At 71.2% G+C, this 226,744-nt stretch carries 211 protein-coding genes, 3 pseudogenes and 2 riboswitches (1 of these 216 cut by a window edge); of the genes and pseudogenes, 131 read left to right on the forward strand and 83 right to left on the reverse strand.

Annotated features, from left to right (window positions below; genetic code table 11):
• From LNW73_RS23865 to LNW73_RS23880, 4 genes are all read right to left on the reverse strand, one after another.
• Positions 1 to 1,459: the 5' portion of a glycoside hydrolase family 13 protein gene (locus tag LNW73_RS23865; RefSeq protein WP_250991310.1), read on the reverse strand. The gene continues 236 nt to the left of window position 1, outside the view; only the first 1,459 of its 1,695 coding nucleotides appear in the window; the start codon lies at positions 1,457 to 1,459; its stop codon lies off the left edge, out of view.
• A gap of 82 nt (positions 1,460 to 1,541) precedes the next feature.
• Positions 1,542 to 2,453, reverse strand: coding sequence for a sugar ABC transporter permease (locus tag LNW73_RS23870; RefSeq protein WP_250991311.1), 912 nt, complete (start codon positions 2,451 to 2,453; stop codon positions 1,542 to 1,544).
• A 12-nt stretch (positions 2,454 to 2,465) separates the two neighbouring features.
• Entirely contained in the window at positions 2,466 to 3,392 is a 927-nt protein-coding gene (locus LNW73_RS23875; protein WP_250991312.1) for a carbohydrate ABC transporter permease, read from the reverse strand.
• 271 nt (positions 3,393 to 3,663) lie between these two features.
• The gene (locus LNW73_RS23880) at positions 3,664 to 4,959 is read right to left on the reverse strand and encodes an extracellular solute-binding protein (protein WP_250991313.1); all 1,296 of its coding nucleotides are present in this window, start codon (positions 4,957 to 4,959) and stop codon (positions 3,664 to 3,666) included.
• Between the two features lie 340 nt (positions 4,960 to 5,299).
• On the opposite strand from LNW73_RS23880, the gene pulA reads away from it, so the two are divergent.
• Positions 5,300 to 10,711, forward strand: coding sequence for a pullulanase-type alpha-1,6-glucosidase (pulA, locus tag LNW73_RS23885; RefSeq protein ID WP_250991314.1), 5,412 nt, complete (start codon positions 5,300 to 5,302; stop codon positions 10,709 to 10,711).
• A 53-nt stretch (positions 10,712 to 10,764) separates the two neighbouring features.
• Here the strand turns inward: pulA and LNW73_RS23890 are convergent, their stop codons facing one another.
• Positions 10,765 to 11,295, reverse strand: coding sequence for a GNAT family N-acetyltransferase (locus tag LNW73_RS23890; RefSeq protein ID WP_250991315.1), 531 nt, complete (start codon positions 11,293 to 11,295; stop codon positions 10,765 to 10,767).
• A 264-nt stretch (positions 11,296 to 11,559) separates the two neighbouring features.
• Here LNW73_RS23890 and LNW73_RS23895 point away from each other — a divergent pair, with 264 nt between their 5' ends.
• Positions 11,560 to 11,847, forward strand: coding sequence for a GNAT family N-acetyltransferase (locus tag LNW73_RS23895; RefSeq protein ID WP_250991316.1), 288 nt, complete (start codon positions 11,560 to 11,562; stop codon positions 11,845 to 11,847).
• A 4-nt stretch (positions 11,848 to 11,851) separates the two neighbouring features.
• Here LNW73_RS23895 and LNW73_RS23900 read toward each other — a convergent pair whose 3' ends face one another.
• On the reverse strand, positions 11,852 to 13,825 hold the full coding sequence (locus LNW73_RS23900; RefSeq protein ID WP_250991317.1) for a hypothetical protein: 1,974 nt from the start codon (positions 13,823 to 13,825) through the stop codon (positions 11,852 to 11,854).
• Between the two features lie 119 nt (positions 13,826 to 13,944).
• On the opposite strand from LNW73_RS23900, the gene LNW73_RS23905 reads away from it, so the two are divergent.
• A complete protein-coding gene (locus tag LNW73_RS23905; RefSeq protein WP_250991318.1) occupies positions 13,945 to 14,475 on the forward strand; it encodes a DUF1203 domain-containing protein in 531 nt (176 codons plus the stop codon).
• A gap of 18 nt (positions 14,476 to 14,493) precedes the next feature.
• On the opposite strand, the gene LNW73_RS23910 is transcribed toward LNW73_RS23905, so the two are convergent.
• Together LNW73_RS23910 and LNW73_RS23915 are read right to left on the reverse strand one after the other, a co-directional pair.
• Entirely contained in the window at positions 14,494 to 15,015 is a 522-nt protein-coding gene (locus LNW73_RS23910; protein WP_250991319.1) for a hypothetical protein, read from the reverse strand.
• Positions 15,016 to 15,071: 56 nt separating this feature from the next.
• Positions 15,072 to 15,719, reverse strand: a complete 648-nt coding sequence (locus LNW73_RS23915; RefSeq protein WP_250991320.1) for a LuxR C-terminal-related transcriptional regulator — start codon at positions 15,717 to 15,719, stop codon at positions 15,072 to 15,074.
• A 263-nt stretch (positions 15,720 to 15,982) separates the two neighbouring features.
• On the opposite strand from LNW73_RS23915, the gene LNW73_RS23920 reads away from it, so the two are divergent.
• Positions 15,983 to 16,186 (forward strand): hypothetical protein, encoded by a 204-nt coding sequence (locus LNW73_RS23920; protein WP_250991321.1) that lies wholly within the window; start codon positions 15,983 to 15,985, stop codon positions 16,184 to 16,186.
• Between the two features lie 50 nt (positions 16,187 to 16,236).
• On the opposite strand, the gene LNW73_RS23925 is transcribed toward LNW73_RS23920, so the two are convergent.
• Complete coding sequence (locus LNW73_RS23925; RefSeq protein ID WP_250991322.1) at positions 16,237 to 17,526, reverse strand: sensor histidine kinase; 1,290 nt, start codon at positions 17,524 to 17,526, stop codon at positions 16,237 to 16,239.
• A 216-nt stretch (positions 17,527 to 17,742) separates the two neighbouring features.
• On the opposite strand from LNW73_RS23925, the gene LNW73_RS23930 reads away from it, so the two are divergent.
• Positions 17,743 to 19,962: an MMPL family transporter gene (locus LNW73_RS23930; RefSeq protein ID WP_250991323.1), complete on the forward strand. Its 2,220-nt coding sequence runs from the start codon at positions 17,743 to 17,745 to the stop codon at positions 19,960 to 19,962.
• Positions 19,963 to 20,043: 81 nt separating this feature from the next.
• On the opposite strand, the gene glnII is transcribed toward LNW73_RS23930, so the two are convergent.
• Both glnII and LNW73_RS23940 read right to left on the reverse strand, forming a co-directional pair.
• Positions 20,044 to 21,063, reverse strand: a complete 1,020-nt coding sequence (gene glnII / locus LNW73_RS23935; protein ID WP_138353743.1) for a glutamine synthetase — start codon at positions 21,061 to 21,063, stop codon at positions 20,044 to 20,046.
• A 133-nt stretch (positions 21,064 to 21,196) separates the two neighbouring features.
• Positions 21,197 to 21,838 (reverse strand): rhomboid-like protein, encoded by a 642-nt coding sequence (locus LNW73_RS23940; protein WP_250991324.1) that lies wholly within the window; start codon positions 21,836 to 21,838, stop codon positions 21,197 to 21,199.
• Between the two features lie 30 nt (positions 21,839 to 21,868).
• Here LNW73_RS23940 and LNW73_RS23945 point away from each other — a divergent pair, with 30 nt between their 5' ends.
• The 3 genes from LNW73_RS23945 to LNW73_RS23955 all read left to right on the forward strand — a co-directional run bounded on the left by LNW73_RS23945 (position 21,869) and on the right by LNW73_RS23955 (position 23,643).
• On the forward strand, positions 21,869 to 22,228 hold the full coding sequence (locus LNW73_RS23945; protein WP_250991325.1) for a 5-carboxymethyl-2-hydroxymuconate Delta-isomerase: 360 nt from the start codon (positions 21,869 to 21,871) through the stop codon (positions 22,226 to 22,228).
• Entirely contained in the window at positions 22,225 to 23,112 is an 888-nt protein-coding gene (locus tag LNW73_RS23950; RefSeq protein WP_250991326.1) for a Gfo/Idh/MocA family protein, read from the forward strand. Before LNW73_RS23945 ends, LNW73_RS23950 begins: the two co-directional genes overlap by 4 nt.
• Before the next feature lie 96 nt (positions 23,113 to 23,208).
• The gene (locus LNW73_RS23955) at positions 23,209 to 23,643 is read left to right on the forward strand and encodes a hypothetical protein (RefSeq protein ID WP_250991327.1); all 435 of its coding nucleotides are present in this window, start codon (positions 23,209 to 23,211) and stop codon (positions 23,641 to 23,643) included.
• A gap of 17 nt (positions 23,644 to 23,660) precedes the next feature.
• Here LNW73_RS23955 and LNW73_RS23960 read toward each other — a convergent pair whose 3' ends face one another.
• Together LNW73_RS23960 and LNW73_RS23965 are read right to left on the reverse strand one after the other, a co-directional pair.
• Entirely contained in the window at positions 23,661 to 24,152 is a 492-nt protein-coding gene (locus LNW73_RS23960; protein ID WP_250991328.1) for a group II truncated hemoglobin, read from the reverse strand.
• The gene (locus LNW73_RS23965) at positions 24,149 to 24,463 is read right to left on the reverse strand and encodes an antibiotic biosynthesis monooxygenase family protein (RefSeq protein ID WP_250991329.1); all 315 of its coding nucleotides are present in this window, start codon (positions 24,461 to 24,463) and stop codon (positions 24,149 to 24,151) included. Before LNW73_RS23965 ends, LNW73_RS23960 begins: the two co-directional genes overlap by 4 nt.
• A gap of 254 nt (positions 24,464 to 24,717) precedes the next feature.
• Between LNW73_RS23965 and LNW73_RS23970 the strand changes: the two genes are divergently transcribed.
• Positions 24,718 to 25,743 carry an NADPH:quinone reductase gene (locus LNW73_RS23970; RefSeq protein WP_250991330.1) on the forward strand — a complete coding sequence of 342 codons (1,026 nt, stop codon included), beginning with the start codon at positions 24,718 to 24,720 and terminating at the stop codon, positions 25,741 to 25,743.
• A gap of 96 nt (positions 25,744 to 25,839) precedes the next feature.
• On the opposite strand, the gene LNW73_RS23975 is transcribed toward LNW73_RS23970, so the two are convergent.
• Both LNW73_RS23975 and LNW73_RS23980 read right to left on the reverse strand, forming a co-directional pair.
• Positions 25,840 to 26,889 carry a S66 family peptidase gene (locus LNW73_RS23975; RefSeq protein WP_250991331.1) on the reverse strand — a complete coding sequence of 350 codons (1,050 nt, stop codon included), beginning with the start codon at positions 26,887 to 26,889 and terminating at the stop codon, positions 25,840 to 25,842.
• Positions 26,886 to 27,884, reverse strand: coding sequence for a DMT family transporter (locus LNW73_RS23980; protein ID WP_250991332.1), 999 nt, complete (start codon positions 27,882 to 27,884; stop codon positions 26,886 to 26,888). Before LNW73_RS23980 ends, LNW73_RS23975 begins: the two co-directional genes overlap by 4 nt.
• A 65-nt stretch (positions 27,885 to 27,949) precedes the next feature.
• On the opposite strand from LNW73_RS23980, the gene LNW73_RS23985 reads away from it, so the two are divergent.
• From LNW73_RS23985 to LNW73_RS23995, 3 genes are all read left to right on the forward strand, one after another.
• Positions 27,950 to 28,681 carry an ArsR/SmtB family transcription factor gene (locus tag LNW73_RS23985; protein ID WP_250991333.1) on the forward strand — a complete coding sequence of 244 codons (732 nt, stop codon included), beginning with the start codon at positions 27,950 to 27,952 and terminating at the stop codon, positions 28,679 to 28,681.
• A 162-nt stretch (positions 28,682 to 28,843) separates the two neighbouring features.
• On the forward strand, positions 28,844 to 29,581 hold the full coding sequence (locus LNW73_RS23990) for a hypothetical protein (protein WP_250991334.1): 738 nt from the start codon (positions 28,844 to 28,846) through the stop codon (positions 29,579 to 29,581).
• 38 nt (positions 29,582 to 29,619) lie between these two features.
• Positions 29,620 to 30,954, forward strand: a complete 1,335-nt coding sequence (locus LNW73_RS23995) for an ATP-binding protein (protein WP_250991335.1) — start codon at positions 29,620 to 29,622, stop codon at positions 30,952 to 30,954.
• Positions 30,955 to 31,070: 116 nt separating this feature from the next.
• Here the strand turns inward: LNW73_RS23995 and LNW73_RS24000 are convergent, their stop codons facing one another.
• Positions 31,071 to 32,315: an MFS transporter gene (locus LNW73_RS24000; RefSeq protein ID WP_250991336.1), complete on the reverse strand. Its 1,245-nt coding sequence runs from the start codon at positions 32,313 to 32,315 to the stop codon at positions 31,071 to 31,073.
• Positions 32,316 to 32,403: 88 nt separating this feature from the next.
• Here LNW73_RS24000 and LNW73_RS24005 point away from each other — a divergent pair, with 88 nt between their 5' ends.
• The 4 genes from LNW73_RS24005 (at position 32,404) to LNW73_RS24020 (ending at position 36,501) form a co-directional block, all read left to right on the forward strand.
• On the forward strand, positions 32,404 to 33,417 hold the full coding sequence (locus LNW73_RS24005) for a DUF5937 family protein (RefSeq protein ID WP_250991337.1): 1,014 nt from the start codon (positions 32,404 to 32,406) through the stop codon (positions 33,415 to 33,417).
• Positions 33,418 to 33,610: 193 nt separating this feature from the next.
• Positions 33,611 to 34,765, forward strand: a complete 1,155-nt coding sequence (locus tag LNW73_RS24010) for a GDSL-type esterase/lipase family protein (protein WP_250991338.1) — start codon at positions 33,611 to 33,613, stop codon at positions 34,763 to 34,765.
• 562 nt (positions 34,766 to 35,327) lie between these two features.
• Positions 35,328 to 35,888, forward strand: a complete 561-nt coding sequence (locus LNW73_RS24015; RefSeq protein WP_250991339.1) for a hypothetical protein — start codon at positions 35,328 to 35,330, stop codon at positions 35,886 to 35,888.
• Between the two features lie 61 nt (positions 35,889 to 35,949).
• A complete protein-coding gene (locus tag LNW73_RS24020) occupies positions 35,950 to 36,501 on the forward strand; it encodes a hypothetical protein (RefSeq protein ID WP_250991340.1) in 552 nt (183 codons plus the stop codon).
• Between the two features lie 54 nt (positions 36,502 to 36,555).
• Here LNW73_RS24020 and LNW73_RS24025 read toward each other — a convergent pair whose 3' ends face one another.
• Entirely contained in the window at positions 36,556 to 37,833 is a 1,278-nt protein-coding gene (locus LNW73_RS24025) for a tyrosine-type recombinase/integrase (protein WP_250991341.1), read from the reverse strand.
• A gap of 867 nt (positions 37,834 to 38,700) precedes the next feature.
• Between LNW73_RS24025 and LNW73_RS24030 the strand changes: the two genes are divergently transcribed.
• From LNW73_RS24030 to LNW73_RS24055, 6 genes are all read left to right on the forward strand, one after another.
• Positions 38,701 to 38,919: a helix-turn-helix transcriptional regulator gene (locus tag LNW73_RS24030; RefSeq protein ID WP_239070712.1), complete on the forward strand. Its 219-nt coding sequence runs from the start codon at positions 38,701 to 38,703 to the stop codon at positions 38,917 to 38,919.
• A gap of 137 nt (positions 38,920 to 39,056) precedes the next feature.
• Entirely contained in the window at positions 39,057 to 40,382 is a 1,326-nt protein-coding gene (locus LNW73_RS24035) for a DUF3631 domain-containing protein (RefSeq protein ID WP_250991342.1), read from the forward strand.
• A 563-nt stretch (positions 40,383 to 40,945) separates the two neighbouring features.
• Positions 40,946 to 41,389, forward strand: a complete 444-nt coding sequence (locus tag LNW73_RS24040) for a MobC family plasmid mobilization relaxosome protein (RefSeq protein WP_308407720.1) — start codon at positions 40,946 to 40,948, stop codon at positions 41,387 to 41,389.
• Between the two features lie 5 nt (positions 41,390 to 41,394).
• Positions 41,395 to 43,110, forward strand: a complete 1,716-nt coding sequence (locus LNW73_RS24045; protein ID WP_250991344.1) for a relaxase/mobilization nuclease domain-containing protein — start codon at positions 41,395 to 41,397, stop codon at positions 43,108 to 43,110.
• Between the two features lie 203 nt (positions 43,111 to 43,313).
• Positions 43,314 to 44,120: a hypothetical protein gene (locus LNW73_RS24050; RefSeq protein WP_250991345.1), complete on the forward strand. Its 807-nt coding sequence runs from the start codon at positions 43,314 to 43,316 to the stop codon at positions 44,118 to 44,120.
• Positions 44,107 to 45,276: an XRE family transcriptional regulator gene (locus LNW73_RS24055; RefSeq protein WP_285391567.1), complete on the forward strand. Its 1,170-nt coding sequence runs from the start codon at positions 44,107 to 44,109 to the stop codon at positions 45,274 to 45,276. Before LNW73_RS24050 ends, LNW73_RS24055 begins: the two co-directional genes overlap by 14 nt.
• A gap of 64 nt (positions 45,277 to 45,340) precedes the next feature.
• On the opposite strand, the gene LNW73_RS24060 is transcribed toward LNW73_RS24055, so the two are convergent.
• Positions 45,341 to 46,729, reverse strand: coding sequence for a sporulation protein (locus LNW73_RS24060; protein WP_250991347.1), 1,389 nt, complete (start codon positions 46,727 to 46,729; stop codon positions 45,341 to 45,343).
• A gap of 277 nt (positions 46,730 to 47,006) precedes the next feature.
• On the opposite strand from LNW73_RS24060, the gene LNW73_RS24065 reads away from it, so the two are divergent.
• The 6 genes from LNW73_RS24065 (at position 47,007) to LNW73_RS24090 (ending at position 53,396) form a co-directional block, all read left to right on the forward strand.
• A complete protein-coding gene (locus LNW73_RS24065) occupies positions 47,007 to 48,773 on the forward strand; it encodes an asparagine synthetase B family protein (protein WP_250991348.1) in 1,767 nt (588 codons plus the stop codon).
• Between the two features lie 28 nt (positions 48,774 to 48,801).
• Positions 48,802 to 49,239 carry an NUDIX domain-containing protein gene (locus LNW73_RS24070; RefSeq protein WP_250991349.1) on the forward strand — a complete coding sequence of 146 codons (438 nt, stop codon included), beginning with the start codon at positions 48,802 to 48,804 and terminating at the stop codon, positions 49,237 to 49,239.
• Positions 49,240 to 49,309: 70 nt separating this feature from the next.
• Complete coding sequence (locus LNW73_RS24075) at positions 49,310 to 50,644, forward strand: UDP-glucose dehydrogenase family protein (RefSeq protein ID WP_250991350.1); 1,335 nt, start codon at positions 49,310 to 49,312, stop codon at positions 50,642 to 50,644.
• A gap of 412 nt (positions 50,645 to 51,056) precedes the next feature.
• Positions 51,057 to 51,407, forward strand: a complete 351-nt coding sequence (locus LNW73_RS24080) for a polysaccharide biosynthesis protein (protein ID WP_250991351.1) — start codon at positions 51,057 to 51,059, stop codon at positions 51,405 to 51,407.
• 277 nt (positions 51,408 to 51,684) lie between these two features.
• Positions 51,685 to 51,930, forward strand: coding sequence for a hypothetical protein (locus LNW73_RS24085; protein ID WP_250991352.1), 246 nt, complete (start codon positions 51,685 to 51,687; stop codon positions 51,928 to 51,930).
• Complete coding sequence (locus LNW73_RS24090; RefSeq protein WP_250991353.1) at positions 51,927 to 53,396, forward strand: glycosyltransferase family 2 protein; 1,470 nt, start codon at positions 51,927 to 51,929, stop codon at positions 53,394 to 53,396. Before LNW73_RS24085 ends, LNW73_RS24090 begins: the two co-directional genes overlap by 4 nt.
• A gap of 358 nt (positions 53,397 to 53,754) precedes the next feature.
• Here LNW73_RS24090 and glnA read toward each other — a convergent pair whose 3' ends face one another.
• A complete protein-coding gene (glnA, locus tag LNW73_RS24095; RefSeq protein ID WP_250975517.1) occupies positions 53,755 to 55,164 on the reverse strand; it encodes a type I glutamate--ammonia ligase in 1,410 nt (469 codons plus the stop codon).
• Positions 55,165 to 55,377: 213 nt separating this feature from the next.
• On the opposite strand from glnA, the gene LNW73_RS24100 reads away from it, so the two are divergent.
• A complete protein-coding gene (locus LNW73_RS24100) occupies positions 55,378 to 55,845 on the forward strand; it encodes an RDD family protein (RefSeq protein ID WP_250991354.1) in 468 nt (155 codons plus the stop codon).
• Between the two features lie 220 nt (positions 55,846 to 56,065).
• Here the strand turns inward: LNW73_RS24100 and LNW73_RS24105 are convergent, their stop codons facing one another.
• The 4 genes from LNW73_RS24105 to lipB all read right to left on the reverse strand — a co-directional run bounded on the left by LNW73_RS24105 (position 56,066) and on the right by lipB (position 59,338).
• Positions 56,066 to 56,746, reverse strand: a complete 681-nt coding sequence (locus LNW73_RS24105) for a DUF4191 domain-containing protein (RefSeq protein WP_250991355.1) — start codon at positions 56,744 to 56,746, stop codon at positions 56,066 to 56,068.
• 148 nt (positions 56,747 to 56,894) lie between these two features.
• Positions 56,895 to 57,137: an SCO2195 family GlnR-regulated protein gene (locus tag LNW73_RS24110; protein WP_250991356.1), complete on the reverse strand. Its 243-nt coding sequence runs from the start codon at positions 57,135 to 57,137 to the stop codon at positions 56,895 to 56,897.
• Between the two features lie 202 nt (positions 57,138 to 57,339).
• Positions 57,340 to 58,329 carry a lipoyl synthase gene (gene lipA / locus LNW73_RS24115; protein ID WP_250975513.1) on the reverse strand — a complete coding sequence of 330 codons (990 nt, stop codon included), beginning with the start codon at positions 58,327 to 58,329 and terminating at the stop codon, positions 57,340 to 57,342.
• 229 nt (positions 58,330 to 58,558) lie between these two features.
• Complete coding sequence (gene lipB / locus LNW73_RS24120; protein ID WP_250991357.1) at positions 58,559 to 59,338, reverse strand: lipoyl(octanoyl) transferase LipB; 780 nt, start codon at positions 59,336 to 59,338, stop codon at positions 58,559 to 58,561.
• Positions 59,339 to 59,665: 327 nt separating this feature from the next.
• On the opposite strand from lipB, the gene LNW73_RS24125 reads away from it, so the two are divergent.
• The gene (locus tag LNW73_RS24125; protein WP_250991358.1) at positions 59,666 to 61,192 is read left to right on the forward strand and encodes a regulator; all 1,527 of its coding nucleotides are present in this window, start codon (positions 59,666 to 59,668) and stop codon (positions 61,190 to 61,192) included.
• Between the two features lie 33 nt (positions 61,193 to 61,225).
• Here the strand turns inward: LNW73_RS24125 and LNW73_RS24130 are convergent.
• A pseudogene (locus LNW73_RS24130) lies at positions 61,226 to 62,545 on the reverse strand (NAD(P)/FAD-dependent oxidoreductase); the annotation flags it as partial.
• A 109-nt stretch (positions 62,546 to 62,654) separates the two neighbouring features.
• Positions 62,655 to 63,548: a TIGR01777 family oxidoreductase gene (locus LNW73_RS24135; RefSeq protein ID WP_374118176.1), complete on the reverse strand. Its 894-nt coding sequence runs from the start codon at positions 63,546 to 63,548 to the stop codon at positions 62,655 to 62,657.
• 76 nt (positions 63,549 to 63,624) lie between these two features.
• Between LNW73_RS24135 and LNW73_RS24140 the strand changes: the two genes are divergently transcribed.
• Positions 63,625 to 64,125, forward strand: coding sequence for a GNAT family N-acetyltransferase (locus tag LNW73_RS24140; RefSeq protein ID WP_250991361.1), 501 nt, complete (start codon positions 63,625 to 63,627; stop codon positions 64,123 to 64,125).
• A 48-nt stretch (positions 64,126 to 64,173) separates the two neighbouring features.
• Here LNW73_RS24140 and LNW73_RS24145 read toward each other — a convergent pair whose 3' ends face one another.
• The 7 genes from LNW73_RS24145 to LNW73_RS24175 form a co-directional block, all read right to left on the reverse strand.
• On the reverse strand, positions 64,174 to 64,686 hold the full coding sequence (locus LNW73_RS24145) for a DUF4240 domain-containing protein (RefSeq protein ID WP_250980132.1): 513 nt from the start codon (positions 64,684 to 64,686) through the stop codon (positions 64,174 to 64,176).
• 142 nt (positions 64,687 to 64,828) lie between these two features.
• A complete protein-coding gene (locus tag LNW73_RS24150) occupies positions 64,829 to 65,824 on the reverse strand; it encodes a GNAT family N-acetyltransferase (RefSeq protein ID WP_250991362.1) in 996 nt (331 codons plus the stop codon).
• 279 nt (positions 65,825 to 66,103) lie between these two features.
• A complete protein-coding gene (gene sucB / locus LNW73_RS24155; RefSeq protein ID WP_250991363.1) occupies positions 66,104 to 67,918 on the reverse strand; it encodes a 2-oxoglutarate dehydrogenase, E2 component, dihydrolipoamide succinyltransferase in 1,815 nt (604 codons plus the stop codon).
• 51 nt (positions 67,919 to 67,969) lie between these two features.
• Entirely contained in the window at positions 67,970 to 69,358 is a 1,389-nt protein-coding gene (gene lpdA, locus LNW73_RS24160; protein WP_250975505.1) for a dihydrolipoyl dehydrogenase, read from the reverse strand.
• A 392-nt stretch (positions 69,359 to 69,750) separates the two neighbouring features.
• Positions 69,751 to 71,262 carry a leucyl aminopeptidase gene (locus tag LNW73_RS24165; protein ID WP_250991364.1) on the reverse strand — a complete coding sequence of 504 codons (1,512 nt, stop codon included), beginning with the start codon at positions 71,260 to 71,262 and terminating at the stop codon, positions 69,751 to 69,753.
• A gap of 128 nt (positions 71,263 to 71,390) precedes the next feature.
• Complete coding sequence (locus tag LNW73_RS24170) at positions 71,391 to 71,588, reverse strand: DUF397 domain-containing protein (protein ID WP_250991365.1); 198 nt, start codon at positions 71,586 to 71,588, stop codon at positions 71,391 to 71,393.
• Between the two features lie 12 nt (positions 71,589 to 71,600).
• A complete protein-coding gene (locus LNW73_RS24175) occupies positions 71,601 to 72,452 on the reverse strand; it encodes a helix-turn-helix domain-containing protein (protein WP_250991366.1) in 852 nt (283 codons plus the stop codon).
• A 146-nt stretch (positions 72,453 to 72,598) separates the two neighbouring features.
• On the opposite strand from LNW73_RS24175, the gene LNW73_RS24180 reads away from it, so the two are divergent.
• From LNW73_RS24180 to LNW73_RS24190, 3 genes are all read left to right on the forward strand, one after another.
• Entirely contained in the window at positions 72,599 to 73,039 is a 441-nt protein-coding gene (locus LNW73_RS24180; RefSeq protein ID WP_250991367.1) for an ATP-binding protein, read from the forward strand.
• A 32-nt stretch (positions 73,040 to 73,071) separates the two neighbouring features.
• Positions 73,072 to 73,686 carry an SMI1/KNR4 family protein gene (locus tag LNW73_RS24185; protein WP_250991368.1) on the forward strand — a complete coding sequence of 205 codons (615 nt, stop codon included), beginning with the start codon at positions 73,072 to 73,074 and terminating at the stop codon, positions 73,684 to 73,686.
• 183 nt (positions 73,687 to 73,869) lie between these two features.
• Positions 73,870 to 74,277 (forward strand): DUF2690 domain-containing protein, encoded by a 408-nt coding sequence (locus LNW73_RS24190; protein ID WP_250991369.1) that lies wholly within the window; start codon positions 73,870 to 73,872, stop codon positions 74,275 to 74,277.
• Here the strand turns inward: LNW73_RS24190 and LNW73_RS24195 are convergent.
• The 7 genes from LNW73_RS24195 to LNW73_RS24225 form a co-directional block, all read right to left on the reverse strand.
• The gene (locus tag LNW73_RS24195) at positions 74,274 to 74,669 is read right to left on the reverse strand and encodes a helix-turn-helix transcriptional regulator (RefSeq protein ID WP_250991370.1); all 396 of its coding nucleotides are present in this window, start codon (positions 74,667 to 74,669) and stop codon (positions 74,274 to 74,276) included. The two genes, LNW73_RS24190 and LNW73_RS24195, sit on opposite strands and share 4 nt — an antisense overlap.
• Before the next feature lie 75 nt (positions 74,670 to 74,744).
• The gene (locus LNW73_RS24200) at positions 74,745 to 75,623 is read right to left on the reverse strand and encodes an AraC family transcriptional regulator (RefSeq protein WP_250991371.1); all 879 of its coding nucleotides are present in this window, start codon (positions 75,621 to 75,623) and stop codon (positions 74,745 to 74,747) included.
• 97 nt (positions 75,624 to 75,720) lie between these two features.
• Positions 75,721 to 76,539 carry an adenosylcobinamide-GDP ribazoletransferase gene (locus LNW73_RS24205; protein ID WP_250991372.1) on the reverse strand — a complete coding sequence of 273 codons (819 nt, stop codon included), beginning with the start codon at positions 76,537 to 76,539 and terminating at the stop codon, positions 75,721 to 75,723.
• Between the two features lie 22 nt (positions 76,540 to 76,561).
• Positions 76,562 to 77,272 (reverse strand): hypothetical protein, encoded by a 711-nt coding sequence (locus LNW73_RS24210; RefSeq protein ID WP_250991373.1) that lies wholly within the window; start codon positions 77,270 to 77,272, stop codon positions 76,562 to 76,564.
• On the reverse strand, positions 77,269 to 79,041 hold the full coding sequence (locus tag LNW73_RS24215) for a phosphatidylglycerol lysyltransferase domain-containing protein (RefSeq protein ID WP_250991374.1): 1,773 nt from the start codon (positions 79,039 to 79,041) through the stop codon (positions 77,269 to 77,271). Before LNW73_RS24215 ends, LNW73_RS24210 begins: the two co-directional genes overlap by 4 nt.
• A gap of 111 nt (positions 79,042 to 79,152) precedes the next feature.
• A complete protein-coding gene (gene cobT, locus LNW73_RS24220) occupies positions 79,153 to 80,301 on the reverse strand; it encodes a nicotinate-nucleotide--dimethylbenzimidazole phosphoribosyltransferase (protein ID WP_250991375.1) in 1,149 nt (382 codons plus the stop codon).
• A 427-nt stretch (positions 80,302 to 80,728) separates the two neighbouring features.
• Complete coding sequence (locus LNW73_RS24225; RefSeq protein WP_250991376.1) at positions 80,729 to 81,934, reverse strand: bifunctional adenosylcobinamide kinase/adenosylcobinamide-phosphate guanylyltransferase; 1,206 nt, start codon at positions 81,932 to 81,934, stop codon at positions 80,729 to 80,731.
• A gap of 118 nt (positions 81,935 to 82,052) precedes the next feature.
• On the opposite strand from LNW73_RS24225, the gene LNW73_RS24230 reads away from it, so the two are divergent.
• Complete coding sequence (locus LNW73_RS24230; protein ID WP_138356213.1) at positions 82,053 to 82,262, forward strand: hypothetical protein; 210 nt, start codon at positions 82,053 to 82,055, stop codon at positions 82,260 to 82,262.
• Between the two features lie 275 nt (positions 82,263 to 82,537).
• On the opposite strand, the gene LNW73_RS24235 is transcribed toward LNW73_RS24230, so the two are convergent.
• The 3 genes from LNW73_RS24235 to LNW73_RS24245 all read right to left on the reverse strand — a co-directional run bounded on the left by LNW73_RS24235 (position 82,538) and on the right by LNW73_RS24245 (position 85,064).
• On the reverse strand, positions 82,538 to 83,632 hold the full coding sequence (locus tag LNW73_RS24235; protein ID WP_374118177.1) for a S1C family serine protease: 1,095 nt from the start codon (positions 83,630 to 83,632) through the stop codon (positions 82,538 to 82,540).
• A gap of 56 nt (positions 83,633 to 83,688) precedes the next feature.
• Entirely contained in the window at positions 83,689 to 84,390 is a 702-nt protein-coding gene (locus LNW73_RS24240; protein ID WP_250975491.1) for a class I SAM-dependent methyltransferase, read from the reverse strand.
• An 86-nt stretch (positions 84,391 to 84,476) separates the two neighbouring features.
• A complete protein-coding gene (locus LNW73_RS24245) occupies positions 84,477 to 85,064 on the reverse strand; it encodes a DUF3043 domain-containing protein (protein WP_138356211.1) in 588 nt (195 codons plus the stop codon).
• 194 nt (positions 85,065 to 85,258) lie between these two features.
• Here LNW73_RS24245 and LNW73_RS24250 point away from each other — a divergent pair, with 194 nt between their 5' ends.
• Together LNW73_RS24250 and pspAA are read left to right on the forward strand one after the other, a co-directional pair.
• Entirely contained in the window at positions 85,259 to 86,029 is a 771-nt protein-coding gene (locus LNW73_RS24250; RefSeq protein WP_138356210.1) for a PspA/IM30 family protein, read from the forward strand.
• Positions 86,030 to 86,093: 64 nt separating this feature from the next.
• The gene (pspAA, locus tag LNW73_RS24255) at positions 86,094 to 86,372 is read left to right on the forward strand and encodes a PspA-associated protein PspAA (protein WP_250991378.1); all 279 of its coding nucleotides are present in this window, start codon (positions 86,094 to 86,096) and stop codon (positions 86,370 to 86,372) included.
• 95 nt (positions 86,373 to 86,467) lie between these two features.
• Here pspAA and nadA read toward each other — a convergent pair whose 3' ends face one another.
• A complete protein-coding gene (gene nadA / locus LNW73_RS24260; protein ID WP_250975489.1) occupies positions 86,468 to 87,649 on the reverse strand; it encodes a quinolinate synthase NadA in 1,182 nt (393 codons plus the stop codon).
• A gap of 232 nt (positions 87,650 to 87,881) precedes the next feature.
• Here nadA and LNW73_RS24265 point away from each other — a divergent pair, with 232 nt between their 5' ends.
• Positions 87,882 to 88,235: a HesB/IscA family protein gene (locus LNW73_RS24265; protein WP_138356207.1), complete on the forward strand. Its 354-nt coding sequence runs from the start codon at positions 87,882 to 87,884 to the stop codon at positions 88,233 to 88,235.
• 82 nt (positions 88,236 to 88,317) lie between these two features.
• On the opposite strand, the gene LNW73_RS24270 is transcribed toward LNW73_RS24265, so the two are convergent.
• Positions 88,318 to 89,940, reverse strand: a complete 1,623-nt coding sequence (locus LNW73_RS24270; protein WP_250991379.1) for a hypothetical protein — start codon at positions 89,938 to 89,940, stop codon at positions 88,318 to 88,320.
• A 95-nt stretch (positions 89,941 to 90,035) separates the two neighbouring features.
• Complete coding sequence (locus LNW73_RS24275; RefSeq protein ID WP_250975487.1) at positions 90,036 to 90,254, reverse strand: hypothetical protein; 219 nt, start codon at positions 90,252 to 90,254, stop codon at positions 90,036 to 90,038.
• A 188-nt stretch (positions 90,255 to 90,442) separates the two neighbouring features.
• Here LNW73_RS24275 and LNW73_RS24280 point away from each other — a divergent pair, with 188 nt between their 5' ends.
• Positions 90,443 to 91,417, forward strand: a complete 975-nt coding sequence (locus LNW73_RS24280; protein ID WP_250975486.1) for a carbohydrate kinase family protein — start codon at positions 90,443 to 90,445, stop codon at positions 91,415 to 91,417.
• Between the two features lie 78 nt (positions 91,418 to 91,495).
• On the opposite strand, the gene LNW73_RS24285 is transcribed toward LNW73_RS24280, so the two are convergent.
• On the reverse strand, positions 91,496 to 92,893 hold the full coding sequence (locus LNW73_RS24285; RefSeq protein WP_250991380.1) for a cysteine desulfurase/sulfurtransferase TusA family protein: 1,398 nt from the start codon (positions 92,891 to 92,893) through the stop codon (positions 91,496 to 91,498).
• Positions 92,894 to 93,130: 237 nt separating this feature from the next.
• On the opposite strand from LNW73_RS24285, the gene ctaC reads away from it, so the two are divergent.
• The 4 genes from ctaC (at position 93,131) to LNW73_RS24305 (ending at position 97,612) form a co-directional block, all read left to right on the forward strand.
• On the forward strand, positions 93,131 to 94,081 hold the full coding sequence (ctaC, locus tag LNW73_RS24290; protein WP_250975484.1) for an aa3-type cytochrome oxidase subunit II: 951 nt from the start codon (positions 93,131 to 93,133) through the stop codon (positions 94,079 to 94,081).
• A complete protein-coding gene (ctaD, locus tag LNW73_RS24295) occupies positions 94,078 to 95,835 on the forward strand; it encodes an aa3-type cytochrome oxidase subunit I (RefSeq protein WP_138356202.1) in 1,758 nt (585 codons plus the stop codon). Before ctaC ends, ctaD begins: the two co-directional genes overlap by 4 nt.
• On the forward strand, positions 95,832 to 96,230 hold the full coding sequence (locus LNW73_RS24300) for a cytochrome c oxidase subunit 4 (protein ID WP_250991381.1): 399 nt from the start codon (positions 95,832 to 95,834) through the stop codon (positions 96,228 to 96,230). The genes ctaD and LNW73_RS24300 overlap by 4 nt, the downstream gene beginning before the upstream one ends.
• 122 nt (positions 96,231 to 96,352) lie before the next feature.
• Positions 96,353 to 97,612, forward strand: a complete 1,260-nt coding sequence (locus LNW73_RS24305; protein WP_250975482.1) for a L,D-transpeptidase — start codon at positions 96,353 to 96,355, stop codon at positions 97,610 to 97,612.
• 28 nt (positions 97,613 to 97,640) lie between these two features.
• Here LNW73_RS24305 and LNW73_RS24310 read toward each other — a convergent pair whose 3' ends face one another.
• Complete coding sequence (locus LNW73_RS24310; protein WP_250991382.1) at positions 97,641 to 98,048, reverse strand: hypothetical protein; 408 nt, start codon at positions 98,046 to 98,048, stop codon at positions 97,641 to 97,643.
• 228 nt (positions 98,049 to 98,276) lie between these two features.
• Here LNW73_RS24310 and ctaE point away from each other — a divergent pair, with 228 nt between their 5' ends.
• From ctaE to LNW73_RS24340, 6 genes are all read left to right on the forward strand, one after another.
• Positions 98,277 to 98,897, forward strand: coding sequence for an aa3-type cytochrome oxidase subunit III (gene ctaE / locus LNW73_RS24315; protein ID WP_138356198.1), 621 nt, complete (start codon positions 98,277 to 98,279; stop codon positions 98,895 to 98,897).
• Between the two features lie 82 nt (positions 98,898 to 98,979).
• Positions 98,980 to 99,792: a cytochrome bc1 complex diheme cytochrome c subunit gene (gene qcrC, locus LNW73_RS24320; protein ID WP_250991383.1), complete on the forward strand. Its 813-nt coding sequence runs from the start codon at positions 98,980 to 98,982 to the stop codon at positions 99,790 to 99,792.
• A gap of 8 nt (positions 99,793 to 99,800) precedes the next feature.
• Positions 99,801 to 100,853, forward strand: a complete 1,053-nt coding sequence (gene qcrA, locus LNW73_RS24325) for a cytochrome bc1 complex Rieske iron-sulfur subunit (protein ID WP_250975480.1) — start codon at positions 99,801 to 99,803, stop codon at positions 100,851 to 100,853.
• Positions 100,850 to 102,484, forward strand: coding sequence for a cytochrome bc1 complex cytochrome b subunit (gene qcrB, locus LNW73_RS24330; protein ID WP_250991384.1), 1,635 nt, complete (start codon positions 100,850 to 100,852; stop codon positions 102,482 to 102,484). The genes qcrA and qcrB overlap by 4 nt, the downstream gene beginning before the upstream one ends.
• Before the next feature lie 136 nt (positions 102,485 to 102,620).
• Positions 102,621 to 103,685, forward strand: coding sequence for an anthranilate phosphoribosyltransferase (gene trpD, locus LNW73_RS24335; RefSeq protein WP_250975478.1), 1,065 nt, complete (start codon positions 102,621 to 102,623; stop codon positions 103,683 to 103,685).
• Between the two features lie 324 nt (positions 103,686 to 104,009).
• Positions 104,010 to 104,125, forward strand: a riboswitch (SAM riboswitch).
• 45 nt (positions 104,126 to 104,170) lie between these two features.
• Positions 104,171 to 105,544 (forward strand): aminotransferase class V-fold PLP-dependent enzyme, encoded by a 1,374-nt coding sequence (locus LNW73_RS24340; RefSeq protein WP_250991385.1) that lies wholly within the window; start codon positions 104,171 to 104,173, stop codon positions 105,542 to 105,544.
• A 33-nt stretch (positions 105,545 to 105,577) separates the two neighbouring features.
• Here the strand turns inward: LNW73_RS24340 and LNW73_RS24345 are convergent, their stop codons facing one another.
• Positions 105,578 to 105,859, reverse strand: coding sequence for an Lrp/AsnC family transcriptional regulator (locus tag LNW73_RS24345; RefSeq protein WP_250975476.1), 282 nt, complete (start codon positions 105,857 to 105,859; stop codon positions 105,578 to 105,580).
• On the reverse strand, positions 105,856 to 106,635 hold the full coding sequence (locus LNW73_RS24350) for a rhomboid family intramembrane serine protease (protein WP_250991386.1): 780 nt from the start codon (positions 106,633 to 106,635) through the stop codon (positions 105,856 to 105,858). The genes LNW73_RS24345 and LNW73_RS24350 overlap by 4 nt, the downstream gene beginning before the upstream one ends.
• Positions 106,636 to 106,774: 139 nt before the next feature.
• Between LNW73_RS24350 and LNW73_RS24355 the strand changes: the two genes are divergently transcribed.
• From LNW73_RS24355 to LNW73_RS24390, 8 genes are all read left to right on the forward strand, one after another.
• Positions 106,775 to 107,065: a hypothetical protein gene (locus LNW73_RS24355; RefSeq protein WP_250975474.1), complete on the forward strand. Its 291-nt coding sequence runs from the start codon at positions 106,775 to 106,777 to the stop codon at positions 107,063 to 107,065.
• A gap of 91 nt (positions 107,066 to 107,156) precedes the next feature.
• The gene (locus LNW73_RS24360; RefSeq protein WP_250991387.1) at positions 107,157 to 108,533 is read left to right on the forward strand and encodes an NYN domain-containing protein; all 1,377 of its coding nucleotides are present in this window, start codon (positions 107,157 to 107,159) and stop codon (positions 108,531 to 108,533) included.
• Between the two features lie 305 nt (positions 108,534 to 108,838).
• The gene (locus tag LNW73_RS24365; RefSeq protein ID WP_250991388.1) at positions 108,839 to 109,864 is read left to right on the forward strand and encodes an NlpC/P60 family protein; all 1,026 of its coding nucleotides are present in this window, start codon (positions 108,839 to 108,841) and stop codon (positions 109,862 to 109,864) included.
• Between the two features lie 187 nt (positions 109,865 to 110,051).
• Entirely contained in the window at positions 110,052 to 111,098 is a 1,047-nt protein-coding gene (locus LNW73_RS24370; RefSeq protein WP_250991389.1) for a C40 family peptidase, read from the forward strand.
• Between the two features lie 62 nt (positions 111,099 to 111,160).
• Positions 111,161 to 112,393 (forward strand): hypothetical protein, encoded by a 1,233-nt coding sequence (locus LNW73_RS24375; RefSeq protein WP_250991390.1) that lies wholly within the window; start codon positions 111,161 to 111,163, stop codon positions 112,391 to 112,393.
• Positions 112,390 to 113,526 (forward strand): M48 family metallopeptidase, encoded by a 1,137-nt coding sequence (locus tag LNW73_RS24380; RefSeq protein WP_250991391.1) that lies wholly within the window; start codon positions 112,390 to 112,392, stop codon positions 113,524 to 113,526. Before LNW73_RS24375 ends, LNW73_RS24380 begins: the two co-directional genes overlap by 4 nt.
• Before the next feature lie 111 nt (positions 113,527 to 113,637).
• Complete coding sequence (locus LNW73_RS24385; protein ID WP_250991392.1) at positions 113,638 to 115,212, forward strand: DUF2079 domain-containing protein; 1,575 nt, start codon at positions 113,638 to 113,640, stop codon at positions 115,210 to 115,212.
• A gap of 75 nt (positions 115,213 to 115,287) precedes the next feature.
• Positions 115,288 to 116,424 (forward strand): glycosyltransferase family 4 protein, encoded by a 1,137-nt coding sequence (locus LNW73_RS24390; protein WP_250991393.1) that lies wholly within the window; start codon positions 115,288 to 115,290, stop codon positions 116,422 to 116,424.
• Between the two features lie 73 nt (positions 116,425 to 116,497).
• Here the strand turns inward: LNW73_RS24390 and LNW73_RS24395 are convergent, their stop codons facing one another.
• The gene (locus LNW73_RS24395) at positions 116,498 to 118,294 is read right to left on the reverse strand and encodes an AMP-dependent synthetase/ligase (protein ID WP_250991394.1); all 1,797 of its coding nucleotides are present in this window, start codon (positions 118,292 to 118,294) and stop codon (positions 116,498 to 116,500) included.
• Positions 118,295 to 118,497: 203 nt separating this feature from the next.
• Between LNW73_RS24395 and LNW73_RS24400 the strand changes: the two genes are divergently transcribed.
• The 6 genes from LNW73_RS24400 to LNW73_RS24425 all read left to right on the forward strand — a co-directional run bounded on the left by LNW73_RS24400 (position 118,498) and on the right by LNW73_RS24425 (position 123,297).
• A complete protein-coding gene (locus LNW73_RS24400; protein WP_250975465.1) occupies positions 118,498 to 119,259 on the forward strand; it encodes a metallophosphoesterase family protein in 762 nt (253 codons plus the stop codon).
• 90 nt (positions 119,260 to 119,349) lie between these two features.
• Entirely contained in the window at positions 119,350 to 119,829 is a 480-nt protein-coding gene (locus LNW73_RS24405) for an SRPBCC family protein (protein ID WP_250975464.1), read from the forward strand.
• 5 nt (positions 119,830 to 119,834) lie between these two features.
• Positions 119,835 to 121,025: an ArsA family ATPase gene (locus LNW73_RS24410; RefSeq protein WP_250991395.1), complete on the forward strand. Its 1,191-nt coding sequence runs from the start codon at positions 119,835 to 119,837 to the stop codon at positions 121,023 to 121,025.
• Positions 121,026 to 121,089: 64 nt separating this feature from the next.
• A complete protein-coding gene (locus LNW73_RS24415) occupies positions 121,090 to 121,521 on the forward strand; it encodes a DUF5304 family protein (RefSeq protein ID WP_250991396.1) in 432 nt (143 codons plus the stop codon).
• A gap of 55 nt (positions 121,522 to 121,576) precedes the next feature.
• Positions 121,577 to 122,518 (forward strand): ROK family glucokinase, encoded by a 942-nt coding sequence (locus tag LNW73_RS24420; RefSeq protein ID WP_250991397.1) that lies wholly within the window; start codon positions 121,577 to 121,579, stop codon positions 122,516 to 122,518.
• 5 nt (positions 122,519 to 122,523) lie between these two features.
• Positions 122,524 to 123,297 (forward strand): endonuclease/exonuclease/phosphatase family protein, encoded by a 774-nt coding sequence (locus LNW73_RS24425; RefSeq protein ID WP_374117227.1) that lies wholly within the window; start codon positions 122,524 to 122,526, stop codon positions 123,295 to 123,297.
• Between the two features lie 21 nt (positions 123,298 to 123,318).
• Here LNW73_RS24425 and LNW73_RS24430 read toward each other — a convergent pair whose 3' ends face one another.
• Both LNW73_RS24430 and LNW73_RS24435 read right to left on the reverse strand, forming a co-directional pair.
• Positions 123,319 to 123,891, reverse strand: coding sequence for a hypothetical protein (locus tag LNW73_RS24430; protein ID WP_250991398.1), 573 nt, complete (start codon positions 123,889 to 123,891; stop codon positions 123,319 to 123,321).
• Positions 123,884 to 124,660: an alpha/beta hydrolase gene (locus LNW73_RS24435; protein WP_250975459.1), complete on the reverse strand. Its 777-nt coding sequence runs from the start codon at positions 124,658 to 124,660 to the stop codon at positions 123,884 to 123,886. The genes LNW73_RS24430 and LNW73_RS24435 overlap by 8 nt, the downstream gene beginning before the upstream one ends.
• Before the next feature lie 150 nt (positions 124,661 to 124,810).
• Here LNW73_RS24435 and LNW73_RS24440 point away from each other — a divergent pair, with 150 nt between their 5' ends.
• From LNW73_RS24440 to LNW73_RS24460, 5 genes are all read left to right on the forward strand, one after another.
• On the forward strand, positions 124,811 to 125,593 hold the full coding sequence (locus LNW73_RS24440; RefSeq protein ID WP_250991399.1) for a lysophospholipid acyltransferase family protein: 783 nt from the start codon (positions 124,811 to 124,813) through the stop codon (positions 125,591 to 125,593).
• A 66-nt stretch (positions 125,594 to 125,659) separates the two neighbouring features.
• Positions 125,660 to 126,880 (forward strand): MacS family sensor histidine kinase, encoded by a 1,221-nt coding sequence (gene macS / locus LNW73_RS24445; protein WP_250993021.1) that lies wholly within the window; start codon positions 125,660 to 125,662, stop codon positions 126,878 to 126,880.
• Between the two features lie 80 nt (positions 126,881 to 126,960).
• Positions 126,961 to 127,638, forward strand: a complete 678-nt coding sequence (locus tag LNW73_RS24450) for a response regulator (protein ID WP_250991400.1) — start codon at positions 126,961 to 126,963, stop codon at positions 127,636 to 127,638.
• A 102-nt stretch (positions 127,639 to 127,740) separates the two neighbouring features.
• Complete coding sequence (locus LNW73_RS24455) at positions 127,741 to 128,769, forward strand: 6-phosphofructokinase (protein ID WP_250991401.1); 1,029 nt, start codon at positions 127,741 to 127,743, stop codon at positions 128,767 to 128,769.
• Between the two features lie 121 nt (positions 128,770 to 128,890).
• A complete protein-coding gene (locus LNW73_RS24460; RefSeq protein ID WP_250975455.1) occupies positions 128,891 to 129,517 on the forward strand; it encodes a uridine kinase family protein in 627 nt (208 codons plus the stop codon).
• On the opposite strand, the gene LNW73_RS24465 is transcribed toward LNW73_RS24460, so the two are convergent.
• Entirely contained in the window at positions 129,501 to 131,501 is a 2,001-nt protein-coding gene (locus LNW73_RS24465; protein ID WP_250991402.1) for an anthranilate synthase family protein, read from the reverse strand. The two genes, LNW73_RS24460 and LNW73_RS24465, sit on opposite strands and share 17 nt — an antisense overlap.
• Before the next feature lie 268 nt (positions 131,502 to 131,769).
• Between LNW73_RS24465 and LNW73_RS24470 the strand changes: the two genes are divergently transcribed.
• Positions 131,770 to 133,119, forward strand: a complete 1,350-nt coding sequence (locus LNW73_RS24470; RefSeq protein ID WP_250975453.1) for a class II 3-deoxy-7-phosphoheptulonate synthase — start codon at positions 131,770 to 131,772, stop codon at positions 133,117 to 133,119.
• 126 nt (positions 133,120 to 133,245) lie between these two features.
• Complete coding sequence (locus tag LNW73_RS24475) at positions 133,246 to 133,482, forward strand: (2Fe-2S)-binding protein (protein ID WP_250991403.1); 237 nt, start codon at positions 133,246 to 133,248, stop codon at positions 133,480 to 133,482.
• 36 nt (positions 133,483 to 133,518) lie between these two features.
• On the opposite strand, the gene bfr is transcribed toward LNW73_RS24475, so the two are convergent.
• The gene (bfr, locus tag LNW73_RS24480; protein ID WP_250975451.1) at positions 133,519 to 133,998 is read right to left on the reverse strand and encodes a bacterioferritin; all 480 of its coding nucleotides are present in this window, start codon (positions 133,996 to 133,998) and stop codon (positions 133,519 to 133,521) included.
• A 163-nt stretch (positions 133,999 to 134,161) separates the two neighbouring features.
• Here bfr and LNW73_RS24485 point away from each other — a divergent pair, with 163 nt between their 5' ends.
• Complete coding sequence (locus LNW73_RS24485) at positions 134,162 to 134,776, forward strand: sulfite oxidase-like oxidoreductase (RefSeq protein WP_164296255.1); 615 nt, start codon at positions 134,162 to 134,164, stop codon at positions 134,774 to 134,776.
• Between the two features lie 45 nt (positions 134,777 to 134,821).
• Here LNW73_RS24485 and LNW73_RS24490 read toward each other — a convergent pair whose 3' ends face one another.
• The 4 genes and pseudogenes from LNW73_RS24490 to thiO all read right to left on the reverse strand — a co-directional run bounded on the left by LNW73_RS24490 (position 134,822) and on the right by thiO (position 140,044).
• Positions 134,822 to 135,700 carry a deoxyribonuclease IV gene (locus tag LNW73_RS24490; RefSeq protein WP_250991404.1) on the reverse strand — a complete coding sequence of 293 codons (879 nt, stop codon included), beginning with the start codon at positions 135,698 to 135,700 and terminating at the stop codon, positions 134,822 to 134,824.
• Positions 135,688 to 137,678 (reverse strand): annotated as a pseudogene (gene pknB, locus LNW73_RS24495) (Stk1 family PASTA domain-containing Ser/Thr kinase). Before pknB ends, LNW73_RS24490 begins: the two are co-directional and overlap by 13 nt.
• A gap of 174 nt (positions 137,679 to 137,852) precedes the next feature.
• Positions 137,853 to 138,683 carry a thiazole synthase gene (locus tag LNW73_RS24500; protein WP_374118278.1) on the reverse strand — a complete coding sequence of 277 codons (831 nt, stop codon included), beginning with the start codon at positions 138,681 to 138,683 and terminating at the stop codon, positions 137,853 to 137,855.
• A 200-nt stretch (positions 138,684 to 138,883) separates the two neighbouring features.
• On the reverse strand, positions 138,884 to 140,044 hold the full coding sequence (gene thiO / locus LNW73_RS24510) for a glycine oxidase ThiO (RefSeq protein ID WP_250991405.1): 1,161 nt from the start codon (positions 140,042 to 140,044) through the stop codon (positions 138,884 to 138,886).
• Positions 140,041 to 140,154: riboswitch (TPP riboswitch) on the reverse strand. (Overlaps the previous gene by 4 nt.)
• Before the next feature lie 179 nt (positions 140,155 to 140,333).
• Here thiO and LNW73_RS24515 point away from each other — a divergent pair.
• The 5 genes from LNW73_RS24515 to LNW73_RS24535 all read left to right on the forward strand — a co-directional run bounded on the left by LNW73_RS24515 (position 140,334) and on the right by LNW73_RS24535 (position 144,658).
• Positions 140,334 to 141,524, forward strand: a complete 1,191-nt coding sequence (locus LNW73_RS24515; RefSeq protein WP_250993023.1) for an NAD(P)/FAD-dependent oxidoreductase — start codon at positions 140,334 to 140,336, stop codon at positions 141,522 to 141,524.
• Positions 141,525 to 141,624: 100 nt separating this feature from the next.
• Complete coding sequence (locus LNW73_RS24520; RefSeq protein WP_250975447.1) at positions 141,625 to 141,990, forward strand: Rv2175c family DNA-binding protein; 366 nt, start codon at positions 141,625 to 141,627, stop codon at positions 141,988 to 141,990.
• A gap of 59 nt (positions 141,991 to 142,049) precedes the next feature.
• Positions 142,050 to 142,709 carry a thiamine phosphate synthase gene (thiE, locus tag LNW73_RS24525; RefSeq protein ID WP_250991406.1) on the forward strand — a complete coding sequence of 220 codons (660 nt, stop codon included), beginning with the start codon at positions 142,050 to 142,052 and terminating at the stop codon, positions 142,707 to 142,709.
• 200 nt (positions 142,710 to 142,909) lie between these two features.
• Complete coding sequence (metF, locus tag LNW73_RS24530; RefSeq protein WP_250975445.1) at positions 142,910 to 143,827, forward strand: methylenetetrahydrofolate reductase [NAD(P)H]; 918 nt, start codon at positions 142,910 to 142,912, stop codon at positions 143,825 to 143,827.
• A 27-nt stretch (positions 143,828 to 143,854) separates the two neighbouring features.
• Positions 143,855 to 144,658, forward strand: coding sequence for a hypothetical protein (locus LNW73_RS24535; RefSeq protein ID WP_250991407.1), 804 nt, complete (start codon positions 143,855 to 143,857; stop codon positions 144,656 to 144,658).
• A 43-nt stretch (positions 144,659 to 144,701) separates the two neighbouring features.
• Here the strand turns inward: LNW73_RS24535 and LNW73_RS24540 are convergent, their stop codons facing one another.
• From LNW73_RS24540 to LNW73_RS24570, 5 genes are all read right to left on the reverse strand, one after another.
• Entirely contained in the window at positions 144,702 to 146,174 is a 1,473-nt protein-coding gene (locus LNW73_RS24540; RefSeq protein WP_250991408.1) for a phytoene desaturase family protein, read from the reverse strand.
• 49 nt (positions 146,175 to 146,223) lie between these two features.
• On the reverse strand, positions 146,224 to 146,823 hold the full coding sequence (locus LNW73_RS24545) for a DUF4126 domain-containing protein (RefSeq protein WP_250975442.1): 600 nt from the start codon (positions 146,821 to 146,823) through the stop codon (positions 146,224 to 146,226).
• A gap of 294 nt (positions 146,824 to 147,117) precedes the next feature.
• Positions 147,118 to 147,732: a TetR/AcrR family transcriptional regulator gene (locus LNW73_RS24550; protein WP_285391575.1), complete on the reverse strand. Its 615-nt coding sequence runs from the start codon at positions 147,730 to 147,732 to the stop codon at positions 147,118 to 147,120.
• Positions 147,733 to 147,766: 34 nt separating this feature from the next.
• Positions 147,767 to 149,884, reverse strand: a complete 2,118-nt coding sequence (locus tag LNW73_RS36060) for a YhgE/Pip domain-containing protein (protein WP_285391577.1) — start codon at positions 149,882 to 149,884, stop codon at positions 147,767 to 147,769.
• Positions 149,856 to 150,611 (reverse strand): ATP-binding cassette domain-containing protein, encoded by a 756-nt coding sequence (locus LNW73_RS24570; protein WP_250991409.1) that lies wholly within the window; start codon positions 150,609 to 150,611, stop codon positions 149,856 to 149,858. The genes LNW73_RS36060 and LNW73_RS24570 overlap by 29 nt, the downstream gene beginning before the upstream one ends.
• Positions 150,612 to 150,787: 176 nt before the next feature.
• Here LNW73_RS24570 and LNW73_RS24575 point away from each other — a divergent pair, with 176 nt between their 5' ends.
• The 3 genes from LNW73_RS24575 (at position 150,788) to LNW73_RS24585 (ending at position 152,754) form a co-directional block, all read left to right on the forward strand.
• On the forward strand, positions 150,788 to 151,300 hold the full coding sequence (locus LNW73_RS24575) for an SAV_6107 family HEPN domain-containing protein (protein ID WP_250975439.1): 513 nt from the start codon (positions 150,788 to 150,790) through the stop codon (positions 151,298 to 151,300).
• 129 nt (positions 151,301 to 151,429) lie between these two features.
• Complete coding sequence (locus tag LNW73_RS24580) at positions 151,430 to 152,152, forward strand: class I SAM-dependent methyltransferase (protein WP_250991410.1); 723 nt, start codon at positions 151,430 to 151,432, stop codon at positions 152,150 to 152,152.
• A gap of 212 nt (positions 152,153 to 152,364) precedes the next feature.
• A complete protein-coding gene (locus LNW73_RS24585) occupies positions 152,365 to 152,754 on the forward strand; it encodes a DUF3040 domain-containing protein (protein ID WP_250975438.1) in 390 nt (129 codons plus the stop codon).
• Positions 152,755 to 152,860: 106 nt separating this feature from the next.
• Here LNW73_RS24585 and LNW73_RS24590 read toward each other — a convergent pair whose 3' ends face one another.
• The 4 genes from LNW73_RS24590 to LNW73_RS24605 form a co-directional block, all read right to left on the reverse strand.
• Positions 152,861 to 155,266, reverse strand: a complete 2,406-nt coding sequence (locus tag LNW73_RS24590; RefSeq protein WP_250991411.1) for a transglutaminase family protein — start codon at positions 155,264 to 155,266, stop codon at positions 152,861 to 152,863.
• Positions 155,263 to 156,699 (reverse strand): DUF58 domain-containing protein, encoded by a 1,437-nt coding sequence (locus LNW73_RS24595; protein ID WP_374118179.1) that lies wholly within the window; start codon positions 156,697 to 156,699, stop codon positions 155,263 to 155,265. The genes LNW73_RS24590 and LNW73_RS24595 overlap by 4 nt, the downstream gene beginning before the upstream one ends.
• Complete coding sequence (locus LNW73_RS24600; RefSeq protein ID WP_250991413.1) at positions 156,651 to 157,697, reverse strand: AAA family ATPase; 1,047 nt, start codon at positions 157,695 to 157,697, stop codon at positions 156,651 to 156,653. The genes LNW73_RS24595 and LNW73_RS24600 overlap by 49 nt, the downstream gene beginning before the upstream one ends.
• A gap of 148 nt (positions 157,698 to 157,845) precedes the next feature.
• Positions 157,846 to 158,397: a beta-class carbonic anhydrase gene (locus LNW73_RS24605; RefSeq protein WP_250991414.1), complete on the reverse strand. Its 552-nt coding sequence runs from the start codon at positions 158,395 to 158,397 to the stop codon at positions 157,846 to 157,848.
• 295 nt (positions 158,398 to 158,692) lie between these two features.
• Here LNW73_RS24605 and mraZ point away from each other — a divergent pair, with 295 nt between their 5' ends.
• From mraZ to LNW73_RS24685, 16 genes are all read left to right on the forward strand, one after another.
• Positions 158,693 to 159,124: a division/cell wall cluster transcriptional repressor MraZ gene (gene mraZ, locus LNW73_RS24610; protein ID WP_138356148.1), complete on the forward strand. Its 432-nt coding sequence runs from the start codon at positions 158,693 to 158,695 to the stop codon at positions 159,122 to 159,124.
• A gap of 316 nt (positions 159,125 to 159,440) precedes the next feature.
• On the forward strand, positions 159,441 to 160,370 hold the full coding sequence (gene rsmH, locus LNW73_RS24615; protein WP_250993026.1) for a 16S rRNA (cytosine(1402)-N(4))-methyltransferase RsmH: 930 nt from the start codon (positions 159,441 to 159,443) through the stop codon (positions 160,368 to 160,370).
• Complete coding sequence (locus LNW73_RS24620) at positions 160,367 to 160,858, forward strand: FtsB family cell division protein (RefSeq protein WP_250991415.1); 492 nt, start codon at positions 160,367 to 160,369, stop codon at positions 160,856 to 160,858. Before rsmH ends, LNW73_RS24620 begins: the two co-directional genes overlap by 4 nt.
• Positions 160,859 to 160,908: 50 nt before the next feature.
• The gene (locus tag LNW73_RS24625; RefSeq protein ID WP_250991416.1) at positions 160,909 to 162,924 is read left to right on the forward strand and encodes a peptidoglycan D,D-transpeptidase FtsI family protein; all 2,016 of its coding nucleotides are present in this window, start codon (positions 160,909 to 160,911) and stop codon (positions 162,922 to 162,924) included.
• Entirely contained in the window at positions 162,921 to 164,567 is a 1,647-nt protein-coding gene (locus tag LNW73_RS24630) for a UDP-N-acetylmuramoyl-L-alanyl-D-glutamate--2,6-diaminopimelate ligase (protein ID WP_250975431.1), read from the forward strand. Before LNW73_RS24625 ends, LNW73_RS24630 begins: the two co-directional genes overlap by 4 nt.
• Complete coding sequence (locus tag LNW73_RS24635; RefSeq protein ID WP_250991417.1) at positions 164,564 to 165,976, forward strand: UDP-N-acetylmuramoyl-tripeptide--D-alanyl-D-alanine ligase; 1,413 nt, start codon at positions 164,564 to 164,566, stop codon at positions 165,974 to 165,976. Before LNW73_RS24630 ends, LNW73_RS24635 begins: the two co-directional genes overlap by 4 nt.
• The gene (gene mraY / locus LNW73_RS24640) at positions 165,973 to 167,037 is read left to right on the forward strand and encodes a phospho-N-acetylmuramoyl-pentapeptide-transferase (protein ID WP_138356957.1); all 1,065 of its coding nucleotides are present in this window, start codon (positions 165,973 to 165,975) and stop codon (positions 167,035 to 167,037) included. Before LNW73_RS24635 ends, mraY begins: the two co-directional genes overlap by 4 nt.
• Before the next feature lie 14 nt (positions 167,038 to 167,051).
• On the forward strand, positions 167,052 to 168,488 hold the full coding sequence (gene murD / locus LNW73_RS24645; protein WP_250993027.1) for a UDP-N-acetylmuramoyl-L-alanine--D-glutamate ligase: 1,437 nt from the start codon (positions 167,052 to 167,054) through the stop codon (positions 168,486 to 168,488).
• A gap of 136 nt (positions 168,489 to 168,624) precedes the next feature.
• Positions 168,625 to 169,950 (forward strand): putative lipid II flippase FtsW, encoded by a 1,326-nt coding sequence (gene ftsW, locus LNW73_RS24650; protein ID WP_374118279.1) that lies wholly within the window; start codon positions 168,625 to 168,627, stop codon positions 169,948 to 169,950.
• Between the two features lie 6 nt (positions 169,951 to 169,956).
• The gene (gene murG, locus LNW73_RS24655; RefSeq protein ID WP_250975428.1) at positions 169,957 to 171,051 is read left to right on the forward strand and encodes an undecaprenyldiphospho-muramoylpentapeptide beta-N-acetylglucosaminyltransferase; all 1,095 of its coding nucleotides are present in this window, start codon (positions 169,957 to 169,959) and stop codon (positions 171,049 to 171,051) included.
• 91 nt (positions 171,052 to 171,142) lie between these two features.
• Positions 171,143 to 171,925 carry a cell division protein FtsQ/DivIB gene (locus tag LNW73_RS24660; RefSeq protein ID WP_250991419.1) on the forward strand — a complete coding sequence of 261 codons (783 nt, stop codon included), beginning with the start codon at positions 171,143 to 171,145 and terminating at the stop codon, positions 171,923 to 171,925.
• Between the two features lie 249 nt (positions 171,926 to 172,174).
• Positions 172,175 to 173,404 (forward strand): cell division protein FtsZ, encoded by a 1,230-nt coding sequence (gene ftsZ / locus LNW73_RS24665; RefSeq protein ID WP_250991420.1) that lies wholly within the window; start codon positions 172,175 to 172,177, stop codon positions 173,402 to 173,404.
• 224 nt (positions 173,405 to 173,628) lie between these two features.
• Complete coding sequence (locus LNW73_RS24670) at positions 173,629 to 174,348, forward strand: YggS family pyridoxal phosphate-dependent enzyme (protein WP_250991421.1); 720 nt, start codon at positions 173,629 to 173,631, stop codon at positions 174,346 to 174,348.
• 64 nt (positions 174,349 to 174,412) lie between these two features.
• On the forward strand, positions 174,413 to 175,009 hold the full coding sequence (locus tag LNW73_RS24675; protein ID WP_138356951.1) for a cell division protein SepF: 597 nt from the start codon (positions 174,413 to 174,415) through the stop codon (positions 175,007 to 175,009).
• Positions 175,010 to 175,071: 62 nt separating this feature from the next.
• A complete protein-coding gene (locus tag LNW73_RS24680) occupies positions 175,072 to 175,356 on the forward strand; it encodes a YggT family protein (protein ID WP_138356950.1) in 285 nt (94 codons plus the stop codon).
• A 49-nt stretch (positions 175,357 to 175,405) separates the two neighbouring features.
• Entirely contained in the window at positions 175,406 to 176,596 is a 1,191-nt protein-coding gene (locus tag LNW73_RS24685) for a DivIVA domain-containing protein (RefSeq protein WP_250975424.1), read from the forward strand.
• A 307-nt stretch (positions 176,597 to 176,903) separates the two neighbouring features.
• Here LNW73_RS24685 and ileS read toward each other — a convergent pair whose 3' ends face one another.
• The gene (gene ileS, locus LNW73_RS24690) at positions 176,904 to 180,041 is read right to left on the reverse strand and encodes an isoleucine--tRNA ligase (RefSeq protein WP_250991422.1); all 3,138 of its coding nucleotides are present in this window, start codon (positions 180,039 to 180,041) and stop codon (positions 176,904 to 176,906) included.
• A gap of 569 nt (positions 180,042 to 180,610) precedes the next feature.
• Here ileS and LNW73_RS24695 point away from each other — a divergent pair.
• From LNW73_RS24695 to LNW73_RS24715, 5 genes are all read left to right on the forward strand, one after another.
• Positions 180,611 to 181,204 carry a TraR/DksA family transcriptional regulator gene (locus LNW73_RS24695; protein ID WP_250975422.1) on the forward strand — a complete coding sequence of 198 codons (594 nt, stop codon included), beginning with the start codon at positions 180,611 to 180,613 and terminating at the stop codon, positions 181,202 to 181,204.
• Between the two features lie 109 nt (positions 181,205 to 181,313).
• Entirely contained in the window at positions 181,314 to 181,895 is a 582-nt protein-coding gene (gene lspA / locus LNW73_RS24700; RefSeq protein WP_250975421.1) for a signal peptidase II, read from the forward strand.
• 81 nt (positions 181,896 to 181,976) lie between these two features.
• Positions 181,977 to 182,918: an RluA family pseudouridine synthase gene (locus LNW73_RS24705; RefSeq protein ID WP_250975420.1), complete on the forward strand. Its 942-nt coding sequence runs from the start codon at positions 181,977 to 181,979 to the stop codon at positions 182,916 to 182,918.
• Complete coding sequence (locus LNW73_RS24710; RefSeq protein ID WP_250991423.1) at positions 182,918 to 183,367, forward strand: GNAT family N-acetyltransferase; 450 nt, start codon at positions 182,918 to 182,920, stop codon at positions 183,365 to 183,367. The genes LNW73_RS24705 and LNW73_RS24710 overlap by 1 nt, the downstream gene beginning before the upstream one ends.
• 58 nt (positions 183,368 to 183,425) lie before the next feature.
• Entirely contained in the window at positions 183,426 to 185,006 is a 1,581-nt protein-coding gene (locus LNW73_RS24715) for a Na+/H+ antiporter (RefSeq protein ID WP_250991424.1), read from the forward strand.
• A gap of 30 nt (positions 185,007 to 185,036) precedes the next feature.
• Here LNW73_RS24715 and LNW73_RS24720 read toward each other — a convergent pair whose 3' ends face one another.
• Positions 185,037 to 186,143, reverse strand: a complete 1,107-nt coding sequence (locus LNW73_RS24720; protein ID WP_250993028.1) for a mechanosensitive ion channel family protein — start codon at positions 186,141 to 186,143, stop codon at positions 185,037 to 185,039.
• Between the two features lie 51 nt (positions 186,144 to 186,194).
• Here LNW73_RS24720 and LNW73_RS24725 point away from each other — a divergent pair, with 51 nt between their 5' ends.
• Entirely contained in the window at positions 186,195 to 186,812 is a 618-nt protein-coding gene (locus LNW73_RS24725) for a dienelactone hydrolase family protein (protein ID WP_250991425.1), read from the forward strand.
• Between the two features lie 137 nt (positions 186,813 to 186,949).
• Here LNW73_RS24725 and LNW73_RS24730 read toward each other — a convergent pair whose 3' ends face one another.
• From LNW73_RS24730 to LNW73_RS24750, 5 genes are all read right to left on the reverse strand, one after another.
• Positions 186,950 to 187,954 (reverse strand): zinc metalloprotease, encoded by a 1,005-nt coding sequence (locus LNW73_RS24730; protein ID WP_250991426.1) that lies wholly within the window; start codon positions 187,952 to 187,954, stop codon positions 186,950 to 186,952.
• 207 nt (positions 187,955 to 188,161) lie between these two features.
• Positions 188,162 to 188,962 carry a thioredoxin domain-containing protein gene (locus LNW73_RS24735; protein WP_250991427.1) on the reverse strand — a complete coding sequence of 267 codons (801 nt, stop codon included), beginning with the start codon at positions 188,960 to 188,962 and terminating at the stop codon, positions 188,162 to 188,164.
• Between the two features lie 49 nt (positions 188,963 to 189,011).
• On the reverse strand, positions 189,012 to 189,674 hold the full coding sequence (locus LNW73_RS24740) for a hypothetical protein (protein WP_250991428.1): 663 nt from the start codon (positions 189,672 to 189,674) through the stop codon (positions 189,012 to 189,014).
• Positions 189,675 to 189,733: 59 nt separating this feature from the next.
• Complete coding sequence (locus tag LNW73_RS24745; RefSeq protein WP_250975413.1) at positions 189,734 to 191,050, reverse strand: DUF2252 domain-containing protein; 1,317 nt, start codon at positions 191,048 to 191,050, stop codon at positions 189,734 to 189,736.
• 337 nt (positions 191,051 to 191,387) lie between these two features.
• Positions 191,388 to 191,549 (reverse strand): hypothetical protein, encoded by a 162-nt coding sequence (locus LNW73_RS24750; RefSeq protein ID WP_250975412.1) that lies wholly within the window; start codon positions 191,547 to 191,549, stop codon positions 191,388 to 191,390.
• 210 nt (positions 191,550 to 191,759) lie between these two features.
• Here LNW73_RS24750 and LNW73_RS24755 point away from each other — a divergent pair, with 210 nt between their 5' ends.
• The 4 genes from LNW73_RS24755 to LNW73_RS24770 all read left to right on the forward strand — a co-directional run bounded on the left by LNW73_RS24755 (position 191,760) and on the right by LNW73_RS24770 (position 195,908).
• A complete protein-coding gene (locus LNW73_RS24755) occupies positions 191,760 to 193,040 on the forward strand; it encodes an NYN domain-containing protein (protein ID WP_250991429.1) in 1,281 nt (426 codons plus the stop codon).
• Positions 193,041 to 193,143: 103 nt separating this feature from the next.
• The gene (locus LNW73_RS24760; RefSeq protein ID WP_374117222.1) at positions 193,144 to 194,169 is read left to right on the forward strand and encodes an ABC transporter ATP-binding protein; all 1,026 of its coding nucleotides are present in this window, start codon (positions 193,144 to 193,146) and stop codon (positions 194,167 to 194,169) included.
• Positions 194,170 to 194,236: 67 nt separating this feature from the next.
• Entirely contained in the window at positions 194,237 to 195,061 is an 825-nt protein-coding gene (locus LNW73_RS24765) for an ABC transporter permease (protein ID WP_250993029.1), read from the forward strand.
• 82 nt (positions 195,062 to 195,143) lie between these two features.
• Positions 195,144 to 195,908, forward strand: coding sequence for a hypothetical protein (locus LNW73_RS24770; protein ID WP_250991430.1), 765 nt, complete (start codon positions 195,144 to 195,146; stop codon positions 195,906 to 195,908).
• 195 nt (positions 195,909 to 196,103) lie between these two features.
• Here the strand turns inward: LNW73_RS24770 and ybaK are convergent, their stop codons facing one another.
• The 3 genes and pseudogenes from ybaK to LNW73_RS24785 all read right to left on the reverse strand — a co-directional run bounded on the left by ybaK (position 196,104) and on the right by LNW73_RS24785 (position 199,061).
• Complete coding sequence (gene ybaK / locus LNW73_RS24775) at positions 196,104 to 196,610, reverse strand: Cys-tRNA(Pro) deacylase (protein WP_250975409.1); 507 nt, start codon at positions 196,608 to 196,610, stop codon at positions 196,104 to 196,106.
• 65 nt (positions 196,611 to 196,675) lie between these two features.
• The gene (locus LNW73_RS24780; RefSeq protein WP_250980119.1) at positions 196,676 to 197,398 is read right to left on the reverse strand and encodes an LON peptidase substrate-binding domain-containing protein; all 723 of its coding nucleotides are present in this window, start codon (positions 197,396 to 197,398) and stop codon (positions 196,676 to 196,678) included.
• A 95-nt stretch (positions 197,399 to 197,493) separates the two neighbouring features.
• Positions 197,494 to 199,061, reverse strand: a pseudogene (locus tag LNW73_RS24785) (oxidoreductase).
• Between the two features lie 132 nt (positions 199,062 to 199,193).
• Here LNW73_RS24785 and hisD point away from each other — a divergent pair.
• Genes hisD through hisF form a run of 8 tightly spaced genes read left to right on the forward strand, consistent with a single transcriptional unit; the run spans position 199,194 to position 204,904 of the window.
• Complete coding sequence (gene hisD, locus LNW73_RS24790) at positions 199,194 to 200,510, forward strand: histidinol dehydrogenase (RefSeq protein WP_250991431.1); 1,317 nt, start codon at positions 199,194 to 199,196, stop codon at positions 200,508 to 200,510.
• Positions 200,507 to 201,610, forward strand: coding sequence for a histidinol-phosphate transaminase (locus LNW73_RS24795; RefSeq protein ID WP_250991432.1), 1,104 nt, complete (start codon positions 200,507 to 200,509; stop codon positions 201,608 to 201,610). The genes hisD and LNW73_RS24795 overlap by 4 nt, the downstream gene beginning before the upstream one ends.
• On the forward strand, positions 201,607 to 202,200 hold the full coding sequence (hisB, locus tag LNW73_RS24800; RefSeq protein ID WP_250975405.1) for an imidazoleglycerol-phosphate dehydratase HisB: 594 nt from the start codon (positions 201,607 to 201,609) through the stop codon (positions 202,198 to 202,200). Before LNW73_RS24795 ends, hisB begins: the two co-directional genes overlap by 4 nt.
• Positions 202,197 to 202,349, forward strand: a complete 153-nt coding sequence (locus LNW73_RS24805) for a hypothetical protein (RefSeq protein ID WP_250991433.1) — start codon at positions 202,197 to 202,199, stop codon at positions 202,347 to 202,349. Before hisB ends, LNW73_RS24805 begins: the two co-directional genes overlap by 4 nt.
• Before the next feature lie 9 nt (positions 202,350 to 202,358).
• Positions 202,359 to 202,994, forward strand: coding sequence for an imidazole glycerol phosphate synthase subunit HisH (gene hisH / locus LNW73_RS24810; RefSeq protein WP_250975403.1), 636 nt, complete (start codon positions 202,359 to 202,361; stop codon positions 202,992 to 202,994).
• A 22-nt stretch (positions 202,995 to 203,016) separates the two neighbouring features.
• Positions 203,017 to 203,748: a bifunctional 1-(5-phosphoribosyl)-5-((5-phosphoribosylamino)methylideneamino)imidazole-4-carboxamide isomerase/phosphoribosylanthranilate isomerase PriA gene (gene priA, locus LNW73_RS24815; protein ID WP_138356932.1), complete on the forward strand. Its 732-nt coding sequence runs from the start codon at positions 203,017 to 203,019 to the stop codon at positions 203,746 to 203,748.
• Complete coding sequence (locus LNW73_RS24820; RefSeq protein WP_250975402.1) at positions 203,745 to 204,152, forward strand: RidA family protein; 408 nt, start codon at positions 203,745 to 203,747, stop codon at positions 204,150 to 204,152. The genes priA and LNW73_RS24820 overlap by 4 nt, the downstream gene beginning before the upstream one ends.
• Positions 204,149 to 204,904, forward strand: a complete 756-nt coding sequence (hisF, locus tag LNW73_RS24825) for an imidazole glycerol phosphate synthase subunit HisF (protein WP_250975401.1) — start codon at positions 204,149 to 204,151, stop codon at positions 204,902 to 204,904. Before LNW73_RS24820 ends, hisF begins: the two co-directional genes overlap by 4 nt.
• A gap of 13 nt (positions 204,905 to 204,917) precedes the next feature.
• On the opposite strand, the gene LNW73_RS24830 is transcribed toward hisF, so the two are convergent.
• The 3 genes from LNW73_RS24830 to LNW73_RS24840 are packed head-to-tail and all read right to left on the reverse strand — an operon-like array spanning position 204,918 to position 208,310.
• On the reverse strand, positions 204,918 to 205,661 hold the full coding sequence (locus LNW73_RS24830) for a succinate dehydrogenase/fumarate reductase iron-sulfur subunit (protein ID WP_250991434.1): 744 nt from the start codon (positions 205,659 to 205,661) through the stop codon (positions 204,918 to 204,920).
• On the reverse strand, positions 205,658 to 207,604 hold the full coding sequence (locus LNW73_RS24835; RefSeq protein WP_250991435.1) for a fumarate reductase/succinate dehydrogenase flavoprotein subunit: 1,947 nt from the start codon (positions 207,602 to 207,604) through the stop codon (positions 205,658 to 205,660). Before LNW73_RS24835 ends, LNW73_RS24830 begins: the two co-directional genes overlap by 4 nt.
• Before the next feature lies 1 nt (position 207,605).
• The gene (locus LNW73_RS24840) at positions 207,606 to 208,310 is read right to left on the reverse strand and encodes a succinate dehydrogenase cytochrome b subunit (protein WP_250991436.1); all 705 of its coding nucleotides are present in this window, start codon (positions 208,308 to 208,310) and stop codon (positions 207,606 to 207,608) included.
• 94 nt (positions 208,311 to 208,404) lie between these two features.
• On the opposite strand from LNW73_RS24840, the gene LNW73_RS24845 reads away from it, so the two are divergent.
• Positions 208,405 to 209,292: a LysR family transcriptional regulator gene (locus LNW73_RS24845; RefSeq protein WP_250991437.1), complete on the forward strand. Its 888-nt coding sequence runs from the start codon at positions 208,405 to 208,407 to the stop codon at positions 209,290 to 209,292.
• A gap of 22 nt (positions 209,293 to 209,314) precedes the next feature.
• On the opposite strand, the gene LNW73_RS24850 is transcribed toward LNW73_RS24845, so the two are convergent.
• Together LNW73_RS24850 and LNW73_RS24855 are read right to left on the reverse strand one after the other, a co-directional pair.
• A complete protein-coding gene (locus LNW73_RS24850) occupies positions 209,315 to 209,947 on the reverse strand; it encodes a TIGR03085 family metal-binding protein (protein ID WP_250991438.1) in 633 nt (210 codons plus the stop codon).
• 33 nt (positions 209,948 to 209,980) lie between these two features.
• A complete protein-coding gene (locus tag LNW73_RS24855; protein ID WP_250991439.1) occupies positions 209,981 to 210,661 on the reverse strand; it encodes a hypothetical protein in 681 nt (226 codons plus the stop codon).
• Between the two features lie 357 nt (positions 210,662 to 211,018).
• Here LNW73_RS24855 and hisI point away from each other — a divergent pair, with 357 nt between their 5' ends.
• From hisI to LNW73_RS24890, 7 genes are all read left to right on the forward strand, one after another.
• Positions 211,019 to 211,402: a phosphoribosyl-AMP cyclohydrolase gene (hisI, locus tag LNW73_RS24860; RefSeq protein ID WP_164296057.1), complete on the forward strand. Its 384-nt coding sequence runs from the start codon at positions 211,019 to 211,021 to the stop codon at positions 211,400 to 211,402.
• Between the two features lie 120 nt (positions 211,403 to 211,522).
• The gene (locus LNW73_RS24865; RefSeq protein WP_250991440.1) at positions 211,523 to 211,822 is read left to right on the forward strand and encodes a hypothetical protein; all 300 of its coding nucleotides are present in this window, start codon (positions 211,523 to 211,525) and stop codon (positions 211,820 to 211,822) included.
• Positions 211,819 to 212,469: a hypothetical protein gene (locus tag LNW73_RS24870; protein ID WP_250991441.1), complete on the forward strand. Its 651-nt coding sequence runs from the start codon at positions 211,819 to 211,821 to the stop codon at positions 212,467 to 212,469. Before LNW73_RS24865 ends, LNW73_RS24870 begins: the two co-directional genes overlap by 4 nt.
• Positions 212,466 to 214,289, forward strand: a complete 1,824-nt coding sequence (locus tag LNW73_RS24875) for a putative T7SS-secreted protein (protein WP_250991442.1) — start codon at positions 212,466 to 212,468, stop codon at positions 214,287 to 214,289. Before LNW73_RS24870 ends, LNW73_RS24875 begins: the two co-directional genes overlap by 4 nt.
• A complete protein-coding gene (locus LNW73_RS24880; protein WP_250991443.1) occupies positions 214,286 to 214,654 on the forward strand; it encodes a hypothetical protein in 369 nt (122 codons plus the stop codon). Before LNW73_RS24875 ends, LNW73_RS24880 begins: the two co-directional genes overlap by 4 nt.
• On the forward strand, positions 214,651 to 215,334 hold the full coding sequence (locus tag LNW73_RS24885; protein WP_250991444.1) for an enhanced serine sensitivity protein SseB C-terminal domain-containing protein: 684 nt from the start codon (positions 214,651 to 214,653) through the stop codon (positions 215,332 to 215,334). The genes LNW73_RS24880 and LNW73_RS24885 overlap by 4 nt, the downstream gene beginning before the upstream one ends.
• A 36-nt stretch (positions 215,335 to 215,370) precedes the next feature.
• Positions 215,371 to 216,894 (forward strand): anthranilate synthase component I, encoded by a 1,524-nt coding sequence (locus LNW73_RS24890; RefSeq protein WP_250991445.1) that lies wholly within the window; start codon positions 215,371 to 215,373, stop codon positions 216,892 to 216,894.
• Positions 216,895 to 216,969: 75 nt separating this feature from the next.
• Here LNW73_RS24890 and LNW73_RS24895 read toward each other — a convergent pair whose 3' ends face one another.
• Entirely contained in the window at positions 216,970 to 218,277 is a 1,308-nt protein-coding gene (locus LNW73_RS24895) for a S53 family peptidase (RefSeq protein WP_250991446.1), read from the reverse strand.
• Positions 218,278 to 218,551: 274 nt separating this feature from the next.
• Here LNW73_RS24895 and LNW73_RS24900 point away from each other — a divergent pair, with 274 nt between their 5' ends.
• From LNW73_RS24900 to LNW73_RS24940, 10 genes are all read left to right on the forward strand, one after another.
• A complete protein-coding gene (locus LNW73_RS24900) occupies positions 218,552 to 219,304 on the forward strand; it encodes a TIGR02234 family membrane protein (protein WP_374118280.1) in 753 nt (250 codons plus the stop codon).
• Positions 219,305 to 219,439: 135 nt separating this feature from the next.
• The gene (locus LNW73_RS24905; protein WP_138358680.1) at positions 219,440 to 219,649 is read left to right on the forward strand and encodes an HGxxPAAW family protein; all 210 of its coding nucleotides are present in this window, start codon (positions 219,440 to 219,442) and stop codon (positions 219,647 to 219,649) included.
• 94 nt (positions 219,650 to 219,743) lie between these two features.
• Positions 219,744 to 220,232, forward strand: a complete 489-nt coding sequence (locus tag LNW73_RS24910; protein WP_374118181.1) for a DUF2752 domain-containing protein — start codon at positions 219,744 to 219,746, stop codon at positions 220,230 to 220,232.
• Positions 220,233 to 220,558: 326 nt separating this feature from the next.
• On the forward strand, positions 220,559 to 221,368 hold the full coding sequence (gene trpC, locus LNW73_RS24915) for an indole-3-glycerol phosphate synthase TrpC (protein ID WP_250975387.1): 810 nt from the start codon (positions 220,559 to 220,561) through the stop codon (positions 221,366 to 221,368).
• 4 nt (positions 221,369 to 221,372) lie between these two features.
• Positions 221,373 to 221,516: a tryptophan biosynthesis modulator TrpM gene (trpM, locus tag LNW73_RS36715; RefSeq protein ID WP_374117216.1), complete on the forward strand. Its 144-nt coding sequence runs from the start codon at positions 221,373 to 221,375 to the stop codon at positions 221,514 to 221,516.
• Positions 221,517 to 221,573: 57 nt separating this feature from the next.
• Positions 221,574 to 222,821 carry a tryptophan synthase subunit beta gene (gene trpB, locus LNW73_RS24920; protein ID WP_250991447.1) on the forward strand — a complete coding sequence of 416 codons (1,248 nt, stop codon included), beginning with the start codon at positions 221,574 to 221,576 and terminating at the stop codon, positions 222,819 to 222,821.
• Positions 222,818 to 223,654: a tryptophan synthase subunit alpha gene (trpA, locus tag LNW73_RS24925; protein ID WP_250975385.1), complete on the forward strand. Its 837-nt coding sequence runs from the start codon at positions 222,818 to 222,820 to the stop codon at positions 223,652 to 223,654. The genes trpB and trpA overlap by 4 nt, the downstream gene beginning before the upstream one ends.
• 82 nt (positions 223,655 to 223,736) lie before the next feature.
• Positions 223,737 to 224,543 carry a DsbA family protein gene (locus tag LNW73_RS24930; RefSeq protein WP_250991448.1) on the forward strand — a complete coding sequence of 269 codons (807 nt, stop codon included), beginning with the start codon at positions 223,737 to 223,739 and terminating at the stop codon, positions 224,541 to 224,543.
• Between the two features lie 109 nt (positions 224,544 to 224,652).
• On the forward strand, positions 224,653 to 225,648 hold the full coding sequence (lgt, locus tag LNW73_RS24935; RefSeq protein WP_250991449.1) for a prolipoprotein diacylglyceryl transferase: 996 nt from the start codon (positions 224,653 to 224,655) through the stop codon (positions 225,646 to 225,648).
• A 172-nt stretch (positions 225,649 to 225,820) separates the two neighbouring features.
• The gene (locus tag LNW73_RS24940; protein ID WP_250975382.1) at positions 225,821 to 226,555 is read left to right on the forward strand and encodes a VIT1/CCC1 transporter family protein; all 735 of its coding nucleotides are present in this window, start codon (positions 225,821 to 225,823) and stop codon (positions 226,553 to 226,555) included.
• Positions 226,556 to 226,744: the final 189 nt, after the last annotated feature.

Genomic DNA, 226,744 nt, shown 5'->3' on the forward strand with positions numbered 1-226,744 from the left:
GGCGGACGGCCAGCGCCTCGCGGTAGAACTCCAGCGTCGAGGCGGGGTCGCCCTGCTGGGCCTCGACGCTGAGGCCGGCCCAGGCGTCGGGCTGCGGCAGCCAGCTGGGGCCGCCCTCGACCGGACCGAAGCCGTACGGCGCCCGCGTGCCCGACCACGGCAGCGGTACCCGGCAGCCGTCACGGGTGCCGTCCTGGCCGGCGTTGCGGAAGAACGCCGGGTCCTGGCGCACCTCGTCCGGCAGGTCGGTGACCTCGGGCAGACCCAGCTCCTCGCCCTGGTACAGGTAGGCGGAGCCGGGCAGCGCCAGCATCAGCAGGGTCGCGGCCCGCGCCCGGCGCAGCCCGAGCGCCTGGTCGCCGTCGGCGAAGCGGGTGGAGTGCCGCACCACGTCGTGGTTGGACAGCACCCAGGTGGCGGGCGCGCCGACCGAACCCATGGCGGCCAGCGAGGTGTCGATGACCCGGCGCAGCACGGTGGCGTCCCAACCCGACGTCAGGTACTCGAAGTTGAACGCCTGGTGCAGCTCGTCGGGGCGCAGGTACAGGGCGCTGCGCTCGACGGTCGGCGTCCACGCCTCGGCGACGGCGATCCGGTCGCTGGGGGCACCTCCCGGCCGGAGGTCGGGGGAATACTCGTCCAGGATCTTGCGCCAGCTGCGGTAGATCTCGTGCACGCCGTCCTGGTCGAAGTACGGCATCGACGCGGTGCCCAGCAGCTTGAGCTGCTCGTGGGAGCCGATGTCGGGCAGGCCCGCGGCCTTGACCATGCCGTGGGCGACGTCGATCCGGAAGCCGTCGATGCCCAGGTCCAGCCAGAACCGCAGGATCGAGCGGAACTCGTCGTGCACGGCCGGGTGGTCCCAGTTGAAGTCCGGCTGCTCGGGGGCGAACAGGTGCAGGTACCAGTCGCCGGGGGCGCCGTCAGCGTTTACGGTCCGCGTCCAGGCCGGTCCGCCGAAGATGGACTCCCAGTCGTTGGGCGGGAGTTCACCGCTGTCGCCCTTGCCGGGGCGGAAGTGGAAGCGCTCGCGGATCGGCGATCCAGGGCCCTCGCGCAGCGCCTGCTTGAACCACTCGTGCTGGTCGGAGCAGTGGTTGGGGACCACGTCCACGATGACCCGCAGATCCAGCGCGTGGGCGGCCCGCACCAGGTCGTCGGCGTCCGTCAGGGTGCCGAACATCGGGTCGACGGCGCGGTAGTCCGCCACGTCGTAGCCGCCGTCGGCCTGCGGGGAGGCGTAGAACGGCGACAGCCACACGGCGTCCACCCCGAGCGCCCTGAGGTAGGGCAGCCGGGCGGTGATCCCGGGCAGGTCGCCCATTCCGTCGCCGTTGCCGTCGGCGAAGCTGCGCGGGTAGACCTGGTAGATCACCGCGTCACGCCACCAGTCTCTGCGCCCGGCGTCGGCGGCGTTGTCGGCGGCGGAGCGGGGCGCGTCGGTGAGGTGCTGGCTCATGACTTCCTTTTGATCGTGCGGGCCTTGATGTGCGCGGGGGAACGACAGGTGGCGTGGGTGTGCGCGGTGCCGCTGCGGTGGATCAGGACTTGGCGGCGCCGGCGGTGAGGCCGGAGACCAGGTGGCGCTGGACCAGGAAGAAGACGAGGGCGGCCGGGATGGCGATGATCACCGCGGCGGCGGTCAGCGAACCCCAGTCCGCGCGCTGGTCGGTGGCGAGGGTGCGGATGCCGGCCGCCAGCGTGAAGTTCTCGTTGGTGCTCATGAACTGGCTGGCGTAGGCGACCTCGCCCCAGGCCGTCAGGAAGCTGTAGAAGGCGGTGACGGCCAGTCCCGGCCGGGCCAGCGGCAGGATCAGCCGCCAGAACGTGCCGAACGGGGTGAGCCCGTCGATCCGGCCCGCCTCGTCGATCTCGTGCGGGATGGTGTCGAAGTACCCCTTGAGCATCCACGCGCAGAACGGCACCGAGATCGTGCAGTAGGTGACGATCAGACCGAGGTAACTGTCCAGGAGGCCGAGGGTGCCGAGCAGGTTGTACAGCGGCACGATCAGCACGGCCATCGGGAACATCTGCGTGGTCAGGAACATCCACATCAACTGCTTGTGGCCCGGGAACTTCATCCGCGAGATGGCGTAGCCGGCGCTCGCCGACAGCATGACGCCCAGCACGGTCGTCGCGGCCGCGACGATCACCGAGTTGAGGAACCACTTCGGGAAGTTGGTGTGCAGGATGTTCCGGTAGTTCTGCAGGCTCAGATGGCCGAGGATCTCACCCGGGTCCGTCCACGCGGTCTTCGGGCCGAACGAGATGAACGCGATCCACAGCGCCGGAAAGATGGCGACCGCGCTGGCGATCAGGAGCGTGGTGTGCAGGGCGAGCGAGGCAGCGCGGCTGCGTTCGCCGCGCTTGCGGCCCGGGCGGCGGGCGGCCACCGCGGCGGAGCGGGACGTGCCGGCGGTACCCGCCTGGCTGGTGGAAGCTGTCGCACTCATCGTCATGGCTCCTTACGCCTGCTCGGTCTTGGCCTGGTAGCGCCGGTAGAAGGTGGAGAAGACCAGCAGGATGGCGAGGATGACCATGCCGTACGCCGCGGCACCGGAGTAGTCGGACACCCCTGTGAACGCCAGGCGGTAGGCGTAGGTCACGAGGATGTCGGTGTCCCCGCTGGTGTTCTGGCCCAGCAGCAGGAAGATGATCGGGAACATGTTGAAGGTCCAGATCACCCCGAGCAGGATCACGGTGTTGCTGACCGGGCGCAGGCCCGGCAGCGTGATGTGCACGAACCGCTTCCAGGGGGAGGCGCCGTCCATCTCGGCGGCCTCGTAGAGCTCCTGGGGGACGGACTGCATGCCGCCGAGCAGGGCGACCATCATGAAGGGTACGCCCACCCAGACGTTGACCATGATGACGGCGACCTTCTGGGCGAAGGGCGTGCCGAGCCAGTCCTGGGCCGGCAGTCCGACGTGCGTGAGGATCGAGTTGAACACGCCGAACTGTGAGTTGAGCATCAGCCGCCAGGCGAAGACGCTGACGAAGGCCGGAATGGCCCAGGGCAGGATCAGCGCGAGACGGTAGAAGAGCCGGAACTTCACCGGGCGGTTGAGCAGCAGCGCCATGCCCATGCCGATGCCGTAGGTGAGGGTGACGCAGGACACCGTCCAGATCACCGTCCAGGCGAGACGGGGATAGAAGTGGCCGTCCTGGCCGGAGACGATCTTCCAGTAGTTGTCGAAGCCCACGACGTCGTACGAGGCCGCGATGTGCACGGGGCCGATGTTCTTGGCGACGGTCAGTTCGGTGGCGTTGGTGAGCGACAGATAGACGCCGTAGCCCAGCGGGTACAGCACCAGGACGCCGATCACGATGACCACCGGGGCGACCATGGCCCAGGCGTACCAGTGCTTGTCCCACGACCGCTTGAAAGACGTCATGAGGCCGGCGCGCGGGGCCGTGCCGCGCGATTGCCTGTCAATGGTTGCGGTGGTCATCACTCATCGGCTCTTTCCACGATTACGGATGATGGTGCGAGTGGTGTCGCGGCCCCGGAGCGCCCCTCGGAACGGGGCGGGCGGGGTGGCTCGTTCCCCGGGGCCGCGCGTTCGGCCCGGCCCGGACGGCCGGGCGCGTGGGCCCCGGCCCTCCCAGGGGGAGGACGGGGGCCCCGGCCGACCGGACCGGAGTCTGGTGCCTGTGGAGCGGTGGCTACTTGGCGACCGTGAAGCCTGGCAGGAGCTTGCCGAATTCGGCGGCGGCGGCGTTCAGTCCGGCCTGGACCGAGACCTGGCCCTGCAGGATCTTCACGTACTGCTGCTGGAGCGGGGTGAAGAGGCTGGCGACCTGGGGGAGCGCCACCCGCGGGCGGGCGGTGTCCATGATGCTCTTGAAGCCGGCGATCTTCGGGTCGGCGGTCACCGCGGGGGTGTAGGCCGAGGTCCGGGTCGGCAGGGTGCCGGTCTTGGTCGCGATGGTGACCTGGCTGGCCGAGGAGGTCATGAACTCGGTGAACAGGTAGCTGGCGTCCAGGTTCTTGGAGCCCTGGTAGACCGCGAGGTCATGACCGCCGGTCGGCGCCTGCGGCTTGCCGGTGGAGCCGGCCGGGACCGGGGCGTAGCCGAGGTTCGACTCCTTGCCCTTGAAGGCCGAGCCGCTGATGTCGTCACCGACCGACCAGGGGCCCTGGATCAGCATGGCGACCTTGCCGTTCTTGAACGAGGTCTGCATGTTGTCGTAGGCGCTGGCGAAGTCGACCTTCTCCGACGAGGTGTCGTAGATCTCCTTGGCCTTGGTGACCGCCTTGACGGCCTCCGGCGAGTTGACCGTGATCTTCTTGGCGGCCGCGTCGGCGAGGTCGGTGCCCTCGCCGAAGAGCAGCGGCATCAGGAAGTAGGTGTCCGGGTTGACGTAGGTGCCGGCGACGCCGGTCTTCGCCTTGATCGTCTTCGAGACGGAGATGAACTCGTCCCACGTGGTCGGCGGCTTGGTGATGCCGGCCTTGGCGAAGAGCTCCTTGTTGTACAGCAGGCCCAGGGTGTCGGTGACCGACGGGACCCCGTAGGTCTTGCCCTCGTACTTGGTGGTGCTCAGCGGGCCCTGCGTGAAGTCGCCGGTGTCCTTGAGGGCGGCGGTGCCGTCCAGCGGGGCGATGTAGTGGTTGGAGGCGTACTCCGGGATCAGGCCGACATCGGCCCGGACCACGTCGGGGGCGCCCTTGCCGCTCTGCGCCGCCGTCTTGAACTTGTTCTCCACGTCGGAGAACGGGACGTTGACGTACTTGACCTTGATCTTCGGGTACTTCGCCATGAAGTCCTTGATCAGGCTCTGGTAGACAGGCGCCTCGTTGGTGGCGTCCGAGGTGTCCCAGTACGTGATGTCCCCGGAGACTCCGGCCGGGTCCTTCGCCGCGTCCCCGGTGCTCTTGTTGTCGCTGCTGCCGCCACAGGCGGTGGCCCCGAGAACGATGGCCGCGGCCATCGCCACGGCGGATATGCCGCGTCGCATACCTGTCTCCTTGATGAGGGTAAAACCCGGTTCACCCTGGAGTGGGTGATGCGCGCCGCTTGTGCTGTACGGCTGCTCGGGCTGGGCAGGAACGTAACAGCGATGTAAGACCTTGCGAAAGAGCCTGCAAGAAAGTTTCCGCAGGGTCCGCCGAATGTGACGTCCCCGTTACCTGCGGATGTCCGGTGCAGGCCCAGGGCCTGAAGAAGTCCGTTGCAAGGTCTTGCTGCAAGGAGCGGGCAGCGATAGCGTCCGCAGCGCCCGGCGGTGCTGCCGGGCGGCCGCGGGACTCGGCGCGTAGTGCCCCGGCACGAGCTTTCCGTATCGAGGAGACCCGCCCGTGTCCGTACCCGCACGCATACGACGTGTGGCAGCGACGGTGGTGTCGGCACTGCTGCTGGCCACCGTGCCGGCCGCCGTGCCCGCCCTGGCCGCCGCGCCACCCGCCCCGCCGTCCGACGCGGCGCTCGCCGCCCAGCCGGCCCGCCACGACCTCACGCGTGAGCAGTTCTACTTCGTCCTGCCGGACCGCTTCGCCAACGGCGACCCCCGCAACGACACCGGCGGGCTCACCGGCTCCCGGCTGGTCACCGGCTACGACCCCACCGACAAGGGCTTCTACCAGGGCGGCGACCTCAAGGGCCTGACCGGGAAGCTCGACTACATCAAGGGGCTCGGCACCACCGCCATCTGGATGGCGCCGATCTTCAAGAACCAGCCCGTGCAGGGCACCGGCAAGGACGCGTCAGCCGGGTACCACGGCTACTGGATCACCGACTTCACCCAGGTCGACCCGCACTTCGGGACCAACGACGACCTGAAGAAGCTCATCGCCGCCGCCCACGCCAAGGGCATGAAGATCTTCTTCGACGTCATCACCAACCACACCGCCGACGTCGTGGACTACAAGGAGAAGGCGTACTCCTACCTCTCCAAGGGCGCGTTCCCGTACCTGAGCAAGGACGGCACCCCCTTCGACGACACCCGGTACTCGACGGCCGCGGCGGGCAAGGACTTCCCCGCCGTCGACGCCGACTCCTTCCCGCGGACGCCCGTGGTGGCGCCGGAGAAGAAGAACGTCAAGGTCCCGGCCTGGCTCAACGACCCGGCGATGTACCACGACCGGGGCGACTCCACCTACGCCGGGGAGAGCACCGACCAGGGCGACTTCTCCGGCCTCGACGACCTGTGGACCGAGCGTCCCGAGGTCGTCCAGGGCATGGAGAAGATCTACGAGAAGTGGGTCAAGGACTTCGCGATCGACGGCTTCCGGATCGACACCGTCAAACACGTCGACCTGCCGTTCTGGACCCAGTGGGCCACCGCGCTGGACACGTACGCCGCCCAGCACGGCCGGAAGAACTTCTTCATGTTCGGCGAGGTCTACTCCGCCGACACCGCGATCACCTCGCCCTACGTCACCCAGGGCCGGCTCGACGCGACCCTGGACTTCCCCTTCCAGGACGCCGCACGCTCCTACGCCTCCCAGGGCGGCTCCGCGGCCAAGCTGTCCGGCCTCTTCGCGCAGGACTACCGGTACACCACCGACAAGGCCAACGCCTATGAGTCGGTGACCTTCCTCGGCAACCACGACATGGGCCGGATCGGGACGTTCCTGAAGCAGGACAACCCCGGCGCCACCGACGCGGAGCTGGTGCGCCGGGACCGGCTCGCCAACGAGCTGATGTTCCTCAGCCGCGGCAACCCCGTCGTCTACTACGGCGACGAGCAGGGCTTCACCGGAGCGGGCGGCGACAAGGACGCCCGGCAGACCATGTTCGCCTCCCACGTCGCCGACTACCTCGACGACGACGAGCTGGGCACCGACCGCACCCACGCCAGTGACGCCTACGACACCGCGGCGCCGCTGTACCGGACGATCGCCGCGCTCTCGAAGCTGACCAAGGACAACCCGGCGCTGCGCGACGGCGTGCAGACCGAGCGGTACGCGGCCGACGGCGCGGGCGTGTACGCGTACTCCCGTACGGACCAGAAGACCAGGACCGAGTACCTGGTCGCGGTGAACAACGCGGCCGAGGCGAAGACCGTGACGGTGCCGACCGGCGCGGCCGGGGCGGACCTCCGCGCGCTCTACGGCGCCACCGGCACCGTGCACAGCGGCGGCGACGGCAAGGCCACCGTGACCGTCCCCGCGCTGTCCTCCGTCGTCTACAAGGCGGACAAGCCGCTCGGCGCCCCGGCCACCCGGCCGTCGATCGCGCTGCACGCCCCCGCCGCCGGCGCCACCGGCACCGTCGAGATCTCCGCCGGCGTGACCGGCGGGCAGCTCGACCGGGTGGTCTTCGCCGCCCAGGTCGGCAACGCCAGGTGGCAGGTGCTCGGCTCCGCCGACCACGCGCCCTACACCGTCACCCAGGCGCTCGACGCGGCCGTCCCCGCCGGGACCGCCCTGCGCTACAAGGCCGTGGTGACCGACTCCGCCGGCCACACCAGCAGCGCGACCGCAGCCACCACCAGCGGCGCACCCGTCGTGCCGACGCCGCCCAGCGCCGTCTCCCGCGACTACGCGGTCGTGCACTACCAGCGCACCGACGGCGACTACACCGACTGGGGCCTGTACACCTGGGGCGACATCGCCGACGGCGAAGGCACCACCTGGCCGGCCGGCAAACCCTTCTCCGGGCGCGACGCCTACGGCGCCTTCGCCTACGTCAAGCTCAAGCCGGGCGCGTCCAGCGTCGGCTTCATCGCCGTCGACAAGAACGGCGTCAAGGACACCGACGCGGACCGGGCCGTCGACCTCACGAAGACCGGCGAGGTGTGGATCAAGCAGGGCAGCCCCGAGGTGCTCAACGCGCCGCCCACCGGCGCCTACCCGCCGCAGGACACCACCAAGGCGGTCCTGCACTACCAGCGCGCCGACGGCGACTACGCCCACTGGGGCCTGCACACCTGGACCGGCGCCGCCACGCCCACCGACTGGACCAAGCCGCTCCAGCCGACGCGGATCGACGCCTATGGTGCGGTGTACGAGGTGCCGCTCGCACCGGGCGCCACCTCGCTGAGCTACATCCTTCACAACGGCGACGCCAAGGACCTGCCCTCCGACCAGTCCCTGGACCTCGCCTCCAGCGGGCATGAGGTGTGGCTGTTGGCCGGCACGCAGAAGTACCTGCTCCCGCAGCCCAAGGGCACGGGCGGCGACCTCGACCTGAGCAAGGCGCAGGCGCAGTGGATCGACCGCGACACCGTCGCCTGGCACACCGACGCGAGCGCGTCCGCCAGCCAGCAGCTCGTCTACGCCCCCGACGGCGGTATCACCGTCAAGGACGGCGCCCTGTCCGACGAGGGCCACTGGCTGCGGTTGTCACCGGTCGCCGGCGGCCTGACCGCCGCCCAGAAGGCGAAGTACCCGCAGCTCAAGGAGTACGCGGCCTTCACCGTCGACCCGCGCGACCGGGACCGGATCGGCGCCGCGCTGCCCGGCCAGCTCATCGCCACCCAGCGCGCCGCGAACGGGGCGCTGCTCGCCGCCACCGGTGTGCAGACACAGGGGGTGCTCGACGACCTGTACGCCGCCAAGGCGCAGCGCGCGACGCTCGGCCCGGTCTTCGACCACGGCCGGCCCGCCCTGTCGGTCTGGGCGCCCACCGCGCACGGCGTCGCGGTGGAGATCGACGGCAGGACCGTCCCCATGCGGCGCGACGCCGGCAGCGGCGTCTGGTCGGTGACCGGCGGCCGCGACTGGACGGGCAAGCCGTACCGGTACGCGGTCACCGTCTGGGCGCCGAGCGTCCAGAAGCTGGTCACCAACCTGGTGACCGACCCGTACTCGGTCGCCCTGACCGCCGACTCCGCCCGCAGCCTCCTCGTCGACCTGGCCGACCCGAAGCTCGCCCCCAAGGGCTGGCAGCGGCAGGCCAAACCGGCGGCGGTGCCGCTGGCCCAGGCGCAGATCCAGGAGCTGCACATCCGTGACTTCTCGGTCGCGGACACCACCGTCCCGGCCGCGCAGCGCGGCAAGTACAGCGCCTTCACGGTTCCGGGTTCGGCGGGCATGACGCATCTGCGGGCGCTGGCCAAGGCGGGCACGGACTATGTGCACCTGCTGCCCGCGTTCGACTTCGCGACCGTCCCGGAGAAGACCGCCGACCAGGCGGTCCCGGACTGCGACCTCGCCGCCTTCCCCGCCGACTCCGAGAAGCAGCAGGAGTGCGTGGCCAAGGCCGCGGCCAAGGACGCCTACAACTGGGGCTACGACCCGTACCACTACACGGTCCCCGAGGGCTCCTACGCCACCGACCCGGACGGCGCGGGCCGCACCACCGAGTTCCGGCAGATGGTGCAGGGCCTGAACAACGCGGGGCTGCGGGTGGTGATGGACGTGGTCTACAACCACACCGCCGCCTCAGGGCAGGCCGACACCTCGGTCCTCGACAAGATCGTGCCCGGCTACTACCAGCGGCTGATGCCGGACGGCTCCGTCGCCAACTCCACGTGCTGCTCCAACACCGCGCCGGAGAACGCGATGATGGGGAAGCTGGTCGTCGACTCCCTCGTCACCTGGGCGAAGGAGTACAAGGTCGACGGCTTCCGCTTCGACCTGATGGGCCACCACCCGAAGGCGAACATCCTCGCCGTCCGCAAGGCGCTGGACGCGCTGACCCTCGCCAGGGACGGCGTCGACGGCAAGAAGATCATCATGTACGGCGAGGGCTGGAACTTCGGCGAGGTCGCCGACAACGCCCGCTTCGAGCAGGCCACCCAGGCCAACATGGCCGGCACCGGCATCGCCACCTTCAGCGACCGGGCCCGCGACGCCGTACGCGGCGGCAGCCCGTTCGACGCCGACCCTGGCGTGCAGGGCTTCGCCAGCGGCCTCTACACCGACCCCAACTCCTCGACCGCCAACGGCACTCCGGCCGAACAGAAGACCCGGCTGCTGCACTACCAGGACCTCATCAAGGTCGGGCTCACCGGCAACCTGAGCGCGTTCACCTTCACCGACTCCGCCGGCAAGCAGGTGCGCGGCTCCGAGGTCGACTACAACGGCCAGCCCGCCGGATACGCGGCGGCCCCGGGCGACGCGCTCGCCTACGTCGACGCGCACGACAACGAATCGCTGTACGACGCCCTCGCCTTCAAGCTCCCGGCCGCCACGACGGCCGCCGACCGGGCCCGCATGCAGGTGCTCGCCGAATCGACCGCCATGCTCTCCCAGGGCCCCGCGCTCTACCAGGCGGGCAGCGACCTGCTGCGCTCCAAGTCCCTGGACCGCAACTCCTTCGACTCCGGTGACTGGTTCAACGCCATCCACTGGGACTGCGCCACCGGCAACGGCTTCGGCCGCGGCCTCCCGCCGGCCGCCGACAACCAGCCCAAGTGGCCCTTCGCCAAGCCGCTGCTCACCTCCCCGGCCCTGCACCCCGGCTGCGCCGAGATCACCGGCGCCTCCGCCGCCTACCAGGATCTGCTCAGGATCCGCTCCACCGAACCGGCCTTCGCCCTGACCTCCACCCCCCAGGTCCAGGACCGGCTCTCCTTCCCGCTGTCGGGCCAGGACGAGACCCCGGGCGTCATCACGATGCGCCTCGGCGACCTGGTCGTGGTCTTCAACGCCACGCCCACCGCCCGGACCCAGCGAGTCCCGGCCCTCTCCGGCACCCCTTACGCCCTCCACCCGCTCCAGTCCGCAGGCTCCGACCCGATCGTCAAGACCGCCACCTACGACAAGACCACCGGAACCTTCACGGTTCCGGCCCGCACGGTCGCGATCTACACGAAGCGATAACCGCGGGGAACGACGGAAAGGGCCCGCCTCCCCGCCCGGGGAGGCGGGCCCTGTCAGTCGACGAGTCGCTTCTCCAGGAGGGTCACCGCGTACCTGCTGCCCTTGCCGCCGTCCTTCAGGGGTTGTTCGCCGGTCACGGTGTAGCCGGCGGACTCGTAGTAGGTGCGCAGGCGGGGGTTGGTCGCGACGCAGTCCAGGCGGCTCAGGGTGCGGCCGGTTCGGGTGATGCGGTGTTCCGCGTGGGTGAGCATCGCGCGGCCGAGGTGGGGCGGGGCGGTGGCGCGGTCGGTCATCAGGCGGTGGATGTAGCCGGCGACCGGGGGCTGCGGGCCCCAGGCGGGCTCGTCGTCCCACCACAGTTCCCAGCCGCCGACCGGGGCACTGCCGCCGGTGTCGGCGAGCCAGACCTCGCCCTCCTTCATGCGGAGCAGGAAGTGGTCCTCGCTCTTCTGGCCGGGCTTCCACTGGTCGATGCCCTGCCGCTGCATCCAGCGGGCGGCGCCGTCGTACAGGGCGACGAGGGCGGGTACGTCGTCCTCGGTGGCCTGCCGGAAGATCACACCGTCTCGTTGAAGATCGCTCATGACCGACATTCTCACCCGGAGCCCCAGGACCGGAACCGGCCGCCCCCGAGGGAACGTCCAGGGGATCATGAACTCCCCATCCGTCACGATCCGTGACGCCGCCCCCGGTGACCTGGACGGCATCGCCGACGTGCACCGCAGGGCCCGCGCCACGTACTACGAGGGCATCTCCCCGAGGAGGCGTACAACGGCCCCGACGAACTGCGCCGCTGCCGGGAGGGCACCGGGCGCGCGATCGGGTCGGCCGACCGCAGGGTGCTCTGCGTGCTGCGCGAGGACCGGGTCGTCGCCTTCGCGGTGCTCGGCTTCAGGACCGGCGAGGAGAAGCTCTTCCAGTGCCACGTCGACCCGGAGCTCTGGCGGGCGGGCCTCGGCAGCGCCCTGCACCGGGCGTGCGTCACGGCCTGGCGGGACGCCGCCGTGACCGCCGCCCGGCTGGAGGTCTTCGGGCCCAACCGGCGGGCCCAGGCGTTCTACGCCCGCCAGGGGTGGGTCGAGGACGGTCAGGTGGACGACCACGTCACGATGTCCCTGGCCGTCCCCAGTCGCTGACTCTCTAGCCCAGCGCGTTCAGGGTCCTGCCGGTCGTCAGCCGGCCCGTCAGCTTGGCGTTCGCGCCGCGTTCCGCGCGGACGGCGAGCAGCTGGCCGTCCGCGCTGGCGCGGACGCCGCCGGTGGCCGAGACCTTGGTGACATCGCGGCTGCCGGCCGCGAGCAGGAACCAGTGGCCGGCCGGGGACTTCCACATGACGCCGGCCAGCACATGCTGGCCGAACCGGCTGCACGCGTTGGTGTCCTGGGCCTGCGCGGCCACCGCCGCGAGAGCGGTCGGCGACGAGCCGGGGGGCTGGAACTGCACCATCGCCTGCCCGGCACCGCGCCAGGTGTCCGTCCGCGTGCACACCCAGGACGCGGCGGCGCCGCCCTCGGGCAGCCGCTGCTGGGCGAACTCCCAGTTCTCGACGGCCCGTACGCCCTGGCCGCGCAGCGCCCCGAGCCGGCACGCGCTGTGCGCCCAGTTCAGCAGGGCCTGCGACCCGGTGGCCTCGCGCGGCTGCCGGGCCGGGGCGGACGTGCCGCCCGGGGGCGGGGTGTAGGTGAGATGGACCGGGGTCAGATCGCCCAGATCGGTCAGCAGGAACGAGTGCTGCTCGACGATCTTCGCCGAGGAGCGGAACTGCAGCACCGGCCACGCCGTCCCGCACTGCCCCGCCGGGGCGCCCGCGCCCGGGGTGCGGACGGGGTCGGTGACCCCGTCCGCCGCGACGTGCAGCGGCTGTCCTGCCCGGTCGGGCTGGAGCAGGTCGCGGGTCTGCGCGTCGTCGACCCAGGGCGCGGTCAGGAAGCGGGTGTTGCCGTCGACACGGCCCACGACGACGGCCGCACCCGTGGTGACGTCCGCGTCGTCCACCCGCGCGAAGTCCAGCGCGGCGAAACCCTTGCCGTCCTGCGGCTCCGCGTACCGGACGATCCGCATCCCGTCGTAGAGCACGACCACCGCCGCCTCGCCCACATCGCCCGCGTACAGCAGCTGCGGGGGCTGGGCGGGCAGGCCGCGCGAGGTGCCGGGGGTCGCCGAGACCTGCACGCGCTCCCCGGGCCGGGACCACACGGCGAGCGCACGGCGCAGCAGTTCGGTGTCGTCCTTCCGGCCGCCCCGGGCGGGCCAGGCGGTGAAGTCCATCCGTGACGTGTGCTCCCACAGGGCGGCGTCGGCCCGCACCAGTGCCGACGACTCCAGCGGGCTCGCGGATCCGGCGGGCGTCCCGGCCGCGTACGTACCGGGGTCGCCGTCGTCGGAGCCGGCCAGCGGCAGCAGCACCGCCGCGACCACCACGGCCGCGACCGCGAGGCCCGCGGCCCGCATGTGCTGCCGTCGGCGCAGCAGATCGGTCGGCCGCGCCTGCACCGTGCACGGGTCGAACTCGCCGCCGCCGAGCAGCGCACGGACCGGCTCGCCGCCCTCACCGGCGGCCGCGGCCGCCTCGGCGACAGCGGTGCGGGGATCGGCGACGCCCGCCGCGGCCAGCACCTGCCGCACCTCGCGTTCGGCCAGCCCCTCCAGGGTGCTCAGCGCGAACGCCGCACGGGCGGGGCTGCCGAGCTCGGACAGCGAACGGTCCAGGGCGAGTTCGTCCGTACCGCCCGCCTTGGGGTGCAGCCGCAACCCCCACACATGCGGCAACGGCAGCCAGCAGCGCGCCTCGTGGGCCCGCTTCCGCCACCCGTCCTCAGCGCCGTGCGCCACCGCCCCGCGCAGCACCTCCTGGCGCACCAGCGCGTACGCCGGATCGGGTGGACCACCGCGCGGGCCGCCCGTGTCCGCGGCGACCGGGTCGGGCGCGTGCCGCCCGCGCGGCAGCGCCCGCTGCACGAGGGTGTGCGCGGCCAGCACCCTGCGGTGCCGGCCGAGGGCCGCCGGCAGCGTCAGATACGCCAGCCGCACCAGGTGCGGATAGTTCTCGACGATCGAGGCCTCGGCCTCCTCGACCTCCACGGGTCCGGCCGCTGTCGCTTCCGATGTGTCCACATGCCGTCAAACGAGTGAATGGTGCGATGGTCACTCAATGCGCCGCGCGCCGGGTCCCCCCACAGCGCCACGTCCGATTCCCGCCGGATTCCGGCCGCGTCCGGAGCGATCGTTGACCCATGACCATCACCCACGAGACCACGGCCTTCCGCACCTCCGCCATCGACCCGGCCCTGCTCGCCCGTCTGCGGGACACCGACGACGCGGGCCGGGCGCCCGAGCTGAGCACCCACGAGGAGGGCGGCGCCCCACTGCGCTGCTGCCTGCGGCACGCGGCGCCCGGCGACCGGATCGCGCTGCTCTCGTACGCCCCGCTGCGCCACTGGGCGGCGGAGACCGGCGCGAACCCGGGCCCGTACCTGGAAATGGGGCCGGTGTTCGTGCACGCCGACGCCGACGCCTGCCCCGGCCCGCCGTCCGGCGACGGCTACCCGCTGCCGATGCACGGCACCGACCGGGTCTTCCGCGCCTACAGCGCCGACGGCCGCATCCTGGGCGGGCGCCTCGTCCGGCTCAGTCACGACGAGGCGGCGGCGGGCGCCGCGGACGCGGAGCTGGCCGCGATGTTCAGCGACCCGGAGGTCGCCCTGGTGCACGTCCGCGCAGTGGAATTCGGCTGCTTCCTGTTCGCGGCGCGCCGGGCGGGGTGACCCGCCCCGATCCACGTCCTAATGGCCCGCGGTGAGCTTGACGAGTACGACGGCCGCGCCGATCGCCGTGTCCAGCGTGCCGGCGACCAGCGCGGCCAGCATGCCGCCGCCCATCCGGACACCGGCGAGGAAGCCCCAGGCGAAGAGCCCGACGACATCGACCGTGGCGGCGGCGACCAGGGCGGTGTGCAGGGCCATCGCCCCGGTCGCGGACACACCGATCAGGATCAGCGGTCCTGCGGCGCTGAGCAGCAACGGACTGCTGACGTACAGCAGTCGGCGGAACTCCGGCCAGGTGGTGGAGCGGTGGTGGACGGCCCGGTGCCCCTGGTCGTCCGCGACGAGGGTGGCCAGCCACAGGCCGAGCGACGTGGCGGCGACGGACACGGCCGCCTCGCCCGCCGCCAGGTCGTCGACCATGGTGAGGCCGACGACGACGGCGATCATGGTGATCGTCGCGTAGATCCGTTCCTTGAGCCGTTCCGCCATGGTCTCGGTGACGTCCTCGGCAGGGACTCCGGGGGGAGGTGTCTCGTGCATCCGGTCAGTCGAGCACGGCGGCGGCCGCCTGCGGGACGGCGCCGCGCAAAAGCAGATCAGGAACGGTCCAGGTAGGCCAGCACCGCCAGCACCCGGCGGTTGTCGTCGTCCGACAGCGGCAGGTCGAGCTTGGCGAAGATGTTGGACGTGTGCTTGGCGACGGCCCGTTCGGTCACCACCAGCCGCTCCGCGATCGCGACGTTGGACCGGCCCTCGGCCATCAGAGCCATCACCTCGCTCTCGCGGGGCGTCAGCTGTCCCAGCGGCTCATTGCGCACATTGCGGGCCAGCAGCTGCGAGATGACCTGCGGATCCATCGCCGTACCGCCGCCGGCCACCCGCCGCACCGCGTCGATGAACTGGTCCGCGTCGAACACCCGGTCCTTCAGCAGATAGCCGACCCCGCCGCTGCCGTCGGCCAGCAACTCCCGGGCGTACAGCTGCTCCACGTGCTGGGAGAGCACGAGCACCGGAAGGCCGGGGATCTCGCGCCGGGCGTGGAGCGCCGCCTGCAGTCCCTCGTCGGTGAACGACGGCGGCAGCCGCACATCCACCACCGCCACGTCCGGCCGCAACTCCACCAGGGCGCGCTGCAGTTCCGGCCCGTTGTCGACCGCGGCGGCGATCTCGAAGTCGTACGCCTCCAGCAGCCGGACCAGTCCGTCGCGCAGCAGGAAGAGGTCTTCGGCGAGGACGACGCGCACGGCAACTCCAGGGTGGCGGGGGGCGGGACGGTGCTGGGCCCCGCCGCGCTGTCGGCGGGGCCCTCCCGGCGCAGCCAGCGCTGATGGGATACGGCCCACCGTAGCGGCCACCTCTGACAACCGGTCCGCGAGGGCGGATCCCAGCCTGCCCCTTCACACCCGTCACACCACCTCACAGCCGTCCCACAGGCAAAAGTGAATCTTCATCCGCCTCTTAATCCCGGCTCACACGGCTGTCACACCGGTGCCCCACAGTGAGGGACATGTCCGTCCCGCCGCCGTCCGCCGCCGACCAGAATCCGGTGTCCGCGGCGAACGAGGCGATCCGCCGCTTCGTCCGGGAGCGCTCCAACGTGGCCTGGACCCGGGCGGAGCTGGCCGAACTCGACCGGCTCCGCCGCGCCTGGCGCCGCGCCGGATGCGGAGACAGGACCCCGGACAGGACCGGAGACCGCGGCGGCCCCTGACCCGATACGGGGTCAGGGGCCACTCGCCACCTGAGGTCAACGGTCCGGCTCTAGCGCACCTGGTTCGCCGCCGGGGCGGCCGGCGCGCACGGGAGTTCCATCGTCACCATCGTCGGGCCGCCCACCGGACTGTTCACGGCCAGCACACCGTCGAACGCGCCGAGCCGGCGTTCGATGCCCTGCAGACCGGTGCCGCGGGAGACGTCGGCGCCGCCGCTGCCGTCGTCGGTGACCGAGACCCGGAGCATGCCGTCCTCGTGCCGCAGATCGATCCAGATGCGCTCGGCGCCCGAGTGCTTGGCGGCGTTGGTGAGGAGCTCGGAGACCGTGAAGTAGGCGGCCGACTCCACCGGCGCCTCGAAGCGGCCGGCCAGATCGACGTTGACGTCGGTCGGGATCGGGCCGCGCAGCGCCAGCGCCCTGACCGCGTCGCCGAGTCCGCGCTCCGCGAGGACCGGCGGGTGGATGCCACGCACCAGGTCGCGCAGTTCGGTGAGGGCGTCGGCGGAGGACTGGCGGGCCTCGGAGAGGATCTTCCGGGCCTTCTCCGGGTTCTGCTCGAGCAGGTGCTCGACGATGCCGAGGTTCATGCCCATGGCGACGAGCCGGGCCTGGGCGCCGTCGTGCAGGTCCCGTTCGATGCGCCGGAGTTCGGCGGCGGAGCTGTCGACCGCGTCGGAGCGGGTCTCCGCCAGCCGGGCCACCCGCCGCTTGAGCGCCGCCTCCTGCGCCGCCGGGGTGGGGGCGAGGAAGGCCCGGGTGAGCAGGGCGTGGCGGTGCAGCAGCGTCGGGGAGAAGCGCAGGCCGAGCAGGATCCAGACGGTGCCGAGCAGGGCCGCAAGGAAGGCCGTCGTCTGGCTGGACACCGGGATGAACGCAAACCAGTACGTGCCGCCCGCGGACACGATCGGCCGCCAGACGCCGGCGGCGAGCACCCAGCCGAAGGCTCCCTCCAGGAACAGTCCGGCCGTGATGTACGCGAGGATCGCGCCCGCCGTCATGTCGACCAGCAGCCACTGCAGGTCACGCCAGGTGGCGGGGTCGGTCAGCACCCACTCCACACGGCGCCAGCTGCCGGCGATCCCCGGCCGGAACTTCGGTGCGGGCCGGTACGGGCGGGCGATCTCGACACCGGACCAGCGCAGCGCCAGCTCCCGGCGGTGGTCGGCCCGGTCCCGCACCCTGGCGATCATCCACGGAGTGGTGAAGATGCCGATGCCGATGCTGATGAAGGAGATCGAGACCACGGCGAACACGAAGAGGACGATCGACTCGATGAGGCCCAGTACTGCCAGGGCGAGTCCCCTGATACCTGCGAGTCCCGCGTTGCGGATGTTCATGGCCGCCCTCCCCGTTCGGTCAACCGTCTGCGTCGCCATCTTGGCATCACCCAGTCTGCCGACGGCGTCCGCGCAGGTCACTGGCGGTGGCCCCCCAAGGGGGTGTACCTGGCGACACCATCGGGACCGGGGGTCTGGACGGCTGGGGCCGGCCGCCGCGAATTCCTACCTTCAGGGGGTCGGAGAAATCTACTGAATCCTTGGGGGAGCGACGAGATGAAGGACAATCTCGCGGCACGGCTCGGTGCGTGGAGCGCCGGTCACCGCAAGACGGCGATCATCGGCTGGCTGCTGTTCGTGGTGGTGGCCTCGGTCATCGGCGGCATGGTCGGTACGACGCAGATGAAGTCGTACGAGAACGGCGCCGGCGACTCGGCGGCCGCCGACCGGATCCTGGCCGAGCACGGCCTGGAGCACCCGGCCGGGGAGATGGTCCTGGTCCGCTCCGAGGGCCCGGGACAGTGGAAGGCGGCGGCGAAGGCGGTCGCCGAAGGGGTCGGCGCCACCGGCGAGGTCGGGGCCGTACAGGCGGCGCTGCCGTCCCAGGACGGCCGTTCCGCGCTGATCCGCTTCGAGATGAAGGGCAAGCAGGAGGACGCGGGCGACCGGGTGCAGCCGGTGCTCGACGCGGTGCAGAAGGTCCGCGACGGCCACCAGGACGTCCTGATCGACGAGTTCGGGGACGCCAGCGCCGGCAAGTGGCTCGGTGACGTCATCACCAAGGACTTCGCGAAGGCCGAGTGGACGGCCGTACCGCTCGCGCTCGGCATCCTGCTGGTCGCCTTCGGCGCCCTGGTCGCCGCGCTGCTGCCGGTCGGGCTCGCGGTCACCGCGTTCATCGGGGCGAGCGGCCTGCTGGCGGTCGGCAGCCACAAGCTGCACATCTTCGAGTCCACCAGCTCCGTGATGCTCCTGATGGGGCTGGCCGTCGGCGTCGACTACTGCCTGTTCTACCTGCGCCGCGAGCGGGACGAGCGGGCGGCGGGACACGACGCCGAGACCGCGCTGCGGATCGCCGCGGCCACCAGCGGCCGGGCGGTACTGGTCTCCGGGCTGACGGTCATGGTCGCGATGGCGGGCATGTTCCTGTCCGGGCTGCTGCTCTTCAAGGGCTTCGCGATGGCGACGATCCTCGTCGTGTTCACCGCGATGCTCGGCTCCGTGACGGTGCTGCCCGCCCTGTTGTCACTGCTCGGCGACCGGGTCGAGCGGGGCCGGCTGCCGCGCTTCGGACGCGCCTCCCGGGCCCGCCGTGCCCACAAGAGCCGGCGTCCCGCGGGCCGGATCTCCGGAGCTGTGCTGCGGCCCGTCATCGCCCGGCCGAAGATCTTCGCGGTGCTGGGCGCCGGAGTGCTGCTGGCGCTGGCCGTCCCCGCGCTGGGGATGCACACCGAGTCGCTGGGGATGGACAAGCAACTGCCGGCCGACGCCCCGCTGCGCACCGCGTTCGAGCAGATCACCACGGCCTTCCCGGGCGGTCCCGCACCGGCCAGGATCGTCGTGCAGGCCCGGGACATCGAGGCGCCCGGCGTCAGGGCCGCGATCGCCGGCTTCACGGCGAAGGCCGCCGCGTCGGACGAGTTCGGCAAGGGCGTCACCACCGCGGTCCACGCGGACCAGGACATCGCGGTGATCGAGGTGCCGCTCGCGGGGAACGGCAGCGACGCCGTTTCGAAGCACGCCCTGGCCACCCTGCGTGACGACCTGGTGCCGCACACCCTGGGCCCGGTCGCGGAGCACGCCTACGTCACCGGTGACCTGGCCGGTTCCGTCGACTTCAACGGCCAGCTGAAGAGCGGCATTGTCCCGGTCTTCGTCTTCATCATGGGCGTGACGTTCCTGCTGATGCTGTTCAGCTTCCGCTCGGTGACGGTGGCGGTCACCTCCATCCTCCTCAACCTGCTGTCGGTGGGCGCCGCGTTCGGTGTCATGACGGCGGTCTTCCAGCACGGCTGGGGCGCGTCCCTGGTCGGCACGGAGTCGGTGGGCGCGATCGAGGGCTGGATGCCGCTGTTCGTCCTGGTGGTCCTGTTCGGCCTGTCGATGGACTACCACGTGTTCGTCGTGTCCCGGATCCGTGAGGCCCGCGACCGGGGGATGAGCACCACCGAGGCGGTCCGCGACGGGGTGCGCTCCACGGCGGGCGCGGTCACCAGCGCCGCCGCGATCATGGTCGCGATCTTCGCGGTCTTCGCCACCCTGTCGATGCAGGACATGAAGCAGATGGGCGTCGGCCTGGCCGTGGCGGTGTTCCTGGACGCCACCGTGGTGCGGGTGCTGCTGCTCCCGTCGGCGATGGTCCTGCTCGGCGAGCGCAACTGGTACCTGCCGCGGTGGCTGGGCTGGCTGCCGAAGGTCTCGCACGGCGAGGAGGCCGTCCCGGCCCCGCCGGCCCGGGACGTCTACGCGGCGGGCGCGCCGACCGGCGTCCGCTGAGGTCCGCGGGCGGCGGTACAACGGCTGAGGGGCCCGTCGATTCGACGGGCCCCTCAGCCGTTGTCATTCACCGGTGAAAGCTCAGACCTGGCCGGCCTTCTCCAGCGCGGTGCAGCAGGTCTCGACGATGAGGCGGGTCACGACGTACGGGTCGACGTTCGCGTTCGGACGCCGGTCCTCGATGTAGCCCTTCTGCTCGACCTCGACCTGCCACGGGATGCGCACCGAGGCGCCGCGGTCGGAGACGCCGTAGCTGTACTCGTTCCACGGGGCGGTCTCGTGCAGACCGGTCAGGCGCTCGTCGATGCCCGCGCCGTAGTTCTTGACGTGGTCGAGCGGCTTGCTGCCCTCACCGAGGGACTCGCAGGCGGTGATGATCGCCTCGTAGCCCTCGCGCATGGCCTTGGTGGAGAAGTTGGTGTGCGCGCCCGCGCCGTTCCAGTCGCCCTTGACCGGCTTCGGGTCGAGGGTGGCGGAGACGTTGAAGTCCTCGGCGGTGCGGTACAGCAGCCAGCGCGCGATCCACAGCTGGTCGGAGACCTCCAGCGGCGAGACCGGGCCGACCTGGAACTCCCACTGGCCGGGCATGACCTCGGCGTTGATGCCGGAGATCGCCAGACCCGCGGTGAGACAGTTCTCCAGGTGCTTCTCGACGATGTCGCGGCCGAAGATCTCGTCGGAGCCGACACCGCAGTAGTAGCCGCCCTGCGCGGCGGGGAAGCCGGCGACGGGGAAGCCGAGCGGCCGGGCGCCGTCGAAGAAGGTGTACTCCTGCTCGATGCCGAAGATCGGCTCCTGGCCGGCGAACTGCTCGGCGATCGGGGTGAGCAGCGCACGGGTGTTGCTCTCGTGCGGCGTCATGTCGGTGTTGAGCACCTCGCACATGACCAGGACGTCAGCGCCGCCGCGGATCGGGTCCGGGCAGGAGAACACCGGCTTGAGCACGCGGTCCGATGCGTGACCCACGGCCTGGTTGGTGCTGGATCCGTCGAAGCCCCAGGTCGGGAGCTCGGCGCCGTCGGCCAGGATCCTCGTCTTGGAGCGAAGCTTGGCGGTCGGCGAGGTGCCGTCGATCCAGATGTACTCAGCCTTGTAGGTCACGGGGCGCCATCCTTAACAAGCCACTGTCTTCGCGGGTGCAGTAGTGCACTGAAACGAGGGGTGTCGGCCGAGCGCCGTTGATCGAGCCGGTGGCAGCATGGCAAGAACGTTTTTCCCGGCTGTGTCCCTTGTGTTAACCCCGTGTGAACGCACCCGTGCGACCTGCGCCCAGACCGAGCAGAAGCGCCGCCAGATGTCCGGCGTCGGTGAACGTCCGCCCCTCCCGCACCAGGGGTCGCACGACGAGACCCAGCACACCGGCCGCGGCCACCGCCCGTGCGGCGCGGTGCGGGAGCGAGACGGCGGCGGCCCCGAGCACCGCGTTCAGGCCGTAGCTGGCTCCGACGTCCACCGCCGAACGCGTCTCCTTCGAGGCGTCCGTCGCGCGGAGCCCGCCGTATACCAACAGGCTCGCCCCGAGGTGGCCGACCGCGAACACCGCGGCCGTGCGGCGCGACCCCCAGACGGCCTCGGCCCCGCCCAGAACGCCGAGCAGTATCGCCCCGTACGCCGGATCGAGCGGCCGTTCCACGAGAAAAGCACTGGTCAGGAGGGTGTGCCAGCGACCGGCCCGCAGATTGTCGACATTGGTGGAGTGCGCGCGCAGCACCGCCTCACGGTCCGCCTCCGGCAACGGCCGCAGCGCGTACGCCCCGGACTGCACGGCGGCCACATAGGCCGACGCCGCCCAGGGCGCCCTGCGGGCGGGCGACCGGGTGCCGGGGCGGCCTCCAGAGGTTCTGGGGCGGCGTCCGAGGAGATCAATGGCGGGCATCGCCCCATCATCGCTGAGTAGGCTGCCGACATGCCGCACATAGCCGTGGACTACTCCGCCACCCTCACCGACACCTTCGACCGCCAGGGCTTCGCACAGGCCCTGCACCCGCTGGTCGCCAAGATCGCGGACGCGCAGGTGTCCGGCTGCAAGACCCGCTTCCGCCCGCTGGACGAGATCGTCATCTCGGACGGCGGGACCGACGAGGCGATGATCCACATCCAGGTCGCGCTGCTGGACGGCCGCACCCCCGGGACCAAGCTGGAGCTGAGCACCGCGGTGCTCGCGCTCGTCCGCGAGCACACCGCCGCGACGCACGGCCTGACCGTCCACAGCTCCGTCGAGATCCGTGACCTCGACCGCGCCAGCTACCAGCAGCACTCCTCATGACGTTCCGCGTCGGACTGCTGGGCACCGGCCCCTGGGCGGAGATCGCCCACGCGCCCGCCCTGAGCGCCCACCCCGGGGTCGAGTTCACCGGCGTATGGGGCCGCAGGCCCGCGGCCGCGGCTGACCTGGCGGCGCGCTTCGACACCCGCGCCTATGACGACGTGGACGCCCTGATCGCGGACGTGGACGCCGTCGCGATCGCGCTGCCCCCCGACGTCCAGGCCCCGCTGGCCGCCCGCGCCGCCGCGGCCGGCCGCCATCTGCTGCTCGACAAGCCGCTCGCGGCGACCGTCGGCGAGGCCCGCGCGGTCGTCGAGGCCGCCGAGGCGTCCGGCGTCGCGTCCGTCGTCTTCTTCACCGTCCGCTTCGACCGGACGACGGGGGAGTGGGTCGACGAACAGGCCGCCGCGGGCGGCTGGTTCACCGGCCGCGCCGACTGGCTCGGCTCGGTCTTCGCCGGCGGCGACAGCCCGTTCGCGGCCTCCCCGTGGCGCCGCGAGAAGGGCGCGCTGTGGGACGTCGGACCGCATGCGCTGTCCGTACTCCTGCCGGTGTTCGGCGATGTCACCGATGTCGCGGCCGTCAGCGGCAGCGGCGACACCGTCCATGTGGCGCTGCGCCACGCGAGCGGGGCGGCCAGCACGGCCACCCTCAGCCTGACCGCGCCGGAACCGGCCGCCGGAGTCAGCGTCGAGCTGCGCGGTGAGCGCGGCGTGCGCACCCTCCCCGAACTCGGCGAGGGCCCGGTGGAGGCGCTGCGGAACGCCATCGACGCCCTGATCACCGCCGCCCGCACCGGACAACCCCACCCCTGCGACGCGCGCTTCGCGCTGCGCGTCACCGAGACGCTCGCCTCGGTGGAGGAAGCGCTCGACAAGCGCTGACGGAGCGGAGGCCGGGCGGGTTGCAACAGGCAACCCGCCCGGCCGACGCCCCTCCGGGCCTAGCCCTCCGCCGCCCGCGTGTCTATCGTCGAAGACATGGCTGCGGACTGGTGGTCGATCGAGATCCTCAACGCCAGGACCTCCGCCGCACAGTGGCGCGACGCCCATGCGGAGTCGCTCATTGAATCGGCGGTCACCAACGGCGCGTTGAGCTGGGAGTGGCATGCCCACTCCTGGGGCGTCGTGCTCGAGGTCCGCTTCCGCGAGGAATGGCAGTGGGAGTCCTGGCGGCAGCTGCCCGGCACACTGGCCGCGCTCGACGCCGCACCCGACCCGGTCAACGGCCTCCTGGTGCACCGCGGACACGGCGGTGCGTCCGGCGACCGCTCCCCGCGCCGGCCCCGCATCACCCCGAGCGCCGGATCCGTCGTCCTGCCGGAACCCGAGGCCGCCGACTTCGCCCCGGAGCCGCTGCACAACACCGCGCAGCCCGCCGGCGGACTGTTCACGGCGGCGTCATCCCGGTCCTAGGCGCTGCCAGAAACGGCCTAGTGCTTCTTCAGTCCGTCCCAGCCCCACTGCGGCACCGGACCCGGGTTGCCCGGTTCGACGCCCGGCTGCGAGACCGACCGCGCGATCCGCGTCCCCCACTCGATGTACTCGGCGAAGCGCTGCTGCAGCAGCGCTTCGTCGGGCAGTTCCTTCGCGGCCGTGGCGATCATCAACTCGGCCCAGCGGGCGCGCTGTTCCTCCGTGATGGACAGCCCCAGGTGGTTGCGGATCAGCCCGGGGTGGCCGCCCAGCTCGGCGGTGTAGCCGGCCGGGCCGCCGAAGACCTCGGACATCCACACCGCGACATGCTCGACATGCGTCGGGGTGAAGTGCGCGAAGACCGGCGCGAGCAGCGGATCGGCGCGGACCACCACGTAGAAGGACTCGGTCAGCCGGCGCAGGCCGTCGATACCGCCCAGCGCCTCGTAGAAACCGCCGCGCTCCGCGCCCCCGTTCGTGCCGCCGGACGCGGCCGCCCCGGCGCTCATGCCCGGTCCCCGGAGACCACGGAGGTGCGCTCGTAGTGCTTCATCTCCTCGATGTCGCCGATGTACGGGCGGATCGCGGCCAGGAACTGCGGGAACTGCGGTCCACCGCGAAAGCCCTGCTCATGGGCCTCCACCGAGGTCCACTCGATCCGCAGGACGTAGCGGTCGGACTCCTCGACGCCGTGCGAGAGCTCGTAGCCCAGACACTGCGGCGCGAGGTCCAGCTGCTCGGCGGCGGTCGTGTACGCCTTCTCGAATGCGGGACGGCGTTCGGGGTCGGTGATGCGGTAGCGGATGTATTCGACGGTCATCGGGCATCCTTCTTCGCTCAGGATCGGGGACCCCGCGACGGGATCTCGGCGGGATCTTCGGCCAGGATCACTCTCCGGGCCCCGGAAACCACGGTCTTTCGCGGTCGGCGGATCAAGCGGATGGCGGGAATCCGCCCTAGGGAGCCCCTGTAGCGCCCCTGTAACGCCGCTATGGCGCCGCCCTAGCGCCGCCCTGGCGCGGGATCGCGGGAAGAAGCCGCGGGCTCCGGGCCTTGTAACCGGGTATGACGGCTATGAAGGCAATCGTTCACACCAGCAGCGGCGGACCGGACGTACTGTCCCTGACCGAGCGGCCGATTCCGGCGCCGGGACCCGGGGAGGTCCGGGTCAGGGTCCATGTCTCGGGCGTCAATCCCACGGACTGGAAGTCGCGCCAGGGCGCGACGGGCGGCCCGGCCGGCGGTACCGAGCAGGTGCCGAACCAGGACGGCGCCGGGGTGATCGACGCGGTGGGCGAGGGCGTCGCGGCCGAGCGCGTCGGGCAGCGGGTGTGGATCTGGGAGGCGGCCTGGCAGCGCAGCGAGGGCACCGCGCAGGAGTACGTGGTGCTCCCGGACCGGCAGGCCGTGTTCCTGCCCGACGAGGCGTCCTTCGACCTCGGTGCGAGCCTCGGCATCCCGGCGCTGACCGCTCACCGCACCCTCACGCTCGCGGACGGCGGCCCCGACCGCCTCGCCCCCGGCTCCCTCGACGGTCGCACCGTGCTGGTCGCGGGCGGCGCGGGCGCGGTCGGCAACGCGGCGATCCAGCTGGCGCGCTGGGCCGGCGCCACGGTGGTGACGACGGTCAGCAGCACCCGGAAGGCCGAACTCGCCCGTGCCGCCGGCGCCCATCACGTCATCGACTACCGCACCCAGGACGCCGCCGCGACGATCCGGCTGCTGGTGCCCGACGGCGTCGACATCATCGTCGAGGTCGCCCCCGCCGTGAACGCCGTCATCGACCACGCCGTCGCCGCGCCGAACGCGGTCATCGCGTTCTACGCCAACAACGGCGGCGACGAGATCACCGTCCCGGTCCGGCAGGCGATGGTGCCCAACCTGCGCTGGCAGGGCGTCCTCGTCTACACCGTCCCCGAGCGCGCGAAGACCGACGCCGTCGCCGACGTGTCGGCCGCCGTCGCGGACGGCGCGCTGCGCGTCGGCGAGGACGCCGGGCTGCCGCTGCACCGCTTCCCGCTGGAGAAGACGGGCGACGCGCATGCGGCCGTCGAGAACAACGCGGTCGGCAAGGTCCTCATCGATGTGGCCGCCGGATGAGCGGCACCGCTCGGGCACGGCTCGGAGCGGCATGACGCAGGAGCCGACGCATGAGCCGATGCAGGAGCCGACCAAGGAGCCGACTCAGTACCCGACTCAGTAGCCGACCGTGATGCGCCGGGCGGGTCCGTCGACCCGGATCCGCCCGCCGTACGGGATGACGACCTGCGGGTCGGTGTGCCCGAGGTCCACGTCGAAGACCGCCATCGTCTCCGGCGCGTACTCCGCCAGCGCCCGCAGGACCGCGGCCCGTTGATCGGCGCGGAAGCGCTCCCGGCCCGCCGTGTCGAGCTGGTCGGGCCGGCCGATGCTCCAGGCCTTGGCCCGTCCCATCAGCAGCGCGGGGAACTGCCGCAGCAGCCCGCGCTCGCCCATGTTCCGCAGGATCCGGTAGACCTCCACCGCCGGCGGCATCTCCTCCGACGTCTCCAGGAAGAGCACCTGGCCCCGGTGGCTCCCGGCCGGCGCCGTCTCCCGTCCCGCCATCAGCAGCCACGACAGGATCTCCACGTTCCCGCCCCAGCTCGTGCCGTCCACGACGCGTTCCGGCCGGTGCCAGGTCCAGCCCTCGCAGGGCGTCATCCGCGGCGCCTCGTCGAAGGTCGCCGGATCGGCCCAGTCCCCGTTGACCTCGTTGAACTCACCGACCGGCGCCAGCTCGTACTCGCCCGAGGTGAACAGGGCGGCCCGCAGCGAGTCCGCCGTCACCGGGTGCATCGCCCCGGGCCGCCCGAACTCCACCATCACCGAGCCGCCGTGGTAGCCGACGATGCCGAGCCCGTACAGGTGGTGCAGCAGGCAGGTGTTGTCGCTCCAGCCGAAGAACGGCTTGGGGTTGGCGCGGATCAACTCGTCGTCCAGGTACGGCAGTACGGTGATCTGGTCGTCGCCGCCGATGCTCGCGATCACGGCCTTGATGTCCGGATCGGCGAACGCGGCATGCAGATCGGCGGCCCGCTCCCGCGCGGTGGAGCCCATCCTCCGGGTCGCCGGATACTCCACGACCCGCAGGCCGAACTCCTTCTCCAGCCGGTTCAGGCCGAGTTCGAACGGCAGCGGCAGCAGGCCCGGCAGGCCGGACGACGGGGAGAGCACCGCGACGCGGTCGCCGGGACGTGGTTTCGCGGGGCACCGGGGGCTGGTCATCGGCCGAGCGTAGTAGCGGCGGCCCGGGACGGTCGAGGCGTTTCCGGGGCGGCGCGGACCACCGTGGCACCTCTCCCGTTCCCCGCGCGCCGCCGTCCGACGGCGACGCCCAGCAGCACGACGAGCGCCCCCGCCGGCTGGTTCCACGTCATGCCCTCGCCCAGCAGCACCGCCCCGGCCACCACCGCGACCAGCGGCATCAGATACGTGACGGTGGACGCGGCCACGGCTCCCGCGCGGCGGATGATGCGGTAGTTGAGCAGATACGCCACCCCGGTGCCGAGCACGCCGAGCAGCAGCAGGGCGACGACGGCGGACGGCGTCCAGCCGTCGGGGCCGGCGGCCGGCAGCCCGCCGGAGACGAGCGGCGCCAGGACGGCGGCCTCCACCGTCGCCACCACGACCTGGGCGGCGGAGAGCGAAACGGTGGACTCGGGGCGCCCGGCCAGGAACCGCTGCGCGTACGGGAAGCCCACCGCGTAGCAGCCGGCCGCCGCGAGGCAGGCCAGCTGGCCCGCCAGGTCCGAGCCGTCGGCGCCGCGCCACACCCCGAGGACCACCAGGACGCCCGCGAAGCCGATCGGCATCCCGAGCAGCCGGCGCGCTCCCGGCCGCTCCCCGGGCAGGACCACGGTCACCACCAGCATCGTCAGCAGCGGTGTCGCGGCGTTGAAGATCCCGGCGACGACCGAGGAGACCCGCTGCTCGCCCCAGGCGAACAGGGTGAACGGCGCGACGTTCACCAGCGCCCCGGTCACCGCCAGATGCCCCCACACGCCGGCGCCGCGCGGCAGCCGGCCGCCGGTGGCCCGCAGCCACACCAGCAGCGTCACCGCGCCGACGACCAGCCGCACCAGCGTCACGTAGGCGGGCGGCAGGACGCCCACGCCCACCTTCATCAGCAGGAAGCTGCTGCCCCAGATCACCGAGAGCAGCACGAGCGCGTCCCACCAGCGCTCGCGGGCCTTTTCGCCGCGCGTTTTCATGAAGTCCATGCCGGAAAAGTAGGGGCGGGACGTTTTGGCGGGTGCCGAAGTGTCGCGGGGCGATGATGGGCGGCATGACCGGTCCGCGCACACCCACCACCCTGGCCGCCCTGGCGGCGCTGCTCGCCGACGAGACCCGCGCCTCCGTCTGTCTGGCGCTGCTCGACCGCCGCGCCTGGACGTCCGGCGAACTGGCCCGGCACTGCGGGGTCGCGCCGTCGACCATCAGCGAGCACCTCACCCGGCTCGTCGACGGCGGCCTGCTGGTCCAGGAGCGGCAGGGCCGACACCGTTACGTCCGGCTCGCCGACCCCGACACCGCCCGCATGATCGAGGACCTGGCGGCCCACGTCACCCCGCAGAAGGCGCCGGCCGGCGGCGGGCTGCGCGCCCATTCGGCGAGCCAGGCCCTGGCCAGGGGCCGCACCTGCTACGACCATCTGGCCGGCCGGCTCGGGGTCGCGATCACCGACGCGATGACCGGGCGCGGCCTGCTGAGCCAGGACGCCGGCTTCTCCCTCACCGGGCCGGGACTGGCCTGGCTCACCGGCCTCGGCGCCGACCTGTCCGGGTACGACAGCCCCGCCCCGCCCTCCCGCCGGCCGCTGGCCCGGCCCTGCCTGGACTGGACGGAACGCCGCCCCCACCTGGCCGGCACGGCCGGCGCCGAGCTGTGCCGCCTGGTCCTCGACCGGGGCTGGGCCACCCGGATCGGCACCCGCCGGGCCGTCCGCGTCACCCCGCTGGGCCTGGACGAACTGCACCGGACGCTGGACATCGAGCCGGACCTGCTGGAGGTCGCGTGACCACCGGCACACCTCCGCGCCGGGCCCGCGGCACGAGGCTGTCGGACAATGGAGCTGGATCATCGCGATCGGTGCCCCGATTCATGGACCGATCCGTGCCCCGATTCATGTTCCGATCCGCGCCCCGATCCGCCACCGCCCCCGACCGCCGCAGGGAGAGACTTGTCCGCCGTCCGCACCGCGCTCGCCCTGCTGGGGACGGGCGCCGCCGTGCTGATGACCGGGTGCTCCGCGACGAATGACGCCGAGAGCGCCGGGCCGACGCCGGTCGCGTCCGCCCCCGCCAAGCTGTGGCCGAACCGGCCGCCGGCCACGGAGCCGCCCGGGGACTCGGGAAACGAACGGCCCGTTCCGGTGCCCGGCATACCCAAGGTGACCTCAGGGGACATCAGGAGCGTGGACCCGGTCGCCGTGATCCAGGCCGAGATGGCCGCCGCTCCTGACGCACTCTCCGGCGCGGACGCGCTCGACGAGGAGACCGCGGCGAAGGCCGCCGCCTGCGAGGCGGGCGCCGCCGGGCGCACCGGATGCCCGATCCGCAGCCCCGAGTACTACGACCTGACGGGCGACGGCAAGACCGACGCCGTCCTCGGTGTCGACATGGTCGACGGCTTCCTCGCACTGCGCTGCTACACGCTCCACAACGGTGTGCTCACCCGCATCCTCGCCACCGTGACGAAGCCGATGTCCGTCCAGGTGGCCGGCGGGGACCTCATCGTGCAGGAGCCCACCCCCTCCGAGGGGTACGAGCAGCGCACGGTCTACGCCTGGGACCCGCAGACGCGCGCCATGGCCATCCAGAGCGACGACTACCGGCGCGCCACTCCGCCCGGCCACGGCCGCCGTGACCACGCGCCGGACAGCGGCGACACCGACTCCTCGTGGAAGCGGTCCCGATGACGCTGCGCGGACGCCTGACGAGGCCGCGCGAACGCCCCATGAGGCCGCGCGGACGCCGGACGCGGCTGCGCGGGCGACTGCCGGCCTGGACGGCGACCCTCTACTGGAAGGCAGCCGTCTTCATCACCGCGATGTGCTGTGTCGTCGCGGTGGTCCTCGGCACGCTCGTGCACGTCATGGTCACCCGGCAGACCGTCCACCAGGCCCGCACCGCCGCCCTGAGCAGGCTCGACACCGCCACCCAGGCGTACATAGCGGGCGACCCGCTGCGCCGCGGCACGGCGCTGAACCCGCCCGACCTTCCCGACCGGCTCCGGGACCTCGCGCTGCGCGGCCAGCGCGGCACCATGTTCGGCGACGTCGACGGCCGCCGCACGATGTGGGCGGCGGGTCCGGCCGGCGGGAAGGCGCTGGCGGTACCGCTGGACTACACGCGCAGCGCGGAGAGCATCCGCGGTCTTGACCGGGCGATCATCCTGTCGTCCGCCCTCGCCATCGGCGGCACCCTGCTGATCGGGATCTTCGCCGTCTCGCGGGTGACCCGCCGGCTGCACCGGACCGCGGCCGTCGCCCGCCGGATCAGCGCGGGCGACCTCGACGCCCGGGTGGCCGACCCCCGCACCGCCGGTCCCACCAACGCCCAGGACGAGGTCGCCGCCGTCTCCGCGGCCCTGGACGCGATGGCCGCCTCGCTCCAGCTCCGGCTGCAGAGCGAGCAGCGCTTCACCGCCGACGTGGCCCATGAACTGCGCACCCCGCTCGCCGGTCTGCACGCCTCGGCCGAACTGCTGCCGCCCGGCCGGCCCACCGAACTGGTCCAGGACCGGGTCCAGGCGCTGCGCCGGCTCACCGAGGACCTGCTGGAGATCTCCCGGCTCGACTCCCGTACCGAGAAGGTCGAACCGGACGCCCACTACCTGGGGCTGCTCGCCGAACGCGCCGTCGCCGCCTCGGGGCCGGCCGCCGAGGTCCGTGTCGTCCGCGACATCTGCCTCATCACCGACCAGCGCCGGCTGGAACGGGTCCTCGGCAACCTGATCGGCAACGCCCACCGGCACGGCCGTCCTCCGGTGGTGATCACCGTCGACGGCCCCGTCATCACCGTCCGGGACCACGGCGACGGCTACCCCGGCTACCTGATCGACCACGGCCCGCAGCGCTTCCGTACCGAGCCCACCAGCAACGGCAACAAGGGCCACGGCCTGGGACTGACGATCGCCGTCGGGCAGGCCCGCACCATCGGGGCCGAGCTGCGCTTCGCCAACGCGCCCGACGGCGGCGCCGTCTCCACCCTCACCCTCCCCACCCCGGAGGAGATCGCGGACCCCGGGGACGATGCGGGGGCGGGCACGGGCGCGGGCCCGCTGTCCTGACGCCACCAAGTGCGGAGGTCCCGCCCGGTCGGATCCTCATCCCGCCCGGTCGTGTTTCCATCCCGTCCCGGCGGCCTCATCCCATCGGGGCGGCCTCATCCCACATCGTGCCGGTCTCAGCCCGTCCCGGCGGCCTCCGCCGGGCTCAGCCGGGCGCCGCGGGACTCCCGGGCCAGGTAGCCGGCCATGCCGAGCGACGCGATACCGGCGAGCGAGATGGCGGCCCCCACGGACACCACTTCGGCGGCCGCCCCGAAGACCGCGGGCCCCACTCCCTGCACGGTCATCATGCCGGAGCTGAGCAGCCCGAACGCCTGCCCGCGGCTGGCCTCCGGGAGCGCGTCGAGGAACGAGCGCTGGAGCCCCAGGCTGTACGCGAACCCGGTACCGGTGACCAGCAGCAGGACCGCGCAGACCGGCCACGGCGGACCGAAGGCGAAGCCGGCCAGCGGCAGCCCGATGACCGCGACCAGCACGGCGACCAGACGTTCCCGGGTCGCTGGCAGCACGAAGCGGCCGACGACCAGATTGCCGACGAGCATGCCGACCGGCAGGCACGCCAGCAGGAACCCGGCGGTTCCGTCCGGGAATCCGCGCCGCCCCGCGAACGGGACGACGAGGCTCTCGGCGCTGGCCGCGAAGGCGGACGGCAGCCACTGCGCGAGCAGCAGCTTCCGCACCCGGCGGTTCGCGAACAGCGCCCGGTTGCCCGACCAGCTGTGCCGCACCAGGGAGCCGGACCCGGACCCCTTGTCGGGGGCCGGCAGGTCGGGCAGCCGCAGCCGTACGGCCACCGACGCGACGAGGTACGCGGCCGCGCTCAGCAGCAGCGCGTGCCGCGAGCCCAGGAACGTCACGGCGATCCCGCCGCCCGCGAGCCCGAGCAACTGGGCGCCGGACGACGACATGCTGGACAGCGACCGCCCCAGAACGTACGCGTCGCCGGTCAGCGTGTCGGCGACGAGGCGGTTGGACGCGCCCTGGAAGACCGGCGTCAGGAAGGCCACGACGGCGACGAGCAGCAGGATGAACGCCACCGGGAGATGGGCGAGCGCCATCGCGACGGCGGCGGCGAACTCCAGCAGATAGCCCGCGGCGATCAGCCGTCGCGGCCGGACCCGGTCGGCGAGCGAGCCGAGCAGCATCGAGCCGGCGAGCTGCGGGAGGAAACCGATGCCGAACGTCAGGGCGCCCATGAGCGGTGAGCCGGTGGTCGCGAAGATCAGCACCGAGAGGGTCAGGATCCGCAGGGAGTCGGCGGTGATCGTCACCGTCCTGGTGACGAAGAGCAGCCGGAAGCGCTGGTCCGCGAGCACTTCCCGATAGGTGGTGCGCCGGGGCGGGGCAGGGGTGAACGTCATACGGGCAGCCTGTTCCCGGCGCCCCCGCCAGGGCGATTCTTACGTCACAGGACGTAAGCCCGACGGCCGCCGGACGTAGGCTCGTGGCATGCGGCGATTCGAGTTCGGTACCGACGACCTGCTGCGCAGCAGGTTCGCGCTGTCGCCGGCCTTCGAGCTGTGCAACCTCCTGCGGTATCTGGAGGGCCGGTCGCGGCAGCGGCTGCCGGCCGCCTGGTCGGCCCGGCTGATGCCGGCCTTCCAGCGGCTGCGCCGCGACACCGACATCGACGCGGTGCTCGCGCTCCACACCCGCACCTTCGGCGCCAATTTCGTCGCGCTGCCGCCCCGCGGCCTCGCCCAGACCTGGGACGACGACCTCGCCGCGATCCGCGCCACGAGCCTGTCCCAGGCCCACGAGGAGGCCGAACTCTGCCTCGCCGCGCGTCCGTCCCGCGATCCGCGCGTGCTGGCGACGCTGCGCGGCGACGCGGTCGTCGAGCGGGTCGCCGACGCCCTGGACCAGGCCTGGCACGGTCTGCTGGCCCGTGACTGGCCGCAGCTGCGGGCCATCTGCGAGCGCGACGTCGTCCACCGGGTCGGCCGGCTCGGCCGGTCGGGCTGGGCGGCCGCCCTCGACGGCCTGCACCCCGACGTGCGCTGGCGCGACGGCGGCATCGACATCCTGCGGACGTCGTCGTCATCGGCCAGCGTCACCACCCTCGCGGGGGAGGGGCTGCTGCTCATCCCGTCGGTCTTCGTCTGGCCCCACTTGGCCACCTACGTCGACGACCCCTGGCCCAAGGCGATCATCTACCCCGCCCGGGGCACGGCCGCGCTGTGGGAGACGCCCGACTCCGTCGAACCGGACGCCCTCGCCGGACTCCTCGGCCGTTCACGTTCCCGGTTGCTGTCCGCCCTGGACCAGCCCGCGAGCACCACGCAGCTCGCCCAGAGCCTGCGCCTCGCCCCCGGCGCGGTCGGCGACCACCTGACCGTCCTCCGCAAGGCCGGCCTCCTGCACCGCGCCCGCTCCGGCCGCTCCGTCCTCTACTACCGCACCCCGCTGGGCGACGCCCTCGCCGCGGGCACCGACCAGGGCCTGTTGTCGGACGGGGCCTGACGCCCGGGGAAACGGCGGGGGGCGGCTCGCGACTGATCTGAACCGGTCGGTAACAGAGCGAGAAAGGTGCTGCAGCTACCTAGCGGTAACCACGTGGGGCGTGTCACATTCCTCGCGCCACCGGCCGGCGGCCCACCCTCACCCAGAGCCTCCTGACCCCACGGTGCGGGAGGCCGTCCGCAGGAGTTCCGCCGTGCCTGAACGCTGTCACAGAACCAGCAGAACAAAGCGACTGCTCGCCGCGGTCCTCGCCCTACCCCTCGTCGCCGCGGGCCTGCTGGCCGTCGCGGCCCCCGCTCAGGCCGCCACCGGCCCGGTCGTGAGGGTGTCGATGGGCGACAGCTACATCTCCGGAGAGGCCGGTCGCTGGAAGGGCAACAGCGACACCACCGGCGGCAGCCGCGACGGCACGGACCGCGCCTGGACCGGCAGCGGCTACGACCCCACCACGGTCTACGGCAGCACCTACGCGAGCGGGTGCGACCGCTCGGACTCCGCCGAGATCAACAGCCTGGCCGGAGCGGTCAACCTCGCCTGCTCCGGCGCCACCACGGCCAACGTCTTCCGGGCGGGCAACGGCGGCCAGTCCCTCAAGGGCGAGGCGCCACAGGCCGACCAGCTGGCCTCGGTCGCCGCGAACAACACCGTCAAGCTGATCACCCTCTCGATCGGCGGCAACGACCTCGGCTTCTCGGACGTCATCTCGACCTGCGTCAAGGACTACCTGATCTGGTACTCCTACTGCCACACCAGCCAGCAGAGCGTCATCGACTCCAGGATGAGCGCGGCCATGGCGGGCGTCGGCAAGTCGATCGACGAGATCCGCGCCGTGATGACCGCCGACGGCTACGCGCCGGGCGACTACCGGATCGTGCTGCAGTCCTACCCGTCCCCGATCCCGCGCAGCACCGAGATGCGCTACCCGGAGAGCGGCTGGAGCCGTTCCAGCACCGGCGGCTGCCCGTTCTGGAACGGCGACGCCGACTGGGCCCGCGACTCGATGGTCCCGCAGATCTCCAACGCGCTCGCCGGCGTCGCGGCCACCAAGGGCGTGCAGTTCATGGACCTGCGCGACATGCTGCAGGGCCGCGAGGTCTGCGCCAAGACGTCCAGCCTCGCCACCCCGGGCACGGCACCGTCCGCCACCACCAGCGAGTGGGCACGCTTCGTCGACGCCGGCCTGAGCAGCTCCCAGGGCACCGTCCAGGAGTCGATGCACCCGAACTACTACGGCGAACTCGCCCTCGGCAGCTGCCTGACCCTGCTGAACACCCACCCCACCGGCAACTACTCCTGCCGCAACACGGCAGGCCGGGACTCCGGAGGGATGTACCTGACCACCAAGTGACCCACCGTCTCTAGCGGATGGCGCGCCACGCACCGAGCCCTGGTGCTCTCCGTGAGGAGAGCACCAGGGCTCGGTCAATGCTGCTGACTCCGAGGATCGCGCCGGGTGGGCGGACCGGACCGGTTAGAGGTCGAAGTACAGCTGGGAATCGTCTCTGACCTGCGCGGACGCTGTGCGTGGGGGCTACCGGTGCACTGTGGGTGCACGAGCGGGGCCCCGGAGGTCGGGGGACAGTGGGCGGCACCGGCGGTTGCTTCGGGAACTGCGCTGTAGCGGTCCCTGGCAACAGCTCGCCGCCTAACTGGCCGAATAGGCACCGTTGTCAGCAATTGGTATGTGTCGTCACACTCCGGCCATGGTCTACAGATGCCGTGCGCAAACGGACGACGGGACGCTCTGTAAGAACCGGGTGACTGTTCCTGACACGCGCTGCCACCACCACCGGGGGCGGCCGGCGGGGCGTGTGGCGACCCCCGCAAGGCGTGCGGCGAAGAGAGCTCCTGCACCGCTTCGCGCGCCTCACCCCGTCGCTGCGCGGCGACCCAGTCCGCCTAGTAGCAGCGTGGGCCGTACGCCGAGCCCTCCCTCTGCTCTACAGCTGGAGCGCGTTCAACTGCAGGCGGTAGCCGGCTTCTGTGCGGATGCGTTGGAGGGCGGGGGTGCTGCCGCGATCGCCGACCGCGCGGCGACATACGTCTCGGACGAGACGTGGAAGACGCTGGTGAGAAGGCACCGTAGAAGGGGCTGTGACGACCTTGCACAGCTGGCCCGCGACATTCTCAAGGGCAAGGATCAGCTGCACGATGTGGTCGCTCGATCGGCCGGTGGGCTGCTCGGCTTCCTGGGACGGCCGCGGATCGAGCGGATCTTCGCTCAGGAACTGGCACGGAGAATCCCGCTGCCCTTCGACGCGGAGCTCTCAGCTGCCGCGCGTGGTCTGCAGATCGCAGGCATCTACGTATGCCTTACCGGCAATCGGGATCTCGCCGACTGTGCGTGCTTACGAGATGTCTTCAAGACCGAGGGCAAGGAGCGCATCGCGCAACTCATGCAGGGTGCGGTCGAAGACTGGCGGGAGTTGCCTGTGAGAGTGCGGGGCGTCGGGTCGGGCGGGCGGCCGTAATGTCGTCGACCGGTAAAGATCAGGCTGGCAAGATCAGCACGATGCATGCGGAGCCAGGTCCGTGCGCCCTCACCTTTCCCCCGAGCCCTGGACCTGTCCTTGCCCTACGCACCTCGGAGACAAGCAGCTGACACCGACCGAAGCCATCAGCCAGATCCGCATCTGTGCGGCTGATCGCGCGTACAGCCACCTCCAAATCGGCGCTCCGGATTACATCCAGGCCGCGCTGGACGCTCTTCTTACGGGGGTCGACTCCCCATCCCTCTGCCTCTTGGCCGGGCTGGGGCGCAACGAACACAGCGAGGCCGCTGACCTCTTCGACAGCATGTTGGAGGAGCTCCGACTGCTGCCGCTGACAGCGGAACGATTGACCGAGGCGCGTTGGGACATGGCGCGTTGGTGGGCCGGTCAGATCATTGAGGGAAAGCTCGATCCGGTTCTGGGCGCCCGCCTGATCTTCGAGGACGCGGGGTGCGAGCTCGGCCAACCCACTGAACTCGCGCCCTTCGGCCGAGTTGTGCTGGCCCTGCTGGACGATGCCGATGGTCGGAATGTTGCCAGCCAAGAGGAGCTGGACGAGATTACCGAGGCAGCCCGACGCTTGCTCGCGTAAGCCCCGCACGGCTTCTGGAGGGCACCGGAGACGCAGCCTCGCAGCCATGCCCCGCTACGCGGTCAACCGGTACCTCTGCCCGATGGCCTTGCGTGCCTTCGATACGGCGCCCGCGACGCGGTGCACGTACCTGCGCAGAGTGAAGGCCGGGTCTTCATGGCCGAGCAGATCGGCGAGCGTGTAGACATCCACGCCGGCATTGATGGCTTCGGACGCGAAGAGGTGCCGGAGGGCGTGCATCATCTTGTCCCGGCACTTTTCCCACTTCCGGCCCTTGCCCACGGGCTTGTCGTTGATCGCGTCTATGACCCCGATCGCCTCAAGCGCCGCCTTCCAGAGGTAGTTGAAGTAGTTGCCGTTGAGCGGCTTGCGCTCGCGCGTGGTGAACATCAGCCGCACGGTGACGGGCGGCCCGCCCTTCGTCATCCAAGGCAGCGTGACGGCGACCGCCGGGAACCTCCGTATGTGCTCGGCGAGGATGATGGCCAGCTCGTCGGTGACGGGTACGTGTCGGTCCTTGAGATCGTCGTCGTCCCCACCCTTCAGCGGAGCGAAGACGAGGGCGCCGTGGTCGTGGGTGATCTGCCGACGGATGTGGACGGTCTTCTCGACGCAGAGCCAGTCCACGTCGTCGGGGCTGAAGCCGAAGATCTCGCCCTGGCGCATGCCGAGACCGCGACCGCAGTCGACGACCGCCTGGTATCGCTCCAGCAGGTGCTTCTGCAGCAGGTCCGTCTGCTCCCACGTGAGGGGAACGTCCTTCGCGGCCTTCTTGGACCGCCGCGGTTTGACGCGCTTGACCGACCCCGTCTCGCAGGGGTTCTTGGGGATCATCTCGTCGTCCACGGCCATGGCAAGGATGGACGCCAGGTGCGTGAAGATGAGGCCGACCGTCGTCTCGTCCAGAACCTCAAGCCGTCGCTTGATCCAGGTCTGGATGGTGGACGCCTTGATCTGGTTCAGCTTGAGCTTCCCCAACGGCCCGATGATGTGGTTGCGGACGCGGGACTCGTACTGCGCGTAGGTGCGCGGGTTCGGCAGTGACTGGTTCTCCAGCCACTGCTCGGCAACCGTCTTGAGGAGCGTCTCGCCCTTCTTCGGGGCGATGTACGTCCCGTCATCGACGGAGCCCATCATCTGCGTCAGACGCTGACGGGCGTCCTCCTGTCGAACGAAGCTCTCGCTCTGCTGCTCCCCATCCGGGTCGCGCCACCGCGCCAGCCAGCGCTTGCCGCGCCCGTGTTCCCTGGACGGCACCTTGCCGTGCGCCTTGCAGCGCTCGTCGTTCAGGCCGGGTCGCTTCAGGTGCCAGCGGTCGTACGGCTCGGCCATGGATGAGAAGCCCCTTCGGGTTGCCGGTGGAGGTGGCCGCGCCCGTCCGCAGGCGTTCGAGGTCGCGTGCGGATCTGACTCCGATCGGTCCGGAATCGATGGGTCGGTTGGCCGTGAAGGAGATTTGTAGCATCGATTTCCGGTTCGGAGAAATGGTGCCGCCGAAGATATGGATGAGAAGCCCCTTCGGGTTGCCGGTGGAGGTGGCCGCGCCCGTCCGCAGGCGTTCGAGGTCGCGTGCGGATCTGACTCCGATCGGTCCGGAATCGATGGGTCGGTTGGCCGTGAAGGAGATTTGTAGCATCGATTTCCGGTTCGGAGAAATGGTGCCGCCGAAGATGTTGTTTCGTGCTGCCCAGTCCAGAATCTTGAGCCGATCTGCGCGAGCGGATAAGGGCATCCACTGCGCGGCCGGGGACATCTGATATACGCGTGGGTGGCGGCGCCATCCATGCGGATCATTCGGGCACATCGCTACAAGTAAACAGGGATCATCCGGGCGGCTGGGCCAACCTGCCAGCCGTGAGGGGGGCCAGTAGCCCTCAGCCCGGATGGTCTCCTGACCAGTGCGGACGGTGGATCGAGAGTCGGCGGGAGTCGGGGGAGTGGAGCGGGGCAAAGCGGAGCACCCACGCCTGCCCCGCCCCTTCGAAGGGGCGGGGCACCGTACCTCGCTATTCGCCTCTGAACCAGATTTTTCGCCCCACGAGAATCAGCGGGTTCCGCCCGTCTGGAGTTCGCTCACCGACGCCCATGAGCGCTATTTGGCGCGGCCGTGATTTCCCACCACAATGCCGCTGGATGGAACGCGATCGATGTGGCTACGTTGGTCGCGATCACCGGATCCGAATCACGATGGAGAACCCCATGCCGCCAATTCACCGCACCGCCTCGAACGGGGAGCGACGCCCCCTGGCCACGCCGGAGGAACTGTCCGCCTACCTGGGCGTGCCGCTCGCGACCCTCTACGCCTGGAACCACCGGAGGGTCGGCCCGAAGGCCACCAAGGTAGGCCGGCACTTGCGCTACCGCTGGCAGGAGGTGGAGGTATGGCTGGACGCCCAGTCCATAGAGCGCGCGGCCTGAGCCCGCGCCCCGAACGCAATACGGCCCTCGGCGCTGTGAACGCCGAGGGCCGTGCGAAGTCCCCAGAACCGAGATTCAAACGATCAACCGTGGTCAACGGGCCTGGCAGCCCAGGAGACCAGGGGAGGAGCTTCACCATGCACCCTACGACCCCACCCGCCCAGAGCGCATCCCCCAAGATCCTCTGGCCGCCGGTGGCGATCCCCGGTCTGCCCGGCATGCACCGGTCCAGTGACCCGGCCACCGACGATGCGCCGGTCACTGACCGGCTGACCGGAATCACTGACCGAGTGACCGGAGGGAGTGACCGGCCGCCGGTCAGTGACCCCGGTCAGCCGACCGGACCGACCGAGGTTCCCGACGCTCCGGTCACCGAGGGCGCGGGACTGCTGGACGAGTTGCGGACAGCCATCACCCGGTACGTGGTCATGCCCAGCCAGGAGGCCCTGAACGCGACGACCTTGTGGGTGGCGGCCACCCACCTCCAGCCCGCGTGGCAGCACGCTCCGCGCCTGGCGGTGGTCGGCCCGGTCAAGCGGTGCGGCAAGTCCCGCCTTCTGGACGTCCTGCACGACACCGTCCACGCCCCCTTCATCACGATCAACTCCACTCCGGCGGCGATCTTCCGATCGATCACCAAGGAGCCGCCCACCCTGCTGGTTGACGAGGCAGACACCCTGTTCGGCAACGTCAAGGTGGCGGAGAAGAATGAGGAGATGCGCGGCCTGCTCAACGCCGGTCACCAGCGCAACCGCCCCACCACCCGGGTGTCCGGCCCAGAGCACAAGCCGACCAAGTTCCTGACCTTCGCCATGGCGGCCCTGGCCGGGATCGGCGACCTCCCCGACACGATCATGGATCGCGCGGTCGTCGTCCGGATGCGCCGTCGAGCAGTGCACGAAAAGGTCCAGCCCTTCCGCTCCCGCCGGGACATCCCCGTCCTCAACGACCTCCGTGACCGGATCGCCGCATGGACCGCAACCCTGGTCGAGACCGCCGCCGAAATGGAGCCGCCGCTGCCGGTCGAGGATCGTGCGGCGGACACCTGGGAGCCCCTGGTGATCGTCGCCGACCTCGCCGGAGGCCACTGGCCCGCCACTGCCCGCGCCGCCTGCCGGACGATGACCGACCACGAGGCCGGACAGGACGAGGAGAACGGCCTCAAGAGCCGCATCCTCGCCGACATCCGCACCGCGTTCGCCGGCTTCGGCAACCCCCACGCCCTTGGCACCGCCGACCTGCTCTGCCGCCTGCGCGCCGACGCCGAAGCCCCCTGGGCCGAGTACGGCAACGGGGGACTGAGCCCACGAGGGCTGCAGGTCCTGCTGAAGGACTACGGCATTAACTCCTGCACCGTCCGCTTCCGGGACGGCCAGCGCAAGGGCTTCTACCGCGCCCAGTTCGTCGACGCCTGGACGCGCTACTGCCCCGAGCCCACCACGCCCGGTCCCACCAGCCCGTAACCCGGCACGACCCGTACCACCCGTCCCTGCGCAGGTCAGCGCGGGGACGGGTCGTTTCCCCGAAGAGAGTCAACCCGTACCAGCCACCTGCCGTCGGCACCCCCATGCCTCACGGCCGGAGCACGTTGGGACGAGTCGACCCGTACCAGCGAGACCACTCGTACCTGTGCTGACCAGGCATGGGACGGGTGGGACGGAAGGTACGAGTGCACGCCCAGGTCGCTCGGGGCGCCAGTGACCCCCAGATCATCATCGCGACTTCGCACCTCTGGCCCCATCTCTCCGCATCACCGATCTACCCGGCAGGAGACCGCACGATGATGAAGGACCGACACCTCGTCGACGGCGACGAAGAATCAGAGCAGTTCACGAGGGTCTCTCCGATGAAAGGCATCTGGCGCCGGGCGTTCGGGAAGAGGGCTCCTGGCGGAGCCAGTAGTACCCCAACTCCGACTTATGGCCGGAGTGGAGGAGTCTCCGCCCCAGGGGTGGCGGAGGAATCCCGGCGCGAGGGTGCGCCAGGCCAACAGGCCGGGGGACCCGACCCGGACAAGCTCCCCGTAGTGCAACGCGAGATCCTCGCCGACGTACGCCCCACTGAGCAGAGCGCCCATCGCTCCAACCGCCGCTTCAACGGCGTCAACCGCCAAGCCCGGGTCGGCCCGCTGCAGTTCCGGCCCGAGGAGCGTGAGCATCTGGACGTGTCGGCTGCCGCGAACGGTTACCGCAGCCCCGGCGGTTTCGCCGCGGACGTCACCCTGGCCTTCATCGACGGCCGGTTCTTCGTCGACCTGCCGCTTGCAGAAGAGCGCCGCAAGCTGCACCTGTTCCGATCGCAGGTGATCCGTCATCTCAGCCGGATCGGGCACAACGTCAACCAGATCGCCCGCGCCCACAACGGCGGCTACGAGGCACCAGCCGACGCCTACCGAAGCCTGGACGAGCTACAGCACCTGCTGGTCGAGATCGCCGAGGCCCTGCGTGAGCCTTCCGGTCAGGAGGTCTGACCGCCGTGATCGCATCCATCAAGCCCTCCGGGGGCAACACCCGCGGGCTGCTCGCCTACCTCTACGGGCCCGGCCGCCACGACGAACACCACGACCCCCACATCGTCGCCAGCTTCGAAAACTTCGCGATGCCCGACCCCGGTCGCGACCCCACGGCTACCCTCACCGAACTCGCCCACTACCTCGATGAACCCGTCACCCTCCGAAACGGCGAGCCTGGCAAGCCGGTCACCGACCACGTTTGGCACTGCCCCGTCCGCGCCGCACCCGAAGACCGGCACCTGTCCGACGCCGAATGGGGGGAGATCGCCGAGCGCATCGTCCGCGCCGCCGGCATCGCCCCGCCAGGTGACGACTTCGCCTGCCGCTGGATCGCCGTGCGTCACGCGGACGATCACATCCACATCCTCGCCACCACCGTCCGCGAAGACGGCCGCCGACCCAAACGCCACAACAACGGCCAACGCGCCGGACAAGAATGCCGCCAGATTGAGAGGGACTACGGGCTGCGCCAGCTCGCCACCGGCGACGGCACCGCCACCAGGGCCCCCACCCAAGGCGAAATGCACAAGGCCCAGCGCCTGGGTTGGGAGGAGCCCGCCAACCAATGGCTCCAGGACCGTATCCGTGCCGCCATCCCTCACGCCGCGAACGTTGAGGAGCTCTTCGCCTACCTGCAGGCCGAAGGCGTACAGATCAAGATCCGCCGGATGCCCTCCGGTGACCCGATCGGTTACGTCGCCGCCCGCCCCGGCGACCTGAAGGCCAACGGACAGCCCAACTACATCCCCGGCGGGAAGATCGCCCCCGACCTGACGCTCCCGAAACTCCAAGCTCGCCTCGACACAGGGAAGCCCGAGGAGCACCCCACCGCCCGCCGCAACCGGCCCGGCACCCCGTGGACCCGCGCCACCGACATCCTCGACGCCACCACTGGCGGGGACGATGACGGCGCCCTCGGACAGTCCCACATCGCCGCGCTCGGCGAGCTCATCGAAGCCACCTCGCAGTCCGCGCCCAAGGAACTGCGGGCCGAGCTACGAGCCGCCACACGAACGTTCGCCCGCGCCCAGCGCTCCAAGGTCCACGCCGAGGACCAAACCGCAGCCGACCTTCGCCACGCCGCCCGCGACATCATCAACGCCACCACCGGCCCCGACGGCAGCGCCCTCACAGCAATGCTTGCCACTCTCATATGGACCGCGATCCTCGCCGGCCGCTGGCACGAACGCCACGGCCACCAACAGCAAACCCAAGCTGCGCGCCAAGCCGCCCATCACCTGCAGAGCGCCCACGACCAGGCGATCACCCCCCACCTCGCTGGCCTCACCGCCCGCCAGCCCAAGGAAGAAGTCCGCAACACCCTCGCCGCCGACGTCCGAGCCGCCCTGCCCGACCACGCCGAACGCATCCTCGCCGACCCCAACTGGCCCGCCCTCGCCACAGTCATCGCCGACGCCGAAACCGGCGGCCACAAACCCCACCAGCTCCTCACCGAAGCCGCAGCCCGCCGCGAACTGACCACCGCCCGCCAACCCGCAACCGTCCTGCTCACCCGCATCCAACACACCGCCCGCAACCCCGCACCCAACCCACGAGCTGAAGCCGCCCGCAGCCGCTCCACCACCGGTACGTCTAGGGCTACTACCCAAACGCCTTGGTCTTCCCAGGAGACGGCCCCCTTCGTTTCTAGCAACCAGGCCCGTCACCGACGGCGCTGACTTCGTTCAAGCCGGGCCGTTCGCCGCAGTACCTGGGGCGGCCCGGTTGGCCGTCCATCGGCGCACTCGACCCCCAAGAGGGGGAGCGAAAGGTAAGAACCAAGCGAGGTGCGGAAGCCATTGTGCAAAAAGAAGGACATCAACTAAAGTGCAGGGCGTACTGGAATGCTCCGATGCGAAGTTCGACCCTAGGAGTCGCACGCATGAGTGGGTCCGTTTCACCCTGGGCAACTGACGTGTTCGGCAAGCAAGCTCCAGCCGTCCACCTGCTTCTGGGACAGGCTCTGCGGAACATGCAGGCCAATGCTCAGGCTGCGCAAGAGCAGGCCGACTCCCGTACCAACCACACGTACGGGGCATCCCGGTGGCAGAACCAGTTCGAACGAGTGCAGGACGAGCTGACGGACTTGCCCGGAGCCGTTCCCGTCCATCCGTTCGGGTTTCCCTTCGAGTTGATGCTTGTCGGCCGCGGTCTGATCTATCCCTTTCTGTACTCGAAGACCAAGGCGGACGTGCGGACGGCACGTATCCCCCATGAGTCTCGGCTGGTGAAGGAGCTGTTCACGTTCGCTCCTGAGCCGAAGCACCTGCAGGACGCGTTTGACTTCGGCCTCGAAGGGACTGCCGTCATGGCGGAGCCGCGCGGCGGCCTCGCAACTGTTCCCCAAGGCACCCGCTTGGTTCTCGTGCCCTTCGCTTGTAATGCCTCCGAGTTGCTGGAAGCGCATTGGGGCATCGCAGCGCTGGGAGAGGGCCGCCACTTGCAGTGGGCAACTGCTCCCGAACCGCTAGTGCTGCCGCACACCGTTACTGCGCACGAGTCCCGTCTGACGAGCGTCCCGAAGCAGTCCGCAGCGTCCGGGCGCAGGCACACCAGCTTCGCCGAGGGAAGCCAGCCCTCGCTTACGCTGTCCTCGCGCGCGACCACGGACCGTCTGCTCGACGTCCCGCCGCAGTCTGAACCGGAAACAGCCGAGGACCGAGCCAGCGAAGACGATGCGACCCACTAAACAAGACCTCATTCCGGGCCTGGAGGAGCGGGGGACGACGCCCCGTGCCATCTCCGACGCCTTCGATCCCACCCGGCTGACGCAAGCGCGTCGGCTGGCAGAGATGACGAAGAAGGACGTGGCCACGAAGCTCGGAGTGACCCCGGCTGCTGTGGGTCAGTACGAGACGGGGGTCTCCCGGCCTCGTCCTGATCTGATCCCCCGGCTGGCCGAGACTCTCGGTGTGCCAGCAACGTTCTTCCTCGTCGGGCGGCCGGCCAACAGGCTCGACGCCTCGATGGCGCATTTCCGCAGCCTGCGCAGTACTCCGAAGTCGCAGCGGGAGCGAGCGCTCGCGTTCGCCGAGCAGGTTTGGGAACTCACATACGCCCTAGAGCAGCGGATCCAGTTGCCGGTCGTGGATCTCCCCGGCTTCGCAGGGGGGGAAGTCCATCCAGGGGCGGAACTGCCAACAGATCCAGCCTCAGCAGCACGAGAACTGCGACTGCACTGGGGGCTGGGCGACGGGCCCGTGACCCATCTGGTGCGACGCATGGAGGCTCACGGCATTGTCGTCGTCACGCCTCCTGCGACGGATCCCTCGGCTTCCACCGTGGACGCGTTCTCCACCCGCGCGGCCCGGCCGCTCGTCATCCTTACAGCCAACCGAGCAGACGACGTGTACAGGCACCGGTTCACAGCGGCCCATGAACTCGGCCACCTCGTACTGCATGGCGATGCAACGGGCGACAGCCGCCAGGAGAAGGAAGCTGACGCTTTCGCGGCCGAGTTTCTCACCCCTCAGGCCAGCATCATCCCGCTGCTGCCCAAGCGAATGGACCTTGCACGCCTGGCCGCACTCAGACAGGTATGGGGCGTGTCCATCCATTCCCTCATCTACCGATGCCGAGAACTTGGCCTGACATCGGACGCAACCACGAGCCGGACGTACCAGCGTCTCCGAGCTCTTGACGGACAGCCCGGATTTACGTCCGAATCCGTCTCCAACTTCTCTGGAGAACAGCCGTCGGTTCTGCGCCAAGCCTTCGAGCTGGCGTCAAAAGAGGCAGACCTATCGGTGGCACAGCTGGCACACGAGCTCGCATGGACTCATAACCGTGTCCGCGAACTGCTGGGCGTTCAGGAACATCGACCCGTACTGCGTCTGGTCCAGTAGCCGCGCGAAATCGGCAACCCGTGGAGCCCCACCCGCGTGGATCTCCGGGCTCTTCGTAGCCGTGTCACGCGGCGATGCCGAGGTCCTTGCGGGTGCGGTGGAGGAACTCTCGTACGGCTGGTTCGCGTCGCCAGGGGGTGAGGGCGGTGGTGAACTCGCGTACGTAGTCCAGGGCGCGGGCGGACTGGACGCGGGCGAGGATGTCGACGGATCGGTTGCCGAGGTCCAGGCCGTGGTCGAGGTCGCGGGCCTGGAGGTGGGCGGTGCCGACGATGGCCAGGCGCATGCCGACCGAGCGGGTGAAGACTCCGGTGGGCATGGCGGTGGCTTGCCGGTTCCAGGCCAGGGCTGCCTTGGGGTTCTTCAGGTCGCGGAAGACCTCGGCGGCGTCCGCGGACAGCCGCGCGTGGTTGTAGAAGTCGATCCAGGCGGGCTCCGGGCCGCCGGTGCGCGCTTGGCCGAGGAGGTTTTCGGAGGCGGCGAGGGCGGCGGAGGCGGCCCGTGCGTCGTTGGTGCGAGCGTGAGCGCGGGCCTCGATGAGTTTGGTGAAGGCCAGCACCCGCGGTGCTGCGTGGCCCTTGGCGCGTTCGAAGGCGCCCTGAGCCATGTCGACGGCCTCGTCGGCGAAGCCGCGCAGCAGGGATTGCATGGCCATGGTGGTCAGGACGTAGCAGCCGAGCTGTACGTCGCCGCCGGCGCGCGCGAGGCGGAGGGCTTGGATGAAGTGGCGTTGGGCGGCTTCGTGTTGGCCGACGTCGAAGGCTGTCCAGCCGGCCAGGCGGGAGAGTTCGGCGGTCACGGAGAACAGGTCGCGGCCCACGCCGTCGGTGAAGGAGCCCTGCAGCAGTGGGGTGGCGCGCTGTTCGAGGCAGGCGGTGACGGAGTTGGCCTTCCAGTTCCCGCCGCCGTATTTGGAGTCCCAGCGGCGGGCGTCGTCGGCTGCCTCGCGCAGTTCGTCGAGGTCGCCCTGGCCGACGCGGACGCCACCGCGATGGGCGGCGGCTCCGTCTGCGGGGTTGACCAGCCAGCGCGTGACGGGGGTGGTGAAGGCGGAGACGGCGAAGCTGCTGCCGGTGAGGAAGTCGCGGCGGTTCACGGAACTCCAGAACGAAGTGGCGACGCGGACGGCGTCGGCGGGATCCCTGGGGAAATCCAACCCCACATCCGGGTCCGCTGTCTCCGCCTCGCTCATAGCGATCTCGGCCAGCCGTACTGGTCGTCCGAGGCGTTCGCTGATGGCCTGGGCGAGGAGTTGGGGTACCGGCCACTTCGGGGTCATGCCGCGCCGGCACCAGTTCGCCACCGAGGTGTGGGAGTAGTCGGTGGTCAGCCCGGCCTGGTGGGCGAGCTGGTTGATGCGGTGGGCGAGGGCTTTGCGGCTGACGCCGCTCGCTTCGATGAGCCGGGCCAGGTCCGCGTTGGGCGGCAGGCTCCGGCGGGCGGTCGACGGCATGGCGTCCCCCTCTTCCACTCCGGAGAGTTCTGCACGCGACCCCGTACTCCTTTGCAGCAAGAAGTCGTACGCCAACCACGTGTGGTGGGTCACCGAGGGTATTGCCTGGCCACCGGTACGTGAACCCCGCCCGCGAGTTGCAAGCCCCCTTGCGAGCCCTCCCGGCCGCTGGTCGGACCCGGTTGTCTGAGGGCAGGTCGCCGTCGGGAAGGGCAGCACTGTCCCGGCGGCGGCCGTCACCGATGGGTTCCACCAATCACGCTCGGGGGTGAACCAGATGTGCGGAATCGCAGGACTGGCAGGACCGGACGCCATCCGGCACGAAGCAACCGTCGGTGCCATGGGCTGGTCCCAGCGCCACCGAGGACCAGACGGCACCCTTCACGCCGCGTCGACCGATGGAAAGGCGGTGCTGGCCATGAACACCCTGCTGGTCGTCGACCCGAACGCCCAGCCCGGCCCCTATCTCGACCGGCACAGCGGTGTCCTGCTGACGTTCAACGGCGAGATCTACAACTACCGGGACATGGCTGCCGCCTGGGGGATCGAGCTGTCCGCTGGGCAGAGCGACGCGCACCTGGTGCTGCGGGCGTGGGCCAAGATCGGTCCGTCCTGCCTGGACGGGTTGGACGGCATGTTCGCCCTGGCCGTGTACGACCCCCGCCTTGGGCGGCTGTTCCTGGCTCGGGACCGATTAGGGGAGAAGCCGCTGTACTGGCGGCTGGACGGGGGTCGGCTCGCCTTCGCCTCTGAGGTCACCACGCTCACCGGCTACGGCACCGCGCCGCTCGTGGTTCGTCCCGAGATGCTCGCGATCGAGACTCCGATCGGGGCCGACACCCCCTTTCAGGGCATCCAGCTCCTGGCCCCGGCCGGTCTGCTGACGTTCGACGTCACCACCGGCTCGCTGGAGCACCGCACGTGGTGGGCCCTCGAAGACCGAGAACCGTTCGAGGGCACCTATAAGAGCGCGCTGGCCGCGTTCTCCGTCTCCCTGGCCGAACAGGTGCCGTTGCGCGCCCCTTCCGGGGACTTCGCGCTTCTTCTGTCCGGCGGCCTGGACTCGTCGGTGCTGGCCTACCTCATGCGCCCACCGGTCTGCGTCACGGTCCGCTACCGGGGCCAGGACCGCCTCGATGAATCCGTCATCGCCACCACCATCGCCCGGGACATCGGCGCCGAACTGATCGTCGTCGAGCCGGGCTCCGCCGACTTCGTCCAATGCCTGCCGGACATCGTCGCCGCCTTGGACTACCCGATGGGCAACGCGTCGACGTTCTCCGAGCACATGGCCTACAAGGCCGTCGCCGACCTCGGAATCAGGGTCGTAGTCGGCGGGCTGGGCCCGGACGAATTCCTCATGGGCTACGTCCGCCACGCGCTCGCCCTCTTCGGTCCGAACGCCGTCATCGACGCTGGCCTGGAGTCCTACCGGCCGCTGGCCGCGAAGCTTCTGCACGCGGCGGGCGAACCGCTGGAGCCGGCGGAGGCGATCACCCGGCTGATCCTGCGCGGCCCGGACCCTGGCGGCCGCATCGGGGACGTGGTCGCTGATGCGCTGCACCGGGCCGGTGGTGATCTGGCGTGCGGGCTGACCCTTGCGGATCTCGCCACCGCCTGGCGGCCCCTGGTCATGACGTCGGACAAGCTCGCCTCGGCGTTCGCGCTGGAACGGCGCTCGCCGTTCCTTGCGCGGGACCTGGTCGAGCTCTCCTACCGCCTGCCGGTCGAGTACAAGATCAGCGACCCGGCGGAGGGCAAGAGGATCCTGCGCGACGCGGCCAAGGCGCTGGGTCTGCCTGCCGAGGTCTGGGGCAGCCGGGACAAACTCGGCTTCGCCAGCCCGGTGCCCTCCTGGCTCACCGGTCCGCTCAAGGCATGGGCCGATGCCCAGATCCGTTCCGTCCTGCACGAAGCCCCAGCGACCCTGCGTCCTCTGCTGGAGCGCGGGCTGCAACCCGCAGGGCGCTTCGACCGGTCCCAGATGCAGGCCCTGATGGCAGCCGCCTGGTTTTCTGACCAGACGGTGAGGGCTGCGGCATGACATCCAACTCCGTTACTACGGTGTCCGGATGCACCCTGACACCACCACCGCCCAGGAGCCGGCCACCGCCCGCGGAGCGGTCGCGATCATCACCAACCGCCGCGGCGAACTCCTGATGCACCTGCGCGACGACATCCTCGGCATCGCCTGGCCAGGCCACTGGAGCCTGCTGGGCGGCGGCGCCGACGACGGCGAACTCCCGAACCAGGCGATCGTCCGCGAACTCGACGAAGAAGCCGGCCTCACCGTCGCCGACCTCACCGAGCTCTTCGCCAGCCGAGACGTCCAGGGCTCCGGCCAGCTCATCTCCTTCTTCTGCGCCACCTGGGACGGCGACGAAGCCGCCCTCCCGCTGGCCGAGGGCGTCAAGCTCCAGTTCTTCGCCCCCGAGCACCTCGACATCCTCACCATCCCGCCGTTCATCCGCGACGGCATCCACCGCTACCTCGCCACCCGCCCCGGATAACACCGCCCTTCCGCCACGGAGGGAGCCGGTCGCCGGGCGGCGGCCACGCTCCCCTTCGGAAGGACGTTTCATGAAGCTCACCGTCATCGGCTGCGGCTACCTCGGCGCCACCCACGCCGCATCCATGGCCGAACTCGGTCACGACGTACTCGGCATGGACTGCGACATGGCCAAGGTCGCCGACCTCAACGCAGGCAAAGCCCCCTTCTACGAACGTGACCTCGACGACCTTCTGGCCGAACACACCGCCTCGGGCCGCCTGCGCTTCACCGCCTCCTACGCGGAAGCCGCCGCCCACGCAGACCTGCACTTCATCGGGGTCGGCACCCCACAGTCCAAGACCGGCAACGCCTACGACCTCGGCCAGGTCTTCACCGCCGTCCGCCAGCTCGCACCCCGATTGCACGGTCCCGCCGTCATCGTCGGCAAGTCCACCGTTCCGGTCGGGACCGTCCCGCGCATCGTCGACATCCTGCGCGAGTTCTCCCCGGCAGCGGACCACATCGAGGTCGCTTGGAACCCCGAGTTCCTCCGCGAATCCTTCGCCATCGAAGACACCCTGCGCCCCGACCGCATCGTCATGGGCTTCGCCGGCCAGCACACCCGGGCCGAGACCCTGCTCCGCCAGTGCTACAGCAAAATCATCGACGCCGGGACACCCACCATCGTCACCGACCTGGCCACCGCCGAGCTCGTGAAGTCCGCAGCGAACGCCTTCCTGGCAACCAAGATCTCCTTCATCAACGCCATGGCCGAAGTCTGCGAAGCCACCGGCGCCGACGTGATGGAGCTGGCCGAGGCCCTCGGCCACGACACCCGCATCGGCCGCCGCGGCCTGCGCCCCGGCCTCGGCTTCGGCGGCGGCTGCCTGCCCAAGGACATCCGCGGCTTCATGGCACGGGCCAACGAACTCGGCGCCCACCAAGCCCTCGCCTTCCTGCGCGAAGTCGACGCGATCAACAACCGCCGCCGCGAACGCATGATCGACCTCGCCCGAGAACAGTGCGACGGCACCCTCACCGGCAAGCGCATCACCATCTGGGGCGCCGCCTTCAAGCCCGACACCGACGACATCCGCGACTCCCCGGCCCTGCACGTGGCCCAGCAACTCCACCAGCACGGCGCCGAGGTCACCGTCTCCGACCCCAAGGCACTCGACACCGCCCGCAAGACCTTCCCCGAACTCGACTTCATCGACGACCCGATCACCGCCGCCGAAGGCACCGACCTCCTGCTGCACCTGACCGAGTGGGCCCAGTACAGCCAGATCGACCCCAAGCCCCTCGCCACCCGCGTCACCCAGCCAAAGATCATCGACGGCCGCGGCACCCTCGACCCCACCCGCTGGCGCAACGCCGGCTGGACCTACCGCGCCCTGGGTCGACCTAATTCCCCGCGCTCATAGTGCGGACCTCGTCGACGGATCCGCGCGGGGTCGAGCAGCTCCTTGCCCTCCGGCACAGCACCAGCTCGACATTCCCCCATCGCCCAACGTCACGCAGGCTGTCTGAGGTCAGGTCATGCCCCGGTGCTCCATAAGGCCCCAACGCTCGCGCTGAAGCGTGGGAACGCGCCGGGTGTACCACCGCCCGACCGGTGAAAGAAGAACCCGATGGGTCGACCCCATTGGCGCTGCCAACTGGCCGGGGGCTATGGACGCCGGGGAGTACCTGCTCGCAGAATTCAAATCTCTTGCACATCGATCGCACGGCCATTCGGTACCAAAAAGGGTCCATCCGGCCCATCCGACAAATGCGGCGACTACGACACAGTAGCGGTGGGGGGAAACCCAGCGTGACTTCGTAGGCAATTCCTTGATGACTGACTGCCTCCGAACCAGCAAGGGTAGCGGTACCGACCCCTGCAGCGCCGATCGTCAGATCGACACCTACAGGACGGAACCAGGCCAATGTTCCCGAACAGCCCTGGGCAAGATCTCCGGAGCCGATGCCCTTCGCAGCGGCTCCGAGGCGACCTACGGCACTGCGCCAAATCTGATCGTGGAGGACGGGAAGCCACTGGTCGCCGTACAGGCCAATGTGGTTGGGGCGCACAATGTCGCCGCCGCCTGCGTGGCGCGCGGCGTCAAGCGCCTCGTCAATATCTTCACCGATAGGGCAGGCAAATCCGACCTCGGGGCTGGGTTGACGAAGCGCCTGGCGGAGTGATCCCCATGCAGGATTCGAGCAGCAGCACAAGGCAGCGTCTGTTCATTTCGGGAACGTTTTCGCCGGCTGTGGCTCCTTCGCCGAGACTCTCGCCTGGCAAGGAGCCGGCGGCCCGCCTGAGACGTGACCGACAGGGTGCGGGCTGTGGGCGAGGCCGCTGCGAGAGCCGCTCCAGATCGCGGCGCGCGCGGTCGCCCAGCCCTCACTCCCCCCGCGTACACCAGCGGAAATGGGGGGCGTGCGAAATATGCCGCACTCTCACCCGAATGTCCCGGATATGCAACAAGCACAACCAAACCACGGCCACGCCTGTCGAATCAGTTCAGCAATCAACAACCTGGGGGACTTCATGTCGGATCACGCGCAGCTCGCCAAGACCGGAACCGCGGCCGGCGTCATCGTCGTCGGCACCACCGTCATCACCGGTTGGTGGCTTCTCGCCGCCGCTATAGCGCTCGTCGCCATCGGTGCGCTCGGTATCCGCTTCGGATTCCGCCGCGGACGCACAGTAGGTGATCTGTGACCGATCCGGGTGTGCTCGCCGCACATCCCACCCGCTCCGGCCTCATGCTCGCCGGAGCCATCACCCTCATGCTCGCCGCCGCCTGGTCCGTGCAACACGCCATCCACGCCGCCGCATACGGGGACAAGAACGGGGGCCGCCTCGCCGCCGTCTGGGTCGTCACGTTCCTGCTGCTCCTCACCCAGACCGTCATGTACCACTGTGAGCGGCCCCGCCGCCTCACCCCTCGCATCAAACGTCAGCTCGACGCCCTCCATGTCGCCGTCCTCATGCCGACGTTCAACGAGGATGAGGGGTACCTGCGGCTCGGCTTGGAGTCGCTTCTGCGCCAGACCCGCCTGCCAGACTCCGTGCACGTCGTCGACGACGGATCCACCAGCACCGAATACGACACCGTCCGCACCTGGTGGATGGATGCTGCCCGCGGCGCGGGGATCACCGCAACATGGCTGCGAGTCCCCAACGGTGGGAAGCGCCACGCTCAGGCTCATGGGGTACGGCAGAGCCCCCAGGCGGACATCTACATCACCGTCGACAGCGACAGCTGCCTGGCACCCAACGCCATCGACGAAGTCCTCATTCCCTTCGCCCGCCCCAGCGTGCAGTCCGTCGCAGGAATGGTCCTCGCCACGAACCACCGGGCGTCGCTCCTGGGCCGCATCACCGACCTGTGGTTCGTGACGGGGCAGCTCGTCGACCGCTCCGCCCTGTCTGCGATGGGATCCGTCCTCGTCAACTCCGGTGCTCTGGCTGCCTACCGGGCCGCGGTCATCCGCGACAACCTGACCAGCTACCTCAACGAAATGTTCCTCGGCCGGCGGGTCATGTTCTCCGACGACTCGATGCTGACCCTGTACGCGCTGCTCCGCGGGCGCACGGTGCAGCAGTCGACGGCGGTGGTGTTCACGGCGATACCGGAGAAAGCCGGGCATCTCCTGCGCATGTATCTGCGATGGATGCGCGGGTCGACGATCCGCTCGATCTGGCGAGTTCGCTACCTGCCGGTGACCAGGTGGGCGTACTGGGCGCATCTGCTGCGCTGGTTCCAGCTCGCTCTCGGGACCAGCGTCGTCGGATGGCTTCTGATCGTGGAACCGTTCTTCTACGGGCATGTTCCGCCGTCGTCGTTCGCGGTCGTTCCGTTCCTCATCGGCTGGGCGCAGGGCCTGCGCTACCTGGCGATCGCCCGTTCCGACGAGTCGTTCGCGTCCCGCCTGTACACGTGGGCGCTCATGCCGCTCGCGGTGATCTGGTCGTGGCTGGTGCTGCGGCCGGTCCGCTGGTACGGCATGGTCACCTGCGCCAAGACCGGCTGGGGCACCCGCCAGAACGGGGCCGAGGTATCCCTGTCCGTCGAACCGACTAGGATCTCGGCCTCTCAGATCGAGGAGCCGACGGTCACTCTCGTCAAACTCCTCGACCCGCTCATGGACACCAACGTGGAGACGGCCTACCCGGCCCGCTGACCCGCGCAGAATTGTCCCCGGTCACTGACCGGGGACAATTCTGCGTCGTGGTGCGAGGCCCAGGTCCGATACCGCCGGGGATTACGGCAACTGCCGGGCTAATCAGGCGGCGCTCGCCGGACTCGTCCAACCGATACTCACCAGCCTGGGGACAGCACTGAGCCCTGGTGCTCTCCGTGAGGAGAGCGCCAGGGCTCAGTCAATGCTTCTGACTCTTCGTCAGGCGTTCCGCCCTTCGGTGCACTGCTGGTGCACCTGGGGGTGGAAAGAGGTCGTGATCAGTGGAAACTGATGGGGACTGTTTCCGCAGGTCAGTAGGCCTCTGGGGTGATCGCGCCAGGTGGGCGGACCGGACCGTTTAGAGGTCGAAGTACATCTCGAACTCGTGCGGGTGCGGGCGGAGGGCGATGGGGGCGATTTCCTGGGTGCGCTTGTAGTCGATCCAGGTCTCGATCAGGTCGTTGGTGAAGACACCGCCGGCCATCAGGTACTCGTGGTCGTTCTCGAGGGCTTCGAGGACGGCCGGGAGCGAGGTCGGGACCTGGGGGACGCTCGCGTGCTCTTCGGGGGCGAGCTCGTAGAGGTCCTTGTCGACCGGCTCGGCCGGCTCGATCTTGTTCTTGATGCCGTCGAGGCCGGCCATCAGGAGCGCCGAGAAGGCCAGGTACGGGTTGGACGACGGGTCCGGCGCGCGGAACTCGATGCGCTTGGCCTTCGGGTTGGCGCCCGTGATCGGGATGCGGATCGCGGCGGACCGGTTGCGCTGGGAGTAGACCAGGTTGACCGGGGCCTCGAAGCCGGGCACCAGACGGTGGTACGAGTTCACCGTCGGGTTGGTGAAGGCGAGCAGCGAGGGGGCGTGCTTGAGGATGCCGCCGATGTAGTAGCGGGCGGTGTCCGAGAGGCCCGCGTAGCCCTGCTCGTCGTAGAACAGCGGCACGCCGTCCGTCCACAGCGACTGGTGCACGTGCATGCCCGAGCCGTTGTCGCCGAAGATCGGCTTCGGCATGAAGGTCGCGGTCTTGTTGTTGCGCCAGGCGACGTTCTTCACGATGTACTTGAAGAGCATGAGGTCGTCGGCCGCTGCGAGCAGCGTGTTGAACTTGTAGTTGATCTCGGCCTGGCCGGCCGTGCCCACCTCGTGGTGCTGGCGCTCGACCTGCAGGCCGGACGCTTCCAGCTCCAGGGAGATCTCGGCACGGAGGTCGGCGAAGTGGTCCACCGGCGGGATCGGGAAGTACCCGCCCTTGTAGCGGACCTTGTAGCCGCGGTTGTTGTCCTCGGAGCCCGTGTTCCACGCGCCGGCCTCGGAGTCGATGTGGTAGTACGACTCGTTGGCGTTGGTCGCGAAGCGCACGCTGTCGAACACGTAGAACTCGGCCTCGGGGCCGAAGTACGCGGTGTCGGCGATGCCGGACGACGCGAGGTAGGCCTCGGCCTTCTTCGCCACGTTCCGCGGGTCACGGCTGTACTGCTCGCCGGTGATCGGGTCGTGGATGAAGAAGTTGATGTTGAGCGTCTTGTCCTTGCGGAACGCGTCCAGGCGCGACGTGGTGAGGTCGGGGACGAGCGCCATGTCGGACTCGTGGATGGCCTGGAAGCCGCGGATCGACGACCCGTCGAACATCAGCGTCTCGGTCGGGTCGAAGGTACTGACCGGAACCGTGAAGTGCTGCATGACTCCGGGCAGGTCACAGAAGCGGACGTCTACGAACTTGACGTCCTCGTCCGCGATGAACTTCTTGACGTCGTCGGCGTTCTGGAACATCCAACTCCTCCTAGACCCGGCTCGAAGAGTCCGGGATGGCAACACGAGGCGCGGCCAGTGCGATGGCGCACGCTGGCCCCGACCATAGGGATCGGGGATTTCCCAAGCATGACCCATTTGTTTCGACGAGGTTAACCGCTAGGTCGTAGGCGGCGCGCGCGGGCGGCGAAGGCACCGTACGGGTGACCCGGGGCGGCACAGTACGGTGGACGGGTGGACAACAGGGATGCACTCGGGTCGTGGCTCTCGGGACCGCGCGCGGCCGCCGAGCAGATGGGCACGGATTTCGGCTACCGGGGTGAACGGCTGGGGCTGCCGAAGGACGGGCCGGGTTCGCTGGCCACCGTCGGCCGGCGGTTCGCGGCGGTGTTCATCGACTGGATGCTGTGTCTGGTGATCGCATACGGCTTGATCGCGCATCGTGACGTCCAGGGGTCCAATCCCTGGACGCTGGCCCTCTTCGGAGCCCTGAGCGTCGTGACCCTCGGCAGCGTCGGAAGCACGCCCGGTAAGCGACTGCTCGGCCTGCGGGTGGTCCGGGTCGACGGCGGGCGGCTCCGCCTCGGCCCGGTGGTGCTCCGTACGGTCCTGCTGCTGCTGGTGATCCCGGCGCTGGTGTGGGACCGCGACGGCCGCGGGCTGCACGACAAGGCGGCGCAGGCCGTTCAGGTCCGGATCTAGCCGGTAGAAGGCCCTGGCCGACAGAAGGCCCGGGCTGACAGAAGGCCCTGCCCGACGGAAGGCCCTGCCCGACGGAAGGCCCTGGTCGACGGAAGGCCGAAGGCCGGGCCCCACAACCGTCGGCGACGACCCCCCCGACAACGTGAACGCCCTCGTGGGCCTGGCCGAGCCGCATTCGGCTCGCCCGGCCCACGAGGGCGTTGTGGTCGGTGTTCGGGGTTCAGCGGCCCTTCGGCATCCGCATGCCCTTCGGCATCGGACCCTTCGGGATCGGCATGTTGCTCATGAGGGTGCCGAGCGACCGCAGACGGTCGTTGACCTCGGTGACCTTCGGGCCCGCCAGCACGCGCGGCAGCTTGAGCAGCGTCGTACGGACCTTCTTGAGCGGGATCTGGCCCTCTTCGTTGCCGACGATGAGGTCGGTGATCGGCACGTCGAACACGACGCGCGCCACCTTCTTCTTCTCGGCGGCCAGCAGGGCCTTCACCCGGTTCGGGTTGCCCTCGCCGACCAGCACCACGCCGGCCTTGCCGACCGCACGGTGCACCACGTCCTGGCTCTTGTTCATCGCGACCGCCGGGGTCACGGTCCAGCCGCGGCCCACGTTGTCCAGCACCGCCGCGGCGGCACCCGGCTGGCCTTCGAGCTGCCCGAAGGCGGCCTTCTCGGCCCGGCGGCCGAAGACGATCGCCATCGCGAGGAACGCGAACAGCAAGCCCAGGATGCCCGCGTAGATGGGGTGGTCGATCAAGAAGCCGAGGGCGAGGACGACACCGAAGGTGACGATTCCCACAGCCGCAACGACGAGCCCGATCTTGGAGTCGGCCCGCCTGGTCATCTTGTAGGTCTGAGCGATCTGCTGAAGCCGCCCAGGGTTCTCGGATGTTTCCTTCCTCGCCATGCGGCACAGGATACGTGGCCCGCGCGCCGGTGGGCGCATCGGTGGCCCCCAAGGCGCCGGTACCCCCGTCAGGGGGAAGCCGGTGCTGTGCTCGGAAGGAGCGGAGCCCAGCGCTCAGCCTGTGCCCGGAAGGAATCGGGACCAGTGCTCAGAAGGAATCCGGCCCCGTGTTACGGCCGGCGGCGGGCGCGTTCAGCGCCTCGATCACGTGCTGCACCTCACGCCGGTCCTTGGCCCGGCGGCGGTCCTCGACCACGGCCGACCAGGCGTTGCGACGGGCGGTCTGCTGGCCCCCGCCCAGCAGCAGTGCCTCCATGGCGCGCAGGGCTCCGGTGACGGTGACTGTGGGGTGGAGGGTGCTCTGGCGGAGTTGTGCGGACTCGACCTGCATGGGGGTCCCCTCAGGACGCCTCGGAATCGCAATCGCATGGGTGTGCGTGAACCAGGCTCGCCACATTGTGTTACCAGCCCGTGACCGCACGGTCAATCTCGCATGAAACCTTGCCGCGACCCTGATTCCGCTTCGCCGCGCCGCATGCCTGGCGGGAGGTGGTGACGCGGTGCGTGGCCGCACCGCGTCACCGTGAGGGGTCTCACACGGACTGTGCCGCCACCGGCTGCTCGCCCGACTGCTCGCCCGTCTCCCGGCGGCGGTCCATCGCCTGCTGGAAGAGCCGGCCGGCACGATACGACGAACGGACCAGCGGCCCGGACATGACGCCGGCGTAGCCGATCTGGTCGGCCTCGTCCTTGAGCTCAACGAACTCGTGCGGCTTCACCCAGCGCTCGACGGGGTGGTGCCGCGGCGAGGGCCGCAGGTACTGCGTGATGGTGATCAGCTCGCAGCCGGCGTTGTGCAGGTCCCGCAGCGCCTGGCTGACCTCTTCGCGCTCCTCGCCCATGCCCAGGATCAGGTTGGACTTGGTGACCAGCCCGGCCTCGCGGGCCTTGGTGATCACTTCGAGGGAGCGCTCGTAACGGAAGCCGGGGCGGATCCGCTTGAAGATGCGCGGCACGGTCTCGACGTTGTGCGCGAGCACCTCGGGCCGGGACGAGAAGACCTCGGCGAGCTGCTCGGGGACCGCGTTGAAGTCCGGGATCAGCAGCTCGACCTTGGTGAAGCCCTCGGCCCGCTCGGCGGTCTGCGCGTGGATCTGGCGGACGGTCTCCGCGTAGAGCCAGGCGCCGCCGTCCTCCAGGTCGTCGCGGGCGACGCCGGTGATCGTGGCGTAGTTCAGGTTCATGGTCACGACGGACTCGCCGACACGGCGCGGCTCGTCGAGGTCCAGCGCGGCCGGCTTGCCGGTGTCGATCTGGCAGAAGTCACAGCGCCGGGTGCACTGGTCGCCGCCGATGAGGAAGGTGGCCTCGCGGTCCTCCCAGCATTCGTAGATGTTGGGGCAGCCGGCCTCCTGGCACACGGTGTGCAGGCCTTCGCTCTTCACGAGCGCCTGCATCTTCGTGTACTCGGGGCCCATCTTCGCCCGGGTCTTGATCCACTCGGGTTTGCGCTCGATGGGGGTCTGAGCGTTCCGGACTTCCAGGCGCAGCATCTTGCGTCCGTCGGGTGCGACAGCGGACATCGTCCGGTACTCCCCTTCCACCAGCGTGTCTTCGAATCTTCGGCGAACCCCAGGGTACGCCCGTTGTTTGTACCTATACGAACAGAGCCAACCAACAGGCTCATGGGGGCATTCCCCCAAGGGGGTGAGGGCCAGGGTGAAGGCCAGGCGTGGTCCCGCACGGCCCACGAAAGGCCCGTCGTGCCCTGCCCCAGGCCTGCGCCCGCCTACCTCCGCCCTGCCCCCGCCCCTACACGGCGCGCGGGAGCGGCTCCGCGGTCTCCAGCACCGCCCGCAGGTGCTTCTCGATCACCGGAACGACGTCGGTGACGGAGATGTCGCGGCCCAGCTCGTTGGAGAGCGAGGTGACCCCGGCGTCGCGGATGCCGCACGGCACGATCCGGTCGAACCAGGTGTTGTCCGGGTCGCAGTTGATCGCGAAGCCGTGCATCGTCACGCCCTTGGCGACCCGGATGCCGATGGCCGCGAGCTTGCGGTCCTCGCGGCGCTGGCCGGCGTTGGACGGCGCGTACTCCGGGCCGTTCAGCCGCGGGTCGAATTCGTCGTCAGCCAGACGGGGGTCGAAGTCCAGCGTCAGGCCGCCCGTCGGACGCTGCTCGACGGGGTCGCCCAGCACCCAGACGCCGCTGCGGCCCTCGATGCGGGTGGTCTCCAGACCGAACTCGGCGCAGGTCATGATCAGCGCGTCCTCGAGCCGCCGGACGTGCGCGACGACGTCGACCGGACGCGGCAGCTTGAGGATCGGGTAGCCGACGAGCTGACCGGGGCCGTGCCAGGTGATCTTGCCGCCGCGGTCCACGTCGACGACCGGGGTGCCGTCCAGCGGGCGCTCGTTGTCGGCGGTCCGGCGGCCCGCGGTGTAGACCGGCGGGTGCTCGAGCAGGAGGCAGGTGTCGGGGATCTCGTCCTCGAAGCGCGCGGCGTGCACCCTGCGCTGCTCCTGCCATGCCTCCTGGTATTCGACGGCGTCCGCCCCGAAGCCCAGGTGGACGAAGTGCAGGTCAGTCACGTCAGCTCCTCGTAGTCGCCTCGTTGGCGCCCCTGCAACTGTACGACCGGGCCGGAAGCTGCCTGCATGGGGCCGGGGGAGGGCTGGGGCGGGTGCGGGCCAGGAGCGGGCGGAAGTGAGCCAGGAGTGGGCTGGGAGCGGGCGCGGGGCCGTTCGGAATGGGCGTCGGTACCACGGTCGGTGACCGGAAGATAGGGCTTTGCAAGTCAATGGGGTGGGCTGTCACCCATTCGGGGGAATCTGAGGCTCTGGTGGTGAGCGCGGTACTACAGGCCGTTACATTCACGCCGTTCCGGAGTCCTTCGAAGGAAGTGGACCGCACAGCCGATGACGGACCGATCCCCGCAGCGTTCGCCCAACCGCCAGCTCGCCACCCTGATCACCGAGGCCGGCTTCTCCAACGCGGGGCTCGCCCGCCGGGTCGACCAGCTCGGGATCGAGCACGGCCTGGACCTGCGCTACGACAAGACCTCCGTGACGCGCTGGCTGCGCGGCCAGCAGCCGCGCGGTACCACTCCCGCGCTCATCGCCGAGGTCTTCACGCGACGGCTGGGGCGGCGGCTGTCCGCGCAGGACCTCGGGCTCGACGCGTGCGCGCCGGTCTACGCGGGCCTGGAGTTCGCCGCGGGACCGGAAGAGGCGATCGACATCATCAGTGGACTGTGGCGGAAGGACACCGGTAGCCAGGCCGAGCTGCGCAAGATCGCCTTCACACCGGCCGGACTGGTGGTGCCGAGCCGCGACTGGCTCATCGGGCGGGCCGACGAGCACGTGGCGCACGGGGTCAAGGCAGGGGACGGTGCCACCGGAGCCGGAGCCGGAGCCGGGGCTTGGGCCGGTGGCGGTTCCGGGGGGTCGGAGGCGGAGCGCGCCGGCCGGGCCCGGATTCCCGCCCAGACGCGCGGCGGCCACGGGCCGGCCCGCGCCGCCGTCCCCCGCCAGCGCGTCACCATGGGCGACATCGCCGCGCTGCGCTCCGTCGGCGACCTCTTCCGGTCCCTCGACAACACCTACGGCGGCGGCCACGCCCGCCAGGCGCTCGTCCGGTACCTCGAGCACGAGGCCGAGCCGATGCTCCGCGGCACGTACGGCGAGGCCCTCGGACGGCGGCTGTTCGGCGCGGTCGCCGACCTGACCCGGCTGGCCGGCTGGACCTCCTACGACATCGGCGCCCACGGCCTCGCCCAGCGCTACTTCGTCCAGGCGCTACGCCTCGCCCAGGCGTCCGGCGACCGCGTCTACGGCGGCTACGTCCTCGTCACGATGAGCCGTCAGGCGGTCTACCTCGGGCACGGGCGCGAGGCGGTCCAGCTGGCGCGGGTGGCGCAGCAGGGGGTCGGCACGAGCGCGCCCGCCGTCGTCCAGGCCCTTCTGCACGCGGCGGAGGCGCGCGGACACGGGCTGCTCGGTGAGATGCGGGCCTGCTCGGCCGCGCTGGCGCGCGCGGAGCGCTCGCTGGAGGCGGCGCGGGCGGGGGACGAAGTCCCGTACTGGGCGCGGTTCTTCGACGAGGCGCAGCTCGCGGACGAGTTCGGCCACTGCCACCGGGATCTGCAGCAGTACCGGGCGGCGGCCCAGTACGCGGAACGGTCGCTGCAGCTGCGCGGGCCGGCGTACGCGCGGAGCCGGGTGTTCTGCCGGACGGTGCTGGCTTCTGCGCGGCTGGGGTTGGGGGAAGTGGATCTGGCGTGCGCGCTGGGGGGAGAGGCGATGCAGCAGGCGACCGAGATGCGGTCGACCCGGGCGGTGGAGTACGTCCGGGACTTCGGGCGGCGGTTGGAGCCGTTCCGGGAGACGGTGGCGGCGCGGGGGTTCTACGAGCGCGCGGCGGCGCTGGGGTTGGCCGTGGGCTGAGGTTCTCTCCTGCTCCCGGAGGCCTGTCGCCGTCTATGCCGCCTCCTCCGTCGGCTGCGGAGATGTCACCACTGCCGGGTGGAGGTCGAAGTCCGCCAGGAGGTGGGTGGCGGCACGGCGGCCGGAGAGCAGGGCGCCCTGGACGGTGCTGGTGTCGCGGTGGTCGCCGCAGACGTAGAGGCCGCACAGGAGGCGGACGGGGCGTCGGAGGTCGTGGGGGGCGGTCATCACGGGGACGGCCTCGGGGTCGTGGTGGGTGGCGAGGGGTTCCCAGTCGTCCGTCGAGGTCTCGTACAGCTCGGCCAGGTGTTTGCGGACCGCGATGTCGTCGGTGCCGCCGTCCTCCTGGGGGCCGAGGAGGACGGACGTGACGAGGGCGCGTCCGGACGGGGCGCGGGAGGGGTCGAGTTCGCTGGCCGGGAGGGTGTGCGAGACGGGACCGTGCCGGTCGGCGTCGAGGACCAGGAGGGGCTCGCGCAGCGGGGACCGCGGTGCGGCGTGGTGCACGACGGTCACGGCGTGGAAGCCGGGTACCCGCAGCCCGGGGAGGAGTTCGCCGGCGGCGCGGGCGCCGGTGGCCACCACCACGGCGCGGCAGGGCAGTTCGCCGGTGCCGCGGCCGTCGGTGGCGACGGTGTTGACGGAGACGGCGGTGGCCCGGACGCCGAGCCGGACGGTGCCCGGCGGCAGGGCGGCGGCGAGGCGTTGCGGGACGGTGGCCGCGCCGGAGGCGGGCAGGCACGTTCCGCCACGGGCGAAGCCGCGCAGCACCAGGTCGGCGCACCGGCTGGAGGTGGTGAGTTCCGGGTCGCAGAGCAGGGCGTTGAGCAGCGGCCGGACGAAGCCGTCGAGGAGGCGGGGGGCGAAGCCGCGGGCGGCCAGTGCGGCGGCCGTGGTGGTCTCGGGCCGGGCGAGGAGCCGGGCGGTGGAGGTGGCGGCCAGCCGGTTGAGCGCGGTGCCGAGCCCCGCCCGGTCGAGGGTGTCGCCGAGCGGGGTCCTGGCGGCGGAGAGCACGGCCCGGGCCCGGGTGCCGCGGGTGTCGCCGACGCGGTAGCCGCGGCCACCGGCCCGCACCAGGGCGCCCGGGGCGAACGGGCGCAGCCGCAGCCCCTGGAGCCCCGGGGTGCGCCGGAGTTCGGGGTACGACATGTTGAGCAGCTGTGGACCGTGGTCGAGCCGGAAGCCGTCCACGGTGTCGGTGGCCATCCGGCCGCCGACCCGGGATCCCGCTTCCAGCACGGTGACGGTCAGCCCCGCACTGATCAGATGGTGCGCCGCGGCGAGGCCCGCGAGCCCGGCCCCGATCACGACGACGTCCGCTTGCCGTGCTGTTGAGAGCACGATGCCCCTCCCGGAGGTTGGCTTCGTTCCCCGCTCGCGTCAGCTGGCGCTGGTAGGGGTCATGCCCTCATCACACGTGGCTGATGCACCGGGTGCACGGTGCGATTCAGCCTTTCGGCACTCAGTGCCCGCGCGCGGCCCGGATGCTGTCCTCGATGCCCGGGAACGCGAAGGAGAAGCCCGAGTCGAGCAGCCGCCGCGGCACCACGCGCTGGCTCATCAGGACGTCCTGGGAGAACTCGCCGAGCGCGATGCGCAGGGCGAACGCGGGGACGGTGGCGAGGGTGGGCCGGTGCATGACGCGGCCCATCGCGGCGGTCACCTCGCGGTTGGTGAGGGGTTCCGGTGCCGTCAGGTTCACCGGTCCCGAGAGGCTCGCGGTGTCGATGATGTGGCGGAACGCGGCGATCTCGTCGTGCAGGGAGATGAAGCTCCAGTACTGCCGCCCGTCGCCGAGCCGGCCGCCCAGACCGGCGTTGAAGAGCGGGAACAGCCGTCCCCAGGCGCCGCCCCGGTCGGACACGACGAGCCCGGTGCGGGCGAAGACGGTCCTGATGCCGGCCGCGGCCGCGGGTTCCGCGGCGGCCTCCCAGTCCTGGACGACACCGGCGAGGAAGCCCTCGCCGGCCGGGCCGTCCTCGTCGGTGCGGCGGTCGCCGGTGTCGCCGTAGTAGCCGAGCGCGGTGCCGCAGACGAGGACCTTGGGCGGGGTGTCGAGGGACGCGACGGCCCGGGCGATCGCCGTGGTGCCGAGGACCCGGCTGTCGTGGATCTCCTTCTTGTACGCGGCGGTCCAGCGGTGGTCGCCGACGCCCGCGCCGGCGAGGTGGACGACCGCGTCGCAGCCCGTCAGCCCGTCGGTGTCCACGGACTGCCGAGCGGGGTCCCAGCGGACCTCCTCGGGGCCGGCGGGTTCCCGCCGGACCAGGCGGACCACCTCGTGCCCGTCGGTGCGGAGGGAGTGGACGAGGGCGGAGCCGATCAGGCCTGACGCGCCGGTGACTGCGATACGCATGGGGCCCATTCTGCCGCCGCCGGGACCCGGCGGGGCACTCTGGGGGCGCGGCGCCGCACGTGGCAGAGTTGCCGGCATGGCAGATGTGATGGTCCGTTCGGCGAGCTACGCCGACGAGGCCGACCTCGTCGGGATCGACGTCCGCACCTGGTCCTCGCTGCACGCGGTGCAGCCGCCGCCCGACCCCGGCAAGCCGTTCTACGACGAGCGCCATACGCCGGAGGAGATCCTCATCGCGCAGGTCGACGGGCGGGTGGCCGGTTATGTGCGGATCGTGCCGCCCACCCCGCTGCCGTGCAACGCGCACGTCCGCCAGATACAGGGGCTCGCGGTGGACACCTGGTGCCGCGGCCGCGGCATCGCCCGCAGGCTGATGGACGCGGCGCTGCACGAGGCGGGCCGGCAGGGCGCGACCCGGATGACCCTGCGGGTGCTGGGCCACAACGCCCCGGCGCGGCGGCTCTACGAGTCGATGGGGTTCGCGGTCGAGGGCGTGCTGCCGGGCGAGTTCCTGCTGGAGGGCGCGTACGTGGACGACGTGCTGATGGGCCGGCCGCTGGGCTTCGCCGCGGCGTAGCGCTTCCGCGTAGCCGGGCCGGTCGGCCCGCCTGCTCGGTCGGGCCGGTCAGCCGAAGCGGGCCCACAGCTTGGGAAAGCGGTCCGCCATGAGGTCCGTGTCGTCCATGTCCAGCTGCTCGCCCTCCGGGTCGCCGGGCGGCGGCAGCTCCAGGTCGGGCAGCCGCACCCCGGTCAGCTGCTCGTACGCCTCGTCCGCCGCGTACCCCAGCTCCTCGGCGTCGCCGTCGACCTCCGGGTCGAACTCCGCGACGAGGAAGGCCAGGTCGTCGGGGCTGTGCAGGGCGCCCTCGAAGACATGCCGGCCCTGTCCGATCAGCCAGCAGCGGAAGAAGTCGAACGCCTCGTCGTCGGCGCCGCCCAGCATGATGTCCGCGGCGTTCCACACGTCCCAGCGGAAGGCCCGCGCGAAGCGGGTCTCGAAGTGCCGCGCGAAGTCCGTGACCGAGTCCGGATCGAGCAGCGCGAGCCGCTCGATCAGCAGATCGGCCTGTTCCTCCGGATCACCGTCCGCGGCCGTGCGCGTACTGTCGATGATCTCCCAGAACTCCGTCTCGTCCATCACGCGTCCAGCTTCCCGGTTGCCGGGGCCGGACGCACGCGGAGTGCCCCGTATGCGCCCGTGTCGTTACGCACGTTTGGGCTCAATGGCCGGATGACGTCGCAGCGCGCTCCCCGGCGGTCGCGGAACGGATCGGAGGAAATCATTCCGCCAGGCTCAGCCGGTACTCCACCGTCTGCCGGACGGGCACGAAGCCGAGCCCCGCGTTGATCGCCACCATGTGCCGGTTGTCGTCGGCGTTGTCGGTCTCGATCTCCGTCACGCCGGGCAGCTCGGCGGTGATCCGCTGGATCATCGACGCCTTCATCCAGCGCCCGAGCCCGTGTCCGCGGTGGCCGGGGACGACGGCCGTGTCGTACTGCAGCGCGCGGCCGGCGCCGTCGGCCGGTACGACCAGCTCGGTGTACCCGGCGACCGAACCGTCCGCGGCACTGATCGCGGTCACGGTGATCAGCTGTTCGCCGCGCTTGGCGAAGAGCTCGGAGGCGGACCGGACCCGCTCGGCGTTCCACGGCACATGGCCGTGGGGGATCCCGCCGGCCGGCCCGGCGCCCATGGCCCGCTTGGCGAGCGCGAAGCCGTCGATCAGGGCGTCGGGGGCGACGCCCTCCCAGGTCTCCAGCCGGTAGCCCGGGTGCTGCTCGCCGGCGAGCGCGCCGATCGCTGCGGTGTCCATGCTGTCGAACCGCAGCCGCCGCCAGGTGAGCTTCAGCGCCGGGGTGAAGGCGCGGGTGGCCAGGAACCGGTCGCCGGGGGTCCCGACCGTGGTTCTGGTGACGAGGCTGCGGCGCCCGTCGCCGCGGGCCGCGCCCACGGCGGTGTCCAGCAGCAGGGAACCGGCGCCGAGGCGCCGGTGGGCGGGATGCGAGTACAGCTCCATCGCGGCGACGTGGGAGCGTCCAGGCTCGTCGAACAGCCGCAGCGCGGCGGTTCCCACCGGCGCCCCCGCGGTGTTCCGCGCCAGCCACAGCAGCTTGCGGCCGTCGGCGCTCGGCGTCGTGAGCTGGGCCGACACATCGTCCGACGAGGGCACCGGATCACCGGGCAGGTCATGGCCGAGGGCGGCGGTGAGCACCTGGTGCCAGTCGTGGAGCTGCGCGCCGGTGGGCTCGGTCAGCAGATCTATGTGAAGCGGCAAGATGCCTCCGGAGGAAACCTGGCACAGAGTGCCGGGTATGGCTGCGACGGTCATGCAGTACGTACCACTACAGGAGGTGCGGCGTGGCCGACAAGGCGAATGACAGGCCCGGGGGCAAGGTAGTCCGCTCTGCCGGAACAGTCCTCTCTGTCGGACGGTCCTCACCGCCGCAACGCCGACGCCCCCGGCCGCCGCAACGCCGACGCCCCCGGCCCGGCGTACCGGGTCGGGGGCGTCGCACTGCGATCACCTCGCCGCGTCAGGGACGCGGCAGGAGTCTCAGAGACCGATCTCGGTCTCGAACTCGGCGGCTTCCAGGATCTCCTTGACGGCCGTCAGGTAACGGGCCGCGTCGGCACCGTCCACCAGGCGGTGGTCGTAGGAGAGCGCCAGGTACGTCATGTCGCGGACACCGATGACGGTGCCCTCGGTGGTCTCGATGACCACCGGACGCTTGACGGTCGCGCCGATGCCCAGGATGGCGGCCTGGTTCGGGGGCACGATCACCGTGTCGAACAGCGCACCGCGCGAGCCGGTGTTGCTGATCGTGAAGGTGGCGCCGGACAGCTCGTCCGGGCTGATCTTGCTCGCCCGGACCTTGCCGGCCAGCTCCGCGGTCCGCTTGGAGATACCCGCGATGTTGAGGTCGCCCGCACCCTTGATGACCGGAGTCATCAGACCCTTCTCGGAGTCCACCGCGATACCGATGTTCTCGGAGTCGAAGTAGGTGATGGTGCCCTCGTCCTCGTTGATCCGGGCGTTGACGACCGGGTGGGCCTTCAGCGCCTGGGCCGCGGCCTTGACGAAGAACGGCATCGGCGAGAGCTTGACGCCCTCGCGCTGCGCGAACGCGTCCTTGGCCTTGTTGCGCATCTGCATGACCTTGGTGACGTCCACCTCGACCACGCTGGTGAGCTGCGCCTGGCTGTGCAGCGCCTTCATCATGTTGTCGCCGATGACCTTGCGCATGCGGGTCATCTTGACCGTCTGGCCACGCAGCGGGGACGCCACCAGGGCGGCCTTCGGAGCGGGCGCGGACGCGGCCGGGGCCGCGGTGGCCGCGGCCTTGGCGGCCTCGGCGGCGGCGAGCACGTCCTGCTTGCGGATACGGCCACCGACGCCGGTGCCCTTGACCGAGGACAGGTTCACGCTGTTCTCGGAGGCGAGCTTACGGACCAGGGGGGTCACGTAGGCGCCGTCGTCACCCGAGGTGGCCGGTGCCGGAGCGGCGGCCGGGGCCTGGGCGGGAGCGGGGGCCTGGGCGGGAGCGGCGGGTGCCGGAGCCGGGGCGGCGGGCGCGACCGGAGCCGGTGCCTGGGCCTGCGGGGCCGGGGCGGCCGGTGCCGGAGCGGCCGGAGCCGCGGCGGGGGCCGGAGCGGCGGGAGCCGGTGCCGGGGCGGCGGCCGGAGCCGGAGCCGCGGCGGCCGGGGCAGCCGCCGGAGCGGAACCCGCGGCGCCGATGATGGCGAGCTTGGCGCCGACCTCGGCGGTCTCGTCCTCGTTGATGAGGATCTCCAGGAGGACACCACCGGTCGGGGCCGGGATCTCGGTGTCGACCTTGTCGGTGGAGACCTCGAGCAGCGGCTCGTCGGCCTCGACGGTCTCGCCGACCGACTTGAGCCAACGGGTGACGGTGCCCTCGGTGACCGACTCGCCCAGTGCGGGCAGCAGGACCGGGGTGCCCTCGGCGGAACCCGAAGGAGCGGCGGCCGGGGCCGGGGCCGCGGGGGCCTCGGCGGCCGGAGCCGGCGCGGCGGGGGCCTCGGCGGCCGGAGCCGGCGCGGCGGGGGCCTCGGCCTGGACGGGAGCCGGGGCCGGAGCCTCGGCAGCGGCCGGGGCGGCGGCGGGCGCGCCCGAGCCGTCGTCGATGATGGCCAGCTCGGCGCCGACCTCGACGGTCTCGTCCTCGGCCACCTTGATGGAGGCCAGAATGCCGGAGGCGGGCGACGGGATCTCGGTGTCGACCTTGTCGGTCGACACCTCGAGCAGCGGCTCGTCTGCCTCGACGCGTTCACCCTCGGCCTTGAGCCAACGGGTGACGGTGCCCTCGGTCACGCTCTCGCCGAGCGCCGGAAGGGTTACGGAAACCGCCATGGTTGCGGTTGCTCCTAACGATCTGTGCGGATGGGGTGCGTGGTGAGGGGCTTAGTCGTGCGAGTGCAGCGGCTTGCCCGCGAGGGCCAGGTGGGCCTCGCCGAGCGCCTCGCTCTGGGTCGGGTGCGCGTGGATGAGCTGGGCGACCTCGGCCGGCAGCGCTTCCCAGTTGTAGATCAGCTGGGCTTCGCCGACCTGCTCGCCCATACGGTCACCGACCATGTGGACGCCGACGACGGCACCATCCCTGACCTGGACGAGCTTGATCTCGCCCGCGGTCTTGAGGATCTTGCTCTTGCCGTTGCCCGCGAGGTTGTACTTCAGGGTGACGACCTTGTCGGCGCCGTACAGCTCCTTGGCCTTCGCCTCGGTGATACCGACGGAGGCGACCTCCGGGTGGCAGTACGTGACGCGCGGAACACCGTCGTAGTCGATCGGCACGGCCTTCAGACCGGCCAGCCGCTCGGCTACCAGGATGCCCTCGGCGAAGCCGACGTGCGCGAGCTGGAGCGTCGGGACGAGGTCGCCGACGGCCGAGATGGTCGGCACGTTGGTCTGCATGTACTCGTCGACGAGGACATAGCCGCGGTCGAGCGCGACACCGGCCTCCTCGTAGCCCAGGCCCTGCGAGACCGGGCCGCGGCCGACGGCGACGAGCAGCAGCTCGGCCTCGAACTCCTTGCCGTCGGCGAGGGTCACCTTCACACCGTCGGCCGTGTACTCGGCCTTCTGGAAGAAGGTGCCGAGGTTGAACTTGATGCCGCGCTTGCGGAACGCGCGCTCCAGGATCTTGGAGCTGTTCTCGTCCTCGAGCGGGGCCAGGTGCGGCAGGCCCTCGATGATCGTGATGTCCGCGCCGAAGGACTTCCACGCGGAGGCGAACTCGACGCCGATGACGCCGCCGCCCAGCACGATCGCGGACTTCGGGACGCGGTCCAGGACCAGCGCGTGGTCCGAGGAGATGATGCGGTCGCCGTCGATGTTCAGACCCGGCAGCGACTTCGGCACGGAGCCGGTCGCCAGCAGGAGGTGGCGGCCGGTGTAGCGCTCGCCGTTCACATCGACGGTGGTGGGGGAGGACACCCGGCCCTCACCCGTGACGTAAGTGATCTTGCGGCTGGCGACCAGCCCCTGCAGACCCTTGTACAGGCCCGCGATCACGTCGTCCTTGTACTTGTGGACACCCGCCATGTCGATGCCATCGAAGGTGGTCTTGACACCGAACTGCTCGCTCTCACGAGCCTGGTCGGCGATCTCGCCCGCGTGCAGCAGAGCCTTTGTGGGGATGCAGCCGTTGTGCAGACACGTGCCACCGAGCTTGTTCTTCTCGATCAGGGCGACGTCCAGGCCCAGCTGCGCCGCGCGCAGCGCCGCGGCGTAACCGCCACTGCCGCCGCCGAGGATCACTAGGTCGAAAACGGTGCTGGCGTCGTTCGCCACGTCACGTCCTCCATGCATGGGTACGCCGGAGCCGGTCTGTGGTGACCGGGCGGCGGCTGTTAATTCGGCCGCTATGTCTGAAAACTTCGAAAACTGGGCCCTGTCGTGCCGACCAACATCTTCGCACTTGTTCGCGGCGGACGGGCCACCGGGCCGGGGTCTGAGACGGACTTAAGCCTCATCCCGGGAGGCTACTGGCCCGTAAGGGGCACTCCGGGCGCTGGAATCTCGCTCAGGGCGAACACCTGCCCGGTCGCGCGTACGGCCCCGGGCGTGCTAGCCCGGGGCCGTACCTTCGTACAAACGAGCACTGAATTCCGGCTGAAACGCGGGGCCGGAAGCGCGTCCGCTCGGGGGTTGTGCTCAAAGGTCTTCGAAGGTCCTCGAAGGTCTTAGAGGACGTCGCCCGCAGCGGTCTTCTCGACCAGCCGGACCAGGGTGCGGACCGCCGTGCCGGCGCCGCCCTTGGGGGTATAGCCGAACGGCGCGCCCTCGTTGAACGCCGGGCCCGCGATGTCCAGGTGCGCCCAGGTGATGCCCTCGCCCACGAACTCCTGCAGGAACAGACCGGCCACCAGGCCGCCGCCCGCCCGCTCGCCCATGTTCGCGATGTCCGCGACCGGGGAGTCCATCGCCTTGAGCAGCTCCGGCGGCATCGGCATCGGCCACGCCTGCTCGCCCGACTCCGTCGCCGTCTCGTGCAGCACGGTGCGGAAGCCGTCGTCGTTCGACATGATCGCGAACGTGCGGGTACCGAGCGCCAGCACCATCGCGCCGGTCAGCGTCGCCACGTCCACGATCGCGTCCGGGTTCTCCTCGGAGGCGCGCGCCAGCGCGTCCGCCAGGACCAGCCGGCCCTCGGCGTCGGTGTTGAGCACCTCGACGGTCTTGCCCGAGTACATCTTCAGCACGTCACCGGGGCGCGTCGCGTTGCCGCCCGGCATGTTCTCCGCCAGCGCCAGCCAGCCGGTCACGTTGACCTGCAGGCCCAGCTTGGCCGCGGCCACGACGGTCGCGAACACGGCGGCCGCACCGCTCATGTCGCACTTCATCGTCTCGTTGTGGCCCGGGGGCTTCAGGGAGATGCCGCCCGAGTCGTACGTGATGCCCTTGCCGACCAGCGCGACGGTCTTCTTCGCCTTCGGGTGGGTGTACGCCACCTTCACCAGCCGCGGCGGGGTCGCCGAGCCCTGGCCGACGCCCATGATGCCGCCGAAGCCGCCCTTGAGCAGCGCCTTCTCGTCGAGCACCTCGACCTTGAGGCCGTGCTCCTTGCCCGCCGCCTGGACCGCGGACGCGAACGCCTTCGGGTTCAGGTCGTTCGGCGGCATGTTGATCAGGTCACGCGCCCGGTTGACCTCCTCGGCCACCGCGGTCGCCCGCTCGGCCGCGGCCTTGTGCGCCTTGTCCCGCGGCTTGGCGCCCACCAGGGCGATCTCGCCCAGCGGACCCTTGCCGCCGGCGCTGTCCACCCGGTACGCCGTGTACGCGTAAGCGCCCAGCAGTGCGCCCGTCGCCACCGCCTCCACGCCCGCCGCGTCCGTCGCCGGCAGCGCGAACGCCGCCTTCTTCGTCCCGCTCAGCGCACGCGCAGCGGCACCGGCCGCCCGGCGCAGCGCCTCGGCGTCGTAGCCGGCACCGTCGGCGGGCGTCTCACCCAGACCCACAGCGAGCACGACCGCCGACTTCACGCCGGACGGAGCCGGCAGCTTCGTCACCTCGCCCTCGCCGCCCGAGGCGCCGAGGAGTTCCAGCGTCGCGGCGAGCTTGCCGTCGAACGCCGCGTCCACGGCCTCCGCACCGGCGGCGACCTCGGGGCCCTTGGCGCCCTTGGTCACTCCGATGACGACGGCATCCGCGCGCAACGCTGCGCCGGAGGAAGTGCTGAGTGTCAGTGCAGTCACGGTGAGGGTGGTCCTGTTCCGTCGAATGTTGTCGGCCGAGGGGTGGGCCGGCCGCGCCCCTCGCATCGTATTCCGCCACGCCCGCGGGGCGGCACGCCAGGGCTGCGCCGCCTGTGCCGCGGTCGAGCCTACGCCTGGCGGGGCGCGTCGAGGGCCCCTGCCTTCACGGCGTCGAGGAACGCCCTGAGCCGGGCGGGGGTGGTCGTCACGATCATCCCGGGTTCGGTGCTTTCGCGTATGGATACGCGGGCGCCGGTGACGGCCAGCTGTATGCAGTTGCTGCTCTCGGCGCAGTGCGAAGACTTCTGCCAGTCCGACGTGGACAAGGGTCCTGCCTTTCAGAGGCTCTGGGCGATCTCACGGATGAAGTCCCGGGACTCGCCGGGGTTGAGAGCCACCCGGTCCAGCCGGTCCAGAATGTCGCGGTACTTGGCCAGCTGAGCCTCGGCGTCCAGGAGCGCCGGGCCGTGTGACTGGTCGAGCAGGACGGTGTCCAGTTGCGGGACGGCGCCGGACGCGTACGCGATCGTCTGACCGGAGCCCGGGAAGCCACCCGCGGCGAAGGGGATCGCCGTGATGGTGACGCCGTCGCGCTCACTCATGTCCAGGATGTGCTGCAACTGCTCGCGGGAGGCCGCCCGGCCGCCGAACTGCATCCGCAGGGCGGCCTCGTGGATGACCGCGGTGTAGGGGAGCGGGGCGTCCCGGTAGAGGACGGCCTGCCGCTTGATCCGGTGGGAGAGCCGGTGTTCGATCTCCGGCGGCGGCAAAGCGGGCACCGCCTCGCGGAAGACGGCCCGCGCGTGGTCGACGGTCTGCAGCAGGCCGGGCAGGCTCACGGTCTGCGCGGTACGCAATTCGACCGCGTAGTGCTCCAGTTCGGCGATGTCGAGCATGCCGGGCGGCAGAACGCCCCGGTACTCCTCCCACCACTGGCGCCTGCGTTCCCCGGTCATCCCGGTCAGGGCCTCGATCAACCCGTCGTCCGAGCAGTCGTAGTTGCAGGCGAGCGTGCGGACCCGGTCCGCGCTGAGCCCGACCCGACCGGTCTCGATGTTGCTGATCCGCGCCTGGTCCCCGCCCAGCAGCGCTCCGGCCTCGCGAGCGGACATCCCCGCCTTCTCCCGAAGCTTGCGCATCTCGGCACCCAGGCGCTGCTGACGTGCTGTTGGCGTTGTCCTCGGCGGCATTGGCCCCTCTTTCCGATCGCGGCCAAGTCTGCCGTTCCGAGTCCCGAGGGTCCATTGGACGACAGATCTACCGTGTTCGGTAGAAACCATCTAACTCAAAGCCCTACTGTGTGACGCACGCCACTCAACCCCGTCCGGAGGGCAACATGTATGCCGTGCAGCCGTCGTGTCCCGACCCCGCCCGCCGCCCAGCGGAAACGTGGGAGTACTACCTCCAGTTGCCGCACGACCCCCGCGCACCCGGGATCGCCCGGACGACCGTCCGGGCGATCCTCGTGGCGCACGGCTTACGTGAACTCGTCGACACGGCGGCCCTGTTGACCTCCGAGCTGGCGACGAACGCCTACCGCTACGCGCAGGGCCCGGCCTCGCTGCGGCTCAACTGGGAGCCGCGCCGGCTGCGGGTGACGGTCCGGGACAACAACCCGGAACTCCCGGCGGCCCTCGCGCCGGATCCGGACGCGGACGGCGGGCGCGGGCTCTTCCTGCTGGACCTGTTCTCGGACCGGTGCGGCGGATACGCGCTGGGGGAGGAGCCGTTCGGGCTGTGCGGCAAGCTGATGTGGTTCGAACTGGCGGCGTACTGACCGGGGCGGAAATCCAGAGGAGAGGCGACACCATGACGGCCGAGGCCGATTTCGAGGCATTGATGCGGATCATGCCTCCCCACGCCGGTGCGGGCAATGTCGTGGACTGGGCCACGGTCGAACGGGGATGGGGGTTCTCGTTTCCTGCGGACTATAAGCGGTTCATGGAGGTGTACGGCGGGGGCGGCATCGACGATTACCTGGAAGTGATTCCGCCGGAGCCGTTCGGCCCGAACGCCGTGTTTCAAGGCATGGTTTCCGAGACGCTCAATGCCCGTGCCAATTGGGATCTTCGCCCTGGAGAGCAGGGCCTGGCGGCCGCCCCTGCGTCCTTGGTGACGTGGGGGATCGATTCCAGTGCCGACCTGCTGTGCTGGGTAACGGATGGTCCGGACCCCGACCGTTGGCCGGTGATGGTGTGGGATCAGAACGGCCGACAATGGAAGACGTTTGACTGTGGCATGCCGGGATTCCTGCTGCGTGTGTTCCGGGCGGAGTTCGACGAATGCCCTTTGGGGGACCTCTCGCTGTGGGGAGAGGCTGATCCGCGATTCCTTCATGCGGATGAGGAGAAGCGCCTGCGCGACGCGGGGCTGGATCCGTGGACCGGTGAGCCGGACCCGTTCGCCGATGAGGAGTACGACTGAGCGGCGCAGGCGAAGAGGTTCAGCGGCGCCCCAGTGCGACGGGAATGTCAGCGGCCGGGACCTGGGAAAGCCCGATGGTTCCCGGGTGTCCGGAAGGGGACGCTTGTCCTGTTCGCCCTCGTCCGGGAGGACTTCGGCTGGTGGGATCGGGGGGTCCCAGCAGGTAGTCGAAGGGAATCGCAGATGTCTTCGCTCAAGCGCCGGATCGCCGCAGGAATCGGAAGTACCGCCATCGTCGTGGCGGGTGTCGTCACCCTCGCCCCCGCCGCGAGTGCGGCGCCCAGCGCGCCGGCGGCGTGCAGTACGAGCAACGCGGTGAGCAAGAAGACCGCGCACAACGGCAGCATGTACATCGAGCTGCGGTACAGCACGTCGAGCCGGTGTGCGTGGGGGCGGATCAGCAGTTCCAACGTGGGGAACAAGGTGTGGGTCGACCGGTCGAGCAATGGTGGGTCCACGTGGACCGGGCCGATGGGGATGACGACGCAGCAGTCGGGCAGCGACACCCACACACCGGCCTTCGACGACGCGGGCTACGTCATGCGGGCGTGCGGATTCAACGGGACCACCGTGTGTACCGGTTGGTACTAGGCGGACAGCCGGTCGTAGGCCGGTAGCCAGCCGAGGCGGGCTGCGGCCAGTGCCAGGGTGAACCTGTTGCTGGCTCCGGCCCGTTCGGCGAGGGAGCCGACGTGGCGGCGGACGGATCGTTCGCTGACGCCCAGCCGGCGGGCGATCGCGCTGTCCTTGGTGCCGTCCGCGAGGAGCAGCAGGATGTGGCGCTGTACGAGCGTCGGCGGCAGGACGGGTGGGTCGCGGCGGGAGACTTCGGTCGGTGACGGTGCGGCGGCCAGGGCGGTGAAGGCCTGAATACGTTCCAGCAGGACGTTCTGCTCGGCGAGCAACCGGTTCTGGTCCGCGAGCAGTTCCTGGTACCGCCGCAGTGCCGCCGGAGCGGACGGGGCCGTTCTGATGTCGTACACCTCGGCAGGCTCGCAGAGCCGCGGTCGCGCCGTATTGAAGAAATTCGCACCCCGCGGCGGCTCGGCCGGCCGGCGTCAGGTCAGGATGACGCTGGTGACCTGGCCGTCGACCCGGTCCACCGTGGGCGGGCCCGCGAAGTCGAGGCCGCGGGCGTGCAGGAACTGGCGGGGGGTACGGCCGATCATCGCCTTGAACTCGCGGTTCAGGTGCGCCTGATCGCTGAACCCGCACTCGGCGGCGATGCCCGCCACCGGCAGGTCCGCCGCCATCAGCCGCAGCACCTTGCGCAGCCGCATGACGCGGGCCGCGCCCTTCGGCGTCAGTCCGATCTCCGCGCGGAAGCGGGTGTCCAACTGCCGCCAGCCCCACCCGGTAGCGGCGACGAGCTCGCCGATGGGCAGGGCGCCGGAGGTCCTGGCGAGTTCCCGCCAGGCGTACCGGACGCGGTCCGAGACGGGGAGCGCGTCCTCGGACCAGCGCAGGAACGCGGTGTCCAGCAGGTCGAAGCGCTGGGCCCAGCCGGGGGCGCAGGCGAGGGCGTCGGCGAGATCGCGGCAGCGGGGGCCGAGCAGGTCGATGGGGTCGGTGATGGTGTCGGCCAGCTCGTGCATCGGGATCCCGAACAGCGCATACGCCTGCCACGGCGAGAGGATGACCTCCAGCCCGTACAGCCGGCCGCTGTGCCGCCCGAGGCCGGCGGTGGTGCGCAGCCCGACCAGCATCGAGCGGTGGGCGTTGCCGGGGGCCGACGGCGTCAGGGCCTCCGTCACCCGCACTTCCTGGTCGAAGGAGAACACCAGCGTCACCGCGCCGTCCGGAACCTCCAGCCGCTGCCGCGGCAGGTCCAGGTTCAGCCGGTACCCCCGATACCGCTGCACCCCCGGCCGCAGCCGGGCATGCGGCAGCGCCGTCGCCACCTCCCAGCGACCCTCGGGACACGCCAGATGCTGCATCGTCGGACCCCCGTAACGTCCCCCGTGGCCGTGTACTCGCAGTCATCCTGCGGGGTGCGGTAAGGGAACGGACCACCGTTTCCGGTCAGATGTGCCGTCAGCCCAGCGACAGGACGACCAGAACCGCCGTCGCCGCCGTTTCCGCCAGGGCGCCGAAGACGTCGCCGGTGATGCCGCCGAAGCGGGTGCGGCAGTGGCGGAGGAGGAGTTCGGCCGTGGTGAGGGCGAGGAGGGCGGCCAGGGCGAAGTGGAGGGCGGGGGAGAGGCCGAAGAGGGCGCCGGCGGCGGCCGCGACCACGAGGGTGCCGGCGGCGGTGAGGGTCGCGATGCGGAGCGGGACGGCTCCGGCCACGGCGGCGCCCAGGCCGTCGGGGCGGGCCGGGGGGACGCCGTCGCGGCAGGCCAGCGTCATGGCGGTGCGGGCCACGACGGCGGAGACGGCGGCCGCGGCGGCGCCGTGGGACCAGCTGTCGGCGTAGAGGGCGGCGAGGCAGGCGACCTGGGTGAGGAGGACGAAGAGCAGCGTCAGGACGCCGAAGGGGCCGATGTCCGACTGCTTCATGATCCGCAGGGCGTCCTCGGCGGGCTTGGCGCTGCCGAGCCCGTCGGCGGTGTCGGCCAGGCCGTCCAGATGCAGACCGCGGGTCAGGGCGGCGGGCACGGCCGCCGTGGCGACGGCGGCGAGCAGCGGGGACGCGTCCAGGAGCAGCAGCAGTCCGCCGACCGCGGCGGCGCACAGGCCCACCACCGCGCCGACGACCGGCGCGCACAGCATCCCGCCGCGCGCGGCGGACCGGTCCCAGCGGGTGACGGTCACCGGCAGCGCGGTGAGGGTGCCGAAGGCGAAGCGGAGCGCGTCCGCGACGGAGGCGGCGGGCGCGGGTCCGGCCTTCGAGGGCTCGGCGGAGTCGGTCACCGCGTGAGGCTACCCCGGGGGGCTAACCCGGGGGCTGCCGCGGTGACTCCCGATGCAGCTCCGCCTCCCGGCGCCGCCGGAGGTGGCCCTCCAGGGCGCACAGCAGGAGCGTCGCCACGATCGCCGTCAGATGCTCGAAGCCCGCGAGGTTCACGATGAAGACGACCTCGACGAGCATCGCGAGGATCAGCACACCCCCCGTCCACCAGGCGCGGTACCGGCAGGCCACGTACACGCCGAGGGCGACGACCGCCGCCGACGGGCCGGTGTCGCGCACCACGAGGGTGGAGACCGGGAGCCCGAGGAAGCCGTCGGGGCCGACCGCGAGCGAGTAGCGGGCGAACGACGTGCCGGCGAGCGTCGCGAGGAGCCCGATCCCGAGGGTGTGCCGGCGGCCGACCGTCATCTCGGCGATGCCGAACATGAAGACGACCTGGGCGATCAGCCCCCACACCGGCAGGGACGGGTCGGGGACGAAGAGCGAGAGAGGCGTGCGCAGCAGCGCCTTCCACCACGGGAGCGTCGCGTAGACACCGCCGAGCCGGTTGACCCACTCCGTGCCGGTGCTCCCGGAGTGCTGGATCACCTGGAGGGTCAGGATGGACAGGCACGCGGAGAGCGTCAGCGGGATCGCGCGCAGCTTCTTCGTCCGCAGCTCGAACCAGACGTCTCGGGAGATTCCGCCCCATTCGACGTAGGCGAAGTCGCGGAGGCGCTTGTTGAAGGGGCTCACCGGGCAGCGGTCCGCTCTCGGTCGCGTCTGCGCAGCGGGGACGGCAGCCGCGGCGCTTCGAGGAAGCCCTCGGCACGGGCACTGGCGATACCGATCCGCGGCAGCTCACTGCTCTTGCCGAACAGCAGGTAGCGCGGCTCCCAGATGGGCCGGTACTTGGCGTTGGCCCGGTACAGCGACTCGATCTGCCACCAGCGCGAGAAGAACGTCAGCAGGGAGCGCCAGAACCGCAGCACCGGCCCGGCGCCGAGCTTCGAGCCACGTTCGAACACCGAGCGGAACATCGCGAAGTTCAGCGAGATCTGCCGCACGCCCACCTCGTCGGCGCGCTGGATCAGCTCGATGACCATGAACTCGATCAGCCCGTTCTCGGAGTCGCGGTCGCGGCGCATCAGATCCAGCGACAGCCCCCGCGGACCCCACGGCACGAAGCTCAGCAGCGCGCGCGGCACGCCCTCGCCGTCATGGCACTCGACCATGACGCAGCGCCCGTCGGCGGGGTCGCCGAGCCGGCCGAGCGCCATCGAGAAGCCGCGCTCCGTCTCCCCGTCGCGCCAGGCGTCGGCGCGCTCCAGCATCGCGTCCATCTCGTCCGCGGGGATGTCGTCGTGCCGGCGCATCCGGACGGTGTAACCGGTCCGCTTGACGCGGTTGTACGCCTGCCGCACGGTCCGCATGGCGCGGCCGTCCAGGGTGAACTCGGCGGTCTCGACGATCGCCTCGTCCCCGATCTCCAGGGCGTCCAGGCCGTGCCGGGCGTAGATCACGCCCGCTTCCTCGCTCGCGCCCATCACCGCGGGCACCCAGGCGTGCTCACGGGCCTCGGCGAGCCAGGCGTCGATGGCGCCGGGCCACGCCTCGGGGTCGCCGATCGGATCGCCGGACGCCAGCGACACCTCCCCGACGACCCGGTACGCGATCGCGGACTTCTCGCTCGGCGACCAGATGACGCTCTTGTCGCGGCGCAGCGCGAAATAGCCGAGCGAGTCCCGGTCGCCGTAGCGGTCCAGGAGCCCGCGCAGTTTGGCCTCGTCCTGCGGGCCGAGCAGTGCCCGGCCGCGCGGCGAGCGGAACGCCACGTACAGCACGAGCAGGAAGAGCAACGCACTCATGACGTTGATGACGACATCCACCCACCCGGGCGTTGAGATGTTCGCGTAATTGTCGTCATTCGGGTCGAGCGCGATCATCCGCATGATCGCGTAGCGGAAGCTGGCGCCGAAGTCCGAGCCGTGCTCGCTGTTGGTCGCGGTGACCAGCAGCGCGCTGATCAGCGAGCCCACGATGAGGCCGCCGACGGCGGTCAGGATCGCGTGCTTCGGATTGGAGCGGTCGCCCTTGGCCCGGAACTCACGGCGGCCGACCAGCAGGGCGGCCACGAAGGAGCCGGTCAGCCCCAGGGTGATCCAGTTCTGGACGTGGTCCCGGTACTCGGGGAAGCCCATCGTCAGCGCCAGCACCAGCAGGAACAGCCCGCTGAGTACGAGATTGAGCACCCAGGCGGCCCGTTTGCGCCGCCGCATCGTGATGGCGAAGAAGAGCGCGAACACACCCGTGGTGAAGCCCGCGGTCAGCAGATACGGGGTGAAGAGGTCCTCGATGTTGTGCCGCCGGATGTCGGCCCCGAAGGAGACCCACACCGCCCCGAGGAAGTTGAGGAAGGCGACGGCCCGCAGATACCAGACGGCGTAGGCGGCGGAGCGCTGCCCCCAGACATGCGGACGGCCCTCCCCGTCCTGCGGTGTGCGACCCGGTGTCGTGCTGCCCATTCCCATGGTTGTGGATCTTATGACGGAATGTCCGGATCCTCGTCGCAGGGGCGGTGGCCGGATCCGGCTACGCCCCGCAGGTCCCCCCGCAGGGGCGGGCGGAACGGCGCTCTACGGAGTGTCGGTCGCGTCGCGGGGCGGGTCCGCGGGCGGCTCCTCCGACGTGACGGCGACGGGCTCCCTGACGGGTTCCGGGGCCCGTTCCACCACCGGCTCGCCCGACACGTCCGGCAGCTCCGCCGCCAGCGCCGCCGCGGCCTGCAGCAGCGGCAGCGCGAGCAGCGCGCCGGTGCCCTGGCCGAGCCGTACGCCGTGGTCGAGCAGCGGTTCGATGGAGAGCCGGTCCAGGGCCTTGGCCTGCCCCGGCTCACCACTGGCCTGACCCGCCAGCCACCAGTCGGGAGCCCGGAACGCCACGCGCTGCGCGACCAGGGCGCAGGCCGCGGTGACGACGCCGTCCAGCACGACGGGCAGCTTGCGCACGGCGGCCTGCAGCAGGAAGCCGGTCATCGCGGCGAGGTCCGCACCACCGCTCGCGGCCAGCAGTTCGAGCTGGTCGCCCAGGACCGGACGGGCCCGGCGCAGCCCGTCGCGGATCGCCGCGCACTTGCGCATCCACGCCAGGTCGTCGATCCCGGAGCCGCGGCCGGTCACCACGGAGGCGTCCGTACCGCACAGCGCCGCCACGAGGATGCCGGCGGCCGTGGTGCCACCGACGCTGATGTCACCGAGCAGTACGAGGTCGGTCCCGGAGTCGGCCTCCTCGTCGGCGATGGCCATGCCCGCGCGGAAGGCCAGTTCGGCCTCCTCGACGGTGAGCGCGTCCTCCACGTCCACCCGGCCGGAGCCGCGGCGCACCCGGTGCACGGTGACATCGGCCGGCAGCTCCGCCGGATCGCAGTCCAGGCCCATGTCGATCACCCGGACCTGCGCCCCGAACTGACGCGCCAGCACGTTCACCGGCGCCCCACCGTCGAGCACCGACCGGACCAGCGCCACCGCGGTACCGGCCTGGTGCGCCGACACCCCCAGGCTCGCGACCCCGTGGTCCCCGGCGAACAGCAGCACCCGCGGCCGGGCGATCGGCCGCGCCGGAACCCGCCCCTGAGCGGCCGACAGCCACTCGGCCAGCTCCGCGGGCTTGCCGAGAGCCCCCGGAGGGCTCACCAGCCGCTGCCACCGGTCTTGCGCGTCACGCCGCACACCGGCGTCGGGACGCTCCACCAGGGAGCCGAAGTCATCGAGATTCAGGCCGCTCATTCGCCGCACAGTACCGGCTCCCCCTCGGGCCAGGGGAAGCGGGCGCCCGCCGGCGCCGGCCGGCACGGGCCGCGCGGGCGAGGGCCGGCCTCCGGCCGTGGGGTGCGCCTGCCGGCGCGGGCCTGAGGTGGAGGACACGGTGTCCGCCAGGGGTCCGCCACCCGCCTCCCGAGCCGTGCCGGCACTGTTCACCACCGGGGCGTGGACGCGAGGGGACGGCACAACCCGCACGTGGCGCGGGCCCGTCACCCATTCCCCACCGGGGCGTGAACGCGAGGGGCCGGGATCGCAGGCAGGGGGGTCCGAAATGCTGCCGAGCTATTTGTGGGCCGCTGGGGGCACCCCCGGCCGAAGGTTGGGGGACCGTAAATAGTCGATTTCGGACCCCCCTGCCGGAGAGCCCGGCCCCGACCAGGACTCAGCCCCATCAGCCGCGCAGCGACAACGCCTGACCCGCCACCACAAGAAGCACCTGCTCGGACTCGGCAGCCAGCGCAGCGTTGAGCCGACCCAACTCGTCCCTGAACCGGCGCCCCGACGCCGTCGCCGGAACCACCCCCGACCCCACCTCATTGCTCACCGCGACCACCGTCCGCCGCGTCCCGCGCCAGGCCGCCGTCAACCCGGCGACACGGGCGTGCAGTTCGCGTTCGCCGCCCGACGACCACCTCTCGTCGTCCCAGGCGCCGACGGAGTCCATCGCGGACGTCAGCCACAGCGCGAGGCAGTCGATGAGCAGCGGCGGGCCGTCCACGGCGAGCAGCGGCACCAGGTCGCAGGTCTCCTGCGTCGCCCACGTACCCGGCCGGCGGTCGCGGTGCAGCGCGACGCGGCGCGCCCACTCCTGGTCGCCCTCGCGGGAGCCGCCGGTGGCCACGTACAGGACGTCGGAGAACGCGGCGAGCCGACGTTCCGCCTCGGCGGACTTGCCGGAGCGGGCACCACCGAGCACCAGCGTGCGGCGGGGCACGTCCGGTACGTCGTGGTAGTCGCCGGCCACCAGCGTCGTGCCGTCGGGGACGGCGCGCACGCCCAGCGCGGCGAGCCGGCGCCGCAGCTCGGCGCCGGGCGGCGCGCTGTGGTCGAGGTGCACCGCGACGACGTCGGTGGTCGGGCCCACGGCGCCGGCGGCGCGCAGGCGCCCCAGCGCGTCGGGCCGGTCGACCGCGTCGAACAGCACCACGTTGTACGGTGCGGCGGCCTCCTGGACCCCGGCGGGGGCGCAGCCCGGCGGCAGGTACAGGGCGCGCATCCCGTCCGGCCCCTCGATCTCATAGCCGGTGCCGGGTGCGTCCGTGGGGACGGCGCGTACCCGGTGCCCGGTGAGGAGCGTCAGCTCCTGCCCGTCAGGAACGCGGCCGGGCGCCGGCAGGCCGACGGGGATCTCCACGGCTGGCCCGTCGTGCGGGTGGGACAGCAGTGCCTGCCGCACACCGCCGAGGGAATGCCCGGAACGGGCGGCGGCGAAGGCCAGACCGGGGGTGAGGTCGAGCAGCAGCACGCCGTCCACGAGGACGGCGGTCGCGGCGCGCGGCCCGTCGCGGTCGCCGATGGCGCCCGCACAGGAGGCGCAGGGGCAGTCGGGCAGGGGCAGGCCCTCGGGGCCTCCGGTGCCGAGCAGTGTCAGTTCCACCCCCCGATCGTCTCGCGTCCGCGTACGGCGGGCTCGCCGGGTCCGCCATGCGGTTACCCTGCGGGACAGGCACACGACGGACAGCAGCAGCTGTGGACCGAGGACCGAGGAGAAATACATGGCGTGGACGTGGCGGTTCGAGAAGGCCGACGGCACCGAGGTTGCGCCCGCGGTGCAGCCGGAGGAGTTCACGACGCAGGGGGATGCGGAGTCCTGGATCGGTGAGCTCTGGAAGGACCTGGTGGAGGGCGGCGCGGACCAGGTCGTGCTCTTCGACGGGGAGACCAAGATCTACGGCCCGATGAGCCTGCACGGGAACGAGGAGTAACTCCGTAGGGGTTGCGGGATCGGTACCGGCCGGTGCGGGGTCGGGGCCGGGCTCTCCGGCGTGGGGGTCCGAAATCGACTATTTACGGGCCTGGCGGCCCACAAATAGCTCGGCAGCATTTCGGACCCCCACGCCTGCGATCCCGGCCCCTCGCGTCCAGGCCCCGGTGGGAAATGGGTGACGGGCTCACGCCACGTGCGGGTTGTGCGGCCCGGCATTCCGGGGCCTGGCTGTGACGTAAGGGGCGCTCTCCCTTGGCGGCGCCCCCTACGCCGTCAGATCGAGCCCAGCGTGACCTCCGCCGTCTTCGTCGCGCCGTCCCGTTCGTACGTCACCTGGACCTTGTCGCCCGGTTTGTGCGCGGCCAGCGCCTCCGTGAGGGACTGCAGCGTCGAGATCCCGGTCGTGTCGATCTTGGTGATGACGTCGCCCGCCTTGAGTCCGGCCTTCGCGGCGGCCCCGCCGCCCGTCACCGAGACCACGGCGACGCCGGACGGCTGGAGGTCGTCGCCGATCACGGTGCGGGCGGTGATGCCGAGGGCGGCGCGGCCGGAGTCGGTCACCCGGCCGTCCTTGATGATCTGGCCGGCGATGTTGGTGACGGTCGAGGCCGGGATCGCGAAGCCGATGCCCGGCGCCGCTCCCGCGCCCATCTGGGGATCGGTGGCGGCCAGGGTCGGGATGCCGATGACCTCGTTGTCGAGGTTCACCAGGGCGCCGCCGCTGTTGCCGGGGTTGATCGCGGCCGAGGTCTGCACCATGTTCGCGATCGTGGCCCCGGTGCCGCCGTCGCCCTGGCCGCCTTCGCTGACGGTCCTGCCGACCGCCGAGACGATGCCCTGGGTGACGCTGCCCGAGAGTCCCAGCGGATTGCCCATGGCGAGCACGATCTGGCCGACCTCCACCTTCGCGGAGTCGGCGAACCTCGCGGGCTTCAGGTCCTTCGGGGGACTGCTGAGCTTGATCACCGCGAGGTCCTCCGCCGGGTACGAGGAGACCAGTACGGCGTCCAGCGGGTTGCCGCCGGTGACCAGGGTGACGCTGAACTTCTGGGCGTCGCCGACGACGTGCGCGTTGGTGACGATGTGGCCCTGGTCGTCGTAGACGATGCCCGAGCCGAGGTCCGAGTCCGTGGTGATCTGGACGACGGACGGGAGCACGTTCCTCACGACGCGCTGGTACTCGTTCTGCAGCTGGTCGGACGAGGTGGGTGCGGCGACGGAGGACGTCGCTGAGGACGAGCCCGTCGTGGAGGCGGCCGGTTCGTCCGAGCCGGAGGTGCATCCCACCAGCAGCGCCGCCGCGCAGAGGACGGCGGCGCAGGGGCGTGCCAGGCGGGTGGCCAAAGGGCGTGTCATGGATCCACTCATGACCGAAGTGTCCCTTTTGCAGGGGCGGAAAGAGTGGATCCCGCGGCCGGTCGAGACTAGGCGCGTACCCCGCACAGGTGCAGCAGGGCCGCGACCGCGCGGTACGGGTCGGTTCGCCCGGCCTGTTCCTCGGCGGCCAGCAGGGGTTCGAGATCCGCCGGTACCGGCGCGTCGTTCGGTGCGGCGTCGGTGAGGACCCGGACCCCGTACCAGGTGTGCACCGGGGTGCCCAGGCCGTTCAGGGTCGCGGTCACGGCCTCCCGGCGGTCGGCGCGCACATCGAGGCCGATCCGGTTGGTGTACGTCTCGCTGCCGAAGGCGTCGAGCGCTCCGGGCCAGTCGCCGAGCAGCCCCGGCCGCATGGCCAGCGCGTCGGCGTTGCGCACGAGCAGTGACAGCAGACCGCCGGGCGCGAGTACCCGGGCCAGCGCGGCCAGCATCGGGTCGGGCTCGGCCATGTACATCAGCACCCCGTGGCACAGCACGAGGTCGAAGCTGCCGGGACCGAAGTGCCGGCCGGTCTCCCGGCCGTCACCCGCGATCAGGGCGACCCGCTCGCGTATGCCCTCCGGTTCGACGGCCAGCGCGGTGCGCAGCGCGTCGAGCATCGCCGGGTCGGACTCCAGGCCGGTGACCTGGTGCCCCGCGCGGGCCAGCCGCAGCGCCTGGGTGCCCTGGCCGGGGCCGACGTCGAGCACCCGCAGCCGGCGGCCCACGGCGAAGCGCGCGGTTATCTGCTCGTCGAGCTGCCGCGCCACCAGTTCCTGGCGGACGACGTTGCGCAGCCCGCCGAGACCGCCCAGCCAGCCGGCCGCGCCGCCCTCGAACCCGGATCTGCCGGTGCTCAGAGCTTCACGCCGCGCTTGACCATCGGCTTCGGCAGCCGCAGCCGGCGCATCTGGAGCGTCCGCATCAGGGCGTACGCCACCGCACCGCGCAGGTTCTTGTCCGGGAAGCGGGTGCGCAGCTGCTTGCGCAGCAGGATCGTCGTGATGACGGAGTCGACGAGGATCAGGACGATCACGACCATCCACAGCAGCAGCGAGAGGTTCCGCAGCTGAGTGTTCTGGATCATGCTCAGGACGAGGATGACCACCGCGAGCGGAAGGAAGAACTCCGCGACGCGGTAGCGCGAGTCGACATAGTCCCGGACGAACTTGCGCACCGGTCCCTTGTCTCGGGCGGGCAGGTAGCGCTCGTCGCCACCGGCCAGCGCTTCGCGCTGCTTAGCCATCTCGGCACGGCGCGCTTCGCGTGCCTGCTTGCCGGCGGCCTTGCGGTCGGTCGGCACTACGGCACGGGTGCGGCGCTGGCCCTGGGCCTCGTTGCGCTTGGGCGTGGGGCGACCCTTGGGAGCCTGCGGGTCGCGGGGCTGGTCCTCAAGCACCGTGGTGGTTGAGGCCTGCTCATCTGGGGAACGACGTCGGAACACGACTCCAGGTTACGTGCCCCGGGGCGGGAACCCCAGCCTTCACCTACTCCTTGGGCCTTAGGTCACCGAACCGTGATCGTCCCTAGGGAGGAGCGCATCCATCGCCGAACAGTGCGGTAATGGAACCAGGGCCCGTACTGTGGGGTCTGTAGAGGTGCTGGAGCTGTAGTCCGAGAAGGGGGCGCGCGAGGCCCATGAGCGGTGTCATGAAGCGGATGGGATTGATTTTCCGCGCGAAGGCCAACAAGGCCCTGGACAGGGCCGAGGACCCGCGCGAGACGCTTGACTACTCGTACCAGAAGCAGCTGGAACTGCTGCAGAAGGTACGTCGGGGTGTGGCCGATGTCGCCACCTCGCGCAAGCGCCTGGAGCTGCAGCTGAACGAGCTGCAGAAGAAGTCGTCGACCTATGAGGACCAGGGCCGCAAGGCGCTGGCGCTGGGTCGTGAGGATCTGGCCCGTGAGGCGCTGTCGCGCCGGGCCGCGCTGCAGCAGCAGGTCACGGACCTGGAGACGCAGCACCAGACGTTGCAGGGCGAGGAGGAGAAGCTCACTCTCGCGTCGCAGCGGCTGCAGGCCAAGGTGGACGCCTTCCGCACCAAGAAGGAGACCATCAAGGCCACGTACACGGCCGCCCAGGCCCAGACCAAGATCGGCGAGGCGTTCTCCGGCATCTCCGAGGAGATGGGCGACGTCGGCATGGCGATCCAGCGTGCCGAGGACAAGACCGAGCAGCTGCGCGCGCGGGCCGGTGCCCTCGACGAGCTGATGGCGTCCGGCGCCCTGGACGACCAGAGCGGCCTGCAGAAGGACGACATCCAGGCCGAGCTGGACCGGCTGTCCGGTGGCACGGACGTCGAGCTGGAGCTGGCCCGCATGAAGGCCGAACTGGCCGGCGGCACTCCGCAGCAGGCCATCGAGGGCGGAAAGCAGCCCGAGGACAAGCCGCGGATGGACAAGCAGTAACGCAGAACAGCAGTAACGCAGGACCACCGCCGGGCCGTAGCCGAACCGACTAGGAGGCGCCGTCATGATCGTCAGGATCATGGGGGAGGGGCAGCTGAAGGTGGCCGACAGCCATCTCACCCGCCTCAACGTGCTGGACGACGAACTGCTCGCCCAGATCGAGACCGGTGACGAGGAAGGCTTCCGCAAGACCCTGGGAGCCCTGCTCGACGCCGTACGGGAACTGGGCGAACCGCTGCCCGACGCCTCCCTGGAGCCGTCGGAGCTGATCCTGCCGTCTCCCGACGCCTCCCTCACGGAGGTCCGGGAGATGCTCGGCGACGACGGGCTCATCCCCGGCTGAGCCGCGCGATCGCACCTCGCACCTCGTACCGCTCATGAACGGGCGGGCCGGAACCCCCAGGGGTTCCGGCCCGCCCGTTCAGCGTTTCCGCGCCGTCACGGCAGCGCCAGCATCTGCTCCAGGGCCAGCTTGGCGAACCGCTCGGTCTCCTCGTCCACCTGGATGCGGTTGACGAGCTTGCCGTCCGCCAGCGACTCCAGCGTCCACACCAGGTGCGGCAGGTCGATGCGGTTCATCGTCGAGCAGAAGCAGACGGTCTTGTCGAGGAAGACGATCTGCTTGTCCGGGTGCGCCTTGGCGAGCCGGCGGACCAGGTTCAGCTCGGTGCCGATCGCCCACGCGGAGCCGGCCGGGGCCGCGTCCAGCGCCTTGATGATGTACTCCGTCGAGCCGACGTAGTCGGCGGCGGAGACGACCTCGTGCTTGCACTCGGGGTGCACCAGCACGTTGACCCCGGGGATCCGGGCGCGGACGTCGTCGACCGAGTCGATCGAGAAGCGGCCGTGCACGGAGCAGTGGCCGCGCCACAGGATCATCTTGGCGTCGCGCAGCTGCTGGACGGTCAGGCCGCCGTTCGGCTTGTGCGGGTTGTAGAGGACGCAGTCGTCGAGCGACAGGCCCAGGTCGCGTACCGCGGTGTTGCGCCCCAGGTGCTGGTCGGGAAGGAAGAGCACCTTCTCGCCCTGCGAGAACGCCCACTCCAGCGCGCGCTCGGCGTTCGAGGACGTGCAGATCGTGCCGCCGTGCCGGCCGGTGAAGGCCTTGATGTCGGCGGACGAGTTCATGTACGAGACGGGGACGGTGGTCCCGGCCACGCCCGCCTCGGTCAGCACGTCCCAGCACTCGGCGACCTGCTCGGCGGTGGCCATGTCGGCCATCGAGCAGCCGGCCGCCAGGTCCGGGAGGATCACGGCCTGGTCGCCGGACGTGAGGATGTCCGCGGACTCGGCCATGAAGTGCACACCGCAGAAGACGATGTACTCGGCCTCCGGGCGGGCGGCCGCGTCCCGCGCGAGTTTGAAGGAGTCACCGGTCACATCGGCGAACTCGATGACTTCGTCGCGCTGGTAGTGGTGGCCCAGGATGAAGACCCTGCTCCCGAGCTTCGCCTTGGCGGCGCGGGCGCGCTCGACCAGGTCGGGGTCGGACGCGGCCGGCAGGTCGCCGGGGCAGTCAACTCCGCGCTCGCTACGGGGATCGGACTCCCGCCCGAGCAGCAGCAGGGCGAGCGGCGTGGGCTGAACATCCAGCACATCCAGCGGTTCTGTGGTGGTCACGGGCCCGGAGCCCTTTCTGTGCAGCACAGCCTTTTCGTCTACCTGACGTTATCTATGATAGCCCGTTCGTGTCAGATTGACGATGGGGGTCGCGTCAATGTGACGCATTCCGTTCCCGGCCTCCGGTGTGCGAGCATTGTTGGCGGAAAGACGTATCGGACCCGGAATGAATCCGGGGGGTCATCGGTTACCAGTCGGTGGCAGCAGTCCGAACAACCCGGGAGTGAAGCAGATGACGGTTCAGGACGAGACCACCGCGAACGACGGACTTCTCCTGTCGGATTCCGCCGCGGCCAAGGTCAAGGGCTTGCTCGAGCAGGAAGGCCGCGAGGACCTGGCGCTGCGCGTCGCCGTTCAGCCCGGTGGCTGCTCCGGCCTGCGCTACCAGCTGTTCTTCGACGAGCGTTCGCTCGACGGCGATGTCGTGAAGGACTTCGACGGTGTGAAGGTCGTCACCGACCGGATGAGCGCCCCGTACCTGGGCGGCGCCTCCATCGACTTCGTGGACACGATCGAGAAGCAGGGCTTCACGATCGACAACCCGAACGCCACCGGCTCGTGCGCCTGTGGCGACTCGTTCCACTGATCTTGCACTGATCGCACGCGAAGGCGGCGGCCACCCGAGAGGGTGACCGCCGCCTTCGTCGTTCCGTCAACCGTCGGGCAGGCTACTTCTTCAGCGGCACGACGGTGCCGTCGTACAGGTCGACGACCTTGCGGTCACCGAGCGGCTTGGCCAGCTGCACGGTCCTGGTGGTGTCCTTCGCGATCATGATGCACACCCGCTTGGCCGGGTCGTGCGTTCCCGTGATCCGCACGGTCACCGCTGTGTCGGACTCCTCGGCGGTCGCCGCGTAGGTGGAGCAGACCCCGGCCCAGAAGTGCAGCTCCAGGACGTTGCCGCGCACGGTGTACGAGACGGCCTTCTGCTTCTGCGGCGCGTTCGGGTCGGCCGGCTTCGCGGGGTCGGCGGGCTGCGTCGGCGCGGTCGTCGCGCCGGGGCCACCCGGCTCACCCGGCGCGCTCGGCAGCCCGGTGCCCGGCGCGCCCTGGATGTAGTGCGCCTCCACCGCCGGCTGCGCCACGGTGTGCGCCTTCACCACTCCGGCCTGTGCCACGTCGAACAGCCAGGACGGCACCAGCGCCCGCGCGCCCGACACGAACTGCGCCGACAGCCCGAACGTGGCGCCGCGGACCTCGAGCTTCTGCTCGGCACCCGGCACGCACGGCATCGACTGTGGCAGGGTCTTGTCGTCGCTCGGCGCCGTCGGCTGCTTCGGGAGCGGCGACGGGCAGCTGCCGCCGACTCCGTGGTCCATGCCGCCGGCTCCGGCGGTCTCCAGCTGCTTCAGCGCCTGCGTCGCGTCGATCACCGGGTACTGGTCGCCCTTGTCGAGGGCCGCCAGCAGGCCGTAACCGCCGCTCAGCTGCCCGTCCGCGCCGATCCGCAGGGTGGTGCGCCAGCCGTGCGTCGGCAGCCCGCCCACCACCGGGTCGGCGTTCACCATGCGCACCGCGCCCGCGGTCTCGCTCGCGTCCACCGCGGCATCGGTCAGCCCGAGAGCGGCCAGGGCCGGCGCGGCGGCCTGCTTCGCCCGCTCCTCGGAAACCCCGCCACCATCCGTGCCGGCCGGCCCGGCGGGCGACGTCGACGTCGAGGCCGAACCGTCGGCCGAGGCGACCGGGGGCCCGGAGCAGACCGGCGAGTCGGGACCGACGCCCGCGCTCGGCCCGCCCGCGCTCGGAGCGCTCGGCACCCCCGGCTTCATCGGCGTGATGCGGTAGCACTTGGCGATCGGGCCGAGCCGGGAGTACGACCAGTTGCCCTCGCCCGACCGGTTGACCTGCAGGAAGGGCCCGCTGCCGTCGGGGGTGCCGCCCGCCCGCCAGAAATCGTGGTCGAGCTTGACGGGGCCGGGCACGTCCAGCGCCTTCGCCAGCTTCTCGACGGCTGTCTGCGTCACGTCGCCGTGCGGCCGGTAGACCGCTGCAGCCTTCGGGCCGGTCGGCAGCGGCTTCGTGACCTGGTACTGCGCCCCGGTGGGGGCCGCCGCGCCGCTGTCGGTGCCGGCCGCGACCCCGTTCTTGGCGCCGTCCAGCGCCAGTGGCGCCGGTGGTTTGCTCTCGCTCCTGTCGGGGGCACTGCTGCCCGCGTTCGCCGTCGCCCAGTAGGCCCCGCCGCCGCCAGCCACCAGGACCGCCGCGGCCATCGCGGCGACGGCCAGTGGTGACCGGATGCGGCGGCGGGGGACGGGATGCTCCATCGTGTCTTCGTTGCGTTCGGTGCTCACCGTGCTTGCTCCCTCGGCTCCGTACCGTCAGATGCAGCTGTGACGGAGCCGGAGCCCGCGCGGTTCCCACCGCGCGGTTCCGCGACCGGCCGGGATCAGGCGCCGTACTCCGCCATACCGTCCACGACGTGCGCGGACGCGAGCGGCACGGTGATTCCGTGCAGGCTCGACGGAGCGGCCGCCGAGGGGGCCGCATGGGCGGGAACCGTCCAGTGCGGCGCCATCCGACGGCAGTCGCCGAGCAGTTCGGCGAGCGATTCGGAGCGGGATTCAGGTTCGACGACGGGGGGCAGTGGGGACGAAGTAGAAGCCATGTCTTCGACCCTAGGCACTTGATCAGGAAGGGGTAAGCCCTACTATCGGGTAGTTTCTCCGTGTCCGGCGGCCGGTTCCCCCGTGCGGCGGAGCACCCCATACGATGGCTGTGCCTTTTCCGTGTTGCCCAGGGCCCACTTCCGGCCCTTGCCGACCTTCGCCGCCGCCCCCGCAGGAGCATTCAGTCGTGCGTATCGCTGTCACCGGATCCATCGCCACCGATCACCTGATGACCTTCCCCGGCCGCTTCGCGGACCAGCTGGTCGCGGACCAGCTGCACACGGTCTCGCTCTCCTTCCTCGTCGACACCCTCGACGTCCGGCGCGGCGGAGTCGCTCCGAACATCTGCTTCGGCATGGGTGTGCTCGGCCTCCGGCCGGTCCTCGTGGGCGCGGCGGGCTCCGACTTCGCCGAGTACCGCGCCTGGCTGGACCGGCACGGCGTCGACACCGCGTCCGTCCGCATCTCCGAGGTGCTGCACACCGCGCGCTTCGTCTGCACCACGGACACCGACCACAACCAGATCGCGTCCTTCTACACCGGCGCGATGAGCGAGGCCCGGCAGATCGAGCTGCAGCCGATCGCCGACCGGGTGGGCGGTCTGGACCTGGTCCTCATCGGCGCGGACGACCCCGAGGCGATGATCCGGCACACCCAGGAGTGCCGCAGCCGCGGCATCCCGTTCGCGGCCGACCCCTCGCAGCAGCTCGCCCGCATGGACGGCGAGGACATCCGCCTCCTCGTGGACGGTGCCACGTACCTCTTCACCAATGAGTACGAGAAGGCGCTCATCGAGTCGAAGACGGGCTGGACCGGCGAAGAGATCCTCGCCAAGGTCGGCACCCGCATCACCACCCTCGGCGCGCAGGGCGTCCGCATCGAGCGGGTCGGCCAGCCGGTGATCGAGGTCGGCTGCGCCGAGGAAGAGGCGAAGGTCGACCCGACCGGCGTCGGCGACGCGTTCCGCGCCGGCTTCCTGGCGGGCCTGGACTGGGGCCTGTCGCTGGAGCGCTCCGCCCAGCTCGGCTGCATGCTGGCGACCCTCGTCATCGAGACGCTCGGCACCCAGGAGTACGAGCTGCGCCGCGGCCACTTCATGGACCGCTTCACCAAGGCCTACGGCCACGAGGCCGCCGCCGAGGTCAAGATCCACCTTTCCTGACCTCCGAGGCCTCCGAAGCCTCCTACGCCACCGTCCCCCGGACTCCACGGCGGAGTCCGGGGGACGCTGCCGTCCTCCTCACGTTCTGCGCCGCACCAGGTACGCCGTACCCCGCTCCGCCGCGCGCTCGCCGACGTACTCCTGGTCCCGCATCTGGCACCACGCGGGGATGTCCAGCCGCGCCGCCTCGTCATCGGACAGCACGGAGATCACCGCGCCCACCGGCACCTCGCCGATGACCTTGGCGAGCTCGATGACCGGGATCGGGCAGCGCTTGCCGAGCGAGTCGACCGTCAGCGCGGGCTCGTCGGAGGCGCCGGAGACGTCGGCCGGCACGGCGGCGGAGTCCGCCGCGGGGGATGCCGGGGCGCCGAGCTGGTCGCGGACCGAGCGGACGACCTCCGGCAGCACGCCCAGGAACCGCTCGACGTCCTCCGCCGGGGTGCCCGGCGGCAGCGACACCCGGACGTTGCCCTCCGACAGGACGCCCATCGCGCGCAGCACATGGCTCGGGGTCAGTGTGCTGGAGGTGCAGGACGAGCCGGAGGAGACCGAGAAGCCCGCGCGGTCGAGCCCGCCGAGCAGCGCCTCCCCGTCGACGTAGAGGCAGGAGAACGTCACGAGGTGCGGGAGCCGCAGCGTGGGGTGGCCGACGACCTCCACATCGGGGACGAGTACCTGCACCCGGGAGCGGATCCGGTCGACCAGCTCCGACAGCCGCGCCCCCTCGGCCGCGGCCTCCTCCCGTACGGCGCGCAGCGACGCCGCCGCGGCCACGATGGCCGGCAGGTTCTCGAAGCCGGGGGAGCGCCCCGACTCCCGTTCGTCCGTGGGGCCCTGGGCGGCGAAGCGCGTGCCCTTGCGGACCGCGAGCAGCCCGACCCCGGGCGGCCCGCCCCATTTGTGGGCGCTGGCGGTGAGCAGCGACCAGCCGTCCTCCACCGGCCCCCAGGCCAGCGACTGCGCCGCGTCCACCAGCAGCGGCACTCCCGCCGCCCGGCACAGCCCGGCGGCCTCGGCGACCGGCTGGACCGTACCCACCTCGTGGTTGGCGGACTGCAGGCAGGCCAGCGCGGTGTCCGGCCGCAGCGCCGCGGCGAACGCGGCGGCGTCCACCCGCCCCGTACGGTCCACCCCGACCTCGGTGGCCTCGTACGCCTCGGCCGCGTGGAGGACCGACGAGTGCTCGACGGCCGACACCACGAGGTGACGCCCCGTCCGCCGCCGCCCCGCCATGGCCCCTGACACGGCCGTGTGAACGGCACGGGTTCCCGAAGGAGTGAAAACCAGTTCGTCGGGGCGGCAGCCCACGGCTTCGGCGGCGGCCTCCCGGGAGGCGTCCAACAGCAGCCGGGCGCGCCGTCCCTCGCGGTACAGGCGGGCCGGGTCCGCCCACCCCTCGTCCAGCGCGGCTACCAGCGCCTGGCGGGCGACGGGGTGCAGGGGAGCGGCCGAAGCCGCATCGAAGTAGGACACGCCCGGCACGCTACGCCTGTCGCCCGGCGGGCCGTCAGGCGGCATGCGGAGCATGCCGGTCCATCCCTTCGGGAAGTGCCCCGGCGCGTTGGACCCCCTCCCCGCGCGACCCCAAATAGCGTCCAGTAGGGTTTGGTCCGCATAAACATCCACACCTACCTGCCCGCGCCAGGGCCGACCGACCAGCTGACGGCCGGGCACCCGGACGCGTGGGCGAGACTCTCGGGAAGGCGCTACGTGAGTCCCAACGGCTCCGACCGCTCGTCGCGGCGCCCGGTGCGGCGGAAGCTGCCGCAGGCGCTGGCCGCGGCGCTGGTCCTTGTGACCGCTACCGGTTGTGAATACCCCCGCCTTGGCATGCCCAGCCCCGCTACGGAACAAGCCCCCCGGATCCTGGCGCTCTGGCAGGGCTCCTGGGCCGCCGCGCTGGCGACCGGTGTACTTGTCTGGGGTTTGATCATCTGGAGTGTGATCTTCCACCGGCGAAGCCGGACGAAGGTCGAGGTTCCTCCGCAGACCCGGTACAACATGCCCATCGAGGCGCTGTACACCGTGGTCCCGATCATCATCATCGCGGTGTTCTTCTACTTCACCGCGCGTGACGAATCCAAGATTCTGGCGACCTCGGAAAAGCCGGACCACGTGGTGAACGTGGTCGGCATGCAGTGGAGCTGGGCCTTCAACTACGTCGAGGACGTGGACGGCAACAAGTCGTCCCCTGCGGTGGCTCCCAAGGAGCTCGAGCAGATCCCCGTCGACAAGCTGAAGTTCCCGGTGGGTGCCGAGGGCGTCTACGACTTCGGCACTCCCGCTTCGAAGAACCAGGACACCGGTAACCCCGGTCCGACGCTCTGGCTGCCGAAGGGCGAGACGGTGCGGTTCGTCCTCACCTCGCGCGACGTCATCCACTCGTTCTGGGTGGTGCCGTTCCTCATGAAGATGGACGTCATCCCGGGCCACACCAACGTCTTCGAGGTGACTCCGAGCAAGGAGGGCACCTTCCTGGGCAAGTGCGCGGAACTGTGCGGCATGGACCACTCCCGGATGCTCTTCAACGTGAAGGTCGTCACCCCGGAGCAGTACCAGCAGCACCTGCAGGATCTGGCGAAGAAGGGCCAGACCGGTTACCTCCCGGCGGGCATTGCCACCACGGGCAACGCCAAGAATGCGGAGCCCAAGACCACATGAGCATTCTCAACGAACCCCATCAGGGCGCGGCCGCCATCGGCGAGTCGTACGAGGACGAGTTGCCGGTGAAGCGGGCACAGCCCGGCGCCGTGGTCATCAAGTGGCTCACCACCACCGACCACAAGACGATCGGGACGATGTACCTGATCACCTCGTTCTTCTTCTTCATCCTCGGCGGCATCATGGCGCTGCTCATGCGCGCCGAACTGGCCCGCCCGGGCACCCAGATCATGTCGAACGAGCAGTTCAACCAGGCGTTCACGATGCACGGCACCGTGATGCTGCTGATGTTCGCGACGCCGCTCTTCGCGGGCTTCGCGAACTGGATCATGCCGCTGCAGATCGGCGCGCCCGACGTGGCGTTCCCGCGGTTGAACATGTTCGCCTACTGGCTGTACCTGTTCGGCTCGCTGATCGCGGTGGCCGGCTTCCTGACGCCGGCGGGCGCGGCCGACTTCGGCTGGTTCGCGTACTCCCCGCTGTCGGACGCCGTCCGGTCCCCGGGCGTCGGCGCCGACATGTGGATCATGGGTCTGGCCTTCTCCGGCTTCGGCACGATCCTCGGTTCGGTCAACTTCATCACCACGATCATCTGCATGCGCGCACCCGGCATGACGATGTTCCGCATGCCGATCTTCGTCTGGAACGTCCTGCTGACCGGTGTGCTGGTCCTGCTGGCCTTCCCGGTGCTCGCCGCCGCGCTCTTCGCCCTGGAGGCCGACCGGAAGTTCGGGGCGCATGTCTTCGATGCCGCGAACGGCGGGGCGTTGCTATGGCAACACCTGTTCTGGTTCTTCGGGCATCCAGAGGTGTACATCATCGCGTTGCCGTTCTTCGGCATCATCAGCGAAGTGATCCCGGTGTTCAGCCGCAAGCCGATGTTCGGCTACGTCGGCCTGATCGGCGCGACGATCTCCATCGCCGGTCTGTCGGTCACCGTCTGGGCGCACCACATGTACGTCACCGGCGGTGTGCTGCTGCCGTTCTTCTCGTTCATGACGTTCCTCATCGCGGTCCCGACCGGTGTGAAGTTCTTCAACTGGATCGGCACGATGTGGAAGGGGTCACTGAGTTTCGAGACCCCGATGCTGTGGGCCGTCGGCTTCCTGATCACCTTCGCGTTCGGTGGTCTGACCGGTGTGATCCTGGCGGCGCCGCCGCTGGACTTCCACGTCTCGGACTCGTACTTCGTGGTGGCGCACTTCCACTACGTGATCTTCGGGACCGTGGTCTTCGCGATGTTCTCCGGCTTCCACTTCTGGTGGCCGAAGTTCACCGGCAAGATGCTGGACGAGCGGCTCGGCAAGATCACCTTCTGGACGCTGTTCTTCGGCTTCCACGGCACGTTCCTGATCCAGCACTGGCTGGGCGTCGAGGGCATGCCGCGCCGTTACGCGGACTATCTGGCGGCCGACGGGTTCACCACCCTGAACACCATCTCCACCATCAGTTCGTTCCTGCTCGGCCTGTCGATGCTGCCGTTCTTCTACAACGTGTGGAAGACCGCGAAGTACGGCAAGAAGGTCGAGGTCGACGACCCGTGGGGCTACGGCCGTTCCCTCGAATGGGCGACCTCCTGCCCGCCGCCGCGGCACAATTTCCTCACGCTGCCGCGTATCCGGTCCGAGTCGCCGGCGTTCGACCTGCACCACCCGGAGATCTCCGCGATGGAGCTCGAGCAGAACCTCGACCCTGAGCGCGGCGCCCTCGTCGCCGGCGGCGAGGAGCACGAGGAGAAGGGGAAGCAGCTGTGAGGGTCCAAGGAAAGATGTTCCTCGGCCTGGCGGTCTTCATCCTCGCCTCGGCCATCGTCTACGGCTACTGGTCCAAGGAGCCCGCGGGCACCACCGCGCTGTTCCTGGCCTTCGGCCTCAGCGTGATGATCGGGTTCTACCTGGCCTTCACCGCCCGCCGGGCGGACACCGGAGCCCAGGACAACGAGAACGCGGACGTCGCGGACGACGCCGGCGAGGTGGGCTTCTTCAGCCCGCACAGCTGGCAGCCGCTCTCGCTCGCCATCGGCGGCGCGCTGGCGTTCCTCGGTGTGATCTTCGGCTGGTGGCTGCTGTACTTCTCCGCCCCGATGCTCCTCATCGGCCTGTACGGCTGGGTGTTCGAGTACTACCGCGGTGAGGACCGGACGCAGTAGGACCGGCGGGCGACCGCCGCACCACATCACGGGCTGGGCCCGGACACCGCACGGTGTCCGGGCCCAGCCCGTTCGCATGCGCTCAACGCGCCGATCCGGGCGAATCTTCATACCTTGTGACCATGAGTCACTTCTCGACACGCCGGACGGCGATGCGATACGCGCTTCTCGTAGCCCCTCTCGCGGTGGGGCTGACCTCATGCGGCGGTGACGGCGGGGATCCGCTGGCCGCCTCTCCCTACGACGCGGCGGGCGAGGTTTCGTACAGCCTCGCCGACGGCGGCAAGGTGGACCCGAACAAGCCCCTGGAGATCACCGCCAAGAACGACGACCGGATCACCGACGTCACGGCCACGGACGCCGCAGGACGCTACGTCAGGGGCGAACTCTCCCCGGACGGCATACGTTGGCACAGCACCGCTCCACTGGCCGCAGGAGCCCACTACACGGTCCGGGTGAGCACCGAGGACGGCGCGGGGCGGCCCGGCCGGGAGACCGTCGGATTCGACACGACGGCCGCCGACAACCTGCTGCGGGTCACCTTCGGCCCCGACGCCGGCACCTACGGCGTAGGACAGCCCGTCACCGCCATGCTGACGGTGCCCGTCAAGGACCCCGCGGCACGCGCCAAGGTCGAACAGAACCTGCAGGTCACCGCCAGTCCGGAGGCCGCCGTCGGCTCCTGGTACTGGGTGGACGACCGCACGCTGCACTACCGGCCGGAGACCTTCTGGCCCGCGAACGCGAAGATCGAGGTCCGCAGCACCCTCGACGGCGTCCACATCAAGGACAGCCTCTACGGCGGATCCTCCAAGGCGCTGTCGCTCACGACCGGTGACCGGGTCGAGGCGATAACGGACGCGGGCTCCCACGAGATGACGTTCAAGCGCAACGGCAGCGTCGTCCGCACCATACCCGTGACCACCGGAAAGCCCGGCTTCTCCACGCGCAACGGCGTCAAGGTCGTCCTGGGCAAGGAGAGCTTCGTCCGGATGCAGAGCGAGAGCATCGGCATAGCCGCCGGCAGCTCCGAGGGCTACGACCTCCCCGTGTACTGGGCCACCCGGGTGACCTGGAGCGGCGAGTACGTGCATGCCGCGCCCTGGTCGGAGGGCTCGCAGGGGGTCGACAACGTCAGCCACGGCTGCACCGGGATGAGCACCGAGAACGCGCACTGGTTCTTCGACCAGGTGCGCATGGGCGACGTCGTCCAGGTCGTCAACAGCGCGGGCTCGACGATGACTCCGTTCGACAACGGGTTCGGCGACTGGAACCTGAACTGGTCCGACTGGAAGAAGGGCAGCGCGCTGGGCAGCGCGGGCAAGGCGGCGGCGGTGCAGAACAACACCGCCGCCCCGGCCAGGCTCCGCCCCGAGGTCTAGCCGCCCCGGGCCGTGGCTGCCGCGCCGGCTAGGCCGGCGCGGTCACCGCGAGGCGCTTGCGCAGCAGCCCCGCCAGGGCCTGCGCGAGCGCCACCGGGTCGACGGGGTGCGTCACCGCCGCCTCGGCCCGGCTCCAGGTGGCCAGCCACGCGTCCTGCGGCCGGCCGATCAGCACCAGCACCGGCGGTGCCTGGAAGATCTCGTCCTTCACCTGCCGGCACACGCCCATGCCTCCCGCGGGAGCCGTCTCACCGTCGAAGACGCAGGCGTCGATACCGCCCCGTTCCAACTCCGTGAGGACGGCCGGCAGTGTCGCGCACTCCAGGAACTCGACCGGCGGCAGGTCGGGCGCCGGCCTGCGCCCGACGGCGAGCCGGACCTGCTCCCGGGTGTTCGCGTCGTCGCTGTAGACCAGCACCGTGGCAGTCGCCCGCATCGTGCCTCCTGATCGTCGAGGAATCGTCGTCGAGTCCGTCGTCAAGTGGCTCGGATGCTACTCCCGTGAAGAGCTCCGCGAGGAGCCTTCGGGCCAGGACAAGATCCGTCCGATGCTCCGTCATCCCTCCTTCGGGGGACGGCTTCGGTAGGCCACGCGGGTCTCCTGCGGGGCCGGACACACCGAATGGCACCCCCCGGAGTGAGCGCGAGATAAGGGACCGACATAATGTCGGACGTGGCGACAGCAACAGCAGTAGATACCGGGCACGCGCACCCGTCGGTCAACCGGCCGAACCTCACCAGCGTCGGAACCATCATCTGGCTGAGTTCCGAGCTGATGTTCTTCGCGGCCCTCTTCGCGATGTACTTCACCCTTCGCTCGGTGACGGGTGCCGAGTTCTGGAAGGAACACGCGTCGGCGTTGAACGTTCCGTTCTCGGCGACGAACACGACGATCCTCGTGCTCTCCTCCCTCACCTGCCAGCTCGGCGTGTTCGCCGCCGAGCGCGGCGACGTGAAGAAGCTCCGCGCGTGGTTCATGCTCACGTTCGTGATGGGCGCGATCTTCATCGGTGGCCAGATCTTCGAGTACACCGAACTGGTCAAGAACGACGGCCTCTCGCTGTCGTCCGACCCGTACGGATCGGTGTTCTACCTCACGACCGGCTTCCACGGGATGCACGTGACAGGTGGTCTGATCGCGTTCCTGCTGGTCCTCGGCAGAACGTACGCGGCCAAGAGGTTCACTCACGAGCAGGCCACGGCGGCCATCGTCGTGTCCTACTACTGGCACTTCGTCGATGTCGTCTGGATCGGCCTCTTCGCCACGATCTACCTGATCAAGTAACCGGCGGGCCGGCCACGGGCCGGAACGACGTTCAGACAGACACAGACAGAAGCATCGACACAGATCCTGACCGGGGTAATCCGTGAAAAAGCTCTCCGCACGACGGCGCCATCCGCTGGCGGCGCTTGTCGTCCTACTTCTCGCGCTCGCGGCCACCGGGGGGCTGTACGCCGCGTTCGCGCCGGCGCAGAAGGCGCAGGCTGACGACACAGCCCAGTCCCTCGCGATCGAAGAGGGCAAGAAGCTGTACGCCGTCGGCTGCTCCAGCTGCCACGGCACGTCCGGCCAGGGAAGTAAGAACGACGGCCCGAGCCTGGTGGGCGTCGGCGCCGCAGCCGTCGACTTCCAGGTGGGCACCGGCCGCATGCCGGCCCAGCAGCCGGGATCGCAGATCCCGAAGAAGAAGAACATCTACACGCAGGCCCAGATCGACCAGCTCGCCGCGTACATCGCCTCTCTGGGCCCGGGTCCCTCGGTACCCACCAAGGAGCAGTACAGCCCGGACGGCGCGAACGCCGCCAGGGGCGGGGAACTGTTCCGCACGAACTGCGCGCAGTGCCACAACTTCACGGGCAAGGGCGGTGCGTTGACCAACGGCAAGTACGCGCCCAGCCTGGAGGACGTGGACCCCAAGCACATCTACGAGGCCATGCAGAGCGGCCCGCAGAGCATGCCGTCCTTCCCCGACACCACGATGCCGGAGGACGCGAAGGCCGACATCATCGCGTACCTCGACGCCGTGAACGGCGAGCAGACCCCCAGCCCCGGCGGCCTTGAGCTCGGAGGCATCGGACCGGTTTCGGAGGGTCTGTTCGCCTGGGTCTTCGGCCTCGGAGCCATGATCGCTGTCGCCATCTGGGTTGCGGCCCGGACCACGAAGGCCAAGAAGTCATGAGTCAGGACATGTCAGAGTCAGAAGAGAACCTGCCGAGTGAGCCGTCACACGCTCACGGGGGCGACGAGCCGGCAGTCCGCGGACACCACGAGTTCGCCGACCCCGGCCTTCCGCCCCACGAGCACCGCCGTCAGGACATCGACGAGCGTGCCGCGAAGAGCTCGGAACGCACCATCGCGTTCCTCTTCCTCCTGTCGATGCTGTCCACGATCGGCTTCATCGCCTGTTTCGTGGTCTTCCCCGTCGACAAGATCATCTACGTCTTCCCGTTCGGCCACGTCAGTGCGCTGAACTTCTCGCTCGGGCTGACGCTGGGTCTTGCCCTCTTCTGCATCGGCGCCGGCGCGGTCCACTGGGCCCGCACGCTGATGTCCGACGAGGAGCACGCCGCCGAGCGTCACCCGATTTCGGCCGAGCCCGAGGTCAAGGCCCAGGTGCTGGCCGACTTCGCGCAGGGCGCGAAGGAGAGCGGCTTCGGCCGCCGGAAGCTGATCCGCAACACGATGTTCGGCGCGCTGGCCCTGGTGCCGCTCTCCGGTGTCGTGCTCCTGCGCGACCTGGGACCGCTGCCGGGCGACAAGCTCCGGCACACCCTGTGGTCCAAGGGCAAGGTGCTGATCAACCAGAACACCAACAAGCCGCTCCGGCCCGAGGACGTTCCCGTCGGATCGCTCACCTTCGCCATGCCCGAGGGCCTGGAGGAGAACCAGGAGCGGTTCCAGCAGGAGATCGCCAAGGCCGCCCTGATGATCATCCGGCTCGAGCCGAACGACATCAAGGACAAGCGGGAGCGTGACTGGGCCCATGAGGGCATCGTCGCGTTCTCCAAGATCTGCACCCACGTCGGCTGCCCGATCAGCCTCTACGAGCAGCAGACGCACCACGTCCTCTGCCCGTGCCACCAGTCGACGTTCGACCTGTCCGACGGCGCCCGGGTCATCTTCGGTCCTGCCGGTCACGCCCTTCCGCAGCTGCGGATCAGCGTGAACGAGGAGGGCAACCTCATCGCCCTCGGCGACTTCACGGAGCCCGTCGGCCCGAGCTTCTGGGAGCGCGGATGAGTACCACCGCTGAAAACCCGCAGCGCCGGGGCAAAGCCCCGGCCGGCGAGCGGGTCGCCGACTGGGCGGATGGCCGTCTCGGCATCTACGGCCTGGCCAAGGCCAACATGCGCAAGATCTTCCCGGACCACTGGTCCTTCATGCTCGGTGAGATCTGCCTCTACAGCTTCATCATCCTCATCCTCACGGGTGTGTATCTGACGCTGTTCTTCCACCCCAGCATGGCCGAGGTCGTCTACGACGGCCCCTACGCTCCGCTGCAGGGCCAGCGCATGTCCGACGCGTTCGCGTCGACGATGCACATCAGCTTCGAGGTGCGCGGCGGCCTGCTGGTCCGCCAGATCCACCACTGGGCCGCGCTGATCTTCGTGGCCGCGATGCTCGTGCACATGATGCGCGTGTTCTTCACGGGCGCGTTCCGCAAGCCCCGCGAGGTCAACTGGGTCTTCGGCTTCCTGCTGCTGGTCCTCGGCATGTTCACCGGGTTCACCGGTTACTCGCTGCCGGACGACCTGCTGTCGGGCACCGGTGTCCGGTTCATGGACGGCGCGGTGCTGTCCATGCCGGTCGTGGGCACGTACCTGTCGTTCTTCATGTTCGGCGGGCAGTTCCCCGGCACCGACTTCGTGCCGCGCTTCTACTCGGTGCACATCCTGCTGCTGCCGGGCATCATGGCCGGCCTGCTGGTGGCCCACCTGATCCTGGTCTTCTACCACAAGCACACCCAGTTCCCGGGTGCCGGCAAGACGGAGAAGAACGTCGTCGGCATGCCGCTGCTGCCGGTGTACATGGCGAAGGCGGGCGGCTTCTTCTTCCTGGTCTTCGGTGTCATCGCCGCGGTCGCCTCGATCGCGTCGATCAACCCGATCTGGGCGATGGGCCCCTACCGGCCGGACCAGGTGTCCACCGGCGCCCAGCCCGACTGGTACATGGGCTTCTCCGAGGGCCTGATCCGTGTCATGCCGGGCTGGGAGATCAACGCCTGGGGCCACACCTTGGCCCTGGGTGTGTTCATCCCGCTGATGATCTTCCCGCTGGTACTCGTCGCGATCGCGGTCTACCCGTTCGTCGAGTCCTGGGTCACCGGGGACAAGCGGGAGCACCACCTGCTGGACCGGCCGCGCAACCACCCGGTCCGCACCGGCTTCGGTGCGGCCTGGCTGAGCTGGTACGGCATCCTGCTCGTCGGCGGCGGCAACGACCTCTGGGCGACGCACTTCCACCTGTCGCTCAACCAGATCACCTGGGTCGTGCGCATCGGGTTCTTCGTGCTCCCGGTGCTCGTGTTCGTCGCGACGAAGCGGATCTGCCTCGGCCTCCAGCGCCGCGACCGCGACAAGGTCCTGCACGGTCGCGAGACCGGCCTGATCAAGCGGCTGCCGCACGGTGAGTTCATCGAGGTGCACGAGCAGCTCTCCGCGGAGGCGCTGCACACGCTCACCGCGCACGACCAGCCGAAGCCGATCGAAACCGGCCCCGAGGTCGACGAGAACGGCGTGGAACGCAAGATCGGCCCGATCACGAAGCTGCGCACCAAGCTGTCGCACGGCTTCTACGGCGAGGCCAGCCAGATCCCCAAGCCGACCCCCGAGGAGCACGCGGAGATCACCAGTGGCCACGGCCACCACTGATCGCCCGCTGATCCCTCACGCCGGCTGACGGCAACCTCGAAGGGCCCCGTCCATGACATGGACGGGGCCCTTCGCCGTGCCCGGCCACCGATAGGCTGGGCCCGCAGTATCGACCCGACCACCAGGAGTGTGGACCATGAGCGTTGTGACCCCGGCAGGCGGCGACAGCTCGGCGAACCCCTCATGGCCGGGCGTACTGAACCAGCTGCTGCGCGGCCATGACCTGACGGCCGACGACACCGCCTGGGCGATGGACCAGATCATGACCGGCGAGGCGACCGACGTCCAGATCGCCGGCTTCGCCATCGCGCTGCGCTCCAAGGGCGAGACCGTCGACGAGATGTCGGGCCTGGTCCGGGCGATGTACGCGCACGCCAACCTCATCGAGGTGCCGGGCCGGACGGTGGACATCGTCGGCACCGGCGGCGACCTCGCCAGGACGGTGAACATCTCCACCATGTCGGCGATCGTCGTGGCGGGCACCGGCGCCAAGGTCGTCAAGCACGGCAACCGCGCCGCGTCGTCGCAGAGTGGCTCGTCGGACGTGCTGGAGCGGCTCGGGGTCAATCTGGAGCTCACCCCGAAGCGGGTCGTGGAGGTCGCCGAGGAGGCTGGCATCACGTTCTGCTTCGCGGTGAAGTTCCACCCGGCGCTGCGGTACGCGGCCAAGGCCCGCAGGGAGCTCGGCGCCCAGACCACGTTCAACTTCCTCGGCCCGCTCACCAACCCGGCCCGGGTACGCGCCCAGGCCACCGGGGTCGCCGACGCCCGGATGGCGCCGATCATGGCCGGTGTGCTGGCCGAGCGGGGCTCCTCCGCGCTGGTCTTCCGCGGCGACGACGGGCTGGACGAGCTGACCACCACCGCGACCTCCCAGGTCTGGGTGGTCCGGGACGGCAAGGTCGACCAGGTCGCCTTCGACCCCCGTGACGTCGGGATCCCGCTGGTCCCCGTCGAGGCCCTGCGCGGCGCCGACGCCGCCTACAACGCCGAGGTGGCCCGCCGGCTGCTGGCGGGCGAGCGCGGCCCGGTCCGCGACGCGGTCCTCCTCAACTCGGCCGCCGCCCTGGTCGCCCTCGACCCCGGATCCGCCACCCTGGAGGTCCAGATCGCCGAGGGCATCAACCGCGCCGCCGAGGCCATCGACTCGGGCGCGGCCAGAATCGCACTGGAACGCTGGGTAGCGGCGAGCAACGCGTAACGCCCTTCCGGCGGATCATGAAGGGTTCTTTCCCCGCCTTCGGGCGGGGAGACCTCGTGCAGGAGACGGCGCCTGGACTGCCCAAGGCCCGCCGGACAGGCCCCAGCGCCCGTCCGGTGGGTCACTGCCCGCTTCGCCGGGCAGGCCCCCAGCACCCGTTCGCCGGGTCGCCTCCCGCTCCCCGGTCCGGGGGTCTCCGCGCTCCCGGACCGGGACGGTGCCTGCTCGTCCTGACGGCGCGCTTCCCTCCGGCCCGTCCGGAGGACCGTCCGCATCGCGGAATGCCGCTTGCCGTCGGCAGGACAGCTGGCATACTTCTCGTCAGGTCACGAGTGACAGCGATTTGGCCCTGGCTTGCTGTCCGGCAACCCTCCGTCCGTGGCGGGGTGCCCCAGGTGATGACCGGGCCGTAGGCGAGGTGTCTACGGCAAGCGCGGGCCCCTTCGCGACTGCTTCCGGGGTCCAGGTCCCTGAGGAGCTCCGTCATGTCCGTGCACCCCGTTTCCACCTGCACCCCCGGTTCCGTGGCCACCGCTCCCCTCGAGGTGCTCGGCCGTGACGTCCGGGTCCCGCTGGTGACCGGCGGTGAGGTCACCTACGCCGCCCTGGACTACGCGGCGAGCGCGCCCGCCCTGCAGCGGGTCTGGGACGACGTCGCCGCGTACGCGCCCTACTACGGCAGCGTGCACCGCGGGGCGGGGTACCTGTCGCAGCTCTCCACCGACCTGTTCGAGCAGAGCCGGGCGACGGTGGCCGACTTCCTGGGCTGCCGGGAGGGCGACCAGGTGGTCTTCACCCGCTCGACCACCGACTCGCTGAACCTGCTGGCCTCGGTGCTCCCGGCCGGCACCCAGGTCTTCGTCTTCGAGACCGAGCACCACGCGTCGCTGCTGCCGTGGCGGGACGCGCGGGTCACCTACCTGACCGCGCCCCGCACCCCGGAGCAGGCCGTCGCCTCGCTGGAGGCGGCGCTGGCGCAGCGCGACCCCGATGCTCCCGCGCTGGTCTGCGTGACCGGCGCCTCGAACGTCACCGGTGAGCTGTGGCCGGTCCGCGAGCTGGCCGACGCGGCGCACGCGCACGGTGCCCGCATCGTGCTGGACGCCGCGCAGCTCGCCCCGCACCACCCGGTGGACATCGCGGAGCTGGACGTGGACTGGGTGGCGTTCTCCGGGCACAAGCTCTACGCCCCGTTCGGCTCCGGCGTGCTGGCCGGCCGGGCGGACTGGCTGCAGGAGGCCGAGCCGTACCTGGCGGGCGGCGGCGCGAGCCGCAAGGTCGCGCGGCGCGCCGACGGCGGGGTGGACGTCGAGTGGCACACCACCGCGGCCCGGCACGAGGCCGGATCGCCGAACGTCATCGGCGTGTACTCGATCGCCTCGGCCTGCCGGGCGCTGACCGAGGCGGGCTTCGACTCGCTCGTGGAGCGGGAGCAGGGCCTGGTCACCCGGGTCCGTGCGGGGCTGGCAGAGGTGCCGCAGGTCAGGGTGCTGTCGCTGTTCGGCGACGACGCGCCCCGGGTCGGCGTCATCTCGTTCGTCGTGGACGGCTGGAACAGCTCGCACTTCGCCGCCGCGCTGTCCGCCGAGTACGGCATCGGGGTGCGTGACGGCCTCTTCTGCGCCCACCCGCTGGTCCGCACCCTGCTGGGCAGCGAGCCGACCGAGCCGGGCGAGTGCGGATCCCCGGAGACCGAGCCGGGGGAGAAGTCGCTCAACGCGATCCGCGTGAGCTTCGGGGCGGGCACGCCCGACGAGCACGTGGACCGCTTCCTGGGTGCCGTCACGGAACTCGTCAGGGACGGCGCCCAGTGGAACTACCGCACCGAGGACGGCCGCTGCGTGCCCGCCCGCGACTGAGCGGCCGGCTGCGCCGGGAGGCGGCCGGACGCGTCAGCCTTCGAGGCCGATAGCGAAGGCCGCTTCCAGGTCGTGCTGGGAGTACGTGCGGAACGCGACATGCGTGTCGGTGGCCTCGACGCCGGGGATCTTGCTGATCCGGCCGGGGATCACGTCCGCGAGGTCGTCGTGCCGGGAGACCCGGACCATGGCGACCAGGTCGTACGTCCCGGTGACCGAGTAGACCTCGCTGACGCTGTCCAGGGCGGCGATCGCCTCGGCGATCTCCGGGATCCGGTCGACGCTGGTCTTGATGAGCACGATCGCGGTGATCACGGCTGTAGGTCTCCTTGGGTCGCCCTGGCTGCGGTCTCCAGCTTAGGGCTTCGGCGGAAGCACACCCAGGCGGCCAGGAAGCCGAAGACGAAGCCCACCACGTGGGCCAGATAGGCGACCCCGGGCCCCGACTGGCTGGTCTGGGCGGCCAGCCACTGCAGCGCGAACCAGAAGCCGAGGACCATCCAGGCCGGGAAGCGCAGCGGGAGGAAGAAGAGGAACGGGAACAGGCTCGTCACCCGCGCCCTGGGGTAGAGGTAGAGGTACGCGCCGAGCGCCCCGGAGATCGCGCCGGAGGCGCCGATCAGGCTCTGCGTCGAGTCGGCGCCGGCGAGCGCGAAGCCGTACGTGGCGAGGTATCCGGCGGCCAGGAAGAACAGCAGATACCGGAAGCGGCCCATGCGGCTTTCGACGTTGTCGCCGAAGACGTACAAAAACAGCATGTTGCCGATCAGATGCAGCCAACTTCCATGGACGAACATCGCGGTGAGCACCGACGGGAAGGCCGTTTTGGTGAACGCGTGCGGGGTCGGGCAGCCGGCGGGGAGTCCCAGCCGGTCCAGCGGCAGCTGGCCGTGGAACAGCTCGGCGGGGATGACTCCCCAGCGGTCGAAATAGACCGCCTGGGCGCACTGGAGCTGGTCACCCGTGCCGTAGGAGGGGTTGAACCCCGAGACCGGACCGAGCAGGAACACCACCGTGCACAGGGCGATCAGGGCGTACGTCACCACGGGAGTGCGGCGGACCGGGTTCTTGTCGTAGACCGGGATGACCATGTACCGATCATGACGGACCGGGCGTATCGGTCAGGGGGCGCCTCGCCGCAGCGCCGCCCGCCGTGGAGGCCGTAGGGTAACCGGAACGCGCGCGTACGCCACGTGCCGACCCGAAAGTCCCGAAAGAGGTGTCCGCCCGATGCCGGTTCCCCTGCCGACCGCGACGACCCGGTGGCGCTGCACGCTGTGCGGCAACCTGACCCGGTTCGATGTCACGCGTTCGACCAAGGTCGTCGAGTACGTCCACCTGGACCTCGCCGGTGAGGCGAAGGTCGAGGAGACCGAGGTGCTCAGCGAGACCGTGGAGTCGGTGCGCTGCCGCTGGTGCAACGCGGCCGACCAGGTCGAGTTGGTCGACCGGCCCAGTGCGGGAGCCGAGGACGGCGCCGACGCCGGTGTCGAAGCGGAAGCGGATTCGACGCAGGGTTGACCCTGTACGGCGACAATGGACTTGTACGGCGGCGGCCAGAGGGATCGAAGGGGGCCGGGGAGGCGCCGACAGCACTGGACGGGAGTGACTGGTGGATGGGACCGGCGGGCACCCGCAGGCCGAGAGCAGCGGCGCCGACGAGGCGGCCGAGCCGGCCCTGGACCGACCCCTGCCCGAAGGCGTGCGGCACCGGGTCGTGACGATAGCCGCTGATGCCTTCGGCGGCCTCACCCTCGCCGAACTGCCGTCCCCGCTGCGGCCCTACGCCCGGTTCACCCCGTCGCGGCGCGCCAAGTTCGCGGCGACCGCGCTGGCCACCGCCCTGGAGACCGACCCCGCCTTCCGGCAGAAGATCGCCGCCCGGCTGCGCGAGTCCCAGCCGGAACTGGCCGAGGCGCTGGAGGCGGGCACCCCGCCGCCCGCCGCGGACCCGCTCGACGTGGCCGCGGCCGCCTATCTGCTGCGCCCGGCCGGCTGGGCCAAGATCGTCGCGACCGCCGGCGAGGAGGCGCAGCGCGCGCTGGCCGAACGGGCCGACGGCGAGACCACCCGCGAACTGCAGCACCTCAGGGACGAACTGGCCGATTTCCAGCTCCAGGCCCGTGACGAGGCCGCCCGCGGCCGCGGCGAGTTGGAGGCGGCCCGCAAGGAGATCGACACGACGCAGCGCAGGCTGCGCAGCGCGGTCAGCGACATGAAGCGTGCCGAGGCGGCGCTGCGCAAGGTGGAGACCGAGCTGGAGGAGGTCCGGGCCGCGGCCGCCGCGGACAAGGCCGCCGCCGAGAACGAGGCGCGCCGGCTCAGGACCCGGGTCACCGAGGCCGAGGCGGCCCTGGAGGCGGGCCGCAGGTCCGTGCGCGAGGGCCGCAGCGCCGAGGGCGTACGGCTGCGGCTGCTGCTGGACACCGTGCTGGACGCGGCCACCGGGCTGCGCCGTGAACTGGCGCTGCCACCGCGCGACACCATGGGCGTCCGGCCGGCCGACACCGTCGAAGCGGTCGCGCCCGGCACGATCAGCCCCAAGGACATCGCGCAGCGCGCCCTGTCCGAGAACGACCCGGCGCTGCTCGACCAGTTGCTGGCGCTCCCGCAGGCGCACCTGGTGATCGACGGGTACAACGTCACCAAGACCGGTTATCCGTCCCTGCCGTTGGAGAAGCAGCGGCTGCGGCTGCTCGGCGGTCTCGCGGTGCTGGCGGCGCAGAGCGGCGCCGAGGTCACCTGTGTCTTCGACGGGGCCGACCTGGACGCCCCGGTGCTGCTGGCGCCGCCGCGCGGGGTGCGGGTGATGTTCAGCAAGGCGGGGGAGACCGCCGACGAGTTGATCCGCCGCCTGGTGCGGGCGGAACCGCCGGGGCGGGTCGTCGTGGTGGTCTCCGCGGACCGTGAGGTGGCCGACGGCGTCGCCAAGGCCGGTGCGCGGCCCGTCGCTTCGACGCTGCTCCTCAAGCGGCTCGCGCGCGGCTGAGCCGGGTCCCGGATCGGGGCGCACCGCCTCCGCAGGTGCGCCCTTGTCGGTGTTTGCGGTCAACTCAGCGTCAGATGACCGCTACTGCACGTTCGATGTTCGTAAAGAAAACGTGTCGCGACCGAAGTTTTACCTACAAGGATTTGAACCGATCACAGGAAGGTCACTAAGGTCGGGGCTCGAACCTCCGCGCCGTTGATCAAGCCGCACCACGAGAACCGTGGGACCAGCGGCTGAACGAGGCGGCGCAGGGGGGACCGCCGACCAACCGGGTAGGCGGCTGAAGGAAGAAGGAGCTCGCCTTCGTGGCGTCCCACCGTCGTCCCAAGCCGACAAGCCGCATGCGGGTGACCGTACTCACCGCTACCGCTGCCGCAGCCGTCGCCCTCACTTCCCAGGCCGCGAACGCCGCCCCCGCCAAGCCCGACATCAAGGACGTCAAGTCCCAGGTCGACAAGTTGTACGACGAGGCGGAGCAGGCCACCGAGAAGTACAACGGGGCCAAGGAGCAGCAGAGCAAGCTGGAGAAAGAGGTCGGCGACCTCCAGGACCAGGTGGCGCGCGAGCAGGGCACGCTCAACACCCTGCGCGACGGCCTCGGCGCGATGGCCAGCGCCCAGTACCGCAACGGCGGCATCGACCCGACGCTCCAGCTCCTCCTGTCGACGGACCCGGACACCTACCTGTCCAAGGCGTCCACGATGGACCAGCTCTCCTCCCAGCAGGCCGAGTCGCTGAAGCAGATCCAGGAAGTCAAGCGCACCCTGGACCAGCAGCGCGCCGAGGCCACCACCAAGATGGCCTCGCTGGAGAGCGCCCGCACCGAACTCGGCAAGCAGAAGGAAGCGGCCCAGAGCAAGCTCGCCGCGGCCCAGAAGGTGCTCAACTCGCTGACCGCGCAGCAGCGTGCCGCCATCGCGGACCAGGACGCCCGCGCGAGCCGCAGCAACGAACGGCCCAACCTGGGCGACATCCCGGCGCCCTCGCAGCGCGCCGCCGCCGCGCTCGCCGCGGCGAAGACCCGGATCGGCATGCCGTACAGCTGGTCCGCGACGGGCCCCAGCAAGTTCGACTGCTCGGGCCTGACCATGTGGTCCTACGCGCAGGCCGGCGTGAACATACCCCGGATGTCCCAGGACCAGGCCAACTACGGCCCCCACCTGTCGATGAGCCAGCTGGCCCCCGGCGACCTGGTCATCTTCTTCGGCGACCGCCACCACGTCGGCTTCTACGCCGGCAACGGCATGGTGCTGCACGCTCCCAAGCCGGGCGCGTACGTGCGCTACGAGGCGATCGGCAACATGCCGTTCCAGTTCGGCGTACGGATCTGATCCCGTTCACTCTCCCGCCCGGCCGGAATCACGTCTCCTCCGGCCGGCGGCGTGGTTCATTCGAGTGATATCGGAGGGTGACCGCTGACGCCCGAGCGGCAGTGACCTGGGCATCGAGAAGGACGCCCGTCCGTCATGGCCGCGCGGTTTTTGAACTCAGCGTGATGGTCTGACTACTGTCTCAGCCGTGGCAACACATCGGCGGTCCCCGCAGCCCGGCTTCACCCGCACCTCCCGCGTCACCGTGCTCTCCGCGGCGGCCGCCGCGGCGGCGCTCTCCGGGGGCGCGGCGGCCCAGGTCGCGGCCGCCGACCCGGCGGGCCCCGCGACCGACACGTCGTCCCGGGTGGGACAGCTCTACCAGCAGGCGGAACAGGCCACCGAGCAGTACAACGCGGCGCAGGAGCGCGCCACCCGGCTGCGGCACGAGGTGGCCTCCCTCCAGGACCAGGCCGCCCGGGGCCAGGAGCGGGTCAACCGGATGCGGGACGATCTCGGCGCGATCGCCGGGGCCCAGTACCGCAGCGGTGGCATCGACCCGACGATGGCCCTCATGCTGTCCTCCGACCCGGACAGCTATCTCGAGCGGGCCGAGGCGCTGGAGCGGATCAGCACCCATCAGGCCGCCGACCTGGCGCAACTGCGGGAAGCGCAGCGCTCGCTGGAGCAGAAGCGGTCGATGGCGGCGGCCAAACTGGCCGATCTGGAACGCGCCAGGTCCACGATGAAGGACCGCAAGCGGAGCGTGCAGGGCAAACTCGGCGCGGCGCAGCGGCTCCTCAACGAGATGCCGGCCGCGCAGCGCGCCGGATTCGTCCGCGGCCTGGACGGCCGGGCCTCGCGCTCCAGCCGTTCCATGGCCGACCTGCCGGATCTGCCGGCCTCCTCGTCGCGCGCCGCGATGGCCGTGGCCGTCGCGCGGGCGGCGATCGGCTCGCCCTATGTGTGGGGCAGCACGGGGCCGTCGTCCTTCGACTGTTCCGGCCTCATGCAGTACTCCTACCGGAAGGCCGGGGTGTCGCTGCCGCGGACCTCGCAGGAGCAGAAGCACGCCGGCCACCAGGTCCCGCTCGACCAGGCCCGCCCCGGCGACCTGGTGATCTACCGGGACAACGCGAGCCATGTGGGGATGTACGTCGGCGGCGGCCGGGTGGTGCACGCGCCGTACCCGGGCGCGCGGGTGCGCTACGACCCGGTCGACATGATGCCGATCTCCGCGGTCACCCGGCCCTGACCTGCCCGTCGGCCGCCCGGCCCTGATCCGGGCCAGGGGGCGGCGCCCGTACGATCGGGCGTATGGCGGCAGCGCGCACACGACCCGGGACCGCCGCGCCGTGGTGCGCGGCGGTTCTCGTCGTGCTGACCCTGCTGGCACTGCTCACCGGGTGCGGCGGTGGCGGGAGCGGTGCTGCCGTCGTCCCCGCGGGCCCTGGCGCTCCCGCCGTCCAGTCGGTGCTCGACCGCCAGGCGGCGGCGCTGCTGCACCGCGACGAGACGGCGTTCCTCGCGGACGTCGACCCGGGATTCCGGGACCGGCAGCGGCAGGTGTTCCGGAACCTGGCACAGGTGCCGCTCGCCTCGTGGTCGTACCGGGTGACGGGTGTCGGTCCCGATGGCGACGCCGGTGGTGGCGGTGACCGGGCGCTGGCGCGGGTCCAGGTCGGGTACCGGCTGACCGGGTACGACACTTCGGCGGTCACCTCGGACGCCGAACTGACACTCGTGCGGCGCGGCGGCCGCTGGTACGTCGCCGGGGACCGGCACGACGCCCAGCAGCTGTGGGACCAGGGCCCGGTGCGGGTGGTGCGCGGAGCGCACAGCCTCGTGCTCGGGACGGACGGGCCGGCGGCGCTGCGGACCTACGCCGACGCCGCCGACCGTGCGGTGCCCGCGGTGGGGCGGGCCTGGGGGAACGGCTGGAGCGGCCGCGTCGTCGTCGAAGTGCCGTCCTCGCTGGCGCGGATGGCAGCGCTGCTGCACGCTGCCCCCGACACCTACCGTGGCATCGCCGCCGTCACCACCGGCGAACTCGGCGGATCCTCCGGAGCGCCGGCCGACCGCGTGATCATCAACCCCGAGGCGTTCGGGGAACTGTCCGCGTTCGGCCGCCAGGTCGTGCTCACGCACGAGACGACCCATGTCGCGACCCGCGCCGCCACCACCGCGACCACCCCGCTGTGGCTCTCCGAGGGTTTCGCCGACTGGGTCGGCTACGGCGGCACCGGCCGCACCGCCCGCCAGGACGCGCCCGAACTGAGCCGCGACGTGGCCACGGGCAGGGCCCCGCGGAACCTGCCGTCCGACGCCGGCTTCGGCACGACGGCCGGCGGTCTGGCGCAGGCGTACGAGGGAGCCTGGCTCGCCTGCCGGCTGATCGCCGCCGACTGGGGCGACGCGAAACTCACCGAGCTGTACCGGGCCGCCGGCACCGGCGGCTCCCTCGACACGCACCTGCGGGCGGTCCTCGGGACCGGCCTCGACGACTTCACCGCGCGCTGGCGCGCCTATGTACAGCGGGAGTTGGCATGACGACGGGTGGAAGCAGTACTGGTGACGGGGTGCCGGACGCGGATTTCACCCCTGAGGAGATCGCGCGGGGACGCGCACTGCGGCGCGGGCAGTGGCCGCCCGCCCTCGCCGGCCGGCTGGCGTCCCTCCTGCTGCTTCTCGCCCTCGGGCTGACCCCGGCCGGCGCCGGCCTCGTCGGGCTCTTCGGCGACTCCTGGGCCGCGCGGATCGTCGGCGGCGGGCTCGCCCTGGTGCTGCTGCGACAGCTCGTCGCGCTGCCCTTCGCCGCCCGGGTGCGGATCGTACGGGCCCGGTTCGGACTGGTCACCCAGGGCTGGGTCGGCTGGGTGGTGGATGTGCTGCGCGGGCTGCTCGTCTCCGTACCGCTCGCGCTCGGCGCGCTCTTCGCCGTCTACGCGCTCGCCGGGACCACCTCCCGGTGGTGGATCTGGACGGCGCTCGGTGCGGCCGTCGTCACCGTCGCCCTGTCGTGGCTGGCCCCCGTCGTCCTCGAACCGCTCTTCAACCGCTTCACCCCGATGGAACCGGGTCCGCTGCGCGACGCGCTCCTCGCCCTGGCGGCGCGCGACGGGATCGCCGTACGCGACGTCCTCGTGGCCGACGCCTCCCGGCGCACCACCGCGCTCAACGCGTACGTCTCCGGCTTCGGCCGGACCCGGCGGATCGTCGCGTACGACACGCTGCTGACGACCGCCGAGCCGCGCGAGGTCGAGCTCGTCGTGGCGCACGAACTGGGCCATGTGAAGCACCGGGACGTGGCGCGGGGCACGGTGCTCGGCGCGGTCGGGGCGGCCGCGGGGGTGTGCGTGCTGGCGGCGGTGGTCAGCCGGCAGCCGCTGCTCGACGCCGCGGGCGTGTCCCGCTTCTCCGACCCGCGGTCGATGATGCTGCTCGCGGCGGTGGCCGCGCTGGGGTCGACGCTGGCCGGGCCGTTCGGATGCGCGCTGAGCCGGCGGGTGGAGCGCCGGGCGGACGCGCACGCGCTGCGGCTGACGGAGGATCCGGCGGGGTTCATCGCGATGCAGCGCCGGCTGGCGGTGGCGAACATCGCCGATCCGGAGCCGCCGCGGGCACTGCATGTGCTGTTCGGTACGCACCCGACGTCGGCCGAGCGGATCGCCGCGGCGCGGTAGCCCCGCCCACTCCCCGGTGCATCATGCGGCCGGAGGGACCTGAGGGAGCCCACGACGCGGCGGCGGCGCCCAGTAGGGTGAAGGCTCGTTCACGAGGGAGGGCGTCGAACGGTGGCACAGCTCGTCGTATCCCCGTCCGCGCGCGAGAGCGCGGCGGCCGCGCCGGCCGCGCGGCAGCAGGACCGAATACGTACGGTCGCCCTGACCGTGCTCTGCTTCACCGCCGTGCTGGCCGTGGGGCTGCAGCAGTGGGCGACCGTCCGGATCGGCGGGTTCGACCTGGGGATATTCGACCAGGCGGTCCGCGGGTACGCGCACTTCCAGCTGCCGCGTTCGCCCATCAAGAACTACCACCACGAGTTCCCGCCCGGCTTCTCCCTGCTGGGCGACCACTTCTCGCCGGTCCTCGCCCTCCTCGCCCCGCTGTACTGGGTGTGGGACGACCCCCGCATGCTGATCGGCGCCCAGGCGGCGCTCTTCGCGGCGGGCGTGCCGATCGTGCGGCGGATCGCCGGGCACTGCTTCGCCCAGGCGCCGCCGGCCACCGTCCGCCGGGCCGCCGACCTGAGCTGCCTGGTCTACGGGCTGGGCTGGCCACTGCTGCGCGCGTCGGGGGTCGGCTTCCACGAGGTCGCCTTCGCCGTCCCGCTGACCCTGCTGATGCTGGAGCGCGGGCTGGCCCGGCGCTACGGCGCGGTGCTGGTCTGCGCCGTCCTGCTGTGCTGCACCAAGGAGGACCTGGGGCTGCTCGCGGCCGCGTACGGGGCCGTCCTCATCGGCCGCGGCCGACGGGACGGGGACCGTCCTGCGGTGCGTACCGGGCTCACCCTGTTCGTGCTGGGGCCGGTGGCGGCGCTGCTCGCGATCCGGGTGCTGATACCGGCGATGGGCGGGGTGCCCGGCTACTACTGGAACTACAGCGCGCTCGGCCCGGACATGGGGACCGCGGCGATGCGCTTCCTGACCGATCCGATCGCGGCCTTCGCGGTGACCGTCGACCACCCGGAGAAACCGGTTCTCCTGCTGTGGCTGCTGGGGCCGCTGCTCCTGCTGCCGCTCGGGTCCGCGACCTTGTGGTGCGCGGTCCCGCTGCTCGCCGAGCGGGTCTTCTCCGACAACCCCAGCCACTGGGCGACCAGCCACCACTACGACGCCTTCCTGTGGCCGGTCCTGCTGGTCGCCGTGGTGGAGACGGCGGCCCGGCTGCACAGCAGACACACCGGGCGGCCGGTCCGGCGGTGGACGCTGGGGGCGGTGGCCTGTTCGCTGCTGATCTCGGTCGTGTGCGGGCTGGGCAGTCTGCTGCTGCCGGCCGCCTGGACGCCCAGCCCCTCGGAACGGGCGCTCGCCGAGGGCGTGCGCCTGGTGCCGACGGGGGCCACCGTCGAGGCCGACAACAACGCGGCGCCCCGGCTGACCCGCCGCACCCGGGTCGTCATCGCGGACGCGACCCCGCGCGACGCCGAGTACGTCCTGATCCAGACCGTGCGGAAGATGTTCCCCTTCACGACCGTGGACGACCAGCGCGACCGCGTCCTGCTGCTGCTCGACAACGGCTACACCCTGCTGTGGGCGAAGGACGGCGTCGTCCTGCTGCACCGGACCGACACCGGCCGCCCGGTACCCGGCGCGCATGTGCCGGGCGACGACAGCGTGCCCGTCAAGGAACCGGAAGTCCGTTCCTGACGCCGGGCGGCGGGGCGGGACGCGGACCGGTGCGGACCGGCGGGGACCGGCACCGGTCGGCTACTCTCGGCGGCGATGGACAAGACCTTGATCGTCACCAATGACTTCCCGCCGCGGCCCGGCGGTATCCAGGCCTTCGTGCACAGCATGGCGCTGCGGCTGGATCCCGGACAGGTCGTCGTGTACGCCTCGACGTGGAAGGGGCCGGACGGCGGCGAGGTCGAGCGCTTCGACGCCGAGCAGCCGTTCCCGGTGATCCGCGACCGGACGACGATGCTGCTGCCCACCCCCGGGGTGACCCGGCGCGCGGCCGGACTGCTGCGCGAGCACGGCTGCTCGTCGGTGTGGTTCGGAGCGGCGGCCCCGCTGGGGCTGATGGCCCCCGCGCTGCGCCGCGCGGGCGCCCGCCGGCTGGTCGCCACCACACACGGCCACGAGGCGGGATGGGCCCAGTTGCCCGCGAGCCGGCAGCTGTTGCGCCGGATCGGCGAGGGCACCGACACCATCACGTATCTCGGCGAGTACACGCGGTCGCGGATCGCGAAGGCGCTCACGCCCGCCGCGGCGGCGCGGATGGTGCAACTGCCGCCCGGCGTGGACGAGAAGACCTTCCACCCGGCCTCGGGCGGCGCCGCGGTACGGGCCAGGCTCGGGCTCGCGGACCGGCCGGTGGTGGTGTGCGTCTCGCGGCTGGTGCCGCGCAAGGGACAGGACACGCTGATCCTGGCGATGCCGCGGATCCTGGCCGCCGTGCCGGACGCGGTGCTGCTGGTGGTCGGCGGCGGACCGTACGCCAAGGACCTGGCCGAACTCTCGGCGCGGACCGGTGTCACCGGCTCCGTGCGCTTCACCGGACCGGTGCCCTGGGAGGAGCTGCCCGCCCACTACGGCGCGGGCGACGTCTTCGCGATGCCGTGCAGGACCCGCCGCGGCGGGCTGGACGTCGAGGGCCTGGGGATCGTCTACCTGGAGGCCTCGGCGACCGGACTGCCGGTGGTCGCGGGCGATTCGGGCGGCGCCCCGGACGCGGTGCTGGACGGCGAGACCGGCTGGGTGGTGCCCGGGGGCTCGCCCGCACAGGCGGCGGACCGGATCGTCACCCTGCTGGGCGACCCGGAGCTGCGCCGGCGGATGGGCGAGCGCGGCCGGCGCTGGGTCGAGGAGGCGTGGCGCTGGGATCTGCTGGCGGAACGTCTGAAGTCGTTGCTGTAAGGGCACTTGACGCGAAGCGGCTCCCCAGGACGAGGTCCGGGGGAGCCGCTTCTCCGTGCCTGCGCTCCGTCGCTCAGTGCTGGTAGAGCGCCTCGATCTCGCCCGCGAAGTCCTTCATGACGACGTTGCGCTTCAGCTTCAGCGACGGCGTCACATGGCCGGACTCCTCGGTGAACTGGTTCGGCAGGATCTGGAACTTGCGCACCGACTCGGCCTTGGAGACGGCCGCGTTGCCCTGGTCCACCGCGTGCTGCACGGCGGCCAGCAGCTCCGGGTCCTTGGCCAGTTCGGCCACGCTGCGGCCGGCCTTGCCGTGCTGTTCGGCCCAGCGGGGCAGGAACTCCTCGTCCAGGGTGACCAGGGCGGCGATGAACGGCTTGCCGTCACCGACGACCATGCACTCGGCGATCAGCGCGTCGGCCCGGATCCGGTCCTCGATCACGGCGGGGGCGACGTTCTTGCCGCCGGCCGTGACGATGATCTCCTTCTTGCGGCCGGTGATGGACAGATAGCCGTCCTCGTCGACCGTGCCCAGGTCACCGGTGTGGAACCAGCCGTCGGAGACCGCGTCGGCGGTGGCCGCCTCGTTGTTCCAGTAGCCGGAGAACAGGTGCTCGCCGTGCAGCAGCACCTCGCCGTCGTCGGCGATCCGCACCGTCGAGCCGGGCAGCGGCTGGCCGACCGTGCCGATCTTCGTACGGTCCCAGGGGTTGAACGCGGTCGCCGCACAGGACTCGGTGAGGCCGTAGCCCTCCAGGACGGTGAAGCCGATGCCCCGGTAGAAGTGCCCGAGCCGCTCGCCCAGCGGCGCGCCGCCGGAGATGGCGTGCGTGGCGCGGCCGCCGAGGACGGCGCGCAGCTTGCTGTAGACCAGCCGGTCGAAGACCTTGTGCTTGAACTTCAGGCCGACCGACGGACCGCCGGCGGAGTCCAGCGCCCGGCTGTAGGTGATCGCGGTGTCCGCGGCCTTGTCGAAGATCTTGCCCTTGCCGTCGGCCTGCGCCTTGGCCCGCGCCGAGTTGTACACCTTCTCGAAGACCCGGGGCACGCCCAGGATCATCGTCGGCCGGAAGGCGGCCAGCTCGTCGGTGAGGTGCTTGATGTCGCTGACGTGCCCGAGCTTGATCGGGGCCATCACGGCCGCCACCTCGACCAGCCGGCCGAAGACGTGCGCGAGCGGCAGGAACAGCAGCACCGAGGACTCGCCGGTCCTGAACAGCGGGGCGAGGCGTTCCACCACGTTGCCGCACTCGGCGAAGAAGGCCCGGTGGCTCAGCACACAGCCCTTGGGGCGGCCGGTGGTCCCGGAGGTGTACACGATCGTGGCGGGGGAGTCCGCGACGGCGGTCGCTCCCCGCTCGTCCACCACCTTCTCGGAGATGTCGGCTCCGACGCGCACCAGATGCTCCACCGCACCGGCGTCGATCCGCCAGATGTGCTTGAGGTCGGGGAGCCGGTCGTGCACCGAGGCGACGGCGTCCTCGTGGGTACCGGACTCGACGATGCAGGCGACCGCGCCCGAGTCGCCGAGGATCCACTCGACCTGTTCGGCCGAGGACGTCTCGTACACGGGCACGGCGACCGCGCCGGCGCTCCAGATCGCGAAGTCCAGGAGTGTCCACTCGTACCGGGTGGGCGACATCAGGGCGACCCGGTCGCCAGGCCGCACGCCGGACGCGATCAGTCCCTTGGCGGCGGCTCTGACCTCGGAGAAGAAGTCGGTGGCGGTGACGTCCTGCCATTCGCCGCCCGCGTTCTTGCGGGCGATCACCGGAACAGCTGGGTGCTGAGCGGCGTTGCGGCGGATCAGATCCGTCAGGTTGCCGTCCGCGGGGACCTCGTAAAGGGCCGGAAGGCTGAACTCACGCAAGGCTGGTGCTCCTCATCGGCGCGACGGCGCACCCGGAGGGATAGTTGGACGGCCTGGACGTTACCCACCGGTAAAGCTTTCGCGATAGGGGTGCAGTACAGATGTTTTATGCATCACATACCCAGGAGTGCGGCTGAACCGCTCCGCGAACAGTAGTCCAGAGCACCGGTAACCCGCAGGTAACCGGCGATAGGCTGACGGCCATGCGGGTCCATGTGGTGAGCGATGTGCACGGTGCGGCGGAGGCTCTGGCCAGGGCGGGAGACGGTGCGGACGCCCTGATCTGCCTCGGGGACCTCGTCCTCTTCCTGGACTACGCCGATCACTCGCGGGGAATCTTCCCCGACCTCTTCGGCGCGGCGAACGCCTCGCGGATGGTCGCGCTGCGGACCGCCAAGCGCTTCGAGGAGGCCCGCGCCCTCGACCGCGAGCTGTGGGAGGGCATCGACCGGCGCGGCGCCATCGAGACCGCCGTACGGAAGCAGTACGCCGAACTCTTCGCGGCCTTTCCCGCGCCGACGTACGCCACCTATGGCAACGTCGACATTCCGGCGCTGTGGTCCGAGTACGCCACCGAGGGCACCACCATCCTGGACGGCGCCACCGCCGAGATCGGCGGCCTGGTCTTCGGCTTCGTCGGCGGCGGTCTGCGGACGGCCATGCGCACCCCGTACGAGATCGACGAGGCCGAGTACGCCGAGAAGGTCGCCGCGCTCGGGCGGGTCGACGTGCTCTGCTCGCACATCCCGCCCGCCGTTCCCGAGCTCTGCTACGACACGGTCGCCCGCCGCTTCGAACGCGGCAGCGAGGCGCTGCTCGACGCGATCCGCACCACCCGCCCCCGGTACGCCCTCTTCGGCCACGTCCACCAGCCGCTGGTCCCGCGGATGCGGATCGGCAGGACCGAGTGCGTCAACGTCGGACACTTCAACGCCACCCGCAGGCCATGGGCCCTGGAGTGGTGAGTGCCGGGGTGACAGTTGTTCGACCGGCAGGCGGTAGCCTGCACCAGCAGACCCAGACATACGGCGCGAAGTCCCGGAGGGGCCACAGCGATGGCGGAACACACCAAGTCGAGCATCACCATCGAGGCGGCCCCGGCCGACGTCATGGGCGTCATCGCGGATTTCAACCGCTACCCCGAGTGGACCGGTGAGGTGAAGGAGGCGGAGATCCTCTCCGCCGACGCCCAGGGCCGCGCGGAGCGGGTCCGGCTGCTGCTGGACGCCGGTGCGATCAAGGACGACCACACGCTCGCCTACCGCTGGGTCGGCGACAGCGAGGTCCACTGGTCGCTGGTCAAGTCCCAGATGCTCCGCACCCTGGACGGCTCGTACGCGGTCGCCCCGCTGGACGGCGGCGCCCGCACCGAGGTCACGTACCAGCTGACGGTCGACGTCAAGATCCCGATGCTCGGCATGATCAAGCGCAAGGCCGAGAAGGTCATCATCGACCGCGCGCTGGCCGGTCTGAAGAAGCGCGTCGAATCCGGTCCGCCCGCCGGCACGCCCGACAGTCCGCCCGACAAGAGCTGAGCGCCGTGCGCACGGTCCTGGTCACCGGCCCCGGCGGAGCCGGCCGCACCACGGCGGCCGCCGCCACCGCGGTGAGCGCGGCCCGGCAGGGTGCCCGCACCCTGCTGCTGTCCACGGACCGTGGCGCCTCGCCGGCCGCCGTACTCGACGGGGACGGCAGCGCCGTGCCCGGTCTGCGCGCCCACCGGATAGACACCCAGGCGACGTTCCGGGCCGACGCCCGGGACGTCCAGTCCCGGCTCGGCTCCCTCCTGGACCTGCTGGGCGCCGAACCGCTGGACCCCGAGGAACTCACCGAACTCCCCGGCGCCGACTCGCTGGCCCTGCTGCGCGCGCTGCGCGAATCGGCCGACGGATCCGCCGGCTGGGACGTGGTCGTCGTCGACCTGCCGGCCACCCCCGCGGCGCTCGCCGCCCTCGCCCTCCCCGAACAGCTGCGCCGCTACCTGCGACGGCTCGTCCCCGCCCAGCGCCAGGCGGCCAGGGCGCTGCGCCCGGTGCTCGCCCAGCTTGCGGGCGTGCCGATGCCGGCCCAGTGGGCGTACGAGGCCGCCGAGCGCGTCGACCGCGAACTCGCTGCGGCCCAGGCCGTGATCGAGGCCGCCGGCACGACCGTACGGCTGGTCGTCGAGCCCGGCGCGGCCGGGGCCGAGGCGGTCAGGACCGCCAGGACCGGACTGGCGCTCTTCGGGCACCGGCTGGAGGCCGTGGTCGCCAACCGGCTGCTGCCGGACCACTCGCCCGACCCCTGGCTCGCCGAGCTGTCCGGCGTCCAGCACAAGGAACTCGCCGCGCTGCGCTCCGAATTGGCCGGAACCGGTACGGCCGTCCATGAACTGCCGCACCTGGGACGGGAACCGCGCGGCACCGACGACCTCGGCGCGCTCGGCGCCGTACCGCCGGGTCCCGAGGCGGAGCCGGGCGGGGCGGACGGCCGTGCGGCCGAGCCGTGGAGCGTGACGGACCAGCCCGGCGCCGAGGACCGTTTCCGCTGGCGGCTGCCGCTGCCCGGGGCCACCCGTGAGGGTCTCGGACTGGTCCGCAGGGGTGACGAACTCGTGGTCGACGCGGAAGGTTTCCGCCGGATCCTCCCGCTGCCCTCCGCGCTGCGGCGCTGCACCGTCGACGGCGCAGCGCTGCGCGACGGGGCCCTGGAGGTCCGGTTCGCGCCGGATCCCGACCTCTGGCCGCGCTGAACGCAGTGCGTCCATTCGGGTACCTTCGGTAGAACAACCCCGGAGCGCCGCGAGGGAGACCGTCATGAGCGAGACCACCGACCGGCCCGACGCCGACGCGTGGGCCAAGGCCAGCGCGGAGGACACCGCCGCAGAGCACGCCCGGCGGCGTGAGCAGGCAGGACAGGGCGTCGGCAGCGCCACGGAAGAGCTGCGACGGCTCGCCGAGGCGGTCACCGAGAAGCTCGCCGAATTCCGCAGCCCGGCGGTGACACTCGCCGCCCAGACCGTGATCTCGCAGGTCAAGTCGGTCGTCGAGCCCATCCGCGAGCGTAACCCCGAGGTCTTCGAGCATCTGTCCTCGGCCGGCGTCGAGCTGCTCGCCGCCTACCGCTCGGTCGTCGCGGGACACGAAACCCGGTGGACCGCCAAGGACACCGCCGCCGGACACCGCGCTTCCGAGACACCGCCCGACGCATCCACCGGCTCATCCAGTGAGCACATCGACCTCGACTGACCTCCCCTCCGGTACGGTTGGCTGAAGCGGGGATCGACCGAAAACTGAGGGACACATGGGACTCACCATCGGCGTCGACATCGGCGGCACAAAGATCGCGGCCGGCGTAGTCGATGAGGACGGCTCGATTCTTGAGACGTGCAAGGTGCCGACCCCGGCGACCCCCGAGGCAGTCGTGGACGCCATCGCGGACGCGGTGCGCAAGGTCAGCACCGGCCATGAGGTCGACGCGGTCGGCATCGGCGCGGCCGGCTACGTGGACGACAAGCGTGCCACCGTGCTCTTCGCCCCGAACATCAACTGGCGGCACGAAGCGCTCAAGGACAAGGTCGAGCAGCGCGTCGGCCTCTCCGTCATCGTCGAGAACGACGCGAACGCGGCGGCGTGGGGCGAATACCGGTTCGGCGCGGGCCAGGGTCACGACGACGTCGTGTGCATCACCCTCGGCACCGGCCTCGGCGGCGGCATCATCATCGGCGGCAAGCTGCACCGCGGCCGGTTCGGTGTGGCGGGCGAGTTCGGCCACGTACGGATGGTGCCGGACGGACTGCTGTGCGGCTGCGGCAGCCAGGGCTGCTGGGAGCAGTACGCCTCCGGGCGCGCTCTCGTCCGCTACGCGAAGCAACGCGCCGCGGCCACGCCGGAGAACGCGGAACTGCTGCTCTCCCTCGGCGACGGCGACCCCGACACCATCGAGGGCAAGCACATCAGCGAGGCCGCGCGGGGCGGTGACCCGGTAGCGATCGACTCGTTCCGTGAGCTGGCCCGCTGGGCGGGCGCGGGCCTGGCCGACCTGGCCTCGCTCTTCGACCCGTCGGCGTTCATCGTCGGCGGCGGGGTCTCGGACGAGGGCGAGCTGGTGCTCGACCCGATCCGCAAGTCCTTCCGCCGCTGGCTGGTGGGCGGCCAGTACCGACCGCATGCCCAGGTGCTCGCCGCGCAGCTCGGCGGCAAGGCAGGACTGGTCGGCGCCGCCGACCTGGCCCGTCAGGGCTGACGACCGTGCTCGCGGACCTGCCGCCCTCGACCACCGAGCCGGGTGACTCGGCGGTGGTCCGCGTGCTCAGTTACAACATCCGCTCCATGCGGGACGACAGGGGGGCGCTCGCCCGGGTCATCCAGGCCTGCGCCCCCGACCTCGTCCTGCTCCAGGAAGCGCCGCGCTTCTTCCGCTGGCGCAAGGCCGCCGCCTGGCTCGCCCATGAGACCGGCCTGGTCACCGTCACCGGCGGCGCCACCGCCGCGGGACCGATGATCCTCTCCTCGCTGCGCGCCCATGTCGAGCGCACCGAGGACATCCTGCTGCCGCGTACCCCCGGCCTGCACCAGCGCGGTTTCGCCACCGCCGTCGTACGGATCGGCGGCGCCCGGCTCTCCGTGCTCAGCTGCCATCTCAGCCTCAGCGCGGCGGAACGCGACGGACAGTCCGCGCTGCTGCTGGAACGGCTCGCCGGGATGGGCGAGCCGTATGCCGTGGCCGGCGGCGATCTCAACGACCATCCGGACGGCCGTGCGTTCGGCCGGCTGTCGGCGGAGCTCCAGGACGCCTGGGCCACCAAGCCGTGGGGCGGCGAGTTCACCTCGGTACCGGACCGCCCCTACCAGCGCATCGACGCGATCTTCGCGACGCAGGGCGTCGAGGTGCTGGGGTGCGGGGTGCCGCAGGGTCTTCCCGGTGTCGAACCGGCGGACCTGGTGGCCGCCACCGACCACCTGCCGCTGCTGGCCGCGTTCCGGATCCCGGCGTCGGCCCCTTCGGTCGTCCCCAGCGGCTGAACCGCGCGGGAAACGGCCCGGTCAGACGACCGCGCCGCCGCCGGGCAGCTCGTCGTCGTCCTCGCCGGTGCGCAGCCGCGTGACGAGGGTGCAGAAACCGCCGACGAAGCCGCCGACGCCCAGCGTCATGACCCACCAGGTGATCTCCTGCTGGAGCAGGATGAACACGATCAGCAGCAGCGGCCCGCCCAGTACCGCGAGCCAGGCGAACTTGGTCGTGACATCGGCCTGCGGAAGGGGCGGGGGCTCCGGCGGTACGTAGTGGCCCTCGTCCTCGTCCTCATGGGCCGTGTAGTCGCGCGGGCCGTGGATCACTGGGTGGACGACGATGCTGCGGGTCGGCGGGCCGGACCCGTCGTCCGGGTCGTCGTCACCGGCCCGGTCGTCGGGCCGGGCGGGCGAGAGGTTCTCGGCATCGGGCCAGGAGGCGGTGCCCGGCTCGGGCTCGTCGTCGAAGCCCGCGACCAGCTCGGCCCAGGCGGCGTCCTCGTCCAGCGGCGGAGGGGCCGCCCCGTCGGCGGTGTCCGCGACGGCCGGCTCGGAGGCGTCGGGAGCGGTCTCGTCGGGAACCTGGTCCTCCTCGCGCTCAGCCACTGGCCGTCACCTCCTTGTCCACCGCGGGCGCCAGGCGCCGGATGAATCCGTAGGACTCCTCGAAGATCTGTTCCGCGTCATGGTCCAGCGTCGCCACGTGGTAGCTCCGCTCCAGCACGATCTCGGTGACGTCGCTGGAGGAGACCTTGCTGAGGACGACCGCGGTGTTCGACGGGTGGACCACATGGTCCACCCGGCTGTGCAGCAGCAGCAACGGCTGCGTGACCTGCGGCAGCCCCGCTCTGACGAGCTTCCAGAAGCGGCTGAGGGAGTACACGGCGTGCAGCGGCGTCCGGTCGTAACCGACCTCCAGGCCGCCCTCCTTGGCGATGTCGCTGGTGATGCCCGGCACCGACGGCACCAGATGGCGCAGCACCGGAACCGCCTTGATCTGGTGGCTGTCGGCCTTGACCGAAGGATTCACCAGAACGATGCCGCTGATCGAGTGGCCGTGCAGCGCGGCGAGCCGCAGCGTCAGGGCGCCGCCCATCGACATGCCGCAGACGAAGACCTGCGAGCAGCGGGCCGTCAGCTCGCGCAGCGCGCGGTCGACCTCGGCGTACCAGTCCTGCCAGCCGGTCTGCTGCATGTCCTGCCAACGGGTGCCGTGGCCCGGCAGCAGCGGCACGGACACGGTCAGGCCGCGGGCCGCCAGATACTCGCCCCAGGGGCGCATGGACTGCGGTGTGCCGGTGAATCCGTGACAGAGCAGGACGCCGATCTCGCCACCGTCGTGGCTGTACGGCTCGGCTCCGGGCATGAGCGGCACCGTGGGACTCCTGTTCGCCGCGGGGAGGGTGGCAGGAGTTCAGCGTACGCGGCCCGCATACCCCCCGGTAAGCCCCGTCGCGTGGACGCGGGGAGTGCCGGGGGTCGAACTGGCGTTAAGGTCTTTGCGTCAGCTACAGGAGGTCCTCGGTTGTTCTACGGCGCGATGAAGCTCGCGATCGGTTCGCCGCTCAAGCTCGCCTTCCGCCCCTGGGTGGAAGGCATCGAGAACATCCCCAAGGAGGGGCCGGCGATCCTTGCCAGCAACCACCTCTCCTTCTCGGACTCCTTCTTCCTCCCCGCGATGCTCGACCGGCCGGTCACCTTCATCGCCAAGGCGGAGTACTTCACGTCCCCGGGCGTCAAGGGGAAGCTGACGGCCGCCTTCTTCAAGGGCGTCGGCCAGCTCCCGGTGGACCGCTCCGGCGCGCGCGGCGCCGGCGAGGCCGCGATCAACAGCGGGATCCAGGTGCTGGAGCGCGGTGAGCTGTTCGGCATCTACCCCGAGGGCACCCGCTCGCCCGACGGCCGGCTCTACCGGGGCAAGCCCGGCGGTCTGGCCCGGGTGGCGCTGGCCTCCGGAGCGCCGGTGATCCCCGTCGCGATGATCGACACCGAGAAGGTGCAGCCGCCCGGCAAGGTGCTGCCCAAGGTCTCGGTGCGTCCCGGCATCCGGATCGGCAAGCCGCTCGACTTCAGCCGCTACCACGGCATGGAGGGCGACCGCTTCATCCTGCGCTCGGTGACCGACGAGGTCATGTACGAGATCATGAAGCTGTCCGGCCAGGAGTACGTGGACATCTACGCCACCGCCGCGAAGCGCCAGATCGCGGAGGAGGCCAAGCGGCAGGCCGAGCTGGAGAAGTCCGAGAGGGCCGAGCGGGAAGCCGCCGAGAAGGCTCTGCAGGACAAGGGCCGGCCGGCCGGGTCCTAGGCCGGCCGGACGGGCCCCGGGCGGGCCGTCGGGGGAGGGGGAGCGGTGGCGGCGAAGACGATCCGGATGTCCGTCGAGCAGCCGCTGTGGCGTGCGCTGACCGCGTACCGCGTGCTCACCCTCGGCTATGCGCTGGCCCTGTTCTGCGACGCCTACGGGGGGTACCGCCACCCGCTGGTCGGGGCCGGGTACATGGCGGTGCTGACCGTCTGGACGTTCCTCACCCTGGGCCGGGTGCGGTCCGCCGAACGGTGCACCAAGCGCTTCCTCTTCGCCGACCTCACCATCGCGCTGACCGGGATCCTGCTCACCCCCGTCGTCGACACGCATCTGCGGATCGTCGAGGGCACCCCGACGCTGCCGTCCATCTGGACGGCGGGATCCGTCCTCGCCTTCGCGATCAAGGGCGGCTGGCGCTGGGCCGCGGTCGCCTCCATGCTCGTCGGCGTCGCCAACGTCGTCCAGCGCGGCTTCCTGGCCCGCGACAGCCTGCACAACGTTCTGCTGGTGTGGGTGGCGAGCATCGCCATCGGCTATGTCGTCGAGGTCGCCCGCGCCAGCGAGCGGACCCTCGCCCGCGCCCTGCAGATCGAGGCGGCCACCCGCGAGCGGGAGCGGCTCGCCCGGGACATCCACGACAACGTGCTCCAGGTGCTCGCCATGGTCCAGCGCCGGGGCAGTGAGGTGGGCGGCGAGGCCGCGGCGCTCGGCCGGATGGCCGGCGAGCAGGAGTCGGCGCTGCGGGCGCTGGTCTCCGACGGCTTCGTCCCCAACCCCCGCCACCCCGAGAACGCCGCCGCGGTCCGCCGCGGCCGGCTGCTCGCGGCGCTCCGCTCGCGCACCGGCGCCGCCGAGGCCGACCAGGAGGCAGCGGACGCGGCACTCGGCCCCTGCGACGTCCGGGCACTGCTCACGCCCTACGGCAGCTCACAGGTGACGATCTCGGCACCGGGCACCCCGGTGCTGGTCGACGCGTACGCCGCCGCCGAGCTCGCGGCGGCCGTCGGCGCCGCCCTCGACAACGTCCGCACGCACGCCGGGGAACAGGCCCACGCCTGGATCCTGCTGGAGGACGAGCCCGGCGAAATCCTCGTCAGCGTCCGCGACGACGGCCCCGGCATCCCGGAGGGCCGGCTCGCCGACGCCGAACAGGAGGGCCGGCTCGGCGTCGCGCAGTCCATCCGCGGCCGGCTCCGCGATCTCGGCGGCACCGCCACGCTGGTCACCACCCCCGGCCAGGGCGCCGAGGTCGAACTCCGGCTGCCCAAGAAGCGCCCCACGCCCTGAGCTCCGCATCCCGCCGCGTTTGTAGAGTTGCCCCGGCACGGAGATTCGGCCGGACGAGAGGCAGTCACATGGCGGGGGACATGCAACCCGAGCAGGACCACACCGTGAAGGTGATGGTGGTCGACGACCACCCGATGTGGCGGGACGCGGTCGCCCGGGACCTGTCCGAGGCCGGCTACCAGGTGGTGGCGACGGCCGGGGACGGGCCGGAGGCCGTGCGCCGGGCCAAGGCGGCGATGCCCGAGGTGATCGTGCTGGACCTCAACCTGCCGGGGATGTCCGGAGTGCAGGTGTGCAAGGACGTGGTCGCGGACAATCCCGCGCTGCGGGTGCTGGTGCTGTCGGCGAGCGGCGAGCACGAGGACGTGCTGGAGGCCGTGAAGTCCGGTGCCACCGGCTATCTGCTGAAGTCCGCCGGCCGCGACGAGCTCGTGGAGGCGGTCCGCAGAACGGCGATCGGCGATCCGGTCTTCACCCCGGGCCTGGCCGGGCTGGTCCTGGGCGAGTACCGGCGGCTGGCCTCCGACCCCGCCCCCGCGTCCTCGGACGAGCCCGAGGCGCCCCGGCTGACGGACCGTGAGACGGAGGTGCTGCGCCTGGTCGCGAAGGGCCTGAGCTACAAGCAGATCGCGGAACGGCTCGTCATCTCGCACCGCACCGTGCAGAACCACGTCCAGAACACCCTCGGCAAGCTGCAGCTCCACAACCGGGTGGAACTGGTGCGTTACGCGATCGAGCGCGGCCTCGACGGCGAATGACCCCGTTCGCCCCATCCCGCATGTGACCCAAGTCACGCTAGCGTTGCCCGAGTTGGTTCCCGGTAAGGCAATGCAACGCAGTGCTGGCGAAGGGAAGAGTCCATGCGGGTCGGAGTACTGACCGGTGGTGGTGACTGCCCCGGTCTCAACGCGGTCATCCGGGCGATCGTCCGCAAAGGTGTCCAGGAGTACGACTACGGGTTCCTCGGCTTCAGGGACGGCTGGCGGGGTCCCCTCGAAGGCGACACCGTGCCGCTCGACATCCCCGCCGTGCGGGGCATCCTGCCGCGCGGCGGCACCATCCTCGGTTCCTCGCGCACCAATCCGCTCAAGGTCGAGGACGGTATCCGCCGGGTCAGGGAGAACCTCGCCGCCTTCGACGTCGACGCGCTCATCGTGATCGGCGGCGAGGACACCCTGGGGGTGGCCGCGACCCTCTCCGACGAGCACGGCATTCCGTGCGTCGGCGTTCCCAAGACCATCGACAACGACCTGTCCGCCACCGACTACACCTTCGGCTTCGACACGGCGGTCAACATCGCCACCGAGGCGATCGACCGGCTGCACACGACTGCCGAATCGCACATGCGTGTCCTCGTCGTCGAGGTGATGGGCCGGCACGCCGGCTGGATAGCCCTGCACTCGGGGCTGGCCGGCGGGGCCAACGTCATCCTCATCCCGGAACAGCGCTTCGACGTCGAGCAGGTCTGCGGCTGGGTGGAGAGCCGGTTCAAGATCCGTTACGCGCCCATCGTGGTCGTCGCGGAAGGCGCCATGCCCAAGGACGGGGACATGGTGCTGAAGGACGGCACCCTGGACTCGTTCGGCCATGTCCGGCTCTCCGGCGTGGGCGAATGGCTCGCCAAGGAGATCGAGAAGCGCACCGGCAAGGAGGCCCGCACCACGGTGCTCGGGCACGTCCAGCGCGGTGGAACGCCCAGTGCGTTCGACCGCTGGCTGGCCACCAGGTTCGGGCTGCACGCCATCGACGCGGTACGCGACGGGGACTTCGGGAAGATGGTCGCGCTGCGCGGTACGGACATCGTCCGGGTGCCGATCGCGGAGGCCACCGCCCGGATCAAGACCGTCGATCCGAAGCTCTACACGGAGGCCGGGGTCTTCTTTGGCTGAACCTTGAACATCGCGGAAACATTGCTGCTTGCAGCGGACGATCAGTGCGCCTTATTCTCCGTCCACCCGGCTTGTCCGGCCGCTTCGTTTTCCCCCTTTGAGCACATGAGGAGCGCCCGGTATGACGGGTGTGACGAACAGGTGGCGCACACCTGTACTGGCGGTCGCAGGCGGCACCGCATCGGGCAAGTCAACCCTTGCCGAGGCGCTGTCGCTGCACCATCACGAGACCATCGGTCTGATCCACCTCGATGACTTCTACGTGCCCGCGCACGACACCGTGCGCGGGGTGCGCACGGTCAGCGCGAGCGGGTCCGAGGTCCTGGACTGGAACCATCCCGGCTCGATCGACGAGCTCGCGGTGGTCGCGGCGATCGAGGCCGCGGCCACTTCGGGCCGGCACCGGCTGGTCGTCGTCGAGGGCCTGTTCGCCCTCACCCTGCCGTCGGTCGCCGGCCGGGCGACCTGGCGGGTGTACGTCGACACCCCCGACGACATCCGGCTGGCCCGCAAGATCCTCCGCAAGATCGACGTCCAGCGGCAGGACCCGCGGCTGTCGCTGCTGAACTACCTGGAGACCGGGAGGGAGCGGCATGCCGCGCATGTCGCCCCCTCCCGGGCCCTGGCCGACCTGGTGGTCGACGGCACCGCCGACGAGTTCCGGATGATCGCCGAGGTCATGATGCTGGTCGGCCCCGTCCTCGCCGACCCCGTGCTGGACGCCTCGGCGTTCAGCGAGACGGCGTGAGCACGGCCGCCAGCAGCTCCGCCGCGATCGCGGTGCCGTTCAGGGTGAGCACCGACTCGGGGTGGAACTGCACGCCCGCGAACCCCGGCCCGCGCATCGCGTGCACATCGCCGGTGACCGGGTCGCGGCTCAGTTCCACCCGGTGGGTGGCGAGCTCCTCGGCGGTCGCGTCGTCGCAGCGCGCCGTGAAGGTGTTGTAGAACCCGACGGTCTCCGGCCGGCCGAAGAAGTCGATGTGCTCCTGGGCGCCCTGGAAGGGGACGTCCTTGCGCACGATGTCCAGCCCCAGCTCCGCCGCGAGCAGCTCCTGGCCCAGGCACACCCCGAGCAGCCCCTGCCGGTGACCCCTGACCAGGTCGGCGGCGAGGGTGCGCAGGAAGCGCATCTTCGGGTCGGAGGCGTCGGCCGGATTGCCGGGGCCGGGACCGAGCACGACCGGACCGTCGTGGGACAGCGCCGCGTCCCGCAGGCCCGGCTCGTCGTAGCGCCGTACGGTGACGCCCAGCCCGGACGAGCGCAGCACATGCGCGAGCATCGCGGTGAAGGTGTCCTCCGCGTCGATCACCAGCGCGTGCGCCGACAGCGCGAGCCGGTCGGCCGGGGACGGCTCGACCTGCATCCGCAGCCAGAACGGCGCCAGATTCGCCCGCCGGGCGTCCAGCGCGGCCCGCACCCTGATGTCGTCGGCCAGCCGGTACGCGGGTTCGGGCGCGCGCTCGGGGGCCGGCCGCACACCGAGCGCGGTGAGGACCCCGGCCGCCTTTGCGTGCGTCTCGGCGACCTCGCCGCGCGGGTCGGAGTGCCGGACCAGCGTCGCGCCGACCGGCACCTTCAGCTGCCCGCCGGGGTCGATGTCCGCGGTCCTGATCAGGATCGGCGAGTCCAGCGTCCTGGTCCCGGCCGCGTCCCGCCCGATCAGGGCCAGCGCGCCCGCGTAGTAGCCGCGCCCGCCCGCCCGTCGCCCACCACCACCCTTGTTCTGAAGCGCTTCGCGCCCACCCTCCTGATCTTCGTACCGCTCGATGACGCGGCAGGCGTTCTGCACCGGCGAGCCGGTGACGGTCGCGGCGAACATCGTCTCGCGCAGCACGTCCCGTACGTCCATGGTGGTGCGGCCGCGCAACTCGTACTCGGTGTGCGCGAGGTGGGCCATCTCCTTGAGCCGCGGCCCGACCACCACACCGCCGAGGTCGCCGACGGTGCACATCATCTTCAGTTCCTCGTCGACCACCATCGTCAGCTCCTCCACCTCCTTGGGGTCGTGGAGGAAGGCGAGCAGCCCCTCGGGGTCCGGCCCGGTGACGGGATAGCGGTAGGTGCCGCTGATCGGGTTCATCACGACCGTGCCGCCCGCCATCCGCACATGCACCTCGGGGCTGGCGCCCACCAGCGTGCGGTCCGGGGTGTGCACGACATACGTCCAGTACGCGCCGCGCTCACCGCTGAGCAGCTTCCGGAACAGGGCGAGCGCGGAGCCCGGCCCGTAGCCCGCGATCTGCCCCCGGAACGTCCGCCGGATCACGAAGTTGGCGCCCTCGCCGCGGCCGATCTCGTCCTCGATCACCCGCTCCACGATCCCGGCGTAGGTGTCGTCGTCCACGTCGAACGCACCGTCGTCGACCGTCACCTCCTGGTCCGGGAGCGCGGCGAGGACGTCCGCCAGCGGCAGCTCGTACGTCTCGTCGGGCCGCAGCACGGCCAGCGGCGTCCCGTCGTCCCGCACGTCGAAGCCGCGTTCGCGGATCTGCCGGAACGGCACCAGCGCGAGCGCGTCCAGCGCCGGGCCGGCACCCGGTGCACCGTCCGGCAGGGTGATGTCCCGCAGCCGGCCGGCCTCGGTGACCGGCCCGAGGAGCACTTCGACGAGGTCGGCGTCGCGGCCCGGGGTGCGGCGGCGGAGCAGGGCGAACGGTGGGCAGCCGGGGGAGAGCAGCCGCTCGACGAGGGCGGTGGCGGTGGTTTCGGTGCCGGGGACGGGATGCACGGCGGGTCCTTCCGATGATCGGGACAACGGAGGGAGCGGCCGGGAAAACAGAAAAGGCCGCCCCTTGGGCGGCCTTCGCGGTGAGTCGTTACGTACGCGCGATGAGGTGGGCCGCCGGTTGAGCGGGCCACCACCAGTTGGTGTGCTGTTGCGCGAACATGGTCGGAACCCTAACGCACGGTGGACGGCGCCGTGGGGCTCGTCTCATCTCGTCTCATCCAATGGGCGGCGTCGGATTCCGCGTGTCGTCACCCCGTAGTGTGGTCGTGTGACCGTGAACGCTAACCCCGCAGCCGGTGGAAACACCTGGCGATCCCTTCCCGCGGCGCAGCAGCCCGAGTACCCCGACTCCGAGGCGCTGCGCACTGTGCTCGCGGAGCTCGAGTCGTATCCGCCTCTCGTCTTCGCCGGCGAGTGCGATCAGCTGCGTACCCGCCTGGGGGCTGTCGCCCGCGGCGAGGCGTTCCTGCTGCAGGGCGGCGACTGCGCCGAGGCCTTCGACGCCGTGTCCGCGGACCAGATCCGCAACAAGCTCAAGACGCTCCTGCAGATGGGCGCGGTGCTGACGTACGCGGCTTCCGTGCCGGTCGTGAAGGTGGGCCGGATCGCCGGCCAGTACTCCAAGCCGCGCTCCAAGCCGACCGAGACCCGCGACGGCGTGACCCTGCCGACGTACCGCGGTGACTCGGTCAACGGCTTCGCCTTCACCGAGAAGGAGCGGGTCCCGGACCCCGAGCGGCTCAAGCGGATGTACAACGCGTCCGCCTCGACGCTCAACCTGGTGCGGGCCTTCACCACCGGTGGCTACGCGGACCTGCGCCAGGTGCACGCCTGGAACCAGGACTTCGTGAAGTCCTCGCCGTCCGGCCAGCGCTACGAGGCGCTGGCCCGCGAGATCGACAACGCGCTGAACTTCATGGCGGCGTGCGGGACCGACCCCGCCGAGTTCCGGACCGTGGAGTTCTACGCCTCGCACGAGGCGCTGCTGCTGGACTACGAGTCGTCGCTGACCCGCGTCGACTCGCGGACCGGCTCGTTGTACGACACGTCGGGCCACATGGTGTGGATCGGCGAGCGCACCCGGCAGCTCGACGGGGCGCACATCGAGTTCGCCTCGAAGATCCGCAACCCGATCGGCATCAAGCTCGGCCCGACGACGACGCCCGAAGAGGCGCTGACGTACATCGACCGGCTGGACCCGGACCGTGAGCCGGGCCGGCTGACGTTCATCGTCCGCATGGGCGCCGACAAGGTCCGCGACAAGCTCCCGACGCTGGTCGAGAAGGTCACGGCCTCGGGCGCGCAGGTGGCGTGGGTGACCGACCCGATGCACGGCAACACCTACGAGGCGGCGTCCGGCCACAAGACGCGGCGCTTCGACGACGTGCTCGACGAGGTCAAGGGCTTCTTCGAGGTCCACAAGGGCCTCGGCACCCACCCGGGCGGCATCCACGTCGAGCTGACCGGTGACGATGTCACCGAGTGCGTGGGCGGCGGCGACGAGATCTTCGTCGACGACCTGCACCAGCGCTACGAGACGGCCTGCGACCCGCGGCTCAACCGCAGCCAGTCGCTGGACCTGGCGTTCCTGGTCGCGGAGATGTACCGGGGCCAGTAGTCCTGGCGGACGGCCGGCAGACGGCACAAGGGGCGCGGATCACACAGATCCGCGCCCCTTGCCGCTTTTCACCTACGGACGCGCCGGGTAAGGTAAGGGTAACCTCAGCCCAGGCGCCCGAGAGGGGTGAACCGCGTGTACGTGTGCTCTTGCTTCGGCATCACCGAGCAGCAGGTCAAGCAGCACGCGGATTCCGGCGCCTGCAGCCCCCGCAAACTCGCCTCGGCCTGCAAGGCCGGCACCGACTGCGGGTCGTGCGTCAAGCGCATCCAGGCACTGCTCGGCCGTACGGCGACGCCTGCGGCTGAGCCTGCGACGGCGAAGCTGGCCGCCACCGAATCCACGATGGCCGAAGCGGCCTGAACTTTCGCCGGGGCCGGGGGCCGGGCCCTCCGCCGGTCAGCTCTCCGGTTGCTCGATGAGCTGGGCGATGTAGAGCGGCTCGCCCAGCTTCTCCACCAGTTCGAGCTGGGTGTCGAGGTAGTCGATGTGGTGCTCCTCGTCGGCGAGGATCGACTCGAAGATGTTCGCCGAGGTGATGTCGCCCTTGGTCCGCATGACCTCGATGCCGCGCTTGAGGCGGTCGATGGCCTCGACCTCGACCTGGCGGTCGGCCTGGAACATCTCGGTGACCGTCTGGCCCACCCGCACATGGAACAGCCGCTGGTAGTTCGGCAGGCCGTCGAGGAAGAGGATGCGGTCGGTCAGCAGTTCCGCGTGCTTCATCTCGTCGATGGATTCCGAGCGGGTGTATTTCGCGAGCTTCGTCCAGCCGAAGTTCTCCTGCATCTTCGCGTGCAGGAAGTACTGGTTGATCGCGGTCAGCTCTGCGGTCAGCTGTTCGTTGAGGAACTCGATGACCTCGGGGTCGCCCTGCATGGCAACGCCGTCCTTCCAAAGGGAATCGACAAGATGGCCGCATCTTTGCACTGCGGGCACGGCTGATCCAGTAAGTGCACGCTTACATCCGGTGGGGACCGGCGGTCCCGAATCGGGCGTAGCCCGGTCAGAAGCACTGGGTCCGGTCTGTCACCATGGAGTCATGGGTCAGTCCGAAAGCCGTGCGGGAGAGCTTCCCCCGGGGCAGCGGCTACAACGGGGCTGGCCGGTCACCCACTACGGTCCCGTGCCGCGTTTCAAGCCGGACCGGTGGGAGTTCCGGGTCTTCGGGAACACGGCCGACGGGGACAAACACTGCTGGAACCACGAGGAGTTCTCGGCGCTGCCGTACTCGATCGTGAAGGCCGACTTCCACTGCGTGACGAAGTTCAGCATGGTCGGCATGGAGTGGGGCGGGGTCTCCGCCGCGACGGTACTGCGGCTCGCGCCACCGGCGCCCGGCGTCACGCACGTGATGGTGTGGGCGGAGTACGGCTTCAGCTCGAATCTCCGGATCGAGGACTTTTCCGACGACAAGTCGATATTCGCCACCCACAAGGGTGGCGAACCGCTGACCGCGGAGCACGGTTTCCCGGCCCGGCTGGTGGTCCCGCACCTTTACGCCTGGAAGGGGCCCAAATGGGTCAGGGGCGTGGAGTACATGACCGCCGACCGCCGCGGCTTCTGGGAGGAGCGCGGCTATCACAACGTCGGCAGCCCCTGGTCGGAGCAGCGCTACTCCTACCAGGAGGAGCCGGGGGACGGCCCGGAGCTCTGACCGGCGGTCCGCCCGTATACCCCTATGGGGTACTCCCGTAAGGGGTTATCCGTCCTGCGGACCGTCCCTCAGCGCCTTCAGGAGCGCCACGTCCGTGGCATGGCCCTCGGGCCCGCCCGGTGTCTCGATGATCAGCGGGACCCCGGCGGTGGCGGGGTGGTGGAACAGCTCGCGGAACGGTTCGGCGCCGATGTGGCCGGCCCCGATGTTCTCGTGCCGGTCCTTGTGGGCGCCGCTCACGTCCTTGGAGTCGTTGGCGTGGATCAGCCGCAGCCGCCCCTCGCCGACGGTGTCCACCAGCTCGTCGAGCAGCAGCTTCATCCCGCCGGGCGCCGCCATGTCGTGCCCGGCCGCGAAGGCGTGGCAGGTGTCGAGGCAGACCCCCAGCTTCGGGTGCCGGTCCAGGGCGTCGGCGTACGGGCCCAGGTCCTCGATCAGCGAGCAGAGCGAGGCGCCCTGGCCCGCCGTCGGCTCCAGCAGCAGCCACGGGTCGTCGTCGTGCGTGAGCTCGTCCAGCAGCGGCAGCATGTGCTCCCGCACCTGTGCCAGAGCCGCCGAGCGGGGCCGCCCGCCCGTCGCTGACCCGGTGTGCACCACCACGCCCAGCGCGCCGATCTCCCGGCCCCTGCGCAGCGAGTGGCGCAACGACTCCACCGACTTCTCGACCGTCGCCGCGGTGTCCGAGCCGAAGTTGATCAGGTACGGGGCGTGGACGTACGCGGGCACCGATGTGGCGGCGCGGCCCGCGCGGAACAGCTCGTCCTGCCGCGGATCGCCGGGCGGGGTGGCCCAGCCGCGCGGGTTGGCCACGAAGACCTGGACGGCCTCGGCCGTCAGCCGCTCGGCGTTGGCCAGCCCGACGGTCGCGAGGCCGCCGGCCACGTGCACATGGCCGCCGACGGGATTGCGGTTCACCGCACCCACACGGTGATCGTGGCGCCCTTGGGCGCCTGCCCGCCCCTTCCGGCGACTGGCTGAACACGGTGTCGCCGAAGAACGCGTGCATCACCCGGATGTCGAAGCCCGCGTCCTTGAGGATCTGCTTGGCCTCGCCCGCGCTCCTGCCCTTCACATCCGGCACCGGGAAGAGCTGCTGTCCCTGGGAGATCGTGATCGTGACGGTGTCGCCCTCGCCCGCCTGGGCGCCCTTGCCGGGGGTCTGGAGGGCCACCTTGTCCTTGTCGGCCACGTCCGAGAAGACCTTCTCCGGGGCGAGCACGACGGTGAGTCCGGCGTCCTGCAGCGCCTGCTGGGCGTCGGCGACCGAGTCCCCGATCACGTCGGGGACGTCCACCGCGGCGCCCTTGCTGACGACGATCGACACGACGGCGTCCGGCGAGCGCTTCGTACCGGCCGGCGGGTCCGTGGAGATCACGGCGCCCTTGGGCACGTCCTCCGTGAACTCCTGCGTCACCGTGCCCGGCGTCAGCGCCGCGCCCTTGATCTGCTCCTGCGCCACGGCCAGCGTCTTGCCGGTGACATCGGGAACGTGGACCTCCTGCGGCCCCTTGGACACCGTCAGCGTGACGTCGGCGTTGTTGCGGACGCGCCGGCCCGGTCCGGGATCGGTGGAGATCACCTGGCCGCGGGGGACGGTGAGGCTGAAGGAGGTGGTGACCTTCGTGTGCAGCCCCGCGTGGTCGAGCCTCTGCTGGGCGTCCGCCTGCGGCAGCGCCAGGACGGCCGGGACCTTGGTGAACTGGCCGTCGCTGATGTACCAGACGCCGGCCCCGACCCCGAGGATCAGCAGCGCCGCCACGATCACCGCGAGCACACCGCGCCGCGGTCCGCGCCGGGGCGGACGGTGCCCCGCCGGTCCCGACGGTCCCGGGGAGCCGGCCGGCACCGGCGGCAGCGGAGGCGGAAGCTGCAGAACGCTCGTGCGGTTGAGCTCCTCCTCGGCCGGCAGGACCGGCCGGGCGATGACGCTGGTCTGCTCCTCGTCGCCGCCCGGCGCGCCGGGCGAGTCCTTCTGCCAGCCGGTGCCCGGAACGGCGTCCTGCGGCTCCTGCGCGTCCCGCACCGCCCGCGGCGGCACCAGGTCCAGCTGCTCCTGGCTCAGCGCCTGACGGGTGGTGTGCAGCTGCGCGAGCAGCTCCACGGCGTCGGCGGGGCGCAGCTGCGGGTCACGCGCGGCGGCCCGGCCGACCAGCGCGTCCAGCACGGGCGCCAGCCCGGGGACCGCCTCGGACGGCGGGGCGATGTCCTCGTTCAGCACATGGAAGATCACCTGCATCGGCGTGCCGCCGGTGTGCGGCTTCCCGCCGGTCAGCATCTCGTACAGCAGCACGCCGCAGGCGTACACGTCGGTGCGCTGGTCTATGGTGCCGTGCTCGATCTGCTCCGGCGCGAGGTACGAGACCGTGCCCAGCACCGAGCCGGTCGTCACGCTGGTGTTGGTGTCGACCGCCCGGACCAGGCCGAAGTCCACGACCTTCACCCGGCCGTCGTCGCCGATCAGGACGTTCTCCGGCTTCACGTCCCGGTGGATGAGCCCGGCCCGGTGCGCGGCGCCGAGCGCGGCCAGCACCGGCTCGAGGATGTCCAGTGCGGCACGTGGCTGCAGGGCGCCGCGCTCGCGCAGCACGTCGCGCAGCGTGCAGCCCGCGATGTACTCCATGGCCAGGTACACGAACGTGCCGTCCGTGCCCTGGTCGTACACGCCGACGACATTCGGGTGCGCCAGCCGGGCCACCGCCTTGGCCTCACGGATGAAGCGGTCGACGAAACCGGCGTCGGCCGCCAGCCCGGGGTGCATCACCTTCAGCGCGAGCACACGGTCGAGGCGGGTGTCCACAGCCCGGTAGACCGTGGCCATACCGCCGACGGCGATGCGCGCCTCGACCCGGTAGCGGCCATCGAGCGTCTGCCCGACGAGGGGGTCCTGCAGGGTCGTATCCACGACACGGAAGTCTACGAGCCGTCGCCGACCCGTCTCGCCGAACACGGCCGTACTGTGTCCCGCCCGTAGCGATCCGGGACGCAACCGTGACCGTCCGCCCCGGTGGGAGCGCTCCAGGCGGCGGACCGGAACCCGGCACGGGACCCGGATCCGCCGGCTGGAGCGGGCCGGGGCTCAGGCCCCGCTGAAGGCGGGCCGCTCGGGATCGAACGCGGCGACGCCCTCGACGGGGGACGACGCGGCGGCGTAGTGCCGGCGGGGGATGCGTCCGGCCCGGAACGCGAGCCGCCCCGCCGCCACCCCGTGCCGCATGGCCCCCGCCATGAGAACCGGCTGCTGGGCGCGGGTCACCGCCGACGCCAGCATGACGGCGGCGCACCCCAGCTCCATGGCGAACGCCGCGTCGGACGCGGTGCCGGCCCCGGCGTCGAGGATGACCGGGACGCCCGCCCGCTCGGTGATCAGCTGGAAGTTGTGCGGATTGCGGATGCCGAGCCCGGAGCCGATCGGCGACCCCAGCGGCATGATCGCCGCACAGCCGACGTCCTCCAGCTTGCGGGCCAGCACCGGATCGTCGTTGGTGTAGGGCAGGACGGTGAATCCGTCGTCGACCAGCGTCTCGGCGGCGTCCAGCAGCTCGACGGTGTCGGGCAGCAGGGTGCGCTCGTCGGCGATGACCTCCAGCTTGATCCAGTCGGTGCCCAGCGCCTCGCGGGCCAGCCGCGCGGTGAGGACGGCCTCGCCGGCGGTGAAGCAGCCCGCCGTGTTCGGCAGGACCCGGATGCCGTGCCTGCCCAGCACGGAGAGCACGGAGCCCTTCGTCGCCGGGTCGAGGCGGCGCATTGCCACCGTGGTGAGTTCGGTACCGGAGGCGAGCAGCGCCTGTTCGAGGATGTCCAGGCTGGGCGCACCGCCGGTGCCCATGATCAGCCGGGAGGTGAACGGGACGCCGGCGATCCGCAGGGTGTCGTCGGCGGCACCGGCCGTGTGCGGGGGGTGCGGCACGGGATCAGCCTCCCTGGACGGCGGTGAGGACCTCGACGCGGTCGCCGTCGGCGAGTGCGGTGGTGGTCCAGCGGCTGCGGGGGACGACGGTCTCGTTGAGAGCGGCGGCGACGCCCGAGGGGCGGCGGTCAGGGAGGCGACGAGCCGGTCGAGGGTCAGGCCCTCGGTGATCTCGCGGGCCTCACCGTTGACGGAGACGGTCATGCGGGCTGCTCCTGAAGCGTGAAGCGTGCGGGGGAGAAGGGCCGGGCCGACTCGGGCACCGAACCCGTCGTGAGCAGCTCGGCCATGATGTCGCCGGTCACCGGGGTCAGCAGCACACCGTTGCGGTGGTGGCCGGTGGCCAGCAGCAGACCGGGCAGCGCGCTGCGGCCGAGCAGCGGGGCGTTGTCGGGGGAGCCGGGGCGCAGCCCCGCGAGGGTCTCGACCAGCGGCAGTTCGGTGAGCCCCGGCACCAGCTCGTGGGCGTCGCGCAGCAGTTCGTAGACGCCGCCCGCGGTGACCGTGGTGTCCCAGCCGAGTTCCTCGCTGGTCGCGCCCACGACGAGCTCGCCGTTCTCGCGCGGCACGAGATAGACATGGCCGCCGCGCACCACGGCCCGCACCGTGCGGGAGAGGAACGGCGCGTAGCCGGGCGGGATGCGCAGCCGCAGGATCTGCCCCTTGACCGGGCGGACCGGCGGCAGTGCGTGCTCGGGGATGCCCGGCAGAACGCCGCTGCGGCTGCCCGCCGCGAGCACGGTCTGCTCGGCGGCGAGCACGGTGCCGTCGTCCAGCACCGCGCCGGTGGCGTGGTCCCTGACGGTCTCGATCCGGGCCACGGAGCTCCGGTGCAGGGCCACACCCGCGAGTTCGGCCGCGCGCAGCAGCGCGGCGGCCAGCCGGCGCGGATCGACCTGGTGGTCGCCGTCGACGCGCAGGCCGCCCCGCACACCGGGCGCCAGCATCGGCTCCAGCCGGCGGCACTCCCGGCCGGACAGCCACTCGGACCGCAGCCCCAGCGATGTCTGGAAGGTGTGCAGTTCGCGCAGGTCGGCGCGGTCGTCGGCGTCCAGGGCGACGGCGAGCGTGCCGCACCGCCGGTAGCCGAGGCCCAGCCCGGTGGCGTCCTCGAGCTCGGCGGCGAAGGACGGATAGCGGCGGGCCGACGCGAGGTTGAGGTCGAGCAGCGTCTGCTCGCCGTACTGCAGCTCGGTGACGGCCGCCAGCATGCCGGCCGCGACGTGTGCGGCGCCGCCGCCCGGCGCCGGGTCGGCGACCGCGGTGCGCAGCCCGCGCTGCGCGGCGCGCCAGGCCGTGACGAGTCCGATGATTCCGCCGCCCACGACCAGGACGTCGTAGCGGTGGCGAGATGGATGCATGAGTGTCCCGCTCCTCCCTTCGCCGGCATGACCCGGATCAGGTTCGTACGGTCGGCGGCCGGTCAGCCGCCCTCTCAGCCCGGTACGTCCGGGCTCCCGCGAGTGCGTTAGCCCCGCCACCCTAGTACGCGGGCCCGAGCAGCGGTAAGGGAGCACGGGGTGGGCGAGAGGGGAGCACGAGACAGGGGGATCGGATTTCGCACTGGTGGCCTGCCGGTAATCATTGGGGCGTTACGGTGATCGTGTGAGCCAGCCAAGCGCCGAGCGCGCAGTGATCGTCGGGGCCGGGATGGCCGGAGTGCAGACCGCTGTGTCGTTGCGGGAACAGGGGTGGCGCGGTGACATCACGCTGCTCGGCGCCGAACCGCACGCACCGTACGACCGCCCGCCGCTGTCCAAGTCCGTACTCCTCGGCACGGCCGAGGGCTCGCCCTTCGACGTGGACTTCAACGGCCTCGGCGTCGAGTTGCTGCTCGGCCGGCACGTGAGCGCGCTGCGCCCCGCGGAACGGCACGTCGTCACCGACGAGGGAACGGTCCGGTACGACCGGCTGGTGCTCGCCACCGGCGCCCATCCGGTGGCACTGCCCGGCAGCGAGGGCATCCCGGGCGTCTTCATGCTGCGCACCCTGGACGACGCCGCCGAGCTGCGGCCGGTGCTCGACGAGAAGCGCGATGTCGTCGTGGTCGGGGCGGGCTGGATCGGCGCGGAGTTCGCCACGGCGGCCCGCCAGGCGGGCTGCGCGGTGACCGTCGTCGAGGCGGCCGACCGGCCGCTGGCCGGAGTCCTGCCGGGCTCGGTCACCGACCACATGCGCGGCTGGTACGCGGACGCGGGCGCCGAACTGATCACCGGGACCGCGGTCGCGGCCGTCGAGCCCGGCGCGGTGCTGCTCGCCGACGGGAGGCGGCTGCGGGCCGGGGCCGTCGTCGTCGGCATCGGCGCCCGGCCGGCCACCGGCTGGCTGGCGGGCTCCGGCGTCGCCCTGGGACCCGACCGCTCGGTGCTGGCGGACGACCGGCTGCGGACCTCCGTCACCGATGTCTTCGCGGTGGGGGACTGCGCGTCCTTCCCGTCCGGGCGCTTCGGCGAGCGGCTGCTCGTCCACCACTGGGACAACGCGGTCCAGGGGCCGCGCGCCGCCGCCGCCAACGTGCTGGGCGGCGACGAGGTGTACGACCCGGTCCCGTACTTCTGGTCCGAGCAGTTCGGCCGTTTCGTGCAGTACGCCGGGCACCACTCCGCCACCGACACCATGCTGCTGCGCGGCGACCTGACGGGGCCCGCCTGGTCCGTCTGCTGGCTGCGGGACGGGGTGCTCGCGGCGCTGCTCGCCGTCGGCCGCCCGCGCGACCTCGCCCAGGGCCGCAAGCTCATCGAACGCGGCGCCCACCTCGACCCGGGCCTCGTCGCCGACCCCGCGGTCCCGCTCAAGACCGCGGTACAGCCCACTCCGGGCAACAGCCCCGCCGGCGTGTAGCGGCCAAAAGCGGGTCTGCGCGGCAATTGTGGTCAAACCGTCAGGCCCGGCGGCGGCGAACCGGTACGCGGGTGCCCGTCGGGGATGGCACGCTTGTCCCGTGACCGAGATCGACGCAAAGATTGATGCCCTCGTACCTTCCTGGCTGAACCTCCCCGAGGTCGCCGAGCGACTGGGTGTGCCCATCACCCGGGTCCGCCCGATGATCAAGGAGAAGCTGTTCCTGGCGATCCGCCGCGGTGAGAACCGGGTCCTGATGGTCCCCGCCGACTTCATCGGCGAGGGAAGCATCGTCAAGGGCCTGCCCGGCCTGCTGACGGTCCTCAAGGACAACGGCTTCAGCGACGAAGAGGCGCTGGAGTGGCTGTTCGCCGCGGACCCGACGCTGCCCGGCACGCCCATCCAGGCGCTGAAGGAGAACCGCGGGACCGAGGTGAAGCGCCGCGCCCAGGCGCTCGCCCTGTAGAGCCGTCCGCCCAGGCCCGTGAGGGCAGCAGGACCCGCCGTACCGAGGGGGAGCGCACCATGACCACGCCGAACACCGTCCGTGAGCGGTTCGCCGACGCCCGGCTGTACCTGTGCACCGACGCCAGGACCGGCCGGGGCGACCTCGCCGAGTTCGCGGACGCGGTGCTGGGCTCGGACGTCGACGTCATCCAGCTGCGCGCCAAGGGGATCGAGGCCCGCGACGAGCTGGACGCGCTCGCGGTCCTGGCCGACGCGTGCCGCCGGCACGGAAAGCTGCTCGCGGTGAACGACCGGGCGGATGTCGCGCACGCGTCGGGCGCGGACGTGCTGCACCTGGGCCAGGGCGACCTGCCGGTATCCGCCGCCCGGGCGATCCTCGGCGAGGACGTGGTCATCGGACGGTCCTGCCACGCGGAGTCCGAGGCGGCGGCCGCCGCCGTGGAGCCCGGCGCGGACTACTTCTGCACCGGACCGGTCTGGCCCACCCCGACCAAGCCCGGCCGGCACGCGCCCGGCCTGGACCTGGTGCGGTACGCGGCCTCGCTGGAGACCGGCCGGCCCTGGTTCGCGATCGGCGGGATCGACCTGACCAACGTCGAGCAGGTGCTGGAGGCCGGGGCCCGGCGGATCGTCGTCGTCCGGGCGATCACCGAGGCCGACGACCCGGCCGCGGCGGCGGCCGCCCTGGCGAAGATCGTCACCTCGTACGACGGCTGAGCGCTCCCCCCGCTGCGCGCCCGCAACCGCCCGGTCACGCTCTGACCGATCGTGATCGGCCACCGGGTGTCCGACAGGCGTCCACCCCGTACCCCGCGCGTCACCAGCGCGTGTCCAAAGGATGGACGAGGGTGGGGCGCAAGCGGATAAATCGCCCGTCCTGGTTACGGGCGGTCGCGAGGCGCGGATACCCTTCGGGTATGGCCCTTGGGACAGCTTCCACCCGGACCGATCACGCGGTCACCATTCGTGAACTTCTCGCGTCCGGCGAGCGGTCGTATTCGTTCGAGTTCGCCGCGCCGAAGACCGAGAAGGGCGAGCGGACGCTCTGGAACGCCATCCGCCGCATCGAGGCGGTAGGGCCGACCTTCGTGTCCGTGACCTATGGAGCCGGCGGATCGTCCCGCGAGGGCACCGTCCGCGCCACCGACCGGATCGTCTCCGACACCACCCTGACCCCGGTCGCGCACCTGACGGCGGTCAACCACTCGATCGCCGAGCTGCGCAACATCATCGGGCAGTACGCCGACGCCGGGATCCGGAACATCCTCGCGGTGCGCGGCGACCCGCCCGGCGACCCGCTCGGCGAGTGGGTCAAGCACCCCGAGGGCCTGCTGTACGCCGCCGACCTGGTCCGGCTGATCAAGGAGTCCGGCGACTTCTGCGTCGGCGTCGCGGCGTTCACCGAGATGCACCCGCGCTCCACCGACTGGGAGTCCGACACCCGGAACTTCGTCGACAAGTGCCGCGCCGGGGCCGACTTCGCGATCACCCAGATGTTCTTCGACGCGGACGACTACTTCCGGCTGCGTGACCGGGTGGCCGCCGCAGGCTGCACGACTCCGATCATTCCCGAGGTCATGCCGGTCACCAATGTGCGGCAGATCGAGCGCTTCGCTCAGCTGGGCAACGCGCCTTTCCCGCCGGAGCTGGCGGACCGTATCCTCGCGGTGAAGGACGATCCGGCGGCGGTGCGGGCGATCGGCATCGAGTTCACGACCGAGATGTGCCGGCGCCTGATGGCGGAGGACATCCCCGGACTCCACTTCATTACTCTTAACCATTCCACGGCGTCGCTGGAAATCTACGAGAATCTCGGTCTGCACCAGAGGTCGTGACCGCTCGTAAGGTGAGGAAGTGCGGACATGGGCTACACGCTGCTCTACATCGCGTTCGGCGTGGTCGCGCTGTGGCTGCTCGGTGAGGTGCTGCTGCAGTACAAGGCGCGGCTGCGCTGGCGGCTGCTCGCGTTCGCGGGTTTCCTGGGTGTGGTCGGCGGGGTCTCGCTCCGCAACGCGATCGTCATCGCGGTCGGCGCGATCGCGTTCGGCACCGGCCAGACGTTCGTGACGATGTCCTACCGGCAGGGCTTCTCCACCGGCTGGGCGCTCGGCGGCAGCCCCGGCTCCAGCCGCCGCCGGAAGGGCACCCGCGGTGCGGGCGCCGGGGCGGGCGAACCCGTCCTCGAGGTCAGCCCGGTCGAAGAGGTCGCCGAGGGACCCGAGTTGGCGACGGTCTACCAGGCGATGCCGGTGCTCGACGACACCGGCGAGTACGGGATCTACGACGGCCAGTCGTCCTACACCCCCGACCCGTACACCAGCGGTGGCTACGAGGGCTACGGCGCCCAGGGCTACGAGGGCTGGGGCGGTGGCGGCGAGCAGCAGCCGCAGCCCGCGGCGGCGGACGCCTACGCGTGGGGCGGCCAGCAGGACTACGACCCCGCCTACGCGGCTCCCTACCAGGACCCGGGCCAGCAGCAGTACACCCCGCAGTACGACCACGAGTTCGGCTACGACACGCCGCCCGGCGGTGTCTGGGTCCCGCAGCAGCAGTCCGCCGAGCCGCAGTACGACCCGCAGCAGCAGGCGTACATCCCGCAGCAGCCCCAGCAACCGCAGTACGAGCAGTCGCAGTACGCGGATCCGTACGACCCCTATCGCTACTAGGACCCCTACCAGGTCCTGACACCCGCTCTGGGGCGGACAGGCCTCAGCGGCTGCCGCCCGGGCCGCCCGCGATCAGGTCGGCGACGATCGCGCCCGACATGCCGGCGTGCGCCAGGCCGCCGCCGGGGTGGGACCAGCCGCCCACGGAGTACAGCCCGGGGACGGCGGAGCGGTTGGCCGGGTGGAGGTGCAGACCGCCCGCGCCCGCCAGGGCGGGGCCGGGCACCGCGCCGCCCGGGGCGCCGGTCTCCCGCTCGGTGTCGGCGGGGGTGCGCACCGCCCGCCACAACTCCCGCTCGCGCAGACCGGGAACGGCCGCCTCGGCGGCCTTCACCACCCGCTCGGCGAAGCCCGCGGCGGCGCCCGGCGCCGCCCAGTCCACCCCGCCGGCCGTCGTCGCCACGGTGACCTGGAGGGTCACCGCCTCGTGCGACGCGGCGGGGACCGTCGACGGGTCGTCGGGACGCAGCACCGTCACGGTCGGGGAGTCGCAGGGCCCGGCGCCGGAGAAGACGGACTCCCACTCCGCGCGGCCGTCCGCCGCGTGCACCACGGTGCGGTGCGCGGTGCCCGCCGGCCGGGACCCGCGCAGCGCCAGGCACACCACGAACCTGCCGGGCATGCTTCCCGCGGCCCGGGGGCCGGACTCGCCGGGCGCGGGCAGGGGTGCCCCCGCGACCACCGTGTCGGCGTCGATCCGCTGCCCGTCGGCGAGGTCGAGACCGCAGGCCGGGCCGTCCGCCGCGGTCCTGACACCGAGGACCCCGGCGCCGAAGTGGAACTCGACCTTGCGCGCCAGGCACCGCTCGTACACCGCGTCGGCGAGGGCCCGCATACCGCCGCTCACGTACCAGGCGCCGAAGGTCTGCTCCATGTACGGCAGCACGGTGGCGCTCGCCGGGACGGTGCGCGGGTCGAAGCCGTACGCGAGGGCGTAACTCGTCAGCAGGGCGGCCGCCCGCGGGTCGGCCAGCTCGCGTTCGGCGACGGAGGCGAGGGTCGGGGCGCCGCGGCGGAACAGCCCGCGCCGCACGGCGGGGTACGGGTCGCGGCCCAGCGGGGTGGTGTCGGCCGCCAGGGCGTCCTCCAGGAGCGGGCGGCGGGTGGCCTCCCAGACCTCGCGGGCCCGGCCGGTCACCTCGCTCCAGCGCTCTCCGGCGCCGGCGCCGAACGCGCCGTCCAGCGCGCTGATGACGCCGGCGCGGGTGGCGTTGGGCAGCGACACGTCCGTGCCGTCCGGGAAGAGATGGCGGCTCGCCGGATCGACCTGCGTCAGGCCGACGCGGCTCTCCAGCGGCTCCTTGCCGGTCTTGACGAACAGATCGCGGTAGACGGCGGGCAGTTGGAGCAGACCGGGGCCGGTGTCGAAGGTGAAGCCGTCCCTGGCGAACCTTCCGACGGCTCCGCCGTACGTCGCCGAGCGCTCGTAGACCGCCACCCGGTGGCCGCCGACGGCCAGCCGGGCCGCCGTCGCCATTGCCCCCATACCCGCGCCGATTACCGCGATCCGTGCCATGTCAGGGACTGTATCGGGCGGCACCGACAGCGCCGTCCCGCAGGTCGTCTCAGGTCGGCGCGGCCAGCCGCTTCTCCGCGCGCCGGGCCTTCCAGCGGCGCAGGAAGCGGCGGATCCGGGAGAACAGGAAGACGACCGTGATGATGCCGAGCACCAGTAGCGTGCCCGCGATGATCGCGGCGGCGAGCGGGTGGAAGAGCGCGAAGACGATGATCGCGGAGACGCCGAGGTCCTCGGCGAGGCTGAGGACGATGTTGCTGGCCGGTTCCGGCGAGGTGTTGACCGCTATCCGCGTACCGGCCTTGACGAGATGGCTGGCGAGCGCCGTGGAGCCGCCCACCGCGGCCGCGGCCAGCTCCGGCAGCGAGCCGTTCTGCCCGGCGAGCAGCGCCGCGACCACCGCGCCGGCGACCGGGCGGATGACGGTGTGCACCACGTCCCACGCCGAGTCCACGAACGGGATCTTGTCGGCGACCGCCTCGCACAGGAACAGCACCCCGGCCACGATCAGCACATCGGGCCGCTCCAGCGACGCGGGTACCTCGTCGGTGACCCCGGTCGCCCCCATCAGGCCGAGCAGGAACACCACGGCGTAGGCGTTGATCCCGCTCGCCCAGCCGCTGGTGAACACGAGCGGAAGTACCGACATGATCCGGATCGTAGCGAACCGTCCACAGGGGGCGGGGGCGAAACCACGCAGTTATGAGTACCGGTACCTAGACGAAGACTTGAGTAGGAGCGCGGATGGGCGCCGGCCCCCGTTCGGGGGAAGGTAGGGGCACGGACGGGCGCGGTGCCGGTACCGCCGACACGGGGCGGCGGAGCAGGGGCGGCCCGGACGTAACGGGGGTGTACGGGTAGCGCTGTTCTGGCACGGTCCGAAGGGGGATCGGGACGTGCCAGAACAGCGCTCACTCAGGTCCGCTCAGCCATCCCGATCCCGTCATGTCCGCCGGGAGTCGCCGCTGACCCGGCCCTGCAGCAGCCGGGACAGGGCGGAGTGCACGTCGTCGATGCTGCGGTGCGACTGGAACGCCTGCCAGTCCAGGGCGGCGACCAGCACCATCCCGAAGAGCGCGGACGCGGTGAGCGGGACGTCGATCTCGTCGCTGAGCTCCCCGTTGTCCACCGCCTCGCGCAGCACCTTCTCCACCACCGCGACCGCCTCCTGGCGGACCATCATCAGCGTGTCCTGCCAGGCGCGGTTGGTCCGCCACAGCTCGGCGACGTACAGCTGGGTGAAGGACGGGTAGCGGGCGATGAACGCCAGCCCGGCCCGGATCTGCGCGTCCAGCGCGTCGACCCGGGTGCCGCCGCGCGCGGCCACCTCGTCCGCCGCGTCCCGCAGCGAGACGGTGAGCAGCCCGACGCCGTGCTGGAGCAGCTGCTCGAACAACTCGTTCTTGCTGGCGAAGTTGTAGTAGACGGTGCCCTTGGCGACGCCGGCCCGCTCGGCGATCTCCTCCACCGTGGTGGCGGAGAAGCCCTGCTCGGCGATGAGTGTGACGGCGGCCTCGTAGAGCTTCTGCCGCGTGGCCTGACGACGTGCGGTGGTCATGGCGTCGATTGTCCCTGCCCGGGGCGGCCCCGTCTCACAGGGTCAGCTCCGGGTGCAGCCGGTCCACGGTCCACACCTGCTTGGCGCGGGCCGTCAGGGTGGTGAGCGCCAGCGCGGCGCCGGTGAAGGCCAGGAGCACCAGGCAGGCCCGCCAGACCGGCCAGAGGTCGCCGCCGGTGATCAGGTGGCGGAGCCCCTCGACGACGTAGCTCATGGGCAGGAACGGGTGGATGGCACCGAAGAAGCCGGGGCTGGTCTGCACCGGATAGGTGCCGCCCGCCGAGGTCAGCTGCAGCATCAGCATCGCCAGGGTGAGCACCCGTCCCGCCGGGCCGAACCGGGCGCCCAGGAACTGGATGATGGCGGCGAAGCAGGCCGCGGCCAGCAGCAGGAAGCCGATCGTGCCGGCGGCGCGGGCCATCTGCAGCCCGACCACCCAGTGCAGCACCGACATCAGCGCCAGCACCTGTGCCACCCCGACCGCGGCCACCGGCAGCCAGCCGGCCAGCGCTATCCGCCAGGACGCGGCCCCGGCGGCGAGCGCCCGGCGGTTCATCGGCTGGAAGAGCATGTAGCCGACCATCGCGCCGACCCACAGGGAGAGCGGGATGAAGTACGGGGCGAGCCCCTCCCCGTAGTTGGACGCCTGGTGCAGGGACTGCGAGGCGAGCTGTACGGGGTCGGCCATCACCGCGGTGCGCGCGTCGCGCTCCTGGGCGTCGTAGTCCGGGATCTTGTCGACGCCCTCGTGCAGACCGGTGGCGAGCTGCCCGCTGCCGGTGGTGAGCTGCGTCAGACCGGTGGTGAGCCGGTTGCTGCCGGTGGCGAGCTGGTACATGCCGCCGCTGAGGGTGTCGGCGCCCTGGGAGAGGGTGCCGATGCCCTTGTCGAGGGTGTGGGCGCCGCCGGCCGCCGTGTGGGCGCCGGAGGCGACCTGGTGGGCCCCGGTGTTGAGCCGGCCGATGTCCTTCACGGCGCCGTTGATGTCCGAGGACAGATGCGGCGCGGCGGCGGCGAGTTCCTGGGCGTAGTCGTGCAGCTTGCCCAGGTCGGTGGCGAGCTGGTCGAACGACGCGGGACTGCCGACCTGCGCGTTGAGGCGCTCGGCCAGCGTCGCGCCCTCGGCGGTCTTGTCGGCGGCGCGCTTCAGCGCGACGCAGTCGCCGGTGGCGGGGGTCGCGGCGCACTGCTTCGTGTACTGCTGCCGTACGAGGTCGGCGGCGGTCCTGGACGCCTTGGCGGCGTCCGGCGCCAGCGCGGCGATCGTGTCCAGATGGTCCTTGATCGCCTGCGATCCCTCGGCGACGATCCGGGAGGCCTCGCCGATCTCCCGGGTGTGGGCCTTCACGAACGCGATCTTGTCGGAGGCGCCGTTCACCGCGTCCACGAGCCGCTGGGTACCGGACGCGACCTGGCCCGCGCCGGAGTCGAGCGTGGTGAGACCGGTGGCCAGCTCACCGCTGCCCTTCCTGGCGTCCTTGAGACCCGCGGCGAGCCGGCCCGCGCCCTGCTCGGCCTTGCGGATGCCGGAGCCGAGCTCCTTGGAGCCCTGCTCGGCGCTGCCGGCGCCGCCGGCCACGTCGGACGCGCCCTGGGCGGCCTGCTGCGTCTTGTCGTGCAGATCGGCGAACGACACGAAGATCCGGTCGTAGAAGCCGCGCGAGGCGCCGGCCGAGGTGGCGGCCCTGACCTGCGAGAACACACTGCGGGAGATCTGTCCGACGATGTAGTTGTTGGAGTCGTTGGTGCGCACCTGCAGGGCGCCGGTCTCCGGGTGGCTGCCCGAGCTGGACGCGATCCGCTCGCTGAAGTCGGCGGGGATGGTGAGCGTCAGGTAGTACGAGCCGTTCTCCAGGCCCTTCGTGGCGTCGGCGGAGTCCGTCTCCTGCCAGTCGAAGGTGGCCGTGTCGTGCAGCTTGGCGGCGAGTTCGTCGCCCGCCGCGATCTTCTTGCCGCCGGCGGTCGCGCCGCGGTCGGCGTTCACCAGGGCGACGGGGATCTTGTCGAGCCGCCCGTACGGGTCCCAGAAGGACCACAGGTACAGGGCGCCGTAGAGCAGCGGCAGCAGCAGGAGGGCGGCCATGGCCGCCCTCGGCAGCCGGCCCCGGCCGAACTTCTTCAGCTCAAGCGCGGCGAGCTTCGGTGTACGCATCGACGGCCCCCTCTTCGGTCTCTTCGGTCGCATCGGCGGTCAGGTCGGCGGTCGCGTCGGCGGTGGTGCCCTGCGCGGCGGTGCCGGCGGCCCGGGTGGGGACCACCAGCGCGTCCTCCGGCGCCCTGGTGCAGACGCCGAGGACGGTGGTGCCCGCGTCGGCCACCGAGCGCAGCATCGACCAGGCCAGCTCGCGGTCGGTGTCGCCGAGCTTGTGGTCGACGTCGTCGATCCCCAGCACCCGCGGCCGCGGCAGCAGTGCGAGGGCGACGCCCAGCCGCAGTGCCTCCAGCCGTTCCAGATCGCGTACGGCCGTCCGCTCGCCCTTGACCAGCGAGTCCAGCTCGAGTCCCGCGGCCTTCAGAGCCGCCGCCACATCGGCGCGGTCGCGCGCGGCGCGGGAGGCGAACCTGCGCTGCAGCAGCACCCTCTCGCGCAGGTGCTCGGCGACGGTGAGGGCCGGTTCGAGGGCGGAGATGCCGTCGACGGGACCGAGAGCACTGATCCGGCGCACGGCGGGCATGCGCCGGGGGAGCGGGTGTCCGTGGACCTCCGCGTGCCCTTCGGTGGCCTTCATGCGTCCGGTGAGCGCCAGCATCAGGCAGGTGCGGCCGGTGCCCGACGGGCCCTCGACGGCGATCAGCGTGCCGGCGGGCGCGCTGAACGACACATCCCCGAACACCCGCCCACGCGGGCCGCGCAGCCCGTACCCCTCCGCGGTGATCACGAGTCACTCTCCTCTTTTGAACTGACTGGTCAGTACAAAAGATAAGTATGCAGCATCGCGGGGAGGGGCCCGCCGTGGGGGGTGCCGAACACCTGTGCTAAGGGCATATCCGCAGGTCAGGGCCGATTGTCAGTGGTGTGCCCCACTATGTGTCGTACGAAGACAGGAGGCTCGTCATGGCTGCTCACGTAAGCGACATCCATCCCGTGCTGCGCCGTGCGGCGGCTCCGCCCGCCGCGCTCGACCTGCTCACCCAGGCCCACCTCGGACTCGACGAGGCGGCCGTCCTGGAAACCCCCAACGAGCGCTACGCCACCGCCCACCTCGCCGCCCTGCGGACCGCGGCGGCGGTGCTGGCCGTGCGGGGCCGTCCCGAGCCGGGCCCCAGACGGCGACAGCGGATACGCAGCGCCTGGGAGGTGCTGCCCGAAGTCGCGCCGGAGCTCAGCGAATGGAGCGCCATGTTCGAGTACGGCGCCCGCCGCCGGGCCCGCGCAGAAGCCGGCATAGAAGGCGCCGCCACTTGGCGGGACGCGGACGATCTGCTGCGCGCCGCCGGGATGTTCCTGCGCCTGGTGGAACGGATGCTGGTGCTCCAGCCCACCCTGCCCGCGGAACTGCGCGACGGCCTGCCCCCGACCCGGCCCCCGAACCTGCCTCCGGCCCTGCCGCAGCAGAAGGCCAATTGACCGGCCGCCGGGTACCGCACGGATAGAGTGGGGGCGCTCGTTCAAGCCTGTCGTCCGCGAGGAGCCGCCCGCCATGTCCCGTGAAGGAGTGGTGGATCCGATCCGCCCCGAGCGTCCCTTCGTACCGCTGTGGTCTGGGAGGTCCTGCGCGACGCACTGGAGCGGCAGGCCAAGGCAGGCGGCCGCGACGCCGAAGAGCCGCTGGACGTGCTCGACACCGGGGGCGGCACCGGAAACTTCGCGGTGCCCGTGGCGCGCCTCGGCCACCGGGTCACCGTCGTGGACCCGAGCCCGGACGCGCTCTTCGCGCTGGAGCGCCGGGCCGCCGAGGCCGGGGTGACCGACCGGGTCCGCGGCGTCCAGGGCGACACCCACGGCCTGCTCGACGTCGTCGAGCCCGGCAGCTATGACGTCGTGCTGTGCCACGGCGTCCTGGAGTACGTCGACGACCCGGGCGAGGGCGTGCGCAACGCCGTCGGCGCGCTCCGCCCGGCCGGGACCCTGAGCCTGCTGGCGGCCGGCCGCGGCGGCGCCGTGCTGGCCCGTGCCATCGCCGGCCACTTCACCGAGGCCCAGCACGCCATAGGGGACCCGGACGGCCGCTGGGGCGACGGGGACTCGCTCCCGCGCCGCTTCACCGCCGAGCAGCTCACCCACCTGGTCTCCGACGCGGGCCTGCGGGTCGGCGCGGTGCACGGCGTCCGGGTCTTCGCCGACCTGGTCCCGGGAGTGCTGGTGGACACCGAGCCGGGCGCCCTGGAAGCGCTGCTCAAGCTGGAACTGGCCGCCGCGGAGCAGCCCGCGTTCCACTCGATCGCCACTCAACTGCACGTGCTCGCCGACCGCGGCTGACCCGGCCACCGGCCACAGCACCAGGAGTAGTCGGTCACAGGCCGCCCGGTCAGCCGTTCAGGACCGTATGCTGGCATGACGTAACGGCGGACGGGGAATGAAGCCCCCGTCGGATTGGCGTAGTGGGGCGGGTTTCACGGGGGCGAATCCCTGCCTATCCTTGAATAAGGGTCGGACCGGTCGCCCCCGCGACCGACGAGTAGGAGGACTCCGTGCCGCTCTCGGAGCACGAGCAGCGCATGCTCGAGCAGATGGAGCGAGCGCTGTACGCCGAAGATCCCAAGTTCGCGTCGGCGCTTGAGGGAAGCGGGCTGCGCACCTATACCCGGCGGCGCGTCTACCAAGCGGTAGCGGGCTTCCTGGTGGGTATCGCGCTGCTGATGGCTGGAATGATCAAGCAGCAGCCCTGGATCAGTGTGGTCGGTTTCCTCGTCATGCTGGCTTGTGCCGTGCTCGCGGTCACGGGCTGGCGGAAGGCCGGCAAACCCGGTGAGCAGCAGCCCGCCGCAACCACCGGCCGAGGCCACCCCCGTCGCAGGGGCAAGGTCATGGACCGGATCGAAGAACGCTGGCAGCGCCGCAGGGACGGGCAGGACAGCTAGGGCCTGCCCGGCCGCCGCCCAGGCAGAGGGTTCTCAACAGTTTTCCGACGTACGACGAGGGGCGCGGAACCGGAAACCGGTTCCGCGCCCCTCGTCATGCCCCGCTCTAGGACGCCTGCCGTGAAGGGCGCCGGACCGCGTCGGCGGCCCGCCGGACGGCCGCGGACCAGCGCCGCGTCAGCACCGACCACTGCTCCGACAGCCGCCAGATCACCCGTGCGGCCGAACGCGGCAGGAGAACCGCGCGCAGCCGTCCACGCCGCCCTGCCGTCCGGTGCAGCCCGGCCCGTACCTGGTGCACATCCGCCGCCAGCCCGGCCACCGGCCGCGGCCTGGGCGAGTACAGCACCTGCTCCACGGCGGCCGCGACCTGGCCGGCGGCCCGCGCCGCCGCCTCGTCGAGCTCACCCTCCCGCACCAGCCGGGCGGTGGCCCGGCGCGGTGTCTCGGAGTCGTCGGGCAGGATCCCGTAGTCCCACGCGGTGTCGACGAGCTCCCGCCAGGCCGCGAGCGTCCTGGCGCCCTCCGCCAGGCCGTGGCCGCCGCCGAGCCGCCGGGACCGCTCACGGCGGCGCCACAGCAGCGGCAGCAGGGGCACTCCGAGCACCACCAGCGCCAGCAGGGCGATGCCCGCCAGCCGGCCGGCGCTGATCCCGGTGTCGGTCGGTCCGCTGCCCGTGTCCTGGCCGACCGGGGTGCAGTCGCCCAGCGCCTTGTCCTTGACCGAGCAGCTCGCCGAGGCCGAGGCGCCGACGCTCGGCGCCGCCGATTTGCCGGGCTCCGGGACGACCGGACCGCCGCCGGGGCTCGTCGGCTGGTCCACCGTGTAGCTGGGGGCGGTGCCGCGCGACGGCGTGGGCTCGAAACGGGTCCAGCCGACGCCCTCGAAGTACAGCTCGGGCCAGGCGTGCGCGTCCTGCAGTCCCACCGACACGCTGCCGTCGGACCGCGGCCCGTTGCCCGGCGCGAAGCCGACCGCGACCCGGGCCGGGATGTGCAGGGTGCGGGCCATCGCCGCCATGGTGAAGGCGAAGTGGACGCAGAACCCCTGCTTGTCCCGGAGGAAGTTGGCGATCGCGTCGACCCCGGTGCCCGACCGGACCTGCGTGCTGTACCGGAAGTCCCCGGAGTGGAAGTACTTCTGCAGGGCCACGGCCTGCTCATACGGGTTCGCCGCACCGCGCGTCACCTCCAGCGCGGTCCTGCTCACCACCTCCGGCAGGGTGTCCGGGATCTGGGTGTACTCCTGCTTGAACGCGGCCGCTGGATCGGGTGCCGTGGCCAGCTGCGCCGCCGTCGGCTGCACCAGCAGGCTTTTGACCTTGTACTTCACGCCCTTGGTCGTCTGCTTGCGATCGCCGACGACCGTGCGCCCCTCCTGGTCGAACCGCCAGCGGCCGTCGACCGTCAGCTTCTCGACGGGATAGGGGAGCGGCAGCCAGCTCTGCGCGTAGTCACCGTCGGCGGCGACCGAGGTGACGACCTCGGTGGTCTTCACCTCGGGGCCCAGCCCGGCCGGCGCCGGGAACACCTCGGGGATCGCGGTCACCGGGCGTTCCGAGGAACGCCACTGCGTGCCGTCGAACTTGTCGAGCGCGACGATGCGCAGATACATGTCCGTCGTGCTGGGCGCGTTCGTGCGATACGTCAGGACCTCGCGGTTGGTCGGCTGGTTGAGGCTGTCCTGCAGCGCCACCACCGGGTTGACCGACGAGGAGTTGGCACCGCCGAAGCCGGGGCCCGTGCCGGTGCCCGCCGGGTCGAGCAGCCCGCTGCCCAGCGAGGGCAGCACGGCGGGGGCGATCAGCGCGATGCCCAGGGCCATCGCCCCGATCCGGCGGCCGGTGCGGACCGGTGCCACGACCGAGCCCTCGGACCGGGTCCCCGAAGCGCCCGCCCAGCCGGTGGACGGCGGGCCGCCGCCGAAGACCCGGCCCCAGCGCGACAGCCGGTCCCGGCCCTCGGCGAGGAGCAGCAGCAGATAGCCGGCCGCCGCGATCAGGAACCACAGCCAGCGGCTGCCGCTGCCCGCGAGACCGGAGGCGACGGAGTACAGCGCGAGCAGCGGCAGCCCGGCCGGGGCGGCGCTGCCGTACGTCACCGCCAGCGCGTCCACGGCCAGCGCGATCACCAGCACACCGGCGACCAGCAGCAGCCGGATGCCGGGGGTCACCGGCGCGGGGATGGCGAACTGGCTGACGTCCCGCAGGCCGTCGCTGAGCCGGTCGCCGAGCCCAACGAACGCCTTGGGGCCGGGCAGGATGCCGCCCACGGCCTGCTTCGAGACGAACATCATGGTCAGTATCAGCAGGCTGACCAGGGCCTGTGCCAGGACGGTCAGCGGCCTGGCCAGCGGTACCCGCCGGGCCAGCGCGCCGACGCAGGACTGGAGCGTGACGAGGAAGGCCGCCTGGAGGATCCAGCCGGTCGGGGTGGCCAGCGGCAGCAGGGAGCAGGCCGCCATGATCGACGCCGCCGCGGCGCAGACCGTCAGCCGTGCGCGTCCGCTCATGAGCTCGCTCCCGCCTCTTCACGCGAGCGGTACCGGTCCGCCAGCTGCCACAGCGAGGGCAGTCCCTCGCCCGGCGGCACCGGCAGGACCGTCCAGCCGGCCTCGCGCAGCATCCGTACGGCCCGCCGGGCACCGGCGTCCGCAGCCGTGCCCGGACCGTCCTCGCCGTCGGCGCCGGAGGCGGCGGGGCCGGCTCCGGGCGGCGGTGTGTCGGGGTACGGGTCCACGGCGTCGCGGGACGCCCATGCCGAACTGTCCAGGACGAACGCCACCGCGCCGCCGGCCCGCTGGCGCATCCGTCCCACGATCGTCGCCTGCTCCTCGTCGAGGTCCCCGAGGAAGGCCACCAGCAGCCCCTCGCTGCCGACCCGCAGCACGTCGTGGGCCCGGGAGAAGCCGCCGCCGTCCGAGTGCTCGACCACCGCGAGGGTGTCGAGCAGCACTCCGGCGGTGTCGGAGGAGTCGCCGCCGAAGCCGCCCTCGGGACCCGGGACGCTGCTGCCGGTGTCGGTCAGCAGCCGCACCGAGTAGCCGCGCTCCAGCATGTGCGTCGAGACCGAGGCCGCTCCGGACACCGCCCATTCGAAGGCGGAGTCGGGTCCCGCGCCGTAGAAGGCGAGCCGCCGGGTGTCCACCAGCACGGTGCAGCGCGCCTTGTGCGGCTGCTCCTCGCGGCGCACCATCAGCTCGCCGTACTTCGCGGTGGAGCGCCAGTGCACCCGCCGCAGGTCGTCGCCGTGCCGGTAGCCGCGCGGGATCGCGTCGTCCTCGCCGGCCAGCGACAGCGAGCGGGTGCGGCTGTCGCCGTAGCCGGAGGCCTCGCCCGCGAGCCGGACCGCGGGCAGCGGCTCCACCCGGGGCACCACGGTCAGGGTGTCGAACGCGCTGAACGACCGGGTCAGCTCGCACATGCCGAAGGGGTCCGTCAGCCGCAGCTGCAGCGGCCCCAGCGGATAGCGTCCGCGCAGGTCGGAGCGGACCCGGTAGGACACCTCGCGGTGACCGCCCGGCTCCACCCGGTCCAGCACGAAGCGCGGCCGCGGCCCGAGCACGTACGGCACCCGGTCCTGCAGCATCAGCAGCCCGGTGGGGATGCGCGAGACGTTGTCGACCCGCAGGTGCACCCGCGCCTCGGACATCGCGGGCACCCGCGACGGCGCGAGCCGCCGGCTGCCCGCCACCCGGTAGCGGGTGCGGTACAGGACCGCGACGCAGACCAGCGGCAGCACCGCCAGCAGCAGCCCGACCCGCAGCAGGTCCGGCTGCCCCAGCACATACGCGCAGACGGCCGCCGCGACCCCGGCCGCGAAGAAGGACCGTCCGCGCGTGGTCAGCCCCGACAGCGCCGTACGGAAACCTCCCGCGGCCTGCGGGTCGGCGGACATCACAAGCCCCGGACGCCGGGCGGCTGGGCGCTCTGCGCCTGACGCCATTGCTGTGCGGACGCCGCCGTGGCCGGGGAGGCGGACGGGTCCGGGACGGGCGTGCGCTGCAGGATCTCCGCGACGACCTGCTCGGGCGTCCGCCGGTTCAGCTGGGCCTGCGCGGTCGGCAGCAGCCGGTGCGCCAGGACCGCGGGGGCGAGCGTCTGCACGTCGTCCGGCAGGACGAAGTCCCGGCCGTCCAGCGCCGCCGAGGCGCGGGCCGCCCGCACCAGGTGCAGGGTCGCGCGCGGCGAGGCGCCGAGCCGCAGGTCGGGGTGGTGGCGGGTGGCACCGACCAGGGCGACGGCGTAGCGCCGCACGGGGTCCGACACATGCACCGTCCGCACCGCTTCGATCAGCTTCACGATCTCGTGGGCGTGCGCCACCGGCTGCAGATCGTCCAGCGGCGGCGTACCGCCGTGCACGTCGAGCATCTGCAGTTCGGCCTCCGGGCTCGGGTAGCCGATCGACACCCGGGCCATGAAGCGGTCGCGCTGCGCCTCGGGCAGCGGATAGGTGCCCTCCATCTCCACCGGGTTCTGGGTGGCGATGACCATGAACGGGTTGGGCAGCTCGTACGTGGTGCCGTCGACGGTGACCTGCCGCTCCTCCATCGACTCCAGCAGCGCCGACTGGGTCTTCGGCGAGGCCCGGTTGATCTCGTCCCCCACCACGATCTGCGCGAAGATCGCCCCCGGCTTGAACTCGAAGTCCCGCCGCTGCTGGTCGAAGACGCTCACTCCGGTGATGTCGGAGGGCAGCAGGTCGGGCGTGAACTGGATCCGCCGCACCGAGCAGTCGATGGACCGCGCGAGCGCCTTGGCCAGCATCGTCTTCCCGACCCCCGGCACATCCTCGATCAGGAGGTGCCCCTCGGCCAGCATCACGGTCAGCGAAAGCCGTACGACCTCGGGCTTGCCCTCGATCACGTTCTCCACCGACCGGCGCACCCGCTCCGCCGTCGTGGTCAGATCGCTGAGGCTGGCTCGCGCGTCATAGGTCGTCACCCGGTTCTCCTCGGCCTGTTCATTGGGGCGCGGCCAACCACGGACCGGCCCCTCCCCGAATGCGGTGCACCACGCGCCCCTGACGGGCGAGGGGGTGCCGCACGATGCATTGTTCCCTTGAACAGCGCCCCGCGTCACTCGCCTGCCGTTACTTGGCCGTGATTTCCCGCATCAGACCGGTGTGGACGTCGAACACAAAACCGCGTACATCGTCCGTGTACGCCAGGAACGGGGACGTTCGCACCCGCGCCATCGACTGGCGTACGTCCTGGTCGATGTCGGTGAACGCCTCGACCGACCAGGTCGGACGCTGGCCGACCTCGTGCTCCAGCTCGGTCCTGAAGTCCTCGGTGATGCTCTGCAGGCCGCAGCCGGTGTGGTGGATCAGGACCACCGAGCGGGTGCCGAGAGCCCGCTGGCTGATGGTCAGCGAGCGGATGGTGTCATCGGTGACGACACCGCCCGCGTTGCGGATGGTGTGGCAGTCACCGAGGTCGAGGCCGAGTGCTGCGTGCAGGTCGAGGCGGGCGTCCATGCACGCGACGACGGCGACGCCCAGGACCGGCCGGGCGTCCATGCCGGGGTCGTGGAAGGCGACGGCGTAGCGCTCGTTGGCACCCACGAGCCGGTCGATGACGGAGGCGGGCTCGGTGATGGGCTCGGAGCCGGGTCCGGATGGCTGCGCTGCGGATATCGACATGTGAATGACGTTAGAGGGCGCGGACCGGTCCCACCTGCTGTAGGGGCGGGAAAAAGTCGGTCAATTGCCCGCTGTGTGAGGTAACCCACAGGCGTCGGGGCCCTCACCCCTGGGGGTGAGGCGCGCGGGCCGTGGCGTGCGTTGACCGTGGGGCTTAGTGGAGTAAAGTGGCGCGAAATGGGGTCCCGCCGCAGGTAGGGGCAGGTCCCGTTCTTGACAGGGGTCCCGGTTCCCGGACGGGGATCCCGTCCGGATACCGACAGGGCCCCGGCGGGGCCCGGCTGCGGGAGGTGTGGTGTTCCTCGGAACGTACGCGCCGCGACTCGACGACAAGAGCCGCCTCGTCCTGCCCGCGAAGTTCCGGGAGCAGCTCGCCCAGGGCCTGGTGATCACCAAGGGCCAGGAGCGCTGCCTGTACGTATGGCCGCTGCGCGGATTCCAGGCCGTCACCGAGGAACTGCGCCGGGCGCCCCTGACGTCCAAGCCCGCGAGGGACTACATGCGGGTGCTGTTCGCCGGAGCCACCGACGAGGTGCCCGACAAGCAGGGCCGGATCACCGTCCCGCAGCCGCTGCGGGAGTACGCCGGGCTGGACCGCGACTGTGCGGTCATCGGCGCCAACACCCGGGTCGAGGTGTGGTCCGCCCAGGCCTGGGACCGCTACCTGGCGGCGCAGGAAGACACCTTTTCGGCCCTGTCCGAGGAGGTTCCGACCGGATTACTGTGACCCCGGCCCCTCCTCGCGGCGTCACCACGGTGTACGTATGGCTCGGCCTCCTCCCGCTCTCCGGCTCCACTGGCACTACTTCCCCGGCGCCAGAGGGCCACTTCCCTCCCGAGCGGGCGGGGACCAGGCCATATGTCGAAGCAGTCGAAGAAGTCGCAGTCGAAGCAGTCGAAGAACCGAGAAGGGCCCCATGAGCGCCGTCCCCGCCCCGCAGTCCGAGCCGCATGGCGCCCCCGCGGACCCCACCACCGAGCCCGCCGCCACCACGGGGGATGCTGAGCCCGCCGGGGCCGCCCCCGCGAAGCACGTGCCGGTGATGCTGCGCCGCTGCCTGGACCTGCTGGCTCCCGCGCTGGCCGAACCGGGCGCCGTGGTCGTGGACGCGACGCTGGGACTCGGCGGCCACAGCGAGGCGCTGCTGACCACGTTCCCGTCGGCCCGGCTGGTCGCCATCGACCGCGACCCCGCCGCGCTCAAGCTCTCCGCCGAGCGCCTGGCGCCGTTCGGCGACCGGGCCACGCTGGTGCACGCGGTCTACGACGAGCTGGCGGACGTCCTCGCCCGGCTCGGCATCCCCAGGGTCCAGGGCGTGCTGTTCGACCTCGGCGTCTCGTCCATGCAGCTGGACGAGGCGGACCGCGGCTTCGCCTACGCGCAGGACGCCCCGCTCGACATGCGGATGGACCAGACGACCGGCATCAGTGCCGCCGAGGTGCTCAACACCTATCCGCCGGGCGACCTGGTGCGGATCCTGCGCACCTACGGCGAGGAGAAGTACGCCCGCAAGATCGTCGACGCGGTCGTCAAGCAGCGGGTGAAGGAACCGTTCACCAACAGCGCGCGGCTGGTCGACCTCATCCGCGAGGTGCTCCCGCAGGCGGCCAAGCGCACCGGCGGCAACCCCGCCAAGCGCACCTTCCAGGCGCTGCGCATCGAGGTCAACGCCGAGCTCGCGGCGGTCGAGGGCGCGATCCCCGCGGCGATCGGCGCCCTCGCGGTCGGCGGCCGGATCGCCGTGCTGTCGTACCAGTCGCTGGAGGACCGCATCGTCAAGCAGGCGTTCGCGGCGGGCGCGGCCAACACCGCGCCGCCCGGCCTGCCCGTGGTGCCCGAGCAGTACCAGCCCCGGCTGAAGCTGCTCACCCGCGGCGCGGAACTGCCGACCGAGGAGGAGATCGCGGAGAACAAGCGCGCCGCCCCGGCCCGGCTGCGCGGCGCGGAACGGATCCGCGAGGAGGCCCTGTGAGGGCGGCCCGGTCGGCCACGGCGGCCCGCGCGCCGTTCGTGCTGCTGGTGGTGGCGCTGCTGGCCGGCGGCCTCATCTCGCTGCTTCTGCTGAACGGGGCCGTGAACCAGGACTCCTTCGAGCTGAACCGGCTGCAGAGGGACACCACCACGTACACCGACGAGGAGCAGGCGCTCCAGCAGGACGTGGACCGGTACAAGGCGCCCGACGCGCTCGACCGCCGCGCCCGCGAACTGGGCATGGTGCCCGGCGGCAACCCCGCCTTCCTGAACCCGGACGGCACGGTGCGCGGCGATCCCACCGAGGCCGAGGCCGCGCCGACCGCGGCACCCGTCCGCACCCAGGCGCCGCCGACCGCGGCCCCCACGACGAACGCCCCCACCACGAACGGCACCTCCACGAACGGCACCTCCACCACGAAGCCGTCCGGTGGCGGGTCCCCGCGGACCCCCCACGGCTCCCAGACTTCCCAGACCACGGGCAGGTGACCTCGTGACCAGTCCCCGCATCCTGCGCACCGCTCCGGGGGACGGTGCGCATGAGTGAGCCGAGGCGCCCGCAGCGCGGGCGGCTGCCGGGCCCCGGCGGGCCCCGGAAGGCCGGGGCGCCGGGCGCGGCCGGACAGGGCTCACAGCGGTCGCAGGACGCCAGGAGGCCGGGCCGTCCCGCCCCGGGCGCCGCCCGCCGCCCCGCCGCCCGCCGCCCGCGCCCGCCCCGCCCGCCGGCCCCGCTGCGGCTGGGCCGCCCCAAGCCCCGGCTGCGGCTCGTCAGCGTCGCGCTGACGCTGGTGATGCTCGCGTTCGTCGTCCGGCTGCTGCAGGTGCAGGCCGTCGACGCGCCCGCGTACGCGGCCAAGGCCGCCGTCAACCGCTGGGTCTCGCACACCGTCGCCGCCGACCGGGGGACCATCACCGACCGGTCGGGCACCGACCTGGCGACGACCGTCGACGCGTACGACATCACCGCGGACCCGTTCCTGTTCACCTCCGCCCAGACGAAGACCACGGACGCGCCCGCGCAGGCGGCCGAGCTCCTCGCGCCGATCGTCGGCGGCGACGCCAGGACCATCGCCAAGAAGCTCGCCACCCCGAACTCCCGCTACCAGGTCATCGCCAGACAGCAGTCCCCGCAGGTCTGGAACCAGATCAAGGACCTCAAGCGGGCGCTGAACGACAAGGCCGCCAAGACCAAGGGCGGCGTCAACGTACTGGCCGGGGTCTTCAGCGATCCGCACACCAAGCGGGTCTATCCCGGCGGCGACCTCGCGGCCGGAGTGATCGGCTTCGTCAACGGCGAGGGCGCCGGCGGCGGCGGTCTCGAGGCGATGCTCAACCAGGAGCTCGCGGGCGAGGCCGGCAGGATCCGCTACGCCCAGTCCAGCGGCCGCCAGGTGCCGACCGCCGGAGTCCAGGAGCACCCCGCCGTGCCCGGCTCCGACGTGCAGCTGACCATCGACCGCGACATCCAGTGGGCGGCGCAGAGCGCCATCACCGCACAGGTGCAGAAATCCCGGGCGGACCGCGGCTACGTCATCGTCCAGGACACCCGCACCGGCGAGATCCTCGCGATGGCCAACGCCCCCGGCTACGACCCGAACGACCTCACCCACGCCAGCGCCAACGCGCTCGGCAACGCGGCCGTCCAGGACGCCTACGAGCCCGGCAGCGTCAGCAAGCTGATGTCGATGGCCGCGGTCCTGGACCAGGGCGTCGCGACCCCGGAGACCCACGTCACGGTCCCCGGCACCCTGCCGCGCGCCGACCGGATCTTCCACGACGACGTGGACCACGGCACCTGGTCGCTGACCCTCAACGGGGTGCTCGCCAAGTCCAGCAACATCGGCACGATCCTGGCGACCGGCCAGCTCGGCAAGACCCAGGCGCAGGCGAACGCGGTGCTCTACTCGTATCTGAAGAAGTTCGGGATCGGCGATCCCACCGGGCTCGGCTTCCCCGGCGAGACCCGCGGGATCCTGGCCAAGCCGCAGAACTGGAACGCCTCCCAGCAGTACACGATCCCGTTCGGCCAGGGACTGTCGCTCAACGCCCTGCAGGCCACCTCGGTCTACTCGACGGTCGCCAACGGCGGCGTCCGCGTGGAGCCCACCCTGATCCGCGGCATCACCGGTCCCGACGGCCGCTTCGTACCGTCCGAGGCGCCCAAGACGTCCCGGGTGGTCAGCGAGAAGACCGCCAAGACGCTGGCGACCATGCTGGAGTCCGTGGTCGGCGACGAACAGGGCACCGGGAACAAGGCGCAGATCGCCGGATACCGGGTCGCGGGCAAGACCGGCACGGCCAACCGGGTGGACCCGGTCACCGGCCGGTACAAGGGGTACACGGCCTCGTTCCTGGGTTTCGCACCCGCCGACAACCCCCGGGTCACCGTCTCCTGCGTCATCCAGAACCCGACCAGCGGCAGCTACTTCGGCGGGCAGATCTGCGGCCCGGTCTTCAAGCAGGTCATGGAATTCGCCCTCAAATCCCTGCAGGCCGCGCCCTCCGGCACGGAGGCACCGCACCTGCCCGTCGAGTTCGACCCATCGAAGAGGTGACAACGATCACATCCGACGGCGACCGACCCGGCCGGGACCGGGGGTCTTTTGGCCCCGACCGGGGCCAGCCCGGTAACCTCACCGCCGTGCCAAAAGCTGATCAGTCCCCCCTCAAGCAGCCGGGCGCGCCCCGCCCGTCCGCAGTCCGACCCAAAGCGCTGGCGGAGCTGGCCGCGCGGCTCGGTGCGGAGCCGCCCGCGGACGGCGCCCCCGCCACTGGCATCACCCACGACTCCCGGGCGGTCCGCCCCGGCGACGTCTACGCGGCGCTGCCCGGCGCCCGCTTCCACGGCGCCGACTTCGCCGCCCAGGCGGCGGACCTGGGCGCCGTCGCGATCCTCACCGATCCGGCGGGCACCGAGCGCGCGGCGGCCACCGGTCTGCCGGTCCTGACCGTCGACGACCCACGCGCCCGGATGGGCGCGCTGGCCGCCTGGATCTACGACGAACCGGGCGAGGACCTGCTGCAGATCGGCATCACCGGAACGTCGGGCAAGACCACCACCGCCTATCTCGTCGAGGGCGGCCTGCGGGCCGTGCACGGCAGGAGCACCGGCCTCATCGGCACCGTCGAGTCGCGGATCGGCGACGAGCGGATCAAGAGCGAGCGCACCACCCCCGAGGCCACCGACCTCCAGGCGCTGTTCGCCGTCATGCACGAGCGGGGCGTCCGGTCGGTCGTCATGGAGGTCTCCAGCCACGCGCTGGTGCTCGGCCGGGTGGACGGCGCCGTCTTCGACGTGGCGGTCTTCAACAACCTCAGTCCCGAGCACATGGAATTCCACACGGACATGGAGGACTACTTCCAGGCGAAGGCGCGGCTGTTCACACCGCAGCGCAGCCGGGTCGGCGTCGTCAATCTGGACGACGCGTACGGCCGCCGGCTCGTCGCCGAGGCCGGGGTCCCCATCACCACGTTCTCCGCCGAGGGGGACCTGGACGCCGACTGGCGCGCCACGGACGTCGAGACCGGCCCGCTGGGCAGCACCTTCACCGTCACCGGGCCCAAGGGCGAGACGGCGCGGGCCGCCGCCCCGCTGCCCGGCCCGTTCAACGTCGCCAACACCCTCGCCGCGATCACCGCGCTGGTCATCGCCGGAATGGACCCGCAGACCGCCGCGGACGGCGTCGCCGCCGTCCCCGGGGTGCCCGGCCGGCTGGAGGGCGTCGACGCGGGCCAGCCGTATCTCGCGGTCGTGGACTACGCCCACAAGACCGACGCCGTCGAGTCCGTGCTGCGCGCCCTGCGCAAGACCACCGAGGGCCGCATCCACGCCGTGCTCGGCTGCGGCGGCGACCGCGACCAGCACAAGCGCGGCCCGATGGGCGCCGCCTGCGCGCGGCTCGCGGACACCGCCGTACTGACGTCCGACAACCCGCGCTCCGAGGACCCGCTCGCGATCCTCGCCGCGATGCTGAACGGAGCAGCCGAAGTACCCGCCCACGAACGCGGGCACGTCATCGTCGAGCCCGACCGGGCCGCCGCCATCGCCATCGCGGTGGCCCGGGCCGAGCCCGGCGACATCGTGCTGGTCGCGGGCAAGGGCCATGAACAGGGCCAGGACATCGCCGGAGTGGTACGCCCCTTCGACGACCGGGAAGTACTGCGCGCCGCCATCGAGAAGGACCAGGAACAGCTGTGATCCCACTCACCCTCGCCGAGGTCGCTGACGCGGTCGGCGGGAGCATGCACGACATACCGGAACCAGGGACGCGCGTGACGGGCCCCGTGGTCATCGACTCCCGTGAGGTGGTGCCCGGCGCGCTGTTCGCCGCCTTCGCCGGCGAGCGCGTGGACGGCCACGACTACGCGGTGGGCGCCGTGAAGGACGGAGCGGTGGCGGTACTCGCCTCCCGCCCCGTCGGCGTGCCCGCGATCGTCGTCGACGACGTCGTGGCCGCGCTCGGCGCCCTCGCCCGGACCGTCATCGCCCGGCTCGGCGCGACCACCGTCGCCCTCACCGGTTCGGCCGGCAAGACCAGCACCAAGGACCTGATGGCCCAACTGCTGGAACGGCACGCTCCCACGGTGTGGACACCCGGCTCGCTGAACAACGAGATCGGGCTGCCGCTCACCGCGCTGCGCGCCGACGAGTCCACCCAGCACCTGGTGCTGGAGATGGGCGCCCGCGGCATCGGCCACATCCGGTATCTGACGGAGCTGACCCCGCCGCGGATCGGCGTCGTCCTGAACGTCGGGGCCGCGCACATCGGTGAGTTCGGCGGCCGCGATCAAACGGCCATCGCGAAGGGCGAACTCGTCGAGTCGCTGCCCGCCGCGGACCAGGGCGGAGTGGCGGTCCTCAACGCCGACGATCCGCTGGTGCGCGCGATGTCCGCGCGCACCTCGGCCCGCGTCGTGCTCTTCGGCGAAGGGGCAGAAGCCGAGGTCCGCGGGGAGAATGTCCGGCTCAACGACCGAGGTCAGGCGCTCTTCACACTCCGCACACCCACCGGGTGCGCCGAAGTGACCTTGCGCCTGTACGGTGAGCACCACGTGTCGAACGCGCTCGCCGCGGCCGCCGTCGCCGGTGAACTGGGCATGCCCGTCGAGGAGATCGCCACCGCGCTCTCCGCCGCGGGAACCCTTTCGCACTGGCGTATGGAGGTCACCGAGCGGCCCGACGGCGTGACGGTCGTCAACGACGCCTACAACGCGAACCCCGACTCCATGAGAGCCGCTCTGCGCGCGCTCGCCGCCATGGGGCGCGGGCGCCGTACGTGGGCGGTGCTCGGCGAGATGGCCGAACTCGGTGGGGAGTCCCTCACCGAGCACGACGCGGTCGGGCGACTGGTCGTCCGGCTCAACGTCAGCAAGCTCGTGGCCGTGGGCGGCTTGGAAGCCGCCTGGTTGGATATGGGCGCCAAGAACGAGGGTTCGTGGGGTGAGGAGTCGGTGCACGTGTCCGACGCGGAGACGGCGATCGACCTGCTGCGCAGCGCATTGCGCCCGGGGGACGTCGTGCTGGTGAAGGCATCTAGGTCGGTCGGACTGGAGCGCGTGGCGCTGGCGCTGCTCGACGGCACCGAAGGTGAGGTCGCCGCGCGATGAAGCAGATTCTCGTATCCGGTGTGCTCGGTCTCTTCCTGTCGCTGATCGGCACTCCGCTGCTGATCCGGCTGCTGGCCCGCAAGGGTTACGGGCAGATGATCCGTGACGACGGTCCGAAGGCGCACCACAGCAAGCGCGGCACTCCGACGATGGGCGGCATCTCGTTCATCCTGGCGACCCTGGTCGCCTATGCCGCGACCAAGGTCATCACCAGCGAGCGGCCGACCATGTCCGGTCTGCTGGTGCTGTTCCTGACCGCGGGACTCGGTCTGGTCGGCTTCCTGGACGACTACATCAAGATCGTCAAGCAGCGGAGCCTGGGCCTGCGGGCCAAGGCGAAGCTGGGCGGCCAGCTCATCGTCGGCATCGCGTTCGCGGTCCTGGCGCTGAACTTCTCCGACTCGCGCGGTCAGACCCCGGCCTCCACCAAGCTGTCCTTCACCCAGGACTTCGGCTGGACGATAGGTCCAGTGATCTTCGTCATCTGGGCGCTGTTCATGATCCTGGCGATGTCCAACGGCGTGAACCTCACCGACGGCCTCGACGGTCTGGCCACCGGCGCGTCCGTGATGGTCTTCGCCGCCTACACCGTCATCGGCGTCTGGCAGTACGGCCAGTGGTGCGGCGCCCCGCTCAGCGCCAACGGCGCCTGTTACGAGGTCAGGGACCCGCTCGACCTCGCGGTCGTCGCCGCGGCCCTGATGGGCGCGTGCTTCGGCTTCCTGTGGTGGAACACCTCACCGGCCAAGATCTTCATGGGCGACACCGGCTCGCTGGCCCTCGGCGGCGCGCTCGCCGGCCTGGCGATCTGCTCGCGCACCGAGATGCTGCTCGCGATCCTCGGCGGCCTGTTCGTCCTCATCACGCTCTCCGTCGTCATCCAGGTCGGCTCCTTCCGGCTCACCGGCAAGCGGGTCTTCCGGATGGCGCCACTCCAGCACCACTTCGAACTCAAGGGCTGGAGCGAAGTCCTGGTCGTGGTCCGCTTCTGGATCATCCAGGGCATGTGCATGGCCATCGGCCTCGGCCTGTTCTACGCCGGCTGGGTGGCCGCCTCGTGACAGCGCCGCACCCGGTGGCAACAGAACTGGCGGGCGTCCGCGTCACCGTCGCGGGCCTGGGCGTCTCCGGCGTCCCGGCCGCACGGGCGCTGCACGCCCTGGGCGCCGTCGTCACCGTCGTGAACAGCGGCGACGGCGAGCGGGAGCGGGCCGAGGCCGAGGGGTTGCGGGAGCTGGGCGTCACCGTGCGCCTCGGCGACGGCGACACCCTCCCCGAAGGCACCGGGCTCGTCGTCACCGCACCGGGCTGGAAGCCCACGAGCCCGCTCTTCGCGGCCGCCGAGGCGGCCGGTGTCGAGGTGTGGGGCGATGTGGAGCTGGCCTGGCGGCTGCGTGGCGGGGCCGACAAGAATCCAGCGCCGTGGCTGGCGGTCACCGGCACCAACGGCAAGACCACCACCGTCCAGATGCTCGCCGCCATCCTCAAGGCCGCCGGCCTGCGGACCGCCGCCGTCGGCAACATCGGCGTCTCGGTCCTGGACGCCGTGCTCGGCGAGGAGAAGTACGACGTCCTGGCCGTCGAGCTGTCCAGCTACCAGCTGCACTGGGCGCCCAGCGTCAGGCCGCACTCCGCGGCCGTCCTCAACCTCGCGCCCGACCACCTGGACTGGCACGGCTCCATGGCGGCGTACGCCGCCGACAAGGGCCGGATCTACGAGGGCAACCAGGTCGCCTGCGTGTACAACACCGCGGACCCGGCGACCGAGGCACTGGTCCGCGAGGCGGACGTCGAGGAGGGGGCCCGCGCGATCGGCTTCACCCTCGGCAGCCCGGGCCCGTCCCAGTTCGGAGTGGTGGACGGCATCCTGCTCGACCGCGCCTTCGTCGAGGGACGGCACAAGAACGCCCAGGAGCTCGCGGAAGTCTCCGACGTCCAGCCGCCCGCCCCGCACAACATCGCCAACGCGCTGGCCGCCGCGGCGCTGGCCCGTGCCTTCGGCGTCGAACCGGCCGCCGTACGCGACGGGCTGCGCGCCTTCCGGCCCGACGCCCACCGCATCGCCCTCGTGGAGACCGTCGACGACGTCGCCTACGTGGACGACTCCAAGGCCACCAACACGCACGCCGCCGAGGCCTCGCTGGCCGCCTACGAGTCCATCGTGTGGATCGCCGGCGGCCTCGCCAAGGGCGCCACGTTCGACGAGTTGGTCCGCAGGTCCGCCCCGCGGCTGCGCGGCGCGGTGCTGATGGGCGCCGACCGCGCGCTGATCCGCGAAGCGCTCGCGCGACACGCCCCCGAGGTCCCGGTCACCGACCTGGAACGGACCGACACTGGGGCGATGGCCGCGGCGGTGGAGGCGGCGAGGGAGCTCTCCCGGCCGGGTGACACGGTTCTGCTGGCACCGGCCTGCGCCTCCATGGACATGTTCACCAACTACGGCAAGCGTGGCGAGGCATTCGCCGAGGCCGTGCGGGCCCTGGTACCCGAGAGCGCGGGACACGACAAGTAGCCGGGCGTCCCCGCGCCGCTGACGACCCCCAGGTCGTGAACCCCCGGCGCCGCACCACTGGAGGGGACGCATGACGGCCGACCGTTCCGCCGCCCGCGGCGTGGAGCGCCGTTCCCGGGAAGGGGCGGCCCGCGTGCTGCCCGCCAAGCGCGTCGCTGCGGGCCCCGTCAGGCCCGCCGTACCCGCTCCGGCACGCAAGGAGACCAGGACCCGGCGGTCCGGCCCCCTGGGGGGCCCACGCAGGCTCCACGACCGCCTCCAGGCGGCCTGGGACCGGCCGCTCACCGCGTATTATCTGATCCTCGGCGGAAGCCTGCTCATCACCGTTCTCGGGCTGGTGATGGTCTACTCCGCGTCGATGATCCAGGCGCTGCGCTACGGCTACCCCTCCACGTACTACTTCCGCAAGCAGTTGCTGGCCGCCGCCATCGGCACCGTGCTGCTGATCTCCGCGGCGCGGATGCCCGTCAAGCTGCACCGCGCGCTGGCGTATCCGCTGCTGCTCGGCGCCGTTTTCCTGATGTGCCTGGTCCAGGTGCCGGGAATAGGGGAAACGGTCAACGGCAATACCAACTGGATCTCTCTCGGCGGGCCTTTCCAGCTGCAGCCCAGCGAATTCGGCAAGCTCGCACTCGTCCTGTGGGGCGCCGACCTGCTGGCCCGCAAGAGCGACAAGAACCTGCTCATCCAGTGGAAGCACCTGCTGGTGCCCCTGGTGCCGGTGACATTCATGGTGCTCGGCCTGATCATGCTCGGCGGCGACATGGGCACCACGATCATCCTCACCGCGATTCTCTTCGGCCTGCTCTGGCTGGCCGGTGCGCCCACCCGGTTGTTCGTGGGAGTGCTTTCCGGCGCGGCCTTCCTCGCGTTCCTGGCCATCAAGACCAGCCCCAACCGGATGTCACGGCTCGGCTGCATCGCGGCGAGCGATCCGGGCACCAACGACCAGTGCTGGCAGGCCGTGCACGGGATCTACGCCCTCGCATCCGGTGGCTGGTTCGGTTCCGGACTGGGCGCGAGTATGGAAAAATGGGGCGAACTGCCCGAGCCGCACACCGACTTCATCTTCGCCGTCACCGGGGAGGAACTGGGTCTCGCGGGGACGCTGTCGGTTCTCGCCCTCTTCGCGGCCCTAGGCTATGCGGGTATCCGCGTGGCCGGTCGTACGGAGGACCCCTTCGTCAGGTTCGCAGCGGGTGGCGTGACAACCTGGATCACGGCTCAGGCCGTGATCAACATTGGTGCGGTGCTCGGCCTGCTGCCGATCGCCGGAGTCCCGCTTCCGCTGTTCTCCTACGGAGGTTCGGCCCTCCTGCCGACGATGTTCGCGATCGGGTTGCTCATCTCCTTCGCAAGGAGTGAGCCCGGGGCGCGAGCGGCACTGGCCGTGCGCGGACCCGGGGTGATGTCACGGACGATGAGACGGTTCGTCAAAGGACGGCCGTCCGGGAAGCGGTGAATTTCGGTGCATGTCGTACTCGCCGGTGGGGGGACCGCCGGCCACATCGAGCCTGCGCTCGCGCTCGCCGATGCCCTGCGCAGGCAGGACCCGACCGTAGGAATCACAGCGCTCGGCACGGAGAAGGGCCTGGAGACCAGGCTCGTCCCGGAGCGCGGTTATGAACTGGCGCTGATCCCGGCCGTTCCGCTGCCACGCCGCCCCACGCCCGAACTGATCACCGTCCCCGGACGGCTGCGCGGCACCATCAAGGCCGCGGAGCAGATCCTGGAACGCACCAAGGCCGATGTGGTCGTCGGGTTCGGCGGCTACGTCGCGCTGCCCGGCTATCTCGCCGCCAAGCGGCTCGGTGTGCCGATCGTCGTCCACGAGGCCAACGCCCGCCCCGGCCTCGCCAACAAGATCGGCTCGCGCTACGCCCACGGCGTGGCCGTCAGCAGCCCGGACAGCAAGCTGCGCAACGCCCGTTACATCGGCATCCCGCTGCGCCGGACGATCGCCACCCTCGACCGGGCCGCCGTGCGCGCCGAGGCGCGGGCCTATTTCGGCCTCGACCAGAACCTTCCGACGCTGCTGGTCTCCGGAGGCTCCCAGGGGGCCCGCCGGCTGAACGAGGTGATCGCCACGGTCGCCCCGCGACTGCAGCAGTCGGGCGTCCAGATCCTGCACGCCGTCGGCCCGAAGAACGAACTTCCGGTCGCCGACAACATGCCCGGAATGCCGCCCTACCGCCCGGTTCCGTACATCGACCGGATGGATCTCGCCTACGCGGCCGCCGACATGATGCTCTGCCGGGCCGGCGCGATGACCGTCGCCGAGCTGTCCGCGGTCGGCCTGCCGGCCGCCTACGTCCCGCTGCCGATCGGCAACGGCGAACAGCGCCTCAACGCCCAGCCGCTGGTCAAGGCGGGCGGCGGGCTGCTGGTGGACGACGCGGAGGTGACCCCGGACTGGGTCATCGGCAACGTCCTCCCGGTGCTCACCGATCCGCACCGGCTGTACGAGATGTCCCGGCACGCCGCCGAGTTCGGCCGCCCCGACGCCGACGACCTGCTGGTCGGCATGGTGTACGAGGCGATCGCCGCCCGCCGGGCAGGATAGGAGCCCCCCGGCGGGCTTGGACAGCAAGCCCGCCCAGGGGCGCCCCCGGTCAGCTTCCGGGGGCGGCCAGGGCGCAGGAAGGGGCGAACGCATGGCCGGACCGACCACCGCCGAACGCGGCGAGAAGGCGGAGCCGACCGCCCCCGCGCGTCGCACGCCCGCCCGCCGCAGGCGCGCGCGCCGCGCCGTGCTGATCCTGCTCGTCCTCGTCACCGTGCTGACCGCCGCCGGGACATGGCTGGTCTACGGCTCGTCCTGGCTGCGGGCGCGGCACGTCACGGTCAGCGGCACCAAGGTGCTCACCGCCGACGAGGTGCGCGCCGCCGCGGCCGTTCCGCTCGGGGGCCCGCTCGCCTCGGTCGACACCGGTGCCGTCGAACGCCGGCTGCTCACCGCCCTGCCGCGGATCGCCGAGGTGACCGTCGAACGGGACTGGCCGCACGGCATCGGCCTGAAAGTGACCGAGAGAACGCCTTCCGCGGTACTGAAGAGCGGCGAAAAGTTCATCGAAGTGGACGTGGAAGGCGTACGTTTCGCCACCGTCGTCACCGCGCCGGCCGGTGCGCCTCTCGTGGAATTGACTCCGGATCAGTCTCCGAGCCTTCTCCACTTCGGAACAAAGAGCCTGCTGCGGGCGGCCGTCGAAGTCTCCGCGAGTCTCCCCGATTCCGTCCGCAAGGATGCCCGTGTCATCAGGATGCGGTCCTATGACAGCGTCACCGTCGAACTGTCCGGCGGCCGGACCGTGGTGTGGGGGAGCTCCGAAGAGGGTGCGCAGAAGGCGTCGGTGCTGATCGCTCTGATGAAGGCCGCGAAAAACGCGAACAGATTCGATGTAAGCGCTCCCAGCGCCCCTGCGGCATCGGGAAGTTGACGACGGGTATCCCGGTTCGCCCCCTGGTTCGCCCGACCGGGCCGTGATCACATAGGGTCAAAAGAAAAACGGGAGGTTCGGCGTGTTCGTTGAACGCACACCGCTTGTCGACTTAGTGTCCTGTCCCAAGGAACGCATGGGACAGGCATACTGGTAACCCTAAACCTCAGCGTTAGGGTTCGGGGCAGCACCGGCGAACGTACCGACCGTCCCACAGGCATACGTAACTCGAGGCGAGAGGCCTTCGACGTGGCAGCACCGCAGAACTACCTCGCAGTCATCAAGGTCGTCGGAATCGGCGGCGGTGGCGTCAATGCCATCAACCGGATGATCGAGGTCGGTCTCAAGGGCGTCGAGTTCATCGCGATCAACACCGATGCGCAGGCCCTCCTGATGAGCGACGCCGACGTCAAGCTCGACGTCGGCCGCGAACTCACCCGCGGCCTCGGCGCCGGCGCGAACCCCGATGTCGGCCGCAAGGCCGCCGAGGACCACCGCGAAGAGATCGAAGAAGTGCTCAAGGGCGCCGACATGGTCTTCGTCACCGCGGGCGAGGGCGGCGGCACCGGCACCGGTGGCGCACCCGTGGTCGCCAACATCGCCCGTTCGCTGGGCGCCCTGACGATCGGTGTGGTCACCCGGCCCTTCACCTTCGAGGGACGCCGCCGCGCCAACCAGGCGGAGGACGGCATCGCCGGTCTCCGCGACAATGTCGACACTCTCATCGTCATCCCCAACGACCGGCTGCTGTCCATCTCGGACCGCCAGGTCAGCGTGCTCGACGCGTTCCGGTCCGCGGACCAGGTGCTGCTGTCCGGCGTGCAGGGGATCACCGATCTGATCACCACCCCGGGTCTCATCAACCTGGACTTCGCCGATGTGAAGTCCGTGATGTCCGAAGCGGGTTCCGCCCTGATGGGCATCGGTTCGGCCCGTGGCGACGACCGCGCGGTCGCGGCCGCGGAGATGGCCATCTCCTCGCCGCTGCTCGAAGCGTCCATCGACGGTGCCCGCGGAGTGCTGCTCTCCATCTCCGGCGGCTCCGACCTCGGCCTGTTCGAGATCAACGAGTCGGCTCAGCTGGTGAGCGAGGCCGCGCACCCCGAGGCCAACATCATCTTCGGCGCGGTCATCGACGACGCGCTCGGCGACGAGGTCCGGGTCACCGTCATCGCGGCCGGCTTCGACGGCGGCCAGCCGCCGCCCAAGGGCAGCCGCGACAAGGTGCTCGGCGCGTACGGCGCCCGCGAGGAGACCCCCGCGACCGGCCCCGCCCGGGTCGGCAACCAGGCCGAGGCCCCGCGCCCGACCTCCTACAGCGGCCTCGGCAGTGTGCCGGTCCGCGCCGAGGAGCCGGAGCCCGTCGGCCCCTCCAATGAAGTACCGGCGACTCCCGTAGCCCCGCCGCACGTGCCGCCGGCCCGTCCGTACCAGGACTCCGCGGCGGAAGAGCTGGACGTACCCGATTTCCTGAAGTGAGCTTCCCTCAGTTCCTCGGGTGAAGTGACCTTCTTGTCCTCTTGTTCGTGAAGTGGCCGGGTTCGGCCCCTCGGTGAACGGCGCGCATTTCGTCCCTCCTCAGGAAGGGGCGCGATGAGCGCCGTTCGCTGTGTATCCGCCCAACTCGCCCGATTCGAGACGGCTACGGGTGAGATATCCCATGTTCGTACCATCGGATCGACTGAAGGAACGTGAGCGAGGCAGTGACGGATCGCAAGGCCCAACTGGCCGCGAATCTGGCCCGGGTCGAGGAGCGCATCACCGCCGCGTGCGACGCGGCGGGCCGCGACCGCAAGGACGTGACGCTCGTGGTGGTCACCAAGACCTACCCCGCGAGCGATGTGCGTTTTCTCTCGGAACTCGGCGTTCAGCAGGTCGCGGAGAACCGCGACCAGGACGCCGCCCCGAAGGCGGCCGAGTGCGCGGATCTGCCGCTGACCTGGCACTTCGTGGGCCAGTTGCAGACCAATAAAGTCCGTTCCGTGGTCGGTTACGCCGATGTCGTGCACTCCGTCGACCGGCTCCGGCTGGTCGGCGCGCTGTCCACCGCGGCGGTCGCCCGCGGCCGCGAGGTGGGCTGTCTGGTCCAGGTGGCCCTTGACGCCGAGTCAGGGACCCAGGGCAGCAGGGGCGGAGTCGCGCCCGACGTCGTCGGCGGCCTCGCCGACGCGATCGCCGCGGCGCCGGGCCTCCGGCTCGACGGGCTGATGACGGTCGCTCCGCTCGACGGCCCGTACCGGGGCCAACCACGCGCCGCCTTCGATCGGCTGGTGGAAATCTCATCCGGCCTGCGCGCGGCCCATCCGGCTGCCACCATGGTCTCGGCAGGGATGAGCGCCGACCTGGAGCAGGCGGTGGCGGCGGGAGCGACACATGTACGCGTCGGTACTGCGGTACTCGGAGTCCGTCCCGGGCTCCGGTAACGTCACCAAACAAGTCGGACCACAGCAATAAATATGGTCTTTCCCCGCTGAGAGGACGCAGAGCATGGCCGGCGCGATGCGCAAGATGGCGGTCTACCTCGGCCTCGTGGAGGACGACGGGTACGACGGCCCGGGATTCGATCCCGACGACGAGTTCGAACCCGAGCCGGAGCCTGAGCGCAACCACAGGCCACGCAGTCAGCACAATCAGCACAATGAGCTCGCCCAGCACCAGCCACAACGGGACGAACCGGCACGACTCGTCCATGCGCCGGCGCCCCGCGAACCGCGGATCGCCCCAGTGGCGTCCATCACACCCGAACGTCACAGCATGGAGAAGAACGCACCGGTGATCATGCCCAAGGTCGTGTCCGAGCGTGAGCCCTACCGGATCACCACACTTCACCCCCGCACGTACAACGAAGCCCGTACCATCGGGGAACACTTCCGCGAGGGCACACCGGTGATCATGAATCTGACGGAGATGGACGACACGGACGCAAAGCGTCTTGTCGACTTCGCCGCCGGCCTGGTCTTCGGCCTGCACGGCAGCATCGAGCGGGTGACGCAGAAGGTGTTCCTGCTGTCGCCTGCTAACGTCGATGTCACGGCGGAGGACAAGGCCCGCATCGCCGAGGGCGGGTTCTTCAACCAGAGCTGAGCACCACACACCGAGGAAATCCGGCCACCAGGCCGAAGGCGAGCAGGGGAGAGGGACGCGCGATGAGCTACGCACTACAGGTGCTCTACATCGTGCTGATGTGCTTCCTGATCGTGCTGATCTTCCGGTTGGTGATGGATTACGTCTTCCAGTTCGCGCGCTCGTGGCAACCTGGGAAGCCGATGGTGGTGGTCCTTGAGGCCACCTACACTGTCACCGATCCGCCACTCAAGCTTCTGCGGCGGTTCATTCCGCCGCTGCGTCTCGGGGGCGTGGCGCTCGACCTGTCCTTCTTCGTATTGATGATCATCGTGCTCATCCTGCTCCGCGTTGTCGGGAGTCTGTGATGAACGATGCGGACTCCCGATATGTCGACGATCACGTTGAGGTGAAGAGATGCCGCTGACCCCCGAGGACGTGCGGAACAAGCAGTTCACGACCGTCCGCCTCCGAGAAGGTTATGACGAGGACGAGGTCGACGCCTTCCTCGATGAGGTCGAGGGAGAGCTGACCAGGCTCCTACGAGAAAACGAGGACCTGCGGGCCAAACTGGCCGCGGCCACCCGAGCCGCCGCCCAGAACCAGCAGCAGGGCATGCGCAAGCCGGAGTCGCAGGACCGTCCGGTCCCCGCGGCCATATCCGGACCGCAGCCCGTGCCGCCGCAGCAGATGGGTCCGCCCCAGCAGATGGGGCAGCCCCAGCAGCAGTCCGGCGCACTGCAGCTGCCTGCCGGGCCGAGCGCCCAGCAGCAGCACGGTCCCGGTCCGATGGGCCAGGGCCCCATGGGTCAGGGCCCGATGGGCCAGAACCCGATGGGTCAGGGTCCGATGGGCCAGAACTCGATGGGCCAGCAGCAGCACCCGATGCAGCAGCAGCACCCCATGCAGCAGCAGCATCCGATGCAGCAGCAGGGCCACCCCATGCAGCAGCAGTCGCCCGGCGGCGACAGCGCGGCCCGGGTTCTTTCACTGGCGCAGCAGACCGCCGACCAGGCGATCGCGGAGGCCCGTTCCGAGGCCAACAAGATCGTCGGCGAGGCACGCAGCCGCGCCGAGGGCCTGGAGCGGGACGCCCGTGCCAAGGCTGACGCCCTGGAGCGGGATGCGCAGGAGAAGCACCGCGTCGCGATGGGCTCGCTGGAGTCCGCCCGCGCCACGCTGGAGCGCAAGGTCGAGGACCTGCGCGGCTTCGAGCGCGAGTACCGGACCCGTCTGAAGTCCTACCTGGAGAGCCAGCTGCGCCAGCTGGAGACCCAGGCGGACGACTCGCTGGCTCCGCCGCGCGCCCCGGCCGCCGCGTCGCTGCCCGCTCCGTCCTCCATGGGCGGCGGCACGATGGGTGGATCCATGGGCGGTGGCATGGCTCCGGCCGGTGCCGGTGCGATGGGCCACAACACCGGCCAGAACCCGGCGTACGGGAACCAGGGCATGGGCCACAGCGGCCCGAACCCGACGTACGGCGGCCAGCAGCAGATGTCTCCGGCCATGACGCAGCCGATGGCTCCGGTGCGGCCGCAGAGCCCGCAGCCGCTGCAGCAGGCGCCGACGCCGATGCGTGGCTTCCTGATCGACGAGGACGACAACTAGTCGCCTGCCGCTCGGCGCGTCAGCTTTAGCGCCTGCGGCGAGCATCGGGCCGGGCCCCTGGGGATTCTTCCCTTGGGGCCCGGCCCGTTTTGCGCGCTCCGGGCCGGTGCGAGGTCGGGCCCGGGCCCTCCGGCGTGGGGGTCCGAAATCGACTATTTACGGGCCTGGCGGCCCACAAATAGCTCGGCAGCATTTCGGACCCCCACGCCTGCGGTCCCGGCCCCTCGCGTCCGAGCCCGCTCCGGCACATGGCGAAGGCCGCCGGCCATCCCTGGGGAAGGGGTGGGCGGCGGCCTTCGGTCGTTACTTACTGCTTGCGGAGGTGGAAGGTCAGGCCCAGCTGGTCGTCCGTGAACGCTTCGCCGTAGGTGGCGTCAGGGGTGCCCTGGGCGAAGTCCGTTGCCAGGACCTCGTCCGCGATCAGCGTGGCGTGTTCGGTCAGGGCGGTGGTCAGGTCGTCGCTCGCGGACTGCCAGCGGACGGCGATGCGGTCCGCCACGTCCAGGCCCGAGTTCTTGCGGGCCTCCTGGATCAGCCGGATCGCGTCGCGGGCCAGGCCTGCCAGGCGGAGTTCGGGGGTGATCTCCAGGTCCAGGGCGACGGTCGCGCCGGAGTCGGACGCCACCGACCAGCCCTCGCGCGGGGTCTCGGTGATGATCACTTCGTCCGGGGAGAGCGGGATCCGCTCGCCGTTGAACTCGACGGTGGCGGTGCCGTCGCGCAGCGCCGCGGAGAGCGCCGCCGCGTCGGCGGCCGCGACGGCCTTCGCGACATCCTGGACGCCCTTGCCGAAGCGCTTGCCGAGCGCCCGGAAGTTCGCCTTGGCCGTCGTGTCGACCAGGGATCCGCCGACCTCGGAGAGCGAGGCGAGGGAGAGCACGTTGAGTTCCTCGGTGATCTGCGTGTGCAGCGCCGGGTCGAGGGATTCGAAGCCGGCGACGGCCACCAGGGCGCGGGAGAGCGGCTGGCGGGTCTTGACGCCGGACTCGGCGCGGGTCGCGCGGCCCAGTTCCACCAGGCGGCGGACGAGCAGCATCTGCTCGGAGAGGGTCGGGTTGATCGCCGACTCGTCGGCGGCCGGCCACGAGGAGAGGTGGACGGAGTCCGGGGCGTCCGGGGTGACCGGGACGACGAGGTCCTGCCAGACCCGCTCGGCGATGAACGGCGTGAGCGGGGCCATCAGGCGGGTGATCGTCTCGACCACGTCGTGCAGGGTGCGCAGCGCGGCGGCGTCGCCCTGCCAGAAGCGGCGGCGCGAGCGGCGGACGTACCAGTTGGACAGGTCGTCGACGAAGGACGAGAGCAGCTTGCCCGCGCGCTGGGTGTCGTACGACTCCAGGGATTCGGTGACGTCACGGGTGAGGGCGTGCAGCTCGCCCAGCAGCCAGCGGTCCAGCAGCGGGCGGTCGGCCGGGGCCGGGTCGCTCGCGCTGGGGGTCCAGCCGGCGGTGCGGGCGTACAGGGCCTGGAAGGCGACGGTGTTCCAGTAGGTGAGGAGGGTCTTGCGGACCACTTCCTGGATCGTGCCGTGGCCGACCCGGCGGGCGGACCAGGGCGAGCCGCCGGCCGCCATGAACCAGCGGACGGCGTCGGCGCCGTGCTGGTCCATGAGCGCGATGGGCTCCAGGGTGTTGCCCAGGTGCTTGGACATCTTGCGGCCGTCCTCGGCGAGGATGTGGCCCAGGCAGACCACGTTCTCGTAGGCGGACCGGTCGAAGACCAGGGTGCCGACGGCCATCAGCGTGTAGAACCAGCCGCGGGTCTGGTCGATCGCCTCGGAGATGAACTGCGCGGGGTAGCTCTTCTCGAAGATCTCCTTGTTGCGGTGCGGGTAGCCCCACTGCGCGAACGGCATCGATCCCGAGTCGTACCAGGCGTCGATGACCTCGGGGACCCGGACGGCGGTGAGTTCGCAGCCTTCGCCGGTGCAGGAGAACGTGATCTCGTCGATGTACGGGCGGTGCGGGTCCAGACCGCTCTGGTCGGAGCCCGTGAGCTCCGACAGCTCGGTGAGGGAGCCCACGCACGTGAGGTGGTTCTCCTCGCAGCGCCAGATCGGCAGCGGGGTGCCCCAGTAGCGGTTGCGGGAGAGGGCCCAGTCGACGTTGTTGTTCAGCCAGTCGCCGAAGCGGCCCTGCTTGACCGAATCCGGGTACCAGTTGGTCTTCTCGTTCTCGCGCAGCATCGCGTCCTTGACGGCGGTGGTGCGGATGTACCAGGACGGCTGCGCGTAGTAGAGCAGCGCGGTGTGGCAGCGCCAGCAGTGCGGGTAGCTGTGCTCGTACGGGACGTGGCGGAAGAGGCGGCCGGTGCGCTGGAGCTCCGCGACCAGCTTTTCGTCCGCCTTCTTGAAGAACTCGCCGCCGACGAGCGGGACCTCCGGCTCGAAGGTGCCGTCGGGGCGGACCGGGTTCACCACGGGGAGGCCGTAGGCGCGGCAGACCTTGAGGTCGTCCTCACCGAAGGCGGGGGACTGGTGGACCAGACCGGTGCCGTCCTCGGTGGTGACGTACTCGGCGTTGACGATGTAGTGCGCGTCCGGGATCTCGATGAAGTCGAAGGGGCGCTCGTACGTCCAGCGCTCCATCTCGGCGCCGGTGAAGCTGACGCCGGTGGCGGTCCAGCCCTCGCCGAGGGCCTTCTCCAGCAGCGGTTCGGCGACGACCAGCTTCTCGTCGCCGTCGGTCGCCACCACGTAGGTGACCGCGGGGTGGGTGGCGACGGCGGTGTTGGAGACCAGGGTCCAGGGGGTGGTCGTCCAGACCAGTAGGGCGGCCTCGCCCGCGAGCGGGCCCGAGGTCAGCGGGAAGCGGACGAAGACGGAGGGGTCGACGATCGTCTCGTAGCCCTGCGCCAGTTCGTGGTCCGACAGGCCCGTCTGGTCCTTCGGGCACCAGGGGGCGACGCGGTAGTCCTGGACCAGCAGGCCCTTGTCGAAGATCTGCTTCAGCGACCACCACACGGACTCCACGTACTGCGGGTCCATCGTGCGGTAGGCGTCGTCCAGGTCGACCCAGTAACCCATGCGGGTCGTCAGCTCGGTGAAGGCGTCGGTGTGGCGGGTCACCGACTCGCGGCACTTCGCGTTGAACTCGGCGATGCCGTAGTCCTCGATGTCCTGCTTGCTGGTGAACCCGAGTTCCTTCTCGACGGCCAGCTCGACGGGCAGGCCGTGGCAGTCCCAGCCGGCCTTGCGGGTCACGTGGTGGCCCCGCATGGTCTTGAAGCGGGGGAAGACGTCCTTGAAGACGCGGGCCTCGATGTGGTGCGCGCCCGGCATGCCGTTGGCGGTCGGCGGGCCCTCGTAGAACACCCACTCGGGCAGCCCCTCGGACTGGTCGAGGGAGCGGGCGAAGATCTTGTTCTCGCTCCAGAAGCCGAGCACCTCGTGCTCGAGAGCGGGCAGGTCGACCTGGGCGGGTACCTGGCGGTACTGCGGCGTCATCGGTGGTGCCTCCGGCGGACTGTCACGTGTTTCCGTGTTCCGACGAAGGGACGAGAGCCTGGGCTCCCGCGGTACCACCCTTCTTGGCCCGGGAGGCGGCGCCCCCTGGACCCCCTTGATTGGGGCCGCGATGCCGGTTCTACTCGCCCTGCGGCTTTCCTCCGGCGGCTCCGGGGTGATCTTCGCGTCGCGCACACCCCCGGGCTTCCACCGTCCCCGGGTCGCTCTTGGCTGCGTGCGGCGCTACTCGTCCCTTTCCACGCCTTTCGCTGCGGCCAGTGTACGGGGCCGGGGGCCGCCCTGTCGGCCCGGTTCCGCGGGTCGGCGGGGCGGGTCCCACTGACCCGAATGGCCTGATGAAGACAACCGAAGTCCGGCCGTCCGGCGTCACTACCGGTGAATACCGGAATACCTGGTGGAACACCTGGGCACACAGGATGCAGACCTGTCGGCCCACCGGGCGTGACGGGGGGATCAAGCGGCGTGCCCCGTTGCCGCGGGTCCGGAGCCGTTTTACCGTTCCGGCACGATTCGCGAGCAAGATCACAAAATGTGAAGGGGTCGCGGCCATGGTCGTGAAGAAGACCGCCGCCAAGAAGACGACACCGGCGAAGAAGGCGGCCACCGCCGCCAAGAAGGCCGTGAAGAAGGTCGTGGCGAAGAAGACCGCGGCAGTGAAGAAGACGGGAGCCAAAAAGGTGGTTGCGAAGAAGACGGCGGCCGGTACGGTCGCGTCCGCGGTTCCCGCCTCCCGGGCGGCCGGGGAGCCCGGCGTGCTCCCGGTCCGGCCGGGGGAGGACCCCTGGTCCGCCTCCGAGGTCCTGGAGGCCCGTGCCGAGCTGCTCGCGGAGGCCGAGCGGCTGCGGGCCGAGATCGCGTCCTCGGAGGCGTCGGTGGCGGGGCTGCTGCGCGATTCCGGGGGCGGCGCGGGTGACGACGACGCCGACACCGGCACCAAGAACATCACCAGGGAGCACGAGATGTCGCTGGCGGCGACCGCCCGCGAGATGCTCGCCCAGTCCGAGCACGCCCTGGAGCGGCTCGACGAGGGCACGTACGGCCGCTGCGAGTCCTGCGGCAACCCGATCGGCAAGGCGCGGATGCAGGCCTTCCCGCGGGCGACCCTGTGCATCGACTGCAAGCAGCGGCAGGAGCGTCGCTGAACCCCTGCCCCCGGCCGGGGGGAACCCCGCGCGCGGGTGTGACGTACCCTCGTCAACAGCCAGGATCCGGCCTGGCCGGCACAAGCTGCACAAGGGCTGAGGGACTCACGTGACGGAAGCGGAGCACGGCATCGAGGAACGGGACGAAGAGGCCACGGCAGCGGCCGGAGCCCCTGAGGAGGCGCCGCTCACCGCACCCAGGGGCAAGCGGCGCATCGCCCTCCTGCTCACGGTGGCGGCGCTGGCGTACGCCCTGGACCTGCTGTCCAAGCTCTGGGTGGTCACCAGCCTCGAACACCGCGACACCCCGATCGACCTGCTCGGCAGCTGGCTGCGGCTCGAGGCGATCCGCAACGGGGGAGCGGCCTTCGGCTTCGGCCAGGGCATGACGATCGTCTTCACGATCATCGCGGCCGGGGTGATCGTGGTGATCGCCCGGCTGGCCCGCAAGCTCTACAGCCTGCCCTGGGCGATCGCGCTCGGGCTGCTGCTCGGCGGGGCCTTCGGCAACCTCACCGACCGGGTCTTCCGGTCGCCGGGGTTCCTGGAGGGGCATGTGGTGGACTTCATCGCGCCCGCCCACTTCGCGGTCTTCAACCTCGCCGACTCCGCGATCGTCTGCGGCGGCATCCTGATCGTGCTGCTGTCCTTCCGCGGCCTCGACCCGGACGGCACCCTGCACCGCGACTGAGCCGCGGCCGGGCCGCCGGCCGGCCGCCGGGTCCGGGCCGCCGGGACGGAGCTGCCACCGCCGTCCGTCATACTCGACCAGGTGAGTACCCTTCCCGAGACCCGGACCCTGCCCGTACCCGACGGCCTAGAAGGCGAGCGCGTCGACGCCGCCATCGCGCGTATGTTCGGCTTTTCGCGCACCAAGGCGGCGGAGCTGGCTGCTTCCGGGAAGGTCTCCATCGACGGCAGCCCCGCGATGAAGTCCGACCGGGTGCACGGCGGAGCCTGGCTGGAGGTCGAGATGCCGGCGCCGCCCCAGCCCGTGCAGATCGTGGCCGAGGCCGTCGAGGGCATGGTGATCGTCCATGACGACGACGATCTCGTGGTGATCTCCAAGCCGGTCGGCGTGGCCGCGCACCCCAGCCCCGGCTGGACCGGCACGACCGTCATCGGCGGCCTCGCCGCCGCCGGCTACCGGATCTCCACCTCCGGTGCCGCCGAGCGCCAGGGCATCGTGCACCGGCTCGACGTGGGCACCTCGGGGCTGATGGTCGTCGCCAAGTCCGAGCGCGCGTACACACTGCTCAAGCAGCAGTTCCGCGAGCGCGTCGTCGACAAGCGCTACCACGCGCTGGTGCAGGGCCACCCGGACCCGATGAGCGGCACCATCGACGCCCCGATCGGCCGGCACCCGAACCACGACTACAAGTGGGCCGTGATCGCCGAGGGCAAGCCCAGCGTCACGCACTACGACCTCATCGAGGCGTTCCGGCACGCGAGCCTGCTCGACATCAAGCTGGAGACCGGCCGCACCCACCAGATCCGGGTGCACATGTCCGCCCACCGCCACCCCTGCGTCGGCGACCTCACGTACGGCGCCGACCCGACGCTGTCCAAGCGGCTCGGCCTGAGCCGCCAGTGGCTGCACGCGGTGAAGCTCGGCTTCGAGCACCCGTCGGACGGCCGCTGGGTGGAGTTCGAGAGCGCGTACGCCGACGATCTCCAGCGCGCCCTGGACGTCGTCCGGGAGGACAGCGTCTGATGGACGTCCGCGTGGTCGCGGCGCGGGACGCCGACGGCATGGCGGCCGTGCACGCCATCCGTCACGAGGTCTTCGTCGTCGAGCAGAACGTCCCGGCCGAGCTGGAGTGGGACGGCAAGGACGACCGGGCCGTGCACGCGCTGGCCCCGGCCGCCGGTACCGGACGGCTGCTGCTGGGCGCCGACGCCGCCGCCAAGAACGGCGGCGACCCGGACACCGCGGTGCTCGGCCGGCTCGCGGTGCTCAAGCCCGCGCGCGGCAGCGGCGTCGGCGCCCGGCTGGTCGCCGCGCTGGAGGACGAGGCCCGCAGGCTCGGACTCGCGGGGGTCTACCTGGAGTCGCAGGTGCACGCGATCGCCTTCTACGAGCGGCTGGGCTACACCCCGTTCGGGCCGGAGTTCCCCGACGCGGGCATCGCACACCGCGCCATGCGGCGCTCCCTGGGCTGACGCCCCGCCTGTGGCACCCTGAGGCGTCCCTTCCCAGGAGTCCCAGGAGCCGCCCGCCGTGGACCAGCTCGTCCTGTTCTTCTCGCTCATGCTCGCGGCCATCGTCATGGTGCCGCTGGGCGACCGGATGGGGCTCCCGTCACCGGTCCTGATGACCCTGTTCGGCATCGTGCTGGCCCTGGTGCCACAGATCCCGAACGTGCAGATCGACCCCGATCTGATTCTGCCGATCGTCCTGCCGCCGCTGCTCTACGCGTCCGTGCAGCGCACCTCGTGGCGGCAGTTCGCGGCCAACAAGCGGGCGATCTTCCTGCTGGCGGTCGCCCTGGTCTTCGTCACGACGGCGGCCGTCGCGGTCGTCGCCAACGCGATCGTGCCCGGGGTGACGGTCGCCGCCGCGGTCGCGCTCGGCGCGCTGGTGGCGCCGCCCGACCCGGTGGCCGCGACCGCGGTGGCCGGCAGCCTGGGGCTGCCGCGGCGGATGGTCTCGATCCTGGAGGGCGAGGGGCTGTTCAACGACGTCACCGCGATCGTGCTCTACCACGTGGCGATCGCCGCGGCCGTGACCGGGAAGTTCTCCGCCGAGCACGCGGCCGGCGAACTGGTGCTGTCCGCCGTGGTCGCGGTCGCGATCGGCATGGCGCTCGGCTGGGCCGCCAACAAGCTGATGGGCATCGTCGGGGACCCGACCCTGCAGATCGGGCTGACGCTGCTGGTCCCGTTCGCCTCGTACGGCCTCGCCGAGGAGCTCGGCGGCTCCGGGGTCCTCGCGGTGCTCACCACCGCGCTCTTCCTGGCCGAGCACGCCGTCGGGGCGGACGATGTGACGGCGCGGCTGGCCGGCACCACCTTCTGGGAGATCGTCGACACCCTCGTCACCGGCGTCGCGTTCGGCCTCATCGGGCTGGAGCTGCACAACGTGTTCGCCGTCGGCGCCGGCCGCTGGGGCTCGATGCTCTCGCACGCCGGACTGGTGATCGCCGTGGTCGTCGGCGTCCGGCTGGTGTGGCTGCTGCCGGCCGCCTGGCTGGCCCGCAGGTGGCGGGACCAGCGGCACGACGAGGACATCCCGATGACCTGGCGGGAGACCGTCGTCATGTGGTGGGCGGGGATGCGCGGCGTGGCGTCCGTCGCCCTGGCCCTCGCCATCCCGCTGACCTCGGACGACGGCCCCTTCCCGGCCCGTGACGAGCTGCTGTTCATCGCCTTCGCGGTCGTCCTGGCCACCCTGGTCCTGCAAGGTCTGACGCTGCCCTGGCTGGTCAGGAGGCTCGGGGTGCGCGGCAACATCGACGCCGAGCACGACCTGGAGCGGAGGCTCGCGCTGCGTGCCACCAAGGCGGCCAAGCAGCGGCTGCGGGAGATCGAGCTGGTCGAGCCGCTGCACGAGGACGTGTCGGAGATGCTCCAGCGGCGCGCCTTCGACCTCGGGGCCCGGATCTCGCCCGACATCGTCGACGACGACCGCCGTGAGTCGCACGCCAAGCGCACCGAGCGGCTGCGGGTCATACAGCGGGTCCAGGCCGAGATGATGTCGGCCGCCCGGCACGAGGTGCTGGCCGCCCGCAGCGAGCCCGGCTCCGACCCGGAGATCGTGGACCGGGTGCTGCGCCTGCTGGACCTGCGCTCGGTGCGCTGAGCTCCGTACGCCGAGCTCCGTGGTCCGCCGTTACCGCGCGCCCGGCCCCGGGCCGATGTCGTCGGAGGTGGGCGGGGCGGCCGGCGGACGCGGCGGCTCCGCGTCCAGCCCCGGCGCGGGCGCGGTGTTCAGCCGCGGCAGCGCGTACGGGTGCTCGCGGCGCACCCACTCCAGCAGCTGCTCGCGGACGACGCAGCGGACGGTGAAGATGTCGTCCGCGTCCTTGGCGGTGACCAGCGCCCGCACCTGGATGGTGGTCGGCGTGGTGTCGATGACGACCAGCCCCCAGGCCCGCTGGTCCCACTGCTCGCACTCCTTGAGCACCAGGTGCAGCTGCTCGCGCATCAGGTCGATCGGGGCCGAGTGGTCCAGGTGGAAGAAGACGGTTCCGGTCATCATCGGGTCGCCGCGCGACCAGTTCTCGAACGGCTTGCTGGTGAAATACGACACAGGCATCGTGATGCGGCGCTCGTCCCAGGTCCGCACCGTCAGATAGGTGAGGGTGATCTCCTCGACCGTGCCCCACTCCCCATCGACCACCACGGTGTCGCCGATCCGCACCATGTCGCCGAAGGCGATCTGCAGCCCCGCGAAGATGTTGCCCAGCGTGGACTGCGCCGCGACACCGGCCACGATGCCGATGATCCCGGCCGAAGCGAGCATCGAGGCGCCGATGGTGCGCATCTCGGGGAAGGTGAACAGCATCGCGGCGATCGCCACCACGATCACGACGGCGGTCACCACCCGCTGGATCAGCGTCACCTGGGTGCGGACCCGCCGGACCCGGGCCACATTGTGCGAGGTCGAGGCGTAGCGGTCGTACGAGGCGTCCACCACCGCCGACGCGACCCGTACCGTCAGCCAGGCGCAGGCGCCGATCAGCACCAGGCTCAGGATCTGGCCGACAGCCGCCGTATGGGCCTTGGCGAGATGCGCCGCCCGGTACGAGGCGCGCAGCAGCGCCGTGCACAGCACCAGCTGGAACGGGATCCGGCAGCGGCGCAGCAGGCCCCACAGCGGGGTCTCGGGGTGCCGCGCGTCGACCTTGACGAGCGTCTTGTCCACGGCCCAGCCCACGACCAGGGTCACCACCACCGACGCTCCGATGACGATCACCGGCCGCAGCACGTTCTCCATGTCCACAGGCGCTCCCTCCGAGTGCTTTGTCCCCTGACGGTAACTGGCACCATGGACGCGTACCCGACAGCGAGTGAAGGCAGCCCCGTGAAAATCGTGATGTTCCACTCGGCCTATGGGCTCCGGGCCGCCGTGCGAGCGGCCGCCGAGCGACTGCGTGCCGCCGGGCACGAGGTGTACGTCCCCGACCTCTACGACGGCCGGACGACCGACACCGTCGAGGAGGGCATGAAGATCAAGGACGCGATCGGCCGCGAGGAACTCCTCCAGCGGGCGGTCGCCGCCGCGGCTCCGCACTCCGACCAGGGACTGGTCTACGCCGGCTTCTCGCTCGGCGGCTCCATCGCCCAGACCCTCGCGCTGGGCGACGAGAAGGCCCGCGGGCTGCTGCTCCTGCACGGCACGTCGGACATCGCGGAGGACGCGGTGACGGATCAGCTGCCGGTGCAGCTGCATGTGGCGGAGCCGGATCCGTTCGAGTCGGAGGACTGGCTCAACGCGTGGTACCTGCGGATGGCGAAGACGGGCGCGGACGTCGAGGTGTACCGGTACCGGGGAGCGGGTCACCTCTACACGGACCCGGAGCTGCCGGACTACGACGCGGAGGCCGCGGAGCGGACGTGGGCTGTCGCGCTGGGTTTCCTGGCGGATCTGGACGCTGAGTCCTGACGCCGGGGACGGGGGCAGGGGCCTCCGGGTCGCGGCTTCGAAATCGACTATTTACGAGCCTGGCGGCTCACAAATAGCTCGGCAGCATTTCGAAACCCCGACCCTGCGGCCCCTGCCCCCGGCCCCTCCGCTCGGTCTCAGCTGGCGCGGTAGGCCAGCCAGGAGTCCTTCATGCGCTGGACCTGACCCGGGGTGAACTGGGTCATGCAGGAGTCGTACGTGTAGTCCATGAAGTTCTTGATCGGGTCCAGGCCCTCGGCGGTGCAGGTGTCGCTGCCGACCGGGCACTCGAAGGCCGGCTCGCCCTCCTGCGGGGTGTCCGCGACGTAGTCGCCCGGCTCCGTGCAGCCGTCCTGGAACGTGTGGTAGAGGCCGAGCCAGTGGCCGACCTCGTGGGTGGCGGTGTCGCCCTCGTTGTAGTTGGTGACGGTGCCGCCGGGGATGGACTGGTCGAGGATGACGACGCCGTCACCCTTCGGGTCGCCCGGGTACCACTCGGGGAAGGTCGCCCAACCGAGCAGTCCGCCGCCGAGGTTGGCGCTGTAGAGGTTGAGGCTGCTCACCCCGCCCTTGCGGAGCTTGGTCTTCATGGCCTTCTCCTCGGCCGTGTCGGGGGCGACGTTGTACCAGGCCGCGTTGTCCGTGTAGTCGGTCGTGAGCAGCTTGAACGTGAACGGGGTGGCGGTGTTGCCGTCGCCCTGGCCGGCGTACGCCTTGTTCAGGACATCGATCTGGCCGGCTATCTGGCTTGCCGTGAGCTTGCCGGTGGCGCCGTCGGTGATGACGTGGAAGTAGACCGGGATCGAGATCGCCTTCGCCTTGACGGAGTTGACGCCGGACCGGCGCAGCGACGCGGTGCGGGTCTTCAGGTCGCGGTCCATCGCCTTGGCCTGCGCCGGGGTGAGGGCGTTGGGCTCGTGGGCGGTCGCGCCGGGCATCTCGCGGGCTGCGGCGTTTCCAGCAGTGCCCTCCGCACACTGCTGGGCGGACGTCGTCTTCGCGGTGGCCTTGTGGGCGCTGACGGTGCCCGCCGAGGCGGCCACCGGGGTGAACGCGAGGGCTCCCGCGATGGCCGCGGCGCCGAGCAGGCGGCGTGGGGCACGACCGGTGAGGCGGGTGGCGAGTCGGACGGAGGGGCGCATAGTTCTCCTCAACTTCACGACGGCTGGTGCGGCTGGTAACCGCTGCAGCGGAGGCTATAGAGGATCTCCGGGTACGCATCAGGGCGGGAATCAGCCCGGGCGTCGGGCAGTTGGCCGAAAACGGTCACTGCTGAGCGGGCCGGGCTGTCCGCTCGCCGGACATGACAAGGACCGGCCGCGTCCTGCCGGCCGGTCCCTGTGGGTGGGTCACTTCCCGCTGATCGCCTTGTCGATGGCGGCCATGACGGTGGCGGAGGGCTGGCCGATGACCTCGATGGCCTTGCCGTTGAGCTTGACGGTCGGGGTGCCGGTGACGCCCTCGGCCTTGTTGAACTTGTCGCTCATGGTCAGCGCCCACTTGTCGTAGGTGCCGTTCTTCACGGCGGTCTCGAAGGCCTTGTTGCCCTTGAGGGCGGGGACCTTCTGGGCCAGCTCGATCAGCTTGTCGTCGCTGCCGAACTCGTCCTTGGTCTCCTCGGGGTGGACGTCCTTGGAGTACAGCAGCGTGTGGTACTGCGTGAACGCGTCGGTGGAGACGTTCAGCGCCGCGCCCAGCGCGCTGAGCGCGTTCTTGGAACCGGTGCCGCCGTTGCCGTCGAGGAACGTGCCCATGGTGTACGTGATCTTGTACTTCTTGTCCGTGACGCCCTTCAGCACGGCCGCGCCGGACTCCTGCTCGAAGGAGGCGCAGACCGGGCAGCGCATGTCCTCGTAGGCGTCCAGGTTGTACTTGCTGGCGGGGTCGCCGATGACGACCGTCGTGCCGTCGGTGCCCGAGGTGTTGGCGGGCTTGACCAGGGTCTTCTTCGCCGCGGCCGCCCACTCGCCGGGCTTGTTCATCTCGTTGACTGCCACGGCCACGCCGCCGGCTATCGCGATCGCCGCGATGACGGCGCCGCCGACCAGCAGCTGGCGCTTGAGCTTGGCCTTCTTCGCGTGCTTCTCGCGCTCGGCGCGCAGCCGCTCACGGGCTGCCTGCTTGTTGGCCTGGCTGTTTCTGCTGCTCATGGTGATGAGGTCTCCGTGTCCATACGTTGGGTGGTGGGCGAGCCGGTGGTCAGAGAGCGACCAGCGACGGCGGACCACGCCGTACGAGGGAGTGCAGCAGCGGCCGGAACCGCGAGGGGCCGGCCTGGCCGGGCCGGGAGCGGGGCGGCCGCGGCCGGGCGGCCGGGGCGCGCAGCGCGGCGACCGCGACGAGCAGCGGCCGGAACGCGGCGGCGGCCATCGCGCGCACGACGCGCTGCAGACCGGCCTCACCGCGCCGCAGCCACCAGGAGGCGAGCAGGCCCACCGTGATGTGCGTCGCGAGCAGCAGCCACGGGCCGGTCGTCGGATCGGTGGCGGCGGGCGCCCCGGGGACGGCCGCCAGTGGACCGCCGACCTGGCCGCCGTGACACAGCAGCGCCTCGTTCAGGGAGCGCCAGGAGCCGGTGACCGGTCCGCCGCCGGGGCCGTAGCAGGTGTGCTGACCGGCGGTGAACAGCGTGTCCACCGCCAGTTCCAGCGGCACCAGCAGCCCGGCGATCGGCCAGAAGCCGCGCTCCCGGCCGCCGAGCGCGTAGGCCAGCGCGAAGACCGCGCCGTAGGCCCCCGCCACCGTCACCAGCGGCAGGGGCGTGTGCGACATCAGTACGTGCGAGGTGGAGGAGAGAGTGACGCACAACGCCGCGAAGAGCGCGGCACGCAGCGCCCTCAGCGGTGGTCGTATGTCCTTCATGGCGGAGAGTGTGCCATGCCGATCCGTAGGTGGGGCCTAAGGGCCCCCAACCTGTGTGACTAAAGGCCCGGGATCCGGCCGTTGCGGAACAGGTCGACGAAGATCTGGTGGTCGGCGCGGGCCCGGGCGCCGTAGGCGTGGGCGAAGTCCACCAGCATCGCGGCGAAGCCCTCCTCGTCCTGCCCGATGGCCTCGTCGATGGCGTCCTCGGTGGAGAACGGCACCAGCGAGTGGCCGCTCTCGTCGTCAGCGGCGGCGTGCATCGCGGCGGTCGCCCGGCCGAGGTCCGCGACGACGGCCTCGAGCTGCGCCGGGTCGTCGAGGTCCGACCAGTCGAGGTCCACCGCGTACGGGGAGACCTCGGCGACCAGCTGCCCGACGCCGTCCAGCTCGGTCCAGCCCAGCCACGGGTCGGCGTGCGCCTGCAGGGCGCGCTGGGAGATCACCGTGCGGTGGCCCTCGTGCCGGAAGTAGCCGCGCACCGCCGGATCGGTGATGTGCCGGGAGACCGCCGGGGTCTGCCCCTGCTTCATGTAGATCACGACGTCGTTCTCCAGCGCGTCGGTGGTGCCCTCCAGCAGCAGGTTGTACGAGGGCAGGCCGGCGCTGCCGATGCCGATGCCGCGGCGGCCGACGACGTCCTTGACGCGGTGGCTGTCCGGGCGGATCAGGCTGGCCTCGGGGAGGGTCTCCAGATACGCGCCGAAGGCGGCGAGCACCTTCTCGCGGGTCGCCTCGTCCAGCTCGATGGCGCCGCCGCCGGGCAGGAAGCGGCGGTCCCAGTCGCGGACCTCGGTCATGGAGTCGAGCAGTCCGAAACGGGTCTGCGAGCGGGCGTGCCGCAGCGCGCCGAGCAGCGGGCCCTGCGCGCTGTCCAGGGTGAGCGGCGGCAGGCCCTCATCCTTGGACAGCTCGCGGATGCGGTCGCGGTAGGCGGCGGCGTAGCTGCGCACCAGGCCGGTGATCGTGTCGTCGCCGAGTGCCTTGGTGTAGCCGATGAGGGCGACGGAGGCGGCGAAGCGCTTCAGGTCCCAGGTGAACGGGCCGACGTAGGCCTCGTCGAAGTCGTTGACGTTGAAGACCAGCCGGCCGTTGGCGTCCATGTAGGTGCCGAAGTTCTCGGCGTGCAGGTCGCCGTGGATCCACACCCGGCCGGTGCGCTCGTCCACATACGGCCCGCTGTCCTTGCCGTCCTCCAGGTCGGAGTAGAACAGGCAGGCCGTGCCCCGGTAGAAGGCGAACGCGGACGCGGCCATCTTGCGGAACTTGACGCGGAACGCGGCCGGATCCGCGGCCAGCAGCTCGCCGAACGCGGTACCGAAGACGTCGAGGATCTTCGCACCGCGCTGCTCGTCGGTGATGTGTGCGATGGGCATCGCTGCCGCCCCTCCAGGGCTCGTGCCGTAGATCTTCCAACGGGCGAGCCTACGCGGCGGGCCGACGGCCGGCTGGGGCGGGACGGCAACCCCATGGCGGTGGTGGCGGCGGCGGTGGAGCGGAATTACCCGTCCGCAAATACCCGGGACCGGATATCGCGATACGTGGCACATACCGGCATCGAATATGCCGGGGGCCGGGAATTCGATCGTGCGTTCCCTGAAGGGCGAGCCGCGGAGCCGTTCGCGGAGCCGGCCGCGGGACAGGAGGAGCGGTGGCACCCCAGGGCCCAGGGGTACCACCGCTCCGGGCCGGTCGCGTGCGACCAGCCTGAGGTCAGTTGTGGCCGAACCTCTTCTGGTGCCGGCGGGAGACCTGCTCAGAGGTCGGAAGTACCTGCTCCTGGGCGGCGCTGCTCTTCGCCTGCTCCTGGGCCTCCGCAGCCTGGCTGCGTTCCTGCTCCTGGGCCTTGCGCTCGCGATTCTTGTTCTTACCCACGATCGTCCCTCCTAAAGGGGATCTCGGACGTTGAACCGCTATCAGGCTTGCACGCGAGTACGAAGCGCGCATTTCGGGCAGGTGGTGGAGGAGGAGCCCCTTAATTTCGGAAACCGCCACGCCGATGATCGAGTTCCGGCTTATAACGTCCCGATATTGGGGCAGACTCGGGGAAAATCCGTGCCGGGGGACGACCGGAAGAGGTGCAACATGGACCGCTGCGTTGTCCTGGTGGACGCCGGATATCTCCTGGGCGCCGCGGCGAGCCTTCTGGCCGGTGAACCTTCCCGGTCGCGTATCACCGTCGACCACGCCGCCGTGGTCGCGGGCCTCCGCGAACGCGCGGAGCTGGAGACCGGGCAGCCGCTGCTGCGGATCTACTGGTTCGACGGCGCCCCCGACCGCGTCCCGCAGCCGGAGCACCGGCGGCTGCGCGTCATGCCGCGCGTCACCGTCCGGCTGGGCGCGCTGACCCGGACCGACGGCCGCTGGGCGCAGAAGGGCGTCGACGCCGCCATGCACGCCGAGCTCTCCGAGCTCGCCCGCAACCGGGCCTGCTCCGACGTGGTGCTGGTGACCGGCGACGGCGATCTGCTGCCCGGCATGATGTCCGCGAAGGAACACGGCGTCGCCGTGCACCTGTGGGCCGTGCAGGCCGCCGACGGGGACTACAACCAGTCCGAGGACCTGGTCGCCGAGGCCGACGAGCGCCGGGTGCTGGACCGCGAGTGGATCACCCGGGCGATCCGGGCCCGCGAGGTCGCCGGCGTCTGCGCGCCGCCCACCCCGCGCCCCGAGATCCAGGCGATCCTGTCCGCGCCGCTGCCCGAGCCCTCGGGCTCCTCGGGCGGCGGCACCGGACACCCGGGCTCCCACCCCGGCACCGGACACCCGGGCTCCCACCCCGACGCCCACCCGGCGAAGAACGGCACGGCCCCGGCACCCGCCGACACCGAGCACCCCGACGCGGCCGCCGCCGCTGCCGCCGCCAAGGGGGTGCCCACCCCCAAGGACCTCGCGGGGCTCGGCCGCGTCCAGCAGGCCCCGGTCCCGCACCCCGTCCCCAACGCCACGCTCCGCTGGTCGTCCGACAAGACCTGGTCGGAACGCGGCCCCGGCAACGGCCCCGACGTGCCGGACACCAGCGGCCTGCCGACGCTCGCCCAGCTCACCAGCGCGGAACAGCGCTGGGCGGACCGCGAGGCCGACATCACCGCCGTCAGCGGCGACCCCTTCGAGGTCGGCCAGGTCTTCGCCCGCCGCTGGATCGCCCGCCTCACCGACGCCGCCCACCTGCAGGCCCTGTCCACGCACTACCCGCGCGTGCCGCACCGCATCGACGGCGAGCTGCTGCGCTACGCCGCGCGCTTCGGACTGCTCGCGCACAAGGACGACCAGATCGACGAGCACGACCGGTACGCCATCCGGGCGGGCTTCTGGCGCGAGGTCGACGCCCGCACGGTCGCCGAACACGCCCCCGCGGGCGACTGACCGCCGGGCAGGGGCCGGGACCGGTGCGCGCCGGTCCGGCATTTGAGGGCAGAACCGGACCCGAGGCGCGGACCGGGCGCCGCGACGCGTACTCTCGATCCTCGTGAGTACGGGCACGGAGCAGGCGGCGCCCAGCACAGCCGCCACCGCCCGCGATGCGGTGATCGCCGTACGCGGGCTGGTCAAGACCTACCCGGCCGGGCGTGGCCGGCGAGGCGCCGCGACCCCTGCTGTCCGCGCGAGCGACGGCATCGACCTCGACATCCGGCGCGGCGAGATCTTCGGACTGCTCGGACCCAACGGCGCCGGGAAGTCCACCCTCGTCCGCCAGCTCACCGGGCTGCTGCGGCCGGACTCCGGCGCCATCGGCATGCTCGGCCACGACCTCGTACGCCACCCCGAACGCGCCTCCCGGCTGATCGGCTACCTCGGGCAGGAATCCACCGCCCTGGACGAGCTGACCGTGTCACTGGCCGCCGAGACCACCGGCCGGCTGCGCGGCCTGGACGCCCGCACCGCGCGGGCCGAGCGCGACGCCGTGCTGGCGGAACTGGGCCTCACCGAGCTGGCCGGACGGGCCATCAAGCGGCTCTCCGGCGGCCAGCGGCGGCTGGCGTGCTTCGCCGCCACGCTGGTGGGGGAGCGGCCGGTGCTGGTCCTGGACGAGCCGACCACCGGCATGGACCCGGTCGCCCGGCGGGCGGTGTGGGCGGCGGTCGACCGCCGCCGCGCCGAGCACGGGGCCACCGTCGTACTGGTCACGCACAACGTCATCGAGGCCGAGACCGTGCTCGACCGGGTCGCGGTGATCGACAACGGGCGGGTCATCGCCTGTGACACCCCGGCCGGGCTCAAGGTGCTCGTCGCGGACGAGGTCAGGCTCGACCTCGTCTGGCGCGACGAGCCGCCGCTGCACCTGCCCGAGGTGGCCGCGCTGCGCCCCGCCGCCCAGGTCTCCGGCCGCCGCTGGACGCTCCGGCTCCCGCAGGCGCGGGCCCGCGCCGTGATCGCCGAGATCACCGGCGGCCAGGCCTTCGCCGCACTCGACGACTTCACACTCGCCACCCCGAGCCTCGAAGACGTGTACCTGGCCCTCGGCGGCCGTCAGAAGGGACTGGTCAAGGCATGACGTCTGTCTGCGGCGGGCTTCCGCACCGCCGTACGCCCCGGAGCGCACGGTGAGCGCGGCCGCGCCCGTGGTCCCGGGCACGACCGGCGCCACGCCCGGCACCGTCCCGGCCGTCCGTGAGGACTCCGCCGCCGCACCGCTCGCGCCGCGCGCCCGGCTGCTGCCCGCGCTGGGCGCCGTGTACCGGGCGCAGCTGTCGCGCGCCCGGGTGGCGCGGATCCCGCTGCTGTTCGTGGCCACGTTCCAGTCGGTCGGCATCATGGTGATGCTGCGCGGGGTCGTCGACGGCGGCGACGCCGAGGCGGCGCGCGCGGTGGTCGCCGGGTCCAGCGTGCTGGTGGTGGCCTTCGTCGCGCTCAACCTGCTCGCCCAGTACTTCGGCCAGCTGCGCGCCTCCGGCGGCCTCGACCACTACGCGACGCTGCCGGTGCCGCCCGCCGCGGTGGTGCTGGGCGCGGCGGGCGCGTACGCCTCGTTCACGGTGCCCGGCACGATCGCCACGGCGGTCACCGGATGTGTGCTCTTCCAGCTGCCGCTGGTGAACCTGTGGGTGCTGGCGGCGGTCGTCCCGCTCGCCGGAGCCGCGCTGGCCGGGCTCGGCGCGGCGCTGGGGCTGCTGGCCCCGAAGCAGGAACTGGCCACGCTCTTCGGTCAGCTGGGCATGTCGGCGGCACTGCTGCTGGGCGTGCTGCCGGCCGGGAACATGCCCGCACCGATCGGTCTCGTCCGGGATCTGCTGCCGTCCACGTACGGCGTGGAGGCCTTCGCCCGCACCTTCGACCCGCATCCGGACTGGGTCATGGTGGGTGCGGATCTGTCGGTGTGCGCGGCCGTCGGCGTGGTGTCGCTGGCCGCCGCCACCTGGGCGTACCGCCGAGCCGCCTGCCGGTGAAGCGGATGCGTGAAGGCCCGCAGAGCATCCTTGGCAGGGTGGCGGTGGGCGACGGGCGGGCTGGACCTGGCACGATGGGCGGGTGACCGCACCCCTGACGCCGCACGACCAGCCGCCGCCCCTGCCGCAGTACCCGGGCGCGGAGTTCTCCGGCGACGCATCGAAGGACGGACGTGCGGCGTTCACCGCCGAACTGCGGGAGGGCGCGCTGGTCGCCGTCGCGGTGGCGGTGACCGGGGTCGTGCTCGGGCTGCTGTGGCTGTGGCTCGCGCCCCTCATCCCGATGGTCTCCGACGGCAAGGCCATCTACCTCAGGGACAGCGAGGGCGAGGAAGCGGTCGGCGCCGACGGCACCTTCGTGCTGCTGGGACTCGCGATGGGCGCGGTGACGGCGGCCCTGGTCTTCTGGCGCCGGCGGCGCGGCGGCATCGGGGTCGTGCTCGGCCTGGCGGTCGGCGGGCTGCTCGGCTCGGTGCTCGCCTGGCGCCTCGGGGTCTGGCTCGGCCCGACGAGCGATCTGATCGCGCATGCCAAGGAGGTCGGCCCGAAGGTCGTCTTCGACGGCCCGCTGCGGCTGCGCGCCAAGGGCGCCCTCGTCGCCTGGCCGGCTGCGGCCATGCTCGTACACCTCTGCCTGACGTCGGCCTTCGGGCCGCGTGAACCGCAGCAGCCGCAGTCGTGGGACACGTCGTACCCGGCACCGCACCCGGCGCCCCACCCCGCTCCGGGCCAGGGACCGTTCACGGCGCCGCCGGCCGACCGGAACCCGGCGGACCGGAACCCGGCCGATCAGAACCCGCCCGCCCAGGGATCCGGCGACCAGGACCCCTGGCAGCGGGAGTCCTGAGCACGGGAGCCCTGAACGCGGGGGGCCCGCGGTCTACGCCGGGCGCCGGCCGTGGTTGGCGCGGCGCTTCCTGATCCGCCATTTCCGCATGCGGGTGCGTCGGGACATGGTGTCGGCTCCCCTCGTCGCGGGTGCTCCGTCCGGGACACCGTGCGCGCATCGGGCGCAATCGTCCAGAAGGACTGCGGGGTTCCGCTAAATCTGCTGGATCCGGGCGACCGGCGCGGTGCTCGCGCCGGTGAGCCGGACCAGGTCCTGCGGGGCGAGTTCGACCTCCAGGCCGCGCTTGCCGGCCGAGACGAACACCGTGGTGTGGGTCAGGGCGGAGACGTCCACGACCGTGCGCAGCCGCTTGCGCTGGCCCAGCGGGGAGATGCCGCCCAGCACGTAACCCGTGGTGCGTTCGGCCGCCGCGGGATCGGCCATCGCGGCGCGCTTGCCGCCGACCGCGGACGCGAGCGCCTTGAGGTCGAGCGAACCGGCGACCGGGACCACGGCGACGGTCAGCGCCCCGTCGACATCGGCGACCAGCGTCTTGAACACCCGCTCGGGAGCCGTGCCCAGCGCCTCGGCGGCCTCGCCGCCGTACGAGGCGGCCGCCGGGTCGTGGGCATAGGCGTGGACGGTGAAGGCGGCGCCGTCCTGCTCCAGCGCGACGGTGGCGGGGGTGCCGCCGGTGGTCGCCTTGGACTTCCTGGCCATGACGTGCCGTCTCCGATCGGTGGTCCTGTCGGTGGTCCCGCCGGTTGCTCCGTACGCTCCGGCGGTCAGTTGAGGCTGGCCGGCTGACGGGTCAGGTCGACGGCGGGCAGCGAGGGGAGCTTGCCGATGACGGCGGCCTCGCGGCGCAGCAGCGGCAGCTCGGCCGCCAGCCGGGCCGCGGTGTCCGGCGCCTCCAGCAGCAGCTGCTTGGCCGGGGTCTCGAAGATCGTCGCGGCGGCCACCAGATAGGACAGCACGGACGGGTCGTCGGGCAGTTCCTGCACCGCGACGAGGGTGCGGTCCTGGGCTCCGGCGAGGCGCTTCTGATAGGTGCGGAAGGCCCTGGCGACACCGGCGGCCAGCGTGCCCGCCCCCTCGCCCGGCTCCTCCGGCAGCTCCTCCACCTCGGCGGTCAGATACGGACCCGACGCGTCGACCGACAGCAGCCGGAAGCGGGTGGTGCCGGTGGCGACCACCTCGAAACCGCCGTCCTCGCGCTCACCGATGGTGGCGGCCTCCGCGATGCACCCGACCTGGAACAGCGACTTGGCCGGATCGGGGCCGAGCCCGGCCCCCGCGGTGGTGTCCACCCCGTCCGGGCCGGTCGGTGCCACCTCGTTCCCGTCCTTGATGGCGACCACGGCGAAGCGGCGCGGGGCGTCCTCGGGCAGCGCGAGCAGATCGCCCACGAGCGCGCGGTACCGCTCCTCGAAGATGTGCAGGGGCAGAACGAGGCCCGGGAAAAGGGCCGAGTTCAGCGGGAAGAGCGGAAGGCGAGCGGTCACAATCGGACAGCGTACGTGCTGCTCCGGTCGCCGGACGGGGTGCTTTCGCCGCGCAAGCTTCACCGGGTCGCTCCGTACCGTCCCCGTGACGACACGCCCTAGCCCCTGCGCAGCAGCCGGGAGGCGCCCGCCGCGACGGTGGTGGCCAGGATCCAGCCCAGCAGGACGAGGACGGTGGCCGCCCACTGCGCGCCGCCGGACGGTTTCCAGGCGCTGTCCTGGCCCAGGTCGATGACGGGCAGCAGCAGGTCCAGGGCGTACAGCGGAGCGCTCCAGTGCGGGGCCTCGTCGGGTTTGAGCGCGGGCGGCGCGTGGAGGCTGAAGAAGGTGGCGCCGATCGCCCACAGCACCGCCATCCACACGGCGGCCCGGCCCGGCCGGTACCCGTAGCCGACGGTGATGTCCTGGAGATACCCCCACAGCGTGCCGGCCAGCGGCAGCGCCTCACGGCGGCGGCGCTGCTTGGCGAGCAGCACCTCGCGCGCGTCGGAGTCCTCACCGCCGGCCCGCAGCGCCGCGGCGAGGTGCTCGTACGGTTCCGGGCTGTACTCGGGGTGGCGGCGGCCAGCCAGGCGATGCGGTCGCGCAGCGGGAACGCCCCCGCCGGGCTGAGCGTGGTGTAGCTGAAGCCCGCCAGGTCCAGGCCGCCGGACTCCGGCCAGCTCTGCCGGGTGTCGGTGAGGTTGCCCACCCGGGCGCCGGCCAGCGAGACGGTGCCGGTCGGCGGCTGGCCGAGCGTGAAGCGCAGTTCCGGCGTCTGGATCCGCCGCAGCGACAGCTGCTGGGAGCCGGTGAGCCGGAACCGCGCCCGGGTGATGATCACCGCGTTGCCGAACCGGCCGTCGTCCAGCCGGACCGCGCCCTCACAGCTGAAGTTGCGGGTCCGCACCCCGGCGGGCGGGGTGCCGCCGCTGTCCCCGCCGGTGGCCATCCAGCCGGCGCTCAGATAGAGGGTGTGCTCGACGGTGACCCGCGCGGCGTTCAGCGCGTAACGGCCGTAGGGGTTGTGCAGCAGGCTGCCGCGCAGGCTCAGCCGCCCGCCGATCCGGGCGCTGCGCAGGCTGATCTCACCGGTCACGTCCATCAGCTCGGCCTCGACGTCCTGGGCGACGCTGAGCCCGTCGGCGGCGATCGCCCGGCCGTGCCGGTCGCGGCCCACCGTGAGCTGGTTGAGCAGCAGATCGGTGCCGATGTGCGCGTCGGTGAGCCGTATGCCGCCCTCGATGGCGCACTGCGGCAGATGCAGATCGCCGGTGGTGGTGAGGCGGGCCGCCTCCAGGCGGGGGATCGAGCAGTGCACCATGCGCAGCGTCGTGAACTGGCACTCGGGCAGCAGGATCTGCTGGTCGAAGTGGCAGTCGTGCAACTCCACGTACGGGGTGACCTGGCCGCCCGACAGATTCAGCTGGCCGCTGATCCGGGCCCCGGAGAGCTTGACGCACGCGACCCGGCCGGGCTCGGCGGGCGGCCCGTCCAGCAGGAGCGTGGCGATCACTTCGGCGCGTACCGTCCGCTCCGGGCCCCAGGCCCGGTCGGTGGCCGGGTCGTCCCGCTCGGGGATGCCGGTGCGCAGGTCGTGCACCACGCCCCGGCGGAAGGCGCTCCACAGATCCTTCTCCGGCTCGGTCCAGTCACCCGGCGCCCTGATCCCCGACGGCTCGGTCACCGCGTCCCCTCCCGGTTCCGTGTCGCACCGTGCGACACACGGAACCGTAGCCCGGCGTGATCACCGGCCGGGGACGTATCAGGGAGTGGAACCGGAGAACGGCTGAGAACAGCGTTCTCTACACTTGACAGGGTGATCTCCCGAATCGATCTGCGTGGTGCCGCCTTCCCGGAGGACGGCATCGACCGCGACCTGCTGCCCCGAGCCGAGTTCGACGTGGAAGCCGCCCTGGACCAGGTGCGGCCCATCTGCGAGGACGTACGCCATCGGGGGACGGCGGCGCTGATCGACTACGCGCGGAAGTTCGACGGCGTCACCCTGGAGCGCGTCCGGGTGCCCGCCGCGGCACTGGAGAGCGCCCTGGAGGAGCTGGATCCGAAGATCCGCGCCGCCCTGGAGGAGTCGATCCGGCGGGCCAGGATCGTGCACCACGAGCAGCGCCGCACTGACACGACGGTGCAGGTCGTGCCCGGTGGCACGGTCACCGAGCGCTGGGTGCCGGTCGAGCGGGTCGGACTGTACGTGCCGGGCGGACTGGCCGCCTACGCGTCGTCCGTCGTCATGAACGTGGTCCCGGCGCAGGAGGCCGGCGTCGAGGGCATCGCCGTCTCGTCGCCCCCGCAGAAGGACTTCGACGGCCTGCCCAACCCGACGATCCTCGCCGCCTGCGCGCTGCTCGGCGTGGACGAGGTCTACGCCGCCGGCGGCGCCCAGGCCATCGCGATGTTCGCGTACGGCACCGAGGAGTGCCGGCCGGTCAACCTGGTCACCGGCCCCGGCAACATCTACGTCGCGTCGGCCAAGCGGCTGCTCAAGGGCCGGATCGGTATCGACGCCGAGGCCGGTCCGACCGAGATCGCCGTCCTCGCCGACGCCACCGCCGACCCGGTGCACGTCGCCGCGGACCTGATCAGCCAGGCCGAGCACGACACCCTGGCGGCGGCCGTGCTGGTCACCACCTCGGTGGAGCTGGCCGAGCGGGTCGAGAAGGAGCTGGCGGCGCAGGTCGGCGTCACCAAGCACAGCGAGCGCATCCTGGCCGCGCTGGCCGGCCGGCAGTCGGCCGTGGTGCTGGTCGACACGATCGACCAGGGCCTCGCCGTCGTCGACGCCTACGGCGCCGAGCACCTGGAGATCCAGACCGCGGACGCCGCCGCCGTCGCCGCCCGGGTCCGCAACGCCGGCGCGATCTTCGTCGGCGCGTACGCCCCGGTCTCGCTCGGCGACTACTGCGCCGGCTCGAACCACGTACTGCCCACCGGCGGCTGCGCCTGCCACTCCTCGGGCCTGTCCGTGCAGTCGTTCCTGCGCGGCATCCACGTCGTGGACTACAGCCGCGACGCGCTCGCCGAGGTCACCCACCACGTGGTGACGCTCGCCGACGCCGAGGACCTGCCCGCGCACGGCGCCGCGCTGCGCGCACGGTTCGACTGGCAGGTACCGCGGTGACCCGCATCGACGATCTGCCCATCCGTGACGAGCTGCGCGGCCAGACCCCCTACGGCGCGCCGCAGCTCGACGTCCCGGTGCGGCTGAACACCAACGAGAACCCGTACCCGCTGCCCGAGGCCCTCGTGCGGCGGATCGGCGAGCGGGTCACCGAGGCCGCCAGGGCGCTGAACCGCTACCCGGACCGGGACGCGGTGGAGCTGCGCACCGAGCTGGCCGCGTACCTCAGCCGCACCGCCGGCTACGCGGTCTCCAAGGAACAGGTGTGGGCGGCCAACGGCTCGAACGAGGTCATCCAGCAGCTGCTGCAGACCTTCGGCGGCCCCGGGCGCAGCGCGATCGGCTTCGAGCCCTCGTACTCGATGCACGCGCTGATCTCGCGCGGCACCGGCACGGAGTGGATCTCCGGGCCGCGCCGCGCCGACTTCACCATCGACGTGGACGCCGCCGTGGCGGAGATCGCCGCGCGCCGGCCCGACGTGGTCTTCATCTGCTCGCCGAACAACCCCACCGGCACGGCCGTCGAAGCCGCGACCGTACTGGCGCTGTACGAGGCCGCGCAGGCCGCGAAACCGTCGCTGGTCGTCGTCGACGAGGCGTATGTCGAGTTCTCGCACCGGCCGTCGCTGCTGTCGCTCATCGAGGGTCGGCCGAACCTGGTGGTCAGCCGCACCATGTCCAAGGCGTTCGGCGCGGCCGGGCTGCGGCTCGGCTACCTCGCCGCGGACCCGGCCGTCGTCGACGCCGTCCAGCTGGTGCGCCTGCCGTACCACCTGTCGGCCGTCACCCAGGCCACCGCGCTCGCGGCGCTGGAGCACACCGATACGCTGCTGGGGTACGTCGAGCAGCTCAAGGCCGAGCGGGACCGTCTGGTCACCGAACTGCGCGCCCTGGGCTGCGAGGTCACGGACTCGGACGCGAACTTCGTGCAGTTCGGCCGCTTCGCGGACAGCCATGCCGCCTGGCAGGCGATCCTCGACCGCGGCGTCCTGGTCCGCGACAACGGTGTACCGGGATGGCTGCGGGTCACCGCGGGCACCCCGGAGGAGAACGACGCGTTCCTGGACGCGGTTCGCGCAATGCAGAAGGAGACCGTATGACCCGCGTGGGCCGTGTGGAACGCACCACCAAGGAAACGTCCGTCGTCGTCGAGATCGACCTGGACGGCAGGGGCGAAGTCTCCGTCTCCACCGGTGTCGGCTTCTACGACCACATGCTCGACCAGCTCGGCCGCCACGGACTCTTCGACCTGTCGGTCAAGACCGAGGGCGACCTGCACATCGACACCCACCACACCATCGAGGACACCGCCCTCGCGCTCGGCGCCGCCTTCCGGCAGGCGCTCGGCGACAAGGTCGGGATCTACCGCTTCGGCAACTGCACGGTGCCGCTGGACGAGTCACTCGCCCAGGTCACCGTGGACCTGTCGGGCCGTCCCTACCTGGTGCACACCGAGCCCGAGAACATGGCTCCCATGATCGGCTCGTACGACACGACGATGACCCGGCACATCCTGGAGTCGTTCGTCGCGCAGGCGCAGATCGCGCTGCACGTCCACGTCCCGTACGGCCGGAACGCGCACCACATCGTGGAGTGCCAGTTCAAGGCCCTGGCCCGCGCCCTGCGGTACGCCTCCGAGCGTGACCCGCGCGCGGCCGGCATCCTCCCCTCGACCAAGGGCGCACTGTGAACACCGCATCGACCGTCTACATCGTCCTCGGGCTCTTCCTCGCCGGCGGCGTCTACTCCTTCTGGAGGCAGAAGCTTCCGACGGGCGTCGTCGTCCTGCTCGGCATCGGCGCGCTCATGGCGTTCGGTGCCGGCCTGATGTCGCTGTAGGGGGCCGCCATGAGCAAGAGCGTGGTTGTCCTCGACTACGGATTCGGCAACGTCCGCTCGGCCGAGCGCGCGCTGGCGCACGTCGGCGCCGACGTCGAGATCACCAGTGACTTCGACCGGGCCATGAACGCCGACGGGCTGCTGGTGCCCGGCGTCGGGGCGTTCGCCGCCTGCATGGCCGGACTGAAGTCGGTCCGCGGTGAGTGGATCATCGGCCGGCGGCTGTCCGGCGGCCGGCCCGTGATGGGGATCTGCGTCGGGATGCAGATCCTGTTCGCGCGCGGCGTGGAGCACGGCACCGAGACCGAGGGCTGCGACGAGTGGCCCGGCACCGTCGAGCCGCTGCGGGCCCCGATCGTCCCGCACATGGGCTGGAACACGGTCAAGGCGCCCGAGGACACCCGGCAGTTCGCCGGGCTCGACGCCGACGCCCGCTTCTACTTCGTGCACTCGTACGCGGTGCGGGAGTGGGAGCTGGAGGTCACCAACCCCCATATCCGCTCCCCGAAGGTCACCTGGGCCACGCACGGCGAACCCTTCGTCGCCGCCGTGGAGAACGGCCCGCTGTGGGCCACCCAGTTCCACCCCGAGAAGTCCGGCGACGCCGGTGCCCAGCTGCTGACCAACTGGCTCGACCACCTCTAGAACCTCTAGGACGTCACTTCCTATGGCTACGAACCGCCTCGAACTCCTTCCCGCCGTCGACGTCCGCGACGGCCAGGCCGTCCGCCTCGTCCACGGCGAGTCCGGCTCCGAGACGTCCTACGGCGACCCGCTGGCCGCCGCCCTCGCCTGGCAGCAGGCGGGCGCCGAGTGGCTGCACCTGGTGGACCTGGACGCGGCCTTCGGCACCGGTGACAACCGGGCGCGGATCGCCGAGGTCGCCGGCTCCATGGACATCAAGGTCGAGCTGTCCGGCGGCATCCGCGACGACGCGTCGCTCGCGGCGGCCCTGGCCACCGGCTGCACCCGCGTCAACCTCGGCACCGCCGCCCTGGAGACGCCCGAGTGGGTCGCCAAGGTCATCGCCGAGTACGGCGACCGGATCGCGGTCGGCCTGGACGTCCGCGGCACCACCCTGCGCGGCCGCGGCTGGACCCGCGACGGCGGCGACCTGTTCGAGACGCTCGCCCGGCTGGACTCCGAAGGGTGTGCCCGGTACGTCGTCACCGACATCGCCAAGGACGGCACCCTCCAGGGACCCAACCTGGAACTGCTGAAGAACGTGTGCGCCGCCACCGACAAGCCCGTCGTCGCGTCCGGCGGCGTCTCGTCGCTCGACGATCTGCGCGCGATCGCCACGTTGGTACCCGAAGGTGTCGAAGGCGCCATCGTGGGCAAGGCCCTTTACGCCAAGGCGTTCACCTTGGAAGAGGCGTTGGAGGCCGTTTCACGATGACCGAATCCCCCGCAGTTCGCCGCGTGCAGTCCGACCACAGCCCCTGGGAGGAGACCATGGGCTTCGCCCGTGCCGTCGCGGCCGGGGACCGGGTCATCGTCGCGGGCACCATGCCGCTGGTCGGCGGTGTGGTGCGGGGCGAGGGAAGTCCGTACGAGCAGACGCTGCTCGCCTTCGGCAACGCGATCGCCGCGCTGGAGCCGTTCGGCCTCGCGGCCGACAGCGTCATCCGCACCCGGATGTACCTCAGCCACGCCCGGGACGCGGAGGATGTCGGGCGCGCCCACAAGGAGCTGTTCGGCGACGTACGGCCGGCCGCGACGATGGTCGTCGTCAACGGCTTCGTCGACTCCCGGGTGCTGGTCGAGGTCGAGGTCGAAGCGTATCGAGGAGCCCCTGAATGACCCTCGCGGTCCGAGTCATCCCCTGCCTGGACGTGGACAACGGCCGGGTCGTCAAGGGCGTCAACTTCCAGAACCTGCGGGACGCGGGCGACCCCGTCGAGATGGCGAAGCTCTATGACGCCGAGGGCGCGGACGAGCTGACGTTCCTCGACATCACCGCCTCCTCGGGCGACCGCGAGACCACCTACGACGTGGTGCGCCGCACCGCCGAACAGGTCTTCATCCCGCTCACCGTCGGCGGTGGCGTCCGCACCACGGACGACGTCGACAAGCTGCTGCGCGCCGGCGCGGACAAGGTCGGCGTCAACACCGCCGCCATCGCCCGCCCGGACCTGATCCGGGAGATCGCCGAGCGCTTCGGCCGGCAGGTGCTCGTGCTGTCCGTGGACGCCCGGCGGAACGCGGCCGGCGGCTTCGAGGTCACCACGCACGGCGGCCGGCAGGGCACCGGCATCGACGCCGTCGAGTGGGCGCACCGCGCCGCGGAACTGGGCGCCGGGGAGATCCTGCTCAACTCGATGGACGCCGACGGCACCAAGGACGGCTACGACCTCGCCATGATCGAGGCCGTCCGCAAGCACGTCACGGTCCCCGTCATCGCCTCCGGCGGCGCCGGCAAGCTCTCCGACTTCGCTCCCGCGGTGGCGGTCGGCGCCGACGCGGTGCTGGCGGCGTCGGTCTTCCACTTCGGGGACCTGCGCATCGGGGACGTCAAGAACGCGCTGCGCGAGGCCGGTCACCCGGTCCGCTGAGGAGTCCGTCGGTTCACCGGCCTTTGCTGAGAGCCCGCAGGTACTCGCGGTTCATCGCCGCGATGGACGGCAGCGGGATGCCCTTCGGGCAGGCCGTGGCGCATTCACCGGTGTTGGTGCAGCCGCCGAACCCCTCGGCGTCCATGGCCCCGACCATGTCCAGCACCCGGGACTCGCGCTCGGGCGCCCCCTGCGGCAGCACGTTGAGGTGGACGACCTTCGCCGAGGTGAAGAGCATCGCCGAGCCGTTCGGGCAGGCCGCCACACAGGCGCCGCAGCCGATGCACTCGGCGTGCTCGAAGGCGGTGTCCGCGACCGGCTTGGGCACCGCGGTGGCGTGCGCCTCCGGGGCGGCGCCGGTGGGCGCGGTGATGTAGCCGCCGGCGCCGATGATCCGGTCGAACGCCGACCGGTCGACGACGAGGTCCTTCACCACCGGGAAGGCGGCGGCGCGCCACGGCTCGACGTCGATGGTGTCGCCGTCGGTGAAGTGCCGCATGTGCAGCTGACAGGTGGTGGTCCGCTCGGGGCCGTGCGCCCGGCCGTTGATGACCATGCCGCAGGCACCGCAGATGCCCTCACGGCAGTCGTGGTCGAAGGCGACGGGCTCGTCGCCGGCGAGGATCAGCTCCTCGTTCAGATGGTCCAGCATCTCCAGGAACGACATGTCGGGGGAGATGCCGGTGACGTCGTAGGTGGTCATCCGGCCCGGCTCGTCGGGGCCGGTCTGCCGCCAGATGCGCAGGGTCAGTTTCACGCGTAGCTCCGCTGGGTGGGGTGGACGTGCTCGAAGACGAGGTCTTCGCGGTGCAGGACGGGGGCGCGGCCGGTGCCGGTGAACTCCCAGGCGGCGGCGTACGCGAAGGAAGCGTCGTCGCGGGCCGCCTCGCCGTCCGGGGTCTGGCTCTCCTCGCGGAAGTGGCCGCCGCACGACTCGGCGCGGTGCAGGGCGTCCAGGCACATCAGCTCGGCGAGTTCCAGATGGTCGGCGATCCGGTTGGCCTGCTCCAGCGACTGGTTGAGGTCGGCGCCGGAGCCGGGGACCTTCACCCGGCGCCAGAACTCGTCGCGCAGCTGCGGGATGCGGTCCAGGGCCTTGCGCAGCCCGGTCCCGGTGCGCGCCATGCCGCACTCGTCCCAGAGCAGCTCGCCCAGTTCGCGGTGGAAGGACTCGGGGGTGCGGTCGCCGTTGACGGCGAGCAGCAGGTTGAGCCGGTCCTCGGTGTCGGCGACGGCCTCGGCGACCGCCGGATGCGTCGGGTCCACGGTGTCGTGCGGATGCCGGGCCAGATAGTCGTTGAGGGTGGCGGGCAGGACGAAGTAGCCGTCGGCCAGGCCCTGCATGAGGGCGCTGGCACCGAGCCGGTTGGCGCCGTGGTCGGAGAAGTTGGCCTCGCCGATGGCGAAGAGGCCGGGCACCGTGGTCTGCAGGTCGTAGTCGACCCACAGGCCGCCCATCGTGTAGTGGATCGCGGGATAGATCCGCATCGGCGTTGCATACGGGTCCTCGGCGGTGATCCGCGCGTACATCTCGAAGAGGTTGCCGTACTTCTCCTCCACCGCGGCGCGGCCCGTGCGGGCGATGGCGTCGGCGAAGTCCAGATAGACGCCCTGCCCGCCGGGTCCGACGCCGCGCCCCTCGTCGCAGACGTTCTTGGCGGCGCGCGAGGCGATGTCGCGGGGCACCAGGTTGCCGAACGCCGGGTAGAGCCGCTCCAGGTAGTAGTCCCGCTCGTCCTCGGGGATCGCGTTCGGCGGGCGTTCGTCGCCCCGCACCTTCGGGACCCAGATCCGGCCGTCGTTGCGCAGCGACTCGCTCATCAGCGTCAGCTTCGACTGGTGGTCGCCGGAGCGCGGGATGCAGGTGGGGTGGATCTGGGTGAAGCAGGGGTTGGCGAAGTACGCGCCGCGCCGGTGGGCCCGCCAGATGGCGGTGGCGTTGGAGTTCTTGGCGTTGGTCGACAGATGGAAGACGTTGCCGTAGCCGCCGGAGGCGAGCACGACCGCGTCCGCGAAGTAGGTGTCGATGCGTCCGGTGACCAGATCGCGGGCGACGATGCCGCGCGCCCGGCCGTCCACCACGATCAGATCGAGCATCTCGGTCCGCGCGTGCATCTCGACCGTGCCGGCCGCGATCTGCCGGGTGAGCGCCTGGTAGGCGCCGAGCAGCAGCTGCTGGCCGGTCTGTCCGCGGGCGTAGAAGGTGCGCGACACCTGGACGCCGCCGAACGAGCGGGTGTCGAGCAGGCCGCCGTACTCGCGGGCGAACGGGACGCCCTGGGCGACGCACTGGTCGATGATCTCCACCGACACCTGCGCGAGGCGGTGCACATTGGACTCCCGGGCGCGGAAGTCGCCGCCCTTGACGGTGTCGTAGAACAGCCGCCGCACCGAATCGCCGTCGTTGCGGTAGTTCTTGGCGGCGTTGATGCCGCCCTGCGCGGCGATGGAGTGTGCCCTGCGGGGCGAGTCCTGGTAGCAGAACTGCACGACGTGGTAGCCCTGTTCGGCCAGCGTGGCGCCGGCCGCGCCGCCGGCCAGCCCGGTGCCGACCACGATGACGGTGTGCCGGCGGCGGTTGGCCGGGTTCACCAGCTTCGCCTCGAAGCGGCGGCGGTCCCAGCGCTCGGCGATCGGGCCTTCGGGGGCCTTGGTGTCGACGACGGGTTCGCCGGTGGTCCAGTGCGAGTAGTCGGTCATGTCAGCTCACGACTCCAGTCATGACGGCAACGGGTACGGCGATGAATCCGCAGGTCAGGACGAGCGCCAGGGCGTTGGCCAGGGCTTTCAGGGCGCGGTCCCGCCGGGCGTTGTTGGCGCCGAGGGTCTGGGCGGCGCTCCAGAAGCCGTGCCGGATGTGCAGGCCGAGGGCGAGCATCGCCACGATGTAGAAGACATCGGCGTACCAGTTGCGGAAGTCCGCGACGATGTTCTCGTAGGGGTGGTGCGCCTGGCCGCGCGGATTCACCGTCAGCGTCGTCAGGTCCAGGAGGTGCCAGACGATGAACAGCGCGAGGATCACCCCGCCCCAGCGCATGGTGCGGGTGGCGTAACTGGCGCGCTGCCGCCGGTGGGCGTACTTCGCGGGCCGGGCGGCCCGGTCCCGCCGGCTGAGCTGGTAAGCGGCGACGCCGTGCAGCACGACGGCCGCCACCAGGCCCAGCCGCATCAGCCACAGGAACCAGCCGTGGTGCAGCACCGGCTCACCGATGGTGCGCAGCCAGGCCGCGTAGGCGTTGAACTCCGGGGCACCGAAGAAGATCTTCAGATTGCCGAGCATGTGGCCGACGAGGAACAGCAGCATCGCCACCCCGGTGACGGCCATGACCGCCTTCTTGCCGACGGTCGAGCGCCACAGGGTCGCCGCGGGGGATGATCGCCGTCCGGTACGTGTCGCCAGTGCCATGGACAGGACGCTAGGCCGGGCGCCGCCATCCGTCCAAGACATGATGCGGCTGCTTTCCATAGGCAATGCCTATGCAGCGATCTACGCTGGCACCATGCAGCTGCACCAGCTCCAGTACTTCGCCGCCGTCGCGGACCTGCGGCACTTCACCCGTGCCGCCGAGAGCGTCCATGTGGCCCAGCCGTCGCTGTCGCAGCAGATCCGGGCGCTGGAACGGGAGCTGGGCGCCGAGCTGTTCCACCGCGCCCGGGGGCACATCACCCTCACCGACGCGGGGGAGGTCCTGCTGCCGCTGGCCCGCCGGATCCTGGCCGACGCCGAGACCGCGCGCCGCGAGGTCCAGGAGGTGGCCCAGCTCCGGCGCGGCCGGGTGCGGCTCGGGGCGCCGCCGAGCCTGTGCGCCAGCCTGGTCCCCGATGTCCTGAAGGACTTCCACCGGCGGTACCCCGGAGTCGACCTGGTGGTCCACGAGGACGGCTCGCAGGACCTCGTGCGGGTACTGGCCGCCGGGGAGCTCGACCTCGCCCTGATCATCACCCCGCTCCCCGTCCAGGCCCCCGCCCTGGCCACCGAGGAGCTGCTGCGCGAGGAGCTGGTGGCGGTCTCGGCGCCGGCCGATCCCGCTCCGGTGCGCCGCGCGCACCTGCGGATCGAGGACCTGCGCGGCCGTCCGATGGTGATGTTCCGCCGCGGCTACGACCTGCGGGAGTACACCCTCGCGGCCTGCCGGGCGGCCGGCTTCGAACCGACCTTCTCCGTCGAGGGCGGCGAGATGGACGCGGTCCTCGGATTCGTCCGGGCCGGCCTGGGCCTCGCCGTGGTCCCCAGCATGGTCGCGGAGCGCTCGGGCCTGCGCATCACCCCGTTCGCCGCCCCGGGCCTGCACCGCACCATCTCCGTCGCGCACCGCGGCGACGTCTCACCGCCCCGCGCCGCCCGCGAACTGCGCCGCATCCTGCTGGACGCCACTCGGGCCCGCTGACGGCCTTGCAGCGGGGCCCGGTCTAGAGGCCGAGCTTGGTGTCGTACACCGTGGCCACGGCGGCCTTGTCGCCCTCGGTCTCGACCCGCGCCGCCTCCTGGCGGCCGAAGGCGAAGATCGTCAGCTCGCCCGGCTCACCGGTGACCGTCACGACCGGGGTGCCCTTGTGCGCGACGGCGGTCTGGCCGTCGGGGCGGCGCAGGACCAGCCCGACGGGGGACCTGCGGCCCGCGACCCGGGCCATGCGCTCCAGGCGCTTCCACAGGGTGTCGGAGAAGACGCTGTCCAGCTCACGGGGAGTCCACTCCGGCTGGGCACGGCGGACGTCCTCGGCGTGGACGAAGAACTCGACGGTGTTGGCCGCCTCGTCGATCTGCTTGAGGGAGAACGGCGACATCCGCGGCGGCCCGGTGCGGATGAGCTGTACCAGCTCCTCGAACGGCTTCTGCGCGAACTCCTGCCGGACGCGTTCCATCCGGGCGGCGAGCTGCGGGATCACGATCCCGGCCGCGGCATCGCTGCGGCGCTCGCGGACGACGAGATGCGCGGCCAGATCGCGGGCGGTCCAGCCCTCGCAGAGCGTCGGAGCACCCGCCCCGGCGTTCTCCAGCAGATCGGCGAGGAGCAGACGTTCACGCTGCGCATGAGTCGACATGACGTCAGGTTAGGTCCACCCCTCGCCGTGCGGCTACGGCAGGGCCTTGGTGAGCTTCTTCCCGTCGACCTTGTTGCTGAGGGTCAGCGAGCAGGAGATCGTGTCCTTCTTCTGGATCTGGTACGTCATGAGCGACGGATACAGCGCGTAGTAGTAATAGGTCTTGCCGTCGGCCGGGATCCGGGCGAGACGCTTCTTGGCGTCCGGCTCGCACAGCTTCAGCACCTTGGTCTGGAGCTCGGTCTCGGTGGTGAAGCTGCCGGTCAGGGTCTCGTTCGCGACGACCTCGCCGTCGTGCGGCGAACTGCACGAGCGGGTCGTGACGACGGACACGCTGCTGTCCAGGCCCGGGTGGTCGAAGCACTTGCCCGGGTTCAGCACGACGTACGGCACCAGGTCCGGGGTCGGGCTGCTGGTGGTGGAGCCGGTGGTCGGCAGGTCGGTGGGTATGTCGAGCGTCGGCAGGTCGGTCGGCAGCGTCACCGTCGGCGTCGGGAACGCCGAGGTGGACGAGGACGAGCTGGAGCTGGTGAGCGCGTCCGGCTTCTTGTCGTCGCCACCGCTGCTGGCCAGGACGATGCCGCCGATGATCGCCCCGACGACGACCACCGCACCGATCGCTATCGCCGCGTTCCGGCCGTTGTTGTTTCCGCCGCCGGGCGGCGGGGGATAGCCGCCGCCACCGGGCGGATAGCCGTAGCCGCCGGGAGGCACCGGCGGTCCGGGAGGACCGGGCGGGCCGTAACCGCCCTGGCCCCCCTGGCCCCCTTGACCACCCTGCGGATATCCGTAACCGCCCTGGCCGCCTTGCGGATAGCCGTAGCCGTCACCCGGCGGAGGAGGTGGAGTCGGCGGACCAAAGTTCTGCGGCGGACCGAAGCCGCCACCTTGCCCTGGTGGCGGCTGACCGTTCGGCGGAGGCGGAGGAAAACCCATGCACGAAGGATGCCCCATACGGGTGACAACGGCGAGCGACTAGGGAATCAAGGTCGGTGAACCTGCCGTGTTCATCACCGAACGCACCTTTTGGGCGGCGCGAAACGCCGGAGGGACCGGCGGCACAATAGAGGCATGCCCGACACCGCCGCACCGTCCCCCGCGTCCCCGTCCTCCCCGCTCGACCCGGCCGTGGCCGCCCGCCTCAAGCGCACCGCCGACGGGCTCGTCCCCGCCATCGCGCAGCAGTACGACACCGGCGAGGTGCTCATGCTCGGCTGGATGGACGACGAGGCGCTGCACCGCACGCTCACCACCGGCCGCTGCACCTACTGGAGCCGCAGCCGCGGCGAGTACTGGGTCAAGGGCGACACCTCGGGGCACGTCCAGCACGTCAAGTCCGTCGCCCTCGACTGCGACGGCGACACCCTGCTCGTCAAGGTCGACCAGACCGGTGCCGCCTGCCACACCGGCGACCGCACCTGCTTCGACGCCGACCCGCTGCCGCTGGGCCCCTGACCCCCCGACCCGGGTTCCGTCCGGGTCCGCCGCCACGATCCCGGTGACCTTCCCGCCTGGCCGTAAACGTTATCGGCCACTGTGGCAAGCTGTCGGTCCGCGGATCGATGGGAGGGTTCGATGACGGACCTGGGATACGACCTGGGGGCACTGGACGCGTTCACCGGCCAGCTCACCCGGATCAAACAGGGGCTCGAATCCAGCCACTCGGTGATCGACTCCTTCGACTCCGACTACGGCGACGGCCGGGTCCGCGACGCGATGCACCACTTCGAGAAGCGCTGGCGGGACGGGCGCGGCCATGTCGAGAACACCGCCGGCGTGCTTTCGTCCATGGTCACCGAGGCCGTGAAGGCCTACACCAAGGTCGACGAGGACCTCGCCAAGCAGCTGCGCGACGGCACCAGGGCACCGCAATGAGCGGCCCGAAGTTCGACACCGGCGTCGGCTACACGCTGCGCGTCCCCGGCAGCTGGTTCGAGGTCGACGTCCGCCCCGCGACCCGGGCCGCCTCGGCGGCCGACCTCGTCAGCCGGCGCCTCACCGACCTGCCCGAACTGCGCGAGCGCCGCTCCGACATCGTCCGGCTGCTGCGCAACCAGGCGGCGGCCGCCTGGAACGCCGGCGCGGTCTACTGCGCGGTGATGGCGGAATCGGTCGCGGACGGCCTGCTGCCCGCCTGCGTCACCGTCTCCTTCGTCGCCGGGCCGGTCGACGCGAGCAGCGACGCCGAGGACCGGCTGTCCCCGCTGCTCGCACCGCTCAGCGCGAAGACGGCCAAGGCCGAGGGCGACACCTGGACCGAGCTGTCCACCGTCGAACTCCCGGACGCCGGGCCCGCCGCCCGCAGCCACGGGGTCGAGGACATCGAGGACGAGTCCGGCCGCCCGATGCGCGTCGTCACCATGCAGACCTTCGTACCGCTGCGGGACGTGAACCGCGTCGCCATCGTCTCGTGCAGCAGCCCCGCCGTGGAGGTGGCGCCGGCGCTGCTCGACGTCTTCGACGCCATCAGCTCCACCTTCCGCCTGTTCCGCGCCGCCGACCTCGTGGAGACCACATCGTGAGCCGCCCGGCCGACTGGTTCATCCTCGACCTGCACGAGGATCCGACCCCGGGCGACGTCTTCCGGGTCCGCCAACTCGCCACCACCACCCGCCGGATCGCCGACGACGCCGAGGCGGCGTCCCGGAACGTACGGGCCCTCGCCGGTGACCAGGCGACGATGACGTGGGTCGGCGCCGCCGGCGACGTCTTCAAGGAGGCGATCGGCAAGTTCCCCGGACAGCTCGACAAGGTCGCGCACTCCCACCACCTGGCCGCCGACGCACTCGACGGCTACGCGACGTCCCTCGACTCGGCGCAGAGCCAGGCGGACCGGGCGCTCTCCCAGGGCCGCCAGGTCCACGACCAGGTGAAGAGCCTGCACGCGCAGCTCGTCACCGCCAACGGCTCGCTCACGACACTGGACAAGGCGGTCGCCCCGCCCGACCCCGACCAGGTCAAGGAGCAGGCCCGCAAGCACACCGCCGCCCAGGGCCAGGTCACCTCCCTGCAGTCGCAGCTCAGCGGCCCCCAGGCACAGCTGGACGCCGCCAAGCGGCTCGCCGGGCAGGCGGCGGAACTGCGCAACACCGCCGCCGACACCGCGAGCAGATCGCTGCACGAGGCCGCCGACGCGGGCATCCCGCCGGACTCGTTCTGGCACAAGCTCGGGGACCTCGCCGCCAAGGCGTGGAACGGCCTCATCGTCGTCGCGAAGATCGTGGTCGCGGTCGGCGGCATCATCGCGCTCATCATCGGCGGCCCGATCGCCTGGATCGTCTTCGCGGCCGCGCTGCTGGTGCTCGCGGACACCATCGCCAAGTACACCCAGGGGAAAGCGACCCTGTGGGACGTGGCCCTCGCGGCGCTGAGCTGTATTCCCATGACGAAGGGCCTCACCTCGCTGGGCGCCCTGAAGGGCGCCTTCGCCGCCGAGGGGCTGCTCGGGGTGGGCAGCCATCTGCTGGGCGCCGGATGGGGTGCGATCAAGGGCATCGGCACCGGCGCGATGGCCCTGTGGAAGGGCCGCTCGGCCATCCCGGGACTGCTGCGCGCCCTGCCGTTCACCGCCCTGGGCAAGCTGACGTCGATGGCCACCGAGCTGCGGTACGGCGCCTCCGGCGCGCTGACCGGCTTCGGGGCCGGCTTCGGTGACGGGGCGGGGCTCTTCGGCTCGTTCCGGTCCAGCCTGTCCGAGGGCCTCCAGGGCTGGCGCGGCGGCACCCAGGCGGCGTCGGAACTGCCGTCCCAGGGAGCGCGCGCCTGGCAGGGCTCGGGCGGCTACCCGGGGATCGACCTGTGGCACGACACCGTCATCCCGGCCGGCACCAACGCCGAGGCGCTGCACCCGCGGATCACCGGATTCGCGATGCCGGAGGGGACGATGGCGTCGCTGGGCGGTGACTCCGCCGAGATCAGCAAGGGAGTCCAGGTGGGACCGTCCGACCTCAACCAGTACATCCAGCACGAGTACCGGACCGAGGGCGTCACCCTGCACTTCAACTCCGACGTGCCGGCGGCCGGCGCCTACGCGAACGCCAACCCGCAGTTCGGCGGGGGCGGCCTGCCGCAGTACTTCGTCCCCGACGTGATGTCGCACATCGACTCCGGCGCCATCTCCGTCATCGACCACAGCGGCAACGTCCTGCCGGTCTCGCCGAACGGCATCGCCAGCGTCGGCCCCGGGCAGAACATCCCGCTGCACAACTTCGACCTGCCGTCCGGGTCGCCGATCCTGACCAACAACCGGACGGCGGCCACCGCCGCGGGCGGCACCACCATCGTCGGCGGCATCACCCGAAGTTCGGTGTACGGCTCCCAGCTCACGGCGCCGAGCCGATGAGCGCCGGAACGCCGGACGATGTCCGGGCGCCGATCGCGGCCTCCGGCACGCGGGAGAACCCGCACGCGCACCTCGATCCGATCGTGGCGGCCGAGCTGTCCTGGGGGAACCGGATCACGAAGGACTGGCACATCGTCGACTACCACTTCGGGGACTGGCTGCTCACGCTGGAGAAGCCCTTCCACGTGGACCGCCTCCGGGAGACCTTCGTCTTCCCCGGCACCATCCGGCTCGGCACCTACGCGAGACATTCCGATGGATCCGGCGGCGTCCGGATGTGCCTGGGCGACCAGCTGAACCTGATGGGCATCGAGGCGCCGCTGCCCAGGGACCTGCCCGCCGTCAACGCGGAGATCGAGCTATGAGCCAGCACCCGGACCCGACCCCGCGGCCGATCGAGGTCTCCCCGCTGATCTACCGGCTCGCCGACAGCATCGTGCTGATCGGCGTGCGGACGGGCGACCGCGGCCCGGAACCGCTCTACACGGATGTCTCCGGAACGCTGTGCGCCGTCGCGTACACCGACCCGGAGGAGATCCGGCGCGATCTGCCCGAGGGCTACCGGCTGTTCCAGATCACCGTTCCGGAACTGCTCGCCCAACTGCCGCCCGCGGCCGGTCTGATCATCGATCCGCGCGCCGCCTCGCCGATCCATGTGGCCGCAGAGGAGCGCGATGTGGTGATCGCGGCGGGCCTGCCGTTCCCGGCCGGCGCGTACATCAAGGTCAAGGCGTCCGCGGACCCGCAGCCCCGGCTGCTGGCGGCCGCACTGCCGCGGATCGAGGCGCTGGCCGCGGTGCGGCGGCTGTACCTCACGCGCTACCGGGTCGCGGATGCCCGGGAGAAGATCCTGGTGGTGTACGAGGTCGACGGGGTGCCGGGAGCCGACACCGCGGCCGCCGACGCGGTGCTGGCCGCCGCGGCCGACATCGCCCTGGCCGACCCGATGCAGATCGTGGCCCTCGGCGACGTTCCCGAGGACCTGCGGGCCGTCGTCCTCGCCGACGTCGAGCCCGCGTACGTCCGGCCGGATCTGCGGGGCTGAGCGGGCACCTGCGCGCAGGCCCATTACGCTGCCGCTATGACCACCGCTACTGTCGCGCCCGACCTCGAAACGTTCCGCAAGCTGGCGGAGGACCGCCGGGTGATCCCCGTCAGCCGGAGGCTGTTGGCGGACGGCGACACCCCGGTCGGGCTGTACCGCAAGCTCGCGGGCGAGCGTCCGGGGACGTTCCTGCTGGAGTCCGCGGAGAACGGCCGCTCGTGGTCGCGGTACTCGTTCGTCGGGGTGCGCAGCGCCGCGACGCTGACCGAGCGCGACGGGCAGGCGCACTGGCAGGGGACCCCGCCGGTGGGCGTGCCGACCGGCGGCGATCCGCTGGAGGCGCTGCGGGTCACGGTCGAGACGCTGCACACCCCGCGTGACCTGCACGCGGGCGGCGGGCTGCCGCCGTTCACCGGCGGGATGGTCGGCTACCTCGGCTACGACATCGTGCGCCGCCTGGAGAAGATCGGCGAGCACGGCGAGGACGAACTGCGGCTGCCCGAGCTGACGATGCTGCTCACCTCGGACCTGGCGGTGCTGGACCACTGGGACGGCAGCGTGCTGCTGATCGCGAACGCGATCAACCACAACGACCTGGCCACCGGCATCGACGAGGCGTACGCCGACGCCGTCGCCCGGCTGGACGCGATGGCCGCCGACCTGGCCCGGCCGGCCGCGTCGGCCGCCGTCGAGCTGCCCGCCTCGGAGCTGCCGGAGTTCACCGGACGCTGGGGCTCGGCGGCCTACCAGGCAGCCGTCGAGGACATCAAGGAGCGGATCCGGGCGGGTGAGGCGTTCCAGGTGGTGCCCTCGCAGCGGTTCGAGACCCCGTGTCCGGCGAGCGCGCTGGACGTGTACCGGGTGCTGCGGGCGACCAACCCGAGTCCGTACATGTACCTGTTCCGCTTCGACGGCTTCGACGTCGTGGGCTCCAGCCCCGAGGCGCTGGTCAAGGTCGAGGACGGCCGGGCGCTGGTGCACCCGATCGCCGGCACCCGGCCGCGCGGCGCGACCCCGCAGGAGGACGCGGCGCTGGGGGAGGAGCTGATGGCGGACCCCAAGGAGCGCGCCGAGCACCTGATGCTGGTGGACCTGGGCCGCAACGACCTGGGGCGGGTGTGCGAACCGGGCAGCGTCGAGGTCGTCGACTTCATGTCCGTCGAGCGCTACAGCCACGTCATGCACATCGTCTCGACCGTCACCGGCCGGGTGGCCGAGGGCCGCACCGCCTTCGACGTGCTGACGGCCTGCTTCCCGGCCGGGACCCTGTCCGGTGCCCCCAAGCCGCGCGCGATGCAGATCATCGACGAGCTGGAGCCGGTCCGCCGCGGTCTGTACGGCGGCTGCGTCGGCTATCTGGACTTCGCCGGCGACTCCGACACCGCGATCGCCATCCGCACCGCGCTGCTGCGCGACGGTACGGCGTACGTCCAGGCGGGCGCCGGTGTCGTCGCCGACTCGGACCCGGTCGCCGAGGACACCGAATGCCGCAACAAGGCGGCGGCGGTGCTGCGCGCGGTGGCGACCGCGAGCCGGCTGCACACCGACGCGCAGGCCTGACCGCGGGAACACCTGTGGGGACATGCGAAGGCGGGGCGGCCCGGTCCGGGCCGCCCCGCCTGCTTCACGGGGCCGTCAGCCCGTGAAGGCCGAGGTGCCGTTCGGGGTGCCGAGACCCGTCGGGCCGTCGTATCCGGCCTTGGCGGTGCACAGGTACGAGCCCGAGCAGCTGCCGTTGGAGCCGCTCGTCACGTCGTTGAGCGCCGAGGTGTGGGCGTACGGGAACGAGGTCGGGTACGAACCGGACGACGGGGCGCCGGCGATGGCGTACACCCCCGCGATGATCGGCGCCGAGGCGCTGGTGCCACCGAAGGTGTAGTACCCGGCGGCGATCCCGTAGGAGTCGTAGATCGCCAGACCGGTGGCCGGGTCGGCGACCGCCGACACGTCGGAGATGGTCCGCTTGGCGCAGCCGGTGTCCTTCTGCCAGGACTGCTTGGCGTCATAGGCGGAGCAGCCGGAGCCGGTGCCCTCGGTGCTGTTCGTGGACCAGACGGTCTCGGTCCAGCCACGGGCGTTGGAGGCGGTCTTGAGGGCGGTGCCGCCGACCGAGGTCACGTACTTGGAGGCGGCGGGGTACTCGGCGCCGTAGGCGGAGTCACCGGCGCTGACCGTGATCGCGACGCCCGGGTGGTTGAAGTAGCTGCTGTCGTAGGAGGCGTCGGAGGAGGACTCCCCGCCGCCGTAGCTGTTCGAGACGTACTTCGCGCCCAGGGTGACGGCACGGTTCACCGCGGTGCCGAGGTTCGCCATCGAGGGGGTCTTGGCCTCGACGAGCAGGATCTTGCACTTGGGGCAGATCGCGCTGGCCATGTCGAGGTCGAGGGATATCTCCTCCGACCAGCCGGCGTCGGCGGTGGGCAGCGCGGTGGTGCTGCCGGTCTGGCTGACCTTCTTGAAGCAGCCGTTGGCCGTGGTGCAGGCCGGCAGCCCGTAGTGCGAGCGGTAGACGCCGAGGTCCGCCTCGGCGTTCGGGTCGTCGTAGGCGTCGACGATCGCGATGGTCCGCCCGGCGCCGTTGGCGGCCGCCGCGGAGGTCAGCCCGTAGGCCTTCTGAAGATCACTCGGGCCGTAACCTGTGGGGGTGGCGGCGGCCGCGTTGGGGGTGATCGTCGTGCCACGGACATTGGTGGTGTGCACCGTCCCGCTGGTGACGCGGAGCGCCTTGCACGCCATCTCGCCCGCCTTGGGCAGGGCGCAGGCGCGAGCGGTGTGCACGGCCTGATCCGCGTTCACGGTGACGTTCTGGGCCGCGCCGGTCCGCGCGACCGGCTGCGCGTCGGCGGACGGGGCGATGGCGAAGCCCGCCAGGGCCAGTCCCGCGACGGCGGTGAGGGAGAGTCCGGCGCGCCGAAGCGACGCCGGAGTAAGGGTTGTGCGCAACGTACTGCCTCCTGTGGCTGTGAACCGGGGGCTGTGCGGGGGGAGTTGATCCGCCGGAGCGAGGTGGTCGCACGGGGGATCGGCGCGAACGTATTGTGACGAGCGCACGTCAACAAGACGGCAGACGGAGTCTCTACCTCCGCTTTGCTTTCGGCAGTGATCGCATGGGCGAAAACTTGCTCACTCATGGACTGGTCGGTGCATGAAATCGACTCGTGGTGGTCTGTCCCTGATCGGTCCCCCGCCTGTGCCGCCCGCGGGCCGACGCGCGATAGTGGTCTACGTGACTGCCGTGCCCCAGCCCCGCCCCGCCGAAGAATCCGCGACCACCGCGACCGCCCCGGTTCCGACCGGGACCGCGCCGGATCCCACCGCGACCGCCCAGGAACCCGCCGCCGACCCCGTGGTGCCGGGGCCGCCGGCGCGCACCCGCGCCGCGGGCCGCCGCAGCCTGGCCCTCGCGCTGCTGCTCGGCGTCGCCGGCGCCGCCGTCACGCTGCTCGCGGCGGGCAAGACCTGGGCCCACGGGACCGCGAAGTACGCCGAGGGCTCGGTGGCGCTCACGGTCTCCGGCAGCGAGATCACCGGCGTGCCCGGCGCGCTCGCGCTCGTCGGCCTCGCCGCCCTGGTCGCCGTGTTCGCCGTCCGCGGCATCGGCCGCTCCGTCGTCTCGGGACTCCTGGTGCTGTGCGGCGTGGGCATCGTGACCGCCGCCCTCACCGACAGCCCCGGCTCCGCCCTGGCCGCGGCCGCCACGGCCGCCACGACGCTGGCCAGTACGACCGTCGTCGGTGAGAGTTCCACCACATGGCCGTGGGTCGCCGCCGCCGGGGGAGCGCTGCTGTTCGCGGCCGGAGTGCTCGCCGTGGTGCGCGGCCGCCACTGGCCGGGGATGTCCAACCGCTACGACCGGGACGGCGCCACCGGCCTGCCGTCCCGGAAGGCCGGGCGCCCCGCCCCGGACCCCGAGCGCCCCGAGGAGTTGTGGAAGGCCCTCGACCGCGGCGAGGACCCGACCGGGGGCTGACCGGGTCCGACCGGGGGCCGACCGGTGTCGGCACGGGGGCCCGCCCACGCCGCACCCCCGTGCACGGAGCGCTCCGGGAACGCGCAAGAATGGACGAGGAAAACTTCCCCGACCGAGAACATATTGGGAGCACTCATGGCGGGCACCAACCACGGCCACACCCCTGCCGCCTGGACCGGCGTCATAATCGCCTTCATCGGATTCTGCGTCTCGGGTGCCTTCATGGTGATGGCCGAGCCGCTCGGATTCTGGGCGGGCCTGGTCGTGGTCCTGCTCGGTGGCGTCGTCGGCCTCGTGATGCGCGCGATGGGCCTGGGCCAGCCCCGGAAGCCCGCCCACAGCTGACGTCCCACTCCAACGGCACGACACGCACGACGCGGGCGCGGCCCCGGCTGATCCGGGGCTGCGCCTTCGTACGTCACGGGGCACAATCAGGCACGTGACCGACAAGCTGACCGCCGTGCCGCCGCCCGCCGGCGCCGCCGCGCCGCATCACGAGCCGTGGTCCGCCCCGGAGCCCGCGCCGCCCGCCGGCCGGCTGCGGCGGGCCGCCGTGCCGCTCGGGGTGCTGGCGGGAGTCGTCTCCGCGTTCGCGTACGTCGGAGCGGTCGACCCGAACACCCCAGGCCACTACCCCGTCTGCCCGCTGCTGAAGTACACCGGGATCTACTGTCCCGGCTGCGGCGGGCTGCGCAGCGCCCACGCGGTCGCGCACGGTGACTTCGGCGCGGCCCTCGGTCTGAACGCGCTGGCGGTCGCGGCCTACGTGCTCTTCGCCGTCGTCTGGGTGGTGTGGCTGTCGAGGACGCTGCGCGGCCGTCCGTTCGAGATCCGGCTGCGGCCGGCGTACTGGTGGGCGATCGGCGCGGTGGTCCTGTTCTTCAGCGTCGCCCGGAACCTGCCGTTCGGATCCGCGCTCGCCCCCTAGCGCCCCGCCGGACGCGTGCCCGGCCCCCGGCGGAGCGGAGCCACGGTGGCGCCGACACGCCGGGCGATGGCAGGAACCGGCCATGTGGTGTCCGGTCCTCCCCCTGGCGGCCGGTGAAACCGTGCCACGGGAAACCGGCGGCTACCCCTGGTAGCCGCATTTGTCCAGGTAGTGGGACCGCGATCGACCGGATGCGCGCCCTCCGCCCTCGGCCGGATACCATCAGTGAGCCGACGCGAGCATTTGCTGGCTTGATCGTTGACTGGCTTGATCGTTTCGGTGCACGGACCGTGCTCCACCACCCAGCCCGGAAGGGGACCGCTCGCGTGAGTGTGCTCGACGAGATCATCGACGGAGTCCGCGCCGACCTCGCCGACCGGCAGGCTCAGGTCTCCATCGACGAGCTCAAGGAGCGGGCCGGCAAGGCACGCGAAGCGATGGACGGAGTCGCCGCGCTGCGCGGTGACAGCGTCAAGGTGATCTGCGAGGTCAAGCGCTCCAGCCCCTCCAAGGGCGCGCTGGCCGCCATCGCCGACCCGGCCGGGCTCGCCGCCGACTACGAGGCGGGCGGCGCCGCGGTCATCAGCGTCCTGACCGAACAGCGCAAGTTCGGCGGCTCCCTCGCCGACCTCGAAGCGGTCCGCGCCAAGGTCGACATCCCGGTGCTCCGCAAGGACTTCATCGTCACCGCGTACCAGCTGTGGGAGGCCCGCGCCTACGGCGCCGACCTCGCCCTGCTGATCGTCTCCGCCCTGGAGCAGGACGCGCTGGTCTCGCTCATCGAGCGTGCGACCTCGATCGGGCTCACCCCGATCGTCGAGGTGCACGACGAGGAGGAGGTCGCCCGCGCGGTCGACGCCGGCGCCCGGATCATCGGCGTCAACGCCCGGAACCTCAAGACCCTCGAGGTCGACCGCGGCAACTTCGCGCGCATCGCGCCCGAGATCCCGGACGAGATCGTGAAGATCGCCGAGTCCGGTGTCCGCGGCCCGCACGACCTCATCGCCTACGCCAACGACGGCGCCGACGCCGTGCTCGTCGGCGAGTCCCTGGTGACCGGCAAGGACCCGCGGGCGGCCGTCGCCGACCTCGTGGCCGCCGGCGCCCACCCCGCCCTGCGGTTCGGGCGGAACTGACCCCATGTCCATCGCGACCCGCCTCGCGCCCGGCTGCCGCCCCCGCGGCTGCCGCGCGCCTGCGCGTCGCGTATTGGGCCGTCGGGTGCGTTATGTGATCGGCGGCGAGCCCGGACAGGTCAACGGAATGCGATGGCGTCGCGGCTGAGCCGCGACACTTCCATCAGCCATCGCATTTCACTGTCAGGGGACTCCTGTGTCTGCCATGTCAGAATTCTTCATTCCCGATCCCGAGGGTCGGATCCCGAACGCCGAAGGCTACTTCGGCGCGTTCGGCGGCAAGTTCATCCCGGAGGCGCTGGTCGCCGCCGTGGACGAGGTCGCCGCGGAGTACGAGAAGGCCAAGGCCGACCCGGCCTTCGCCGCCGAGCTGAACGACCTGATGGTCAACTACACCGGCCGGCCGAGCGCGCTCACCGAGGTCGCACGGTTCGCCGGGCACGCGGGCGGCGCCCGGGTGTTCCTCAAGCGCGAGGACCTCAACCACACCGGCTCGCACAAGATCAACAACGTGCTGGGCCAGGCGCTGCTCACCAAGCGGATGGGCAAGACCCGCGTCATCGCCGAGACCGGCGCCGGCCAGCACGGCGTCGCCACCGCCACCGCGTGCGCACTCTTCGGCCTCGAGTGCACCATCTACATGGGCGAGGTCGACACCAAGCGCCAGGCGCTGAACGTCGCGCGGATGCGGATGCTCGGCGCCGAGGTCGTCTCCGTGACGTCCGGCAGCCGCACCCTCAAGGACGCCATCAACGAGGCGTTCCGCGACTGGGTCGCCAACGTCGACCGCACCCACTACCTCTTCGGCACGGTGGCGGGACCGCACCCCTTCCCGGCACTGGTCCGTGACTTCCACCGGGTCATCGGCGTCGAGGCCCGCCGGCAGATCCTGGAGCGCACCGGACGGCTCCCCGACGTCGCCGTCGCCTGTGTCGGCGGCGGATCGAACGCCATCGGCCTCTTCCACGCCTTCCTCCCCGACGCGGGCGTCCGCCTGGTCGGCTGCGAGCCCGCGGGCCACGGCGTGGAGACCGGCGAGCACGCCGCCACCCTCAGCCAGGGCGAACCCGGCATCCTGCACGGCTCCCGCTCCTACGTCCTCCAGGACGACGAGGGGCAGATCACCGAGCCCTACTCGATCTCGGCGGGACTGGACTACCCGGGCGTCGGTCCGGAGCACTCCTACCTCAAGGACACCGGCCGCGCCGAGTACCGCGCGATCACCGACGACGACGCGATGCAGGCGCTGCGCCTGCTCTCGCGGACCGAGGGCATCATCCCCGCGATCGAGAGCGCGCACGCGCTCGCCGGGGCACTGGAGATCGGCCGCGAGCTGGGCCCGGACGCCCTGCTCCTGGTGAACCTCTCAGGACGCGGCGACAAGGACATGGACACCGCGGCCCGCTACTTCGGTCTGTACGAGAACGAGAACGAGCAGGGGGAAGCCAAGTGAGCGGCAACATCGCGCTGTTGAACGCGGCCCTGGCCGCGGCGAAGGCCGAGAACCGGGCCGCGCTGGTCGGCTACCTCCCGGCCGGATTCCCCACCGTCGACGGCGGCATCGAAGCGGTCAAGGCGATGCTCGAAGGCGGCTGCGACGTCGTCGAGATCGGCCTGCCGCACAGCGACCCGGTGCTCGACGGACCGGTTATCCAGACCGCCGACGACATCGCGCTGCGCGGCGGCGTCCGGATCAAGGACGTGCTGCGCACCGTCCGCGAGGCGCACGCCGCCACCGGAGCGCCGGTGCTGGTCATGACGTACTGGAACCCGGTCGACCGCTACGGCGCCGAGCGGTTCGCCGCCGACCTCGCCGAGGCGGGCGGCGCCGGCTGCATCCTGCCCGACCTGCCGGTCGAGGAGTCCGAGGTGTGGCGCAAGGCCGCGGAGCTGCACGGTCTGGCCACCGTCTTCGTGGTCGCGCCGAGCAGCCGCGACGCGCGGCTCGCCAAGATCACCGCGGTGGGCACCGGCTTCGTCTACGCGGCGTCGCTGATGGGCGTCACCGGCACCCGGGTGAGCGTCGGCGAGCAGGCGGCCGACCTCGTCCTGCGCACCCGCGCCACCACGGACCTGCCGGTCTGTGTCGGCCTGGGCGTCTCCAACCCCGAGCAGGCCGCCGAGGTCGCGGCCTTCGCGGACGGCGTCATCGTCGGCTCCGCGTTCGTCAAGCGGCTGCTCGACGCGCCCGACCTGGAAACGGGACTGGCCGGGGTGCGGGAGCTGGCCGGCGAGCTGGCGGCGGGCGTCCGCAAGCGCACCGGGGCGGTCCGGCAGAGCCGGTAGGACAGATCGTTTTAGTCCCTCATTAGGGCGAATCGGGACCGGGGAGGCGCAGCGACGCCTCCCCGGTTCGTTGTCCAGGGGTGTGAGCCAGAAGAACCGTGAAGGAAAGCGCACCGCCCGTGAGGCGATGCATGAACAGCGCGAGAAGGACAAGGCGCGCGACAAGCGCAAGAGGACACTGATCGTCGGTGGTGCCGTCGTCGTGGTCCTGGCGATTGCCGGGGTGGTGGCCGGGGTGCTGGCCAACCACACGAGCGAACCGGCCAAACCGGTGGCGTCCCCGAAGGGCGCGACCGGCAACGACAACCTCGTCATCCCCACCGGCGCGGCCGGCGCGCCGTCCACCCTGACCGTCTACGAGGACTTCCGCTGCCCCGGCTGCGGCATGTTCGAGAAGACCTTCCGCGACACCGTGCACTCCCTGGAGGACAGCGGCGCGCTGAAGGCCGACTACCACCTGGTGACGATCATCGACGGCAACATGGGCGGCACCGGCTCGCTGAACGCGGGCAACGCCGCCGTCTGCGCGCAGGACGCGGGCAAGTTCCGGGCGTTCCACGACGTTCTCTACGAGAACCAGCCGGACGAGCGGGAGGACAAGTTCGGGGACAAGGCGTATCTGCTGGAGCTCGCCGACAAGGTGCCGGGGCTGAAGACCGACACCTTCACCGCGTGTGTGAACAACGGCACGTACGACACCTGGATCAAGAAGTCGGCCGCCGCCTTCGGCGGGTCCGGGTTCAGCTCCACCCCGACCGTCCTGCTCAACGGCAAGAGCGTCTACGGAAACCAGACCGACCCGCTGACCCCGGACAAGCTCAAGCAGCAGGTCGAGGCGGCCAACAAGGGCAAGAAGGCGGGCACCGTCACGCCGACCCCCACGTCCTGACCCCCGCCCCGACCGCATCACGACCGCATCACGACGGCAGGGCCGTTACGCGTCCGTAGCCGGGCTGGTTGCCACTCCACCCGCCCGGCACGGTAGCGTCGGCCCTGCTATGGAGATCCTCGCTTTCATTCCCAGTCCGTCCAGCGGTGTGGTGTACCTCGGACCCATCCCGCTCCGCGGCTATGCGTTCTGCATCATCATCGGCGTCTTCGTAGCCGTCTGGCTCGGAAACAAGCGGTGGGTGGCCCGCGGCGGCCAGAAGGGGACCGTCGCGGACATCGCCGTGTGGGCGGTGCCCTTCGGCCTCGTCGGCGGCCGGCTCTACCACGTCATCACCGACTACGAGCTGTACTTCGGTGACGGCAAGGACTGGGTCAACGCGTTCAAGATCTGGGAGGGCGGCCTCGGCATCTGGGGCGCGATCGCGCTCGGTGCGGTCGGCGCCTGGATCGGCTGCCGCCGCCGGGGCATCCCGCTGCCGGCCTGGGCGGACGCCCTCGCCCCGGGCATCGCGCTGGCGCAGGCCTGCGGCCGCTGGGGCAACTGGTTCAACCAGGAGCTCTACGGGCGCGCCACCGACCTGCCGTGGGCGCTGAAGATCAGCGCCACCGACAGCCACCCGGGCGGCACCTACCACCCGACGTTCCTGTACGAGTCGCTGTGGTGCGTCGGTGTCGCGCTGCTGGTGATCTGGGCGGACCGCAAGTACGGCCTCGGCCACGGCCGGGCCTTCGCGCTGTACGTCGCGTCGTACTGCGTGGGCCGCTTCTGGATCGAGTACATGCGCGTCGACGACGCCCACCACATCCTGGGCCTGCGGCTGAACGACTGGACCTCGATCGTCGTCTTCATCGGCGCCGTGGTCTACATGGTGCTGTCGGCACGGTGGCACCCGGGCGTCGAGACGGTCGTGGAGCCGGCGCCCGCGGGCGGCGACGTGAGCCTGGACAAGGGCCCCGCGGACGCGGACGCCGAGAAGAGCGGCAAGGACGCCGATGCCGAGGATTCCGGTATCAAGGACTCCGACGCCGGGGACTCCGAAGCCCTGAACTCTGGCGCGAAGGTGTCCGAGAACGACGGCGCAGAGGCGTCCAAATCCTCCTGAACCTCCCCTCTCCTCCCGCGGCCGCCGGCTCATTCGAGTCCGGCGGCCGCGGTGTTTTCGCAGGTAGGACAGCCTTTCCTAGCTGGAATGCGGCGGAATTCGCGCGTACCTTCGGGGTGTTCGCAGGGAGGGGACCGGGGCGAGTGCGCCGGCCGGAGGGAGTACCGCCAACATGTCGACGGCCGTCGAGACCGATGAGAAGCCCGCGCCGTACCACGTCGCGCACCACACCCACCGGGACGTCAGCGGTGGCTGGCTGCGGCCCGCGGTCTTCGGGGCGATGGACGGACTGGTCTCGAACCTTGCGCTGATGACCGGTGTCGCCGGCGGTGCCGTCGACACGAAGGTGATCGTGGTCACCGGGCTGGCGGGGCTGGCGGCCGGCGCGTTCTCGATGGCGGCGGGGGAGTACACCTCGGTGGCCTCGCAGCGCGAGCTGGTCGAGGCGGAGCTGGACATCGAACGGCTGGAGCTGAGCCGGCACCCCAAGGACGAGCTGCGGGAACTGGCCGCGCTGTACGTGTCCCGCGGGGTGGAGCCCGAGCTGGCGATGGAGGTCGCCCGGCAGATGTCGGCCGACCCCGAGCAGGCGCTGGAGATACACGCCCGCGAGGAACTGGGCATCGACCCGTCGGACCTGCCGTCGCCGCTGGTGGCGGCCGGCTCCTCGTTCGTGTCGTTCGCGCTCGGCGCGCTGCTGCCGGTGCTGCCGTACCTGCTGGGTGCCACGGCGCTGTGGCCCGCGCTGGTGCTGGCGCTGATCGGGCTGTTCGCCTGCGGCGCCGCGGTGGCACGGGTGACGGCCCGCTCCTGGTGGTTCAGCGGAATCCGGCAGCTCCTGTTGGGCGGAGCGGCTGCCGGGGTTACCTTCGTATTGGGTTCATTCATCGGTACCGCCGTCGGCTGAGCCGCGTGATCGAGGCCACAAGCCTCGTGTTGTTTCCCTCTCGTTTCAGGTACCGCGCCACCGGGCATCAGACCGTGGCGCCGGGCGGGATCCGCCCCGGGCAACTCTGTAACGACATGGTCCGTAGGTACTGCGTACTCCCTGCATACACCGCGCCTTGTCCACATGATGGAACTGAGTATCCGCTTC

Origin of the sequence: Streptomyces sp. RKAG337, from assembly GCF_023701715.1 — a bacterium.
Classification (GTDB): domain Bacteria; phylum Actinomycetota; class Actinomycetes; order Streptomycetales; family Streptomycetaceae; genus Actinacidiphila.

Excerpts from the sequence above, each read along its gene's own strand:
- LNW73_RS23950 (WP_250991326.1), top strand. The coding sequence starts at position 22,225 with ATGACGTTCCGCGTCGGACTGCTGGGCACCGGCCCCTGGGCGGAGATC.
- LNW73_RS24660 (WP_250991419.1), top strand. The coding sequence starts at position 171,143 with ATGGCCGGACCGACCACCGCCGAACGCGGCGAGAAGGCGGAGCCGACC.
- LNW73_RS24375 (WP_250991390.1), top strand. The coding sequence starts at position 111,161 with ATGGCGGCAGCGCGCACACGACCCGGGACCGCCGCGCCGTGGTGCGCG.
- LNW73_RS24745 (WP_250975413.1), bottom strand. The coding sequence starts at position 191,050 with ATGCCCATCGCACACATCACCGACGAGCAGCGCGGTGCGAAGATCCTC.
- trpB (WP_250991447.1), top strand. The coding sequence starts at position 221,574 with ATGTCAGAATTCTTCATTCCCGATCCCGAGGGTCGGATCCCGAACGCC.
- LNW73_RS24735 (WP_250991427.1), bottom strand. The coding sequence starts at position 188,962 with ATGAGCAGCAGAAACAGCCAGGCCAACAAGCAGGCAGCCCGTGAGCGG.
- LNW73_RS23930 (WP_250991323.1), top strand. The coding sequence starts at position 17,743 with ATGAAGGACAATCTCGCGGCACGGCTCGGTGCGTGGAGCGCCGGTCAC.
- LNW73_RS24740 (WP_250991428.1), bottom strand. The coding sequence starts at position 189,674 with ATGAAGGACATACGACCACCGCTGAGGGCGCTGCGTGCCGCGCTCTTC.
- LNW73_RS23880 (WP_250991313.1), bottom strand. The coding sequence starts at position 4,959 with ATGCGACGCGGCATATCCGCCGTGGCGATGGCCGCGGCCATCGTTCTC.
- LNW73_RS24190 (WP_250991369.1), top strand. The coding sequence starts at position 73,870 with ATGTCTTCGCTCAAGCGCCGGATCGCCGCAGGAATCGGAAGTACCGCC.
- LNW73_RS24680 (WP_138356950.1), top strand. The coding sequence starts at position 175,072 with ATGAGCTACGCACTACAGGTGCTCTACATCGTGCTGATGTGCTTCCTG.
- LNW73_RS24845 (WP_250991437.1), top strand. The coding sequence starts at position 208,405 with ATGCAGCTGCACCAGCTCCAGTACTTCGCCGCCGTCGCGGACCTGCGG.
- LNW73_RS24840 (WP_250991436.1), bottom strand. The coding sequence starts at position 208,310 with ATGGCACTGGCGACACGTACCGGACGGCGATCATCCCCCGCGGCGACC.
- LNW73_RS23970 (WP_250991330.1), top strand. The coding sequence starts at position 24,718 with ATGAAGGCAATCGTTCACACCAGCAGCGGCGGACCGGACGTACTGTCC.
- LNW73_RS23920 (WP_250991321.1), top strand. The coding sequence starts at position 15,983 with ATGTCCGTCCCGCCGCCGTCCGCCGCCGACCAGAATCCGGTGTCCGCG.
- LNW73_RS24250 (WP_138356210.1), top strand. The coding sequence starts at position 85,259 with ATGAGCGGTGTCATGAAGCGGATGGGATTGATTTTCCGCGCGAAGGCC.
- LNW73_RS24575 (WP_250975439.1), top strand. The coding sequence starts at position 150,788 with ATGGCTGCTCACGTAAGCGACATCCATCCCGTGCTGCGCCGTGCGGCG.
- LNW73_RS24265 (WP_138356207.1), top strand. The coding sequence starts at position 87,882 with ATGACGGTTCAGGACGAGACCACCGCGAACGACGGACTTCTCCTGTCG.
- LNW73_RS24175 (WP_250991366.1), bottom strand. The coding sequence starts at position 72,452 with ATGCCGCCGAGGACAACGCCAACAGCACGTCAGCAGCGCCTGGGTGCC.
- LNW73_RS24110 (WP_250991356.1), bottom strand. The coding sequence starts at position 57,137 with ATGCAGGTCGAGTCCGCACAACTCCGCCAGAGCACCCTCCACCCCACA.
- glnA (WP_250975517.1), bottom strand. The coding sequence starts at position 55,164 with ATGTTCCAGAACGCCGACGACGTCAAGAAGTTCATCGCGGACGAGGAC.
- LNW73_RS24710 (WP_250991423.1), top strand. The coding sequence starts at position 182,918 with ATGGACGTCCGCGTGGTCGCGGCGCGGGACGCCGACGGCATGGCGGCC.
- LNW73_RS24485 (WP_164296255.1), top strand. The coding sequence starts at position 134,162 with ATGGGTCAGTCCGAAAGCCGTGCGGGAGAGCTTCCCCCGGGGCAGCGG.
- LNW73_RS24185 (WP_250991368.1), top strand. The coding sequence starts at position 73,072 with ATGACGGCCGAGGCCGATTTCGAGGCATTGATGCGGATCATGCCTCCC.
- qcrB (WP_250991384.1), top strand. The coding sequence starts at position 100,850 with ATGAGTACCACCGCTGAAAACCCGCAGCGCCGGGGCAAAGCCCCGGCC.
- LNW73_RS24625 (WP_250991416.1), top strand. The coding sequence starts at position 160,909 with ATGAGTGAGCCGAGGCGCCCGCAGCGCGGGCGGCTGCCGGGCCCCGGC.
- metF (WP_250975445.1), top strand. The coding sequence starts at position 142,910 with ATGGCCCTTGGGACAGCTTCCACCCGGACCGATCACGCGGTCACCATT.
- hisB (WP_250975405.1), top strand. The coding sequence starts at position 201,607 with ATGACCCGCGTGGGCCGTGTGGAACGCACCACCAAGGAAACGTCCGTC.
- LNW73_RS23975 (WP_250991331.1), bottom strand. The coding sequence starts at position 26,889 with ATGACCAGCCCCCGGTGCCCCGCGAAACCACGTCCCGGCGACCGCGTC.
- LNW73_RS24050 (WP_250991345.1), top strand. The coding sequence starts at position 43,314 with ATGAGTGGGTCCGTTTCACCCTGGGCAACTGACGTGTTCGGCAAGCAA.
- LNW73_RS23905 (WP_250991318.1), top strand. The coding sequence starts at position 13,945 with ATGACCATCACCCACGAGACCACGGCCTTCCGCACCTCCGCCATCGAC.
- LNW73_RS24590 (WP_250991411.1), bottom strand. The coding sequence starts at position 155,266 with ATGAGCGGACGCGCACGGCTGACGGTCTGCGCCGCGGCGGCGTCGATC.
- ybaK (WP_250975409.1), bottom strand. The coding sequence starts at position 196,610 with ATGGCCAGGAAGTCCAAGGCGACCACCGGCGGCACCCCCGCCACCGTC.
- LNW73_RS23890 (WP_250991315.1), bottom strand. The coding sequence starts at position 11,295 with ATGAGCGATCTTCAACGAGACGGTGTGATCTTCCGGCAGGCCACCGAG.
- hisF (WP_250975401.1), top strand. The coding sequence starts at position 204,149 with ATGACCCTCGCGGTCCGAGTCATCCCCTGCCTGGACGTGGACAACGGC.
- LNW73_RS24515 (WP_250993023.1), top strand. The coding sequence starts at position 140,334 with ATGGCCGGAGTGCAGACCGCTGTGTCGTTGCGGGAACAGGGGTGGCGC.
- LNW73_RS23945 (WP_250991325.1), top strand. The coding sequence starts at position 21,869 with ATGCCGCACATAGCCGTGGACTACTCCGCCACCCTCACCGACACCTTC.
- LNW73_RS24275 (WP_250975487.1), bottom strand. The coding sequence starts at position 90,254 with ATGGCTTCTACTTCGTCCCCACTGCCCCCCGTCGTCGAACCTGAATCC.
- LNW73_RS24025 (WP_250991341.1), bottom strand. The coding sequence starts at position 37,833 with ATGGCCGAGCCGTACGACCGCTGGCACCTGAAGCGACCCGGCCTGAAC.
- lgt (WP_250991449.1), top strand. The coding sequence starts at position 224,653 with ATGGAGATCCTCGCTTTCATTCCCAGTCCGTCCAGCGGTGTGGTGTAC.
- LNW73_RS24870 (WP_250991441.1), top strand. The coding sequence starts at position 211,819 with ATGAGCGGCCCGAAGTTCGACACCGGCGTCGGCTACACGCTGCGCGTC.
- qcrA (WP_250975480.1), top strand. The coding sequence starts at position 99,801 with ATGTCAGAGTCAGAAGAGAACCTGCCGAGTGAGCCGTCACACGCTCAC.
- LNW73_RS24200 (WP_250991371.1), bottom strand. The coding sequence starts at position 75,623 with ATGCAGCATCTGGCGTGTCCCGAGGGTCGCTGGGAGGTGGCGACGGCG.
- LNW73_RS24355 (WP_250975474.1), top strand. The coding sequence starts at position 106,775 with ATGCCGGTTCCCCTGCCGACCGCGACGACCCGGTGGCGCTGCACGCTG.
- LNW73_RS24075 (WP_250991350.1), top strand. The coding sequence starts at position 49,310 with ATGAAGCTCACCGTCATCGGCTGCGGCTACCTCGGCGCCACCCACGCC.
- priA (WP_138356932.1), top strand. The coding sequence starts at position 203,017 with ATGGCTACGAACCGCCTCGAACTCCTTCCCGCCGTCGACGTCCGCGAC.
- LNW73_RS36060 (WP_285391577.1), bottom strand. The coding sequence starts at position 149,884 with ATGCGTACACCGAAGCTCGCCGCGCTTGAGCTGAAGAAGTTCGGCCGG.
- LNW73_RS24420 (WP_250991397.1), top strand. The coding sequence starts at position 121,577 with ATGGGACTCACCATCGGCGTCGACATCGGCGGCACAAAGATCGCGGCC.
- LNW73_RS23995 (WP_250991335.1), top strand. The coding sequence starts at position 29,620 with ATGAGGCCGCGCGGACGCCGGACGCGGCTGCGCGGGCGACTGCCGGCC.
- LNW73_RS24890 (WP_250991445.1), top strand. The coding sequence starts at position 215,371 with ATGACCACCGCTACTGTCGCGCCCGACCTCGAAACGTTCCGCAAGCTG.
- trpM (WP_374117216.1), top strand. The coding sequence starts at position 221,373 with ATGTCCATCGCGACCCGCCTCGCGCCCGGCTGCCGCCCCCGCGGCTGC.
- LNW73_RS24695 (WP_250975422.1), top strand. The coding sequence starts at position 180,611 with ATGGTCGTGAAGAAGACCGCCGCCAAGAAGACGACACCGGCGAAGAAG.
- thiO (WP_250991405.1), bottom strand. The coding sequence starts at position 140,044 with ATGCATCCATCTCGCCACCGCTACGACGTCCTGGTCGTGGGCGGCGGA.
- LNW73_RS24145 (WP_250980132.1), bottom strand. The coding sequence starts at position 64,686 with ATGGACGAGACGGAGTTCTGGGAGATCATCGACAGTACGCGCACGGCC.
- LNW73_RS24905 (WP_138358680.1), top strand. The coding sequence starts at position 219,440 with ATGGCGGGCACCAACCACGGCCACACCCCTGCCGCCTGGACCGGCGTC.
- ctaE (WP_138356198.1), top strand. The coding sequence starts at position 98,277 with ATGTCGGACGTGGCGACAGCAACAGCAGTAGATACCGGGCACGCGCAC.
- ileS (WP_250991422.1), bottom strand. The coding sequence starts at position 180,041 with ATGACGCCGCAGTACCGCCAGGTACCCGCCCAGGTCGACCTGCCCGCT.
- LNW73_RS24675 (WP_138356951.1), top strand. The coding sequence starts at position 174,413 with ATGGCCGGCGCGATGCGCAAGATGGCGGTCTACCTCGGCCTCGTGGAG.
- LNW73_RS23980 (WP_250991332.1), bottom strand. The coding sequence starts at position 27,884 with ATGGACTTCATGAAAACGCGCGGCGAAAAGGCCCGCGAGCGCTGGTGG.
- LNW73_RS24140 (WP_250991361.1), top strand. The coding sequence starts at position 63,625 with ATGGCAGATGTGATGGTCCGTTCGGCGAGCTACGCCGACGAGGCCGAC.
- ctaD (WP_138356202.1), top strand. The coding sequence starts at position 94,078 with ATGAGCATTCTCAACGAACCCCATCAGGGCGCGGCCGCCATCGGCGAG.
- LNW73_RS24885 (WP_250991444.1), top strand. The coding sequence starts at position 214,651 with ATGAGCCAGCACCCGGACCCGACCCCGCGGCCGATCGAGGTCTCCCCG.
- LNW73_RS24135 (WP_374118176.1), bottom strand. The coding sequence starts at position 63,548 with ATGCGTATCGCAGTCACCGGCGCGTCAGGCCTGATCGGCTCCGCCCTC.
- LNW73_RS24230 (WP_138356213.1), top strand. The coding sequence starts at position 82,053 with ATGGCGTGGACGTGGCGGTTCGAGAAGGCCGACGGCACCGAGGTTGCG.
- LNW73_RS24835 (WP_250991435.1), bottom strand. The coding sequence starts at position 207,604 with ATGACCGACTACTCGCACTGGACCACCGGCGAACCCGTCGTCGACACC.
- LNW73_RS24310 (WP_250991382.1), bottom strand. The coding sequence starts at position 98,048 with ATGCGGGCGACTGCCACGGTGCTGGTCTACAGCGACGACGCGAACACC.
- pspAA (WP_250991378.1), top strand. The coding sequence starts at position 86,094 with ATGATCGTCAGGATCATGGGGGAGGGGCAGCTGAAGGTGGCCGACAGC.
- trpD (WP_250975478.1), top strand. The coding sequence starts at position 102,621 with ATGAGCGTTGTGACCCCGGCAGGCGGCGACAGCTCGGCGAACCCCTCA.
- LNW73_RS24000 (WP_250991336.1), bottom strand. The coding sequence starts at position 32,315 with ATGACGTTCACCCCTGCCCCGCCCCGGCGCACCACCTATCGGGAAGTG.
- LNW73_RS24085 (WP_250991352.1), top strand. The coding sequence starts at position 51,685 with ATGCAACAAGCACAACCAAACCACGGCCACGCCTGTCGAATCAGTTCA.
- LNW73_RS24305 (WP_250975482.1), top strand. The coding sequence starts at position 96,353 with ATGAGTCACTTCTCGACACGCCGGACGGCGATGCGATACGCGCTTCTC.
- LNW73_RS24455 (WP_250991401.1), top strand. The coding sequence starts at position 127,741 with ATGCGGGTCGGAGTACTGACCGGTGGTGGTGACTGCCCCGGTCTCAAC.
- LNW73_RS24605 (WP_250991414.1), bottom strand. The coding sequence starts at position 158,397 with ATGTCGATATCCGCAGCGCAGCCATCCGGACCCGGCTCCGAGCCCATC.
- hisH (WP_250975403.1), top strand. The coding sequence starts at position 202,359 with ATGAGCAAGAGCGTGGTTGTCCTCGACTACGGATTCGGCAACGTCCGC.
- sucB (WP_250991363.1), bottom strand. The coding sequence starts at position 67,918 with ATGGCGGTTTCCGTAACCCTTCCGGCGCTCGGCGAGAGCGTGACCGAG.
- LNW73_RS24755 (WP_250991429.1), top strand. The coding sequence starts at position 191,760 with ATGGACCGCTGCGTTGTCCTGGTGGACGCCGGATATCTCCTGGGCGCC.
- LNW73_RS24725 (WP_250991425.1), top strand. The coding sequence starts at position 186,195 with ATGGACGCGTACCCGACAGCGAGTGAAGGCAGCCCCGTGAAAATCGTG.
- LNW73_RS24215 (WP_250991374.1), bottom strand. The coding sequence starts at position 79,041 with ATGGGCAGCACGACACCGGGTCGCACACCGCAGGACGGGGAGGGCCGT.
- thiE (WP_250991406.1), top strand. The coding sequence starts at position 142,050 with ATGACCACGCCGAACACCGTCCGTGAGCGGTTCGCCGACGCCCGGCTG.
- LNW73_RS23985 (WP_250991333.1), top strand. The coding sequence starts at position 27,950 with ATGACCGGTCCGCGCACACCCACCACCCTGGCCGCCCTGGCGGCGCTG.
- LNW73_RS24415 (WP_250991396.1), top strand. The coding sequence starts at position 121,090 with ATGAGCGAGACCACCGACCGGCCCGACGCCGACGCGTGGGCCAAGGCC.
- LNW73_RS24720 (WP_250993028.1), bottom strand. The coding sequence starts at position 186,143 with ATGGAGAACGTGCTGCGGCCGGTGATCGTCATCGGAGCGTCGGTGGTG.
- LNW73_RS24350 (WP_250991386.1), bottom strand. The coding sequence starts at position 106,635 with ATGGTCATCCCGGTCTACGACAAGAACCCGGTCCGCCGCACTCCCGTG.
- LNW73_RS24080 (WP_250991351.1), top strand. The coding sequence starts at position 51,057 with ATGACTGACTGCCTCCGAACCAGCAAGGGTAGCGGTACCGACCCCTGC.
- LNW73_RS24595 (WP_374118179.1), bottom strand. The coding sequence starts at position 156,699 with ATGGCGTCAGGCGCAGAGCGCCCAGCCGCCCGGCGTCCGGGGCTTGTG.
- mraY (WP_138356957.1), top strand. The coding sequence starts at position 165,973 with ATGAAGCAGATTCTCGTATCCGGTGTGCTCGGTCTCTTCCTGTCGCTG.
- LNW73_RS24450 (WP_250991400.1), top strand. The coding sequence starts at position 126,961 with ATGCAACCCGAGCAGGACCACACCGTGAAGGTGATGGTGGTCGACGAC.
- hisI (WP_164296057.1), top strand. The coding sequence starts at position 211,019 with ATGCCCGACACCGCCGCACCGTCCCCCGCGTCCCCGTCCTCCCCGCTC.
- LNW73_RS24850 (WP_250991438.1), bottom strand. The coding sequence starts at position 209,947 with ATGTCGACTCATGCGCAGCGTGAACGTCTGCTCCTCGCCGATCTGCTG.
- LNW73_RS23910 (WP_250991319.1), bottom strand. The coding sequence starts at position 15,015 with ATGCACGAGACACCTCCCCCCGGAGTCCCTGCCGAGGACGTCACCGAG.
- LNW73_RS23925 (WP_250991322.1), bottom strand. The coding sequence starts at position 17,526 with ATGAACATCCGCAACGCGGGACTCGCAGGTATCAGGGGACTCGCCCTG.
- LNW73_RS23870 (WP_250991311.1), bottom strand. The coding sequence starts at position 2,453 with ATGAGTGCGACAGCTTCCACCAGCCAGGCGGGTACCGCCGGCACGTCC.
- LNW73_RS24880 (WP_250991443.1), top strand. The coding sequence starts at position 214,286 with ATGAGCGCCGGAACGCCGGACGATGTCCGGGCGCCGATCGCGGCCTCC.
- LNW73_RS24390 (WP_250991393.1), top strand. The coding sequence starts at position 115,288 with ATGGACAAGACCTTGATCGTCACCAATGACTTCCCGCCGCGGCCCGGC.
- LNW73_RS24550 (WP_285391575.1), bottom strand. The coding sequence starts at position 147,732 with ATGACCACCGCACGTCGTCAGGCCACGCGGCAGAAGCTCTACGAGGCC.
- LNW73_RS24405 (WP_250975464.1), top strand. The coding sequence starts at position 119,350 with ATGGCGGAACACACCAAGTCGAGCATCACCATCGAGGCGGCCCCGGCC.
- LNW73_RS24940 (WP_250975382.1), top strand. The coding sequence starts at position 225,821 with ATGTCGACGGCCGTCGAGACCGATGAGAAGCCCGCGCCGTACCACGTC.
- rsmH (WP_250993026.1), top strand. The coding sequence starts at position 159,441 with ATGCTGCGCCGCTGCCTGGACCTGCTGGCTCCCGCGCTGGCCGAACCG.
- LNW73_RS24105 (WP_250991355.1), bottom strand. The coding sequence starts at position 56,746 with ATGGCGAGGAAGGAAACATCCGAGAACCCTGGGCGGCTTCAGCAGATC.
- LNW73_RS24005 (WP_250991337.1), top strand. The coding sequence starts at position 32,404 with ATGCGGCGATTCGAGTTCGGTACCGACGACCTGCTGCGCAGCAGGTTC.
- lipA (WP_250975513.1), bottom strand. The coding sequence starts at position 58,329 with ATGTCCGCTGTCGCACCCGACGGACGCAAGATGCTGCGCCTGGAAGTC.
- bfr (WP_250975451.1), bottom strand. The coding sequence starts at position 133,998 with ATGCAGGGCGACCCCGAGGTCATCGAGTTCCTCAACGAACAGCTGACC.
- LNW73_RS24820 (WP_250975402.1), top strand. The coding sequence starts at position 203,745 with ATGACCGAATCCCCCGCAGTTCGCCGCGTGCAGTCCGACCACAGCCCC.
- LNW73_RS24340 (WP_250991385.1), top strand. The coding sequence starts at position 104,171 with ATGTCCGTGCACCCCGTTTCCACCTGCACCCCCGGTTCCGTGGCCACC.
- cobT (WP_250991375.1), bottom strand. The coding sequence starts at position 80,301 with ATGAGCGGCCTGAATCTCGATGACTTCGGCTCCCTGGTGGAGCGTCCC.
- LNW73_RS24235 (WP_374118177.1), bottom strand. The coding sequence starts at position 83,632 with ATGAGTGGATCCATGACACGCCCTTTGGCCACCCGCCTGGCACGCCCC.
- LNW73_RS24545 (WP_250975442.1), bottom strand. The coding sequence starts at position 146,823 with ATGTCGGTACTTCCGCTCGTGTTCACCAGCGGCTGGGCGAGCGGGATC.
- LNW73_RS24055 (WP_285391567.1), top strand. The coding sequence starts at position 44,107 with ATGCGACCCACTAAACAAGACCTCATTCCGGGCCTGGAGGAGCGGGGG.
- LNW73_RS24865 (WP_250991440.1), top strand. The coding sequence starts at position 211,523 with ATGACGGACCTGGGATACGACCTGGGGGCACTGGACGCGTTCACCGGC.
- LNW73_RS24540 (WP_250991408.1), bottom strand. The coding sequence starts at position 146,174 with ATGGCACGGATCGCGGTAATCGGCGCGGGTATGGGGGCAATGGCGACG.
- LNW73_RS23940 (WP_250991324.1), bottom strand. The coding sequence starts at position 21,838 with ATGCCCGCCATTGATCTCCTCGGACGCCGCCCCAGAACCTCTGGAGGC.
- LNW73_RS24400 (WP_250975465.1), top strand. The coding sequence starts at position 118,498 with ATGCGGGTCCATGTGGTGAGCGATGTGCACGGTGCGGCGGAGGCTCTG.
- LNW73_RS23875 (WP_250991312.1), bottom strand. The coding sequence starts at position 3,392 with ATGACGTCTTTCAAGCGGTCGTGGGACAAGCACTGGTACGCCTGGGCC.
- LNW73_RS24035 (WP_250991342.1), top strand. The coding sequence starts at position 39,057 with ATGCACCCTACGACCCCACCCGCCCAGAGCGCATCCCCCAAGATCCTC.
- macS (WP_250993021.1), top strand. The coding sequence starts at position 125,660 with ATGTCCGTCGAGCAGCCGCTGTGGCGTGCGCTGACCGCGTACCGCGTG.
- LNW73_RS24125 (WP_250991358.1), top strand. The coding sequence starts at position 59,666 with ATGACGGACCGATCCCCGCAGCGTTCGCCCAACCGCCAGCTCGCCACC.
- LNW73_RS24685 (WP_250975424.1), top strand. The coding sequence starts at position 175,406 with ATGCCGCTGACCCCCGAGGACGTGCGGAACAAGCAGTTCACGACCGTC.
- LNW73_RS24065 (WP_250991348.1), top strand. The coding sequence starts at position 47,007 with ATGTGCGGAATCGCAGGACTGGCAGGACCGGACGCCATCCGGCACGAA.
- LNW73_RS24180 (WP_250991367.1), top strand. The coding sequence starts at position 72,599 with ATGTATGCCGTGCAGCCGTCGTGTCCCGACCCCGCCCGCCGCCCAGCG.
- LNW73_RS24030 (WP_239070712.1), top strand. The coding sequence starts at position 38,701 with ATGCCGCCAATTCACCGCACCGCCTCGAACGGGGAGCGACGCCCCCTG.
- LNW73_RS24730 (WP_250991426.1), bottom strand. The coding sequence starts at position 187,954 with ATGCGCCCCTCCGTCCGACTCGCCACCCGCCTCACCGGTCGTGCCCCA.
- LNW73_RS24380 (WP_250991391.1), top strand. The coding sequence starts at position 112,390 with ATGACGACGGGTGGAAGCAGTACTGGTGACGGGGTGCCGGACGCGGAT.
- LNW73_RS24070 (WP_250991349.1), top strand. The coding sequence starts at position 48,802 with ATGCACCCTGACACCACCACCGCCCAGGAGCCGGCCACCGCCCGCGGA.
- LNW73_RS24460 (WP_250975455.1), top strand. The coding sequence starts at position 128,891 with ATGACGGGTGTGACGAACAGGTGGCGCACACCTGTACTGGCGGTCGCA.
- LNW73_RS23955 (WP_250991327.1), top strand. The coding sequence starts at position 23,209 with ATGGCTGCGGACTGGTGGTCGATCGAGATCCTCAACGCCAGGACCTCC.
- LNW73_RS23965 (WP_250991329.1), bottom strand. The coding sequence starts at position 24,463 with ATGACCGTCGAATACATCCGCTACCGCATCACCGACCCCGAACGCCGT.
- LNW73_RS24060 (WP_250991347.1), bottom strand. The coding sequence starts at position 46,729 with ATGCCGTCGACCGCCCGCCGGAGCCTGCCGCCCAACGCGGACCTGGCC.
- LNW73_RS24535 (WP_250991407.1), top strand. The coding sequence starts at position 143,855 with ATGGGCTACACGCTGCTCTACATCGCGTTCGGCGTGGTCGCGCTGTGG.
- LNW73_RS23960 (WP_250991328.1), bottom strand. The coding sequence starts at position 24,152 with ATGAGCGCCGGGGCGGCCGCGTCCGGCGGCACGAACGGGGGCGCGGAG.